The sequence below is a fragment of the Nonomuraea sp. NPDC003214 genome, assembly GCF_053590035.1.
On sequence record NZ_JBSFSX010000005.1, the window covers coordinates 1 to 223,865 of the forward strand.

204 protein-coding genes (1 of these 204 running past the window's edge) are annotated in these 223,865 nt (G+C 72.8%); 104 read left to right on the plus strand and 100 right to left on the minus strand.

Annotation, left to right across the window (positions count from 1 at the left end; genetic code table 11):
• The 6 genes from ACWDXC_RS15820 to ACWDXC_RS15845 form a co-directional block, all read left to right on the plus strand.
• A partial coding sequence (locus tag ACWDXC_RS15820) for a DNA translocase FtsK (RefSeq protein WP_449982058.1) occupies positions 1–771 on the plus strand: 771 nt, incomplete at its 5' end.
• Between the two features lie 77 nt (positions 772–848).
• The gene (locus tag ACWDXC_RS15825; RefSeq protein WP_449982060.1) at positions 849–1,613 is read left to right on the plus strand and encodes a helix-turn-helix domain-containing protein; all 765 of its coding nucleotides are present in this window, start codon (positions 849–851) and stop codon (positions 1,611–1,613) included.
• Between the two features lie 46 nt (positions 1,614–1,659).
• On the plus strand, positions 1,660–3,066 hold the full coding sequence (gene rimO / locus ACWDXC_RS15830; protein WP_219503328.1) for a 30S ribosomal protein S12 methylthiotransferase RimO: 1,407 nt from the start codon (positions 1,660–1,662) through the stop codon (positions 3,064–3,066).
• On the plus strand, positions 3,063–3,635 hold the full coding sequence (pgsA, locus tag ACWDXC_RS15835) for a CDP-diacylglycerol--glycerol-3-phosphate 3-phosphatidyltransferase (protein ID WP_449982063.1): 573 nt from the start codon (positions 3,063–3,065) through the stop codon (positions 3,633–3,635). Before rimO ends, pgsA begins: the two co-directional genes overlap by 4 nt.
• Before the next feature lie 4 nt (positions 3,636–3,639).
• Positions 3,640–4,131 (plus strand): CinA family protein, encoded by a 492-nt coding sequence (locus tag ACWDXC_RS15840; protein ID WP_449982066.1) that lies wholly within the window; start codon positions 3,640–3,642, stop codon positions 4,129–4,131.
• A 226-nt stretch (positions 4,132–4,357) separates the two neighbouring features.
• The gene (locus tag ACWDXC_RS15845) at positions 4,358–4,714 is read left to right on the plus strand and encodes a helix-turn-helix domain-containing protein (RefSeq protein ID WP_219503598.1); all 357 of its coding nucleotides are present in this window, start codon (positions 4,358–4,360) and stop codon (positions 4,712–4,714) included.
• Here ACWDXC_RS15845 and ACWDXC_RS15850 read toward each other — a convergent pair.
• Both ACWDXC_RS15850 and ACWDXC_RS15855 read right to left on the minus strand, forming a co-directional pair.
• The gene (locus ACWDXC_RS15850) at positions 4,711–5,490 is read right to left on the minus strand and encodes a DNA-formamidopyrimidine glycosylase family protein (protein ID WP_449982069.1); all 780 of its coding nucleotides are present in this window, start codon (positions 5,488–5,490) and stop codon (positions 4,711–4,713) included. The two genes, ACWDXC_RS15845 and ACWDXC_RS15850, sit on opposite strands and share 4 nt — an antisense overlap.
• A 9-nt stretch (positions 5,491–5,499) precedes the next feature.
• A complete protein-coding gene (locus tag ACWDXC_RS15855) occupies positions 5,500–6,099 on the minus strand; it encodes a TetR/AcrR family transcriptional regulator (RefSeq protein WP_449982072.1) in 600 nt (199 codons plus the stop codon).
• Positions 6,100–6,185: 86 nt separating this feature from the next.
• Here ACWDXC_RS15855 and ACWDXC_RS15860 point away from each other — a divergent pair, with 86 nt between their 5' ends.
• Positions 6,186–7,610 (plus strand): MFS transporter, encoded by a 1,425-nt coding sequence (locus ACWDXC_RS15860; RefSeq protein ID WP_449982074.1) that lies wholly within the window; start codon positions 6,186–6,188, stop codon positions 7,608–7,610.
• A 19-nt stretch (positions 7,611–7,629) separates the two neighbouring features.
• On the opposite strand, the gene ACWDXC_RS15865 is transcribed toward ACWDXC_RS15860, so the two are convergent.
• Complete coding sequence (locus tag ACWDXC_RS15865) at positions 7,630–8,079, minus strand: RrF2 family transcriptional regulator (protein WP_219503311.1); 450 nt, start codon at positions 8,077–8,079, stop codon at positions 7,630–7,632.
• Between the two features lie 212 nt (positions 8,080–8,291).
• Here ACWDXC_RS15865 and ACWDXC_RS15870 point away from each other — a divergent pair, with 212 nt between their 5' ends.
• A complete protein-coding gene (locus tag ACWDXC_RS15870) occupies positions 8,292–9,470 on the plus strand; it encodes an ROK family transcriptional regulator (RefSeq protein ID WP_449982077.1) in 1,179 nt (392 codons plus the stop codon).
• Here the strand turns inward: ACWDXC_RS15870 and ACWDXC_RS15875 are convergent.
• Positions 9,460–11,193: a glycoside hydrolase family 3 N-terminal domain-containing protein gene (locus ACWDXC_RS15875; protein WP_449982080.1), complete on the minus strand. Its 1,734-nt coding sequence runs from the start codon at positions 11,191–11,193 to the stop codon at positions 9,460–9,462. The genes ACWDXC_RS15870 and ACWDXC_RS15875 overlap by 11 nt on opposite strands.
• Before the next feature lie 162 nt (positions 11,194–11,355).
• On the opposite strand from ACWDXC_RS15875, the gene ACWDXC_RS15880 reads away from it, so the two are divergent.
• The 5 genes from ACWDXC_RS15880 to ACWDXC_RS15900 are packed head-to-tail and all read left to right on the plus strand — an operon-like array spanning position 11,356 to position 19,788.
• A complete protein-coding gene (locus tag ACWDXC_RS15880) occupies positions 11,356–15,522 on the plus strand; it encodes a non-ribosomal peptide synthetase (RefSeq protein ID WP_449982083.1) in 4,167 nt (1,388 codons plus the stop codon).
• Entirely contained in the window at positions 15,515–16,825 is a 1,311-nt protein-coding gene (locus tag ACWDXC_RS15885; protein ID WP_357585242.1) for an MFS transporter, read from the plus strand. Before ACWDXC_RS15880 ends, ACWDXC_RS15885 begins: the two co-directional genes overlap by 8 nt.
• Positions 16,803–17,867 (plus strand): methyltransferase, encoded by a 1,065-nt coding sequence (locus ACWDXC_RS15890; protein WP_449982087.1) that lies wholly within the window; start codon positions 16,803–16,805, stop codon positions 17,865–17,867. The genes ACWDXC_RS15885 and ACWDXC_RS15890 overlap by 23 nt, the downstream gene beginning before the upstream one ends.
• On the plus strand, positions 17,864–19,135 hold the full coding sequence (locus ACWDXC_RS15895) for an FAD-dependent oxidoreductase (RefSeq protein ID WP_219503295.1): 1,272 nt from the start codon (positions 17,864–17,866) through the stop codon (positions 19,133–19,135). The genes ACWDXC_RS15890 and ACWDXC_RS15895 overlap by 4 nt, the downstream gene beginning before the upstream one ends.
• The gene (locus ACWDXC_RS15900) at positions 19,135–19,788 is read left to right on the plus strand and encodes a DUF6875 domain-containing protein (protein ID WP_449982090.1); all 654 of its coding nucleotides are present in this window, start codon (positions 19,135–19,137) and stop codon (positions 19,786–19,788) included. Before ACWDXC_RS15895 ends, ACWDXC_RS15900 begins: the two co-directional genes overlap by 1 nt.
• Here ACWDXC_RS15900 and ACWDXC_RS15905 read toward each other — a convergent pair whose 3' ends face one another.
• The 4 genes from ACWDXC_RS15905 to ACWDXC_RS15920 form a co-directional block, all read right to left on the minus strand.
• Positions 19,789–21,231, minus strand: a complete 1,443-nt coding sequence (locus ACWDXC_RS15905; RefSeq protein ID WP_449982093.1) for a glycoside hydrolase family 3 protein — start codon at positions 21,229–21,231, stop codon at positions 19,789–19,791.
• A 91-nt stretch (positions 21,232–21,322) separates the two neighbouring features.
• A complete protein-coding gene (locus ACWDXC_RS15910; protein ID WP_449982096.1) occupies positions 21,323–22,174 on the minus strand; it encodes a carbohydrate ABC transporter permease in 852 nt (283 codons plus the stop codon).
• Positions 22,171–23,187: a carbohydrate ABC transporter permease gene (locus tag ACWDXC_RS15915; protein WP_364175460.1), complete on the minus strand. Its 1,017-nt coding sequence runs from the start codon at positions 23,185–23,187 to the stop codon at positions 22,171–22,173. The genes ACWDXC_RS15910 and ACWDXC_RS15915 overlap by 4 nt, the downstream gene beginning before the upstream one ends.
• Positions 23,188–23,189: 2 nt before the next feature.
• Complete coding sequence (locus ACWDXC_RS15920) at positions 23,190–24,515, minus strand: extracellular solute-binding protein (protein ID WP_449982098.1); 1,326 nt, start codon at positions 24,513–24,515, stop codon at positions 23,190–23,192.
• 167 nt (positions 24,516–24,682) lie between these two features.
• Here ACWDXC_RS15920 and ACWDXC_RS15925 point away from each other — a divergent pair, with 167 nt between their 5' ends.
• Entirely contained in the window at positions 24,683–25,852 is a 1,170-nt protein-coding gene (locus ACWDXC_RS15925) for an ROK family transcriptional regulator (protein ID WP_219503272.1), read from the plus strand.
• 12 nt (positions 25,853–25,864) lie between these two features.
• Positions 25,865–26,515 (plus strand): M15 family metallopeptidase, encoded by a 651-nt coding sequence (locus tag ACWDXC_RS15930; protein WP_219503269.1) that lies wholly within the window; start codon positions 25,865–25,867, stop codon positions 26,513–26,515.
• Here the strand turns inward: ACWDXC_RS15930 and ACWDXC_RS15935 are convergent.
• The 3 genes from ACWDXC_RS15935 to ACWDXC_RS15945 are packed head-to-tail and all read right to left on the minus strand — an operon-like array spanning position 26,478 to position 30,078.
• Positions 26,478–28,586, minus strand: a complete 2,109-nt coding sequence (locus ACWDXC_RS15935) for a N,N-dimethylformamidase beta subunit family domain-containing protein (RefSeq protein ID WP_449982102.1) — start codon at positions 28,584–28,586, stop codon at positions 26,478–26,480. The two genes, ACWDXC_RS15930 and ACWDXC_RS15935, sit on opposite strands and share 38 nt — an antisense overlap.
• The gene (locus ACWDXC_RS15940) at positions 28,583–29,845 is read right to left on the minus strand and encodes a condensation domain-containing protein (protein WP_449982105.1); all 1,263 of its coding nucleotides are present in this window, start codon (positions 29,843–29,845) and stop codon (positions 28,583–28,585) included. Before ACWDXC_RS15940 ends, ACWDXC_RS15935 begins: the two co-directional genes overlap by 4 nt.
• On the minus strand, positions 29,842–30,078 hold the full coding sequence (locus ACWDXC_RS15945; RefSeq protein ID WP_246644443.1) for an acyl carrier protein: 237 nt from the start codon (positions 30,076–30,078) through the stop codon (positions 29,842–29,844). The genes ACWDXC_RS15940 and ACWDXC_RS15945 overlap by 4 nt, the downstream gene beginning before the upstream one ends.
• Positions 30,079–30,263: 185 nt before the next feature.
• Here ACWDXC_RS15945 and ACWDXC_RS15950 point away from each other — a divergent pair, with 185 nt between their 5' ends.
• The 6 genes from ACWDXC_RS15950 to ACWDXC_RS15975 all read left to right on the plus strand — a co-directional run bounded on the left by ACWDXC_RS15950 (position 30,264) and on the right by ACWDXC_RS15975 (position 37,131).
• A complete protein-coding gene (locus ACWDXC_RS15950; protein WP_449982107.1) occupies positions 30,264–31,658 on the plus strand; it encodes a class I adenylate-forming enzyme family protein in 1,395 nt (464 codons plus the stop codon).
• A gap of 68 nt (positions 31,659–31,726) precedes the next feature.
• A complete protein-coding gene (locus tag ACWDXC_RS15955; protein ID WP_449982110.1) occupies positions 31,727–33,070 on the plus strand; it encodes a phosphopantetheine-binding protein in 1,344 nt (447 codons plus the stop codon).
• A complete protein-coding gene (locus ACWDXC_RS15960) occupies positions 33,067–33,984 on the plus strand; it encodes a thiamine pyrophosphate-dependent dehydrogenase E1 component subunit alpha (protein WP_449982113.1) in 918 nt (305 codons plus the stop codon). The genes ACWDXC_RS15955 and ACWDXC_RS15960 overlap by 4 nt, the downstream gene beginning before the upstream one ends.
• On the plus strand, positions 33,981–34,946 hold the full coding sequence (locus tag ACWDXC_RS15965) for an alpha-ketoacid dehydrogenase subunit beta (protein WP_357585228.1): 966 nt from the start codon (positions 33,981–33,983) through the stop codon (positions 34,944–34,946). Before ACWDXC_RS15960 ends, ACWDXC_RS15965 begins: the two co-directional genes overlap by 4 nt.
• Positions 34,939–35,964, plus strand: coding sequence for a 2-oxo acid dehydrogenase subunit E2 (locus ACWDXC_RS15970; protein ID WP_449982116.1), 1,026 nt, complete (start codon positions 34,939–34,941; stop codon positions 35,962–35,964). The genes ACWDXC_RS15965 and ACWDXC_RS15970 overlap by 8 nt, the downstream gene beginning before the upstream one ends.
• 81 nt (positions 35,965–36,045) lie before the next feature.
• Positions 36,046–37,131, plus strand: coding sequence for a carboxylate-amine ligase (locus ACWDXC_RS15975; protein WP_449982119.1), 1,086 nt, complete (start codon positions 36,046–36,048; stop codon positions 37,129–37,131).
• A 16-nt stretch (positions 37,132–37,147) separates the two neighbouring features.
• Here ACWDXC_RS15975 and ACWDXC_RS15980 read toward each other — a convergent pair whose 3' ends face one another.
• The 12 genes from ACWDXC_RS15980 to ACWDXC_RS16035 form a co-directional block, all read right to left on the minus strand.
• Entirely contained in the window at positions 37,148–37,897 is a 750-nt protein-coding gene (locus ACWDXC_RS15980; RefSeq protein WP_449982121.1) for a sulfite exporter TauE/SafE family protein, read from the minus strand.
• Positions 37,898–37,963: 66 nt separating this feature from the next.
• On the minus strand, positions 37,964–39,811 hold the full coding sequence (locus ACWDXC_RS15985) for a gamma-glutamyltransferase family protein (protein ID WP_449982123.1): 1,848 nt from the start codon (positions 39,809–39,811) through the stop codon (positions 37,964–37,966).
• Positions 39,808–40,785 (minus strand): ABC transporter ATP-binding protein, encoded by a 978-nt coding sequence (locus ACWDXC_RS15990; protein WP_364175430.1) that lies wholly within the window; start codon positions 40,783–40,785, stop codon positions 39,808–39,810. The genes ACWDXC_RS15985 and ACWDXC_RS15990 overlap by 4 nt, the downstream gene beginning before the upstream one ends.
• Complete coding sequence (locus ACWDXC_RS15995) at positions 40,782–41,747, minus strand: ABC transporter ATP-binding protein (protein ID WP_449982126.1); 966 nt, start codon at positions 41,745–41,747, stop codon at positions 40,782–40,784. Before ACWDXC_RS15995 ends, ACWDXC_RS15990 begins: the two co-directional genes overlap by 4 nt.
• A complete protein-coding gene (locus ACWDXC_RS16000) occupies positions 41,744–42,619 on the minus strand; it encodes an ABC transporter permease (RefSeq protein ID WP_219503245.1) in 876 nt (291 codons plus the stop codon). Before ACWDXC_RS16000 ends, ACWDXC_RS15995 begins: the two co-directional genes overlap by 4 nt.
• Positions 42,612–43,571, minus strand: a complete 960-nt coding sequence (locus ACWDXC_RS16005) for an ABC transporter permease (protein WP_449982129.1) — start codon at positions 43,569–43,571, stop codon at positions 42,612–42,614. The genes ACWDXC_RS16000 and ACWDXC_RS16005 overlap by 8 nt, the downstream gene beginning before the upstream one ends.
• Complete coding sequence (locus ACWDXC_RS16010; protein WP_449982132.1) at positions 43,571–45,082, minus strand: ABC transporter substrate-binding protein; 1,512 nt, start codon at positions 45,080–45,082, stop codon at positions 43,571–43,573. Before ACWDXC_RS16010 ends, ACWDXC_RS16005 begins: the two co-directional genes overlap by 1 nt.
• Positions 45,083–45,279: 197 nt before the next feature.
• Complete coding sequence (locus ACWDXC_RS16015) at positions 45,280–45,963, minus strand: GntR family transcriptional regulator (protein ID WP_449982135.1); 684 nt, start codon at positions 45,961–45,963, stop codon at positions 45,280–45,282.
• Positions 45,956–47,728, minus strand: coding sequence for a hypothetical protein (locus ACWDXC_RS16020; RefSeq protein ID WP_449982138.1), 1,773 nt, complete (start codon positions 47,726–47,728; stop codon positions 45,956–45,958). The genes ACWDXC_RS16015 and ACWDXC_RS16020 overlap by 8 nt, the downstream gene beginning before the upstream one ends.
• Positions 47,719–48,468 carry an ABC transporter ATP-binding protein gene (locus ACWDXC_RS16025; protein ID WP_449982141.1) on the minus strand — a complete coding sequence of 250 codons (750 nt, stop codon included), beginning with the start codon at positions 48,466–48,468 and terminating at the stop codon, positions 47,719–47,721. The genes ACWDXC_RS16020 and ACWDXC_RS16025 overlap by 10 nt, the downstream gene beginning before the upstream one ends.
• Complete coding sequence (locus tag ACWDXC_RS16030; RefSeq protein ID WP_449982143.1) at positions 48,465–49,073, minus strand: TetR/AcrR family transcriptional regulator; 609 nt, start codon at positions 49,071–49,073, stop codon at positions 48,465–48,467. The genes ACWDXC_RS16025 and ACWDXC_RS16030 overlap by 4 nt, the downstream gene beginning before the upstream one ends.
• A 54-nt stretch (positions 49,074–49,127) precedes the next feature.
• On the minus strand, positions 49,128–49,583 hold the full coding sequence (locus tag ACWDXC_RS16035) for an NUDIX hydrolase (protein ID WP_449982146.1): 456 nt from the start codon (positions 49,581–49,583) through the stop codon (positions 49,128–49,130).
• 265 nt (positions 49,584–49,848) lie between these two features.
• Here ACWDXC_RS16035 and ACWDXC_RS16040 point away from each other — a divergent pair, with 265 nt between their 5' ends.
• Positions 49,849–51,357, plus strand: a complete 1,509-nt coding sequence (locus ACWDXC_RS16040; protein ID WP_449982149.1) for a PQQ-dependent sugar dehydrogenase — start codon at positions 49,849–49,851, stop codon at positions 51,355–51,357.
• A 583-nt stretch (positions 51,358–51,940) separates the two neighbouring features.
• Here ACWDXC_RS16040 and ACWDXC_RS16045 read toward each other — a convergent pair.
• Complete coding sequence (locus ACWDXC_RS16045) at positions 51,941–56,662, minus strand: ATP-dependent helicase (RefSeq protein WP_449982151.1); 4,722 nt, start codon at positions 56,660–56,662, stop codon at positions 51,941–51,943.
• An 87-nt stretch (positions 56,663–56,749) separates the two neighbouring features.
• Here ACWDXC_RS16045 and ACWDXC_RS16050 point away from each other — a divergent pair, with 87 nt between their 5' ends.
• Entirely contained in the window at positions 56,750–57,238 is a 489-nt protein-coding gene (locus ACWDXC_RS16050) for a VOC family protein (RefSeq protein ID WP_449982153.1), read from the plus strand.
• Positions 57,239–57,248: 10 nt separating this feature from the next.
• Here the strand turns inward: ACWDXC_RS16050 and ACWDXC_RS16055 are convergent, their stop codons facing one another.
• On the minus strand, positions 57,249–57,443 hold the full coding sequence (locus ACWDXC_RS16055; protein ID WP_449982156.1) for a hypothetical protein: 195 nt from the start codon (positions 57,441–57,443) through the stop codon (positions 57,249–57,251).
• 43 nt (positions 57,444–57,486) lie between these two features.
• Between ACWDXC_RS16055 and ACWDXC_RS16060 the strand changes: the two genes are divergently transcribed.
• Positions 57,487–57,681, plus strand: a complete 195-nt coding sequence (locus ACWDXC_RS16060; protein ID WP_219513439.1) for a DUF3046 domain-containing protein — start codon at positions 57,487–57,489, stop codon at positions 57,679–57,681.
• On the opposite strand, the gene ACWDXC_RS16065 is transcribed toward ACWDXC_RS16060, so the two are convergent.
• A complete protein-coding gene (locus ACWDXC_RS16065; protein WP_449982159.1) occupies positions 57,682–57,957 on the minus strand; it encodes a hypothetical protein in 276 nt (91 codons plus the stop codon). It lies immediately after the preceding gene.
• Between the two features lie 127 nt (positions 57,958–58,084).
• On the opposite strand from ACWDXC_RS16065, the gene ACWDXC_RS16070 reads away from it, so the two are divergent.
• The 4 genes from ACWDXC_RS16070 to rny all read left to right on the plus strand — a co-directional run bounded on the left by ACWDXC_RS16070 (position 58,085) and on the right by rny (position 64,300).
• Positions 58,085–58,435, plus strand: coding sequence for a YciI family protein (locus tag ACWDXC_RS16070; protein WP_449982162.1), 351 nt, complete (start codon positions 58,085–58,087; stop codon positions 58,433–58,435).
• A gap of 263 nt (positions 58,436–58,698) precedes the next feature.
• Complete coding sequence (gene recA / locus ACWDXC_RS16075) at positions 58,699–59,790, plus strand: recombinase RecA (RefSeq protein ID WP_364175399.1); 1,092 nt, start codon at positions 58,699–58,701, stop codon at positions 59,788–59,790.
• An 11-nt stretch (positions 59,791–59,801) separates the two neighbouring features.
• A complete protein-coding gene (gene recX, locus ACWDXC_RS16080; RefSeq protein ID WP_449982165.1) occupies positions 59,802–62,099 on the plus strand; it encodes a recombination regulator RecX in 2,298 nt (765 codons plus the stop codon).
• Positions 62,100–62,683: 584 nt separating this feature from the next.
• Positions 62,684–64,300, plus strand: a complete 1,617-nt coding sequence (gene rny, locus ACWDXC_RS16085; protein ID WP_219513480.1) for a ribonuclease Y — start codon at positions 62,684–62,686, stop codon at positions 64,298–64,300.
• On the opposite strand, the gene ACWDXC_RS16090 is transcribed toward rny, so the two are convergent.
• Positions 64,301–66,124 carry a S9 family peptidase gene (locus ACWDXC_RS16090; protein WP_449982167.1) on the minus strand — a complete coding sequence of 608 codons (1,824 nt, stop codon included), beginning with the start codon at positions 66,122–66,124 and terminating at the stop codon, positions 64,301–64,303.
• A gap of 233 nt (positions 66,125–66,357) precedes the next feature.
• On the opposite strand from ACWDXC_RS16090, the gene ACWDXC_RS16095 reads away from it, so the two are divergent.
• The 4 genes from ACWDXC_RS16095 to ACWDXC_RS16110 all read left to right on the plus strand — a co-directional run bounded on the left by ACWDXC_RS16095 (position 66,358) and on the right by ACWDXC_RS16110 (position 69,446).
• Positions 66,358–66,561 (plus strand): hypothetical protein, encoded by a 204-nt coding sequence (locus tag ACWDXC_RS16095; protein WP_364175390.1) that lies wholly within the window; start codon positions 66,358–66,360, stop codon positions 66,559–66,561.
• A gap of 124 nt (positions 66,562–66,685) precedes the next feature.
• Positions 66,686–67,150, plus strand: coding sequence for a TlpA family protein disulfide reductase (locus ACWDXC_RS16100; RefSeq protein WP_449982170.1), 465 nt, complete (start codon positions 66,686–66,688; stop codon positions 67,148–67,150).
• Positions 67,147–68,964, plus strand: coding sequence for an ABC transporter ATP-binding protein (locus ACWDXC_RS16105; RefSeq protein ID WP_449982173.1), 1,818 nt, complete (start codon positions 67,147–67,149; stop codon positions 68,962–68,964). Before ACWDXC_RS16100 ends, ACWDXC_RS16105 begins: the two co-directional genes overlap by 4 nt.
• Positions 68,961–69,446 carry a S26 family signal peptidase gene (locus ACWDXC_RS16110; RefSeq protein WP_449982176.1) on the plus strand — a complete coding sequence of 162 codons (486 nt, stop codon included), beginning with the start codon at positions 68,961–68,963 and terminating at the stop codon, positions 69,444–69,446. Before ACWDXC_RS16105 ends, ACWDXC_RS16110 begins: the two co-directional genes overlap by 4 nt.
• On the opposite strand, the gene ACWDXC_RS16115 is transcribed toward ACWDXC_RS16110, so the two are convergent.
• From ACWDXC_RS16115 to ACWDXC_RS16130, 4 genes are read right to left on the minus strand one after another with little or no spacing between them, the layout of a single operon-like run.
• The gene (locus tag ACWDXC_RS16115) at positions 69,443–70,336 is read right to left on the minus strand and encodes an amino acid ABC transporter permease (RefSeq protein WP_449982179.1); all 894 of its coding nucleotides are present in this window, start codon (positions 70,334–70,336) and stop codon (positions 69,443–69,445) included. The two genes, ACWDXC_RS16110 and ACWDXC_RS16115, sit on opposite strands and share 4 nt — an antisense overlap.
• A complete protein-coding gene (locus ACWDXC_RS16120; protein ID WP_449982182.1) occupies positions 70,333–71,001 on the minus strand; it encodes an amino acid ABC transporter permease in 669 nt (222 codons plus the stop codon). Before ACWDXC_RS16120 ends, ACWDXC_RS16115 begins: the two co-directional genes overlap by 4 nt.
• Positions 71,002–71,059: 58 nt before the next feature.
• Positions 71,060–71,917: a glutamate ABC transporter substrate-binding protein gene (locus tag ACWDXC_RS16125; RefSeq protein ID WP_449982185.1), complete on the minus strand. Its 858-nt coding sequence runs from the start codon at positions 71,915–71,917 to the stop codon at positions 71,060–71,062.
• A 20-nt stretch (positions 71,918–71,937) separates the two neighbouring features.
• Positions 71,938–72,657 carry an amino acid ABC transporter ATP-binding protein gene (locus ACWDXC_RS16130; protein ID WP_364175373.1) on the minus strand — a complete coding sequence of 240 codons (720 nt, stop codon included), beginning with the start codon at positions 72,655–72,657 and terminating at the stop codon, positions 71,938–71,940.
• Between the two features lie 173 nt (positions 72,658–72,830).
• Here ACWDXC_RS16130 and miaB point away from each other — a divergent pair, with 173 nt between their 5' ends.
• Positions 72,831–74,324: a tRNA (N6-isopentenyl adenosine(37)-C2)-methylthiotransferase MiaB gene (gene miaB, locus ACWDXC_RS16135; RefSeq protein WP_449982188.1), complete on the plus strand. Its 1,494-nt coding sequence runs from the start codon at positions 72,831–72,833 to the stop codon at positions 74,322–74,324.
• 183 nt (positions 74,325–74,507) lie between these two features.
• Here miaB and ACWDXC_RS16140 read toward each other — a convergent pair whose 3' ends face one another.
• Positions 74,508–74,771 (minus strand): hypothetical protein, encoded by a 264-nt coding sequence (locus ACWDXC_RS16140; protein ID WP_449982191.1) that lies wholly within the window; start codon positions 74,769–74,771, stop codon positions 74,508–74,510.
• Between the two features lie 483 nt (positions 74,772–75,254).
• Between ACWDXC_RS16140 and ACWDXC_RS16145 the strand changes: the two genes are divergently transcribed.
• From ACWDXC_RS16145 to ACWDXC_RS16155, 3 genes are all read left to right on the plus strand, one after another.
• Positions 75,255–75,821 carry a hypothetical protein gene (locus tag ACWDXC_RS16145; protein WP_449982193.1) on the plus strand — a complete coding sequence of 189 codons (567 nt, stop codon included), beginning with the start codon at positions 75,255–75,257 and terminating at the stop codon, positions 75,819–75,821.
• 258 nt (positions 75,822–76,079) lie between these two features.
• Entirely contained in the window at positions 76,080–76,832 is a 753-nt protein-coding gene (locus tag ACWDXC_RS16150) for an isocitrate lyase/PEP mutase family protein (protein ID WP_449982196.1), read from the plus strand.
• 24 nt (positions 76,833–76,856) lie between these two features.
• The gene (locus ACWDXC_RS16155; RefSeq protein WP_449982198.1) at positions 76,857–77,567 is read left to right on the plus strand and encodes a hypothetical protein; all 711 of its coding nucleotides are present in this window, start codon (positions 76,857–76,859) and stop codon (positions 77,565–77,567) included.
• Here ACWDXC_RS16155 and ACWDXC_RS16160 read toward each other — a convergent pair.
• Positions 77,521–78,432: a ribonuclease Z gene (locus ACWDXC_RS16160; RefSeq protein WP_219513516.1), complete on the minus strand. Its 912-nt coding sequence runs from the start codon at positions 78,430–78,432 to the stop codon at positions 77,521–77,523. The two genes, ACWDXC_RS16155 and ACWDXC_RS16160, sit on opposite strands and share 47 nt — an antisense overlap.
• Between ACWDXC_RS16160 and ACWDXC_RS16165 the strand changes: the two genes are divergently transcribed.
• The 12 genes from ACWDXC_RS16165 (at position 78,431) to ACWDXC_RS16220 (ending at position 92,855) form a co-directional block, all read left to right on the plus strand.
• The gene (locus tag ACWDXC_RS16165) at positions 78,431–78,955 is read left to right on the plus strand and encodes a methylated-DNA--[protein]-cysteine S-methyltransferase (RefSeq protein WP_219513518.1); all 525 of its coding nucleotides are present in this window, start codon (positions 78,431–78,433) and stop codon (positions 78,953–78,955) included. The genes ACWDXC_RS16160 and ACWDXC_RS16165 overlap by 2 nt on opposite strands.
• Positions 78,956–78,966: 11 nt before the next feature.
• On the plus strand, positions 78,967–79,872 hold the full coding sequence (gene miaA, locus ACWDXC_RS16170) for a tRNA (adenosine(37)-N6)-dimethylallyltransferase MiaA (RefSeq protein WP_219513520.1): 906 nt from the start codon (positions 78,967–78,969) through the stop codon (positions 79,870–79,872).
• Between the two features lie 9 nt (positions 79,873–79,881).
• On the plus strand, positions 79,882–80,694 hold the full coding sequence (gene dapF / locus ACWDXC_RS16175) for a diaminopimelate epimerase (protein WP_219513528.1): 813 nt from the start codon (positions 79,882–79,884) through the stop codon (positions 80,692–80,694).
• 50 nt (positions 80,695–80,744) lie between these two features.
• Positions 80,745–81,500 carry an SCO6745 family protein gene (locus tag ACWDXC_RS16180; protein ID WP_449982203.1) on the plus strand — a complete coding sequence of 252 codons (756 nt, stop codon included), beginning with the start codon at positions 80,745–80,747 and terminating at the stop codon, positions 81,498–81,500.
• Positions 81,501–81,519: 19 nt separating this feature from the next.
• A complete protein-coding gene (locus ACWDXC_RS16185; RefSeq protein ID WP_449982206.1) occupies positions 81,520–83,796 on the plus strand; it encodes a tetratricopeptide repeat protein in 2,277 nt (758 codons plus the stop codon).
• 1 nt (position 83,797) lies between these two features.
• On the plus strand, positions 83,798–84,556 hold the full coding sequence (locus ACWDXC_RS16190) for an SDR family NAD(P)-dependent oxidoreductase (protein ID WP_219513553.1): 759 nt from the start codon (positions 83,798–83,800) through the stop codon (positions 84,554–84,556).
• A 103-nt stretch (positions 84,557–84,659) separates the two neighbouring features.
• The gene (locus ACWDXC_RS16195; RefSeq protein ID WP_449982209.1) at positions 84,660–87,050 is read left to right on the plus strand and encodes a GcvT family protein; all 2,391 of its coding nucleotides are present in this window, start codon (positions 84,660–84,662) and stop codon (positions 87,048–87,050) included.
• The gene (locus tag ACWDXC_RS16200) at positions 87,047–88,249 is read left to right on the plus strand and encodes a sarcosine oxidase subunit beta family protein (protein WP_449982212.1); all 1,203 of its coding nucleotides are present in this window, start codon (positions 87,047–87,049) and stop codon (positions 88,247–88,249) included. Before ACWDXC_RS16195 ends, ACWDXC_RS16200 begins: the two co-directional genes overlap by 4 nt.
• A complete protein-coding gene (locus ACWDXC_RS16205) occupies positions 88,249–88,500 on the plus strand; it encodes a sarcosine oxidase subunit delta (protein ID WP_449982214.1) in 252 nt (83 codons plus the stop codon). Before ACWDXC_RS16200 ends, ACWDXC_RS16205 begins: the two co-directional genes overlap by 1 nt.
• Positions 88,497–91,652, plus strand: coding sequence for a 2Fe-2S iron-sulfur cluster-binding protein (locus ACWDXC_RS16210; protein WP_449982217.1), 3,156 nt, complete (start codon positions 88,497–88,499; stop codon positions 91,650–91,652). Before ACWDXC_RS16205 ends, ACWDXC_RS16210 begins: the two co-directional genes overlap by 4 nt.
• Before the next feature lie 78 nt (positions 91,653–91,730).
• A complete protein-coding gene (locus tag ACWDXC_RS16215; protein ID WP_449982220.1) occupies positions 91,731–92,393 on the plus strand; it encodes an HNH endonuclease family protein in 663 nt (220 codons plus the stop codon).
• A gap of 75 nt (positions 92,394–92,468) precedes the next feature.
• A complete protein-coding gene (locus ACWDXC_RS16220; RefSeq protein WP_449982222.1) occupies positions 92,469–92,855 on the plus strand; it encodes a RidA family protein in 387 nt (128 codons plus the stop codon).
• A gap of 11 nt (positions 92,856–92,866) precedes the next feature.
• On the opposite strand, the gene ACWDXC_RS16225 is transcribed toward ACWDXC_RS16220, so the two are convergent.
• Genes ACWDXC_RS16225 through ACWDXC_RS16235 form a run of 3 tightly spaced genes read right to left on the minus strand, consistent with a single transcriptional unit; the run spans position 92,867 to position 95,142 of the window.
• Complete coding sequence (locus ACWDXC_RS16225) at positions 92,867–93,193, minus strand: PepSY domain-containing protein (RefSeq protein WP_449982225.1); 327 nt, start codon at positions 93,191–93,193, stop codon at positions 92,867–92,869.
• A 36-nt stretch (positions 93,194–93,229) separates the two neighbouring features.
• Positions 93,230–94,465: a sensor histidine kinase gene (locus ACWDXC_RS16230; RefSeq protein WP_219517747.1), complete on the minus strand. Its 1,236-nt coding sequence runs from the start codon at positions 94,463–94,465 to the stop codon at positions 93,230–93,232.
• Entirely contained in the window at positions 94,462–95,142 is a 681-nt protein-coding gene (locus tag ACWDXC_RS16235) for a response regulator transcription factor (protein ID WP_449982228.1), read from the minus strand. The genes ACWDXC_RS16230 and ACWDXC_RS16235 overlap by 4 nt, the downstream gene beginning before the upstream one ends.
• A 93-nt stretch (positions 95,143–95,235) precedes the next feature.
• On the opposite strand from ACWDXC_RS16235, the gene ACWDXC_RS16240 reads away from it, so the two are divergent.
• The gene (locus tag ACWDXC_RS16240; protein WP_449982231.1) at positions 95,236–95,682 is read left to right on the plus strand and encodes a hypothetical protein; all 447 of its coding nucleotides are present in this window, start codon (positions 95,236–95,238) and stop codon (positions 95,680–95,682) included.
• A gap of 3 nt (positions 95,683–95,685) precedes the next feature.
• Here ACWDXC_RS16240 and ACWDXC_RS16245 read toward each other — a convergent pair whose 3' ends face one another.
• Genes ACWDXC_RS16245 through aceB form a run of 8 tightly spaced genes read right to left on the minus strand, consistent with a single transcriptional unit; the run spans position 95,686 to position 104,827 of the window.
• Entirely contained in the window at positions 95,686–97,587 is a 1,902-nt protein-coding gene (locus ACWDXC_RS16245; protein ID WP_375073708.1) for a hypothetical protein, read from the minus strand.
• A gap of 60 nt (positions 97,588–97,647) precedes the next feature.
• The gene (locus ACWDXC_RS16250) at positions 97,648–97,860 is read right to left on the minus strand and encodes a DUF2277 domain-containing protein (RefSeq protein ID WP_219517752.1); all 213 of its coding nucleotides are present in this window, start codon (positions 97,858–97,860) and stop codon (positions 97,648–97,650) included.
• A 4-nt stretch (positions 97,861–97,864) separates the two neighbouring features.
• Positions 97,865–98,602: an IclR family transcriptional regulator gene (locus ACWDXC_RS16255; RefSeq protein WP_449982236.1), complete on the minus strand. Its 738-nt coding sequence runs from the start codon at positions 98,600–98,602 to the stop codon at positions 97,865–97,867.
• A 23-nt stretch (positions 98,603–98,625) separates the two neighbouring features.
• Positions 98,626–99,366, minus strand: coding sequence for an IclR family transcriptional regulator (locus tag ACWDXC_RS16260; RefSeq protein ID WP_449983429.1), 741 nt, complete (start codon positions 99,364–99,366; stop codon positions 98,626–98,628).
• 2 nt (positions 99,367–99,368) lie between these two features.
• Positions 99,369–100,571 (minus strand): (Fe-S)-binding protein, encoded by a 1,203-nt coding sequence (locus tag ACWDXC_RS16265; protein ID WP_449982239.1) that lies wholly within the window; start codon positions 100,569–100,571, stop codon positions 99,369–99,371.
• A 1-nt stretch (position 100,572) separates the two neighbouring features.
• On the minus strand, positions 100,573–101,781 hold the full coding sequence (locus ACWDXC_RS16270) for an FAD-binding oxidoreductase (RefSeq protein WP_449982242.1): 1,209 nt from the start codon (positions 101,779–101,781) through the stop codon (positions 100,573–100,575).
• Positions 101,781–103,220 (minus strand): FAD-linked oxidase C-terminal domain-containing protein, encoded by a 1,440-nt coding sequence (locus tag ACWDXC_RS16275; protein ID WP_449982245.1) that lies wholly within the window; start codon positions 103,218–103,220, stop codon positions 101,781–101,783. The genes ACWDXC_RS16270 and ACWDXC_RS16275 overlap by 1 nt, the downstream gene beginning before the upstream one ends.
• A gap of 29 nt (positions 103,221–103,249) precedes the next feature.
• On the minus strand, positions 103,250–104,827 hold the full coding sequence (gene aceB / locus ACWDXC_RS16280; protein WP_449982248.1) for a malate synthase A: 1,578 nt from the start codon (positions 104,825–104,827) through the stop codon (positions 103,250–103,252).
• A gap of 144 nt (positions 104,828–104,971) precedes the next feature.
• Between aceB and ACWDXC_RS16285 the strand changes: the two genes are divergently transcribed.
• The 6 genes from ACWDXC_RS16285 (at position 104,972) to ACWDXC_RS16310 (ending at position 113,674) form a co-directional block, all read left to right on the plus strand.
• Complete coding sequence (locus ACWDXC_RS16285) at positions 104,972–105,661, plus strand: DUF4097 family beta strand repeat-containing protein (protein WP_357585175.1); 690 nt, start codon at positions 104,972–104,974, stop codon at positions 105,659–105,661.
• Positions 105,662–105,744: 83 nt separating this feature from the next.
• Positions 105,745–107,157 carry a GTPase HflX gene (gene hflX / locus ACWDXC_RS16290; RefSeq protein WP_219517763.1) on the plus strand — a complete coding sequence of 471 codons (1,413 nt, stop codon included), beginning with the start codon at positions 105,745–105,747 and terminating at the stop codon, positions 107,155–107,157.
• 416 nt (positions 107,158–107,573) lie between these two features.
• Positions 107,574–108,782 carry an imidazolonepropionase gene (gene hutI / locus ACWDXC_RS16295; protein ID WP_219517764.1) on the plus strand — a complete coding sequence of 403 codons (1,209 nt, stop codon included), beginning with the start codon at positions 107,574–107,576 and terminating at the stop codon, positions 108,780–108,782.
• A 13-nt stretch (positions 108,783–108,795) separates the two neighbouring features.
• Complete coding sequence (locus ACWDXC_RS16300; protein ID WP_449982253.1) at positions 108,796–109,866, plus strand: DegV family protein; 1,071 nt, start codon at positions 108,796–108,798, stop codon at positions 109,864–109,866.
• A 69-nt stretch (positions 109,867–109,935) separates the two neighbouring features.
• Positions 109,936–110,763, plus strand: coding sequence for a helix-hairpin-helix domain-containing protein (locus tag ACWDXC_RS16305; protein WP_449982256.1), 828 nt, complete (start codon positions 109,936–109,938; stop codon positions 110,761–110,763).
• A gap of 412 nt (positions 110,764–111,175) precedes the next feature.
• Positions 111,176–113,674: a ComEC/Rec2 family competence protein gene (locus ACWDXC_RS16310; protein WP_449982259.1), complete on the plus strand. Its 2,499-nt coding sequence runs from the start codon at positions 111,176–111,178 to the stop codon at positions 113,672–113,674.
• Positions 113,675–113,738: 64 nt separating this feature from the next.
• Here ACWDXC_RS16310 and ACWDXC_RS16315 read toward each other — a convergent pair whose 3' ends face one another.
• Complete coding sequence (locus ACWDXC_RS16315) at positions 113,739–114,203, minus strand: hypothetical protein (RefSeq protein WP_449982262.1); 465 nt, start codon at positions 114,201–114,203, stop codon at positions 113,739–113,741.
• A gap of 171 nt (positions 114,204–114,374) precedes the next feature.
• Here ACWDXC_RS16315 and holA point away from each other — a divergent pair, with 171 nt between their 5' ends.
• Positions 114,375–115,355 carry a DNA polymerase III subunit delta gene (gene holA / locus ACWDXC_RS16320; protein WP_449982265.1) on the plus strand — a complete coding sequence of 327 codons (981 nt, stop codon included), beginning with the start codon at positions 114,375–114,377 and terminating at the stop codon, positions 115,353–115,355.
• 250 nt (positions 115,356–115,605) lie between these two features.
• Here holA and ACWDXC_RS16325 read toward each other — a convergent pair whose 3' ends face one another.
• Positions 115,606–116,094: a MarR family winged helix-turn-helix transcriptional regulator gene (locus ACWDXC_RS16325; protein WP_357585165.1), complete on the minus strand. Its 489-nt coding sequence runs from the start codon at positions 116,092–116,094 to the stop codon at positions 115,606–115,608.
• A gap of 68 nt (positions 116,095–116,162) precedes the next feature.
• On the opposite strand from ACWDXC_RS16325, the gene ACWDXC_RS16330 reads away from it, so the two are divergent.
• On the plus strand, positions 116,163–117,527 hold the full coding sequence (locus ACWDXC_RS16330; RefSeq protein WP_449982268.1) for an MFS transporter: 1,365 nt from the start codon (positions 116,163–116,165) through the stop codon (positions 117,525–117,527).
• Here the strand turns inward: ACWDXC_RS16330 and ACWDXC_RS16335 are convergent.
• The 6 genes from ACWDXC_RS16335 to ACWDXC_RS16360 form a co-directional block, all read right to left on the minus strand.
• Positions 117,484–118,182 (minus strand): ABC transporter ATP-binding protein, encoded by a 699-nt coding sequence (locus tag ACWDXC_RS16335; protein WP_219507485.1) that lies wholly within the window; start codon positions 118,180–118,182, stop codon positions 117,484–117,486. The genes ACWDXC_RS16330 and ACWDXC_RS16335 overlap by 44 nt on opposite strands.
• A complete protein-coding gene (locus ACWDXC_RS16340; protein ID WP_219507487.1) occupies positions 118,172–119,095 on the minus strand; it encodes an ABC transporter ATP-binding protein in 924 nt (307 codons plus the stop codon). Before ACWDXC_RS16340 ends, ACWDXC_RS16335 begins: the two co-directional genes overlap by 11 nt.
• Positions 119,092–121,707 (minus strand): FtsX-like permease family protein, encoded by a 2,616-nt coding sequence (locus tag ACWDXC_RS16345; RefSeq protein WP_449982272.1) that lies wholly within the window; start codon positions 121,705–121,707, stop codon positions 119,092–119,094. Before ACWDXC_RS16345 ends, ACWDXC_RS16340 begins: the two co-directional genes overlap by 4 nt.
• On the minus strand, positions 121,704–124,793 hold the full coding sequence (locus ACWDXC_RS16350; protein WP_449982275.1) for an ABC transporter permease: 3,090 nt from the start codon (positions 124,791–124,793) through the stop codon (positions 121,704–121,706). Before ACWDXC_RS16350 ends, ACWDXC_RS16345 begins: the two co-directional genes overlap by 4 nt.
• Positions 124,794–125,022: 229 nt before the next feature.
• The gene (rpsT, locus tag ACWDXC_RS16355; protein WP_049574879.1) at positions 125,023–125,289 is read right to left on the minus strand and encodes a 30S ribosomal protein S20; all 267 of its coding nucleotides are present in this window, start codon (positions 125,287–125,289) and stop codon (positions 125,023–125,025) included.
• Between the two features lie 120 nt (positions 125,290–125,409).
• Positions 125,410–126,399 (minus strand): hypothetical protein, encoded by a 990-nt coding sequence (locus tag ACWDXC_RS16360; protein WP_449982279.1) that lies wholly within the window; start codon positions 126,397–126,399, stop codon positions 125,410–125,412.
• Positions 126,400–126,413: 14 nt separating this feature from the next.
• Here ACWDXC_RS16360 and lepA point away from each other — a divergent pair, with 14 nt between their 5' ends.
• Positions 126,414–128,285, plus strand: a complete 1,872-nt coding sequence (gene lepA, locus ACWDXC_RS16365) for a translation elongation factor 4 (RefSeq protein WP_449982282.1) — start codon at positions 126,414–126,416, stop codon at positions 128,283–128,285.
• Positions 128,286–128,315: 30 nt separating this feature from the next.
• Here lepA and ACWDXC_RS16370 read toward each other — a convergent pair whose 3' ends face one another.
• On the minus strand, positions 128,316–129,872 hold the full coding sequence (locus ACWDXC_RS16370; protein WP_449982284.1) for a DUF6297 family protein: 1,557 nt from the start codon (positions 129,870–129,872) through the stop codon (positions 128,316–128,318).
• A complete protein-coding gene (gene ccmA, locus ACWDXC_RS16375) occupies positions 129,869–130,567 on the minus strand; it encodes a heme ABC exporter ATP-binding protein CcmA (protein ID WP_449982287.1) in 699 nt (232 codons plus the stop codon). Before ccmA ends, ACWDXC_RS16370 begins: the two co-directional genes overlap by 4 nt.
• Before the next feature lie 115 nt (positions 130,568–130,682).
• Here ccmA and ACWDXC_RS16380 point away from each other — a divergent pair, with 115 nt between their 5' ends.
• Both ACWDXC_RS16380 and ACWDXC_RS16385 read left to right on the plus strand, forming a co-directional pair.
• A complete protein-coding gene (locus ACWDXC_RS16380) occupies positions 130,683–130,976 on the plus strand; it encodes a hypothetical protein (RefSeq protein WP_449982290.1) in 294 nt (97 codons plus the stop codon).
• Positions 130,977–131,015: 39 nt separating this feature from the next.
• The gene (locus ACWDXC_RS16385) at positions 131,016–131,648 is read left to right on the plus strand and encodes an MOSC domain-containing protein (RefSeq protein WP_449982293.1); all 633 of its coding nucleotides are present in this window, start codon (positions 131,016–131,018) and stop codon (positions 131,646–131,648) included.
• Between the two features lie 160 nt (positions 131,649–131,808).
• Here ACWDXC_RS16385 and ACWDXC_RS16390 read toward each other — a convergent pair whose 3' ends face one another.
• Entirely contained in the window at positions 131,809–133,059 is a 1,251-nt protein-coding gene (locus ACWDXC_RS16390; protein ID WP_449982296.1) for a glycoside hydrolase family 18 protein, read from the minus strand.
• A 108-nt stretch (positions 133,060–133,167) separates the two neighbouring features.
• On the opposite strand from ACWDXC_RS16390, the gene hemW reads away from it, so the two are divergent.
• Complete coding sequence (gene hemW / locus ACWDXC_RS16395; RefSeq protein ID WP_449982299.1) at positions 133,168–134,388, plus strand: radical SAM family heme chaperone HemW; 1,221 nt, start codon at positions 133,168–133,170, stop codon at positions 134,386–134,388.
• 14 nt (positions 134,389–134,402) lie between these two features.
• Here hemW and ACWDXC_RS16400 read toward each other — a convergent pair whose 3' ends face one another.
• Positions 134,403–135,212, minus strand: a complete 810-nt coding sequence (locus ACWDXC_RS16400; protein WP_449982302.1) for a DUF3097 domain-containing protein — start codon at positions 135,210–135,212, stop codon at positions 134,403–134,405.
• 18 nt (positions 135,213–135,230) lie between these two features.
• Positions 135,231–135,938, minus strand: coding sequence for a hypothetical protein (locus ACWDXC_RS16405; protein ID WP_449982305.1), 708 nt, complete (start codon positions 135,936–135,938; stop codon positions 135,231–135,233).
• A gap of 148 nt (positions 135,939–136,086) precedes the next feature.
• Here ACWDXC_RS16405 and hrcA point away from each other — a divergent pair, with 148 nt between their 5' ends.
• Together hrcA and dnaJ are read left to right on the plus strand one after the other, a co-directional pair.
• Positions 136,087–137,106: a heat-inducible transcriptional repressor HrcA gene (gene hrcA / locus ACWDXC_RS16410; protein WP_219507505.1), complete on the plus strand. Its 1,020-nt coding sequence runs from the start codon at positions 136,087–136,089 to the stop codon at positions 137,104–137,106.
• Positions 137,107–137,117: 11 nt separating this feature from the next.
• Positions 137,118–138,257 carry a molecular chaperone DnaJ gene (gene dnaJ, locus ACWDXC_RS16415; RefSeq protein ID WP_219507506.1) on the plus strand — a complete coding sequence of 380 codons (1,140 nt, stop codon included), beginning with the start codon at positions 137,118–137,120 and terminating at the stop codon, positions 138,255–138,257.
• Here dnaJ and ACWDXC_RS16420 read toward each other — a convergent pair.
• Complete coding sequence (locus tag ACWDXC_RS16420) at positions 138,225–140,312, minus strand: nitrate- and nitrite sensing domain-containing protein (protein WP_449982309.1); 2,088 nt, start codon at positions 140,310–140,312, stop codon at positions 138,225–138,227. The genes dnaJ and ACWDXC_RS16420 overlap by 33 nt on opposite strands.
• Before the next feature lie 110 nt (positions 140,313–140,422).
• On the opposite strand from ACWDXC_RS16420, the gene ACWDXC_RS16425 reads away from it, so the two are divergent.
• Entirely contained in the window at positions 140,423–141,148 is a 726-nt protein-coding gene (locus ACWDXC_RS16425; protein WP_449983432.1) for a 16S rRNA (uracil(1498)-N(3))-methyltransferase, read from the plus strand.
• A 38-nt stretch (positions 141,149–141,186) separates the two neighbouring features.
• Here ACWDXC_RS16425 and ACWDXC_RS16430 read toward each other — a convergent pair whose 3' ends face one another.
• On the minus strand, positions 141,187–141,843 hold the full coding sequence (locus ACWDXC_RS16430) for a hypothetical protein (RefSeq protein ID WP_449982312.1): 657 nt from the start codon (positions 141,841–141,843) through the stop codon (positions 141,187–141,189).
• Positions 141,840–142,352, minus strand: coding sequence for a SigE family RNA polymerase sigma factor (locus tag ACWDXC_RS16435; RefSeq protein WP_049573205.1), 513 nt, complete (start codon positions 142,350–142,352; stop codon positions 141,840–141,842). Before ACWDXC_RS16435 ends, ACWDXC_RS16430 begins: the two co-directional genes overlap by 4 nt.
• Positions 142,353–142,613: 261 nt before the next feature.
• Here ACWDXC_RS16435 and ACWDXC_RS16440 point away from each other — a divergent pair, with 261 nt between their 5' ends.
• The 8 genes from ACWDXC_RS16440 (at position 142,614) to era (ending at position 148,546) form a co-directional block, all read left to right on the plus strand.
• Positions 142,614–142,958 (plus strand): histidine triad nucleotide-binding protein, encoded by a 345-nt coding sequence (locus ACWDXC_RS16440; protein WP_364175244.1) that lies wholly within the window; start codon positions 142,614–142,616, stop codon positions 142,956–142,958.
• A gap of 91 nt (positions 142,959–143,049) precedes the next feature.
• Complete coding sequence (locus ACWDXC_RS16445; RefSeq protein WP_219507511.1) at positions 143,050–144,081, plus strand: PhoH family protein; 1,032 nt, start codon at positions 143,050–143,052, stop codon at positions 144,079–144,081.
• Positions 144,078–144,554 (plus strand): rRNA maturation RNase YbeY, encoded by a 477-nt coding sequence (ybeY, locus tag ACWDXC_RS16450; RefSeq protein ID WP_219507512.1) that lies wholly within the window; start codon positions 144,078–144,080, stop codon positions 144,552–144,554. Before ACWDXC_RS16445 ends, ybeY begins: the two co-directional genes overlap by 4 nt.
• Complete coding sequence (locus ACWDXC_RS16455; protein WP_449982317.1) at positions 144,551–145,846, plus strand: hemolysin family protein; 1,296 nt, start codon at positions 144,551–144,553, stop codon at positions 145,844–145,846. The genes ybeY and ACWDXC_RS16455 overlap by 4 nt, the downstream gene beginning before the upstream one ends.
• A gap of 313 nt (positions 145,847–146,159) precedes the next feature.
• A complete protein-coding gene (locus tag ACWDXC_RS16460) occupies positions 146,160–146,792 on the plus strand; it encodes a hypothetical protein (protein WP_219507514.1) in 633 nt (210 codons plus the stop codon).
• A 10-nt stretch (positions 146,793–146,802) separates the two neighbouring features.
• Positions 146,803–147,141 (plus strand): cytidine deaminase, encoded by a 339-nt coding sequence (locus tag ACWDXC_RS16465; RefSeq protein ID WP_219507516.1) that lies wholly within the window; start codon positions 146,803–146,805, stop codon positions 147,139–147,141.
• A gap of 1 nt (position 147,142) precedes the next feature.
• On the plus strand, positions 147,143–147,622 hold the full coding sequence (locus ACWDXC_RS16470; protein ID WP_449982321.1) for an NUDIX domain-containing protein: 480 nt from the start codon (positions 147,143–147,145) through the stop codon (positions 147,620–147,622).
• A gap of 15 nt (positions 147,623–147,637) precedes the next feature.
• Positions 147,638–148,546: a GTPase Era gene (gene era / locus ACWDXC_RS16475; protein WP_308125855.1), complete on the plus strand. Its 909-nt coding sequence runs from the start codon at positions 147,638–147,640 to the stop codon at positions 148,544–148,546.
• Here the strand turns inward: era and ACWDXC_RS16480 are convergent.
• The 6 genes from ACWDXC_RS16480 to ACWDXC_RS16505 form a co-directional block, all read right to left on the minus strand.
• Positions 148,537–149,013: a hypothetical protein gene (locus tag ACWDXC_RS16480; RefSeq protein WP_219507520.1), complete on the minus strand. Its 477-nt coding sequence runs from the start codon at positions 149,011–149,013 to the stop codon at positions 148,537–148,539. The two genes, era and ACWDXC_RS16480, sit on opposite strands and share 10 nt — an antisense overlap.
• 91 nt (positions 149,014–149,104) lie before the next feature.
• Positions 149,105–149,761, minus strand: coding sequence for an urease accessory protein UreG (gene ureG / locus ACWDXC_RS16485; protein ID WP_449982325.1), 657 nt, complete (start codon positions 149,759–149,761; stop codon positions 149,105–149,107).
• Positions 149,762–150,030: 269 nt separating this feature from the next.
• On the minus strand, positions 150,031–150,741 hold the full coding sequence (locus ACWDXC_RS16490; protein ID WP_449982328.1) for a Mut7-C RNAse domain-containing protein: 711 nt from the start codon (positions 150,739–150,741) through the stop codon (positions 150,031–150,033).
• An 18-nt stretch (positions 150,742–150,759) separates the two neighbouring features.
• On the minus strand, positions 150,760–152,751 hold the full coding sequence (locus ACWDXC_RS16495) for a glycoside hydrolase family 6 protein (RefSeq protein ID WP_449982331.1): 1,992 nt from the start codon (positions 152,749–152,751) through the stop codon (positions 150,760–150,762).
• Between the two features lie 10 nt (positions 152,752–152,761).
• The gene (locus ACWDXC_RS16500; RefSeq protein ID WP_449982334.1) at positions 152,762–153,736 is read right to left on the minus strand and encodes a GNAT family N-acetyltransferase; all 975 of its coding nucleotides are present in this window, start codon (positions 153,734–153,736) and stop codon (positions 152,762–152,764) included.
• A gap of 45 nt (positions 153,737–153,781) precedes the next feature.
• Positions 153,782–154,027 (minus strand): DUF2630 family protein, encoded by a 246-nt coding sequence (locus tag ACWDXC_RS16505; RefSeq protein ID WP_449982337.1) that lies wholly within the window; start codon positions 154,025–154,027, stop codon positions 153,782–153,784.
• Between the two features lie 38 nt (positions 154,028–154,065).
• Between ACWDXC_RS16505 and ACWDXC_RS16510 the strand changes: the two genes are divergently transcribed.
• Together ACWDXC_RS16510 and leuA are read left to right on the plus strand one after the other, a co-directional pair.
• On the plus strand, positions 154,066–154,758 hold the full coding sequence (locus ACWDXC_RS16510; RefSeq protein WP_449982339.1) for a dimethylarginine dimethylaminohydrolase family protein: 693 nt from the start codon (positions 154,066–154,068) through the stop codon (positions 154,756–154,758).
• Positions 154,759–155,000: 242 nt separating this feature from the next.
• The gene (gene leuA, locus ACWDXC_RS16515) at positions 155,001–156,707 is read left to right on the plus strand and encodes a 2-isopropylmalate synthase (protein ID WP_449982342.1); all 1,707 of its coding nucleotides are present in this window, start codon (positions 155,001–155,003) and stop codon (positions 156,705–156,707) included.
• Here the strand turns inward: leuA and ACWDXC_RS16520 are convergent.
• From ACWDXC_RS16520 to ACWDXC_RS16530, 3 genes are all read right to left on the minus strand, one after another.
• On the minus strand, positions 156,676–157,203 hold the full coding sequence (locus ACWDXC_RS16520; RefSeq protein ID WP_449982344.1) for a hypothetical protein: 528 nt from the start codon (positions 157,201–157,203) through the stop codon (positions 156,676–156,678). The genes leuA and ACWDXC_RS16520 overlap by 32 nt on opposite strands.
• A 149-nt stretch (positions 157,204–157,352) precedes the next feature.
• On the minus strand, positions 157,353–159,548 hold the full coding sequence (locus ACWDXC_RS16525) for a hypothetical protein (RefSeq protein ID WP_449982346.1): 2,196 nt from the start codon (positions 159,546–159,548) through the stop codon (positions 157,353–157,355).
• Positions 159,545–159,787 carry a hypothetical protein gene (locus ACWDXC_RS16530; protein ID WP_449982349.1) on the minus strand — a complete coding sequence of 81 codons (243 nt, stop codon included), beginning with the start codon at positions 159,785–159,787 and terminating at the stop codon, positions 159,545–159,547. Before ACWDXC_RS16530 ends, ACWDXC_RS16525 begins: the two co-directional genes overlap by 4 nt.
• A gap of 218 nt (positions 159,788–160,005) precedes the next feature.
• Between ACWDXC_RS16530 and ACWDXC_RS16535 the strand changes: the two genes are divergently transcribed.
• On the plus strand, positions 160,006–160,851 hold the full coding sequence (locus ACWDXC_RS16535; protein WP_449982352.1) for an SDR family oxidoreductase: 846 nt from the start codon (positions 160,006–160,008) through the stop codon (positions 160,849–160,851).
• A gap of 127 nt (positions 160,852–160,978) precedes the next feature.
• Positions 160,979–161,722 (plus strand): AfsR/SARP family transcriptional regulator, encoded by a 744-nt coding sequence (locus ACWDXC_RS16540; protein WP_364175207.1) that lies wholly within the window; start codon positions 160,979–160,981, stop codon positions 161,720–161,722.
• Between the two features lie 50 nt (positions 161,723–161,772).
• Here ACWDXC_RS16540 and ACWDXC_RS16545 read toward each other — a convergent pair whose 3' ends face one another.
• From ACWDXC_RS16545 to ACWDXC_RS16565, 5 genes are read right to left on the minus strand one after another with little or no spacing between them, the layout of a single operon-like run.
• Positions 161,773–161,946, minus strand: coding sequence for a hypothetical protein (locus ACWDXC_RS16545; protein WP_449982356.1), 174 nt, complete (start codon positions 161,944–161,946; stop codon positions 161,773–161,775).
• A gap of 19 nt (positions 161,947–161,965) precedes the next feature.
• Positions 161,966–162,382, minus strand: a complete 417-nt coding sequence (gene lepB / locus ACWDXC_RS16550) for a signal peptidase I (RefSeq protein ID WP_449982359.1) — start codon at positions 162,380–162,382, stop codon at positions 161,966–161,968.
• Positions 162,379–164,193 carry an ABC transporter ATP-binding protein gene (locus ACWDXC_RS16555; protein WP_449982362.1) on the minus strand — a complete coding sequence of 605 codons (1,815 nt, stop codon included), beginning with the start codon at positions 164,191–164,193 and terminating at the stop codon, positions 162,379–162,381. The genes lepB and ACWDXC_RS16555 overlap by 4 nt, the downstream gene beginning before the upstream one ends.
• Positions 164,190–164,681 carry a TlpA disulfide reductase family protein gene (locus tag ACWDXC_RS16560; protein WP_449982365.1) on the minus strand — a complete coding sequence of 164 codons (492 nt, stop codon included), beginning with the start codon at positions 164,679–164,681 and terminating at the stop codon, positions 164,190–164,192. The genes ACWDXC_RS16555 and ACWDXC_RS16560 overlap by 4 nt, the downstream gene beginning before the upstream one ends.
• On the minus strand, positions 164,681–165,196 hold the full coding sequence (locus ACWDXC_RS16565; protein WP_449982367.1) for a MauE/DoxX family redox-associated membrane protein: 516 nt from the start codon (positions 165,194–165,196) through the stop codon (positions 164,681–164,683). The genes ACWDXC_RS16560 and ACWDXC_RS16565 overlap by 1 nt, the downstream gene beginning before the upstream one ends.
• Before the next feature lie 133 nt (positions 165,197–165,329).
• Between ACWDXC_RS16565 and ACWDXC_RS16570 the strand changes: the two genes are divergently transcribed.
• From ACWDXC_RS16570 to ACWDXC_RS16580, 3 genes are read left to right on the plus strand one after another with little or no spacing between them, the layout of a single operon-like run.
• Entirely contained in the window at positions 165,330–166,703 is a 1,374-nt protein-coding gene (locus ACWDXC_RS16570) for an MFS transporter (RefSeq protein ID WP_449982370.1), read from the plus strand.
• A complete protein-coding gene (locus ACWDXC_RS16575) occupies positions 166,700–169,024 on the plus strand; it encodes a PEP/pyruvate-binding domain-containing protein (RefSeq protein WP_449982373.1) in 2,325 nt (774 codons plus the stop codon). The genes ACWDXC_RS16570 and ACWDXC_RS16575 overlap by 4 nt, the downstream gene beginning before the upstream one ends.
• Before the next feature lie 13 nt (positions 169,025–169,037).
• Positions 169,038–169,643 (plus strand): TetR/AcrR family transcriptional regulator, encoded by a 606-nt coding sequence (locus tag ACWDXC_RS16580; protein ID WP_449982375.1) that lies wholly within the window; start codon positions 169,038–169,040, stop codon positions 169,641–169,643.
• Here ACWDXC_RS16580 and ACWDXC_RS16585 read toward each other — a convergent pair.
• Complete coding sequence (locus ACWDXC_RS16585; protein WP_219507547.1) at positions 169,615–170,310, minus strand: TetR/AcrR family transcriptional regulator; 696 nt, start codon at positions 170,308–170,310, stop codon at positions 169,615–169,617. The genes ACWDXC_RS16580 and ACWDXC_RS16585 overlap by 29 nt on opposite strands.
• Before the next feature lie 113 nt (positions 170,311–170,423).
• Here ACWDXC_RS16585 and ACWDXC_RS16590 point away from each other — a divergent pair, with 113 nt between their 5' ends.
• Genes ACWDXC_RS16590 through ACWDXC_RS16600 form a run of 3 tightly spaced genes read left to right on the plus strand, consistent with a single transcriptional unit; the run spans position 170,424 to position 172,566 of the window.
• On the plus strand, positions 170,424–170,771 hold the full coding sequence (locus ACWDXC_RS16590; RefSeq protein WP_449982378.1) for a YrdB family protein: 348 nt from the start codon (positions 170,424–170,426) through the stop codon (positions 170,769–170,771).
• Between the two features lie 2 nt (positions 170,772–170,773).
• On the plus strand, positions 170,774–171,685 hold the full coding sequence (locus tag ACWDXC_RS16595) for an NAD-dependent epimerase/dehydratase family protein (RefSeq protein ID WP_449982381.1): 912 nt from the start codon (positions 170,774–170,776) through the stop codon (positions 171,683–171,685).
• The gene (locus ACWDXC_RS16600) at positions 171,682–172,566 is read left to right on the plus strand and encodes a Gfo/Idh/MocA family protein (protein WP_357585115.1); all 885 of its coding nucleotides are present in this window, start codon (positions 171,682–171,684) and stop codon (positions 172,564–172,566) included. Before ACWDXC_RS16595 ends, ACWDXC_RS16600 begins: the two co-directional genes overlap by 4 nt.
• Here the strand turns inward: ACWDXC_RS16600 and ACWDXC_RS16605 are convergent.
• Genes ACWDXC_RS16605 through ACWDXC_RS16620 form a run of 4 tightly spaced genes read right to left on the minus strand, consistent with a single transcriptional unit; the run spans position 172,553 to position 176,947 of the window.
• On the minus strand, positions 172,553–173,389 hold the full coding sequence (locus ACWDXC_RS16605) for a trypsin-like serine peptidase (RefSeq protein WP_357585113.1): 837 nt from the start codon (positions 173,387–173,389) through the stop codon (positions 172,553–172,555). The genes ACWDXC_RS16600 and ACWDXC_RS16605 overlap by 14 nt on opposite strands.
• A 55-nt stretch (positions 173,390–173,444) precedes the next feature.
• Complete coding sequence (locus ACWDXC_RS16610) at positions 173,445–174,449, minus strand: acetamidase/formamidase family protein (RefSeq protein ID WP_449982386.1); 1,005 nt, start codon at positions 174,447–174,449, stop codon at positions 173,445–173,447.
• A complete protein-coding gene (locus ACWDXC_RS16615) occupies positions 174,446–175,813 on the minus strand; it encodes an APC family permease (RefSeq protein WP_449982389.1) in 1,368 nt (455 codons plus the stop codon). The genes ACWDXC_RS16610 and ACWDXC_RS16615 overlap by 4 nt, the downstream gene beginning before the upstream one ends.
• 54 nt (positions 175,814–175,867) lie before the next feature.
• The gene (locus ACWDXC_RS16620) at positions 175,868–176,947 is read right to left on the minus strand and encodes a substrate-binding domain-containing protein (protein WP_449982392.1); all 1,080 of its coding nucleotides are present in this window, start codon (positions 176,945–176,947) and stop codon (positions 175,868–175,870) included.
• Positions 176,948–176,995: 48 nt separating this feature from the next.
• Here ACWDXC_RS16620 and ACWDXC_RS16625 point away from each other — a divergent pair, with 48 nt between their 5' ends.
• Entirely contained in the window at positions 176,996–177,427 is a 432-nt protein-coding gene (locus tag ACWDXC_RS16625; protein ID WP_357585111.1) for a MarR family winged helix-turn-helix transcriptional regulator, read from the plus strand.
• A 4-nt stretch (positions 177,428–177,431) separates the two neighbouring features.
• Here the strand turns inward: ACWDXC_RS16625 and ACWDXC_RS16630 are convergent, their stop codons facing one another.
• Positions 177,432–178,709: a Glu/Leu/Phe/Val family dehydrogenase gene (locus ACWDXC_RS16630; protein WP_219507561.1), complete on the minus strand. Its 1,278-nt coding sequence runs from the start codon at positions 178,707–178,709 to the stop codon at positions 177,432–177,434.
• Positions 178,710–178,888: 179 nt separating this feature from the next.
• Here ACWDXC_RS16630 and ACWDXC_RS16635 point away from each other — a divergent pair, with 179 nt between their 5' ends.
• From ACWDXC_RS16635 to ACWDXC_RS16650, 4 genes are all read left to right on the plus strand, one after another.
• Complete coding sequence (locus ACWDXC_RS16635) at positions 178,889–180,445, plus strand: alkaline phosphatase D family protein (RefSeq protein WP_219507562.1); 1,557 nt, start codon at positions 178,889–178,891, stop codon at positions 180,443–180,445.
• Between the two features lie 22 nt (positions 180,446–180,467).
• Positions 180,468–181,178 (plus strand): SAM-dependent methyltransferase, encoded by a 711-nt coding sequence (locus tag ACWDXC_RS16640; protein WP_449982395.1) that lies wholly within the window; start codon positions 180,468–180,470, stop codon positions 181,176–181,178.
• A 90-nt stretch (positions 181,179–181,268) separates the two neighbouring features.
• Positions 181,269–181,856, plus strand: a complete 588-nt coding sequence (locus ACWDXC_RS16645) for an RNA polymerase sigma factor (RefSeq protein WP_219507565.1) — start codon at positions 181,269–181,271, stop codon at positions 181,854–181,856.
• Positions 181,849–183,012, plus strand: coding sequence for a CU044_5270 family protein (locus tag ACWDXC_RS16650; protein ID WP_449982398.1), 1,164 nt, complete (start codon positions 181,849–181,851; stop codon positions 183,010–183,012). The genes ACWDXC_RS16645 and ACWDXC_RS16650 overlap by 8 nt, the downstream gene beginning before the upstream one ends.
• A gap of 277 nt (positions 183,013–183,289) precedes the next feature.
• On the opposite strand, the gene rocD is transcribed toward ACWDXC_RS16650, so the two are convergent.
• The 3 genes from rocD to ACWDXC_RS16665 all read right to left on the minus strand — a co-directional run bounded on the left by rocD (position 183,290) and on the right by ACWDXC_RS16665 (position 185,908).
• The gene (rocD, locus tag ACWDXC_RS16655) at positions 183,290–184,498 is read right to left on the minus strand and encodes an ornithine--oxo-acid transaminase (protein ID WP_357585103.1); all 1,209 of its coding nucleotides are present in this window, start codon (positions 184,496–184,498) and stop codon (positions 183,290–183,292) included.
• The gene (gene ddaH, locus ACWDXC_RS16660) at positions 184,499–185,296 is read right to left on the minus strand and encodes a dimethylargininase (RefSeq protein ID WP_219507571.1); all 798 of its coding nucleotides are present in this window, start codon (positions 185,294–185,296) and stop codon (positions 184,499–184,501) included.
• A 156-nt stretch (positions 185,297–185,452) separates the two neighbouring features.
• Positions 185,453–185,908 carry an Lrp/AsnC family transcriptional regulator gene (locus ACWDXC_RS16665; protein WP_219507572.1) on the minus strand — a complete coding sequence of 152 codons (456 nt, stop codon included), beginning with the start codon at positions 185,906–185,908 and terminating at the stop codon, positions 185,453–185,455.
• An 88-nt stretch (positions 185,909–185,996) separates the two neighbouring features.
• On the opposite strand from ACWDXC_RS16665, the gene ACWDXC_RS16670 reads away from it, so the two are divergent.
• Positions 185,997–188,333 (plus strand): GH1 family beta-glucosidase, encoded by a 2,337-nt coding sequence (locus tag ACWDXC_RS16670; RefSeq protein WP_449982401.1) that lies wholly within the window; start codon positions 185,997–185,999, stop codon positions 188,331–188,333.
• A 56-nt stretch (positions 188,334–188,389) separates the two neighbouring features.
• On the opposite strand, the gene ACWDXC_RS16675 is transcribed toward ACWDXC_RS16670, so the two are convergent.
• From ACWDXC_RS16675 to ACWDXC_RS16685, 3 genes are all read right to left on the minus strand, one after another.
• Positions 188,390–189,802 (minus strand): glycoside hydrolase family 16 protein, encoded by a 1,413-nt coding sequence (locus tag ACWDXC_RS16675; RefSeq protein ID WP_357585099.1) that lies wholly within the window; start codon positions 189,800–189,802, stop codon positions 188,390–188,392.
• A 207-nt stretch (positions 189,803–190,009) separates the two neighbouring features.
• On the minus strand, positions 190,010–190,729 hold the full coding sequence (locus ACWDXC_RS16680) for a DUF5941 domain-containing protein (RefSeq protein WP_449982403.1): 720 nt from the start codon (positions 190,727–190,729) through the stop codon (positions 190,010–190,012).
• Complete coding sequence (locus tag ACWDXC_RS16685; RefSeq protein ID WP_449982406.1) at positions 190,726–192,270, minus strand: CDP-alcohol phosphatidyltransferase family protein; 1,545 nt, start codon at positions 192,268–192,270, stop codon at positions 190,726–190,728. The genes ACWDXC_RS16680 and ACWDXC_RS16685 overlap by 4 nt, the downstream gene beginning before the upstream one ends.
• A gap of 147 nt (positions 192,271–192,417) precedes the next feature.
• Between ACWDXC_RS16685 and recO the strand changes: the two genes are divergently transcribed.
• The 3 genes from recO to ACWDXC_RS16700 are packed head-to-tail and all read left to right on the plus strand — an operon-like array spanning position 192,418 to position 194,425.
• Complete coding sequence (gene recO / locus ACWDXC_RS16690) at positions 192,418–193,152, plus strand: DNA repair protein RecO (protein WP_219507581.1); 735 nt, start codon at positions 192,418–192,420, stop codon at positions 193,150–193,152.
• Entirely contained in the window at positions 193,149–193,922 is a 774-nt protein-coding gene (locus ACWDXC_RS16695) for an isoprenyl transferase (protein ID WP_219507583.1), read from the plus strand. Before recO ends, ACWDXC_RS16695 begins: the two co-directional genes overlap by 4 nt.
• A 29-nt stretch (positions 193,923–193,951) precedes the next feature.
• Positions 193,952–194,425, plus strand: a complete 474-nt coding sequence (locus ACWDXC_RS16700; RefSeq protein WP_449982410.1) for an ion channel — start codon at positions 193,952–193,954, stop codon at positions 194,423–194,425.
• A 48-nt stretch (positions 194,426–194,473) separates the two neighbouring features.
• Here the strand turns inward: ACWDXC_RS16700 and ACWDXC_RS16705 are convergent, their stop codons facing one another.
• Positions 194,474–195,838 (minus strand): aminotransferase-like domain-containing protein, encoded by a 1,365-nt coding sequence (locus ACWDXC_RS16705; protein ID WP_449982413.1) that lies wholly within the window; start codon positions 195,836–195,838, stop codon positions 194,474–194,476.
• Between the two features lie 49 nt (positions 195,839–195,887).
• Here ACWDXC_RS16705 and ACWDXC_RS16710 point away from each other — a divergent pair, with 49 nt between their 5' ends.
• Both ACWDXC_RS16710 and ACWDXC_RS16715 read left to right on the plus strand, forming a co-directional pair.
• Entirely contained in the window at positions 195,888–197,078 is a 1,191-nt protein-coding gene (locus ACWDXC_RS16710; RefSeq protein ID WP_449982416.1) for an aminotransferase class V-fold PLP-dependent enzyme, read from the plus strand.
• A gap of 86 nt (positions 197,079–197,164) precedes the next feature.
• Positions 197,165–198,052 carry an aminoglycoside phosphotransferase family protein gene (locus ACWDXC_RS16715; protein WP_449983435.1) on the plus strand — a complete coding sequence of 296 codons (888 nt, stop codon included), beginning with the start codon at positions 197,165–197,167 and terminating at the stop codon, positions 198,050–198,052.
• 68 nt (positions 198,053–198,120) lie between these two features.
• Here the strand turns inward: ACWDXC_RS16715 and ACWDXC_RS16720 are convergent, their stop codons facing one another.
• Positions 198,121–198,669 carry a CGNR zinc finger domain-containing protein gene (locus ACWDXC_RS16720; protein ID WP_219509500.1) on the minus strand — a complete coding sequence of 183 codons (549 nt, stop codon included), beginning with the start codon at positions 198,667–198,669 and terminating at the stop codon, positions 198,121–198,123.
• Positions 198,670–198,760: 91 nt separating this feature from the next.
• Between ACWDXC_RS16720 and ACWDXC_RS16725 the strand changes: the two genes are divergently transcribed.
• Positions 198,761–199,657 (plus strand): DMT family transporter, encoded by an 897-nt coding sequence (locus tag ACWDXC_RS16725; protein ID WP_449982419.1) that lies wholly within the window; start codon positions 198,761–198,763, stop codon positions 199,655–199,657.
• Here ACWDXC_RS16725 and ACWDXC_RS16730 read toward each other — a convergent pair.
• The 9 genes from ACWDXC_RS16730 to ACWDXC_RS16770 all read right to left on the minus strand — a co-directional run bounded on the left by ACWDXC_RS16730 (position 199,597) and on the right by ACWDXC_RS16770 (position 209,126).
• A complete protein-coding gene (locus ACWDXC_RS16730; protein WP_219509502.1) occupies positions 199,597–199,986 on the minus strand; it encodes a Fur family transcriptional regulator in 390 nt (129 codons plus the stop codon). The genes ACWDXC_RS16725 and ACWDXC_RS16730 overlap by 61 nt on opposite strands.
• Positions 199,983–200,852, minus strand: a complete 870-nt coding sequence (locus ACWDXC_RS16735) for a metal ABC transporter permease (protein WP_449982422.1) — start codon at positions 200,850–200,852, stop codon at positions 199,983–199,985. The genes ACWDXC_RS16730 and ACWDXC_RS16735 overlap by 4 nt, the downstream gene beginning before the upstream one ends.
• The gene (locus ACWDXC_RS16740; RefSeq protein WP_449982425.1) at positions 200,849–201,634 is read right to left on the minus strand and encodes a metal ABC transporter ATP-binding protein; all 786 of its coding nucleotides are present in this window, start codon (positions 201,632–201,634) and stop codon (positions 200,849–200,851) included. Before ACWDXC_RS16740 ends, ACWDXC_RS16735 begins: the two co-directional genes overlap by 4 nt.
• Positions 201,622–202,605: a metal ABC transporter substrate-binding protein gene (locus tag ACWDXC_RS16745; protein ID WP_449982428.1), complete on the minus strand. Its 984-nt coding sequence runs from the start codon at positions 202,603–202,605 to the stop codon at positions 201,622–201,624. Before ACWDXC_RS16745 ends, ACWDXC_RS16740 begins: the two co-directional genes overlap by 13 nt.
• Positions 202,606–202,709: 104 nt before the next feature.
• Positions 202,710–203,570 (minus strand): formate dehydrogenase accessory sulfurtransferase FdhD, encoded by an 861-nt coding sequence (fdhD, locus tag ACWDXC_RS16750; protein ID WP_364175122.1) that lies wholly within the window; start codon positions 203,568–203,570, stop codon positions 202,710–202,712.
• Entirely contained in the window at positions 203,563–204,402 is an 840-nt protein-coding gene (locus ACWDXC_RS16755) for a 2Fe-2S iron-sulfur cluster-binding protein (protein WP_449983439.1), read from the minus strand. The genes fdhD and ACWDXC_RS16755 overlap by 8 nt, the downstream gene beginning before the upstream one ends.
• The gene (locus ACWDXC_RS16760; RefSeq protein WP_449982432.1) at positions 204,402–206,204 is read right to left on the minus strand and encodes an NAD(P)H-dependent oxidoreductase subunit E; all 1,803 of its coding nucleotides are present in this window, start codon (positions 206,202–206,204) and stop codon (positions 204,402–204,404) included. The genes ACWDXC_RS16755 and ACWDXC_RS16760 overlap by 1 nt, the downstream gene beginning before the upstream one ends.
• 4 nt (positions 206,205–206,208) lie before the next feature.
• The gene (locus ACWDXC_RS16765; RefSeq protein WP_449982435.1) at positions 206,209–208,110 is read right to left on the minus strand and encodes a molybdopterin oxidoreductase family protein; all 1,902 of its coding nucleotides are present in this window, start codon (positions 208,108–208,110) and stop codon (positions 206,209–206,211) included.
• Positions 208,111–208,148: 38 nt separating this feature from the next.
• Entirely contained in the window at positions 208,149–209,126 is a 978-nt protein-coding gene (locus ACWDXC_RS16770) for a 2-dehydropantoate 2-reductase (protein ID WP_449982438.1), read from the minus strand.
• A 123-nt stretch (positions 209,127–209,249) separates the two neighbouring features.
• Between ACWDXC_RS16770 and ACWDXC_RS16775 the strand changes: the two genes are divergently transcribed.
• The 7 genes from ACWDXC_RS16775 to ACWDXC_RS16805 all read left to right on the plus strand — a co-directional run bounded on the left by ACWDXC_RS16775 (position 209,250) and on the right by ACWDXC_RS16805 (position 218,630).
• Positions 209,250–210,500 (plus strand): molybdopterin molybdotransferase MoeA, encoded by a 1,251-nt coding sequence (locus ACWDXC_RS16775; protein ID WP_449982440.1) that lies wholly within the window; start codon positions 209,250–209,252, stop codon positions 210,498–210,500.
• A gap of 83 nt (positions 210,501–210,583) precedes the next feature.
• Positions 210,584–212,248 carry a thiamine pyrophosphate-binding protein gene (locus ACWDXC_RS16780; protein ID WP_219509512.1) on the plus strand — a complete coding sequence of 555 codons (1,665 nt, stop codon included), beginning with the start codon at positions 210,584–210,586 and terminating at the stop codon, positions 212,246–212,248.
• A 13-nt stretch (positions 212,249–212,261) separates the two neighbouring features.
• Complete coding sequence (gene frc / locus ACWDXC_RS16785; protein ID WP_449982442.1) at positions 212,262–213,485, plus strand: formyl-CoA transferase; 1,224 nt, start codon at positions 212,262–212,264, stop codon at positions 213,483–213,485.
• Positions 213,485–215,602, plus strand: a complete 2,118-nt coding sequence (locus ACWDXC_RS16790) for an acetate--CoA ligase family protein (protein WP_449982445.1) — start codon at positions 213,485–213,487, stop codon at positions 215,600–215,602. Before frc ends, ACWDXC_RS16790 begins: the two co-directional genes overlap by 1 nt.
• Before the next feature lie 165 nt (positions 215,603–215,767).
• On the plus strand, positions 215,768–217,174 hold the full coding sequence (locus ACWDXC_RS16795) for an Nramp family divalent metal transporter (RefSeq protein WP_449982448.1): 1,407 nt from the start codon (positions 215,768–215,770) through the stop codon (positions 217,172–217,174).
• Positions 217,174–217,665: a hypothetical protein gene (locus ACWDXC_RS16800; protein ID WP_449982451.1), complete on the plus strand. Its 492-nt coding sequence runs from the start codon at positions 217,174–217,176 to the stop codon at positions 217,663–217,665. The genes ACWDXC_RS16795 and ACWDXC_RS16800 overlap by 1 nt, the downstream gene beginning before the upstream one ends.
• Complete coding sequence (locus ACWDXC_RS16805; RefSeq protein ID WP_364175097.1) at positions 217,662–218,630, plus strand: TerC family protein; 969 nt, start codon at positions 217,662–217,664, stop codon at positions 218,628–218,630. Before ACWDXC_RS16800 ends, ACWDXC_RS16805 begins: the two co-directional genes overlap by 4 nt.
• 41 nt (positions 218,631–218,671) lie before the next feature.
• Here the strand turns inward: ACWDXC_RS16805 and ACWDXC_RS16810 are convergent, their stop codons facing one another.
• The 3 genes from ACWDXC_RS16810 to ACWDXC_RS16820 form a co-directional block, all read right to left on the minus strand.
• Positions 218,672–218,851: a hypothetical protein gene (locus ACWDXC_RS16810; protein ID WP_449982454.1), complete on the minus strand. Its 180-nt coding sequence runs from the start codon at positions 218,849–218,851 to the stop codon at positions 218,672–218,674.
• 114 nt (positions 218,852–218,965) lie between these two features.
• On the minus strand, positions 218,966–219,712 hold the full coding sequence (locus tag ACWDXC_RS16815; RefSeq protein ID WP_449982457.1) for a GntR family transcriptional regulator: 747 nt from the start codon (positions 219,710–219,712) through the stop codon (positions 218,966–218,968).
• A gap of 147 nt (positions 219,713–219,859) precedes the next feature.
• The gene (locus ACWDXC_RS16820; protein WP_449982459.1) at positions 219,860–221,161 is read right to left on the minus strand and encodes an MFS transporter; all 1,302 of its coding nucleotides are present in this window, start codon (positions 221,159–221,161) and stop codon (positions 219,860–219,862) included.
• 88 nt (positions 221,162–221,249) lie between these two features.
• Here ACWDXC_RS16820 and sucC point away from each other — a divergent pair, with 88 nt between their 5' ends.
• The 3 genes in view from sucC to ACWDXC_RS16835 are tightly spaced (each overlapping or abutting the next) and all read left to right on the plus strand, a layout consistent with a single transcriptional unit that may run on beyond the window.
• Positions 221,250–222,380, plus strand: coding sequence for an ADP-forming succinate--CoA ligase subunit beta (gene sucC, locus ACWDXC_RS16825; protein ID WP_449982462.1), 1,131 nt, complete (start codon positions 221,250–221,252; stop codon positions 222,378–222,380).
• Complete coding sequence (sucD, locus tag ACWDXC_RS16830) at positions 222,380–223,264, plus strand: succinate--CoA ligase subunit alpha (RefSeq protein ID WP_449982464.1); 885 nt, start codon at positions 222,380–222,382, stop codon at positions 223,262–223,264. Before sucC ends, sucD begins: the two co-directional genes overlap by 1 nt.
• Positions 223,261–223,865: the 5' portion of a hydroxypyruvate isomerase family protein gene (locus ACWDXC_RS16835; RefSeq protein WP_449982467.1), read on the plus strand. 160 nt of this gene lie beyond the right edge of the window; only the first 605 of its 765 coding nucleotides appear in the window; it begins with the start codon at positions 223,261–223,263; the stop codon falls past the right edge of the window. Before sucD ends, ACWDXC_RS16835 begins: the two co-directional genes overlap by 4 nt.

Here is a 223,865-nt window from a genome sequence, read left to right on the forward strand (position 1 = left end):
GCCGCCAGCGGGTTCCGGCACGTCAACGAGTTCAACGAGGCCGTGCGGGCCGGCAAGCTGCAGCCGCCGCCCGGCAGCGAGCGCGTCTACCAGCCGTACCCGTACCTGCTGGTGATCGTGGACGAGCTGGCCGACCTCATGATGGTGGCGCCGCGCGACGTCGAGGACTCGATCGTGCGCATCACCCAGCTCGCCCGCGCCGCCGGCATCCACCTGGTGATCGCCACCCAGCGGCCCTCGGTCGACGTGGTCACCGGGCTCATCAAGGCCAACGTGCCGTCGCGGCTGGCGTTCGCGGTGTCGTCGCTGACCGACTCCCGCGTCATCCTCGACCAGCCGGGCGCCGACAAGCTGGTCGGCCAGGGTGACGCGCTGTTCCTGCCGATGGGGGCCAGCAAGCCGATCCGCATCCAGAACGCGTTCGTCTCGGAGAAGGAGATCGCCGAGATCGTCGCGCACTGCAAGACGCAGATGCAGGTCGAGTACCGCGACGACGTGGCCGCCGCGCCGGTCAAGCGGGAGATCGACGAGGAGATCGGCGACGACCTCGACCTGCTGATCCAGGCGGCCGAGCTGATCGTGACCACGCAGTTCGGCTCCACGTCGATGCTCCAGCGCAAGCTGCGCGTCGGCTTCGCCAAGGCCGGGCGGCTGATGGACCTGCTCGAAAGCCGCAACGTGGTCGGCCCTAGCGAGGGGTCGAAGGCCCGCGAGGTGCTGGTGAAACCGGATGATCTGCCCGGATTGCTAGCCGACCTGCGTGGCGAATGACCCCAATGCACGTTTCCCGGAGCGTAGCTGGTTGAATATATCTGACTACGCTCCGTTGTGGTCGGGAGGCGTTTGCGATGCAGGAACAGAGCACGGGTGCCATGTTGGCGGCCGCCAGGGAGGCGGCGGGCCTGACGGTCGCGCAGCTGAGCGCGGACACGCGCATCCGCGAAGTGATCATTCAGGCGATCGAACGGGACGACCCCGCGGAGAACGACTTCTACACCCGGGGGCACGTCAAGGCGATCGCCAAGGCGGTGGGCCTGGACCCGGAGGCGGTCGTCCATCTCTACGACCAGCAGCACGGCGGTGCGCCGCCGCCGGTGCGGGCCTCTGACGTCTTCCGGGCCGACCGCGGCGTCCGGCTGGGCGAGCGGCGCGGCCCGAGCTGGACGACCGCGCTGGGCGTGGCGCTGGCCGTGGTCGTGGTGTTCGGCGTGGTGCGGGTGATGGGCGGCGAGTCCGACCGGGTCCGCTCGGCCGGGGTCCAGCACGCCACGTCGGCGCCGAGCGTGCCGCCCAACCGGCCCTTCACCGAGGCGCCGGCCAGGCCGCCGCGCCAGGCGATGGCCATCGCCAAGGGCGACCTGGTCGTGGTCAAGGTCAAGGCCAAGCGCTCGTCCTACCTCAACGTGCACGACGCGCAGGGCCGCAAGCTCTTCTCCGGCACGCTCAAGGCGGGCGCGAGCTCGACCTGGCGGGCCGCCTCGAAGGTCAATCTGCTGCTGGCCGACGCGGGCGCGGTGTCACTGCAGGTCAACGGCAAGGAGCTGGGCCGGATCGGCGACCGGGGGGAGGTCGTGCGCCGCTCGTTCGGGCCTGGGAAGCCGCGAGCCAGGTAGCCCCTGCATCGGGTGGTGGCCAACTCCCGATACCGTAGTGTTCACCATGTCATCCCGCCGAACCGCATCGCTGATCACCCTGGGCTGCGCGCGCAACGAGGTCGACTCCGAGGAGCTCGCCGCGCGACTTGAGGCTGCCGGTTGGCAGCTCGGCGACGACGACCCCGATGTCGTCGTCGTCAACACGTGCGGCTTCATCGACTCGGCGAAGAAGGACTCCATCGACACACTGCTGGCCGCCGCGGACTCGGGGGCCAAAGTGGTCGCCGCGGGCTGCATGGCCGAGCGCTACGGCAACGAGCTCGCCGAGGCGCTGCCCGAGGCCAGTGCGGTCATCTCCTTCGACGACTACGCCGACATCGGTGGCCGCCTCGACGACGTCATCGCAGGCAGGCGGCTCGTCCCGCACTCGCCGCGCGACCGCCGCACCCTGTTGCCCATCTCACCCGTCGAGCGCGCCGGGTCCCGATCCTCCATCCCCGGCCACGGCGACCTGCCCTCCGGGGTGGCTCCCGCCAGCGGCCCCCGCGTGCTGCGCAAGCGGCTCGACGAGAGCCCGGTGGCCTCGCTCAAGCTCGCCTCCGGCTGCGACCGGCGCTGCACGTTCTGCGCCATCCCGGCCTTCCGGGGGGCGTACGTGTCCCGCGACCCCGACGAGCTGGTGGCCGAGGCCGACTGGCTCGCCCATCGCGGCGTCCGCGAGCTCGTCCTCGTGAGCGAGAACTCCACCTCCTACGGCAAGGACCTCGGCGACCTGCGGGCGCTGGAGAAGCTGCTGCCGCGCCTGGCCGCGGTCGAGGGCGTCGACCGGGTGCGGGCGAGCTACCTGCAGCCGGCCGAGCTCCGGCCGGGCCTCATCGACGTGCTCGCCGGCACCGAGGGCGTCGCCGCCTACTTCGACCTGTCCTTCCAGCACGCCAGCGGGCCGGTGCTGCGCCGGATGCGCCGCTTCGGCGACCCCGAGCGCTTCCTCGGGCTGCTGGAGACGATCCGCGAGCGGGCCCCCGAGGCCGGTGTGCGCTCCAACTTCATCGTCGGCTTCCCCGGCGAGACGGAGGAGGAGTTCGGCGAGCTGGTCTCCTTCCTGGAGCAGGCCAGGCTCGACGTGATCGGCGTGTTCGGCTACTCCGACGAGGACGGCACCGAGGCGGCCGGCTTCGACGGCAAGCTCGACCAGGAGGTCATCGACGAGCGCGTGCGCGTGCTCACCGAGCTGGCCGAGGAGCTCACCTCCCAGCGGGCCGAGGAGCGCATCGGCACCGAGGTCGACGTGCTCATCGACGAGGACCTGGGCGACGGCGGCTATGAGGGACGGGCCGCCCACCAGGGGCCCGAGGTCGACGGTTCCGTCACGGTTCAGGGCATCGGTCTGGTCAAGGGGCAGATCGTCCGTGCGGTCGTGGTCGACGCCGAGGGCGTCGATCTCATCGCGCGGATCAAGGCCGGTCCATGACCAGGGACGAGCGCCGCGTGGTGAGCCCGTGGAACATCGCCAACGTCCTCACGGTCCTCCGGTTGGCGCTCGTCCCCTTCTTTGTGGTGTGTCTCTTCCTGCCGGGCACGGGCTGGCGGCTGGCCGCGCTGGCCGTGTTCGCGGTGGCCTCGCTCACCGACCATCTCGACGGTGAGCTGGCCCGGCGTTACGGGCTCATCACCGACTTCGGCAAGATCGCCGATCCGATCGCGGACAAGGCGCTGACCGGCGCCGCGCTGGTCTGCCTGTCGATCCTGGGCGAGCTGCCGTGGTGGGTGACGATCCTGATCCTGGGCCGCGAGCTCGGCATCACGCTGCTCAGGCTGCTGCTGATCCGGCACGCGGTGATCCCGGCCAGCTATGGCGGCAAGGTCAAGACGGTCCTGCAGATCGCCGCGATCGTCCTGTACATTCTGCCGGGCGTGCCCGACCCGCTGCGGTGGGCGGTGATGGGGGCCGCCCTGGTCGTCACCGTGGGCACCGGCGCCGATTACGTGATCAGGGCGGTCAAGCTGCGCAAGGTGGCCAGGCAGGCACGCGGGGAGTGAGAGCATGGCGGACGTCGCCGAGGTCGTGGCGGAGCTGGTGCGGCAGGGGGCCACGCTGGCGGTGGCCGAGTCGCTGACCGGCGGGCTCATCGGGGCGGCGGTCACGTCCGTCCCGGGGGCGTCACGGGTGTTCAGGGGCGGGGTGATCTCGTACGCGACCGAGCTGAAGCAGGAGCTGCTGGGGGTGCCGGCGGAGCTGCTGCGGCGGGAGGGCGCGGTGCATCCGGACGTGGCGGCGGCGATGGCGGCCGGGGCGGCCCGCGTGTGCGGGGCCCGCTACGGGCTGGCGGTGACCGGGGTGGCCGGGCCCGAGCCGCAGGACGGGCAGCCGGTCGGCACGGTCCACGTCGCGGTCAGCGGTCCCGACGGGCAAGTGTGGCGGCGCCGGTTGAGCCTTTCGGGGGAGCGGGCGCGTATCAGAGAGGGGACGGTGGACGAGGCCATCGATCTTCTGGCAAGTGTGCTGAGGGCCAATAAAGGGGAACATTCCGGATGATTACCGTGTTACGTCCCGAGCGAACATGCGAGGCACGGTCTGACGCGGTGTCGGTTGATACGGGTACGGTGGAGCTGTGAGTGATGAGCCACGAGCGGCGGCCCAGGGGCGGAGACGCCCGATGATGACGGCGAGGAGTATGTACGAAGCGAAGAAGAACAATGGGCGGCACGATCCGATCGCGCGGGGCGTGGTGAAGACATCCACGCCGGGGAGGGAGCGACAGATGATTCTGCTGCGTCAGCTGCTCGGTGATGTGCTGAGGCGGCTGCGCGTGCGGCAGGGACGCACACTTCGCGAGGTTTCCACGCTGGCGCGTGTCTCGCTCGGCTATCTGTCCGAGGTCGAGCGTGGCCAGAAAGAGGCATCCTCCGAGCTGCTCGCGTCCATCTGCGGGGCACTGGGAGTGCCGTTGTCGCAGGTGCTGCGTGAGGTTTCCGACCAGTTCGCGCTGGCGGAGCTCCAGGCTGCCCCTGTGCTCGCCGAAGCCCCCGAGCACGAGCGCATCCCCCTTGCCGATTCGGTCCCCGGGTCGATCTCCGATTCCGTCTTCCCCGAAGTCAAGGACATGGTGGCGGCCTAGCCCGGCTGGCAGCCGCCGCACCACAGGATCAGCCGCTCCTGTGACTGCGCCCCCATCTCCCCGCGGCTGATGCGGGTGCCGCATCGACGACAGGGCCTGCCCGCCCTGCCGTAGACCCAGGTCTGGTTCGCCGGACGGCGGTCACCTGTGGTCACCGTGCCCGCATGAGGTTTGTTCGCGTCGAGCAGCCGCCGCGCGAGCGTGACGACCCCCTCCAGATCCTCGATGTCCCCGACCCGGCGCCACGGCCAGATCCCGCGCAGGAAGAGCGTCTCGGCCCGGTAGATGGTGCCGATGCCCGCGAGGTTGCGCTGATCCAGCAGCGCCTCGCCGATGGTCGCGTCCGGGGTGCGGCGCAGCCGCCGCACGGCCTCGGCCGGATCCCAGTCGTCGCCCAGCAGGTCGGGCCCCAGATGGCCGACCACCCGGCTCTCCTCCGCCGTCCTCAGCAGGTCCACCATCCCCAGCCGCACGCCCACGGCCTGCCACCGGCTGTTGGCCAGCACCAGCCGCACCTGGTCGCCGCCCGCGACCCGCCGGCCCGCGGGCGCGATCTGCCAGCTTCCGTCCATCCGCAGGTGGGTGTGGACCGTCAGGCCGCCCTCCACCCTGGTCAGCAGGTGCTTGCCGCGCGAGACGGTCTCCAGCACCGTCCGGCCCGTCAGGTCGGCGGTGGCGTGGCGGGGCACCCGGAAGTCGGAGCGGGTCAGCACCTGCCCGTCGAGCGCTCCCCGCAGCCGCGCGGCCGTGCGGTAGACGGCATCCCCTTCCGGCATGCCCCCAGTCTAGTCCTCGGGATGATCTTGGGTGGCTTCGGCGACCCACGCGTCCACCAGGGCGACGAGCTGGTCGAGCGCCTGCTCCACGCGCTCCCGCTCGCCCGTCGTGAGCAGGTCGGCCTGCAGTCCCGCGTAGGCGGCGTTGGCCAGCGTCGAGATGCGCACGGCGTCGGCCTCCGGCACGCCGCGCTCGCGCAGCAGGCCCGCCACGAACTCCGCCCGGTCCGCCAGCAGCCTCGGCACCTGCCCCGCCAGCCGGCCGCCCGCCGCCAGGCCCTCGATCTCGTGGACCAGGCGCGCGATCGGCAGGTTCTCCTCGCGCAGCTGCCAGTCCCAGGTGGCGCGGATGATCGTGCCCACGCTGTCGGCGCCGGTCCGGCCGGGCTGGGCGCGCAGCCAGGCGCGGTGGCGCTCGTCCAGGCGTTCCATCGTGGCCGACAGCAGGGCCTCCTTGTCGGCGAAGTGGTGAGTGAGCACCCGCGTGGTCTTGCCCAGGTGCTCGGCCAGCGGGCGCATGGACAGCGTGGACAGGCCGTGGCCCGCCAGGTAGTCCACGATCTGGTCGAGCAGCTCGGCGCGGCGGGCCGGGTCGGCGGTCCTGGCCATCGGCGAATCCCCTTTGCCGGCGATGGGGTGACAACTGTTACCTTATCTTGGGTAACGACTGTTACCTTTATTGAGGGGGTCTCCTCGTGTTCCGTGCGCCCGGGTGGCTGCTCGCGCTGACGTTCACCGCGTTCGCGTTCGCCACCGACGACTACGTGATCGCCGGCGTGCTGCCCGCCATCTCCGGCGGGCTCGGCGTCAGCGAGGCTGCGGGCGGGCAGCTCGTCACCGCGTTCTCGCTCGCCTTCGCGCTCACCGCGCCGGTCGCCTCCGTGGTCACCGCCTCCTGGCCGCGGCGGCGGCTCATCACCGGGGCGCTGCTGCTGTTCGTCGCCGCCAACTGGGCGTCCGCGCTGGTCAGCAGCTATCCCGTGCTCATGGGGCTGCGCGTGCTCGCCGCCGTGGCCGCCGCCGCCGTCATGCCCGCCGCGTACGCCATCGCCGCCTCCCTCGCACCCGAAGGCCGCCAGGGGCGCTACCTGGCGCTGGTCATGGGCGGGCTCACCGGATCCCTCGTGCTCGGCGTGCCCATCGGCACCTGGGTGGGCGGGGCGTTCGGGTGGCAGGCCACGTTCGTCCTCGGCGGGCTGCTCGGGCTGGCCGCCCTCGTCGCTGTCCACCGCACCCTCCCGGACGTACGCGACCTCGTACTGGCAGCAACCCGCCCGACCAAGCCCGAGCCCGAGCCCAAAACCCTGACCGGTACGGCCACCGGGTCCGCCCCGGGCGACGCGACTGTCCCGGACCCCGCAGCCTCCCGGTCCGCGTCCGCCTCCGCGTCGGCTCCCGCCTCGGGGGGCGCGTCCGCCCCCGACTCTCCGTCCGGGTCGGCCGCCGCCCTCGCGTCTACGGGTGTGCGGGATTCTGAGTCTGGGGGTGGGGAGGCGCCTGCGGGCGTGCGCGATTCCGGGGGTGGGGGAGGGGTGTGGGGGCGGGTGCGGCCGTTGGGGCGGCCGCGGGTGTCGCTCGGGTTGCTGGGGATCGTGGCGATCGTGACCGGCAGCATGATGCTGCTGACCTACCTTGCGCCGTTCCTGCGGGATCTGGCCGGGGCGGGGTCCAGGGAGCTGGGGTGGGTGTTCGCGCTGGCGGGGGTGGCGGGGCTGGCCGGGGGGATGCTCGGCGGGCGGGCCGCCGACCGGTGGGGGCCGGACCGGGCGCTGCTGGCGGGGATCGGCGGGTTCGCGGCGGTGATGGCGGTGTTCGTGGGGAGCTGGTTCCTGCGGCCGGTGGCGCTGCTGTGGCTGCTGCCGGTGCTGCTGGTGTGGGCGGGCGTGTCCTGGTGGATCCCGCCGCCCGCGCAGACGCGCCTGCTCGCCCTGGCGGGCGCGGCGGGCCCGCAGGCGCTGGCGCTGAACAGCAGCGCGGTCTACGTCGGCGTGTCGGCCGGTGGCGCGCTCGGCGGCCTGGTCCTGGAGACGTACGGCAGCGGCGTGCTGCCGGTCGTGGCCGCCGTCGTCGAGCTGGCCGCGCTGGGGCTGTTCTGGGCGGCGGCCAGGCTGGGCCGCTGACGGGGCGCCGCCGGGCGGGTCAGTCCCAGGCGGCGGGGTCGGAGGCGAGCTGGCGGACGCGGTCGGGCAGCGCGCCGGTGGCGACCTGCTCCAGCGTGACCTCCTCCAGGATGGCCCGCTCGGTGGCGCGCAGGGCGATCCACACCTGCTGGAGGGATTCGGCGGGCCCCCGGTAGCCGACGTGCTCCGGGCGTTCGCCGCGGACGTTGGCGAGCGGGCCGTCGACGGCCCTGATGACGTCGGCCAGGGAGATCTCGGCGGCGGGCCGGGCCAGGACGTAGCCGCCCTCGGGGCCGCGCTGACCACGGACGAGTCCGGCGCGGCGCATCTGCAGCAGGATGTTCTCCAGGTACTTGGGCGGCATGTCCTGCTCCTTGGCGAGCTCGCCCACTGTGGTCGGGCCGGCACCGGCGGCGGCGAGTTCGGCGGCGGCGCGGAGGGCGTAGTCGACACGAGCGGAAAGGCGCATGTTCTCGATTATCCCTCCTGGTCAACACTGGTTCGCCGCAAGGTCGCCGAAAACCGGCAGTCGGACGTATCCGGGCGAGCCGGACATGCCTAGTGGCATAGGGGAGCGCGGGAGCGGGGAATGAGATCCAAGACCGCTCCTGACCACTGGAGAGGAGTGGTGAGAGCGCTAAACTTCCAGCAACCCTTTTCTATGTGACGGTGGGATTAAGCGTGGAGCGACGGCCTGGTGTGCCCAGACTTCTTCGGGAGATCAACGATCGGGCCGCGCTTGAGCTCTTGCTGGCCACCGGTCCGATGACCCGTGGCCAGATCGGCGAGCTGACCGGGCTGTCCAAGGTGACCGCCTCGCAGACGCTCGCCCGGCTGGAGGAGCGCGGGCTGGTCGAGGTGGTCGGCACCCAGGGCGGCGGGCGCGGCCCCAACGCGGCCCTCTACTCCGTGATCCCCTCCAGCGCGTACGTGGCCGGGCTGGAGATCGGCCCCGAGCTGATCTCCGCGGCCATCGCCGACATCAACGGGCGCACGGTCGCGCAGGCCGCCGTCGACCCCAACGGGCACGACGACCCGGTCGCCGCCGTGCACGAGGCCGTGATGAAGGCGTGCCGCAGCGCCAAGGTGAGCGTCGCCAAGCTGCGCGGCGTGGTCATCGGCACCCCGGGCGTGGTCGACCCGCGCAGCGGCGACGTGCGGTTCTCCTTCGACCTGCCCGGCTGGCACGAGGGCATCCACGAGGCGCTCGCGGGCGACCTCAAGCGCGAGGTGACGATCGAGAACGACGTCAACCTCGCCGCCATCGCCGAGCGTTCCGACGGCGCGGCCAAGGGGCTCGACGACTTCGTGCTGCTGTGGTCCAGCCGCGGGCTCGGCATGGCGGTCATGCTCGGCGGCAAGCTTCACCGGGGCCGCTCGGGCAGCGCGGGCGAGATCGGCTACCTGCCCGTGCCCGGAGTGCCGCTGCCCGAGGACATCCGCACCTCGCCGGGCAGGCTCCCGTCGCTCGCCGGTGGCCTGCAGTCGCTCGTCAGCGCCGAGGCGGTGACCGAGCTCGCGCGCAGCCACGGCTTCGAGGCCGCCAACGCCGGCGAGTGCGTCGAGGTCGCCATCGCGGCGGGCACCGAGGGCGAGCCGCTGCTCGACGAGATCGCCCACCGGCTCGCGCTGGGAGTGGCGGCCGTGTGCGTGATCCTCGACCCGGGGCTCGTCGTCCTCGGCGGCGAGGTCGGCCACGCGGGCGGGCGCACGCTCACCTCCCGGGTGGAGGAGGCGGTCGCCAGGATCTGCCCGGTGCGGCCCCAGGTGGCCACCAGCACGGTCGAGGGCAACCAGGTGTTGCGCGGTGCCGTCCTGGCGGCCCTCGATCAGGCCCGCGAGGAGCTGTTCACGTCCTGATCAGGTGCGCGATGGCGGTGGCCGCCGCATCGCTGCACGGGTTCGTCGCGCCGTGGGTGGCGATGTGGACGGCGCCGGGGCGTTCGTGGCCAGGGGTGCCCAGCTCGACGACGACGCTGCCCGGGCGGCGGGCGAGGATGGCGTCCACCGTCGCGGTCACCCAGGTGTGGCGGTAGGCGGTGCGGATGACGACCACCAGGAGGCGGTCCTCGGCCGCGTCCACGGCCTTGGCCAGGTCCTCCGGCTCAGGGTCGGCCAGGCGGGCGCTCGTCGTGCCGGGGAAGAGCCGGGTCAGCGGGGTGACCAGGCCCCACGGGGTGGCGCGGTCCACGGCGAGATTGACGGGGGAGTCGAGCTCGACCACGTGGGGCGGGCCGTCGCCGGTGGGGCGCTCGTGCACGGTCACCCGCAGCGCGCGGCGGGCGGCGAGCAGGGCCGCGTTGCGCGGGGCGGACTCGGGGTAGCCCACGACTGGCGGGAGCGCGGCGGGGAGGTGCGGCGTGACCGGCGACTGCGTAGGGGAGGCGCCGGTGGAGGGCCGCGCGGCGGCCGCAGGGGCGTCGGCGGGCTCGACCGGCGCTCCCGGGCCGGCGGGCGCTGCGGAGGGCTGGACGGTGGACTCCGGGGCGCTGGGCGCTGTGGGGGGCGTCTGGGGGCTCGTGAGCGGGGGCGGGGTGAGGTGGACCGCTTGGGCGTGCGGGCGCATCGGCAGATGCGTGGCGGTCCAGTGGGTGAGGGCGCGGACGCGGGCGGCGGCCTCGGCCAGGCGCTCCTCGGGCAGGGTGCCGTCGGCGACGGCGGCCATGATGGCGTTGCGCAGCAGCCCGACGACGCCGGGCGTGGCGTTCTCGCCGCCGACGCAGATGGCGTCGGCCCCGGCCGCGAGGGCGCGGACGGTGGCGCCGCCGAGGCCGTACGGGGCGGAGACGGCCGGCATCTCGATGCCGTCGGTCACGATGAGCCCGTCGAAGCCGAGTTCCTCGCGCAGCAGCTGGACCATGAGGCGGCGGCTGGTGGTGGCGGGCTCGGACTCGTCGTACGCGGGGACGAGCAGGTGGCCCGTCATGACGGCGCGCACCCCGGCGGCGATGGCGGCGCGGTAGGGGAGCAGGGCGGTGGCGGCGAGCTCCTCGCGGGAGAGGCGGACGACGGGCAGGGCGTCGTGGGAGTCGACGGAGGTGGCGCCGTGGCCGGGGAAGTGCTTGGCGCAGGCGGCGACGCCCGCTGACTGGAGGCCGGTCACCCAGGCGGTGGTGTGGCGGGCGACGAGCTCGGGGTCGGAGCCGAAGGCGCGGGTGCCGACGACGGGGTTGTCCTCGGCGTCGATGTCGACGACGGGCGCGTAGTTGAGGCTGATGCCGGCGGCGGCGAGGTCGTGGCCGATGCCCTGGGCGACGGCGCGGGTGAGCGCGGGGTCGCCGGCGGCGCCGAGGGCGAGGTTGCCGGGGCGGGAGCTGCCGGTGAAGGCCTCCAGCCGGGTGACGTCGCCGCCTTCCTCGTCGAGAGCGATGACCACTTCCGGATTCTCTGCCCGAATTGCGGCGGTTAGGTCACGTATTTGACTGCTTGTCACGAGGTTGCGCGAGTACAGGGCGATGCCGCCGAGCCCCGTCGAAAGTCGTTTGCGCACCCAGTCCGGCAGGGTCGTGCCCTTGAACCCCGGCTGCAGCACGGTGTCGGCGAGCCCGGCCAGTACGGGACTCCTGACGATCGACGCGCCCATCGTGCCTCCCCTTGCGCCCGGCTCGGATCTTCGCCGGGTGGTCCTTGTCTGTGGTCGCCCCATGTGTATAGCATCAACCCCAGTCAATAAATAGGAAACTTTCCTAAGAGTTATTGAGTCAAACCTCCCAGTCAGACATCCGCGGTTAGGGGACTCGTCACCATGCAGCTGGCAGGCCGTGCCGCGGTCATGTCGAGGGGCCAGGAACGCCTGTGGTTCCTCGACCGGCTCTCCGGCGGCGACGCCTCGTACAACATCGCCGTCGCCGAGAGGCTCACGGGCGAGCTGGACGTGGCGGCGCTGGAGCGGGCGCTCACCGAGCTGACCGCCAGGCACGAGGCGCTGCGCACCGTCTTCCCCGAGGTGGACGGCGTGCCGACGGCCGTCGTACGCCCCTGCGAGCCGGTCGTCGCCGAGCGCGTCGAGGCCGCCGGGGAGAGCCTGCCCGGGCTGCTGGCCGAGCGCTCCAACCGGCCCTTCGACCTGGCCGCCGGGCCGCTGTTCCGGGTGAGCCTGCTGCGCGCCGGGCCGCGCGAGCACGTGCTGCTGATGGTGCTGCACCACATCGTGAGCGACGCCTGGTCGCTGGAGCGCATCCTGTACCCGGAGCTGTCCGCGCTCTACGCCGCGTTCGCCGCGGGCCTGCCCGCGCCGCCGCTGGAGCCGGCCGTGCCCTATTCGGAGTACGCCCGCCGCCAGCGCGAACAGGACCACGGCGCCCACCTGGAGTTCTGGCGCACCGAGCTGGCCGGGGTCCCGGCCCTGGAGCTGCCCGCCGACCGGCCCAGGCCCGCCACCCCGAGCGGCCACGGCGACCTGGTCATCCAGCGGATGCCGGTCGAGCTGTGGACCCGGGTGCGGGAGCTGGCCAGGGCGCAGCGGTGCACGCCGTTCATCGTGCTGATGGCCGCCTACCAGGCGATGCTGTCGCGGCACTCGGGCCAGGACGACTTCTGCGTGGCCACGGCGGTCGCCGGGCGCGACGAGGAGGAGTTCGAGCGGGTCTTCGGGCTGTTCATCAACACGCTGGCCGTCCGCGCCGACCTCGGCGGCGACCCGACCGTGCAGGAGCTGATCAAGCGGACGCGACGCCGCCTGCTGAAGTCGTTCACGCACGCCGCGGTGCCGTTCGACGAGGTGGTGTCCGAGCTGCGGCCGTCCCGGGGGCAGGCGCCGCTCGTCCAGACGCTGCTCAACCTGGACAACCCCGGCGAAGGGCTGAAGGAGGGTCCCGATCCGCTGCACCTGGCCGGGCTGGAGCGCACGCCGGTCGTGTCGGGCCTGGCCCCGGCCAAGTTCGACCTGGCCGTGGACGTGGTGGTGTTCGAGGAGCACCTGCAGTTCATGCTCACCTACAGCACCGACCTGTTCGAGCGCCCCACCGTGGAGCGGATGGGCGGGCACCTGCGGCGGCTGCTGGAGGAGATGACGGCGCGGCCCGAGGCCCGGCTGTCCGAGCTGCGCATGCTGCCGCCGGAGGAGCTGGCGCTGGTGCTGCCCGACCGGCTGGACGGGCTGATCGCCCGGCAGGTCGCCAGGACGCCCGCCGCCCCCGCCGTCGTCACGCCCGGCGGCGTCCTCACCTACGGCGAGCTGGCCGCCCGCGCCCGCGTGCTGGCCGGTGAGCTCCGCGAGGCCGGGGTGCGGGCGGGCAACCTGGTCGCGGTCCGGCTCAAGGCGGGGCCCGACGCCATGGTGGCCGTGCTCGCCGTGCTGATGTGCGAGGCCGCGTACGTGCCCGTCGACCCCGCGCAGCCGGAGCACCGCACGCGCGCCATGCTGGCGGGCTGCGCGGCGGTGATCGGCGAGGACGGCGTGGCGCCGGTCCCGGGCGAGGTGCACGAGCCCGTCCCCGGGGACGTCCTGGACGTCACCGGCGGGGGCGCGGGCGAGTTGGTGTCCGGGCGGGTCACCGCCGACGGCGCCGCGTACGTGATCTACACCTCGGGCTCGACCGGGACGCCGAAAGGGGTGGTCGTCAGCCACCGCAGCGCCGCCCGGCTGGCGGTCTCGTTCCGCGACGCGCACGGGTTCGGGCCGGGGCAGCGGGTGCTGATGGTGCCGCCGCTGAGCTTCGACGCCTCGGTGGGCGACATCTTCCCGGCGCTGATCAGCGGGGCCGCGCTGGTGCTGCACCCCGACCCGGTCTCGCTCAGCGGGCCCGAGCTGATGCGCCTGTGCTCCGAGCTGGGCATCACCATGGTCGACACGGCCTCGGCGCTGTGGCAGCAGTGGGTGGAGGACCTGGCGGAGGCCGGGCCGGTCGACCCCGGGCCGCTGACGACGATGATGGTCGGCGGCGAGAGCGTCCCCCTCGAACGGCTGCGCACCTGGGCCCGGCTCACCGGCGGCAAGGTCGCCTTCTACAACCACTACGGCCCCACCGAGGCCACCGTCTGCGCGACCGTCTGCCGCACCGTCGACGGCGGCGAGCTGGGGGAGCGCACGCACCTGCCGATCGGCGTCCCGCTGCCGCACGTGCGCGCGTACGTGCTGGACCGGCACGGCAGGCCCGCGCCCGCGGGCGTGCCCGGCGAGCTGCACCTGGGCGGCGAGTGCGTCGCCGAGGGCTACCTGGGACGGCCCGACCTGACCGCCGAGCGCTTCCGCGACGACCCGTTCCTGCCGGGCGGCCGCATGTACGCGACCGGCGACCTGGTGCGGATGCGCGCCGACGGGACGCTGGACTTCCTCGGCCGCACCGACAGGCAGCTCAAGGTCAACGGGGTGCGGATCGAGCCCGGCGAGGTGGAGGCCGCCTGCCTGGCCCATCCGGCCGTCAGGGAGGCCGTGGTCACCGCCGTGGGCGGGCGGCTGGTCGCCTACCTGACCGGCGAACCGGTCGGGCTGGCCGAGCTGCGCGGCTTCCTGGCGGGCCGGCTGCCGTCGTCGATGATCCCGGCGGCCGTGGTCACGCTGGACGCGCTGCCGCTGACGCCGCACGGCAAGGTCGACTTCCGGGCGCTGCCCGAGCCCGCCGCCGCGGCGACGCCGTACGAGAGCCCGCGCACCGGGACCGAGCGCGTGGTCGCGGCGGTGTGGGAGGAGATCCTCGGGGTGCGGGCCGGACGCCGCGACGGCTTCTTCGAGCTGGGCGGCCACTCGCTGCTCACGCCCCGGGCGGTGGCCCGGCTGGCGGAGGAGACCGGGGTCCGGGTGCCGCTGCCGGTCTTCTTCGCCTGCGCCGACCTGGCCGAGCTCGCCGCCGCCCTCGACGGTCGTGCCCCGGAGGGGCCGCCCGACCTGCACGCCGAGGCGACGCTGCCGGCGGACTTCACCGTGGCGCCGGGCGGCGGCCGGGGCGAGCCGCGCCGGGTGCTGCTCACCGGGGCGACCGGGTTCCTCGGCGCGCACCTGCTCGCCGACCTGCTCACGCACTCCGACGCCACCGTGCTCTGCCTCGTGAGGGGCGACCATCCGCAGGAGCGGGTGCGGCGCAACCTCGCCGCGCACGGGCTGTGGCGCGACGACTTCGCCGGCCGCATCGCCTGCGAGCCCGGGGACCTCGCGGGGCCGCTGCCCGACGTCGACTGCGACCTGATCGTGCACAGCGGCGGGCAGGTCGACTTCACCCGCCCGTACCGCGCGCTCAAGGCCGCCAACGTGGACGGCACGCTCGCCCTGCTCAGGCTCGCCGCCCGCCGCGGCACGCCCGTGCACCTGATCTCGACGCTCGGCGTCCACCTGACCCCGGGCGAGCGGGTGGTGCGCGAGGGCGACCCGCTGCCCGACCCCGCCGGCCTGCACCTCGGCTACGACCAGAGCAAGTGGGTGGGCGACCGGCTCGCCACGGCGGCCCGCGAGGCCGGGCTGCCCGTGACCGTGCACCGCCCGGCGCGCATCTCCGGCGACAGCCGCACCGGCGCCGGGCCCGCCGACGACTTCCTGCGCCGCCTGGTCGCCACCTGCGCGCTGCTCGGCACGGTCCCCGACGGCGAGGAGCTCGACCTGGCCCCCGTCGACCACGTCGCCGCCGCCATCGGGCACCTGGCCAGGACCGGCGCCACCGGCGACTTCCACTACCGCAACCCGCGCACGCTCGGCGCCGCCGACCTGGCGGCCGGCCTGGCCGCGCACGGCGTCCCGGTGCGGCTCGCGCCCGCCGCCGAGTGGCGCGCCGAGGTGCGGCGCAGGCTCGACGGCGGCGAGAGCCTGCCGCTCGCGCCCTTCCCCGCGTTCTTCGCCGAGTACGGCGACGACAGCACCGGCCCCACGTTCGACTGCACGGCGACCGAGCGGCTGCTGGCCGAGGCGGGGCTCGTCTGTCCGCCCGCCGCCGACCTGCTCGGCGTGTACCTGCCCCACCTGATCGGAGACCGCGATGCCTAGGACGTTCCTGGCCATCTGGTCGTCCCAGCTCCTGTCGATCATCACCTCCAGCGTCACCGGGTTCGTCCTGGGCGTGTGGGTGTTCCAGAAGACCGGCTCGGCGACCCAGTTCGTCACCATCACGCTCTGCGCGGTGCTGCCCGAGGTGCTGTTCGCGCCGCTCGCCGGGTCGCTGGCCGACCGGTGGGACCGGCGGCGGATGATGCTGGCCGCTGATTTGGGGGCCGCGCTGGCCACCGGCGCACTGGCCCTGCTGCTGACCACGGGCGAGCTCCAGGTGTGGCACATCTACGTGGTCACCGCAGTGAGCGCCGTCTTCGGCACCGCCCAGATGGCCGCCTACCACTCGATGCTGCCCAGCCTGGTGCCCAAGGAGCAGCTCGGCCGGGCCAACGGCCTCATGCAGGTGGCCGACGCCGTCCGCGTCGCCGCGCCGCTGCTCGCCGGGGCGCTGCTCGTCGGCGTCGGCCTCACCGGGGTCGTGGTGATCGACCTGGTGACGTTCCTGGCCTCGCGGATCGTGCTCCACCTGGTGCCGCTGCCGCGCGAGGCGACCCGGCCGGGCGAGGGGCGGCCCGCCGAGCCGTGGCTGCGCGACCTGGCCTTCGGGCTGCGCCACCTGCGGACCCGGCGCGGGCTCGGCTGGCTGGTCGGGCTGCTGGCCGCCTACAACCTGTTCTTCGGCATGGCCGGGGTGCTGGTGCAGCCGCTCATCCTGTCGTTCGGGTCGGCGGCGCTGCTCGGCGCGCTCATGGCCGCGGGCGGCGCGGGCCTGTTCGTCGGCGGGCTGGTGCTGAGCGCGTGGGGCGGGCCCAAGCGGCGGGTGCGCGGGCTGCTCGCCTTCGTCGCCGCCGGCGGCGTGCTGCTCATGCTGCACAGCCTGAGCCCGTCGGCGCTGCTCATCGGCCTGGTCGCGCCCGCGTTCCTGTTCACGATCCCGTTCGTGCAGGGCACCGGCATCACGCTGATCCAGCTCAAGACCGCACCGGCCGAGCTGGGCCGGGTGCTCGGCGCCGTCCGCATGCTCACCCAGGCCGCGACCGTGCTCACCTACCTGGCGGCCGGGCCGCTCGCCGACCAGGTGTTCGAGCCGATGCTCGCGCCGGGCGGCGCGCTGGCCGGCAGCCTCGGCCAGCTCATCGGAACCGGGCCCGGCCGCGGCATCGCCACGATCTTCCTGCTCACCGGGGCCGCGCTGGTCGTGCTGGCGCCCCTGGCCTACCTCCAGCCGCGCCTTCGCCGGGTGGAGACGGAACTGCCCGACGCTGAGGAGTCATCCGATGCCGCTCTATCTCGATCCTGAAGAGTTACGCATATTTCGTGACCTGAACCAAGCGCCCGGAGGGTTCATCGACCTCGTGGGCGCGATGGCGTTCCGCGCGGCGGGAACCGCGCAGCGGCTCGGCGTCTTCGACGCGCTCGCCGCCGGAGCGCGCACCCCGGCGGAGCTCGCCACGAAGCTGGACGTCGCCGAGGGGCCGCTCACCGTGCTCCTCGACGCGCTCGCCGGCTTCGGGTACGCGCTCCGCGACGACGACGGTTACGCCCTGGGCCCGGCCGCCGACCCCTGGCTGGCGAACGGGCCACGCGACTGGTTCGCGCCGACGCTGGCACTGTGGCACGAGCTGATCGGCGAGTTGTGGACCGGCCTGGAGGAGGCGGTGCGCACCGGCCGGCCGCCCGAGCCGTACTACGCCTGGCTGGAACGTCGGCCCGGCACGTTGCGCACCTTCCAGGGGATGCTGGCCGGGATGGCGCGGGGCCTGGCCCCGGCCGTCGTCGCGGCGGTGCCCGGCCCGTACGGGAAGCTGCTGGACGTCGGCGGCGGCCACGCGATCTACAGCGCCGCCTTCTGCGAGGCCGCGCCCGGGACGACCGCGACCGTCGTGGACCTGCCCGGAGCCCTGGACGAGGGCCGGGCGCGGGTCGAGGAGGCCGGGCTGGCCGGGCGGATCACGCTCGTGCCCGGCGACCTGACCGTGCCCGCCGACTCCGCCGCGCTCGACAGCGCGTACGACACGGTCCTGCTGTTCAACGTCGTGCACGGGCTCGACCCGGACGGCGCCGCCGGCCTGGTCGCCAGGGCGGCGCGGGCGCTGCGGCCCGGCGGGCGGCTGCTCGTGCTGGAGCCGTACAGCGACCCGCCCGCCGGCACGCAGGGCCACACGGCCGCCTTCCTCGGCGGCTTCAGCCTCAACCTGGCCGCCACCCAGGGCGGACGCCTCTACACGTTCGCCGAGGTGGCCGGCTGGGCCGAGGCGGCCGGGCTGGGCGGCATCGAGCGGCTCCCGCTCGACGCCCCCGGCTCCGACGAACTGCTCGTGGCAAGACAGGAGACGGTGTGAAGATCCTCATCGCGGGCGCCGGTCCCGCCGGCAGCCTGCTGGCCTGCTACCTGGCCAGGCGCGGCCACCGCGTCGCCGTCTACGAGCGCCGCGACGACCCCAGGCTGCGCGACGACGAGGAAGGCCGCTCGATCAACCTGGGCCTGTCCGCCCGGGGCGTGCGCGCGCTCACCGACGTCGGGCTCATGCACGAGATCTGGCCGAGCACCGTGCCCATGCGCGGACGCGCGGTGCACGCCCCCGACGGCGCCGTCACCTTCCACCCGTACGGCAGGCGCGAGGAGGAGATCCTGCACTCCGTGCGCCGCCGCGACCTCGTCGTCAGCCTCATCGGCCACGCCGAGGCGCAGGGCGTCGCCTTCCACTTCGGCCACCGCGTCGTCGACCTCGACAAGGAGGCGCCCACGCTGACCGTCGAGCACGAGGACGGCCGGAGCACCGTCGAGGCCGACGCCGTGGTGGGCGCCGACGGCGCGTTCTCCGCGGTGCGCACGCTGATGCACCGGGGCACGCGCGCCGACCTGCACCAGGAGTTCCTGCCCTGGGGCTACAAGGAGCTGACGATCCCCAAGGTGCCCGAGCACCACGAGGCGCTGCACGTGTGGCCCGGCGGCGACGACGGGCTCATCGTCACCCACCCCAACCTCGACGGCTCGATGACGGCCACGCTGTTCCTGCCGTTCGAGCGGTTCGAGGAGATCGACGACCCGGAGGCGTTCTTCGCCGAACGCTTCCCCGACGCGCTCGCGCTCATGCCGGACCTGGCCAAGGAGTACGCCGACCGGCCCGTGGGCCACCTGGTCTCGATCCGCACCACGCCCTGGCACGACGGCGGCAAGGTCGTCCTCATCGGCGACGCCGCACACGCCGTCTACCCGTTCTACGGGCAGGGCATGAACTCCTCCCTCGAGGACTGCACGGTCCTCGACCGATGCCTCGGACTCGGCGATACGCGTGCGGCCTTCGCCGAGTTCGAGCGGACCCGCCGGCCGCACACCGACGTCCTGGACGAGCTGTCCAGGCAGAACTTCGTCGAGCTGCGCGACCGGGTCCGCTCGCCGCTGCACCTGGCCCGCAAGCGCGCCGACCTGGTGCTCTCGGGCCTCTTCCCGGACCGCTGGGTCCCGCTCTACACGATGATCTCCCACACCACCACCCCGTACGCCGACGCGCTGGCCCGTGCCAGGCGCCAGGACGCCCTGCTGCGCTGGTCCGCCCTGGGAGCCGCCGGGCTCGCCGCGTTGTTGCTCGCCAGGAAGGTTCGCTGATGCTCACGGATCCCACCGATCCCTCCCGCGTGCTCATCGAGGTGAGCGATCTCGACGGCGGCCACGAACTGGTGCGGCGGTACGCGGAGCCGCTCGGCCACATCGTGACGTGGGCGCGCGAGTATCTGTGCCGCCCGCACCCGGAGCTCGGCAGGAAGGGACCGGTCTGCCCGTACGCGCAGACCTCGCTCGACCGCGGCACCTTCTACCTGGCCGTCTGCCCCGGGGAGCCGGACGCGGCGCAGGTCGCCGAGGTGCTCGACGGCTACCGCTCGTGGTTCCAGCGGCTGGTCGCCCCTGAGGGGGTCTCGCCGCAGTTCCGCACCATCCTGGTGCTGCTGCCGGACCTGCCCGCCGATCGCGCCCCTGCGGTGATCGACGCGGCCCAGCTCGCGCTCAAGACCCGGTACGTGGAGGCCGGGCTGATGGTCGGCGAGTTCTACCCCGGCCCGCCGCCCAAGCACGGCCTGTGGAACCCGGACTTCCTGCCGCTGGGCTCCCCGGTCCCGTTGCTGGCCGTCCGGCACATGGTGGCCTCCGACTTCCCGTTCCTCAAGGACGACCCCGCGCACGCGGCGGCCTACCTGGAACGGTTCGGCGAGCGGCCGCCCGCCCCGCTGAGGGAGGCGGTGGCGGCCGCCCGCCAGGGCTGATCAGGCGGTCAGCAGCTCCATCGCGGCCTGGGCGTTCGCCCGGGCCGCGCCGTATGTGGCGATGTAGGCGGCGCTGCCGGGACGCCACACGGGCAGCCCCATCTCGATCACGATGGTGTCGGGCCGGCCCGTGACCAGCGCGGACACCAGGGTCCGGCTCTCGGCGTAGCGGTGCGCGTCCTTGACGACGACGAGCAGCGAACGCCCCCCGGCGCGCTTGAGCAGCTCGTCGGGGCAGGCGTCGGCGGGCTTGATCCGGACGACCTCGGCGTGCGGCAGCCACGGCGACACCCCCCACGGCACGTCGCCCACGGCGATCGTCGGCGGCGTGTCCACCTCGACGACCAGCGGCACGTCCGACAGCGGCGCCGGCGCCCCGTCGAGCCGGACCGCGCGGCGGGCGGCGTCCAGGCCGACCCGGGTCAGCTCGGGCAGCGAGCCGGAGCTGTGGCCGGCCCAGGCGCGCAGCGCGGCCACGCGGGCGGCGGACCGCTCCAGCCCCTCCACCGACAGCACCCCGTCGGCGACGGCGTCCATGATCGCCGCGATGATCTTCTGGATCTCGTCGTAGCCCGGCTTGGGGCCCAGGCAGAGCAGGTCCGTCCCGGCCGCCAGCGAGGCGACGGCGCCACCGGCCAGGCCCACGCTGTCGGTGATCGCCTGCATGTCGAGCGCGTCGGTGACGACGACGCCGTCGTAGCCGAGCTCGCCCCGCAGCAGCCCGGTCAGCGCGGCCGACGACATGGTGGCGGGCGTCTCACCGGTCAGGGCCGGAACCGCCACGTGCGCCGTCATGATCGACTTGGTGCCGGCCTGGACGGCCGCCAGGAACGGCGCCAGCTCCCTGGCCCGCAGCACCTCAAGCGGCACGTCCACCACCGGGATCGCCAGGTGCGAGTCGACCGTGGTGGCCCCGTGGCCGGGGAAGTGCTTGACGCAGGCGGCCACGCCCGTCGCCTGCAGCCCCTCGACCGCGGCCACCGTGTGCCGGGCCACCAGGTCCGGGTCCGAGCCGAACGCCCGGGTGCCGATCACCGGGTTGTCCTCGGCCGTGTTCACGTCGGCGTCCGGCGCCATGTCGAGGTTGATGCCCGCCGCGGCCAGCTCCGAGCCGATCGCCCGGTAGACCTGGCGGGTCAGGTCCACGTCGTCCACCGCGCCGAGGGCCGCGTTGCCCGGATACGGGCTGCCGACGTGGTAGGCGAGCCTCGTGACGTCGCCGCCCTCCTCGTCGAGGGAGATGACCGGCTCACCGGCGGCACGCAGCGCGGCGGTCAGCTCGCCGAGCTGGGCCGGGTCGCCGACGTTGAACCCGAAGAGTGTCACGCCGCCGAGCCCGCCCTCGAGCTCCCTCAGCACCCAGGCGGGCGCGCTCAGCCCGTCGAACGCGACGAGCAGCGTGCCCGCCGCGAGGCGGCGTAGCCCCCGATCACTCTGGCTCATGAATCCTCATCGTTGTCAGGGCAGGACATGGGTACGGCCAGCGCACGGTGGAGCGCGCTGGCCGTACCGGAACCCGCGGGAAGGGAAGGGGTCAGCCCTTGACGGCCCCGGCCACCAGGCCGGAGACCATGCGGCGCTGGACCAGCAGGAAGAAGGCGATGACCGGCAAGGTCATCAACGTGGAGGTCGCCATGATGGCTCCCCAGTCGGTGCCGCGCTGCCCGAAGAAGAACTGCAGCGCCACCGGCATCGTGTAGCCGGTGCTGTCGTTCATCAGGATCAGCGCGAAGATGAGATCGTTCCACGCGGTGATGAACGAGAAGATGCTCGTCGCGACCAGGCCCGGAGCCACCAGCGGGAACAGGACCTTCCAGAACGTGGTGAACCGGCTCGCGCCGTCGATCCACGCGGCCTCCTCCAGCGACTTGGGCACCGCGGCGACGAACGTGCGCAGCATCCAGATGCCGAACGGCAGCGTGAGACCGACCTGGATGACGATCAGCCCGAGCAGCTGGTCGTACAGGCCGAGCCTGCGGACGTTCAGGAACAGCGGGATGAGCAGCGCCTCCGACGGGATCATCTGCACGACCAGCAGCGTGATCAGGAAGCTGGTGCGGCCCTTGAACCGGAAGCGGGCCACCGCGGTGGCCGCCAGCAGCGCGAACACCGAGCCGATGAGCACGGTGCCGAGCGCCACGATCGCGCTGTTGCGCATGTAGAGCCAGATGGAGTTGCCCGCCACGCCCTCCGTCAGCACCTTCTCGACGTGCTCGAAGGTGAAGTGCGTCGGGAACGGGATGAAGTCCGTGGTGAAGATCTGGTCGTTGGCCTTGAACGACGTCGAGACCATCCAGTAGACCGGGAACATCGCGAACAGGAAGACCAGGACCCCGGCGGTGTTCAGCCCGATCTTGGCGAAGCGCTTGCGCGCCAGCGGCGTCATTGGACCTCCTCCGACTTGACCATCTGCCGGGTGTAGAACGCGGTGACGATGAGCAGGATGACCGTCAGCACCACCGCGATCGCGGCGCCCTGACCCATCTTGGGCGGCGCCTTGAACGCCTCGGCGAAGGAGAAGAGCGACAGGTTGAACGCCTCACGGTTCGTCGGTCCGTTCATCAGCACGTAGAGCTGACTGAACACCTTGAAGTCCCAGATGATCGACAGGATCGTCAGGACGGCGAAGACCGGCTTGAGCAGCGGGAAGGTGATCTTCCTGAACGTGCGCCACGGCGTCGAACCGTCGACCCGGGCCGCCTCGTACAGCTCCGCCGGGATGCCGCGCAGGCCGGCCAGCACCGACACCGCCACGAACGGGAACGACGACCAGACGACGGTGAGGATCAGCACCAGGTAGACCGACCAGGCGTCGTTGAGCCACGGCTGCCCCGTCCAGTCGGCGCGGCCGAAGAGCAGGTTGGACAGCCAGTCGGGCAGCAGGTTGAGCGCCCAGTTGATGATCCCGGCCTCGGCGTCGAACAGCCAGCGCCAGATGGTGCCCTGGGCGACCGGCGGGACGGCCCACGCCGACATGATGCCGATGATCACGAAGCTGGACATGCCCTTGCTGAGCCGGTTGAGCAGGACGCCGACCGCGGTGCCGAGCACCAGCGTGAGCGTGACGGCCACGACGGCGAAGACGACCGTGTTGCGGAGCGAGGACCAGAAGATCGAGTTGCCGAAGATCTCTTCGAAGTTGCCGAACCCGACGTACTCCGGCTCGGCGGCCCCGCGGATCACCCGGAGGGTGACCTTCTGGAAGGACATGATGAACATCTGGACCATCGGGTACAGCAGCAGACCCGTGATGACCAGAATGCCCGGGATGAGCAGGGCGTACGGGACGAGCTTGGGGTTCATCCCGCTGGCCTTGCCCGGCTTGCGGGAGCTACGGCGGCGCCGCCCAGGGGCGGAGGAATTTCCTCCGCCCCTGGCGAGCGTTGACGTGTTCGTCATCGTTACTGCGCGTTCAGGATCTCTTCGAGTTCCGTGTTGGCCTTGGCGAGCGCCTCGTCGGCCGTGGCCTTGCCCTCGATGACCGAGCGGGCCGCGTTCTGCAGGACGGCCTTGGTCTCGTTGGCCTCGGTCCAGTTCGGGTCGGCCGGGAACGCCTTGGCCTTGGCGAAGGCGGCCGCGAACGGAGCCTGGGCCGGGTCACTGGCCAGCGAGGCCAGGGTGTCCGGGTAGACGGGCAGCAGGCCGCCGTCCATCGCGTAGCGGTCCGCCCACTTCTTGCTGGTGGCCAGCTTCACGAAGTCGGTGGCGAGCTCCTTGTTCTTGGCGTCGTTCCAGACGGCGATGTCGTTGCCGCCGAAGAACGCCGGGGTCTCACCGCCGGCCTTGGAGGGCAGCGGGAAGAAGGCCATCTGGTCCTCCTTCACCTTGCCCTTGCTCTCCTCCTTGATCGTGGCGATGTCCCACGACGCGGTGAGGTACATGCCGACCTTGCCGTTGGAGAACCGGGTACGGATGTCGGTCGTGTTCTGCGTGAGGCGGGACTTGCTGGACACGCCGGAGCTCACGATGCCCGTGTAGGTCTCGAAGCCGGTCTTGAAGGCGGGGTCGGTGAGCTTGCCGACCCACTTGTCGCCCTCCTTCACCGCGTACTCGCCGCCCTCGGACCAGGCCAGCGCGCCGAGGAGGTGGTTGGCGTCGGAGCCGCCGTTGAAGGCGAAGCCGTCGACGTCCTTGCCCTTCTCCTCCTGGATCTTCTTGGCGGCCGCGATGAGCTCGTCCCAGTTCTTCGGCACCTCGATCTTGAGGTCCTCGAACCAGTCCTTGCGGTACATCACCGCGCGGGTGCCCGCGCCCCACGGCATGGCGTAGACCTCGCCGTCGATGGTCTCCAGGCCGAACAGGTTCTTGGGAATGTTCGCCTGCTCACCGGAGGTGGTGATCGAGGTGACCGGCGCGAGGGCGTCCTGGCTCTGCCAGAGCGGCACCTGGTCGTTGCCGATCTCGGTCACGTCCGGGCCCTCACCACCGGCGGCGGCGGCGGTGAACTTGTCGTTCACCTGCGGCCACGGGATCCACTCGACCTTCACCTCGGCGCCCGTGGTGGCCTTGAACTCGGCGACCAGGTCGTCGGTGTACTTCTGGGACGGCTCGTTCGGGACGCCAAGCCGCCACATGGTGAGGGTCTGCCCCGCCCACTTGGGGCCGGAGGCGCTGGCGGAGGCCGCCGGCTCGTTGGCGGCCGGCTCGGCGCCGCCGCCGCAAGCGGCCAGGCCCAGGGCCAGGGCGGCCGTGGTGACCGTGGTGGCCGTGATCTTAGAGATCCTCACTGGGATGCTCCCTTCCCGGCTAAATCGCATCGGGTCTCTGCGTCATCGGGTGCTGGGCCTGTGGTCCGCACCTTGCTGATCGTCAGTCTTGAATGGTGATAAACTAACAAGAAACTTTCTTAAAAGAAACTGGCGTTAGCGGATCGTGACGAGAGGGGAGAATGCCCGTGACACGGAACCCGGGGGTCCCGCGGCTGCTACGCCGGCTGAACGACCGGACCGCCCTGGAGCTGCTGCTCTCCGAAGGCCCCCTCACCCGCTCCGAGCTGGGTGAACGCACCGGACTCTCCAAGGTCACCGCAGGTCAGCTCCTCGCCAGACTGGAGGACCGCGGCCTCGTCGAAGTCACCGGACGCAGGGCCAGCGGACGCGGCCCCAACGCCGCCCTCTACGGCGTCGTGCCCACCAGCGCGCACGTCGCCGGGCTCGAAGTCCTGCCCGACGCCATCACCGTCGGTGTGGCGGACATCACCGGCAAGGTCGTCGTCGAGGTCGTCGTCGACCCCGCCGACGGGCGCGACCCCGTCGCCACCGTCCACGCCGCCGTCCAGCGCGCCTGCGCCTCCGCCCGGATCACCCTGCCCCAGCTCAAAGCCTTCGTCATCGGCACCCGCGGCGTCGTCGACCCCGCCAACGGCGACGTGCGCTTCTCCCACGACCTCCCCTCCTGGCACGTCGGCGTCCTCGCCAGCCTCCGCCGCACCCTCGGCGCCTCCGTCACGATAGAGAACGACGTCAACCTCGTCGCACTCGCCGAACACCGCTACGGCGCCGCCGCCGGACAGGACGACTTCGTCGTCGTCTGGACCGGCATCGGCCAGGGCCTCGGCGTCATGCTCGGCGGCCGGCTGCACCGCGGCATCACCGGCGGCGCCGGCGAGATCGGCTGGCTGCCCGTCCCCGGCGAACCCCTGCCCGCCGACGTCACCCGCCCCCAATCAGGCTCCTACCAGCGGCTCGTCGGCCTCGACGCCCTCACCGGACTCGCCCAGGAACACGGGCTCACCGCCCGGCCCGGCGCCACCGGACCCGAGATCGTCAGAGCCGCCGTCGCCGGCGCCCGCACCGGCTTCCTCGCCGCCGTCGCCGCCCGCCTCGCCGTCGGCGTCGCCGCCGTCACCGTCGTCCTCGACCCCGGCCTCATCGTCCTCGCCGGCGACGTCGGCCGCGCCGGCGGCACCGAACTTGCCGCCATGGTCGAGGACGCCGTCGCCAAGGTCTGCCCCAGCCGCCCCCAGGTCGTCACCACCGGCATCACCGGCAACCCCGTGCTGCGCGGCGCCCTCGTCGCCGCCCTTGAGCAGGCCCGCGAGCAGGTCTTCTCCGACACTGTGTGAGAATTCTTGCCCATGTGGCTTCCTCCCGGTGACATCGTGCTCATCTCCGATCCGCGGGTGGCCGCCATCCCCGTCACCGACACCGGCGAACCCCTCGCCGAGGTACGCGGACGGCTGCGGCTCGACGACCGGATGGCCGACCCCGACGGCGCCTACGCCCGCCTGCGCGCCGGCCTCCTCGACCGGCTCGAGACCGCCGAACGGCGCCTGCCCGACGGCTTCCACCTGCTGATCGTCGAGGGCTACCGGCCCATCGCCGTCCAGCGGAAGATCTTCGACGACTACCGCGCCGAACTCGCCGCCCGCTTCCCCGGCCTCACCCCCGGCGAGCTCCACGCCGCCGCCAGCCGCTACGTCTCACCCGTCGACGTCGCCCCCCACACCGCCGGCGCCGCCGTTGACCTCACCCTCTGCGACCCCGACGGAGCCGAGTACGACATGGGCACCGCCGTCAACGACACCCCCGAGACCAGCGGCGGCGCCTGCTACACCGCCTCGCCCGACATCTCCGAGGACGCCCGGCGGCACCGCAAGATCCTCGCCGCCGCGCTGGAGCCCGCCGGGCTCGTCAACTACCCCACCGAGTGGTGGCACTGGTCGTACGGCGACCGCTACTGGGCGTTCGTCACCGGAGCCGGCCGGGCGTCGTACGGTCCCATCTGAACAGGCGCAACGGCAGATCCCTGCCGCCCGCCACCAGCATCCCCGCATGCGCGGCGAACGCCGTCCCGGGCACCGTCACCTCCAGCGGCTCCCACCCCTGGCCCGGCACCCCGCTCCACAACCGCCTCCGGCCGTCCAGCACGAACAGCCGCCCGTTCATCGCCCCCAACCCCCGAACCCCATCCGCAGCCCGCTCCCCGCGCGGGGCGGCGGCCCCTTCGGCGTCCCCCGGAGCCGGCCCGACGCCGCCCCCCACCGCCCCGCCGTAGGCGGTGGCGGTTTCTTCGGGAGAGGCGGTCCGGGTGGCGGCGGGTTTCTCGGGGGAGGGTCCCCCGTCCGCAGCGCGCTCCCCGTACGCGGCGGTCCCCTGGACGGGGAGGGTGGCCCCTGGAGCCGGCCCCGCGCCGCCCCCTACCGCCGCGCCGTTGCTGGTGGCGGTTTCTTCGGGGGTGGGGGTGGGGGTGGGGTGCCAGGTGGTGGTGCCGAAGGGGAGGCGCCAGAGGAGGTCGGAGGCGGTGGTGACGTAGAAGGTGCAGTCGGCGATGGCGAGGCCCGTGGCGTCGGCCGGGGCGGCGACGAGGTCGTGCCAGTGGGCGCCGTCGAAGTGGAGCAGGCGCCCGGTGCCGGTGACGCCGTAGAGGGCGACGGGCACGCCGGCGGCGGCCTCGCGGGGTGCGGCGAGGGCGCGGACGCCGGGGGTGGGCCCGACGGGCTCCCAGGGCAGGTTCTGGCCGCAGAGCTCGCGGCGCAGCAGGTCGCCGGAGGCGTCGACGGCGTAGAGGGTGCGGCCGAGCGCGGCGAGGGCGCGGATGTCGGCCTCGGGCCCGATGACCTCCCACGGGTCGCCGGTCCCGGTGGAGAGCCGGTCGATGACGTTGCGGGTGATGCGGTCGACGACGGGGTCGTGCAGGGTGTTGCCCCAGTTGACGGTGGCGGCGGTGAAGACGGTGCCGAGGCCGCTGGTGTAGACGCCCATGGTCGCCATCCCGCCCTGCCCGTAGCCGGCCCAGTGGCGCAGGTCGGCGGTGGCGAGGACGACGAACGTGGGCGGGGTGCCGTCGCGGCACGTGGCGCGCGGGACTCCGCCGATCTCCTCGAACTCGGCGGCGTCGGTCTCGTAGCCGAGGCAGCCCTGGCCGAACTTGTCGCCGTCGGTCAGCCCGGTGCCGTCGAAGACCCAATGGGAGGCGAAGCGCGCGGTGTAGGACTCTTCGAGCATGCGCGGCATGTGCGGGCCCCAGGTGCCGGCTCCGGCGCGGAAGCTGACGCCGGTGAGGGAGTTCTCGGGGCGGCCGGCGGCCGACCATTCGACGGTGGCCAGGCGGGAGTCCTCGACGGGATCGGAGACGGGGTCGCGGTGGCAGACCATGGTCCGTCCGCCGTCCTCCAGCCGGATCTGCCACCAGCAGGTGTTGCCGGAGAAGAACGCGACGTTGCCGCCGCGGCGGACGTACTCCTCGACGGAGTCGCGCATCCCGGCGGACCAGTATTCGTCGTGGCCGTTGACGATGAGCATCCGGTGCCGGGTCAGCAGGTCGAGCCCGTCGTGGAGGTCGAGGTTGGAGCAGTAGGCGACGTCGTACCCGGCGGGGCGCAGCCATTCGATGAGGCCCTGTTCCCAGCGTTCGGGGGGTGGGCCGCAGCCGGGCCGGTCGAAGGTGACGCGGGCGGCGCGGTCGGGCGCCTCGGTCCAGTAGACGCTCTCGCCGGGCACGCCTGCCCGGTTGTACGCCTGCCAGGTGGTGAAGGGGACGCTGAGGAGGATCGGCGCGGTCGGCACGGCTTCCCGTACGACGAAGAAGACCTCGTTGTCGGGGCACGGCGTGTCGCCGGGCAGGCCGGGCGGCCACGGCTGTTCGGGGCCGAACCGGGCGCGGTAGAGGGAGCTGGGCCAGTCGGCGCCGATCGGCAGCTCCCAGCCGGGGGCGGCGTCGCCGGTGTGGACGACGCGGCCGTCGGCCATGTCGGTGACCTCGACGGGCGCCGGTCCGGACAGGACGAATGGCAGCCGTGCGCCCTGGGGACAGGAGGTGGCGGTGGCGTAGGCGCGGATGCCGGTGGGCGGGGTCATCGGCGGGCGGCCTCGACGAGCAGGTCCTCCAGGGCGAGCAGGTAGCGTTCGATGGCGGCGCTCGACAGGTGGCGGGTGTCGGCGGTGAGGGAGACGCCTTCGGTGGTGACGTGCACGCAGAAGCGGCAGTTGAGCTTGTCCTGGCTCATCTGCCATTCGAGCGCGGTGGCGGGCAGCGCGGCGTCGAGGTCGGCGGGGGTGCAGGCGGCGGGGCCCGGGTCGGCGAAGCGCATGTCGTTGAAGCAGCAGTTGGGGTGGACGGCGGTGCCGCGGCGGGCGCTCTCGTCGCGGACGATCCTGGCGCGGTCGGCGGGGTCGTGGTAGGCGCTGCGGTAGGCGCGCATGGCGGCCGGGGCGGCGGCGCGGAGCACGTCGGGGAAGTCGCCGTCGACGTCGAGCGTGAACAGGCCCTCCTGGGAGAGGGTGCTGACGATGCCGAGGGTGTCGCGGCGGAACCGGTTGCCGACGATGGGCAGCATGGCGCACCGGCCGGAGCCGGAGAAGCGTCCGGCGAGCGTGGCGGTGGCGGCGAGCAGCACGGTGGAGGTGCTGGTGCGGTTGGCGAGCGCGACGGCGCGGGTGGCCAGTTGCAGGGCGGGGGAGCGGAGGAGGGCGCGCCGGATGGGCGGGTCGGCGGGGTCGCCGCTCGGGCCGGCGAACATGGTGTCGGGCATGCGGGCGTGCTCGCCGGCCCAGTGGGCGGCGGCGGCGTCGGCGACCTGCCGTCCTTGGGGGCCGGCCTGCCAGTGGGCGAGATCGAGCGGGCGGGGCGCGGGCGGGCCGGAGACGCGGCCGCGCAGCAGCAGGGTCCGCAGGTCGCGCAGGGCCACTTCGCTGCCGAGCCCGTCGGTGGCCAGGTGGCAGAAGACGAGCACGACGTGGGTGACGGTGTCGCCGTCCAGGACGAGCGCCACGCGCAGCGGCCATTCGGCGTGGTAGTCGAACCGGGTGGCGGCCAGTTCGGCCATCACCTTGTCGGGGTCGCCGGTGGTGACCTCGACGGGTATCCGCCCGGTGGCCTCCAGCCGCTGGCCGACGGGGTCGGCGAGCAGGGTGCGCAGGGAGCCGTGCCGTTCGACGAGGGCGGTGAGCGCGACGGTGACCTCGGCGACGGTCCGCGTGCCGGGGACTTTCAGCACCCGGCCGAAGTTGAAGTAGTGGTCGTCGGGCGCGGTGCGTTCGACGGCCTCCCAGATCGCCCGCTGGCCCCAGGTCAGCGGGGCGGTGCCGGAGTCGGGCGCGGAGAACCGGATCGTCATCGTCCGGCCAGGTGCCCGGCCAGCCGGTCGAGGTCGTCGAGCAGGTCGAGGCCATCGCCGGTCAGGTCGACAGTGACCCCGAACTCGGTCTCGATGGCGTCGACGAGCCGGAGCTGGCCGATCGAGGTCAGTCCGAGCGCGGTGAGCGGCACCGTCGCCGTCAGGGCCTCGTGCTCGCTGATCGCGCCGTCGGACGACTCCGCGACGAGCGCGGCGAGCCGCTCTCTGATCATCACAGGCTCCCCCGCCGAAACTGGAAAGAATCCTAACTGTTCGAGTGTTCCACGGATCTTCCGAGTCTCGCAAGGCCGTGGAATACGGCCTTGTGTGCGTCGCCGGTGCATGCCACACTGAACGCCCACCCATAAAAAGTAAAGTTTCCTATTAGAAACGCCGATGGCTGTTCCGGGGGCCGATCGTGAGCGTTACCCTTCCCGGCCTGCTCAGGCAGCGGGCCGCAGCAGACCCCGGCCGCGTGGCGATGACCGTCCACGGCTCGGGCTCGATCACGTTCGATGAGTGGGAGACCAGATCCGACCGCGTGGCCGCCGGGCTCACCGCTCGCGGCGTGCGCCCTGGAGACCGGGTGGGGCTGGTCTTCGGAAACAGCAACTGGCTGGAGTATGCCATCGCCTTCTTAGGCGTGGCCAAGGCGGGCGCGGCGGCGGTGCCGCTGTCGGACCGCCTGGCCGCCCCCGACGTCGACGCGATGCTCGCGCACTGCGGCGCCGCCGCCGTGCTGAGACCCGGCGAGCTGCCCGACGCGCCCGGCGAGGTGACACTGCCCGAGCCCGGCGCCCTGGCCCAGATCCTCTACACCTCCGGCACCACCGGCCGCCCCAAGGGCGTCAGCGCCACCCACGCCAACCTGGCCCACGGCTGCGGGGGCAGGCGGCGGCCCTTCGCGCACAGCCGCCACCTGGCGCACGCCTTCCCCATCGGCACCAACGCCGGGCAGTGGATGCTCGTCAACGCCGTGGACGCCCACCCCGAGGTGGTGACGCTGCCGGTGTTCACCCCCGCCAGATTCGCCGCGCTGATCGAGCACTACCAGGTCGGCACCGTCTTCCTCGTGCCCGCGATGGCCATCGAGATGCTCGCCGCCCGCGTCCACGAACGGCACGACCTGTCCAGCGTGCTCCTGCTCGGCTCGGCCGCCGCGCCGCTGCCCGGCCGGGTGGCCGCCGGGCTGTCCGACGCCTTCCCGAACTCCACGATCACCAACTACTACACCTCCACCGAGGCGGCGCCCGCCCAGACCGTGATGATCTACGACCCGGAACGGCCGACGAGCGTGGGCCGGGCCGCCGCCGGGGGCGCGGTGCGGATCGCCACCGCCGAGGGCGAGCCGCTGCCGCCCGGCGTCACCGGCGAGGTGTGGATGCGCTCCCCGGCGGCCGTGCGCGCCTACTACGGCGACGCGACGGCGACCGGCGAGGTGTTCCGGGACGGCTGGGTGCGCATGGGCGACCTCGGCTACCTGGACGGCGACGGCTACCTCTACCTGGTCGACCGGGAGAGCGACGTGATCAAGTCGGGCGCGTACAAGGTGTCCACGATCCACGTCGAGGACGCCGTCTACCAGCACCCGGGCGTGACCGAGGCGGCGGCGTTCGGCGTCCCGCACCCGACGCTCGGCAAGGCGGTCGCCGTCGCCGTCGTCGGCGGCGTGGCGCACGAGGACCTGCGGATCTTCCTGAAGGGCCGGCTGGCCCCGCACGAGCTGCCCGTACGGCTCGTGACCGTCGACGTCTTGCCCCGCAATCACGGAGGCAAGGTGGACAAGCGCGCACTGCGAGAGGTTGTTCGATGACCGAGGTTTCGTACGCCCAGCACGGCATGTGGATCACGGAAAGGATGGGTGCGGGGTCCGCTTACCACATGCCGATCGTGATCCGGTTCGCCGTGCCACCGGACCGTGGCGCGCTCGCCAAGGCCGTCACCGCCGTGGTCGAGCGCCACCCGCTGCTGGGCAGCGCGTTCGAGGACCGGGGCGGCGAGCCGCACCTGGTGCCGGCCGACGTCCAGCCCGCGCTGACCGGCCAGCCCGTGGCCCTGGACCTGGAGCGCGGCCCGCTGGCCGGCTTCCAGCTCGACGGCGACACGCTGACGATCGTCGCCCACCACCTGGTGTTCGACGGCCAGTCCAAGGACGTGCTGGTGGCCGACCTGGCCGCCGCGCTCGACGGCACGATCGCCGAGCCGCTGGAACGTGCCGACCACGCCGCGCTCCAGCGCGAGCGCGTCGAGGCGCGGCTGGCCGAGGCCGGGGCGTTCTGGGCCGGGCGCTGGCGCGAGCCGGGCGAGGTCGTGGTAGCCGGTGACGTGCTGCGCTCGCGCCGCGCCGGGACCGGCGCGCTCGCCGAGTTCGACCTCGACGTGCCCGAGCTGCCCGGCCTGACCAGGTTCGAGGTGGTGGTCGCCGCGCTGCACGCGCTCCTGCGCTCCTACGGCAACGCCGACGTGGTGACCGCCGTGGACCTGTCCACCCGGACCGCCGCCGAGACCGGTCACGTCGGCCCGTACGTCAACGAGCTGCCCGTCTACTCCACGCCCTCGCCGGACGCGCCGTTCGGCGAGTTCGCCGCCGGGCTGCGGGCCGAGCTCAGGCGGGTGTACGAGGTCCGCGAGGTGCCCATCGCCCGCGCCGTGCCCGGCATCAGGCCGCACGCCGCGCTCGCCCCGATCTCCGTCAGCTACCGGCGCGGCGGGACCGCTCCCGCCGGGTGGGACGTCGACTGGCTGGCGTTCAACGGGGCGGTGCGCGGCGCGCTCCAGCTCCAGCTCCTGGACGGGCCCGGCGGCCTGTCGGCGAGCCTGCGCTACGACCCGGCCGAGCTGCGCGACCCCGGCCGGTTCGCCGCCGACCTGATCGCGGTGCTGGGCCGGGTCACGCCCGAGCGCCCGCTGCGCGAGCTGGCCGCCTTCCAGGAGACCGTCACGGCCGAGCCGCAGGCGCCCGCCGCGGAACCCGCCCAGGTGGACGACGGGGGTGCCGACCTGGGCGGGGACCCGCTGATCGGGGAGATCACCGCGATCTGGGAGGAGGTGCTCAAGCTCTCGCCGATCCAGCCCGAGGACGACATCTTCGACCTGGGCGGCCACTCGCTGAGCATCACGCAGATCATCGCCCGCATGCGCAAGCGCCTCGGCGTGGAGATCGACCTGGACGACTTCTTCGACAACCCGACCGTCGCCGGCGTCGTCGAGGTGATCAGGAGGTGACCTCGCTCCTCGAACGGGCCGCCGGGCCCATCCTGGACGACGCCGACCTGTCGCTCATGCTCACGATCCGGGCCTTCGAGCTCAAGCTGCTCGACCTGTTCGGCGAGGGGCGGCTCAACGGCACCACGCACACCTGCCTCGGCCAGGAGTACGTGCCCGTGGCCCTGGAGCCGCTGCTGGGCCCGGCCGACCACGTCTTCAGCAACCACCGGGGCCACGGCCACTACCTGGCCCGCTTCCGCGACCCGCACGGCCTGCTGGCCGAGATCATGGGCCGGGAGGGCGCGGTCTGCCACGGCGTGGGCGGCAGCCAGCACATCCGGCGCGAGCGCTACCTGTCCACCGGCGTGCAGGGCGAGAGCCTGCCGGTGGCCGCCGGGGTGGCGCTGCGCCTGCGGCGTGCCGAGCCGGGCGCGCTGGCCTGCGTGTACATCGGCGACGGCACGTTCGGCGAGGGCGCCGTGTACGAGGCGCTCAACCTGATCGCGCTGTGGCGGCTGCCGGTGCTGGTCGTCGTCGAGCACAACGGCATCGCCCAGTCCACGCCCACGACGGCCCACATGGCGGGCACGATCGCGGGCCGGGCGGCGGCGTTCGGCATCGCGCACGAGCGCGTCGAGGGGTTCGACCTGCCCGCGATCCGGCGGCGGCTCGACCCGCTCGTCGCGCGGGTGCGCGAGGGCGTACCGCTCGTGGTGGAGTTCGCCACGCACCGCCTGGGCCCGCACAGCAAGGGTGACGACACCAGGAGCGCGCAGGCCGTACAGGAGGCGAGGGACGCCGACTGGCTGGAGCGCTGCCGCGCGGCGCGGCCGGAGCACGTCGGCCGGCTGGAGCGGGAGGCGCGCGAGCACGTCGACGCCGTCGCCGAGGAGGTCGCGGCCCGGCCGCCGTCCAGGTGGGTGCGCGCATGAGGGTCGCGGAGAACCTGAACGCGGCGCTGCACGCGGTGATGGACCGGCAGCAGGACCTCTACCTGCTGGGCGAGGACGTCCTCGACCCGTACGGCGGCGCCTTCAAGATCACCAAGGGGTTGTCGACGGCGTTCCCCGAGCGGGTGCTGTCCACGCCGATCAGCGAGGGCGCGATCACCGGCGTGGCCGCCGGGCTGGCGCTGGCGGGCGACCGGGCGATCGTCGAGATCATGTTCGGCGACTTCGCCGCGCTGGCCTTCGACCAGCTCCTCAACTTCGCCGCCAAGTCCGTGTCCATGTACGGCGAGACGGTGCCGATGCGGATGGTGGTGCGCTGCCCGATGGGCGGCGGGCGCGGCTACGGGCCCACGCACAGCCAGAGCCTGCAGAAGCACTTCATCGGCATCCCGGGACTGGCGCTGTACGAGATGTCGCCCTTCCACGACAACCTCGCCGTGTTCGAGGAGATGCTGGCACGCGCCGAGCCGTGCGTGCTGTTCGAGGACAAGGTGCTCTACACGCGGCAGATGCACCAGGTGGACGCGCCCTTCTCGGTCGAGGTGGCCGGCGGGGTGGCCCGGGTGTTCCTGGACGACACGCCCGACTGCGTGATCGTCGCGCCGGGCGGCGTGGCGCACCGGGTGGTGGCGGCGATGCGCTCGCTGCTCCTGGAGGACGAGATCGGCTGCACGCTGCTGGTGCCGTCGCGGCTCTACCCCTTCGACGTGGAGGTGCCCGCGGCCCGGCACGTGTTCGTGGTGGAGGAGAGCACGGCCGGCGGCACCTGGGGCGCGGAGGTCGCGCACCACGTCCACCAGCGGCACTGGGACCGGCTGGCCGGCCCGGTAACGCTCGTCCACTCCGCCGGCTCCGTCATCCCCACGGCCTCCCACCTGGAGCGCGAGGTGCTGGTGGACGAGGCCGACATCCACCGCGTGATCAGGAAGGTCGTCCGTGGCTGAGCTGCGCCTGCCCAAGCTGAACAACAACGACACCGAGTACCTGCTGGTCGAGTGGCTCGTCCCCGACGGCACGCCGGTGCACGAGGACGACGCCGTCGCCGTGGTGGAGACGTCCAAGGCGGCCGAGGAGCTGCCCGCCGACGCCACCGGCACGCTGCGCCACGCGGTCAAGCCGGGCACCTGGTGCCGCCCCGGCGAGCTGCTGGCGACGATCGGCGACGCGCCCGCCGCCGAGCCCGCGCCCGCGACGGCCCCTGCGGCGTCGCAGGCCGGGCCGCTCGTCACCGCCCCCGCGCAGGCGTTCGCCGACGAGCACGGCATCACCGCCGAGCAGCTCGCCGGGCTCGGCGTCGACGTGGTCCGGCGGGCCGACGTCGAACGCCTCCTCGACGGCCCCGCCCGCCGCGAGCTGCCCCGCGTCCAGCGGGCCGTGGCCAGGGCCGTGGAGCTGTCCCACCAGAGCATCCCGGCCGCCTACCTGGTCGTCAGGATGGACCTCGGCCCCGCGCTCAAGCGGGCCGAGGCGGCCACCCGCGAGGTGCGCAGGCCCGTCGGGCTCGCCGAGCTGTTCGTCCAGGCGGTGGCCGGGCTGCACGAGAAGCACCCGCTGTTCTTCGCCACCTACGAGGGCACCCACGCGCTGCTCTCCGACGAGCCGAACATCGGCGTCACCCTCGACGTGGGGGAGGGCCTGTACGTGCCGGTCGTGCACGACGCGGCCCGCCGCCCGCTCAAGGAGATCGCCACCGCGCTGATGAAGCACCGCCTGGCCGCCGCGTCCGGCGACTTCAAGGAGGCCGACCTGGCCGGCGCCAACTTCGTCGTCACCCTGCACACCGAGGGCGACGTCGTGCTGGCCGTGCCGTTCGTCTTCCCGGGCACCGCGTGCGCGCTGGCCGTCACCGGGCCGTCCGACGGCACCGTCGCGCACATCGGGCTCGCCTACGACCACCGGCTGGTCAACGGGCGTGACGCGGCGCTGTTCATGGCCGCGCTGAAAAGCGCTATCGAAGGCTAGTTTGCCCACATACTTTTCCCGCCGACACTGCACGGGCACAAACAGTAAGGAGGCTCCTGACTTCCCCTGCGAGGTGTGGGCATGGTTCCGTTGATCGGGATCGAGGAGGAGTACCTCGTCGTCGATCCCCGCACCCGCCACGTCACTCCCCGGGCGGCCGACGTGCTGGCCGCCGCCACGGACATGCTCGACGTGGCGCACGAGATCACCCGATTCCAGGTGGAGGCCCGGACAGCGCCGTCCGCGGACCTGACCGAACTGGGCACACAGCTGCGCGCCGCGCGCAAGGAGGTGGCCGGGGCGGCCCGCTCGTGCGGGCTGGCCGTCGTGGCCAGCGGCATCCCCGTGCTCGGCAACGTCATGCCGCCGCCGCTGACCGAGGACGCGCGCTACGAACAGGGCCGCGTCCTCTACCGCGCGTTACAGGACGAGATCAGCATCTGCGCCCTGCACGTGCACGTGGACGTGCCCGACGAGGAGCACGCCGTCTACGTGGGCAACCATCTGCGCCCCTGGCTGCCCACCCTCATCGCGCTGGCCGCCAACTCGCCGTTCTTCGTCGGCCGCGACACCGGCTACGCCTCCTGGCGGGTCATCTCGTGGGGGCGCTGGCCGGTGTCGGGCGCGCCGCCGTACTTCCCGACGTTCGCCGACTACGAGCTGGCGCTGCGGGCGCTGGCGGAGTCGGGGGCGCTGATGGACCCGAAGACGGTCTTCTGGGACGCCAGGCCCTCGCCCAAGCTGCCGACGGTCGAGGTGCGCGTCGCCGACGTGCCGCTCGACGTGAGCGACAGCCTCACCATCATCGGCCTGGTCCGCGGCCTCGTCGTCACGTCGCTGGCCGCCGTGGCGCGCGGCGACCGCGGGCTGCCCGTTCCCGGCGAGGTGCTGCGCGCCGCCTACTGGCGCGCCGCCCGCGACGGGCTCGCGGGCGACAGCCTGGACGTGCGGCACGGCACGCTCGTGCCCGCCCCGGTGCTGGTCGGCCGCCTGCTCGACCACGTACGGCACGCCCTGGCGGAGGCCGGTGACCTGCCGTTCGTCGAGGAGGGGCTGGACCGGCTGCTCCGCAAGGGGTCCGGGGCGGCGCGGCAGCGCCGGGTGCACGCCCGGGGCCACGACCTGGCGGAGGTGGTGGACGACCTCATCGAGGCCACCGTCGCCTGACCGGGGTCAGCACGGGTCAGCGCAGGGCGAGCGCCATCGCGACGCCCAGCCCGAAGACGACCACGACGCCGCGCAGCACCGCCGGTGACATGAGGCGGGCCAGGCGGGTGCCCAGCAGGCCGCCCGCCAGGCTCGCCGGCGCGATGACCGCCACCGCCGCCCACTCGACCGGCCCGAACAGCGCGAACGCCACCACCGAAACCGTGCAGATCGCCAGTGACAGCACCGCCCGCACGGCGTTGACCCGCTGGAGGTGGTCGTGCAGGAACATGCCGAGCACCGCCAGCAGCAGCACGCCCATGCCGCCGTTGAAGTACGCGCCGTAGCAGCCGCCGAGGAACACCCCGGCGTACACGAGCCTGCTGGGCCGCTCCCCGTCGCCGCCGCCGAACCGCTTGCGCAGCCACGGCTGGGCCAGCAGCGCCAGGCTGGCGAAGGCCACCAGCCACGGCACCAGCGCCTCGAACGTGTCGCCCGGCGTGTTCAGCAGCAGCGCGCTGCCCGCTACCGCGCCCAGCACCGCCACCGCCGCCAGCCCGGCCGCCCGGCGCCGCCGCCCGCGCAGCTCGGCGCGGTAGCCGAAGGCCCCGCCGAGGTAGCCGGGCCACAGCGCCACCGCGTTCGTCACCGTGGCGGTCACCCCCGGGTAGCCGAGCGCCATCAGCGCCGGGAACGAGACCAGCGTGCCGCCTCCGGCGAGCGCGTTCACCACGCCGGCCAGCAGACCGGCCCCGGCCAGGAACAGGACGTCACCCAGCGGGATCATGCGAACTCCTTACGTGCGGATCCCGCTGCTGGGGGAAACGGGGAGAACCAGTGGAGAAGGGAACGGTCAACGGCCGACCGCGTAGCCCTGGGCGCCGCGCGGGTTCGCGCCGGCCTTCAGGAAGTCGCCGTCACGGGCCACCGCGCTGAGGCGGCCGAGCGACCACGGCCCCTGCACCTCGACCTCGTGCCCGCGCCGCCGCAGCTCCGCCACGACCGCCGGGTCCAGCCGCTCCTCCACGTGCACGACCCCCGGCCGGGAGCCGCGCGGGAAGAACGAGCTGGGGAAGTGCTCGGTGTGGAACGTCGGGGCGTCGATGGCCTCCTGGAGGTTCAGGCCGCCGTGGACCAGCGCCAGGAACAGGTTGACGCTCCACTGGTCCTGCTGGTCGCCGCCCGGCGTGCCGAACGCCAGCCACGGCCTGCCGTCACGCAGCGCGAACGACGGCGAAAGCGTCGTGCGCGGGCGCGCCCCCGGCCGCAGCGAGGCGGGCAGCCCCTCCTGCAGCCAGAACATCTGCGCCCGGGTGCCCAGGCCGAAGCCCAGCGACGGGATGACCGGCGAGCTCTGCAGCCAGCCGCCGCTCGGCGTGGCCGACACCATGTTGCCGTGCCGGTCGACGACGTCGACGTGGCAGGTGTCGCCGCGCACGGCGCCGTCGGAGCTGACGACCTCGTCGCCGGTGTCCTCGGCCGGGACGACGAGCCTGCTCACGGTGGGCTCGCCCACCCCGGCCCGCCGCCCGGACGCGCCGGGCGCCGGACCGGCGGCGCCGGCCCGGGGCAGCACCGGCAGCCGGGGCTCGCGCCCGCCGGGGGAGCCGGGCCGCAGCTCCAGGCTGGCGGTGTCGCCGATGAGCGCGCGCCGCCCGGCGTTGTACGGCTCGGACAGCAGGTCGGCCAGGGGCACGTCGGTGTCGCCGTACCAGGCCTCGCGGTCGGCGAAGGCCAGCTTGGCCGCCTCGGTCACGGTGTGCACGTAGTCGGCGCTCAGCACGCCCATGCCGGTCAGGTCGTACCCGGACAGCAGCGCGAGCTGCTGCAGGAACACCGGCCCCTGGCCCCACGGCCCGGTCTTGCACACGGTGTGCCCGTGGTAGTCGAAGGTGACCGGCTCCTCCACCGACGCCGACCAGGAGGCCAGGTCGTCGCCGGTGAGCAGGCCGCCGTGCCGCTCGCCGGAGGTGTCCAGCCAGGAGGTGGTGGCGCTGAACTCGGCGATCGCCTCCGCCACGAACCCCTCGTACCAGGCGCGGCGGGCGGCCTGGAGCTGACCCTCGCGGGAGGCCGACGCGGCCTCGGCCTCGGCCACGATCCGCCGGTAGGTGGCGGCCAGCACCGGGTTGGCCAGCTTCGAGCCCGGCGCGGGCACGTCGCCGCCGGGCAGCCAGGTGGCCGCCGACGTCGTCCACTCGTCGGTGAACAGCTCCTTGACGGTGGCGATCGTGGTGGCGATCCGCTCCAGCACCGGCACCCCGCGCTCGGCGTAGTGGATCGCCGGGGCCAGCACGTCGGCCAGCTTCCAGGTGCCCCACCGCTCCAGCATGAGCAGCCAGCCGCCGAACGCGCCCGGCACCGTGGCCGCGAGCAGCCCGGTGCCCGGCACCACGTCCAGGCCCAGCTCGGCGAAGCGCTCCAGGGTCGCGGCGGCCGGGGCCACGCCCTGCCCGCACACGGTGGACACGCGCTGGTCGGCCTCGCTCCACAGCAGGATCGGCACCTCGCCGGCCGGCCCGTTCAGGTGCGGCTCGGCCACCTGCAGCACGAACCCGGCCGCCACCGCCGCGTCGAACGCGTTGCCGCCGCGCTCCAGCACGCCCATGCCCGTCGCGGAGGCGAGCCAGTGCGTGCTGGCCACCATGCCGAAGTCGCCCGTCAGCTCGGGCCTCGTGGTGAACAAGTGCGGTCCTTTCATGAGGCGGCGGCCGCGTCGGGGAGGCGGTCCGCCGTGACGAGGTGGCAGGCGGCCGGGTGGCCGCCCGTGCGCGGGTCGGCCAGCTCGGGCTCGCGGGTGCGGCACTCGTCGAACGCCAGCGGGCACCGGGTGTGGAAGCGGCAGCCGGACGGCGGGTCCACCGGGCTCGGCACGTCGCCGCCCAGCACGATCCGCCGCCGCTCGCGCTGCCTGACCGGGTCGGCGACCGGCGCCGCCGACAGCAGCGCCTGCGTGTACGGATGGCGCGGCTCGGCGAACAGCCGCGCCGTCGGCCCCGACTCGACGATCCTGCCCAGGTACATCACCGCGATCCGGTCGGCCAGGAACTCCACCACCGACAGGTCGTGCGTGATGAACAGGCAGGAGAAGCCCAGCTCCCGCTGCAGATCGGTGATCAGGTTGAGCACCGACGCCTGCACCGACACGTCCAGCGCCGACACCGGCTCGTCGGCCACGACCAGCTTCGGGTTGAGGATCAGCGCGCGGGCCAGCCCGACCCGCTGCCGCTGCCCGCCCGACAGCTCGTGCGGGAACCGGGTGGCCATCTCCGGCCGCAGCCCCACCTGCTCCAGCATCTGCGCGACCCGGCGGCCCACCTCCCGCCTGGCCACCGCCTTGTGGTGGATCAGCGGCTCGCCGACGATCTGCTCGATCGTGAAGCGCGGGTTCAGCGACGAGAACGGGTCCTGGAACACCATGTGCACGTCCCGGCGCAGCGGGCGCATCGAGCGCCGCGACAGGTGCGTGATGTCGGTGCCGCTCAGGCTGATCCGGCCCGACGTGGGCTCGATCAGCCGCAGCACGCACTTGCCGACGGTGGACTTGCCGCTGCCCGACTCGCCGACCAGGCCGAGCACCTCGCCCTTGCCGATCTCCAGCGACAGGCCGTCCACCGCGCGCACCTGGCCATAGTGCATGACCAGGTCGTCGATCTTCAGTACGGGTTCGGTCATGGCTGCTCTCCAGGGTGGAAGCAGGCCGCCAGGTGGCCGGCCGCCTGCCGTACCAGAGGGGGCCTGGAGGTGGCGCAGTCGTCCTGGGCGCGCGGGCAGCGCGCCCGGAACGCGCACTCGTCCGGGTCGGACATCGGCGAGGGGACCATGCCGGGGATCTCCGCCAGCCGCCCGTTCACCGCCGCCGACGGCAGCGCCCGCATCAGGCCCAGCGTGTACGGGTGCCGGGGCCGGGCGAACAGCTCGGTCACCGGCGCCTGCTCGACGGCGCGGCCCGCGTACATGACCACGGCCCGGTCGGCGATGTCGGCGACGACGCCGAGGTCGTGCGTGATCAGGATGATCGCGGTGCCGAGCCGGTCGCGCAGGTCGCGGAAGACGTCCAGGACGCCCGCCTGGATCGTCACGTCCAGCGCGGTCGTCGGCTCGTCGGCGATGAGCACGCGCGGTGAGCACGCCACCGCGATCGCGATCATCACGCGCTGCCGCATGCCGCCGGAGAGCTGGTGCGGATACTCCTTGACGCGGCGGCGCGGCGCCGGGATGCCGACGAGCTCCAGCAGCTCGACCGCGCGGTCCATGGCGGCCCGGCGCGACAGCTTCTCGTGCCTGCGCAGGACCTCGGCGATCTGGTAGCCGACCGTGAACGACGGGTTGAGCGAGGTCATCGGCTCCTGGAAGACGACGGACACGTCCTTGCCGCGCACCTTGCGCAGCTCCGGCTCGGGCAGCGTGGTCAGCTCGCGGCCGTCCAGCCTGATCGAGCCGCTGAGCTTCGTCGTGCCGGGCGGCAGCAGCCTGGGCACCGACATCGCGGTGACCGACTTGCCGCAGCCCGACTCGCCGCACAGCGCCAGGATCTCGCCCTCCTCCAGCGTGAGTGAGATGTCCCTGACCGCCTGGACCAGGCCGTCCTCGGTGTCGAAGTGCACGGCCAGGTCGGTGATCTCCAGCAGGCTCATCTGCCGCTCCTCGGGTCGAGCACGTCACGCAGCCCGTCGCCCAGCAGGTTGAAGCCGAGCGTGGCCAGCGCGATCATCACGCCGGGCCAGATGGCCAGCCAGGGCGCGACGTCCAGGTACTGCTGGGCGGTGGTGAGCATGACGCCCCACGACGGGGTCGGCGGCTGCACGCCCAGGCCCAGGAACGACAGCGTCGACTCGCCGATGATCGCCGCCGGGATCGCCACCGTGGCCTGCACGATCAGCGGGTTGGCGCAGTTCGGCAGCACGTACCGGAACAGGATGTGCCGGTCGCCCGCGCCGTCGGCGATGGCCGCGGCGACGTAGTCCATCTCGCGGATCGCCAGCACCTCGCCCCGGGTGATCCGGATGATCGCCGGAAGCTGGGAGAAGCCCAGCGCGAGCACCACGCCCTTGAGCGACGGCCCGATGATCGCCGCCAGGCCGACCGCGAACACCAGGAACGGGAACGCCAGCGTCACGTCCACCAGCCGCATCACGACCGGGTCCAGCCAGCGCCGGTAGAACCCGGCCACCAGCCCGATCGGGATGCCGATCACCATCGCCAGCAGCGTCGACAGCACGCCCGCCTGGAGCGACACCTGCGCGCCGTGCGCGATCCTGGCCAGCGCGTCGCGGCCCAGGTCGTCGGTGCCCAGCGGGTGCGCGCCCGACGGCGGAGCCAGCGTCGCCGCGTAGTCCTGCGCCGACGGATCGCCCGTCACCAGCGGCCCGGCCAGCGCCAGCAGCAGGAACGCCGCCACCAGCACCAGGCCCGCCATCGGCATCGGCCGCCGCCGGAAGCGCCGCCACAGCCTGCGCCGCCGGTCGGCCCGGCCCGACCTCACGGGTACGGCCAGCGTCTCAGCCATGACCGCCTCCCGAGAGCCGGATGCGCGGGTTCAGGTAGGCGTAGGCGATGTCGACCAGCAGGTTGACCACCACGTAGCCGATCACCGTGACCAGCACCACCGCCTGGATGACCGGGTAGTTGCGGGTGAGCACCGCGTCCACGGTCAGCTTGCCGAAGCCCGGGATGACGAAGATCTGCTCGGTCACCACCGCGCCGCTGATGAGCGCGCCGAGCTGCAGGCCGAGCACGGTCACCACGGTCGTCAGGCTGTTGCGCAGCGCGTGCGCGCCCACCACCTTGGCCTCCGCCAGGCCCTTGGACCGGGCGGTGCGCACGTAGTCGGCCGACAGCGCGCCCAGCATCGCCGAGCGGGTCTGCCGCATGAGGATCGCCGCGAACCCGGTGCCCAGCACCAGCGCGGGGAGCAGCATGCGTTGCAGGTTCTGCCCCGGGTCCTCGGTGAACGGCACGTACCCCGAGGCGGGCAGCCAGCGCAGCGTCACCGCGAACAGCAGGATGCCGAGCAGCCCCAGCCAGAAGTGCGGCACCGACAGCCCGGCCAGGCCGAACCCGGTCGCCACGTAGTCGGCGAGCTTGCCGCGCCGCACCGAGGCCACGATGCCCGAGCCGACGCCCACGACGATCGCCACCAGCATGGCCAGCGCGGACAACTCCAGCGTCACCGGCAGCCGCTCGGCGAGGATGTCGGCCACCGGGATCTGGTCCTGGGTGGACCGGCCGAGGTTGCCCGACAGCGTCTGGGCCACGTAGTCGACGTACTGGGCGGGCAGCGGCTTGTCCAGGCCGAACTCGTGCCGGATGGCCTCGACCACGGCGGGCGAGGCCTCCTCGCCGGCCATGACCACGGCCGGGTCGCCGGGCAGCGCCCTGACCCCCAGGAAGATCAGGACGCTGGCCACGAACAGCACGATCACCGCCGAGCCGCAGCGCCGAAGGATGAACCAGAGCATCAGGCGACGAACCCGGCGGTGGCGAAGCGGGGCAGGCCGTCCTTGAAGTACTGGACGCCGGCGACGTTCTTGCTCATGCCCAGGTAGTACTTGTTGTGGTACAGGTACACGACGCCGCGCAGCTCGGCGGCCCGCTTCATGGCCTTGCTGTAGAGCTCGGCGCGCTCGGCGGTGTCCTGGGTGGCCGCCGCCTGCTTGATCGGCTCGTCGATGCCCGGGTCGGCCATGCCGGCGAAGTTGTTGCTGCCCTGGCTGGTGACCAGGTTCGTCAGGTTGCCGTCCGGGTCGACGCGGCCGGACCAGCCGCTCAGCATGGCCTGGAAGTCGCCGGACTTGCCCTGCTCCAGGGTGCTGACGAACTCGGCGGTCTCCACCGTGACGGCGAACCCGGCCTCCTTGGTCATCTGCTGGACGACCTGCGCGAGCCGCTGGTTGGTGGCGTCGTTGGGTGAGGTGAGCTTGACCGGGACGGGCGTCGGCACGCCGGACGCCTGGACGAGCTGCTTGGCCTTGGCCAGGTCGCGCTTGGGGCACTGCAGGTCGGGGGTGCGGTAGGCGCTGTCGACGGGCACCGGGAAGCAGTCGACCTCGTGCAGCCCGTTGTAGACGGTCTTGTTGATCTGCTCGCGGTCCAGGGCCAGCTCGAACGCCTCGCGCAGCTCGGGGCTCTTGGCCAGCGGGCTGTCGACGGGGCCGGCCTTCTCGGTGGAGCCGGTGGCGTTGCCGACGTTGATCTGCAGGCCGTAGTAGCCGAGGCCGCCGCCGGAGACGACCTTCAGGTTCGGGTCGGCCTGCACGCCCGCGACGGTGGTGGTGGCGAGCTGGTCGGCCACCTGGACGTCGCCGGACTTGAGGTTGGCGGCCCGCACGTTCGGGTCCACGATGATTTTGTATACGAGCTTGTCGAGCTTGACCTTGGCGGCGTCGTAGTAGTCCGGCGCCTTGTCCAGCACGATCTGGCTGCCCGAGGTCCGGGCGGAGAACTTGAACGGCCCGACGCACACGGGGGAGGCGCCGAAGTTGTCGCCCGCGCCGTCGAGCGCCTTCGGCGACATGATCATCCCGGCCCGGTCGGCGAGCTGCGCGGTCAGCGGCGTGAACGCGCGCTTCAGCGTGAGCTTCACGGTGGCCGCGTCGACGACCTCGACCTCGGCGATGGCCTCCAGGTCGGCCTGGCGGGAGGACTTCTCCCAGGTACGGTGCCGGTCCAGCGACTTCTTGACCGCCTCGGCGTCGAAGGGCGTGCCGTCGTTGAACTTCACGCCTTCACGCAGCTTGATCGTGACTTCCTTGCCGTCCTCGGAGACCTCCGGGAGGGCGGCGGCGAGCTGGGGGACCAGCTCGGACGCGGCGTCGATGTCGTACAGCTTCTCGCACATGTTGGCGAAGACCTCGCGGCCGACGAGCGTGGTGGAGGTGCTCGGGTCGAGGGCGTCGGGGTCGGCGTTGAGCGCCACGTTCAGCGTGCCGCCGCTCTTCACGGCCCGGTTGTCCGCCGAGGCGTCGGCCACGGAGGGAGCAGCCGACGGACCGCTGGAACCGCCTCCGCCGCACGCTGTCAGTGCGAGGGGCAGCACGGCGAGTGCCGCGACGATTCTGGGGGACGGTCTCATGGTGCCTCCGAGGGGAACGGGCAGTTCGGACACTGTATACAAGACCTAACATTGCAATTGCACGCTGTTAAGAGCGGTTGTTACCTGAGTGTTTTCTAATTGATTGCGTGCTTTGTCCTGTTAGTCCGCCCGACGGCCGTCAGGAACGACCGCCTGGCGGCCGCCACGTGCGCCACCGCCCTGGCCTGGGCCTCGTCCTCGTCACCCGCCGCGATCGCCTCGTACAGGCTCAGATGCTCCGACCACGAGTGCGGGCCGCGCGCCGCCGCCGTCTGGCTGAACACCCACTGCGCCCGCTGGAGCATCGGCGTCATCATCAGGTTGAGGTAGGAGTTGCCCGCCGCCTCGCCCACGGCCAGGTGAAAGGCGGTGTTGAGATCGGCCACCGCGTCCAGCCGGCCCTCGTCCACGGCCTGCCTGGCCTCCTCGAGCACCCGGCGCAACCGCTCGGCCGACGCCGGCGTGCGCTTGCGGGCCGCCAGCCGCGCCGCCAGCCCCTCGACGGCCATCCGCACGTCGAAGAGCTCGTCGCCCTCCTCGGCCGACAGCGTCGCCACGGTCGCCCCGCACCGCGGGACGACCTGGACGAATCCCTCGGCGGCCAGCACCCGGATGGACTCGCGCACCGGGTTGCGCGAGACCCCGAGCAGGGCGGCCAGCCGGTCCTCGACCAGCCGCTCGCCCTGCCCGAACTCGCCGGACACGATGCGCCGGCGAAGCTCTGCGGTGACCTCGTCGCGCAGGGTCCGGTGGGTTGCGCCGAGGGATACATCAGACATTAGGTGATTTATCGTATACAACCTTCTTCTTGTACTTGTACATGATCCCGAGCCCGGTCCCGTACATCGCCAGCCCCAGCGCGATCATCACGGCCGCCGTCGGGTAGCGCAGCCCCGGCGCCATGTGCGTGGCCAGGAACCAGCTGTGCCCGAGCTGCCCGTTGGCCACGAACATCGCCGCCAGGATGCCCTGCGGGATGAGCGGGATCGCCCCCAGCGACACACACGTGATCACCACCGCCCGCTGGACCTTCGGCATTTCGGGCAGCGCGAACGCCGACGACGCCTTTCCCCCGGCGGCGGCGGGCCGGCGGCCGGTGCGCATCATGTGCAGCAGCTCCGGCCCCTGCGCCGCGAGCCGCCGCTCGGCCAGCGCGCCGAACCACCACAGGCACGCCGCCCCGGTCGCCGCCCCCACCGCCACGCCCGGCCAGCCCCACAGCGCCGCCGCCACGCCCGCCGGCACCCCGGACGCCGCCACAAGCACCATCATCAGGTACGCCAGCCCGGTCAGCGCCCCGTCGTCCTCGCTCGTGCGCAGCGGGTTGCCGCCGCGCTTCTGCGGATCGGTGCCCGGCACCAGCGCGTACACCGACACCAGCGGCACCAGCCCCGCGCCGCCGCCGAGCAACGCCACCGACAGCGCCACGATCATCGGCCACGGGCCGCCGTTGACCGCCGTCAGCGCCACCACCAGCAGCACCGCGACCGGCGTCACCGTCACCAGCCACGCCAGCTGCCTGCCGCGCACGTCCGACGAGCCCGGCGTCATCACCGACAGCCAGAGCGCGGTGCCGTCGGCGCCGTAGAGGTTGGCCGTCATCGCCGCCGCCATCACGATGAAGATCGGCGCCGCCCACGGCAGCATCCCGGTCCACCCCAGCACCAGCGGCGCCGCCGCGAAGAACACGCCGTAGGCCAGCGCGAACGTGAGCTGATGGGTGCGCACCAGGTCCCGCGACCACGTCCGCAGCTCCTTGGCCAGCACCGCGTCCAGCGCCGTGGCCGCCCGCATCGGCCTGCGACCCCGCGTCGACGCCCGCTCCGCCCCGGCCCGCCTCGACAGCAGCGCCGCCCACGCGCCCAGCAGCAGCGCGATCAGCACCGCCATCGCCGCCAGCGCCAGATAGTCGCCCTGGACGGCCAGCACCCCCCACCCGGACGGCAGGTAACGCACGATCGGCGGGATGCCCTCGGCCTGCCCGAGCGCGACCGCGAACACCCAGCCCTGCCCCAGGAACGCCAGGATCGCCCCGTTGACCAGCCCCGCGCCGATCGCCCCCACCCGCGAGCGCAACGCGATGCCCAGCACCCCCACCGCGACCCGCGACAGCAGCACGAACACGGCCAGCTGCAGCACCATCGCCGGCACAGCCACCAGCGCCGGCCCGGCCCCCTCCCGGACGCCGAGCACCACCAGCCCCGTCAGAGCCAGCAGGCTGACCGCCGGCGCCACCCCGACGAACGCCGACACCAGCAGCCCCGCCGCCAGCCGGTGCGGCGGCAGCCCCAGCAGCGAGAAGAACTCCGGCCGCAGCGTCTCGTCACCGCCGCCGGAGAAGACCGGGCCGATGATCCAGCCCAGCATCCACACCGCGAACGCGGCCGCCAGCCAGTCACCGTCGAGGAACGCCAGATAGATCGTGCCGGCCGCGAGCAGCGCGCCCACCGAACCCGCCGAGACCGCCATCGTCCCCCGCTGGCCGGTCAGCGAATGGCGCAGGATCGCCACCTTCATCCGCACCAGCGTCACCGCTACAGCCACGACAGCCCCTTCGTGCCGGTGGAGGCCGAGCCGACCAGCTCCACGAACCTGTCCTCCAGCGTCGCGTCGCCGCGCACGTCCTTGAGCGGCCCGGCCGCCGCCACCCGGCCCCCGTCGATCACCGCCACGTGGTCGCACAGCTGCTCCACCAGCGCCATCACGTGACTGGACAGCACGATCGAGCCGCCGCTCGCCACGAACCCGCGCAGGATCGTCTTGATCGTCGCCGCCGACACCGGGTCCACCGCCTCGAACGGCTCGTCCAGCACCAGCAGCTTCGGCCCGTGCAGCAGCGCCGTCGCCAGGCCGATCTTCTTGCGCATGCCCGTCGAGTACTCGACCACGAGCGTCTTCTCCGCCCCGTCGAGCTCCAGCACCGACAGCAGCTCCTCGGCCCGCGCCGCCACCACGTCCTTCTCCAGCCCGCGCAGCAGCCCCAGATAGGTGAGCACCTCCCGCCCGGTCAGCCGCTCCGGCATGGCCAGGCCGTCGGGCAGCACCCCCACCAGCCGTTTCGCCCCCGACGGGTCCGCCCACACGTCCGCGCCGAAGATCCGCGCGCTCCCGCCGTCGGGCCGGAGTAACCCCACCGCCATCGAGAGCGTGGTGGTCTTTCCCGCGCCGTTCTGCCCGACGAGCCCGTAGAACGATCCCTGCGGAACCGTCAGCTCGACGTGATCCACCGCGACCTTCTCGCCGAACGACTTCGTCAGACCGGCGATGTCCAGCGCCGCTGTCATGGCTGCCTCCTCGTGGCAAGCGTGAAAAGAGTGACGAACTCGCTCGCGAGCCCGTCCAGATCGAGCTCCGGATCGTGAAGCAGGCGCGCCGGCACCGCGTCGACGGCGCCGCGGATCGCGATCGCCATGCTCCGCGAGTCGAAGTCGCGGAACTCCCCGGTCGACTTGCCCCGCTCGAGCAGCTTGACCACGTCGTCGATCGCCGTCTCGTGCTGCTTCGCGTACGGGCCCGGCCCGCGATCGTCCTCGCCCCGGTTGTACGTGACGATCTCCACCAGCGCCAGCAGCGGCTTGCGGTGCAGGCGCATGAAGTCGAGATTGCTCTCGAAGTAGACCCGCAACATGTCCGTGGCCGTGGGCTGCGCCAGGATGCGCGGCACCATCAGGTCCGTCGCCACCTTGGCGACCGCGCTCACGACCGCCTCCAGAAGCTGCCGCTTGCCGCCGAAGTGGTAGGAGATCACGCCGGTGCTGATGCCCGCCCGCTGCGCGATCCTGGCCATCGACGCCCGCGCGTACCCCTCCGAGGCGAGCACGTCGATCGCGCACTCGATGATCTGCGCCCGCCGTGCTTCCTCGATGAACGACCGGCCTTCTGACGGCACGGTCAAAACTTTAAACGGCCGTTCAGATTCTGGGAAGCCGCATGTTCTCCCGGTCTACGGGAGCGACGACTCGATCAGCAGCCGGTGCGACTCCAGCACACCCTCAGGAAGATCGTCCGGAGCGCACCAGCGGGCCTCCAGGATCTCCAGCGAGTTCAGCCGCATCGTCCCCCCGCCCACGTGACGGGCCGCGTAGGCGATCTCGACCCGGAGCCGGAACCCGCTGCCCACCCGCACCACCTCGCCGACCTTCACCTCCAGGCCGGTCTCCTCCATGACCTCGCGGACCACCGTCTGCTCGAACGTCTCGCCCCGCTTCGCCCCGCCCGTCGGCAGACCCCACTGCCGCCCCTCCGGCCAGAACCGGTGCCGCAGCAGCAGCACGTTCCCGTCGAGGTCACGCACCACGCCGGTCACCCCGACGACGAACTTGGCCTGCGACAGATAGAGCAACCGCCACTGCACCGGCCCGCTGATGCGACGCCAGAGCCGGGCCATCAGCTTCTTCACCGGCGTCCTCCTGACCACGTCCCGTTACGAGCAGCGTAGCGATCACGGACGCCACGCGACGGCCATGTACGTTTCATCCGTCCAGGTCCCAAGCGCCCCAGGTCAGCGACATGGAAGCCGTCCACCACGGCCCCACCCGGCCCCCGAGCGCTGGCCGGACGGCCGCCCCGCCGGTACCGTCCGGCCGGGCGCGCCGCATGCCCGCCGCGCCCCGGTCCCGGAGAACCCCCCGGACCCCGGACGAAGCCCCGCCTCTGGAGCCCGCATGCCAGCACGACGCTGGGCAGCCCCCGCCCTGCTCGCCCTGTCCCTGCTCGCCCCCTTCACCCCGGTCACCCCGGCCGCCGCGGCCGAGGCCACCCCTCCACCCCTGGAAGAGATCCGCGCGACCACCACCCAGGTCGCCTTCGGGCTGCGCCGCCCCACCGCCATCGCCGCCCCCGACGACGGGACCGACCGGCTCCTCATCACCGAGAAACGCGGCACCGTACGCGTCTACCACCCGGACACCGGCCTCGCCCAGACCCCGATCATCGACATCACCGCCTCCGTCGACGAATCCGGCAACGAACGCGGCCTGCTCGGCATCGCCCCCGCCCCCGACTTCCCCCAGAGCCAGGACCTGTACCTCGCCTACACCGCGCTCCCCGACGGCGCCGTCACCCTCGCCCGCTACCGGCTCGACGAGGCCCGCCTCGAACCCCTCCTCGCCCAGGAACACGCCGAACACAGCAACCACAACGGCGGCCAGCTCACCTTCGGCACCGACGGCCACCTCTACTGGAGCATCGGCGACGGCGGCGGCGCCGGCGACCCCTTCGACTCCGGGCAGCGCCTCGACACCCTCCTCGGCAAGATCCTCCGCATCGACGTCAGCCGGACCTGCGGCGACCTGCCCTACTGCGTCCCCGACGACAACCCCTTCACCGGCGTCCCGGGCGCCCGGCCCGAGATCTGGATGTACGGGGGCCGCAACCCCTGGCGCTTCTCCGTCGACCACGCAGACGGCTCCCTGTGGATCGCCGACGTCGGCCAGGGCCGCTGGGAGGAGATCAACCACGTCAAACCCGGGCACCAGGCCGGCGCCAACCTCGGCTGGTCCTGCTACGAGGGCCTCGAAGTCTTCGACGAGACCCAGTGCCGCCCCGACGCCCAGTACACCCAGCCGATCTTCACCTACTCGCCCTACACCGGCGGCTGCGCCGTCATCGGCGGCCAGGTCTACCGCGGCCGCCAGTACGCCGACCTCGTCGGCGGCACCTACATCGCCACCGACTACTGCTCCTCCACCGTGTGGGCCCTGCGCGAGGACGGCGCCGGCGGCTACGACCAGGCCGAGATCGGCGAGATGCCCACCCAGGTCACCGCCTTCGGCAGCACCCCCCAAGGCGAGCTCTACGTCGTCAACGACCTCCCCGGCGGCCTGCACCGCGTCGCCTTCGAACGCGCCGAGCCCACCTGCGCCATCAAGCCCGTCACCCAGGTCTGGGGCACCGGCATGACCGTCGACCTCACCATCACCAACCTCGCCGACACCCCGGTCGACGGCTGGACCCTCACCTTCCCCCTCACCCCCGGCCAGAAGATCATCTCCGACTGGAACACCACCCTCACCCAGGGCGGCGACATCGTCCAAGCCGTCAACGCCCCGCACAACCGCACCATCGCCCCCGGCGCCACCGTCACCCTGGGCTATCTGGCCGGCCACACCGGCGACCCCTCCCTGCCCACCCGCTTCACCCTCAACAACACCCCCTGCACAATCACCCCCTAACCCCCACGAAGTCCCGCCCCCGACCCAACGGAGCGCCCCCGGCCCAACGGAGTCCCGCACCTTCAGCCCAACGAAGCCCCTCACCTCACCGGCGCCCAGCCCCGAGACCGGGGCGCCGGTGAGGCCCCCACGTCCGGGCACGCCTCCCACCTCCGGACATGCCGCCATGTCCGGACGTGCCACCACCGCCCCGGGCGTGCGCCGTCTCCAGCCGTGCCACCCGTGCGGGCGTGCCGCGACCTCGGCGTGCCATCGCCACCAGGCGCGCCCCACCTTCGGGCACGCCCCGACCTCCGGACATACCGCCCTCCGGGGGCGTGCCCACCACCCCGCCGCCTGCCCCCACTACCTTGCGTGCCGCAACCCCGCTGGTCCCGTCACCTATGCGCCGCCCCCAGTGAGCGGCCGTCACCCCGTGCGGCCCGTCACCCCGTGCGGCCCGCCACCCCGTGCGGCCCGCCACCCCGTGCGGCCCGCCACCCCGTGCGGCCCGCCACCCCGTGCGGCCCGCCACCCCGTGCGGCCCATCACCCTGTACGGCCCGTCGCCCTGCGAGGGTCGGCAGCCGTGGGCGGCGCCTCGGTCAGGCTCGTAGGCGGAGGCCGCGGGGGGTCGGGTGGAAGCCCGCCTCCTCCAGGGCCGCTGCGAGGGGCGAATCGACGATCGGCTCCCCGTCGGCCCGCTCCACCGTCAGCTTGCCCAGCGCCCCGTCACGCACAGCCAGCGCCAGCGCGTCGACGGCCGGCTGCAACCGCTCCCCGTCGGCGAACGACAGCAGCGTCTTGCCGCCCCGCTCGACGTAGAGCACCAGGTAGCCGTCGACCAGCACCACCAGCGCCCCCGCCTTCCGGCCCGGCTTGTGCCCGACTTCCCCCGGATGCGCCGGCCACCCCAGCGCCGCCCCGTACGGGTTGGCCGGGTCCGCCGCCGCCAGCACCACCGCCTGCCGCCCCCGCCCCGCTTCCCCCGTCCGGGACAAGGCCGCCCCCGACGAGCCCGGCCCTGAGGAGCCCGCCCCCGAGGAGGCCGCCCAAGCAGCACCCGCCGGGGCGCGCCCGGACCAAGCCTCATCGGACGGCGCCCCTTCCCGGGGCCCGCCTCCGTACGAAGCCGAATCCGTGGGCGTTCCCACCCCACCCCCGTACGGCTCACCCCCCGACGGCGAGGCTGCCGGGGAGGTGAGGCTCGGGGACATGGCGCGCATCCGGTCGACTGCCCCCGGGAGGGCGAACTGCGCCCCGCCGAGCCCTTCGACGAAGTAGCCCCGCCGGCACCGCCCGCTCTCCTCGTACGCCCGCAGCACCTGGTAGATCGGCGTGAACCCGCCCGGCAGCCGTTCCGCCGTGACCGCGCCGCGCGTCACCACCCCGTGCCGTTCGAGCAGCGCCTCGGCCTGGGCCTGGGCCCGCTGGGTGGCGTCGGCGGCGGGCTCGGGGAGCAGCCACCAGCGCCCGCCCACGGTCGGCGGCCCGCTCCGGCTGGGCAGCACCGCCCGCCGCCGCCTGGTCGCGGGCCGGTGCGCGGGCCGTCCGGACCCGAGCGCGGCCCGCAGCGGCGCGAGAGTGTCGCCCGACACCCGCCCCGACCACACCAGGTCCCACAGCGCGGCGGCCAGCGTGGCGTCGTCGAGCGACCCGAGCCGGTCGGACAGCCCGCGGAAGAACAGCGCCCCGCCGCCGCCGAGCGCCTCCAGCACCTGTTCGTGCACCGGCGTCATCGTGATCTCGGCGGGCTCGGCCAGCAGCAGCGGCGCGGTGTCGGCGAAGTAGAGCGACACCCACCCGTCGCCGCCCGGCAGGGCCCCCTGCCCCACCCACATCACCTCGCCGGACGAGGTGAGCTCGTCGAGCAGCGCCGGATGGTAGCCGGGCACCCGCGACGGCAGCACCAGCGTCTCCAGCGCCGAAGCGGGAACCGCTGCTCCTTGCAGCAGCTCGACGGCCCGTACGAGCGAATCCATCGCCCGCGCCGTGCCGCCGGACCCGCCGGCGCGGGCGCCGCCCCGTGATCCGGTGATGCCGTGCCACGCGGGCAGGAACGTGGCCAGCGTCTCCGCCGAGACCGGCTCGACCTCCTTGCGCAGCCTGGCCAGCGACCTGCGCCGCAGCGTGCGCAGCACTCCGGCGTCGCACCACTCCTCGCCCCGCCCGCCGGGCCGGAACTCGCCGCTGACCACCCGTCCGGGCACGGCCAGCCGGCGCAGCGCGTCGGTCACCACGGCCACGCCCAGCCCGAACCGTTCGGCGGCCGTGGAGGCGTGGAACGGCCCCCGGGTGCGCGCGTGCCGCGCCACCAGGTCGGCCAGCGGGTCGGCGACCGGCTCCAGGAACACGTGGGGGATGCCCACGGGCAGCGGCGCCCCGAGCGCGTCGCGCATGCGGGAGGCGTCCTCGATCGCGGCCCACTGCGTCTCGCCCGCGATCCGTACGCGAATCGCCCGCCGCGCCCGTTCCAGCTCCTCCAGCCAGGCCGGGTCGCCGCCGCGTACGCTCACGTCGGGCGCGAGCAGCGGCCCGTGCGAGCGGAGCAGGTCGGCGAGGTCCTCCGGGTCGCGCAGCGGCCGGTCGAGCCGCGCCAGCTCCCGCTCGGTGTCGGCGATCACGTCGGGGTCGAGCAGCTCGCGCAGGTCGGCCTGGCCGAGCAGCTCGGCCAGCAGCGTCGTGTCGAGGGCCAGCGCCTGCGCCCGCCGCTCGGCCAGCGGCGCGTCGCCCTCGTACATGAACGCGCCCACGTAGTGGAACAGCAGCGACGCGGCGAACGGCGACGCCTGCGACGTCTCCACCTCAACCAGCCGCACCCGCCGCGCCGCCAGGTCGCGCATCAGCGCCACCAGCCCCGGCACGTCGAACACGTCCTGAAGGCACTCGCGCATCGTCTCCAGCACGATCGGGAACGAGGCGTACTGGGAGGCGACGCCGAGCAGGTGGGCGGCCCGCTGGCGCTGCTGCCACAGCGGGCTGCGGCGGCCGGGGACGCGGCGCGGCAGCAGCAGCGCCCGCCCCGCGCACTCCCGGAACCGGGAGGCGAACAGCGCCGACCCGCCCAGCTCCTCGGTGACGATCTGCTCGATCTCGTCGGCGTCGAAGGCGGCCACGTCGGTCGGCGGCTCGGCCAGCGTGTCGGGGATGCGCAGCACGATGCCGTCGTCGGAGTGCACGGCCTGCACGTCGACGCCGTAGCGCTCGCGCAGCCGCCGGTTGATCGCTAGCGCCCACGGGGCGTGCACCCGCGCGCCGTAGGGGGAGTGGATGACGACCCGCCAGTCGCCCAGCTCGTCGTGGAAGCGCTCGACCAGCAGGGTCCGGTCGTCGGGCACGTAGCCGGTGGCCTCGCGCTGCTCGCGCAGGTAGGCCAGCAGATTGGCGGCGGCGTAGGGGTCGAGCCCGGCCTCGCGCAGCCGGTCGGGCGACTCCTGGGCGGCCTGCTCGCGCAGGAACCCGCCGATGGCCTTGCCCAGCTCGGCGGGACGGCCGGGCGTGTCGCCGTGCCAGAACGGCAGCTTGCCCGGCTGCCCCGGCGCGGGCGAGACGAGCACCCGGTCGGCGGTGATGTCCTCGATCCGCCATGACGTCGCGCCCAGCACGAACACGTCGCCGACGCGCGACTCGTACACCATCTCCTCGTCGAGCTCGCCCACCCGGGACGCCTTCTCACCCACGAGGAAGACGCCGAACAGGCCGCGGTCGGGGATGGTGCCGCCGTTGGTGACGGCCAGCCGCTGCGCGCCGGGACGGCCCTGGAGGGTGCCCGTCACCCGGTCCCACACGATGCGCGGACGCAGCTCGGCGAACTCCTCGCTCGGATAGCGGCCGGCCAGCATGTCGAGCGTCGCCTCCAGCGCGCTCCTGGGCAGCGTCGAGTAGGGGGCCGCCCGCTTGACCACGGCCTCCAGCTCGTCGACGGTCCACTCGTCGAGCGCGGTCATCGCGACGATCTGCTGGGCCAGCACGTCGAGCGGATTACGCGGATAGCGCAGCTCCTCGATGAGGCCGCTCTTCATCCGCTCGGCGACCACGGCCGTCTGCACGAGGTCGCCGCGGTATTTGGGGAAGATCACGCCCTTGGACACCGCGCCCACCTGGTGACCGGCCCGGCCGATGCGCTGCAGCCCGCTGGCCACGCTCGGCGGCGCCTCCACGCACGCGACCAGGTCGACCGCGCCCATGTCGATGCCCAGCTCCAGGCTTGAGGTGGCGACCACGGCCGGCAGCCGCCCCGACTTGAGCGCCTCCTCGATCTGCGCCCGCTCCTGCTTGGACACCGAGCCGTGGTGGGCGCGCACGATCTCGGTGACCACGCCCTTGCTCGCCCCCGCCTGCGCCATCACCTCGGCGGGCACGCGCGGCGGCCCCGTCTCCCAGATCGACAGGTCGACGGCCTCGGTGCCCTGCTGCCGGCCGTAGGCCAGCTCGTTGAGCCGGGTGCAGAGGCGTTCGGCCAGCCGCCGCGAGTTGGCGAACACGATCGTGGACGAATGCGCCTCGATCAGGTCGAACAGCCGGTCTTCCACATGCGGCCAGATCGACCGGTTCGCCGGGTCGGGCGCGAGGTTCTCCGCGTCGGGCGGGCGGGACTCCACCTCCGTCATGTCCTCCACCGGGACGACGACCTCGACCTCGATCACCTTGTCGGACGGCGGCTGCACCACCGTCGCCGGGCGGGAGCCGCCGAGGAACGCCGCCACCTCGCTCACCGGCCGCACCGTCGCCGACAGCCCCACCCGCTGGGCGGGCCGCTCCAGCAGCGCGTCGAGCCGCTCCAGCGTGAGCGCCAGATGGGCGCCGCGCTTGGTCGCCGCCACCGCGTGCACCTCGTCGACGATCACCGTGCGCACGCCGCGCAGCGCCTCCCGCGCCTGGCTGGTGAGCAGCAGGAACAGCGACTCGGGCGTGGTGATCAGGATGTCGGACGGCCGGGCCGCGAACCGCCGCCGGTCCTCGGCGGGCGTGTCGCCCGAGCGGATCGCCACCGAGATCTCCGGCACCGGCAGCCCCAGCCGCCGCGCCGTCTGCTTGAGCCCGGCCAGCGGCGCGCGCAGGTTGCGCTCCACGTCGACGGCCAGCGCCTTGAGCGGCGACACGTACACGACCTTGGTGCCGCCGCCCTCGGACGGCTCGGCGGCCAGCCGGTCGAGCGACCACAGGAAGGCCGCCAGCGTCTTGCCGGAACCCGTGGGCGCGACCACGAGCGTGTTGTCACCGCGCGCGATCGACTCCCACGCGCCGTCCTGGGCGGCGGTGGGCGCGGCGAACGCCCCGGCGAACCATTGCCTGGTCACCTGGCTGAAGTGGTCGAGCGAGCTCACGCGCTCATACTGCCTCGCCGCACCGACAGAAAACGCTTCGCCCCGCGCCGCGTGATTGAGCGGCCGCTCAGCGGACATACACCGACCGTGACCATCGACAACGCAGCCCTGGAGGCTCGCCGCGAGGAGATTCGCGAACGGTACGTCTTACCGCACCGTCCGTCGAGCAGCGCCCGCGGCCTGCATCACATCGCCCTGGTCTCGTCGGACGTGGAACGCACCGTCAAGTTCTACCAGGAACTGCTGGAGTTCCCGCTCACCGAGATCTTCGAGAACCGCGACTACGAGGGCTCCAGCCACTTCTTCTTCGACATCGGCAACGGAAACCTGCTGGCGTTCTTCGACTTCCCCGGCCTGGACCTCGGCCCGTACCAGGAGGTGTTCGGCGGCCTGCACCACGTGGCGATCTCCGTCGACCCCGCCACCTGGGAGCGGCTGCGCGGGAAGCTGGAGGCGGCCGGCGTGCCGCACCAGATCGAGAGCGGCGCCTCCATCTACTTCAAGGACCCCGACGGCGCCCGGCTGGAGCTGCTCGCCGACCACCTCGGGGAGATGTACGGCGCACGCGTGCTCTGACCCTGTACGGCTAGCGGCGCGACGCCCTGCGCGTGCGCGGCGCGCCCGCACGCGGCTCCTGCCTGATGCCCGCGTGCCTCTCGGCACGTTCTTCCTTCTCCTTCCGTACGGCGAGCCGCCGGTCGAGCTGTAACCGGCGCCGCCTGGCCTTGTTGGCCTTGACCTTGGCGGATCTGGGGGGTGAGGACTTGGGGGTCTTCGGCATGGGGATGTCCTACCCACTCCCGGGGGCGTCCCATACTTGGGTGATGCGCCTGACCGAGTTCTGGAGACGGATGCGCGAGCACTTCGGCGACGCCTACGCCGAGTCGTGGGCGCGTGACTACGTGCTGGCCCCGCTCGACGGCCGCACCGTCGTGCAGGCGCTGGCCGACGGCGAGAGCGCCAAGTCGGTCTGGCGGGCGGTCTGCCAGGTGGAGGACGTCTCTCCCCGGCTCCGCTGATCACTCGGCTTCCGGAGCCTCCAGCGCGTCCCTCAGCTTGCCGGCGGCCCCTTCCGGATCTTCGGCGTCGTGCAGCCCGCCGGGCGACCACAGGAACTGCCAGCCCTGCCGCGACGGGGTGGCGAAGACCAGCGTGCGCCGTCCCGAACGCGGATGCCACGTCCACAGCACCGGTTCGTCGCCGCCGACCAGCCGGCTCACCAGTCCCTGGCCCTTCAGCAGCGCGGCGAGGGCCTCCAGATGGGTGCGCCGTTCCCCGGTGTACGCGCTCGCCACGTCGCGGCCTCCTGACGTCTCTCTGTGAGTCTCCCCAGCTCACAGCCGCTGACAACACGTCCCTGTCGAATCGCGGACCGGCCCGTTCGTCATGCTTCTCGAAGAGACTCTTCGAGGAGGTACGACGATGAGGTTCGCTTTGCTGCTGTTCGACCCGGAGGGCTACGCGGAGTCCGTCACGGAGGCCGGGATGACGGCCGCGCTCGCCGAGCACGAGGCGTTCGCGCGCCATCTGAGGGAGCGCGGCGTCCCGTTCACCGGCGAGGCGCTGCACCCGGCGGCCCGCACGCTGCGCCCCGGCCCGCCCGGGGAGCCGCCGGTCGCCGCCGACGGGCCGTTCGTCCCGCTGCGGCACGAGCTGGCGGGCTTCTACCTGGTCGAATGCGCCGACCTCGACGAGGCGGAAGAGCTCGCCCGCCACTGCCCGATCGGCGCCGGCATCGAGATCCGCCCGATCTGGGACGCGCCGGGCCCATGAGCTGGAACGCGCCTGGTGGGTGAGCTGGAACGCGTCCGGCGGGTGAGCTGGAACGCATCCGGCGGGTGAGCTGGAACGCGCCCGGCCGGTGAGCCCGAACGCGCCGGGCCCGTGACGGCGCGTTCGGCGTGTGATCGAACAGTCGTTCGGCTACCATGGACCTCGCCGGGCCACTTCTTCCCCGGCGGCGGCCAAAAATGTCGGTGGCAGGCCATAGCTTTCACTCGACTGTTCGGACCCAAGACTCTCCAGGGGGAGTTCCCATGGCAATCAACGACCGCGAGAAGGCCCTCGAGACCGCGCTCGCTCAAATCGAGCGGCAGTTCGGCAAGGGGTCCGTGATGCGCCTGGGCGATGACGCCCGAGCCCCCATCGAGGTGATCCCCACCGGGTCGATCTCCCTGGACGTGGCCCTCGGCATCGGCGGCCTGCCGCGCGGCAGGATCGTCGAGATCTACGGCCCGGAATCCTCCGGTAAGACGACGATCGCCCTGCACGCGGTGGCCAACGCCCAGCGCGCTGGCGGCATCGCCGCCTTCATCGACGCCGAGCACGCCCTCGACCCCGAATACGCCAAGAAGCTCGGCGTCGACACCGACGCGCTGCTGGTCTCCCAGCCCGACACGGGCGAGCAGGCGCTGGAGATCGCCGACATGCTGATCAGGTCCGGCGCCGTCGACATCATCGTCATCGACTCGGTGGCCGCCCTGGTGCCCAAGGCCGAGATCGAGGGCGAGATGGGCGACAGCCACGTCGGCCTCCAGGCCCGCCTGATGTCCCAGGCCCTGCGCAAGGTCGCCGGCGCCCTCAGCAGCACCGGCACCACCGCCATCTTCATCAACCAGCTCCGCGAGAAGATCGGCGTCATGTTCGGCTCGCCCGAGACCACGACGGGCGGCAAGGCGCTGAAGTTCTACGCCTCCGTCCGCATGGACATCCGCCGCATCGAGACCCTCAAGGACGGCACCGAGGCGGTCGGCAACCGCACCCGCGTCAAGGTCGTGAAGAACAAGATGGCGCCGCCCTTCCGCGTCGCCGACTTCGACATCCTCTACGGCGTCGGCATCTCCCGCGAGGGCGGCCTCATCGACATGGGCGTCGAGCACGGCTTCGTCCGCAAGTCCGGAGCCTGGTACACCTACGAGGGCGACCAGCTCGGCCAGGGCAAGGAGAACGCCCGCAACTTCCTGAAGAACCACCCCGACATGGCCAACGAGATCGAGAAGAAGATCAAGGACAAGCTCGGCGTCGGCCCCCGCCTCGACACCCCGGCGGAGCCCGCCCCCGCGGCCGCCGCCGCACCGGCTCCCACCGGCCGTGGCTCCAAGTCCACGCCGAAGCCCGGTGACGTCTGATCGGTCGCCGCATGAGTGACAAGGATCCGGACCAGGCGCCCCACTCTAGAGACTGGGGCGCCTGGCCCGACCTCCCCACCACCCCACCCCGCCGCCGCCGCAAACCCACCCGCCTCGCCCCGGGCGGCCTACCCCGCCCCACCGATGCCCAGGGCACTGACGGCCAGGGCGCCGGCGCTTCGGGCATCGGGGGTTCGGGCTTCGGGGGTTCGGGCTTCGGCGCCCGAGGTGCCGACGGTCAGGGTGCCGACGCTCGGGGTCCCGGCGGTCAGGGTCCCGACGCTCGGGGTGCCGGTGTCCCAGGGGCCGGTGCCTCAGGTGCCGATGCCTCCGCCCTGGATGCCCCGTCGTCGCGGGCCTCCGGGCGTGGCCGTTCTGGGCGTTCGACGACCTCGGGCCGTCGAGGTGGCCGACTTACGGGCCGTGGCCGTGGTGCCTCCGACGACCCGACCGGCACCCCCGGCCGCTCGTCGCGCGGTTCCCGCAACGGCGACGGTCCCTGGGCGGACCCCGCCCCCGCCAACAGCCGGTCATCAGACGGTGACCGCGACACCGGCTGGGCACCGGGTGGTAGCGGCGGCTGGTCGCGGGGTGACGATGACCGCGGTGGTGGCCGCCGACGGTTCGATGATGGGCGCGACGAGCGTGCCGGTGGCGGTTGGCCGTCGCCGGACGAGTGGCAGGAGCTGCGCCGCTCCCGATCGGCTGCCCCATCGTCCCCGGAACCGGATCCGGCCGCTCCTCAGTCGGAGGCGGCGGCGTTCCCCGGGACGGCCGGGACGGCGCACCCGTTCTTCGGGTCCGGCGATGCGGCGTCTGCGGGGGATCGTACGGAGCCTGCCCCCTGGGAAGCGCCCACGGCGTCGGTGTCCTTCACCGAGCCACCACAATTCGAGTTCGCCGACTCCAAGCCACTCGAATCCGACCCTGCCGGTTTCGAGCTCACCGGCTCCGGGCCCGCCGAGCTCACCGGCTCCGGGCCCGCCGAGCTCACCGGCTCCGGGCCCGCCGAGCCTGCCGGTTCTGAGCCCATCGGTCCCGAGCCTGTCGGTTCTGCGTCTGTGGCGCCCGACGCTAGGGGACTCGAGCCTGTCGGGTCCGACGCTACGAGGTTCGACCCTACGAGACCCGACCCTACGAGACCCGACCCTGCGGGGGCCGACGCTGCGGGCGAGCCCGTAGGGTCCGATTCTGCGGAACCTGACCTTGCGAGCCCCGACCTTGTGGGATCCGATTCCGTGGGACCCGAGCCTGTCGGATCCGACCGTGCGGGAACCGAGCCGGCCGGGGCTCAGCCTGGGGAAGTCGGGCCTGAGCCTGGGCTTTCGTTCACGTCCGACAGTTCGGAGCCGCCGCCCCCGTTCGTGCCCCGTGAGGCCGAGCCGGAGCCTCCGCCGGCTCCCAGTGCCTCCGACCCCAGTGCCTCCGACCCCAGTGCCTCCGACCCCAGTGCCTCCGACCCCAGTGCCTCCGACCCCAGTGCCTCCGACCCCAGTGCCTCCGAGCCCGCACCTCCGTTCGAGCGTGCGGACCCCGAGCCCTCGCCCCCCGTTGCCCAGAACCCCGGCGCGGGGTCCGGTGGGCGGGTAGAGGCGGCGTTCGGTGGGCTGTTTGAGGACGGAGGGTCGGACGAGGGCCGGTCCGAGGAGCCCGGGGAGTGGGGCTCCGGGAAGGGGCGCCGTTCGGGAGGAAAGGGTCGGTACGGGAAGGGGCGGCGCTCCGGGCGGGGTGCTGCAGGCGGCGGTGGGCGTGGGGCCGGGCGCGGTTGGTTGCCTGACGGCCCGGATCAGGACTCGCCGGCAGGTACGACCCCGCATGCCGATCCCGAGTCGGTGGCCCGGGCCATCTGCCTGCGGCTGCTCACGATGGCTCCCAAGACCCGTGCCCAGCTGGCCGAAGCCCTCCGCAAGCGGGACGTACCGGACGAGGCCGCCGAGACGGTGCTCGACCGGTTCTCCGAGCTGGGGCTCATCAACGACGAGGCGTTCGCCGAAGCGTGGGTGGATTCCCGGCACCACGGCCGGGGCCTGGCCAAGCGTGCCCTGGCCGCCGAGCTGCGCCATCGGGGCGTCGACTCCGAGACCGTCAACGAGGCCGTCGAGCGCCTGGACCCCGACCAGGAGCTGGAAACGGCCCGCCGCCTGGTGGAGCGCAAGCTCGCCAGTACGCGGTCCCTGGACCCCAAGGCCCGCACGCGCCGCCTGGCCGGCATGCTCGCCAGGAAGGGCTATCCGTCCGGCCTGGCGTTCCGCGTGGTCCGCGAGGCCCTCGAACAGGAGGGCATCGAGATGGAAGACGACTACCCGTAGGAGGTCACGCGGGTGGACGGCTGTAGGTATGGGCGGCTGGCTGCAGGGAGCTGCCCGTACGAATGGTGGCCCGTTCGAATGGCTGCCCGTATGGGCGGTGACCCCGTACGGGCGGTGACCCGGACAGACGGCGACCCGTGCGGGCGGTGATCCGGATGGGCGTGGCGTCGGGGCTCCGGGCGCGTCGGGCGCCAGAGAGCCGGCCGTGCGGGCGGTGCCGAATCGGGGGTCCACCAGCGGTAGGGAGGGCGGTGTGTCCCGAGGTGTTCACGCACGGCGGATGCGAGCGTAAGACACGCTTGATAACGCGTTTGCTTGCTCGTGACCTGTTCGACGCATAACCTCGACGGCAGTGAGGAGTTACTCCGCGCAGTGCGGATTGCCATACCGGTGAACGACGGACTTACGAGCTTGAGTGATCGAGGCAGGCGAGGTGCCGGCTGCGGGTGTCGGCGCCCGATGTGCCTTGGCTTGATATCGGTCCTGGTGACGACGCCGATCGGGCTTTCCGTGCCGCGCCCGTGACCCTCCTGGGCGAGGGCCGCGTTTGTGGGTGTTGACGACGCGAGGAGGGCGGGGCGCACATGGGGCCGCTGGTCGTGGTGCTGTCGGTGGCGGTCGTGGCGCTGACGTGCGGGATGATGAGCGCCCTCTACATCGTCGTACGCCGGACGTCCGGCGGTGCGCCCGCGAAGAAGAAGCTGACCCCGGAGCAGGAGCAGGCTGTCACGGACGAGCTGGAGCAGGCCCGCGAGGAGGCCGGCAAGATCCGTGACCGGGCCGAGGCCGACGCGGAGGAGATCCTGCGCAGGTCGGAGGCGGCGGCGGAGAGCGCCGCGCAGATGCGCCGCGAGGTGGAGCAGGAGAGCCAGGTCCTGAAGTCGGAGCTGAAGGAGCTGCGCGCCGATCTGGAGCGGCGGGAGAGCCGCCTGGGTGAGCGTGAGCAGCGGCTGGACGAGGAGGCCAGGCGGCAGGCGGAGCGTGACCGCAAGCTGGCCGAGACGGAGATCGAGCTGGCCGACCGGCGCGAGGAGCTGCTGCGGGTCGAGGAGGAGCGCCGGGTCATCCTGGAGCGGGTGGCGGGGCTCACGGCCGAGCAGGCGAAGGCCGAGCTGGTCAAGGAGATCGAGAACCAGGCCAAGCGTGAGGCCGCGCTGATCATCCGGGAGATCGAGGGTGAGGCCCGCAAGGAGGGCGAGAAGCGTGCCACGAAGATCGTGACGCTGGCGGTGCAGCGGGTGGCGGCGGAGCAGACGGCCGAGTCGGTGGTCAGCGTGCTGCATCTGCCGGGTGACGAGATGAAGGGCCGGATCATCGGCCGTGAGGGCCGCAACATCCGGGCGTTCGAGTCGACGACGGGCGTCAACCTGATCATCGATGACACGCCGGAGGCGGTGTTGTTGTCGTGTTTCGACCCGGTGCGCCGGGAGACGGCCCGGCTGACGCTGGAGAAGCTGGTGCTCGACGGCCGCATCCATCCGCAGCGGATCGAGGAGGCGCACGACCGCAGCCGGCAGGAGGTGCAGGACCTGTGTGCCCGCGCGGGCGAGGACGCGCTGGTCGAGCTGGGCATCACCGACATGCATCCGGAGCTGACGCTGCTGCTGGGCCAGCTCCGCTATCGCACCAGCTACGGGCAGAACGTGCTCAAGCATCTCATCGAGTCGGCGCACATCGCGGGCATCATGGCGGCCGAGCTGAAGATGGACCAGGCGCTGATGAAGCGCTGCGCCCTGCTGCACGACATCGGCAAGGCGCTCACGCACGAGGTCGAGGGCAGTCACGCGCTGATCGGCGCGGAGATCGCGCGGCGCTACGGTGAGCAGGAGGACGTGGTGCACGCCATCGAGGCGCACCACAACGAGGTCGAGGTGCGCACGGTCGAGGCGGTGCTGACGCAGGCGGCCGACGCGATCAGCGGCAGCCGTCCGGGCGCGCGGCGCGAGTCGCTGGAGGCGTACGTGAAGCGGCTGGAGCGGCTGGAGGAGATCGCGCAGTCGTACGAGGGCGTGGACAAGGTCTTCGCCATGCAGGCGGGGCGGGAGATCCGGGTGATGGTCAAGCCCGACGGGGTCGACGACATCCAGGCGCAGGTGATCGCCCGCGACGTGGCCAAGCAGGTGGAGGAGGAGCTCACCTATCCGGGGCAGATCCGGATCACGGTGGTGCGGGAGTCGCGGGCGACGGAGTTCGCGCGCTGATCAGGTGAACAGCTGCTGGTAGAAGGCCAGTTCGGCGGCCAGCGCTGCGGAGCGGGTCTCGGTGCGGCGGAAGCCGTGCGACTCGCCTTCGAAGGCGAGGTAGGTGCAGCGGACGCCGCGTTCGGACAGGGCGTCGGCGAAGGCGGACGACTGCTCGGGCGGCACGACGGGGTCGTCGAGCCCTTGCAGGAGCAGCATGGGGCAGGTCACGCCGTCGGCGAGGGCGAGCGGTTCGCGTTCGGCGTAGACGGCGGGGTCGGAGCCGACGAGCCATTCCACGTAGCGTGACTCGAAGTCGTGCGTGTGGGCGATCAGCGGGGCGAGCGCGCTGACCCCGAAGTAGGACACCCCGCCCGCGAACTCGCCGGACCGGCAGCAGGAGGCCATCACGGTCCAGCCGCCGGCGCTGGCGCCGCGCACCGCGATGCGGCCGGGCTGGGCGAGCCCTTCGGCGGCCAGCCAGCGGGCCGCCGCGACCGTGTCGTCCACGTCGACCAGCCCCCACTTGCCCTTCAGCCGCTCGCGGTAGGCCCGGCCGTAGCCGGTGGAGCCGCCGTAGTTGAGGTCGAGCACGCCGATGCCGCGCGAGGTGAAGTACGCCTTCTCCAGGTCGAGCGCGACCCCGGCGTGCGCGGTCGGCCCGCCGTGCACGAAAATTACGTACGGGGGCGGCTCCTGGAGGATCTCGACCGGGTTGGCGGGCTCGTACAGGAAGCCGTGCACGCCGCTGCCCGGCAGCTCGATCGGGCGCGGCGTGGGCAGGTAGGCGGGGTCGGGCAACCGCTCGACGTCGCGCCTGAGCGCCTCGGCCTCGCCGCTGCCGAGGTCGACGCGGACGACCGTGCGCGGCGTCGCGGACCCGTACGCGATCCCGGTGAGGGACGTGCCGTCGGTGCTCAGCGCGGGCGCCCAGCCGTCGAAGGGGAGCGGCAGGTCGGTGAGGACGCCGGTGCGCGGGTCGAGCACGCCGGCCCGCAGGTCGGCGCGGCCGTGCAGCACCGCGAGCCGGCCGTCGGCGAGGATCGTGTACGGGGCTCCGCCCAGGTTCCACAGGGGCCCGGTGAACTCCTCGTCGCGGGGGCAGAGCGGCCGGGGCGAAGGGTCGTCGAGGCCGGTCTCGTACAGGTTCCACCAGCCGGAGCGGTCGGAGATCAGGTAGAGGGTGTCGTCGTCGCGCCAGCTCGGGGCCAGCACGGACTCCGACGGGCCGCCCAGCAGGGTGCGGGTGTGGCCGTCGGGCAGCCGGGTGACGCGCAGCTCGGTGCCGTCCCACGGCATGCGGGGATGGTCCCAGCAGATGTAGGCGAGGTGGCGGCCGTCGGGGGACAGCGCGGGGTAGGCGTAGAAGTCGCTGCCGGTGACGTGCTCGCGCACCGGCCCGCCGGTCAGCGGGACGGACACGACGGCCCGGCTGACCTTGCCGTCGCGGTGGCGTTCGCGCACGCACCACACGTGGCCGTCGCGGACGAGCAGGTCGGCGTAGCGGTCGCCCTCGGGGGTGAGCGGGGTGCAGGCGCCGGTGTGGTCACGCAGGTAGAGGCGCTGGTCGGCCAGGTTGGCGAAGATCAGCTCACCGTCGGGCGTCACGGTGTAGGGGCGGCCGCCGTACTCGTGCACGCGGGTGCGGGCGCTCCACGGCGCGGGCAGCAGCTCACGGTGGCGGCCGTCGGCGGCGCGGTGCATGACCGTGGTGCGGCCGCCCTGCTCGGGCCGCTCCTCCGTCCACCACGTCTGCCCGTCGAGGGCGTACGGCCAGCCGGCACGAGCACCGGCACGGGCGACATCGGCGGTGGAGATGGGCGAGGGCCACGATGCGACGGGCATAACCGAATCTTGCCGGAAATCCGCGCCGCCCGTGGTCAAGGTCACGGTAATGGCCGGCCGGATCCGGGGCCGGCGCCGGGCGCGGGAACGCTCCATCGGCTGAATTACCGGCCATTACTATGCCCAGCAGAACAGGACAATATGATCTAGATCACATGGTTTTGATCTTGAGGGGGTAAAGCTGGAAATGTTTACTGATCTCACTTGCACAATTGAGCGCGGAAAGGAGTCAAATGCTCAGTAAAATGGGCAGCCTCGCCGATCGCCTTCTGGGTGCGATCGTCCCCCGGACCAGCGCGGCCGCCGCGGACGACGAATGCGTCGTCACCTGGGGATGCTACTACTGGCACAGCCAGCTCTGGTACGGCAAGAAGACGTGCTGCCCCGGCGGCACCGGCTCCATGAACTGCTACTTCGAGCGCCACTACGAATGCTGATCGCCTGATTCCTGGGGATTAACGGTTGGGCTTGGCCGCATTTCCGGTCAAGCCCGATCCTCGTATGAGAGAGAAAGAGTCAACAGTGGACGTCCTTTCTGCCGCGGTCATTGTCCTGGGAATTGTGTGCCTGCTCAATCTGCTCCTGACTTTCGGGGTGATCCGCCGGCTGCGCGAACACACCGAGGCGCTGGCGAAGCCGGCTCGCCCGGCCGTCTCCCGGCCCGGCCGGCCGGTGGGGGAGTTCAGCTCGGCCGGTCTGTCGGCGGCCTCGCTGGGTGAGCGGGCGCTGGTCGGCTTCTTCGCCGTCGGGTGCCGGCCGTGCGAGGAGAGCCTGCCGAAGTTCGCCGCCCTGGCGGCGGGCGCCCCGACGCCGGTGGTGGCGGTCGTGGCCACGATGGCCGAGCTGGAGGACAGCTCGGCGTACGTGTCGGCCCTGGAGTCCGTGGCCACCGTGGTGATCGAGCGGCCGGACGGCCCGATCGCCACGGCCTTCGGAGTGTCGGGCTTCCCGACGTTCGCCCTGGTGTCGCGAGGCGTGGTGGAGGCCGTGGGGTCCGATCCGGCCGCGGTCGCCGCGCTCGTATGAGCGTGCCGACGCGGGCGTCGCTGCCGCGGACGGCGGCGCTGGCGGCGACGATCGCCTGGCGGGCCGGCCGGTGGACGCTGACCGCGTACGCGCTGGTGACCGTCGTGCAGGCCTGCCTGCCGGTGACCACGGTGTGGCTGACGAAGCTGCTGTTCGACGCGCTCGGCGACCGGGCGGGAGCCGCCGCGCTGCTCTGGCCGGCCGCCGGGGTGGCCGCCGTGGGCGCGGGAGCGGCGGTGCTCGGCCAGGCCGCGCAGTTCCTCCGCTCGGAGATCGACCGCCTGAGCGGCCTGCGCGCCAAGGACGAGCTGTTCCGGGCGGTGGAGCGGTTCGCGGGGCTGGCCCGGTTCGAGGATCCGCAGTTCCTGGACCGGCTCAGGCTGGCCCAGCAGGCCGCGCGCTCGCCGGGATCGCTCGTCGACGGCGGCCTGGGCCTGGTGCGCAACGCCGTGACGGTGCTGGGGCTGCTCGGCTCCCTGTACGTGGTCAGCCCGTGGCTGGCGGTCGTGACGCTGGCCGCCGGGGTGCCGATGTTCCTGGCCGAGCTGGCCCTGTCGCGGCGGCGCGCCGGGATGCTGTGGGAGATCAGCCCGGCCGAGCGGCGCGAGTTCTTCTACGGCCGCCTGCTGGGGACCGTGGAGGCGGCCAAGGAGATCCGGCTCTTCGAGATCGGGTCGTTCCTGCGCGGGCGGATGCTGACCGAGCACCGCGCCTCGCTGGTCCGGCGCCGGGCCGTGGACCTGCGCGAGACGCGGGCGCAGGCCGCCTACGGGCTGCTCGGCGCCCTGGTCGCCGGGGGCGGGCTGGTGTGGGCCGCGCTCGCGGCGAGCCGGGGACAGCTCACCGTCGGCGACGTGTCGATGGTCATCGGCTCGGTGGCCGCCCTCCAGGCGGCGGTGACGTCGCTGGTCACCGGCCTCGGCCGGGGGCACCAGGAGCTTCTGGTGTTCGCGCACCTCTCGGCCGTGACGGAGCTCGGCCCCGACCTGCCCGAACCCGCCACCCCGCGCCCGCTGCCCGGACTGCGCGAAGGCATCGAGCTCAGGGACGTGTGGTTCCGCTACGCCGACGACCAGCCGTGGATCCTCCGGGGCGTGAGCCTGTTCATCCCGCACGGCGCGGCGGTGGCGCTCGTCGGCCTCAACGGCGCAGGCAAGAGCACGCTGGTGAAACTGCTGTGCCGCTTCTACGACCCCGGCCGGGGCGCCATCCTGTGGGACGGGACCGACCTGCGCGAGCTGTCCGTGACCGAGCTGCGCCGCCGCATCGGCGCGGTGTTCCAGGACTACATGCACTACGACCTGACCGCCGCCGAGAACATCGCGCTCGGCGACCTGGCGGCCCTCGGCGACCGGCCCCGTCTGGAGCACGCGGCCCGGCGGGCCGGCATCCACGACAAGCTCGCCACGCTGCCGCACGGCTACGACACCCTGCTGTCGCGGATGTTCGCCAGCGAGGCCGACAAGGACGACGCGGCCACCGGCGTGGTGCTCTCGGGCGGCCAGTGGCAACGCCTGGCGCTGGCCAGGGCGTTCCTGCGCGACCGGCGTGACCTGATGATCCTGGACGAGCCGAGCTCCGGCCTGGACGCCGAGGCCGAGCACGAGATCCACGCCCAGATCCGGCGGCAGCGCGAGGGGAGGACCAGCCTGCTCATCTCCCACCGGCTCGGCGCCGTACGGGACGCCGACCTGATCGTCACCCTGGAAGGCGGGAAGATCGTGGAACAGGGCCGCCACGACGAGCTGATCGAGCGTGACGGCGCCTACGCGCGCCTGTTCAGGCTGCAGGCCACGGGATACCAGCCGACATGAGCTGGTGGCTGATCGCCCTGGGGGCGCCGGCGGCCGTCGCCCTGTGGCTGCGGCGCACGTACGTCGTGGTCACCGTGTGGGGGGAGAGCATGGCGCCGACGCTGCTGCCCCGCGAGCGGGTGCTGGTGCGCAGGACCCGGCTCGGCCGCGTCCGCCGGGGCGACATCGTCGTCCTGAACCCCGGCGGTGAGGACCCCGACGCCGTACGCCGATCGGCGCTGAACCGGCCGTGGATCATCAAGCGGGTGCTGGCCGCGCCGGGCGACGCGCTGCCCAAGGACGTGCTGCCGAGCCTGGCCGGCGTCCCCGAGGAGAGCGTGCCGCCGGGCAAGCTGGTGGTGATCGGCGACAACCCGCCGCGCAGCAGCGACTCCAGGACGCGCGGCTACTTCCCGGGCGAGAGCCTGCTGGGCGTGATGGTCAGGAAGCTGAACGGCGGCGGGGCCCCGGGACGTGCCCCGGGACCCCGTCCGCGCGGCTAGTCCGTGCTGTCGAGCCCGCCGCCGGAGCGCAGGCCGACGGCCTCGGCCCCGGGAGGCGCGACCGGCGCGGCCGACGTCTTGCGGCTGCGCCGGCTGCGGCGCTCCAGCCAGGTGGCCAGATAGCTGAGCAGCAGGTTGAGCCCGACGTAGATGACGCCGATGACGATCGCCGCCGGGATCAGCGAGCCGAAGAACACGGCAGGCAGGATCTTGAAGCCGGTGTTGAGCAGGTCGACATAGGCGATGATGTAGCCGAGCGCGGTGTCCTTGAGCAGCACCACGAGCTGGCTCACGATCGCCGGCATCATCGCCGTGACCGCCTGCGGCAGCAGCACCAGCCGCATCACCTGGTTCTTGCGCATGCCGACCGCGTAGGCGGCCTCCGACTGGCCCCTGGGCACCGCCTGCACGCCCGCCCGGACGACCTCGGCCAGCACCGACCCGTTGTAGAGGGTCAGGCCGAGCACCACCGCGATGAAGGCGTAGTCGCCGGAGCCGAACATCGTCGGCGCCAGGTAGAAGATGAAGAAGATCAGCAGCAGCAGCGGGATGGCCCGGAAGACCTCCACCACCGTGGCCGCCGGGACCCGGATCCACCGGTGGTCGGAGAGCCTGGCCAGGCCGAAGACGGCGCCGAACGCGAGCGCGAGCACCGCGGCCAGCGCTGCCGCACGGAGCGTGCCGATCAGACCCGGGATGATGTAGTAGCGCCAGGTGTCGGCCTGGAGGAACGGCTCCCAGATCTTCCCTTCCCACTGGCCCTTGGCGTCGAAGCCGCTGTAGACCCAGTAGAGGAGCGCCGCCACCGCCACGACGCTGACCACCGTGAGCAGGTGGTTGCGGATCCTGCCGCGCGGGCCGGGGGTGTCGAAGAGGACCGAGGTGCTCATCGGGCCACCGCCAGACGTCGGGCCAGCCAGCCGGTGAAGAAGCCGATCGGCATCGTCAGGGCCATGAAGGCGAGGATGATTCCGATGAAGATCGGGATCGACGCGCCGGTGTCGTCGAAGACGATCTTCATGACGGCGGCGGCGTCGGCGAGGTAACCGCCGGCCGTCGCGACCGTGGTGTTCTTGATCATGGCGATCATGACGCTGCCGAGCGGCGCGATGACCGCGCGGAACGCCTGCGGAAGAATGATCATGCGCAGCGACTGCGAGAACGTCAGCCCGATCGCCCGCGCCGCCTCCGCCTGGCCGAGCGCCACCGTGTTGATGCCGGAACGCAGAGCCTCGCACACGAACGCCGCGGTGTAGGCCGACAGGCCCATGGCGACGATCCAGAACGAGTTGGTCCTCGGCACCTGTGAGAAGACGAGACCGAGCTGGTCGCTCAGACCCAGCGCGGAGAACGCCAGCACCAGCGTCAGCGGCGTGTTACGCACCACATTGACGTAAAAGGTGCCCACGACTCGGAGTACGGGAGTAGGCGAAACCCGCATCGCCACGAGGATCGTGCCCAGGATCAGGGAGACGACCGCGCCCACGGCCGAGAGCTTGACGTTCTCCCAGAAACCCAAGGCGAGCTCGGGTGCGTACTTGATTAGGTCGTCCATCGTGCTCCACCACATAGGAGGGCGGCGGCCGGGAGACCGGCCGCCGCCTCAGAGAGGATCAGCTGCAACCCTCGGCGGGCGGGGCTTCCGTCGAGACCTTCAGGCCCTCGATGCCCCCGAACCACTTCTCCAGGAGCTGCTTCATCGTCCCCTTCTGCCAGAGCGACTGGACCGCCTTGTTGACGGCCTCACACGTCTTGGTGTCGCCCTTCTTCAGGCCGATGCCGTACTTCTCGTCGGTGAAGCCCTGGCCCAGCACCTTGAAGTTGCCGCCGGCCTGCTTGGCGAAGCCCGCCAGGATCAGGTCGTCGGTCGTTACCGCGTCAAGGTTGTTGCCGCCCAGCTTCTGGATGCACTCGGAGTAGCTGGCCGCGTCGACCGTCGTGGCGTCGAGGTCGAGCTCGCCGTCCGGCGGCGGGTCGGTGATCCGCTTGTAGGAGTTGGAGCCGGCGGCCTTGCAGATCTTCTTGCCGACCAGGTCCTGCGGGGTGTTGATGGAGGTGTCGTCCTTGCGGACCATCACGTCCTGGTGGGCGATCACGTACGGGCCGCCGAACGTCACCTTGGACTTGCGCGACTCGGTGATGGAGTAGGTGGCGAAGATGATGTCGACAGTGCCGTTGGCCAGGAAGGGCTCCCGGTTGTCGGACTTCGACTCCTTCCATTCGATCGCCACGTCCTTGCCGCCGTTCATCTCCTTCAGGACGGCCTTGGCGACGTCGACGTCGAAGCCCTCGGGCTCGGCGCCCTTCTTCAGGCCCAAGCTCGGCTGGTCCCACTTGGTGCCGACCACCACGGTGCCGCCGTCGGCGACCTTGTCGGCCACGGACGCATAAGTCTCGCCACCGCCGCAGGCGGCCAGCCCCGCGGCCATCGCCGCAAAGGACAGCACCGCTCCCATTCGACGCATGTGCATGTGTACCTGCCTCTTGCTCGTCAGTGCGTAAGGATCTTCGAAAGGAAGTCGCGCGCCCGATCCGTCTGCGCGTTGGTGAAGAACTCGTCCGGGGTGTTCTCCTCGACGATCTGGCCGTCGGCCATGAACACCACCCGGTTGGCCGCCCGCCGGGCGAACCCCATCTCGTGCGTGACGACCATCATGGTCATCCCGTCGCGGGCCAGCCCGATCATGACGTCGAGCACCTCCTGCACCATCTCCGGGTCCAGTGCCGAGGTGGGCTCGTCGAACAGGATCATCTTCGGATCCATCGCCAGGGCCCTGGCGATCGCCACACGCTGCTGCTGGCCGCCGGACAGCTGCGCCGGGTACTTGTCGGCCTGCGCCGCGATCCCGACACGCTCCAGCAGTTCCATCGCCCGCTTGTCCGCGGCGTCCTTCGCCTGGCCGCGCACCTTGACGGGGCCCAGGGTGACGTTCTCGCGGATGGTCTTGTGAGCGAACAGGTTGAACGACTGGAACACCATGCCGACTTCGGACCGCAACCGCGCCAGTGACTTGCCCTCTGCCGGCAACACCTGGCCGTCGAAGACGATCCTCCCGCCGTCGATGGTCTCCAGCCGGTTGATCGTCCGGCACAACGTGGACTTACCACCGCCGGAAGGACCGATGACGACCAGAACCTCGCCACGAGAGACGGTCAAGTTGATGTCCTTCAGGACGTGCAGCGCCCCGAAGTGCTTGTTGACGTTCTCCATCTGCACCAGTGGAGTGACGTCCCCGTTCTCCGTCATGGAGTCAAACGGTAGAGGCACGAAGGGCGCTGGTCACTAACCGGCCGGTACCGATCCGGTCACATCGTGCCGTCAAGCTGGACTTTTAGCTCCGGAGGGCTGTCGCGATCCGCGCAACGACTACCCTTGAACATGCGATGACTGTGACCCAGGAGAGCGCCCGCACCTATCAAGTGCGCACATACGGGTGCCAGATGAACGTGCACGACTCCGAGAGGCTGTCCGGCCTGCTGGAAGACGCCGGTTACGTGCCCGCGGCCGACGGCGAGACCGCCGACGTGGTCGTCTTCAACACGTGCGCCGTGCGCGAGAACGCCGACAACCGCCTCTACGGCAACCTCGGCCACCTGCGGCCCGCCAAGGTGTCCAACCCGCGCATGCAGATCGCCGTCGGCGGCTGCCTCGCGCAGAAGGACCAGGGCGAGATCGTCCGCAAGGCGCCGTGGGTCGACGTGGTCTTCGGCACCCACAACATCGGCTCGCTGCCCGTGCTGCTGGAGCGCGCCCGCATCGAGGGCGAGGCGCAGGTCGAGCTCAAGGAATCGCTGGAGGTCTTCCCCTCCACGCTCCCCACCAGGCGCGAGTCCGCCTACGCCGCCTGGGTGGCCATCTCCGTCGGCTGCAACAACACGTGCACGTTCTGCATCGTGCCGTCGCTGCGCGGCAAGGAGAAGGACCGCCGCCCCGGCGACGTGCTCGCCGAGGTCCGCACGCTCGTCGAGCAGGGCGTCCTCGAGGTCACGCTGCTCGGCCAGAACGTCAACACCTACGGCGTCGAGTTCGGCGACCGGCTCGCCTTCGGCAAGCTGCTGCGCGCCTGCGGCGACGTCGAGGGCCTGGAGCGGGTCCGCTTCACCTCGCCCCACCCGGCCGCCTTCACCGACGACGTCATCGCCGCCATGGCCGAGACGCCCAACGTGATGCACCAGCTCCACATGCCGCTCCAGTCGGGCTCCTCGCGCCTGCTCAAGGCGATGCGCCGCTCCTACCGCGCCGAGCGCTACCTCGGCATCATCGAGCGGGTGCGCGCCGCCATGCCCGACGCCGCGATCTCCACCGACATCATCGTCGGCTTCCCCGGCGAGACCGAGGACGACTTCCAGCAGACCCTCGACGTCGTACGGCAGAGCCGCTTCGCCAACGCCTTCACCTTCCAGTACTCCATCCGGCCCGGCACCCCGGCCGCGACCATGGACGACCAGATCCCCAAGGAGGTCGTCCAGGAGCGCTACGAGCGGCTGGTCGCCCTCCAGGAGGAGATCTCCTGGGAGGAGAACAAGAAGCAGGTCGGCCGCACCCTGGAAGTGCTCGTCGCCGAGGGCGAGGGCCGCAAGGACGACGCCACCCGCCGCCTGTCCGGGCGCGCCCCCGACAACCGGCTCGTCCACTTCGCCGTCGGCGACCGGACGCCCCGGCCCGGCGACATGGTGACCGTCGAGGTCACCTACGCCGCCCCGCACCACCTCGTCGCCGACGGCGCCCCCAAGGCCGTGCGCCGCACCCGCGCGGGCGACGCCTGGGAGTCCCGCCAGGCCGGCCCGCCGCAGGGGCCCGGCGTCCTGCTCGGCATGCCCGCCGTCGGCCGCCCCGCCCCTCTCCCGCCGCCGGTCAACGGCTGCTCCGCCCACTGAGCCGTACGCGACGCCCCCGCACCGAAGCCAGGCGCGGGGGCGTCGGCATGCGTGCCGGGGGTGGTCAGCCCACTGGCCCAGGTCCGGCGTGCGTGCCGGGGGGTGGTCAGCCCACTGGCCCAGGTCCGGCGTGCGTGCTGGTGTGGCCAGGCCACCGACGTCGGTCCGGCGTGCGTGCCGGGGTCAGCGGGTGAGCTGGTCCAGGAAGCGGTAGCAGGGGTCGCGGCGGAAGTCGTGGAAGGTCGCGCACGGGTCGGGGCCCAGGCGCGCCGTGGACGCCGGGGTCGGCACAGGCGGCGGCGGGGTGGTCGCCGGGGCCGGGAGCGTGCCGGTGTCCTTGGGCGCCGGAGGGCGGGTGGACGAGGGGGCCCGGGTTCTGGCGGGGGGCGGGACGGCGTGCGCCCATCCGGTCGTGGCGGCCGGCGAGGGCGCTCCGGACGAGGGCACGCCTGCTTCCGGGACCCCCGCTTTCGGGACCCCTGCCGTAGGCGCGGTCCCGGACGGAACGCCCGGTGACGGCACCCACGTGAGCCCCCCTGAAGGCGCCCCCGACGGCTCCCCGGACGGCCCTCCGGAAGGCGTCCCCGAGGGGGCCGGGCGGACGGGGGATGACCAGGGAGTTCGTACAGATCCGCTTGATCCATGGAAAAGCGGCTTTTCCTGATCATATTCCGGCGCGCTATTCCGGCCTTGATTCCCCGGGGCGGTGAACGCCAGCAGAATGCCGAGACCGGCGACGGCCAGGACCGCGATCACGCCGGCGGCGGGTGCGAGCCGCCCCCGGCTACCTGGGCGAATGGATCTAAGGGGGGACAAGTCGTGATTCCTTTGTGATTGTTGCGCGAGCATTCAGCTGTTGCGGCTAGTGTGGTCCATCGCCCGCGGAAGCCGGAGTGCTTTCCCGATACGACCGCAGGGAGCTGTAAAACCATGCAAGATCCGACCGAGCCGGATCGCCAGGAGATCCTCGACGGGCCGGGTGACCGCCGTCGCAGGCCAGGCAGGAACAACAAGAAGACCGCGATCATCGCCGCCTCCGTCGTCGCCCTCGCGCTGGCGGCCGGGGGAGCGGGCTACCTGCTGACCGGTGGCCCGTCAGGCACGACCCCCGCCTCGACCCAGCAGCAGCAACAGGCCGAGCCCGCCCCCGACCCCGCGGAGCAGGAGCTGCTCGGCGAGGAGGAGGCCGAGATGGGCGACGCCAAGACCGACGCCCCGGCCGAGGACGCCCCCGCCGAGGACGGCGGAGTCGGCGACGTTGCCGACCCGGCCCCCAACACCGGCGACACGGGCAACACCGATGCCGGCGACTTTGGCAACACGGCCACGACCGGCAACACGGGGAACTCCTCCGACAAGGGCTCCGCCGGCAAGAAGGACGACAACACGGGCAAGAAGCCCACGACCGCCCCCAAGCCCTCGGAGGACGCCGGCAGCAGCCCGGCGGACGGTCCGGCGGGCAGCGTGACCGGTCAGTGCGCCAAGGACGGCTGCTGACCAGGGTTCTCCTTCGCGGGCTGTGAAGGCAGCGCGGGGCCGCGCGTCCGTCCACCCTCCGGACCGCGCCCCGCGCTTCCCTTTCCGGCCGCCCCAGGAGCCCGGCCAAGTGCGGTCCCAGGAGCCCGCCCAAGGGGCCCGGCCGAGTGCCGCCCAAGGGGCCCGGCCGAGTGCCGCCCAGGGCCCGGCCAAGTGGTCCGGCGGTAACCGCCGCGACTGGACCTACAGGCGCGCCCGGCCGCTTCGTAGGGTTCCGGCATGACGACTGACAGAGCAGCCGAGCTGCGGGCCCTGCACGTGCCCGGCAAGCCGCTGATCCTGCCCAACGCCTGGGACGCCGCGTCGGCGCGGGCCGTCCGGGAGGCGGGTTTCCCGGCCGTCGCGACCGGGAGCGCGGCGGTGGCGCGGGTGCTGGGCTACGACGACGGCGAGCGCACGCCGGTCGAGGAGATGCTGGCCGCGGTGGCGCGGATCACGCGGGTGGTGGACGTGCCGGTGACCGCCGACCTGGAGCGCGGGTTCGGGCTGGAGCCCGCCGAGCTGGCCGCCCGGCTGGTCGCCACGGGCGCGGCCGGGTGCAACCTGGAGGACTCCGACCCTCGTACGGGCGAGCTCGTGGACGTGGAGACGCAGGCGCGGTTCCTGGCGGAGGTGCGCGCGGCGGCGGGGCCCGGGCTGGTGCTGAACGCCCGGATCGACACCTACATCGCGGGCGGCTCCAGCCGCGCGGCGGCGGTGGTGCGGGCACGCGCCTACCTGGACGCGGGCGCCGACTGCGTCTACCCGATCGGGCTGGCCGACGAGCGGGAGATCGACGCGCTGGTGTCGGAGGTCCCGGGGCCGGTGAACATCCTGTTCAGGCCGGGGGTGCCCGGCCTGGCGAGGCTGGCCGAGCTGGGCGTGGCCCGGGTGAGCTACGGCCACGGCCTGCACCAGGCCGCGCACGCGTACGCGGTGGGCCTGATCGAGGCGGTCGCGCAGGGCCGCGACCCCTACCAGCGGGGGGAGTGACCGGGTCCCACTACGCTGACGCCTGTGCTTGTCGCCGCGGCCGTCTGCCCGCACACCCCGCTGCTCGTCCCCGCCCTGGCCGGCGCCGGCCAGGGCGAGCTGGCCGGTCTCCGGTCCGCCTGTCATGAGGCCGTCGCCGCCCTGCTCGCCGCCGGGCCCGACCGGGTCGTGGTCGTGGGCGGGGCCGATCACGACAGGGCGTTCGACGGGTGGGCGGCGGGCTCGCTGCGCTCCTACGGCGTGGACGTGACGACCGGGGCGGGCGAGCCGGTGCTGCCGCTGTCGCTGACCGTCGGCCGCTGGCTGCTGGAGCGGGCCGCGTACGACTTCGGCGCGGTCGCGCTGCGGGCCGTGGCGGCGGACGCGCCGGCGGACGCCTGCCTGAAGCTCGGCGCGGAGCTGGCGGGGGAGGGCCGGGTGGCGCTGCTCGTCGCGGCCGACGGGTCGGCCTGCCTGACCGCGAACTCCCCTGGCCACCTCGACCCGGCGGCGGCCCCGTACGACGACCTGGTCGCCGGCGCGCTCGCCAAGGGCGACCACGAGACGCTGGCCGCGCTCGACCCCGGCACGGCCGACCGGCTCTGGGCGAGCGGCCGGGCCGCGCTCCAGGTGCTGGCCGGGGCGGCGGCGGGCGGCGCGTTCGACGGCAGCCTGCTCGCGCGGGCCGCCCCCTACGGCGTCGGCTACTTCACGGCCGTGTGGCGACGGCGCGGCGCGGCACCGGGATCTTCATGAGGTCCCTGGCCAGGATCACCTCGCCGTCGTAGGAGCGCCGCACCTCCTCCAGGAACGCCGCCTCCTGGGTGATGCCGTAGCGCTCGGAGAAGTGCGTCAGCACCAGCCGCCGCACGCCCGCGTCGGCCGCCACCACGCCCGCCTCGTACGCCGTCAGGTGCCCGTACTCCTTGGCCAGCACGCCCTCGGACGACAGGAACGTGGCCTCGATCACCAGCAGGTCCACCCCGTTGGCGAGCTCGAAGACCGTGTCGCACAGCCGCGTGTCCATGACGAACGCGGCGCTCTGCCCCGGCCGGGGCTCGCTGCACTCGGCGAGCGTCACGCCGCGCACCGACCCGGTGCGCTGCAGCTCGCTGACCTCCGGGCCGCGGATGCCGTGCGCGGCGAGCCGGTCGGGCAGCATGCGGACGCCCGGCGGCTCCTGGACGCGGTAGCCGTAGGACTCGACCGGATGCGACAGGCGGCGCGCGGTGAGCGGTCCGACGGCGGCGCGCGAGCCGGAGACGGGGTGCTCCTCGATGACCTGCGTGTCGGCGAAGGCGGCGGCGTGCCGCAGCCGCCGCCAGTAGGACGTGCCGGACGCGGGGAAGACCGCGCGGACCGGATGCCGGACCCGGTCGCGGGCGATGCGCTGCACGACCCCGGGCACGCCCAGGCAGTGGTCGCCGTGGAAGTGCGTCAGGCAGATCCAGTGCACGTCGTGCGCGCTCACCCCGGCGTGCAGCATCTGCCGCTGTGTGCCCTCCCCGGGGTCGAAAAGGTAGCCTTGGCCGTCCCAGCGCAGAAGGTAACCGTTGTGGTTGCGGTGCCGGGTCGGCACCGCGCTGGAGGTGCCGAGGACCACGAGCTCACGTGAGGACATGATGGCCGCATCTGCCGTTACGGTCGCGTTCGCCGAGGTGCCGACGCCGGTCGGCGCGTTCGTGCTGGCCGTCACCGAGGACGGGCTGGCCGCGTCGGGCTGGGGCGCCCGCGAGCGGCTGGGCGAACTTCTCGGCCTGCCTGAAGTTCATGACCCGGATCGTACGGGTTTCGTGGTGGAGGAGTTGCATGCTTATTTCGGCGGCGGGTTGCGGCGCTTCGAGACGCCGATCGACTGGCGGCTGACGTCCGGCTCGCGCCGCCGCGTGCTCCAGGCCCTGTTCGAGGTCCCGTACGGCACCGCCGTCACCTACGGCGAGCTGGCCGAGCGCAGCGGCTCGAACGTGCCCGCGCGCGGCATCGGCTCCATCATGGGCTCCAACCCGCTGCCGATCGTGGTGCCCTGCCACCGGGTGGTCGCGGGCAACGGGCTGGGCGGGTTCAGCGGCGGCGTGGGCGTGGAGACCAAGCGCTGGCTGCTCACCCACGAGGGCTACCTGCAGCCGACGCTGCTCGATCTGTGAAAGTGGCGAGGGTGCGCGAAAAGCCGGTCATCGCCGTGGTGGGGCCCACCGCGGCAGGCAAGTCCGATCTCGCCGTGGACATCGCGCTGCGGCTGGGCGGCGAGTGCGTCAACGCCGACTCCATGCAGCTCTACCGGGGCATGGACATCGGCACCGCCAAGCTGACCCTGGAGGAGCGGCGCGGGGTGCCGCACCACCTGCTCGACATCTGGGACGTCACGGTGACGGCCAGCGTCGCCGAGTATCAGCGGCTGGCCAGGGCGGTGATCGAGGCCGTCGACGTGCCGGTGCTGGTCGGCGGCAGCGGCCTGTACGTGCGGGCGGCGATCGACGACCTGGAGTTCCCCGGCACCGACCCGGAGATCCGCGCCAGGCTGGAGGCGGAGCTGGCCGAGACCGGCCCGGCGCCGCTGTACGAGCGGCTGCGCGGGCTCGACCCCGTCGCAGCGGCGGCGATCCTGCCGAGCAACGGCCGCCGCATCGTGCGCGCGCTGGAGGTGATCGAGCACTCCGGCAGGCCGTTCTCGGCGACGATGCCGTCCTACGACGCGGTCCACCCCAGTGTCCAGATCGGGCTGGAGGTGCCCAGGCCGCAGCTCGACGAGCGGATCGAGGTCCGGGTCGGGCGCATGTGGGCGGCCGGTCTGGTGGAGGAGGTGCGCGGGCTGCTCGGCCAGGGGCTGGCCGAGGGCCGCACGGCCGGGCTGGCGCTCGGCTACGCGCAGGTGATCCGGTTCCTGCGGGGGGAGTGGAGCGAGGAGCAGGCGTACGAGGAGACGGTCCGGGCCACCCGGCGCTTCGCCCGGCGGCAGGAGTCGTGGTTCCGCCGCGATCCGCGGGTGTGCTGGCTGCCCTATGACGCCCCCGACCTGCTCGAACGGTCCCTGGCGCGGATAGCGGGGGAAGGCTGCGCTTAAAATTCGACCATGCGCTTTCTCAAGGGGCACGGCACCGAGAACGATTTCGTCATCCTCCCCGACCCCGATGGCGAGCTCGACGTATCCGCCTCGCTGGTCGAGAAGATCTGTGACCGCAGGGCCGGGATCGGCGCCGACGGCGTGCTCCGGGTGGTGCGCACCAAGCAGGCTCCCGAGGTGGCCGACCAGGCCGGGCAGGCCGAGTGGTTCATGGACTACCGCAACGCCGACGGCAGCGTGGCCGAGATGTGCGGCAACGGCGTGCGCGTCTTCGCCCGCTACCTGGCCGAGGCCGGGCTGGCGGAGTCCGACGAGTTCGGCGTGGCGACGCGGGGCGGGGTGCGCAGGGTGCGGCTGGAGCCCGGCGGTGACGTCACCGTCGACATGGGCAAGCCGCGCGTGGGCGGCACCAGCGTCACGACGGTCGCGGGGCAGGAGTACGAGGGCATCTGCGTCGACATGGGCAACCCGCACCTGGCCTGCTCGATCGGCGACCCGGTGGTCCAGCTCGACCTGTCGCACCAGCCGAACTTCGACCCGGGGGTGTTCCCGGCCGGGGTCAACATCGAGCTGTTCAACGCGGTGGGCACCAGCCGGGCGGTGATGCGCGTGTTCGAGCGCGGCTCCGGCGAGACCCGCGCCTGCGGCACCGGCGCGGTCGCCACGGCGGTCGCGGCGGCGGCGCTGTCGGGCGACACCACCGGCACCTGGACCGTCGAGGTGCTGGGCGGCACGCTCACGGTCACGCTCGACGAGGAGACCAGCTACCTGAGCGGCCCGGCCGTGATCATCGCGTCCGGCAACCTGATGCTTGCAGAATGATGTTCTCCTGAGCGATGCTGGGTCTGCTAACCGAACCGAGAGGGGTGGAGATGGCGGACCCGCGAGCCACCGCGGTGGCGGTCAAGGGGCCCATCGGGCACTACGGCGGCGGCTTCATGGTCTCCCGCGAGGCCAAGGCCGTCTGCGAGGAGCACGGCCTGGGCCCCAGGGAGCTCTACTTCCGGGGCCGCTGTGGGGTCCTCGGCGAGTGCGACGCCGACGTGGTCGTCTCCGTGGCGGTCTTCTTCCCGGCCGGGCACGTCGCCGACAACTGGAACGGCGGCCGCAAGATGCCCGTCGAGCAGGCCGTCGAACTCTACGCCGAAGCCTGCCGGCAGTGGGGCAGGCGCAAGCTCGGCGGCTACGCCGGGTGCGCCAGGATCGCCGAGCTGCTGGAGCCGGTCGTCGAGCACGCCTCGCCCGTCGGGGCGCCGCTGTTCGCCGGGTGGCGGGCCGTCCCGCTGGCCGACGACGCGCCCGCGCGGGCCACCCAGCTCATGCACGTGGTCCGCGAGCTGCGCGGCGCCCTCCACGCCAACGCGGTCGTCGCCGCCGGGCTGCACCCGCTCGACGCCACGCTCGCCGCCGCCCACGACGGCACCCCGTTCGGCCCGGCCGCCGGAGAGGTGATCGCCCGCTTCTTCACCTGGCCCGAGCCCTACGACACGCCGGGACCCGACCTGATCGCCCGGCGGGCCGCTGTGGAAGATGTCACCGACGATCTGATGGCACCGGTCTTTTCGGTCCTTAACAGTGACGAATCAGACGAGCTCATCGAGCTTCTGCGTTTTGGGCACGGTGATTGACCTGGCAGACTGACTGCCCATGGACGTGGACATCTGGGCCTGGGTCGGCGAAACCCAGCAGCAGCTTTCCGAGGCGGGCAACGTGGGCCTCGCCATGGCGCTGGGAGACCTCCCCGCACAGGCCTATGAGGGGCGTTATCCCCAGCTCGACGTGATGGCCCCGGCCATCGCCCAGCAGGCGGAGACCCTGGAGCAGCCCTGGCTCGAGTTCTACGCCCGCTACTGGCACCTGATCGGCCGCATCGGCGACCGCGCCCAGGGCGCGGTCGCGATCGAGGACGCCGAGCACCTGCTCGCGTTCGCCCAGCGCGAAGAGGTGCGCTCCTGCCCGGCCACGCCGGCCGCCGTCGAGGCCCTCGCCATCGCCTGGGCCAACGCCGACGGCCCCGGCTACGCGAACGAGCGCCTGGAGACGCTCGGCGCCGCGATCGAGCAGGCCGAGCCCGCCGGTCCCGCCTATAGCGGCCTCGTGACGCAGTACGTCGCCGCCCTCGTCGACGCCGGCCGCGCCGGCGAGGCGGTCAGCTACGCCGAGTCCGCCGTCGAGCGGCTGCGCGCCGCCGGCCGCGAGTCGAGCTGGGAGCTCGGCGCCGAGAGCGCCCGCGCGCTGCTCGCCGCCGGTCGCGCCGAGGACGCGCTGACCGCGCTCCAGGCCGCCGCCGGCTTCCAGGCCGACGACCCCGTGGCCAAGGACCACCGCGACGGCGTCCGCCGCGCCCTCATCCTGGCGACCCTCGGCCGCGTCGCCGAGGCCGTCGACGCGCTGCCCGACCTCGACGTGGTCGGCGAGCACCCGAGGGTCTTCGTCGAGTGGACCCGCGCCGTCAGCCTGCTGGCGAGCTCGTCCCAGATCACCAACACCTGGCAGCTCGGCCGCGTGCTGCGCCAGTGGATCGACTACTTCGGCATGATGGGCGGCTACCGCGCCCGCGTCGAGCTCGCGCTGGTCGCGGGCGACCTGGCCGTCGCCCGGCAGGGCGTGTGGCAGGCCCGGCTGCTGGCCGACCTGGCCGAGTCCGGCGCGGGCGAGCTGCGCGACGCCTCCGGCGTGGCCGAGCGGGTGGCCGCCCTGCGCGCCGCCGCCGACGCCACCACCGAGCCCGAGGCGCCCGGCCCGCTGGAGGAGCGCGTCGGCTACTTCGACGCCGCCGACGGCTACAACGCCGACCCTGAGCGCTGGGTCGGCTGGCTGGCCCCGCTGTCCGGCAAGGACATCGAGGCGACCCGCCGCCACACCACCACGCTCGGCTTCCTGGGCTACCCGTCCTCCGGCGCCGACATCTACTGGAAGATGCTCGTCGACAGCGGCGACATCGCCTCCGCCGACGGCGACGACGTCGCCTACCTCACCACGCTGCTCATCGAGGCCCGCCAGGACGAGCGGCTGGAGCAGATGGCCGGCAAGCTGCCGCACGACGCCAAGTGGCTGACCCTGGCCCGCCTGCACAGCGCCCGCGAGCGCTGGGCCGAGGCGCTCGACGCCGCCGAGCACGCGGTGGCCGCCGGCGCCGGGGTGGAGGCCCGCCGGGTGCTCGCCGGAGCCGCCCAGCAGGTCGACGAGAACGCCAGGGGCGCGGGCGCGCTGCTGGAGGTGCTCGACGAGCTCACCGACGAGGACGTCTGGCGCATGATCGTCATGGCGACCGCCGCCGAGGACTGGGACACCGTGCGCAAGGGCGCCGCCAAGATCGGCATGCCGATCAAGTCCACCGAGGGGCCGATCGAGGAGGAGCTGGGCCTCATCCGGGTCATCCTCCCGGCGCCCGACGGCGGCCAGCGGCAGGTCCTGTCCATCCGCACCGGCCCCGCCACCGCCCGGCTCGCCCTGCCGCAGCCGCGCGGGATGGAGTACAACGCGGGCGACCTGGTCGTCTTCGACCCGCAGCTGCTGGAGCCGCTGCCCGAGGACCCCCAGGAGCAGCAGAACTTCGTGCCCCCGTTCGCCGCGGTCAGCATCCTGCGCCCCGGCGGCTACACGAGCTACTTCTTCGACGGCGCCGCGCCGAGCGAGGCCGACTGGACCGAGTTCACCGAGGTCATGGCCGAGCGCGGCTGGCCGATGTGGGTCTACAGCGACGAGAACTACAAGGTCACCCACCCGACCACCGGCGAGCAGATCCCCGGCGTGTTCGGCTGGGTCGCGGTGCCGCCCAACGTCTCGGCGGTCGAGGTCGACGCCCTGCTCGACGACGCCACCGAGCGCTGGTCCCACCCGCTGGCCTGGCTCGACCTGGCCCGCGAGGTCGACGTCGAGGTCGAGCGGCACGAGCGGATCGTCAAGGAATACGGGCTCTGACATGCTGGGCCGCTTCAGCCTCGACGGCAAGGTCGCCATCGTCACCGGCGCGTCCGCGGGGCTGGGCGTCGCCTTCGCCCGCGGCCTGGCCGAGGCGGGGGCCGACCTCGTGATCGGCGCCCGCCGCGCCGACCGGCTGGAGGAGACCAGGCGGCTGGTCGAGGAGACCGGCCGCCGCTGCCTGGCCGTCGCCACCGACGTGACCCGGGTCGAGGACTGCGACGCGCTCGTCGCGGCGGCCGTCGACGGGCTGGGCGGCGTCGACGTGCTGATCAACAACGCGGGCGTCGGCACCGCCGTGCCGGCGCTGCGCGAGACGCCCGAGGAGTTCCGGCAGGTCGTCGACATCAACCTGCACGGCACCTACTGGATGGCGCAGGCGTGCGCCAGGGTGATGCGGCCCGGCTCGTCCATCGTCAACATCGGCAGCGTCCTCGGCGAGACCACCGCCGGGCTGCCGCAGGCCGCCTACAGCGCGTCCAAGGCGGCGGTGATCGGGCTGACCCGCGACCTGGCCCAGCAGTGGACCGGGCGGCGCGGCATCCGGGTCAACTGCCTGGAGCCGGGCTTCTTCGCCTCCGAGATGACCGAGCAGTACAAGCCGGGCTATCTGGAGGCGATGCTGGAGCTGCGCGTGCCCATGCGGCGGGCGGGCGATCCGGCCGAGCTGGTCGCCGCCGCGATCTTCCTGGCGAGCGACGCGTCCTCGTACATCACCGGGGTGACGCTGCCCGTCGACGGCGGGATTCTGATCACCTAGCCGCGCCCTCCGGGAGCGGGGGCCTTGTCGGGGGTCCCGCTCGGCCTTATGTTCGTTGCGTAATCCGGTCCATGTTGCGCATCAGGGAACAACCGGAGGGCCCATGGTGAGCCGGCCGCGTACCGTGATCATCGGAGCCGGCATCGTGGGCTGCGCCCTGGCCGACGAGCTCACTGGCCGGGGGTGGACCGACGTCACCGTCGTGGACCGCGGGCCGCTCCCCGCCACCGGCGGATCCTCCTCCCACGCGCCCGGCCTGGTCTTCCAGACGAACCCGTCCAAGACCATGACGGAGTTCGCCGCCTACACCGTGCGCAAGTACGCCGCGCTCGGCTGCTTCGAGCGGGTCGGCGGCCTGGAGGTGGCCACCACCCCGCAACGCTGGCTCGACCTGCACCGCAAGCACGGCTGGGCCGAGTCGTGGGGCGTCGAGGGCCACCTGGTCGACGCCGCCCGGTGCGCCGAGCTGTGGCCGCTGCTCGACCCCGCCCGGGTGCTCGGCGGTTTCCACGTGCCCGCGGACGGGCTGGCCGACGCCGTGCGCTGCTGCGAGGCCCAGGCCGGGCGGGCCGTCGGCCGCGGCGCCCGCTTCCTGCCCGGCCACACCGTGGTCGGCGTGCACCACAAGGGCGGCCGGGTCACCGGCGTGGCCGTCGAGCACGCCGGCGGCTACCGGGTCGTCGAGGCGGACGTGGTCGTGTGCGCGGCCGGGTTCTGGGGGCCGTCGATCGGCGCGATGGCCGGGCTCACCGTGCCGCTGCAGCCGCTGGCCCACCAGTACGCCAGGTCGGGGCCGGTGCCCGGCGCGGCGGCCGGGCCGATCCTGCGCCACCAGGACCGCGACCTCTACTTCCGCCACCACGGCGACCGGATCGGCGTCGGCTCCTACTCGCACCGCCCGATGCCGGTCGCCCAGCACGAGATCGAGCCCGGGGGCACCACGATGCCCTCGGTGCGGGCGTTCACCGAGGAGGACTTCGAGCCCGCCTGGCGTGACGCCGCCGAGCTGCTGCCCGCGCTCAAGGAGACGGGCTACCGCGACGGGATCAACGGCGTCTTCTCGTTCACGCCCGACGGGTTCCCGCTGATCGGGGAGGCGCCGGGGCTGGACGGGTTCTGGGTGGCCGAGGCCGTCTGGGTGACGCACTCGGCGGGCGTCGCCAGGGCCGTCGCCGAGCTGCTGGTCGACGGCCGCTCCGGCTACGACCTGCACGAGTGCGAGCTGAGCCGGTTCGAGCCCGTCCAGCTCGCCCCCGCCTACGTGGCCGAGCGCGGCGCGCGGAACTTCGCCGAGGTCTACGACGTCATCCATCCGCTCCAGCCGATGAGCTCGCCGCGCCCGATGCGCACCAGCCCGTTCCACGTCCGCCAGCGCGAGCTGGGCGGCTGCTTCCTGGAGGCGGCCGGGTGGGAGCGGCCGCACTGGTTCGAGGCGAACCGGCCGCTCGCGGACCGGCTCGCCGAGCCCGCGCTGGGCGCCGCCCGGCGTGACGAGTGGGCGGCGCGGCACTGGTCGCCCGTCGCCGCCGCCGAGTCGCACGCCACCCGCGAGGGCGTCGCGCTCTACGACATGACGCCGCTCAAACGGATCGAGGTCGGCGGGGCCAAGGCGGCGGCGTTCCTGCAACGGCTGATGACCAACGACGTCGACAGGAAGCCGGGCTCGGTCACGTACACGCTGCTCCTGGACGCGGGCGGCGGCATCCGGTCGGACCTGACGGTGGCGCGGCTGGCGGAGGACCGGTTCCAGATCGGCGCGAACGGCAACCTGGACCTCGACTGGATCACCCGGCACGCGCCCGGCGACGTGTACGTGCGCGACATCACGCCGGGCACCTGCTGCGTCGGGGTGTGGGGGCCGCGCGCCAGGGAGCTGGTGCAGCCGCTGACCGACATGGACCTGTCGAACGAGGGCTTCCGCTACTTCACCTGCCGGACGGGGCACGTGGGGATCGTGCCGGTGACCGCGATGCGGGTCTCGTACGTGGGGGAGCTGGGCTGGGAGCTCTACACCACCGCCGACCTGGGGCTCAAGCTGTGGGACACGCTCTGGGCCACCGGGCTGCCGGTCGCCGGCGGGCGGGCGGCGTTCAACAGCCTGCGGCTGGAGAAGGGCTACCGGCTCTGGGGGGTCGACATGACCACCGAGCACAGCCCGTACGAGGCCGGGCTGGGGTTCGCGGTCAAGGAGGGCAAGGACTTCGTCGGCAGGGACGCGCTCAGTCCCGACATCGGCCGCACCCTGGCGCCGCTGCTGACGGACGAGGTGGTCATGGGCAAGGAGCCGGTCCGGCACGCGGGCCGTACGGTCGGGTACGTGACCAGCGCCGCCTACGGGCACACGATCGGGCGGCCGATCGCGTACGCGTGGCTGCCGGTCGAGCTGGCCACCCCCGGGACAGAGGTGGAAATTTCCTACTTCGGGCGGCGGGTTGCCGCCGAGGTCGCCGCCGAACCGCTGTACGACCCGCGGATGGAGAAGATCCGACGTTGACCCACCCCGACTTCCTGTGGCGCGACCCCGACCCCCGGCCCGCCTACGACGTGGTGATCGTCGGCGGCGGCGGCCACGGCCTGGCCACCGCCTACTACCTGGCCCGCGACCACGGCATCACCAACGTGGCCGTGCTGGAGAAGGGCTGGCTGGCCGGCGGCAACATGGCGCGCAACACCACGATCATCCGCTCCAACTACCTGTGGGACGAGAGCGCCGCACTCTACGAGCACTCGCTCAGGCTGTGGGAGGGGCTGAGCGACGAGCTCGGCTACGACCTGCAGTTCAGCCAGCGCGGCGTGCTCAACCTCGCCCACAGCGTCGCCGACGTGCGCGAGGGCAGGCGGCGGGTCAACGCCAACCGGCTCAACGGCATCGACGCCGAATGGCTCGACGCCGCCGAGGTCAAGAAGTTCTGCCCGGTCCTCGACGTCTCCGGCAGCGCCCGCCACCCGGTGCTCGGCGCGACGTTGCAGCGCCGGGGCGGGATCGCCAAGCACGACCACGTCGCCTGGGCGCTGGCCCGCCGGGCCGACGCGTACGGGATCGACCTGATCCAGGACTGCGAGGTCACCGGGTTCGAGATCACCGGCGGCCGGGTCAGGGCCGTGCGGACCTCGCGCGGCCGGATCGCGGCCGGCAAGGTCGCGCTCGCCGCCGCCGGGCACACCTCCGTGCTCGCCGGACACGCCGGCCTCCGGCTGCCCCTCCAGTCCCATCCCCTCCAGGCGCTCGTGTCGGAGCTGCTCGAACCCGTGCTCGACTGCGTCGTCATGTCCAACGCCGTGCACGTGTACGTCAGCCAGGCGCACAAGGGCGAGCTCGTCATTGGGGCGGGCATCGACGCCTGCAACTCCTACGGGCAGCGCGGCGCCTTCCACGTCATCGAGGCGCAGATGGCGGCGGCGCTGGAGCTGTTCCCGATCTTCAGCCGGGTGCGGGTGCTGCGCACCTGGGCGGGCGTCGTCGACGTGTCGCCCGACGCCTCGCCGATCATCGGCCCCACCCCGGTCGACGGCCTGTACGTGAACGCCGGCTGGGGCACCGGCGGCTTCAAGGCCACCCCAGGCGCCGGTTCCGTCTACGCCCACACGATCGCGCACGGCGTCCCGCACCCGCTCGCCGAGCCGTTCGCCCTGGAACGGTTCGCCACCGGGGCGCTCATCGACGAGCACGGCGCGGCGGCGGTGGCGCACTGATGATGCTCATCCCCTGCCCGCACTGCGGCCCCCGCGACGAGAACGAGTTCCGCTACGGCGGCCAGGCCGGCGTCGCCTACCCCGAGACGCCCGCCGAGCTCACCGACGACGAGTGGGCCGGGTACGTGTTCCGGCGCGACAACCCCAAGGGCTGGTTCCACGAGCGGTGGTTCCACGTGCACGGGTGCCGCGTCTGGTTCACCGTCGAGCGCCACACGGTCACCCACGAGATCCGGGATGCCCCCTCATGACCCGTCTGCCGTCCGGCGGTCTCATCGACCGATCCGTCACGCTCCCGTTCCGCTTCGACGACCGCCCGCTGCACGGGCATCCCGGCGACACGCTCGCCTCCGCGCTGCTGGCCGCCGGGGTGCGGGTGGTCGGGCGCAGCGTCGAGCTGCGCCGCCCGCGCGGCGTCTTCACCGCCGGGGCCGAGGAGCCGAACGCGCTCGTCCGCGTCGGGGACGACCCGATGCTGCCCGCCACCACCGTCGAGCTGCGCGCCGGTCTTGAGGCGTGGAGCCTGCGCGGCAAAGGCCGCCTCGACCCTGCCCGCCTTGACCCTGCCCGCCTCGATCCGGCCCGCCCCGCCGCCGGGGCCGTCCGCTGCGACAAGGCGTACCTGCACTGCGAGGTGCTGGTCGTCGGCGGCGGCCCCGCCGGGCTCGCCGCCGCCCTGGCCGCCGCCGGGACCGGGGTCCGGGTGATCCTCGCCGACGACCAGCCCCGCCTCGGCGGCGACCTGCTCAACGGCCGCGACCCGCTGGACCGGGCCGGCGGCGCCGCCCGCCGGCTGGCCGGGATGCCCGAGGTCCGCGTCCTCACCAGGACGTCCGTGATCGGCTACTACGACCACAACCACCTGGTCGCCATCGAACGCCGCCACGACGGCGAACGCCTGTGGCACTTCCGGGCCGCGCAGGTCGTGCTGGCGACCGGCGCGCACGAGCGCTCGCTGCCCTTCCCGGGCAACGACCGGCCCGGCGTCATGCTCGCCTCCGCCGCCCGCGCCTACGTCAACCGGTACGGGGTCCGGCCCGGGCGGCGGGCGGTCGTGTACGCGTGCGCCGACTCCGGGTACGAGGCGGCCCGCGACCTGGAGGCGGCCGGGGTGGAGATCGCCGCCGTCGTCGACCCGCGCCCCGGCGGGGCGGGCCAGGTGATCACCGGGACCACCGCCGACGGCGACGGCCTGCTCACCGGCGTCCGCGTCGGCGGCCGGCACGTGGCCGCCGACCTGCTCGCCGTCGCGGGCGGCTGGAACCCGGCCGTGCACCTGTTCAGCCAGTCGCGGGGCACGATCGTGTTCGACGAGGCGCTCCAGGCGTTCGTGCCGGGCCGCTCCGCGCAGGCCGAGCGCTCCGCCGGGGCCTGCCGCGGCCTGTACGGGACCGAGGAGGCGGCCGAGGACGGCCACGCCGCCGGGCTCGACGCCGCCCGCGCCGCCCAGGGGCGCCCCGCCCGCCGCGCCGCCCGGCCCGTTCCCGCCGGTGACGCGCCCGCCGCGTACTGGGGGGAGCTCGCCCCCGACCCGACCGCGTTCGTCGACCTCCACCGCGACGTCACCGTGGCCGACCTCGCCCGGGCGACCGGCGCCGGGCTGCGCTCCGCCGAGCACGTCAAGCGCTACACCACCGCCGGCACCGGCGCCGACCAGGGCAAGACCTCCGGCGCGCTCGTCGCGGGCGTCCTGGCCGCGCTCCTCGGCGCCGCGCCCGGTCAGGTCGGCCCGACCACATACCGCGCCCCGTACGTGCCGGTGGCCTTCGCCACGCTCGCCGGCCGCGCCCGGGGCGAGCTGTCGGATCCCGTCAGGACCACGGCCATGCACGACGCGCACGTCGCCCGCGGCGCCGTGTTCGAGGACGTCGGCCAGTGGAAGCGGCCCCGCTACTTCCCGATCGGCGGCGAGAGCATGCGCGAGGCCGTGCTGCGCGAGTGCCGCGCCGCCCGCGCCTCCGTCGCCGCGATGGACGCCTCCACCCTCGGCAAGATCGACATCCGGGGCCGCGACGCCGCAGTCCTCCTCGACCGGATCTACACGAACCTGTACTCCACGCTCCCCGTCGGCGCCTGCCGCTACGGCCTCATGTGCACCGCCGACGGGATGGTCCTGGACGACGGCACCACCACCCGCCTCGCCGGCGACCACTACCTGATGACGACCACGACCGGCAACGCCGCCACCGTCCTCGACTGGCTGGACGAATGGCACCAGACCGAATGGCCGCACCTCGACGTCCGCCTCACCTCCGTCACCGACCACTGGGCCACCGTCGTCGTCGCCGGGCCGCACGCCCGCCGCGTCCTGGCCGCCGTCGCCCCCGGCGCCGTGGACCTGCCCTTCATGCGGTACGCCGCCACCCCCGTGCTGGGCGTCGCCGGGCGCGTCTTCCGCATCAGCTTCTCCGGCGAGCTCGCCTACGAGGTCAACGTGCCCTGGGCCTACGGGCGGGCGCTCTGGGAGACGGTCCTGGACCTCGGCGCCGTGCCGTACGGGACCGAGACCATGCACGTGCTGCGCGCCGAGAAGGGCTTCCCCATCGTCGGCCAGGAGACCGACGGCACCGTCACGCCGCACGACCTCGGCATGTCGTGGATCGTCTCCCGGAGCAAGCCCGACTTCGTCGGCAAGCGCTCCCACAGCCGGCCCGACACCGCCAGGACCGGCCGCAAGCGCCTCGTCGGCCTCCTCCCGGACGACCCGGCGGCCCTCCTGGAGGAAGGCGCCCAGCTCGTCCTCCCGGACGCGGCCCCGGTGCCGATGGCAGGGCATGTGACCAGCAGTTACGAGAGCGCCGTGCTGGGGCGGACGTTCGCGCTGGCCCTGGCGCGCGGGGTGGGCCCCGGGGACCGGCTGGTGGCCGTGGCGGGGGAGACGGCCGTCGGGGTGCGGGTGGTGGATCCGGTCTTCTACGACCCGGAGAACGCCAGGCGGGAGGGCGACCCGGCGCCCGCGCGGCCGTGGGCGACGGCGGGGCCGGCGTGGGCGGAGAGCCCGGCGGCGGCGTTCGCGGAGCGGTTCGCGGCGGCGGGCGGCGAACGGGTTCGGTTGCGGGAGCTGCCGCCCGTCCCCAGGTGGGAGGTTCGCGGCGCCGACCCCGGGAGGGGGCTGCGGCTGGGCCCGGCGTGGTGGCTGGTCGAGGGGGAGGGCGAGGACGGCTGGGTGGACGTGTCGGGCCAGCGCACGGTGCTGGAGCTCGGCGGCCCCGGCGCGCTCGACGTGCTCATCACCGGATGCGCCCTCGACCTGCACCCGAGCGTGTTCACCGGCCCTGCCCAGACGCTGCTCGCCGGGGTGCCGGTGATCCTGGAAAAGGGGATGGACGCGTACAAGATCCACGTACGTTCCTCGTACACGCGATACCTCGCCGAATGGCTTCTTGACGCCATCAGGAGATAAGTGCGGCGTTACGGGTAATTGATATACCTAGGCTTTTACATCAGGAGTCTGGGGGCAAACGTGCGGGGACGGGCGAGAATGGCCGCGGCGGCGCTGGCTGTCGCGATGACGGTGACGGGCTGCGGGGAGCTGGGGTCGAGCCTCACCCCCGATTCCGGCAAGGCCGCCAAGGGGGACGCGGCCGACGTCGGCGAGGCGCGCAAGAAGCTGGACGACCTGGTGGTCAAGGGCCGGGCGCCGAAGACGGGGTTCGACCGTGACGAGTTCGGCCCGGCGTGGGCCGACGTCGACCACAACGGCTGCGACACGCGCAACGACATCCTCAAGCGCGACCTGCGCGAGGAGACGTTCAAGAAGGGCACCCACGACTGCGTCGTGCTCACGGGCATCCTCGACGACCCCTACAGCGGCAAGCGGATCGAGTTCAGGCGCGGCCAGGACACCAGCTCCGAGGTGCAGATCGACCACCTGATCCCGCTGTCGGACGCCTGGCAGAAGGGCGCCCAGAAGTGGTCGGAGACCAAGCGCAAGGAGTTCGCCAACGACCCGCTGAACCTGCTCGCGGTCGACGGCCCGCTCAACGGTCAGAAGAGCGACTCCGACGCGGCGACCTGGCTGCCGCCGCGCAAGTCGTACCGGTGCGCGTACATCGCCCGGCAGATCGAGGTGAAGGCCAAGTACGAGCTGTGGGTCACGGCGGCGGAGAAGGACGCGATGAAGGGTGTCCTGTCCTCCTGCTGACCCCGGGCCGGGAGGGGACCAATCGGGGCGGATTGGCTCTGGGGCCGGGCCGTCCGAGGGGACACGATGGCCGGCATGGAGCTGATCGTGCACGACCCGGCCGAGGGCGTCTACGCCGCCACCGACGACTACGCGCACGCGATCGAGGTGCGTGATCCGTCCCGGTTCCTGTTCGTCGCGGGGACGATGGGCCTGGACCGCGACGGCGTCGCCGGGGCCACGCTGGACGAGCAGCTGGAGCTCGTCTGGGCGAATCTGCGGGCGATCCTCGCGGCGGCGGGGATGGGGGTGGACGACATCGTGCGGTTGACGAGCTACCTGCGTGACCCCGGCTACGCCGAGGCGAACGCCAGGGCCAGGATGGCCGCCCTGGGCGGACGCCGGGTGCCCACCACGGCGATCGTGGCGCAGACGCTGGCCGGCGACTGGCTGGTGGAGATCGAGGTGGTGGCGGCGGGCTGAGCGACGGAGGCTCAGTCGTCGTCGTCCCGGTCGCCGTCGTCGTCGACGCGGTCGGTCTCCTCGTGGAGGAGCTTGCCGGTGGCCGCGTCGATGTCGAGCTCGTGCGCGACGTCGCCCTTCACGACCTTGACCTCCCACACGTCGGGGCGGGTGCCGCGCCGGTCGAAGTCGACCTCGCACACCCAGGAGCCGGGCACCTGCTTCTGGGCGAGCCGGATCGCCTGCTCGGCGCTCACCTTGGGGGCGGGCCGGTTGACGGCGGCGAAGGCGGCGGACCCGCCGGCGACGAGGGCCATGGTGACCCCGCTGGCAACGATGATCTTCTTGGTGATGTGCATACCCAAGACGAAACCGCGAACGACGGTAAACGCGCGCTAAGGACGAGTTAACACCATCTCCACGATGGCGCCGCCGTGGGAGGAGACGGTCAGGCGCCCGCCGCAGGACTCGGCGGTGCGGCGGGCGATGTCCAGGCCGAGCCCGGTCGAGCCGGCGCCGCTGGTGCCCCGCGCGAGCAGGGCGGGGTCGAAGCCGGGGCCGTCGTCGCTGACGGTCAGCACGGCCCCGGAGGGGTGGGGCGCGAGCCGTACGGTGAACGACACGCCCTCGGGGGTGTGCGCGAAGACGTTGCCGAGCAGGGCGTCCACGGCGGCGGCCAGGGCCTCGCCGCCGACGGCGACCGGCAGCTCGCCCTCGGGCAGCGCGACCGTGACCGCGCGGCCCTGGTCCTCGGCCAGCACGGACCAGAACCGCACCCGCTCGTCCACCACGGCCGTGGCGTCGCAGCTCTCGCGCCCGGCGGAGCGGCGGCGGGCGTCGGTGATGACGGCGCTGACGGCCCGCTCCAGCGCGTCGACGCGGGCGCCGATGCGGGCGGCCTCCTCCGGGTCGCGCAGCGACTCGGCGTCCAGCCGCAGCCCCGTCAGCGGCGTGCGCAGCCGGTGCGACAGGTCGGCGACCGACTCGCGTTCGGCGGCGAGCAGGTCACCGATCCGCCCGGCCAGGTGGTTGAGCGCGAGCGCGACCGAGCGCACCTCGGGCGGCCCGCCGGGCTCGGCCCGCGCCTCCAGGTCGCCGCCCGCGAGCCGGTGCGACACGCGCGCCAGCCCGTCGACCGGCCGGGTGACGGCCAGCGCCAGCCGGTCGGCCAGCGCGATGCCCAGCACGACCAGCGCGAGCCCGAGCCCGAGCAGCGCCAGCCACGCCTCGCGCACGCCGCGCCACAGCTCGTCCTCGCTCACGTACACCCGGATCACCACCGTGCCGTCCGGTGACTGCACGGCGACCAGCACCTCCCGGCCGCCGTCGTCGCACTCGGCGGTGACGCTGCGGCCCGTCGCCGCCAGCCGGACCGCGGCGGAGCGCTCGGCCTTCTCCCCGAGCCGCCCGCCGTCCGGCAGGAACACCGTGACCGGCCGCGCCACCTGCTCCAGCGCCAGCGACAGCTCCGGCGTGCCGACCGCGACGGCGACCGACTCGGCGGCCGTGGTGGCGCGGCTCGTCGCGCCGTTCTCGGCGACGGCGCGGATCAGCAGCGCCATCGGCACCAGCAGCGCGACCAGCACCAGCGACGTGGTGGCCGCCACCAGCAGCGCCAGCCAGCGCCTCACGACGGGCCGACCAGCTTCACGCCGACGCCGCGCACCGTGTGCAGGTAGCGTGGCTCGGAGGCGGTCTCGCCGAGCTTCCTACGCAGCCACGACAGGTGGACGTCCACGGTCTTGTCGGCGCCGCCGTACGGGAGCTGCCACACCTCGGTCAGCAGCTCACGCTTGGTGACCACCTCGCCGGCCCGCGCCGCCAGGTAGTGCAGCACGTCGAACTCGCGCGGCGTCAGGTCCAGCGTGGCCCCGTCCAGCCGGGCCTCACGCGCCCTGGGGTCCACCAGCAGCCCGCCCACCCGCAGCGGCTCCTCCGGCGTCGCGTCGCCGGCCCGCCGCAGCACGGCCCTGATCCGCGCGTCGAGCTGCGCGGCGCTGTACGGCTTGACCACGTAGTCGTCGGCGCCCGCGTCCAGCACCGGCACCATCTCGGCGTCGCCGTCGCGGGCGGTCGCCACGATCACCGGCACCCTGCTCACCGCGCGCAGCATGCGCAGCAGCTCGGCCCCGTCCAGGTCGGGCAGCCCCAGGTCGAGCACGATCAGGTCGGGGCGGTCCTGGACGGCCAGCCGCAGCCCGTCGAGCGCCGTGGGGGAGGAGGACACGGCGTGGCCGAGATCCCGCAGGCCCCGGCTCAGCGCGGTGCGGATCGTCACGTCGTCCTCGATGAGCAGGATGTCAGCCATATACGGAAACGGTAGACGGTCGGCGGTGTTGTGACGTCGCCTGTTATCGCGGTCTTAACCTGGGCTTAGCCGTACAGGGGGGAAGGTGGCGGGGTGAAGAGACTCGTCCTGGCCTGGGCGGCCACCGCGGTGGCCGCGACGGGCGCGGCCGTGGCGGTGCTCGGCCTGGTCGGCGGCGCGCTGACGGGCTCGTCCGGCGAGGTCATGACGCAGGACGAGGCCCGCGCCGCGCTCGCCACCGCGTCGGCCCGGCAGCCGGCTACGCCGGCGCCGCCCGCGACCCCCTCGTCCGGCCCGTCCGCCCAGCCCTCCTCGCAGGGCGGTGAGTTCGTCCGCAGCCCCGGCGGCACCGTGATCGCCTCCTGCGACGGCGACCGGGCGACCCTGCGGTCCTGGAGCCCGGCGCAGGGCTACTCGGTCGACGGCGTGGAGCCGGGCCCCGCCCTCGAGGTCCAGGTGGAGTTCGAGGCCGACGAGGGCGAGGACGTCGAGCTGACCATCGGCTGCCGCGGCGGCCGGCCGGTCACGCTGACCGGCTAGCTCTCACGCCTCGGCGCTGAGCGCCGACTTCGTCAGCTCCGCCTGCCGCCTGATCTGCCCCATGACGATGGGATTGAGACCCTTGGCGGCGAACGTCGCGACCATCGCGTCCATCACCGCGTGCGCCTTGCGCAGCTCGCCCTGCCGCGCCTCGGCCCGGGCCAGCCGCCGCATCACCAGGTTGAGTGTGATGTTGTCGATGCCGCCCATCCTGGCCACCTCGGCGAGCTGCTCGACGCCCTGCTTGGCGTCCGGCGGCCGGACCCGCAGCCGGTTGCCGGGCGTCAGCGCCTTGAAGCCGCGCTCGGCGTTCAGCCCCTTGACCAGCCGGGCGTACACCGACAGCGGATGCCCGCCGTAGCGGTCGATGACCTCCTCCAGCGCCAGGTTGCCGGAGCGCAGCGCCGGGGAGTCGGAGCCGAGCAGCGAGAACAGCTGGCCCTGCTCCTCGCCCAGCATCAGCTCGGCCACCCGGTGGTCGTCGTCGCCGACCGGCCGGCGCACCCGGACCAGGCACGGGGGCGAGACGACGCGGGAGCCGTCCGCGGCCACGTACTGGGCCCTGACGTGATACTCGCCGGGCTGCTGGAAGTAGTGCCCGTCGCGGCCGTGCCCGATGTACGCGCTGCGGTACATGGCCGGGTTGCCCGCGTCGAGCCGGATCCGCGGCGAGCTGTCGACGCAGTGGCGCATCATCGGCCGGTACAGCACGGTCCTGCCGCCCGGCTGGGTGATCGTCACCTGGGTGAACTCGGTGTCGGGATGCAGGTGGCCGTGCGTGGTGCGCGGCTCGCCGGTGCACGACAGCCGCAGCTCGACCACGACCGGCTCGCCGAACCCGAACGACTCCTTGGCCCGCAGCTCCAGCGCCAGCCCCGACAGGTCCTCGACCGGCTGCTCGAACGGGGCCGGCTCGGCCGCGCCGCTGCCGAACGCGCCGCCGCCCATGACCACGTCCCGGTAGAAGCCGTGGCGCAGGTGCACCAGCTCGGAGTCGGTGAACTGGAACGGGAACGCCGCCCAGTAGCCGGCCTCGCCGCCCGGCTGGTAGTTCTGCACGTAGTTCATCCACGACAGGTCGCCGAAGCCGCCTGAGGGGCCGAGCGGCTGGGGCGGCGTGGCCAGGTTCTTCTGCCAGGAGTGCAGCAGGTTGAAGGCGTGCCCGAGCTCGTGCACGTACGTCCTGAGCATGGCGCGCTGCGCCTGCGGCGAGTCGCCCTTGATCGCGTCGTGGAAGACGGCGGCGCCCTGCCGCTGGTGGGCGTCGCCGTAGTCGAACATGATGCCCCGGTAGCCGCCGACGTGCTTGCTGGCCACCAGCAGCCACACCCGCCAGGCCGCCGCGTCGCCGAACCTGCTGAACTGCTGCGTCATCGCGTGGTGCAGCTCGGCGTCGTCCCACGCCAGGTCGGCGCCCGCGCCGTCGACCGGGATGACGCCCGGCTCGGCCACGGTCAGCTCGATGCCCGCCTCCGCCCACGCGGCGGCGACGCTCAGCTCGCGCGCGGGCGACCCGGCGGGCCCCGGCAGCGAGCCGGTGTCGTAGCTGACGAACGGCACGGCCCCGGCGACGGAGTCCTGCTCCAGCAGGACCTTGCGGAAGTGGCGCGAGACGAACGTGATCGGGTAGGTGCGCCCCGCCACCCGCGCGGTGCCCGATTCGCCGGAGATCGTGACGCGCACGTCCTGATCGCCGGTCTCGTACGTGAACGCCCCGCGCCCCTCGACGGCCCCCGCCGTCACGGCCGGCGCGTGCACAACGAACGAGCCCGTGTAGCCCGTCGTGGCGCCGGAGACGGTGAACAGGTCACCGCTGACGCGCCCGGTCGGCCTGGTCCCGTCGACGTCCACGCGCAGCTCCAGCCGCGAGTCGCCGTCCTGCCCCTGGTAAAGCCCGCTGATCATCGCGGCCCCCTGCAGTCGGTGTGGTTACACCGGGGACACTTCTCCGGCGGGCCGGGCCTGTCAACGGCTTCCGCGAACCTGCAATGCCGCCAGCAGCTCCTCCGAGGCGCGGGTGATCGTCTCGACGGCCCGGTCGAACGCCTCGGCGTTGTGGGCGGCGGGGGCGCGGAAGCCCGAGATCTTCCTGACGTACTGCAGGGCGGCGGCCCGCACGTCCTCCTCGGTCACGTCCTCGGTGTAGGGCGGGCGCAGGGTCTTGATGCTTCGGCACATGCTTTCAACGGTAATGGCCGATCCGCTGGCTTATCTCCCTCGCGCCGCCGGCCATGACCTCGCCCACCTCGGGCAGCCGCTGCGGCGTCAGCCGGTAGGAGGGCCCGGAGACGCTCACCGCCGCCACCACAGCGCCGTCGCCGCCCCGCACGGGCGCGGCCACCGCGTTCAGCCCCAGCTCCAGCTCCTCGACGGTGAAGGCCCAGCCGCGCCGCCTGATCTCGGCCAGCCCGAGCAGCCGCGCGTCGGTGATGGTCAGCGGCGTGAACCGGTCGAGCACCTCGGGCAGCGCGAGCGCGCCGAACGCCAGCAGCACCTTGCCGCTGGAGGTCGCGTGGGCGGGGGTGCGCTGGCCGACCCAGTTGTGCCCGCTGATCGCCGAAGGGCCGCGCACCTGGCTGATGTTGACCGCGAACCCGTCACGCGGCACCGCGACGTTGACGGTCTCGCCGAGCTCCCCGGCCAGCCGCAGGCACACCTCGCGGCTCTCCTTGGCCAGGTCGAGCTGGGCGGTCGCGGCGCCGGCCAGCCGCACCACGCCGAACCCGAGCCGGTAGCGGCCCCGGTCGCCGCTCTGCTCGACGAGCCCGCCCTGCTCCAGGGCGGCCAGCAGCCGGAACGCGGTGGACTTGTGCACGTCGAGCTCGGCCGCCAGGTCGGTCACCCGGCTCGCGCCGTCGCGGGCCAGGATCTCCAGGATCGCGATGGCCCGATCGACCGACTGCACCGAGCCGTTGCTCATGGCGCAACACCTTACCCCGCCGGCTACCGGGCGGCCGGGCTCAGCTCCGCCGCGAAGTCACGGGCGATGCCGCGCATGCCCTCGGCCAGCTCGCCCCGGTCCAGTGCGCCGATCCGCTCGGCCGGGCCCGACACCGACATCGCGGCCACCACCCGGTCCCCGTCGAGCACCGGCACGGCCAGGCAGTGCACGCCCAGCTCCTCCTCGCCGAGGTCCATCGCGTAGCCCCGGGACCTCACCTGGCCCAGCTCGGCCAGCATCGACTGGATGTCGGTGATCGTGTTGGGGGTGCGCCTGGGCATGCCGGTCCGCTCGAACACGGTCACCGCGTCGCCGCCGGGCCGCCAGGCCAGCAGCACCTTGCCCACGGCCGTGCTGTGCGGCAGCACCCGCCGCCCGACCTCGGCGAACATCCGCAGCCTGCGCGGCGAGGGCACCTGAGCCACGTAGACGATGAAGTCGCCCTCCAGCACCGCCAGGTTCGCCGTCTCGCCCGACAGCTCGACCAGCCGCGCCAGGTACGGCTGCGCCCACACGGCCACCATGCTCTCGGCCACGCCGCCGAGCCGCACCAGCCCGCCGCCGAGCGCGTAGCGCCGGTCGGACTCCTGACGCACGTAGCCGCGCGCCAGCAGCGTCTGCAGCAGCCGGTGGATCGTTCCGTAGGGCAGCCCGGTCCTGGCCGCGATCTCCGACAGCCCGGCCTCGCCGCCGTGCTCGGCCAGCGCCTCCAGCACGTCGAGCGCCCGCTCGACCGACTGCACGCTCACAGGCCCACCCCGCGCAGCGACGCGTCGAGCACCTCGGCGGTGTGCGCCACCCTGATCGCGGCGCCTTCGCGCCGCATCGCCGCCGCGATCTGCATCGTGCACCCCGGGTTCGCCGACACCAGCAGCTCCGCGCCCGTCGACCCGACCGCCTTGGCCTTGCGGTCGCCGAGGTCGCGCGCCGCCTCCGGCTGGAAGATGTTGTACGTGCCCGCCGACCCGCAGCAGACGGCCGAGTCGGGCACCTCGCGCAGCTCCAGCCCCGGGATGCCGCGCAGCAGCTCGCGCGGCTGCGCCCGCACGCCCTGGGCGTGGGCCAGATGGCAGGCGTCGTGGTAGGCCACGGTGACCGGCAGCGGATGGCGCTCGGCCGCCGGCCCCAGCTCGGCCAGCCACTCCGACAGGTCCACGACCCGGAAGCCCAGCTCCTCGCCGAGCAGGTCGCCGTACTCCTTCATCGTCGACCCGCACCCGGCGGCGTTGACCACGACCGTCTCGACCCCCGCCCTCCGGAACGCGCGGACGGTCCGGCGGGCCAGCCGCCTGGCCTGGTCGCGCCGCCCGGAGTGCACGCTGAGCGCCCCGCAGCAGCCCTGCCCGGCCGGGACGATCACGTCGCAGCCCTCCAGCGCCAGCACCCGCGCCGTGGCGGCGTTCACCTGCGGGAAGAACTCGCCCTGCACGCACCCGGTGAGCATGCCGACCACCGCCCGGCGCGGACCCCGGGCGCGCACCAGCCGGGGCAGCCGCTGCCGCCGCGCCACCTCGGGCGCGAGCCCGGCCATCGCCCCCAGGCCCGGGTGCGCCCGCGCCAGGAACGGCGCCAGCCGCCGCGCGATCCCCAGCCCCGGGCGCAGCAGCCGCAGCCTGCGCGGGTAGGGGAACAGCCCGAACACCAGCCCGCGCACCGCCCGGTCGCGCGGGTCGCGCACGTGCGTGCGCTCCACCTCGGCCCTGGTCCGCTCGATCAGCCGGTCGTAGCGGACCCCCGACGGGCACGCGGTCACGCACGCCATGCAGCCCAGGCAGGCGTCGAAGTGCCCGGCCATCTCCGGCGTGACCGGAGTCCCCTCGACGTGCTGCTTCATCAGGTGGATGCGGCCGCGCGGCGAGTCCATCTCCTCGCCCCACAGCACGTACGTCGGGCAGGTCGGCAGGCAGAACCCGCAGTGCACACAGTCGTTGATCAGCTTCGGGTCCACGTCAGAGCCCTCCTGCGAACCGCCCGGGAGACATCCTGCGCCCCGGGTCGAACCGTTCCTTCACCCGCCGCATCAGCGGCAGCGAGCTCACCTCGCCCCACCGGTCCACGCCCTCGTACGGCGTCGCCAGCACGGTCATCCGCGCGCCCAGCGCCGTCAGCCGCTCGCGCAGCCCGCGCAGCGCGGTGACCGTCTTGTCCTCGCCGGGGTCGTCCCACAGCTCCAGCCACATCCGGCCCGACACCGCCGACCCGCGCAGCGAGAACCCGCTGTAGTGCACCGCGTCCAGCACGCCGGTCAGCCTGGACGGCCGGAAACGCACCTCGGCCAGCACCTCGTCCCGCACGATCGCGCCCCACTGCGGCGGCGGCTCCTCGCGCACCGAGCGCAGCGCGTCGCCCATGAGCGCGGCCAGCGCCTCGGCCCGCTGCGCCGCGGCGGCCCCCTCGACCAGCACGCTCATCCAGATCGGCCCCTGCCCGTGCGGCCAGTCGAGCTCGACCGCGCTCGGCTCGGCCTGCGAGGCCGCCAGCGTCGCGGCCAGCTCCCGGACCCGGCACGGCCCGCGCTCGGCCATGCCGGGCGGGTCGGCGACGGCCACGATCCAGCGCCGGTCGGCGGGCAGCGGATGCAGCCGGAACGCCGCCTCCGCGATCACGCCGAGCGTGCCGTGCGAGCCGGTGAACAGCTTGCCCAGGTCGTAGCCGGCGACGTTCTTGACGACCTTGCCGCCGGACCTCGCCACCGTGCCGTCGGCCAGCACGACCGTGACGCCGATGAGCAGGTCGCGGGCCGTGCCGTAGCGGAACGCGCGCGGCCCGGCCACGGCCGTGGCCAGCGTGCCGCCCACGGTGGCGTCGGGGAACGGCGCGTCCAGGGCCAGCTCCTGCCCCTCGGCGGCCAGCGCCCCGGCCAGCGCCCCCATCGTCACCCCGGCCTGCGCGCGCACCACCAGGTCGCCGGCCGCGTGCTCGACCACCCGGTTCAGGCAGCACAGGTCGAGCAGCACGTCGAAGCGCTCCGGCCGCGGGCCCCAGTGCAGCTTGGTGCCGCCGCCCACGGGCACCACCGCCAGGTCGTCGCGGGCGCACGCGCGCAGGACCTCCGCCACCTCCTCGACGCTCTCAGGCAGCGCCACGCGGCGCGGCAGCATCCCCAGGACCGCGTCGTCCGGCCCGGGGTCCCTGACCGTCACGCCCGTCTCCAGCATCAGAACTGCTCCGCCTTCCCGGACTCCACCAGCGGATGCGCGCCCTTGCGCACGCCGGGCACCTCGCCGCAGAGCCGCGGCGTGGGGAACACCTTGCCCGGGTTGGACAGCCCGGCCGGGTCGAACGCGCAGCGGACGAGCTGCATCGTGTCGAGGTCGTCGGGCGAGAACATCCGCGGCATGTGCTTGGCCTTGTCGACGCCCACGCCGTGCTCGCCGGTGATCGAGCCGCCGTGCGCGATGCACAGGTCGAGGATCGCGCCCGACACCGTCTCGGCCCGCTCGCCCGCCCCCGGCTCGGCGTCGTCGAACAGCACCAGCGGATGCAGGTTGCCGTCGCCCGCGTGGAAGACGTTGGCCACCCTGATCCCGTGCTCGGCCGACAGCCTGTCGATCTCCGCCAGCACCCGGGGGAGCGCGGTGCGCGGCACCACCCCGTCCTGCACGATGTAGGCCGGGCTGATCCGGCCGACGGCCGCGAACGCCGACTTGCGGCCCTTCCAGATCGCCGCCCGCTCCTCGGCCCCGGCCGCCACCCGCAGCTCGAACGCGCCCGAGCAGATCTCCCGGAGCTGCGCGAACTGCCGCTCGACCTCCTGCGCGGGCCCGTCCAGCTCCACGATCAGCACCGCGCCGGCGCCGCGCGGGTAGTCGCAGGCCACCGCCGCCTCGGCCGCCTCGATGGCCAGCGCGTCCATCATCTCGATCGCCGCGGGCACGATCCCGGCGCCGATGATGGCCGACACGGCCTCGCCGCCCCGCTCGATGCTCTCGAACGCCGCCAGCACCGTGGTGACCGCCTCGGGGGCGCGGCTCAGCCGTACCGTGATCTTGGTGGCGATGCCGAGCGTGCCCTCCGAGCCGACGAACGCGCCCAGCAGGTCGTAGCCCGGGTCCATCCGGTCCAGCGTCACCAGGTCGCCGTCCGGGGTGACGATCTCGCACGCCTCCACGTGGTTGACGGTGAAGCCGTACTTCAGGCCGTGGGCGCCGCCCGAGTTCTCCGCCACGTTGCCGCCGATCGAGCAGATCTGCTGGCTGGACGGGTCGGGCGCGTAGTAGTAGCCCTGGTCGCGCACCGCCTCGGTGATCGCCAGGTTGGTCACCCCCGGCTCGACCACGGCCCGGCGGTCGGGCAGGTCGATCTCCAGGATGCGCCGCATCTTCGAGGTCACGATGAGCACCCCGTCCTCGCGGGGCAGCGCGCCGCCGGACAGGCCGGTGCCGGAGCCGCGCGCCACGAACGGCACGCCGGCCTCCCGGCACAGCCTGACCACCGCCGCCACCTGCTCGGCGGTCTCGGGCAGCACGACCACGCCGGGGGTCGCACGATGGTAGGTGAGGCCGTCACACTCGTAGGTACGCAGCCGGACCGGGTCGGTTATCACCGAATCGGCGGGCAATATGTCGGCCAGCGCCGCCGTCAGCTTATCCAGCATGGCCTCACCTGCTCTCTATATCAGGATATTTACGGCATGCGGGCGTATGCCGGAAGCGTCAGGAACTCGGCGAAGTCGTCGTCCAGCGCCACCTCCTTGAACAACGCCGTCGCCTGGCCGAACAGCTCCTCGTCGTAGCCCGGCTCGGCGGCGGCCTTCGCCAGCTCCTCGCCGATGATGCGCTCCACCAGCTCCTTCGTCACGGTCTCGCCCGTGTCGGCCAGCGTGATGCCGTTGTGGATCCACTGCCAGATCTGCGAACGGGAGATCTCCGCCGTGGCCGCGTCCTCCATCAGGTTGTGGATCGCCACCGCGCCCAGCCCGCCCATCCACGCGGCCAGGTAGCGCAGCGCCACGTCCACGTTGTTGCGCAGCCCCGCCTCGGTGATGTCGCCCGGCGTCTCGGAGACCGCCAGCAGGTCGGCCGCCGACACCGACACGTCCTCGCGCAGCCGGTCGATCTGGTTGGGCCGCGAGCCCAGCACGCCGTCGAACACCTCACGGCAGATCGGCACCAGGTCAGGGTGTGCCACCCACGAGCCGTCGAACCCGTCGCCCGACTCCCGCGTCTTGTCCGCGCGCACCTTCTCCAGCGCCGTCGCGTTGACCTCCGGGTCACGCCGCGACGGGATGAACGCCGCCATCCCTCCGATCGCGTGCGCGCCGCGCTTGTGGCAGGTGCGCACCAGCAGCTCGGTGTAGGCGCGCATGAACGGCGCCGTCATCGTCACCGCGTTGCGCTCGGGCAGCAGGAACTCCCGGCCCCGGGTGCGGAACTTCTTGATCACGCTGAACAGGTAGTCCCAGCGCCCCGCGTTGAGCCCGGCCGAGTGGTCGCGGAGCTCGTACAGGATCTCCTCCATCTCGAACGCGGCCGGGTACGTCTCGATGAGCACCGTCGCCCGGATCGTGCCCTGCGGGATGCCGAGCAGCTCCTGGGCGCGGACGAACACCTCGTTCCACAGCCGCGCCTCCAGGTGCGACTCCAGCTTGGCCAGGTAGAAGTACGGGCCGCGGCCCTTGTCGAGCTGCCGCTGGGCGCAGTGGAAGAAGTAGAGGCCGAAGTCGAACAGCGAGGCCGCCACCGGCCGCCCGTCGACCAGCGCGTGCTTCTCGTCCAGGTGCCAGCCGCGCGGCCGCACCACGACGGTGGCCAGCTCCTCGTCGGGCTTGAGCGCGTACGTCTTGCCGCCGGTCTCGAAGTCGATCGTGCGGTCGAGCGCGTCGCGCAGGTTGAGGTGGCCGCTGACGCAGTTGTCCCACAGGGGGGAGTTGGCGTCCTCGAAGTCGGCCAGCCACACCTTGGCGCCGGAGTTGAGCGCGTTGATGGTCATCTTGCGGTCGACCGGCCCGGTGATCTCGACCCGCCGGTCCTCCAGGCCGGGCGCCGGCGGCGCGACCCGCCACTCCGACTCCCTGACCTCCTTGGTCTCCGGGAGGAAGTCGAGGGTGCCGCCCGCCGACAGCTCCTCCTGCCTGGCCTGGCGCGCGGCGAGCAGCTCCAGGCGCCGGGGGTCGAACTCCCGCTGGAGCGCCGTCACGAAGCCGAGCGCCTCCGGCGTGAGGATCTGGTCGAACCGGTCGTGCATCGGGCCGGTGATCTCCATGGCTCCTCTTTTCCGTATGGTGGAAACCAAGTTCTGAATAATGAAAGTGACGCTAGAGCATGAGGGTTCGGCAGGTCAAAGGCAGGGGTCGTCCCGGGGGGAACCCCGATGCCCGCGCCGCCCGTCCGCGACATGATCGGAGGCATGAAGACGATCGCGATCGCGGGCGGCGTGCTGGCCTCCGCGCTGCTGTTGACGGGATGCGGCCTCGGCGGGCTCGGCGGCCCCACCCACCAGGACACCGTGTCCTACGAGGTGACCGACAAGGTGGCCAAGCTGTACGTCAAGAGCGAGTCCGGCGACACGGTCATCACCGAGACCGGGGGCAGCGCCATCCGGGTCGTCGAGACGCTGCGCTGGCGCGACAACAAGCCGCAGGCCGAGCACGCCGTCGAGGGCGACACCCTGCGCGTGAGCTTCGACTGCAAGCCGAGCTGGGGGAGCTGTGGCGTCGACTACCGCATCGAGGTCCCCAAGGGGCTCAAGGTCGAGGCGGAGTCGGGCTCGGGCGACATCACGCTGCGCTCGCTGAGCGGCCCGCTCGTCCTGACCGCCGGCTCCGGCGACATCGACGCCTCCGGCCTGACCGGCAAGACCGTCACCGGCGAGGCCGGCTCGGGCGCGATCGAGCTCAAGTACGCCAGCGCCCCCGACAGCGCCGACCTGGAGTCCGGCTCCGGCAACGTGACCCTGCGGGTGCCCGCCGGCGCCTACGACGTGACCGCCGACGTGGGCTCCGGCGAGGCCACCGTCTCCGTCGACGACGACGACGCCTCCCCCCGCAAGCTCAACCTCACCTCCGGGTCCGGCGACGTGAGCGTGCTGCCGGGATAACCAGGTGATGACTTGAGTGAGGTCGTGTCACCATCGGGGAAGACACCGAGGTGCCCAGACGTTCCCTAATAGAGATGACACGAATGCACGATTACTCCGAGCTCGACGACTTCGCGACCGGCGACATGGACCTCGAGGAGCGGCAGGCCCTGCGCCGCGTGGCGGGCCTCTCCACCGAGCTCCAGGACGTCTCCGAAGTCGAATACCGCCAGCTGCGGCTCGAGCGGGTCGTCCTCGTCGGCGTCTGGACCTCCGGCACCGCCGCCGACGCCGAGAACTCACTCCAGGAGCTCAAGCTCCTGGCCGAGACCGCCGGTTCCCAGGTCCTCGAAGGCCTCATCCAGCGGCGCAAGTTCCCCGACCCCGCGACCTACATCGGCTCCGGCAAGGCGCTGGAGCTGCGCGACGTGGTCGAGTCGACCGGCGCCGACACCGTGATCTGCGACGGCGAGCTGAGCCCCGGCCAGCTCCGCCAGCTCGAGGAGACGGTCAAGGTGAAGGTCATCGACCGCACCGCGCTGATCCTCGACATCTTCGCCCAGCACGCCAGCAGCCGTGAGGGCAAGGCTCAGGTCGAGCTTGCCCAGCTTCAGTACCTGCTGCCGCGCCTGCGCGGCTGGGGCGGCAACCTGTCCCGGCAGGTCGGCGGCCGTGCCGCCGGCGGCGTCGGCATCGGCGGCCGCGGCCCCGGTGAGACGAAGATCGAGCTGGACCGCCGCCGCATCCGCGAGCGGATGGCCAAGCTGCGCCGGCAGATCAAGGGCATGTCGACCGCCCGCGACACCATGCGCCAGCACCGCCAGAGCCGCGAGGTGCCCGCCGTGGCCATCGCCGGCTACACCAACGCGGGCAAGTCCTCGCTGCTCAACCGGGTCACCGGGGCGGGCGTGCTGGTGGAGGACGCGCTGTTCGCCACCCTCGACCCGACCGTGCGCCGCTCGCGCACGCCCGAGGGCCGGGTGTTCACGATCGCCGACACCGTCGGGTTCGTGCGCCACCTGCCGACGCAGCTCGTCGAGGCGTTCCGGTCCACGCTGGAGGAGGTCGCCGACGCCGACCTGATCCTGCACGTGGTCGACGGTTCGCACCCCGACCCCGAGGGCCAGCTCGCCGCCGTGCGCGAGGTCTTCGCCACGATCGAGGGCGCGAGCGACGTGCCCGAGATCGTGGTGATCAACAAGGCCGACGCCGCCGACCAGGAGGTGCTCGACCGCATCAGCAGGCGCGAACGCGACAGCATCGTGGTCTCCGCCCGCACGGGCGCCGGCATCCCGGAGCTGATGAGCCTCATCGAGCGCCGGCTGCCGCACCTGGACCACGAGGTCACGCTGCTGATCCCGTACGAGCGCGGCGACCTGATCTCGCGCGTCCACAAGGAGGGCGAGGTGCTGTCGCTCGACCACGTCGAGGACGGCTCGATCCTGCACGCCCGCGTGCTGCCCAGCCTCTTCCAGGAGCTGGAGCGGGTCGGCAAGCCGGTCGAACGTGTCGCATAAAGGCACGGCAGGGCAGCTCTCGCTTTAAAAGGCGCAGAGCTGCCCAAAAGCGGCAGTGGTCCCGAGCGGCTGGTGTTGCTACGATGAGCCAAGCCTTACGAAATTGAGACAGAGCACGGGTTTCGACGATGGCTGCTGTGGTTCTGGACACGCGCGGGGGCCTGTGTGTGAGGTCGGGGCTGAGTGGCGGCTGGGATGAGTGGGCTTTCTTCCGAATAACCCTGTACAGCGAGCCCACCTGTGAAATAACGTAACTGAACTGAAATCGCCGGATCATGCGTCCGGCGATACGGTCACCGCACAGCATTTGCGGATGAGAGCAGGAGACCCCCCATGTCGTCCGGACCCGGAGCGGACTCAGTGGGCGCGGCACAGGCCGTGCGCTGCGTGCTGCTCATGCACGGGGCGGTGATGCGGTGACCGTTCGCCTTCTGACCAACATCGGCCGCCTCTGGACCGGCAACGAGGTCCTCAGCAACGCGGCCATCCTCGTGCACAACGACCGCATCGCGTGGGTCGGGCGGGCGCCCGACCTGCCGCAGAGCGTGCCCGGCGTCGTCGACGACATCGTTGACGTCGACCACGTCGAGAACCTGGGCGGCGCCCTCGTCACGCCCGGCCTCATCGACGCCCACACGCACCCTGTTTACGCCGGCAACCGCTACGCCGAGCTGGCCATCCGCACCGGCGGCTCCAGCGCGGCCTCCATCACCGCGGCGGGCGGCGGCGTCGGCTCCACGGTCACCGTGACCCGCGGCACCGACCCGTGGACCCTGTGCAACGGCGTCCGCGAGCGGCTGCGCGGCTGGCTGCTCAACGGCACCACCACCGTCGAGGCCAAGACCGGCTACCACCTCACCCGCGACGGCGAGCTCGCCGACGTGCGGCTCCTGCGCGAGCTGGAGAAGGAGCCGATGATGCCGCGGGTGCACGTCACCTTCCTCGCGGCCCACGTCGTGCCCCCCGAATACTTCGGCCGCCAGCGCGAGTACGTCGAGGCCGTGGGCGCCTGGTGCGCCGACGCGGCGGCGGCCGGCGCCGACAGCGTCGACGTCTACTGCGACGAGGGCCACTTCACCACCGAGGAGTCCCGCTGGGTGCTCGCCTCGGGGCGCAACGTCGGCCTGCTGCCGCGCATCCACGCCGGGCTGTTCAGCCGCCGCGGCGCCGTCCAGCTCGCCGCCGAGCTCGGCTGCGCCTCCGCCGACGGCCTGCACCACATGTCCGACGAGGACATCGCCATCATGTCGCGCTACGGCGTGCCCGCCGTCGTCTGCCCGGCCACCGCGCTCCAGCGCGGCAACCTGCCGCCGGTCCGCCAGATGATCAAGCACGGCGTGCAGATCGCGCTCGGCAGCGACCACAACCCCGGCCACTGCGGCATCACCTCGATGTCGCTGGTCATCGCGATGGCCGTGTCGGCGTTCGGGATGAGCGTCAACGACGCGCTGCGCGCCGCCACGCTCGGCGGCGCCACCGTGCTCGGCGCGCCCGACCGCGGCGTGCTGGCGCCCGGGCGGCTGGCCGACATCGTCCAGTGGGACGCCGACCACGAGGGCGCCTTCGCCTGGTCCTTCGGGCTCAAGCCGCGCCGGGTGTGGCGGGGTGGCACGCCGGTTCAGTAGTTACTCTCGGGCTATGCCGTCTGAAGTCGCCGTGGTGACCGATTCCACCGCATACCTGCCCGAGGTGCCCGGCGTCACGGTGGTTCCCGTACAGGTGGTCTTGGGGGAGATGGCCTGCGACGAGGGCGATTTTTCGGGAAATATCGCCACAGCAACCACTTCGCGGCCCGCGCCGTCCCGCTTCGCCGCCTGCTACGAGGCGCTCGCCGCAGGCGGCGCCTCCGCCGTCGTCTCGATCCACCTGTCGGCGGCCCTCTCCGGCACGGCCGAGTCCGCCCGCACGGCGGCCCGCGACGCCCCCGTCCCGGTCGAGGTCGTCGACAGCCGCTCCATCGGCATGGGCCTCGGCTACCCCGTCCTGGCGGCGGCCCGAGCAGCCGCCGCGGGCGGCGACGCGGAAGCGGTCGCCACGGCCGCCCGCGACTGCGCCGCCCGCACCCGCACGTTCTTCTACGTCGACACCCTCGACCACATCCGCCGAGGCGGCCGCATCGGCGCCGCCGCGTCCCTGCTGGGCTCGGCCCTCCTGATCAAACCGCTGCTGCACCTGGTCGACGGCCGCATCTCCCTCCTGGAGAAGGTCCGCACCCCTTCTCGCGCCCTGGCCCGCCTGGAAGACATAGCCGTCCACGCGGCCCAGGCATTGGCAGCCGCCGAGAGCGCCGGGACCCCCGGAGCCATCGACCCTCCCGGCACGGGCAGTATTTCCGGCACCGGCACCCCCGGCATCTCCAGCTCCGGCACCTCGGGGCCCGACCCCTCCCGCACAGGCGGCACCTTCGGCACCCCGGGCATTTACGGGACTTCGGGGCCCAGCACCTCCGGCACCTCCGCCATCCCCGGAACCCCCAGCACCGCCGGGGCCTTCGGGGGTGCCGGAGTGCTTGGGGCAGCGGCCGGGGGTGAACTGGTCGAGATCGCCGTCCAGCACCTCGCGGCCCCCGACCGCGCCGAGGCCTTGGCGGACCGCCTGGCCAAACGGCTCCCCGGACTGCCGCGCCCCCGCGTCGTGGAGGTGGGCGCGGTCATCGGCGTCCATGTGGGCCCAGGCATGCTAGGCGTCACCATCACCCCCGCCCACTGAACCCCGGGTTATCCACAGAACCCCATTCGGCCCCACCGCCCCACGCACCGCGTCCGTACATTCCTCGCCGTGCGCACCCACGACCTCGCCGCCGAGCGGGCCATCGCGGAGACCCGGCTCCGGTCCATCACCACCCCGGCCCGGGCCCCACTGCTCACCGGCATCCCCACCTCCTTCCAAGCCTTCCGCGCCTCCACCCGCCCGGGCACCGCCCCCCATATCCCACCAGCCCCGCCCACAGCTTCCGAGTCGTCCCCCGTGTCCGGCCTGGCCACCGCTTCCGGGGAGTCCAAGCTGGCCGCCGCTTCCGGCCTGCCCCGCCCCTCCCTGGACCCGGGCCGCCCAGGAGTACGCGCCCTGCTAGCGTTGGCCGCCGTGGCCGTGCTGGTCGCAGGCTTCTTCCTCTGGCGCTCCCGCCCCGCCCCGGAGCCCCTGCCCGCCCCCGCCCCGATCGCCTCCCCACCGGCGACCACCACCCCCACCACCGGCAAGGTCACCGTCCACGTCGCCGGCAAGGTCCGCGACCCCGGCGTCTACACCCTGCCCATCGGAGCCCGGGTGACCGACGCCATCACAGCCGCCGGGGGAGTCCGCCGTGGAGCCCCGCTGGGTCCGGTCAACCTCGCCAGACGCCTCCTGGATGGCGAACAGATCATGGTCGGCGCCCCCACCGCAGCCACCGCCGCTGCGCCTGCCCCCGAAGCCTCCGTCCTGGACCTCAACTCCGCCACCCAGGACCAACTGGAGCAACTCCCAGGCGTAGGCGAGGTCCTCGCCGCCCGCATAGCCGAATACCGCACCGCCCACGGCGGCTTCACCAGCATCGACCAACTCCGCAACGTGAATGGCATAGGCCCTCGAACGTTCGAGGAAATCAAGCCCAAGGTCCGCGTCTGACATGCCCCACCGCAGCCCCCAACCCGCCGACCGTCCCCAGTCCGGCCACAGCCCCCTGCCTAGTCACAACACCCAGCCAGGTCACAGCCCCCAGCCGCAGCGTCATCCACAGCCCGAGCCCAAGCCCCAGCCCCCATCCCGCCTCCATCACGAGGCTTGCCCTCAGCCCCAGCCCGAGGCTCAGCCCCACGCTCCAAGCCAGCCCCACCCCGGGACCCCGTCCCAGCCTGATCCCGAGTTCGAAGGCGTCGTCCAGCGAGCCTGGCCACTCCTGCTCCCCGCCCTGGCCTCCTGGGCGACCGCCCTAATCCTCCTGACCACCTCGACTCCCGCCGCCACAGCCACCGCCGCCCTCGCAACGGCGTCGGCCCTAGCGGCATGCGCCCTCATCCCCACCTCCGCACGCCGCAACGTGGTGATCGCCATCCTCGTCTGCGTCGCCGCCACCGCAGCCTCGATCGCTCTGCGCCTCCACGCCGTCACCACAGGACCCGTGGCAGCCCTTGCCGCCCAGGACACCACGGTGACCGCCGAGATCACCCTCACGAACGACCCCAAGATCAGACGCCCCAAGTCCGGCCACTTCGGCCGCGACAGCGTGGTCGCCGAAGCCACCCTCGAATCCCTCCGCACCCCACGCCACCACCTCACCGTCCACACCCCCATCACGGTCTTCGCCGATGGCCCCCAATGGCGTCATCTGCTCCCCAGCCAGCGCGTCGAGGTCACCGGCCGCCTCGTCAAGCCCACCTCCGCGCCCCTGACCGCCGCGACCCTCCTGGTCCGCACCCCGCCCCGCATCCTCACGCCCCCGTCCAACCTCCAGTTGGCAGCCGGAATCTTCCGCAAGGGCCTCCGCGATGCCGCCGACGCCCTCCCGCCGGACCAGCGCGGCCTCCTCCCGGCCCTGGTCGTAGGCGACGTCTCCCGCATCGATCCCCAACTCAACTCCGACCTCCAGGAAGCCGGCCTCAGCCACCTCAACGCCGTCAGCGGGGCAAACCTGGCCATAGTCGCAGGCGCCGCACTGGCCCTCTCCCGCCTCGTCGGCCTCCCCTTGGCCCCCAGAGCCGCCTTCGCCGCACTGGCTATGCTCGCCTTCGCGGTGGTGGCCAGGCCGTCCCCGAGCGTCCTGAGGGCCCTCCTGATGGGCCTCGTCGCAGTGCTCGCCCTGGGCACCGGCCGCGCCAAGGACGGCCTGGCGGCGCTCTCGGTGACGGTCCTCCTGCTGATCCTCTTCGCCCCCGACCTGGCCCACTCCTACGGCTTCGCCCTGTCGGTAACGGCAACGGCAGGCATCCTGCTCCTGGCCCCCCGCTGGCGCGCCCACCTCACGAACACCCCCACAACAGCCCAAAGCCCAACGTCGCCGGGCCCGGCGTCCACGGGCCCGGCGTCCACGGGCTCGACGCCCAAAGGTCCGACATCCACGAGCCCGACGTTCCTGGGCCAAACGCCCCCGCGCCCGCCGCACCCGAGCCCGACGCGCCAGGGTCCGAGCTCTCCGTGCCCAACGCCCTCGCGCCCGCCGCACCCGAATCCGGCGCCCCAGGGTCCAAGCTCCCGGTGCCCAACGCCTTCGGACCCGCAACCCCTGCCTCCCACCTGGGAGCAGGCATCACCCCTCGCCCCGTACCGATCGGACGAACACCCCGAAGCCGGTGCGACGAAGGGGCGGCGGTGGCGGATGCCTCGGTGGGTGGCGGAGGCGATCGCCGTGCCGGCCGCAGCTCAGGCTGCCGTAACCCCGGTGCTGGTGCTCATGTCCGGCCAGATCAGCCTCATCGCGGTCCCCGCCAACCTGCTGGCCGGTCCGGCTGTCGCGCCCGCGACCCTGCTGGGATTCGCCGCCGCGCTGATCGCCCCGGTGTGGCCCGAAGCCGCGCAGTGGCTCGTGGCCCCGGCAGGCTACGCCGTCGGCTGGATCATCCTGGTCTCCCAATGGGCGGTGAACGTCCCGATGGCCAACATCCCCTGGCCGGGAGGCGCGGCAGGACTGGCCCTGCTGGCCCTGGTGGCAGTCGTGGCGGTGCTGCTGCTGAGACGCCGCGCCTGGCGGACGATCACGCTGGCCGTCGTAGCGGGCACCCTGTTCACGATGATCGCGCTACGGCCCATCATCGCCCCCTGGCCGCCCAAGGGATGGCTCATGGTGATGTGCGACGTGGGCCAGGGCGACGGCCTGGTGCTCGCGGCCGGTCCGGGCCGCGCGGTGGTCGTCGACACCGGCCCCGACCCCTCCGTGATGGACGCGTGCCTGCGCCGCCTGTCCGTCCGCGACGTCCCGCTCGTGATCCTCACCCACCCGCACGCCGACCACGTGAACGGCCTCCCCGGCGTCTACCGCAACCGTCGCGTCGGCGCCGTCGTCACCACCCCGCATCGCCACCCGACTCCCCAGACCGCCCGCCTCACCGAGGAGCTCGCCCAGCACCGCACACCCGAATGGACCCCGCCCCCAGGCACCCGCTGGGACCTGGGCCCGGCCTCACTGACCGTCCTGGCACCCAGCGCGGACGAGGCCACGGCGGAAGGCCCCGGCGAAGGCAGCGTCCTCAACAACGCCAGCATCGTGATCCACGTACGCTGGCGCTCCGGCACGGCACTCCTCAGCGGCGACATGGAGTCGGAAGCCCAGGAGAGTCTGCTGCGCGCCACCGTCCCGCAGGCGGACATCCTCAAGGTGCCCCACCACGGCTCGCCCCGGCAGGTTCCCGCGTTCTTCGCCGCCGTACGCCCGCGCGCCGCCCTGATCAGCGTCGGCGAGGACAACACGTACGGGCACCCGGCCCCGCCGACCCTCGCCCACCTACGCCACCTCGGCGCCCGCATCTACCGTACGGACAAATCCGGTGACCTCGCAGTCATCACCTACAACGGCACCCTGGCGGTGGTAGCTCGTGGCCGATAACCGTACCCGTCGCCGAGACCACGCTGACGACGGCATCGCAGGCGGAGAAGGCGGCTCGGTGTGGTCAGGCGGGTTCGCCGAGCTGGGCGGCCAGCCGCTCCAGGCCGCCCTTGATGAGCCGTCCGTAGTCGTCGTCGCCCAGTGCGCCGATCTCGGCCCGTGCTCGCCGGAGGTGGTCACGGGCGCGGTCGAGGTCGCCGAGCTTGCGGTAACACTCGCTCACGTTGAGGTGCAACGACGGATACAGGCCGGCCACCGAGAGCGGCACGCCGGCCTCGGCCACCCGCTCGTCGGTGACGAGGTCGGCGGCGGCGAGCGCCCGCAGGTCCCACATCAGCTCCTGGCCCACGTCGTCCTGGACGTCGGCCATCGAGTGGGCGAGGACGCAGACGTGCAGCGGGTCGCCCTGTTCGCCGCCGATGTCGTCCCAGATCTGCGCGAACAGGTCACGGGCGGCGTCACGACGGCCCTGCTGGTGATTGAGCTCCACCCCTTGGCCGATCCGGGTCATCGTCGGGTCGGTGGTCATGAGCCGCTCCTTCACCGCCGGGGGCGATCGCGTTCGGACTGCTGGCCTGACGTGCTTCGACGACATGCCTACCAGCGATCACTCGAACGCGCCAAGCGGGCAGGTGAGGGCAGCGCCGGTGGACGGCGCGATCGGCGGGGATCCGGTTTCGGGTTGTCGGTGGGGCATGGCATGCTGCTCGACATGGCGGGAACCGATCCAGCACCTGTGACCTTGGTGGTCGGCGACGAGGAGTTGCTGGCCGAACGGGCCGTCAGCGCCGTGGTGGCCGCGGCGCGCGCCGCGGAGGCGGCCGAGGTGCACGATCTGGTGGGGTCGAAGGTGACCGCCGGTGAGTTGAGGCACCTGACGTCGCCGTCGCTGTTCGGTGATCGGACCGTGGTGGTGATCCGGTCGGCGCAGGACCTGGTCAAGGACGTCATCGCCGAGGTCGTGGCCTATGCGAAGCAGCCGTCGGACGAGGTCGTGCTCGTGCTGTCGCATCCCGGCGGGGTCAAGGGCAAGGCGCTCGTCGACGGGGTGAAGAAGGCCGGGGCGTCGGTGGTCACGGTCAACAAGGTGACCAAGGCGGGGGAGCGGCTCGACTTCATCAAGCAGGAGGTCAAGCGGGCGGGCCGCGGCATCTCCGCCGACGCCGCCCAGGCGCTGCTCGACGCCGTGGGCAACGACCTGCGGGAGCTCGCGGCGGCGTGCAGCCAGCTGGCGTTCGACACGCAGGACAAGACCATCAACCTCAACGCCGTGGCCCGCTATCACAAGGGCCGGGCCGAGGTCACGGGCTTCAACGTGGCCGATTCGGCGGTCGAGGGCCGGCTGGCCGAGGCGCTGGAGCAGTTGCGCTGGGCGCTCGGCACGGGGGTCGCGCCGGTGCTGCTGGTGAGTGCGCTGGCCGGTGGCTTGCGGTCCATCGCCAAGGTGGGCGGCGCACCGCGTAACCTGCGCGGCGGGCAGCTGGCCAGCCACCTGGGCATGCCGCCGTGGAAGATCGACCGGGTCAAGCGGCAGTTGAACGGGTGGGGGCCGGAGGGGCTGTCGCGGGCCATGCAAGCGGTGGCCGACGCCGACGAGCAGGTCAAGGGCGGCGGCGCCGACCCGGCCTACGCCTTGGAGCACACGGTCCAGGTCATCGTGGCGAGCCGCACCGGCCGCTGACCCGGCGCAGGCGTTCGACTCTCCGCGTGGGGGTCCTCGGCGCGTCACATGTGAGGGCTGGCTACCGACCGGCCGGTGTTCGAGGATGTCCAATCCTTGAGGCTGAGGCTGGGGCTGGGGCTGGGGCTGGGGCTGGGGCTGGGGCTGGGGCTGGGGTCGAGTCGGGTTGGGCGGTGGGACAGGGGCTGGGGCAGGGGTCAGGGTCGGGCCAGGGTCAGGGGCGGGTGCAGTTAGGAGGGGCGGGATTCGACTAGGAGGGGCGGGATTCGACGCTGGTCAGGAGGGTCTTGAGGAGGCCGTCCAGGGTCTGGCGTTCGGCGGGGGTGAGGGCGGCGATGAGGGCGGTCTCGACCTCGGCGCGCAGGAGCATCGCCTCCATCCACAGGTCGTGCCCCCGGGTGGTGAGCTCGACGTCGACGCGCCGCCGGTCGGAGGTGCCGCGTACGCGACGGACGAGGCCGGACTTCTCCAACGTGTCGAGGCGGCCGGTCATGCCCGCGGGTGACAGGAGGAGCTCGGCGGCCAGTTGGGAGGGCGTGGCGGTGCCTCCGGCGGCTACGAGGCGGTGCAGGGTCTCGTACTCGAAGTCCTGCATTCCGACCTGGGCCAGCGCCGTCTCCTTGCTGTGGGCCAGGTGTTTCACCAGGACCTGCATGCGGGTGACGATGCCCTCCACGCGCTCGTCGTAGGGGGCCTTGCCGCGCCAGCGGGCGAGATGACGGTCGACGGAGTCCTCCACGCGACGCACTATACGGCAGCAAGTATTTTGTTGACGAAACATTAGCTGACGAATTAACGTCGTGGCCCATGACGAGACGGCTGCTGATCGGGCGTGCGCTGTCCGCGCTGGCCACGGCGTTGATCCCGACCACGCTCACGCTGGCGGTGCTGCGGGCCACGGGGAGTGCCGAGGACCTGGGTCTGGTGCTGGCGTGCGAGCTGCTGCCGCTGCTGTTGTGCCTGCCGGTGGCGGGGGTGGTCGCCGACCGGCTGCCGCCCGCGCGGGTCGTGCTGGTCGCCGACCTGGTGCGTTGTCTGGCTCAGGCGGGCATCGGGATCGAGCTGCTGGCGGGGGTGGGGCGGATCGCCGATCTGGCGGTGCTGTCCGCCGTGACCGGGGTGGCGATCGCGTTCGGGATGCCGGCGGTGCCCCGGCTGGTGGTCGCCGTCGTGCCGCCGGACGCGCGGCTGCGGGTGAACGCGCGCATCGGCGTGGCCACCAGCCTGTCGAGCGTGCTCGCGCCCGCGCTGGCGGGCGGCGTCGTGCTGGCCGCCGGTCCGGGCTGGTCGGCGCTGCTCACCGCCGCCGTGTTCGCCTGCTCGGCCCTGACCCTCGGCGGCATCCGTACGAGCTCCGACTTGAAGGCGGGTGGCGTCGGGGCGGTCCCTGCGCGGGGTGGCGTCGGGGCGGTCCCTGCGCGGGGTGGCGGAGGGCCGGTCCCTGCGCCGGGTGGCATGGCGTCGACCCCCGCGCAGGATGACGCCCGTACAGGGTCCACCTCGGCGGCGGATGGTGTCCGTGCGGGGGCCGGTCCCAGGGCGGGAGGGCGGGGAGGCAGGGGGGCGTTCGGGCGGGAGCTGGCCGAGGGGTGGCGGGAGGTGCGGGCGCGGCGCTGGTTCGTGGCGGCGGTGCTGGGGCATGGGGTGTGGCACTTCGTGGCCGGGCTGTTCCTGACGCTGGGCCCGCTAACGGCGGTGAACGCGCTGGGCGGCGAGGCGAGCTGGGTGCTGATCGTGCAGTGCGGCACGGTGGGGCTGGTGCTGGGCGTGCTGGTGGCGCCGAGGCTGCCGGTGCGCAGGCCGCTGGTGGCGGCGCAGGCCGGGGCGGCGCTGTACGTGCTGCCGCTGGTCGCGCTGGCCGTGCCGCTGCCCGCGTGGGGGATCGCGGGGGCGTACCTGGTGGCGATGTTCGGGCTGGGCGTGCTGAGCCCGCTGTGGGAGACGCTGCTGGCGGAGGAGATCCCGGAGGCGGCGCTGGGCCGGGTGCGGTCGTTCGACGGGCTGATCTCGTTCGCGTCGCGGCCGCTCGGGCTGGCGGTGGCGGCGCCGCTCGCGGGGGTGACGGGGATGCCGGGGCTGCTGGTGGCCGGGGCGGTGCTGGTGGCCGTGGCGAACCTGGCGGCGGTGGTCAGGTTTCCTGCAGCGCGGCCTCTCGCAGCACGCCGTCGCTGATCTCCAGGACCCGGTCGGCGAGCGTGATCAGGCCCGGGTCGTGGGTGGCGACCAGGGCGGTGACGCCTTCGCTGCGGACGAGGGCGCGCAGCAGTTGCATGATCTGCCGGCCGGTCTGGGAGTCGAGCTGACCGGTCGGCTCGTCGGCGACGAGCAGGCGGGGCCGGTTGGCGAGCGATCGGGCGATGGCGACGCGCTGCCGCTGGCCGCCGGACAGCTCGTAGGGGCGCTGGTTGGCGTGCTGTTCGAGGCCGACGAGGGCGAGCAGCATGCGGATGCGCTTCTCGCGCTCCTCGACGGGGGTGCGGGCCAGGCGCATGGGCACGCCGACGTTCTCGGCCGCCGACAGCACGGGGATCAGCCCGAACGACTGGAACACGAACCCGACGACGTCGCGGCGCAGCGCGAGCAGGTTGTCCTCGGACAGCGAGGTGACCTCGTGCCCGGCGACGACCACGCGGCCGGCGTCGGGCCTGTCGAGGCCGCCGATCTGGTTGAGCAGCGTCGTCTTGCCCGATCCGGACCGGCCTCGGATGGCGACGAGCTCGCCGGGGTACGCCTCGAACGACACCTCCCGGAGCGCGACGACCTCCTTGGGTCCGCTGCGGTAGACCTTGCGGACGCCTTCGACGACGACGAGCGGCTCACTGCTCACCGGACGGCTCCTCTCTCGCCGGCCATACCCCGATATGGTCGGATTCCAGCTCCAGGCGCACGCGGCGCTCCATCTCCAGCGCGTTCATGAAGTCGCGCGGCAGCTGCAGGCGGCCCACCCGGTCGAGCACCGCGTACTCCTCGGCGATGATCTGGCCCTCGGCGTCCTCGCGGCGCAGCGTCTCGCTGCTGGTGCGGCCGTCGCGGATGCCGACGGTGCGGTCCACCTGCTCCGACACCAGCGGGTCGTGCGTCACCACGACCACGGTCACGCCCAGCTCCCTGTTGGCCTTGCGCAGCGCGTCGAACACCTGCTCCGAGGTGTCGCTGTCGAGCTCGCCGGTGGGCTCGTCGGCGAGCACGAGCTGCGGGCCGTTGGCGAGCGCGACCGCGATGGCCACCCGCTGCTGCTCGCCGCCCGACATCTCGGGCGTGGTCCGGTCGGCGCAGTAGCCGACGCCCAGGAGCTCCAGCAGCTCCGTCGCCCGGCCGCGCCTGGCCTTGCCGGCCAGCTTCATCGGCAGCTCGACGTTCTCCCGGGCCGACAGGTACGGCAGCAGGTTGCGCGCCGTCTGCTGCCAGATGAACCCGACCACCTCGCGCCGGTAGCGCAGCCGGTCCTTGGCCGTCATCGACAGCAGGTCCATGCCGCCCACCTTGGCGACGCCCGCCGTGGGCACGTCCAGCCCGGACAGCACGTTGAGCAGCGTCGACTTGCCGGAGCCGGACGCGCCGACGATGGCCAGCAGCTCACCCTTCTGCACGAGCAGGTCGAGCCCCTGGAGGGCGACGACCTCGACGCCCTCGGTCTTGTAGATGCGCACCAGGTTGTCGCAGACGATGTGCGCGTCGCCGCCGAAGGCGGCCTTTCCCTTGCTGGCCTGCGCCTCCAGCTCGGACAGGGTCGGGTTCAAGACAGATCACCCACTCGGAGTACGGCGCCGAGGCTGCGGCGGCGGCTGATGGCGGTGTGCGCGTAGGCGCCGAGCACGGCCACGAGGGTGAGCCCGGCGGCCAGCGCCGTCGGCGTGACCAGGTCGAGCTCGTAGTCGCCGACGGGCAGCCCGCCGGCGTAGGCGGACAGGTCGACGCCGGGCCCGAGCGCGGCGGGCAGGACGAGCCCGAGGGCCAGGCCCACCAGGGCGGTGACGAGGATCATGGGCATGACCTCCAGCACGGTCAGGCGTTGTGCCTGCCGGTCGGACAGGCCCAGCGTACGCAGGAACGACAGCGCCCTGGCCCGGTCGGCGGCGCCGATCACCAGCGCGATGATCACCGCGACGAGCGCGTACGCGGACAGCGCGATCGTCACCACGAGCAGCGTGGTGCGGACGGTGCCGGTCAGCGGGTCGTCCTGGATGTCGGCGAGCGCGGCGGCCTGCGTCCGCACGATCGTGCCGGGTACGGCGGCGCGCAGCGCCTCGGCGGACGCGGTGCCGCCGACGATGAGCGTGTTGACCACCGGCCGCTGCCCGACGTCGAACGGCACCACGATGAACTTGCCCTCGGTGAAGAAGCCGGGCAGCGTCGGGGCGACGCCGGTCTCGGTGATCTTCAGCCGCGAGTTCCAGCCGATCTCGAACGTGCCGCGCCCCGCCAGCGCGGGCGAGACCACGGCCGGGATGCCGGACGGCGCGGTCCCCGCGGTGGGCAGCGTGATCGGGGAGCCGCCGAGCAGCCCCTGCCAGCTCCGCAGGTCGACCGCGAGCAGCTCGGCCCGTTCCGGTGTGTGGCCGACCTGCACCGAGGCGTACTGGGCGGGCACCACGGCGGTCACGCCGGGCACCTGACGCACGCGTTCGATCGTCTCGGCGGGCAGCTCCATCCGGGAGGTGACGGTGGCGGGCGCGCCCACGCTCTGCCAGGCGGCCAGCCGCTGCGTGTCGTCGACGCCGCCGGAGACCACCGAGGCGAACACCGACACGCCCAGCGCCGGCAGCAGGATCAGCACCGGCAGCATGCTGAACGAGCGCGCCCGGGCCGCCCGCGTCAGCCCGAGGAACGGCACGGCCGGCCGCATCCGGGCCGCGAGCCGTACCAGTAGGCGCAGCGGATAGGGGTAGCAGCGCATGGTGATCAGCCCCGCGGCGAGCGCGAGCGCGAGCGGGACCAGCAGCAGGAACGGGTCCTGCCCCTCGGTCCGCACGTCGGTCGTCAGCCCGCGCGTGCGCAGCAGGTAGGCTCCGGCCAGCGCCAGGCCGACGATCAGCACCTCCAGCGTGATCCGCTTGGCGGACGGCCGGGCGGTGGCCACGTCGTCGCGCCGTTCGTTCAGCGGGGTCCGGTGGGCGACGGCGATCCGCGCCGCCGCGAACGCCACCGCCACGACGACCACGAGCAGCGGGCCCGCGTGCACGAGCGGCAGCACCGGCCCGGGGAAGAGGTACGAGAGCGCGTACCCGGCCAGGGCGGCGGGCACGACGGCCAGCGCGACCAGCCCGGCGCCCGTTCCGGCGAGCTGCCGCAGCGCCCCGCCGCGCGCCCGCATCAGCCCGAGCGCGGTGTCCATCCGGTCGGCCAGGAGCTGCACGGCCAGCAGGATCACGCCGAGCGCGACCAGCAGCAGCCCGCCGAGCACCAGGTACATGACGGTCTGCGCGGTCGCCAGCCGGGCCTGGAACGAGCCGAGCATCTCCGGCAGCCCGGTCCGCAGGATCTGGCGCGGCAGCATCCCGTCGGCGACCTTCATCCGCCGCTCGAACTCTTTGATCGCCGGGAGCAGTTCGGGCACGTCGAGCGCGGTGGCCGCCTGCGTGCGCAGCGGCAGGATCCAGAAGTAGGTCAGGTTGCGGTCGCGCCCGCTGAGCTTGCTCAGGCCCTGGTCGGAGATCAGCGCGGTGGCGTGCACCTCCTCGTCGAGGCTGCCCGCCGGGCGGTTGAGCTGGAGGTTGATGACGTCCTGGTTGTGGCTCCAGTAGCGGTCGGCCGGGTCCTTGGCCTCGAAGGCGCCGACGACCTTGACGGCGGCGTAGTTGTTCTCGCCGATGATCCGTGTGTCGCCGATCTTGATGCCGAGCGCCGACATGGCCTCGCGGGCCATGCCCGCCTCGAAGAGCGTGAGCTCCTGGTTGTTCCAGGTGGTCGTGGCCGGCTCGCCGGGGGCTCGGCCCTCGACCCAGGTGACGCGGCGTTCCTGGTCGGACAGCCAGGCGAGGTTGAGGTACTGCTTGCCGCCCGTGCCGGAGACCGGCGTCCCGTACGTCTTCGCGCCGGAGTGGCCGGTGCCCGTGCCGGCGGGGGCGATCAGCCGGTCGAGCGGCGCGGGCAGCACCGCGCGCATGTCCTGCTCGAGCTCGTCGAAGGCCTGGGCCCGGGTCAGGTCCTGGCTGGGGGAGTCGGTCGTCATCATCGTCGTCAGGTCGACCCGCTCGGCGGGCGCCTTCAGCAGCGCCTCGCGCAGCGCGGCGTCGAACGCCGCCTGCGTCACGCGCGGCAGCCCCGCCACGAGCAGGCACGCGCTCAGCGTCAGCGCGAGCAGCACGGCCACCGCGCCCAGGTGTACCCGGGCCAGGTGCAGGAGCTTCACTGGTCCTCCCCGATCCGCAGGACCCGGCCGAGCCCTTGCCTGCGCAGGTTGCGCGCGAGTCCCGCGACGATGGCGAACAGCACCAGCGCCACCAGCGCGAGCATGCCCGCGGTCGCGAGCCACGGAATGTCGAGCAGCACCGACGGCGTGACCGCCGCCGCCTGCCCGGTCAGCACGATGTGCGGCACGACGAGGTTGCCCACGACCACGGCCAGCGCGGTGCCGGCCACCAGCGACAGCCCGACGACGAACGCCTGCTCGACGGCCAGCAGCCCGAACACCTGCCGGAAGCTCACGCCGAGCGCCCGCAGGATCGTGAACTCCGACATCCGCTCGCGCGCCGCGACGGTCGCGTTCACCAGGAAGCCGAGGGCGGCGAACACGAGCGCGGCCAGGAAGCCGAGGATGAGCGCGCCCTGGAGCCCGCTGGCCAGCGGGTCGTCCTGCAGCTCGGCGGCCAGCCGCCGCTGGTCGGTCACGGTGACGTCCCACTGCGGGTTGACGCGCAGCGCCGCCGTCGCCGCGCTCGTCTCGCCGTCCTCGGTGGCCAGCCACCACTCCGTCGCCGGTCGCGGCAGCAGCGCCGCGGACAGGCCGTGCTCCTGGAGCGTCGTCCAGTCGGTCAGCAGCGCCGGCTGGGCGGGGTCCGTCGTGGGCATCCGGTCGACGACGCCGGCGAGCGTGACGTCGATGACGCGGCGGTCCAGGTTGATCCGCCCGCTCTGCCCGGCGGTCAGCTTGCTGGCGGCGGCCAGGTCGGCGGTCATGACGACGGGCAGCGGGCCCGGCTTCGGCAGCGGGGCGAACGTCCGCAGGACGGGCAGGTCTCCGACCACCTCCATGCTGACCTGGGGCGCGCCGAGGTCACGGCCGTCGGCGGCCAGGCCGGACACGGTGACGGTCACGGCCGCCTCCTCGACGGGCGGCGGCGTGGCGATGAACCCGCGGACCGTCAGCGGGTAGGCGATCTTCCCGGTCTTGCCGCCCAGCCACTTGAGGTCCACCCGGCCCGTGCCCTGCTGGTCGACGACGACGGGCAGGTCGTGCCAGACGCCGAGCGCGTCGGAGATCCGCGCCCGCACCGGCCACACGCGGTTCGTGCGCACGTCCGCGGTGAGCGTGGTGGGCTGTCCTGGCAGTTCGAGGCCGGTGGCCTCGGCCCGGCCGGCGACCAGGCCGCGCGACATCGCCCCGACCGACTGCGCCGACAGGTCGGGCCGGAGCTGGAAGAGCCGCTCCAGCTTGCCGCCGTCCAGGGCGAGCAGGGTGACGGTCTGGCCGCTGAGGTCGACCTGGCCGCGGAAGGCGGGCGAGGCCGCGGTGACGCCGGGCAGGGCGGTGAACGCGGTGCCGCGCCCGGACACGCCCAGCTCGGGCGATTCGGGCGGCCCGGACAGCCGCAGGTCGGCGCCCGCCTGGTGGCGGGCCTGGTCGAGCTGGGAGGCCCGCCAGGTGGAGGCCGTGGCCATCGACACGATGCCGATCGCGATCGCCATGGTCAGCAGCAGCGCGGGCCCGGAGTAGCGCAGCGGCCGCCTGCTGACCTGCCACGCGCCGAGCGCGGGGGCCAGGCTGGGCCGCTTGGCCGTGAGCCGTTCGGCCAGCCGGGAGATGCGCGGCACCAGCCGCAGGCCGAGCATGCCGCCGGTGAGCAGCGCCAGCGCCGGGCCGGAGATGATCAGCGGGTCGATGCCCAGGCCGCCGCCGGCGGTCGTGGTGACGGGCGCGCCGTAGTGCTGGAGCTGCCAGATCGCCAGCGCCGCCACCACCAGCAGCGCCAGGTCGGCGCCCGCGCGCTGGATCAGCCCGCGCCCGCCGCCGCGGCCCCGCGACGCCTGCTCCTCGACGTACGTGCGCCGCGCCCCGGCCAGGGCGGGCAGCATGAGCAGCACGGCCGAGGCCAGCGCCACGCCCGCGGAGACGAGGAACGTGCCCAGGTCGGCGACGGGCGCCAGCCGGACGCCGGAGGCGGCGATCCACGGCAGCATGTTGATGAGCGCGAGCAGCGGCGGCGCCAGGAACGGCGCGGCGACCGCGCACGGCACCGCCACCAGCAGCGCCTCGCCGCCTGCCAGCCCGGCCAGGCGCAGCGTTCCGGCGCCGCGCGAGCGCAGCAGCGCCACCTCCATCCGCCGGTGGTCGGCCAGCAGGCGGGCGGTCAGCATGAGCGCGTACGCGGCGAGCAGCAGCAGTTGCAGCACCGGGATGAGCATCGTGGAGCGGGCGACCAGCGAGGCGGTGTCGAGCTGGGTCAGCACCTCGGCCAGCCGCGTGGTCGTCTGGCAGGACGGGCAGCCGCCGGACTTGAGCGCCTCGGGCAGCTCGTCCACGGCGGCGGCGAGCGGGCGGAGCTGCTCGGGCGTCAGGTCGCGCACGGCGGGGACGAGCGTCCACGTGGTCGTGACGTGGGTGGCGAACTTGGACAGGAACGTCTCGCGCGGCACCATCAGCGGCCCGTACGTGGTGAACTGCCCGCTCTCGACGCCCCGGCTGAGCAGCTGCTCGCCGGTCCAGCGGTCGCCGAACGGGTCGTCGAGCTGGAAGACGCCGGTAATGCGCACCTTGACGGTCTTGCCGTCGAGCCGGCCCTCGGTGCTGATCTCCTGACCGGCCGTCAGCCCCGACGCCGAGGACGCCGACAGCGGGATCGCCGCCTGCACCACGTCGCCGCCGGGCTCGGGCCAGGTGCCGGAGACCAGCTTGGCGTGCTTGTCCAGCCCGTCGTAGGCGCCGAACCTGAGCAGCTCGGGGACCTTGCGGTCCTGCTGTCCGGGCATCGCGTACGAGTCGGAGCGGAAGCTGGTGGAGATCTCGGCCGGCACGCCCCCGAAGGCCTCGGCGGCGGCGTCCCGTACGGTCTTGTCCTGCCTGCCGAAGTCCTCGGCCGTCACCGGGGCGTTCACGGTGACGGCGATCTGCCGCAGCGGCGCGGTCTCCATCGTCCGGAGCACGCCCGCCTCGGCGATCGAGGAGGCGTACATGGTGAGCGCGACCAGCGTGGTGGTGGCGAGCAGGATCGAGCCGAACGCCGCCAGCAGGAGCAACGGCTCGCTGAACGCACGCTTGACGACTAACGGCCCCCGCATGCGACCCCCATTCACCCGGTTAGGTGAACCTTTGAGCAGTGCCCGCTCCGGCCGCAAGGTCGTCTTTTCAACGGTGACAGAGCCGATACGCTGCGGCGATGCGTATGTGATATTGAAACTGTGACACATTCCGCATGGACATACTTCACTCAGCGGAGTATGGGAGGAGCGGGGGCGCAACACAAAACGCCGCACCCCCCGTCAGAGGGTGCGGCGTCGCGCTGAAGCCTTACTTGGCCAGGGCCGCGGCCTGCTTGGCGATCGCGGACTTGCGGTTGGCGGCCTGGTTCTTGTGGATGACGCCCTTGCTGACCGCCTTGTCGAGCTGGCGGGCGGCGACCCGCTGGAGCGCCGCGGCCTGCTCGACGTCACCCTGCTCGGCAGCCTCGCGGAACTTGCGGACCGCCGTCTTCAGGGAGGACTTGACCGCCTTGTTGCGCAGGCGGGCCTTCTCGTTCTGCCTGTTGCGCTTGATCTGGGACTTGATGTTCGCCACGAAGAAGCCTCGGTGAAAGTCTTAGGTGATGGATGAAGCGCGCGGGCTCGAGAGAGGGCGCGCCACACGCAGTTGCCCAGGCTACCAATAACCCAGCTGGCAGCTCAAATCAACGGCGTTCTACGACAGCCAGCGTGTCCGGTATTCCGCCCAGTCCTCCGCCGTCGCCGCGAAGTCCACGTACAGGGCGAGACCGAACCGCTCGCGCGGGCCGTGGCCGGACAGCGCCAGCTTGGCGCCCTCGGCCGCGAGCGCGACGCTCTCGGCCGCGTCGCTCCACGGGACGTCGTGGTCATGATAGGCGGGCGCGCCGACGAACACGTGCTTGGTCTCGGGCACCAGCTCCAGCGCCAGCTCCGCCTGCCTGGCCACGTGACCGCCGTAGAGCGACCGCAGGGGCAGCCCCGAGTCGTACGTCATGACGGCGACCTGGTCGACCCGGTCGGCGACCTCCTGGAAGAAGCCCCGCGACCAGTACTTGTCGTGGGTGAGGAGGGCCCTGGTGGCCAGGCGCATGCCCGGGTACGGCTCGATCTGGGGCGTGGAGGTCGACAGCAGGCGCGTGTGCTTGCGCGTCTCCTCCAGCAGGGCCAGGAAGTCGGTGTCGCCGTCGCCGATCGGCTCGAAGTTGTAGTGGATGCCGTCGTAGCCGGTCCGCATGACGGCGGCGACGCCGGCCAGGACGTTCCGGCGGGAGGCGGGGTCGTCGAGGTCGAGCGCGTCCTCGACGGACTGGCCGAGCCAGGCGGAGACCCGGACACCGGGGAGGTACTTCTTCATCCATTGGACGAAATTTTGGGCGTTGGGGTATTTGGCGGGATCTAGTCGGCCGTCCATCTCGAACGGCCCGGAATGCACGTACACATCCTTGATGCCGGTGGCGCGCAGCCGCGCGGCCAGCTCCCGCACGTCCGCCTCCGTGCGGCGGCCGTCCACCCACATGTGGCCCAGCCACAGGGCGTCGTTACCGGTGCTCTTCGCCCAGCCCGCGGGCTCGCCGGTAAACTGGAGGCGGAACGCTGCGGCCACGACGCCGGTCAGCACCACCACGACGGCCACGACCAGCGCGACCAGGCGCAGGCCGCGGCGGATGACGGCTCGGGAAGTCACCCGGGCATGTCACCATGAAAGACTGCTTGTCCTCAACCCTGTCGAAACGGACTTCGGTGCGCACTCAGCCTGGCCAGACCGACCCCGCGTTGATCCGCAACTTCTGCATCATCGCGCACATCGACCATGGCAAGTCGACCCTTGCCGACCGGATGCTGCAGATCACCGGTGTGGTCGACGACCGTTCCATGCGCGCCCAATACCTCGACCGGATGGACATCGAGCGCGAGCGCGGCATCACCATCAAGTCCCAGGCGGTCCGCCTGCCCTGGGACGGCCACGTGCTCAACATGATCGACACGCCCGGCCACGTCGACTTCACCTACGAGGTGTCGCGCTCGCTCCAGGCGTGCGAGGGCGCGATCCTCCTGGTCGACGCCGCCCAGGGCATCGAGGCGCAGACGCTGGCCAACCTCTACCTGGCCATGAACGCCGACCTGCACATCATCCCGGTGCTCAACAAGATCGACCTGCCGGCGGCCCAGCCGGAGAAGTTCGCCGAGGAGCTGGCCGGCCTCATCGGCTGCGACCCCTCCGACGTGCTGCGCGTCTCCGGCAAGACCGGCGTGGGCGTGCGCGAGCTGCTCGACCACGTCGTCGCCACCGTGCCCGCCCCCGTCGGCGACGCCGACGCGGCCGCCCGGGCGCTGATCTTCGACTCGGTCTACGACACCTACCGGGGCGTCGTCACGTACGTCCGCGTCATCGACGGGCACCTGGGCAAGCGCGAGCGCATCCTCATGATGTCCACCAGCGCCACCCACGAGACGCTGGAGATCGGCGTCATCTCGCCCGAGCCCAAGCCGTCCGAGCCCGGCCTCGGCGTCGGCGAGGTGGGCTACCTGATCACCGGCGTGAAGGACGTACGCCAGTCCCGCGTCGGCGACACCGTCACCACGGCCGTCAAGCCCGCCCGCGAGATGCTCGAAGGCTACGAGCACCCCAAGCCGATGGTGTTCTCCGGCCTCTACCCGATCGACGGCGACGAGTACCCGGAGCTGCGCGAGGCGCTCGACAAGCTCCAGCTCAACGACGCCGCGCTCGTCTACGAGCCCGAGACGTCGGCCGCGCTCGGCTTCGGCTTCCGCGTCGGCTTCCTCGGCCTGCTCCACATGGAGATCGTCCGCGAGCGGCTGGAGCGGGAGTTCGGCCTGTCGCTGATCTCCACCGCGCCCAACGTCGTCTACCGCGTCGTCATGGAGGACGGCACGGAGCTGACCGTCACCAACCCCTCGGAGTTCCCCACCGGCGGCAAGATCGCCCAGGTCTTCGAGCCGGTCACCAAGTCCACCATCCTGGCTCCCGCCGAGTTCATCGGCGCGATCATGGAGATCTGCCAGGGGCGGCGCGGGCAGCTCCAGGGCATGGACTACCTGTCGGAGGACCGCGTCGAGATCCGCTACACGCTGCCGCTCGGCGAGATCATCTTCGACTTCTTCGACCAGCTCAAGTCGCGCACCCGCGGCTACGCCTCGCTCGACTACGAGCCCGCCGGCGAGCAGGAGGCCGAGCTCGTCAAGGTCGACATCCTGCTCCAGGGCGAGGCGGTCGACGCCTTCAGCGCCATCGTGCACAAGGACAAGGCCTACGCCTACGGGGTCGACATGGCCAAGAAGCTGCGCGAGCTCATCCCCAGGCAGCAGTTCGAGGTGCCGATCCAGGCCGCCATCGGCGCCCGCGTCATCGCGCGTGAAAACATCCGCGCCATCCGCAAGGACGTCCTGGCCAAGTGCTACGGCGGCGACATCTCCCGTAAGCGCAAGCTGCTGGAGAAGCAGAAGGAAGGCAAGAAGCGGATGAAGATGGTGGGCCGCGTCGAGGTGCCCCAGGAGGCGTTCGTCGCCGCGCTGTCCACCGACTCCGGCGGCGACAAGACCAAGAAGTGACGCCCGGCTCCCGCTGAGGAGCCGGGCGGTTCAGCGCGCCCGCAGCACGTACGCGGCCAGCACCGCCGCGCCCGTCACCGCCTGCGCCACCAGCGTGGCCGTGAGCGTGGCGGGCGCGAACACCAGCGCGTTCACCAGCGGCAGCGTGCCGATCAGCGCCAGGTCCGGCCCGGTCGCCGCCCAGAACACCGGGCCCAGCGGGATCGCCCCCGACCCCGTGTCGAGGATGGGCAGCGAGTGGTCGACCGGCCGCCTCCTGGCCATGCGCAGCGCCGCCGCCGCCAGCGCGGGCGCCATCAGCGGGCCCATCAGCCACCACGCGCCCACCGGCGGCAGCGCGCCCGCAAGCGAAAGGCCCGCCAGGGCCAGCGCCGCCCACACGCCGCTCGTCAGCGCGGGCAGCAGCGCCCTCGCCAGCAGCGCCGGGCGGCGGCCCACGCCGAGCAGCCGGGCCAGGGCCGGGTTGTCGCCGTCCCTGCGCGCCCCCGACACGCCCGCCGCCGCCACCGCGAGCGCCCCGCCGAGCACCGCCGCGCCCGCCACCGCACCGGCCCCCGCCAGCGCCAGCAGCGCCGGGAGCGCCGCCGCCGCGAACGTCGCGGCCAGCCGCCACGGCCGCCTGGCCGTCCGCAGCCAGTCCTGCCACGCCAGCGCGAGCGGCGCCGGCAGCGACGGCCAGCGGACCGAGCGCAGCCGCCTGGCGCGCCAGTGGTTGTCCTCCGCCATCCAGGTCAGCGCCCCGGTGTCGAGGCTCACGGCCGCCGTCGCCAGGTGCCCGGCGCGGGCCGAGGAGGTCAGCAGCGCCGCCGCCGGGATCCGGTCCGCCCGCGCCCACGCGCGCCCCACCAGGAGCGCCGAGGCCAGCGCCGCCACGGCCGCCACCGCGGCGACCGCCCCGAGCGGCGCCACCGCCACCGCCTCGACCACCCCGCGGAACGGCGCCTCCGCACCGGCCCCCACGGCCGCGGTTGTGCCTGCGGCCGTGCCGGTTACGGCGGCGGTCGTGAGGGAGGCGCGGGCCGTGTCCACGGCGGCGACCGCCGCAGTCACGAGAAGCGCCACCACGACGGCCGTCAGCCAGAGGTGCCACGTGTGAGAGGTCTGAGCCAGTACGGCGAGCGCCATCCCGCCCGCCGTCGCCGAGACCCCGACGACCATCGCCGCCACGAGCCGCCACACCAAATGGTCCGGCGCCCCCACGAGCGCCAGCAGCGCCAGCCCCAGCACCCCGCCCGTCACCAGCGCCACCACGGCCAGCACCCGCAGGGGACGCCCGAGCACCGCGCGCCGGTCCAGCGGCGACATCACCAGCCAGCCCGCGTCGGACCCGCTCAACGCCACCGGCCCCACCGCCCGGGCCAGCGCCAGCCCGCCGGCCAGCGCCACCAGGGTGACCGCCACGCCCGGCGCCACCCCGGCGAGGTCCGCCGGACCCCGCAGCCCCGCCACGGCGTCGGCGACCGGCCTGCCGAGCACGGCCACGGCGATCGCCGTCATGATCAGGCTCGCGTACCGGTCCAGCGCGCCGACCGGCGTGCGGCGGCGGCGCGCGCGCACGAACGCCCGCACTTCACGCACGGCCGTCACCGGGCCACCTCACCGGTGGGAGAAGCGGCGGGAGAGGCGCCGGGAGAGGCGGTGGACGAGGCGGCGGGAGAGGCGGTGGACGAGGCGGCGGGTGAGACGGCGCGGCCACGGGCGGCGAGGGCCGCGTCGTGGGTCGCCATCACCACCGTGCCGCCCTCGCCCGTGTACGCCTCCAGGAGCCCGGCCAGCCGCTCGCGGAAAGCCGCGTCCAGGCCGCGCTCGGGCTCGTCCAGCAGGAGCAGGTCGCTGGGCCTGAGCAGCGCGGCGGCCAGGGAGAGGCGCTGGCGCTGCCCGGTGGACAGGTTCAGCGGCGGCGCGTCGGCGCGCACCTCCAGCCCGAACACCGAAAGCGCCTCCGCGACCGTCATGCGCGGCCCTGCGTGCACGGTCAGCATCAGCTCCAGGTGCTCGCGGGCCGTCAGCCCCGGGTACCAGGCGGGCTCGTCGGCCGCCAGCGCCACCCGGCGCCAGAAGGCGGGCTCGTCGGCCGGTGGCGTGCCGAAGACCTCCACGGTCCCTTCGGTGGCGGGTTGCAGCCCCGCCAGGCAGCGCAGCAGCGTGGACTTCCCCGCCCCGTTGGGGCCGACGACGGAGACGGTCTCTCCCCGGCTGACGGTGAGGTCCATGCCCTGGATGACCGGGTTGCCGCCCAGGTCCACGGTCAGATCGCGGACATGAATGATCTTGTTGGACACCGTTCGAGTCTATGGCGCGGCACCCGCCGCCGCTGTGCCGCCGTCGTCCCCGGCGGAATTGTCGGTGGCGGTGGCTAGCTTGTTCACCCGAACACTTGTGCGACTGGAGGGTGACATGATCGCTGCTGAGCGCTTTGAGCGTGCCGCGGTTCTGGGGGTGGCCGTGGCGGAGGAGACGCGGCGGCTCCTCCGGCTCCACCTGACGCCCGCCGCCGTGGGGGAGGACGGCAAGGTGGTCGTCGACGTCCCCTACCCGGACGCGGCGGTGGTGACGGCGCTGCTCGACGTGGCGGCCGACTGCTTCGGCGAGCGGGGCGACTCGGTCGAGGAGGTGCGCCAGGCCGCGCTGCGCACCCTCTTACAGCTCGCCGACCTCGACGACACCTCCCGCCTCAACGCCCCCCGTTAGCCGATCGCCGGAGGGGGCCGGTCCGGGTTACCGTCGGGCATGCGCGTTTTGTCAGTAAATGTCGGCACTGCCGTCGACGCGGAGTGGGCGGGCAAGCTCAAGCGCACCGCCATCGACAAGAGGCCGGTCACCCACCGGGTGGAGGTGCGCGCCGGCGGCCTGGCCGGTGACGAGCGCGCCGACCGGGAGCACCACGGCGCCCCGGGCCACGCCGTCTACGCCTATGCCCGTGAGGACTACGACTGGTGGGAGGCCGAGCTGGGCCGCGAGCTGCGCGACGGCCGCTTCGGCGAGAACCTCACCGTGTCCGGCGTCGACGTCAACGGCGCCCTCATCGGCGAGCAGTGGCGGGTCGGCACCGCGCTGCTGGAGGTGACGGGGCCGCGGGTGCCGTGCGTGGTGTTCCGCAACTGGCTCGACGAGCCCGCCTGGGTCAGGCGCTTCACCGAGGCGCGGCGCACGGGCGCGTACCTGAGGGTGGTGGAGCCGGGGGAGCTGGGCGCGGGCGACGCCGTGGACGTGGTGTCCAGGCCCGGCGGGAGCGTCACGGTGGCCGAGTCGTTCCTGGCCTACCACGGTGACGAGGAGCTGCTGCGCCGCATCCTGGCCCTGCCCGGTTACGACCCGCGCTGGGACCGGGTGGCCGTACGGGTGCTGGGGGTCGTGTCCTGAGGAGCCTCGCGCGGACGTGGGCGCGTTTCACGTCCGCGCGAGGAGCACATCTCCTCCTACGGCCCCGCCGACTGAGCCTTGGTGCGGTTCAGGGCGGGTTCGCGGGTGGGGTGGGGGAGCGCCGGGTCGGGTGGTGGGGCGCTCCCCCGAGGGTGCTGTCTCACTTGAGGACCCTGTAGAGGGCCGTGGTGAGGGAGGCGCGGGAGTCGTCCTGGTCGATGGACCACATCATGGCGCCGCCGAGGCGCTTGAGGCGGATGTAGGCCGCCTTCTGCGTCAGCACCACCGGGTCGTCGTACGACCAGAACTCGTTGCCGTCGTAGAGCCAGACGGCACCGGTGCGCAGGTCGCGATGACGCTTGCCGGGCTTGTTGACCAGGTCCTTGTAGTCCTCGGCGCCGGCGGCCCACTTGCCGGGGGCGGGGCCGGTGGCAGGCTTGTAGAGGCCGTTGCCGCCGTCGGTGACGCCGGTCCAGCCGAGGCCGTAGGCGGGGACGCCGATGACGAGCTTGCGGGCGGGGGCGCCGCGCGAGAGGTAGTCGCGGACGGTCTGGTCGACGCTGTAGCGGGGGTCGTTGGGGTCGCGGCGGTCGGTGAGGAGGTTGCTCTGGTGGCCGGTGCGGTTCTCCCAGCTGCCGCGCAGGTCGTACCCCTGGACGGTGGCGAAGTCGAGCTGGCGGAACACGCGCCGCACCTCGAAGCCGGCGTCGATCTTGGCGGCGGCGGCGGGGAGGAAGGCGGTGAGCTGGGCGTCCCGCGAGAACGCGCGGAGCTGCGAGCGGAGCTCCTCGACGAAGAGGGTGAAGTTCTGCTTGTCCTCGGGCCGGATGATGTTGCCGTCGGCGCCGGAGGAGCCGGGCCACTCCCAGTCGAGGTCGATGCCGTCGAAGACGCCCGCTCCGGCGCCGGGCTCCAGGCCGGGCAGGTTGCCGCGCAGCCACAGGTCGATGCACGACTGGGCGAGCTTGGTGCGCGATTCGGCGGTGAGGACGGCGTCGGAGAAGTACTTGGAGCCGGTCCAGCCGCCGAGCGAGATGAGCGCCTTGAGCCCTGGGTGCTTGGCCTTGAGCTTGCGGAGCTGGTTGAGGTTGCCGTTGAGGGCCTGGCCGGGCTCGTCGGCGACGCCGTCGACGCTCTGCTCGGCCGGCACCGGGCGCTGCCAGTCGGCCCACGGGTCCGCGGAGTAACAGGCGCCTTCGGCGTTGACGAAGCCGAACGCGTAGTTGACGTGCGTGAGCTTGGCGGCGGCGCCGCTGACGTCCATGTCCTTGACGTGATAGTTGCGCCCGTAGACGCCCCATTGGATGAAGTACGCGACCCGCTTGTAGCGGTCGTGTTCCGCCTGGGCGGGCACGGCGATCGCGGTGAGGGCGACTAAGAGCGACGAGAGAGCGATGAGGATTCTCTTCACGGGGGGCGCCTCCCGGGGCACGCAACTTATAGGAAACTTTCCTATAAGTTGTCCCGGATCGTAGGGCCAGGGGATCAGGCAGTCAATGGCAGCGGGCACACTGGAGACGTGCCATCGACGCTGCCAGACGGAGACCCCGCGCCCGCCTCGGGCGAGCTGCCCGAGAGCGCCCTGCGGGGGCTCGGCGAGCGCCCGTTCGGCTTCTACGTGCACGTGCCGTTCTGTGTGACCCGCTGCGGCTACTGCGACTTCAACACCTACACCGCCGCCGAGCTGGGCCCCGGCGCCTCGCGCGCCGACTACGCGGCCACGGTGGTGGAGGAGATCCGGCTCGCCCGCCGCGTGCTCGGTGACGCCGAACTGCCCGTCGAGACGGTGTTCTTCGGCGGCGGCACGCCCACGCTGCTACCCGCCGAGGACCTGTCGAGGATCCTGGCGGCCATCGGCGCGGAGTTCGGCCTGGCGCCCGGGGCCGAGGTGACGACCGAGGCGAACCCCGAGTCCGTCGACCCGAAATACCTGGACAGACTCCGGGAAGGCGGCTTCAACCGGGTCAGCTTCGGCATGCAGAGCGCCCGCGACCACGTCCTGCGCGTGCTCGACCGCCAGCACACCCCCGGCCGGGCCGGGCAGGCGGTGCTGGAGGCCAGGAAGGCCGGGTTCGACCACGTCAACCTGGACCTGATCTACAGCACGCCGGGGGAGAGCGACGACGACTGGCGCGCCTCGCTGGCCGCCGCCGTCGAGGCCGAGCCCGACCACGTGTCGGCCTACTCGCTGATCGTCGAGGACGGCACCCGCCTGGCCGCCCGCATCCGGCGCGGCGAGCTGCCGATGCCCGACGACGACGTGGCCGCCGACCGCTACGTGATCGCCGACGAGATGCTGGCCGCGGCCGGGTTCCGCTGGTACGAGGTGTCCAACTGGGCGACCTCCGACGACGCCCGGTGCCGCCACAACCTGCTCTACTGGACCGGCGGCGACTGGTGGGCCGCAGGGCCCGGCGCCCACAGCCACGTCGGCGGCACCCGCTGGTGGAACGTCAAGCACCCCGCCCCCTACGCGCAGCGCCTGGCGGAGGGCCTGTCGCCCGCGCACGCCCGCGAGGAGCTCACCGGCGAGGACCGGGCGACCGAACGCCTCATGCTGGAGCTCCGGCTCGCGTCCGGCTACCCGCTGGCCGACGTGCCGCCCACCGGCCGCACCCACGTCGCCGCCGCGCTGGCCGACGGGCTCCTGGAGCCGGAGGCGTTCAAAGCCGGCCGCATGGTGCTCACCCTCCGGGGCCGCCTGCTCGCCGACGCCCTGGTCCGCGACATCCTGAGCTGATCAGGCCGCCGCGCTCACGGGGCCTCGGTGACGAAGTCGATCAGCTCCTCGACCCGGCCGAGCAGCTCGGGCTCCAGATCGGCGTAGGTCGAGACGGAGCCGAGGATGCGCCGCCAGGCGTCGGCCGGCTCGGCGCGCCAGCCCAGGGCAGCGATCACGCCCTCCTTCCACGGCACCCCGCGCGGCACGTCCGGCCAGGCCGCGATGCCCACGGCCGACGGCTTGACCGCCTGCCAGATGTCCACGTACGGGTGCCCGACCACGAGCACGTGCGGCGAGGTGACCTGGGCGGCGATGCGGCTCTCCTTGGAGCCCGGCACCAGATGGTCGACCAGCACGCCCAGCCGCCGCCCCGGCTCGGGCGCGAACTCCTCGACGATCGCCGGCAGGTCGTCGACGCCCTCCAGGTACTCGACGACCACGCCCTCGACCCGCAGGTCGTGACCCCAGATCTTCTCCACCAGGGCGGCGTCGTGCACGCCCTCGACGTAGATGCGGCTCTCGCGGGCCACCCTGGCCCGCAGCCCCTCCACGGCGATCGAGCCCGAGGCGCTGCGCCGGGGCGCCCGGGGAGCGGCGGCCTGGGGCCGCACGAGCGTCACGACCTTGCCCTCCAGCAGGAACGCGGCGGGCGCGAGCGGGAACAGCCGGCGCCTGCCGAAGCGGTCCTCCAGCGTGACGGCCTCCTTGTCGCAGGCCACCACCGCGCCGCAGAAGCCGCTGTCGGCGTCCTCCACCACCAGGTCCGGCTCGGCCGGCACCTGCGGGATCTTGCCCTTGCCCGGGCGCCGCCAGTTTCCCGCGAGAACATCACCGTCGTACACACCGGGGACCGTAGCAAATCACCCGCCCGCCGCGAGGCGCTTGCGGTGCCCGCCGCGGCGTACCACGACCACGATCGTCACGAAGGCCGCCGCGAGCACGCCGATCGCGGCCACGATCGCGGCCACCGCCGCGCCGCCCACGACCCCGGCCGCCGCGCCGAGCACGCCCGTGCCGATGCCGAACCTGGCGTCCGACTGCTGCTGGGTGGCGCAGGTGACCTGGTACTGGCCCGCCGACGGCGCGTTGACCAGCGCGATCTGCTCCCAGCGGGTGCCGTCGACGGTGAGCGTGGTCGTACTGGAAGGCGCGATGAGCGTGGCGCCGCCGGAGATCTGGCAGTCGTAGCTGACCGGGCCGTCGGAGGCGAGGTAGAGGGCGGGGCCGTCGGCGGGGTCGAGCGTGGCCGCTACCGTCTCGCCGGCGGCGAACGTGCGGCTCGGCGCCACGTTCGCCACCGTGCTGAACAGGCTGCTGACGAACAGCGCCCCGGCGGCCAGCACGCACACGGCGGCCACGCCCCACGCGACGCCGATCCACCGCAGCCGGGGCCGGATCGCCTTCGGGTCCACCCGCTGCCCGTACGGAGGCGGGAACTGCTGCCCGTACGGGGGCGGCGGCGGGGCGAAGTAGGGCTGCTGACCAGGGGGAGGGGGCGGATACTGGTGGTGGGTCCCCGGCTGCGGCCCCGGCGGAGGCGGCGGGCCGTACGGCGAATTGTCCGTCATGGCGGCAAGTGTGAGGCTTGGCATTCGGCTTGTCATCGGGCCCCCGGCGTTATCGCACCTTGTGGGTGAGAGCCGTACACTTGGCACTCGGGAACACAGAGTGCTAGACCTGGCGTTTCCCCTAAAGGCAGCGGTAGGAGGTGCGCACGTGCTCGACGATCGTAAACTCGCGGTGCTCCGCGCCATTGTCGAAGACTACGTGTCGACCAACGAACCCGTCGGCTCGAAGGCGCTCGCCGAGCGCCACAACCTCAAGGTCTCCCCGGCGACGGTCCGCAACGACATGGCCGCGCTGGAGGAGGAGGGCTACATCACCCAGCCGCACACCAGCGCGGGCCGAGTGCCGACGGACAAGGGTTATCGCCTGTTCGTCGACAGGCTCTCGCAGGTCAAGCCGCTCTCCGGAGCGGAGCGCCGGGCGATCGAGACCTTCCTGGCGGGCGCGGTCGACCTCGACGACGTGGTGACCCGCACGGTGCGGCTGCTCGCGCAGCTCACCAGGCAGGTCGCCGTCGTGCAGTATCCGACCCTGACCCGTTCCACGGTCCGGCACGTCGAGCTGGTCCCGCTCGCCGAGCGGCGGGTCATGCTCGTCCTGATCACCAACACCGGCCGCGTCGAGCAGCGCGTGATCGAGCTGCCCGAGGTGGTGGAGGACACCCGCATCGCGCACCTGCGCGCGGTGCTCAACGCCTGTCTCGACGGCTGCGGCCTGGCCAGCGTGCCGGAGCTGGTGTCCGACCTGCCCGAGCGGCTGCCGGTCGAGGACCGGCCGGTGGTGGCGACGATCCTGTCGGTCCTGCTCGAAACGCTCGTCGAGCGGCACGACGAGAAGATCGTGTTCGCCGGCGCGGCCAACCTGGCCGGCGCCGACTTCAGCGTCGGCCTGCGCGACGTGCTGGAGGCGCTGGAGGAACAGGTCGTGCTCATGCGGCTGCTCGGCGAGACAACCACAGACACCCCGTCCGCTCTCACCGTGCGCATCGGTTCCGAGAACGCCTATACCGGACTGCGGGGCACGTCCATCGTCGCCACGGGATACGGTCAAGGCGACAACCAACTGGCCCGGCTCGGCGTGCTGGGCCCCACGAGGATGGACTACCCCGTGACGATGGGCGCCGTACGCGCGGTGGCACGCTACGTCAGCCAGATCCTGGCTGCATCTTAAGAGGTCGATAAGTGGCAAACAGCGACTACTACGCCACCCTCGGGGTGCGCCGTGACGCCAGTCAGGACGAGATCAAGAAGGCCTACCGCCGGCTGGCCCGCGAGCTGCACCCTGACGTGAATCCCGATCCCGCCACCCAGGAGCGGTTCAAGGAGATCACGCAGGCCTACGAGGTGCTGTCCGACCCGAGCAAGCGCCAGATGTACGACCTCGGCGGCGACCCGTTCGGCGGCGGCGGCGCGGGTGCGGGCGCCGGCGGGTTCGGCGCCGGGTTCCCGTTCAGCGACATCATGGACGCCTTCTTCGGCACCGCCGGCGGCACGCGCGGGCCCCGCTCGCGCGCCAGGCGCGGCCGCAACGCGACCATCCGGGTCGAGCTCGACCTGCGCGAGACCGCGTTCGGCACCACCCGCGAGCTCGTCGTCGACACGGCCGTCACCTGTGAGGTGTGCCAGGGCGCCGGCACCGCCCAGGGCACCCACCCCGACACCTGCGACATGTGCAACGGGCGCGGCGAGATCTCCCAGGTCACCCGCTCGTTCCTGGGCCAGGTCATGACCTCGCGGCCGTGCCCGCAGTGCGGCGGCTTCGGCAGCATCATCCGCCACCCGTGCCAGGAGTGCTCCGGCGACGGCCGGGTGCGCACCCGGCGCACGATCAAGGTCCGGATCCCGGCCGGCGTCGAGGACGGCACCCACATCCAGCTCGCCGGCGAGGGCGAGGTCGGCCCCGGCGGTGGCCCGCCCGGCGACCTGTTCCTGGAGATCGCCGAGAAGCCGCACGAGATCTTCGAGCGGCGCGGCGACGACCTGCACTGCACGGTCCAGATCCCGATGACGGCGGCCGCGCTCGGCACCATCCTGTCCGTCGAGACGCTCGACGGCCCGGAGGAGGTCGACGTGCGGCCCGGCACCCAGTCCGGTCAGGTCATCACCATGTACGGGCGCGGCGTCCAGCGGCTCAACGAGTCGGGCCGCGGCGACCTGCTCATCCACGTCAACGTCGAGACGCCCGGCCGCCTCGACCCGGCCCAGGAGGAGCTGCTGCGCGAGCTGGCCAAGCTGCGCGGCGAGGAGCGCCCGCCCGGCAAGTTCGCGCCGGGGCAGCAGGGGTTCTTCTCACGGCTGCGCGACGCGTTCAACGGCCGCTGAGGCCGCCGTCAGGAGCTCCTCCGGCAGCGCCACCCGGGCGGTCACCCCGGAGCGGGGCGTCTCGTGCAGCCACACCCGCACGCCGAGCCGCTCCGCCAGCCGGCCCACCACGTGGTGGCCGAGGCAGCGGTCGGGCGCGGCCAGGAAGCTCTCCTCGCCCCTGAGCCGGGCGTTGGCCGCGGCCAGCTCGGCGGGCGTCATGCCGACGCCGTGATCGGTGATCGTGATGCGGCACTCGCCCTCGTCGGCGCGCGCCCAGATCTCCACCTCGGCGTCGGGCGGCGAGAACGCCAGCGCGTTCTCCACCAGCTCGGCCAGCAGGTGCGCCACCTCGGCCACGACGGCCCCGCGCACCAGCGGGCCGTCCAGCACCCGCAGCGTCACCCGGTGATGGCCCTCCATCTCCGCCAGCGTCATCCGCACCACGTCGGCCACCGGGACCGGCTCCGACGAGCGGCGCGCCGCCCGCTTGCCCGCCAGCACCAGCAGGCTCTCGGCGTTCCTGCGCAGCCGCCCGGTCAACCGGTCGAGCTCGCACAGCCGCGCCAGCGCCGCCGGGTCGGACTCGTGCCGCTGCAGCACGCCGACCGCGCCGAGCTGACGGTGCACCAGGTCGCGGTTGCGCCGCCCCAGCTCGGCCAGCGCCTCCGCGGTGCCCTCGCGCAGCGCCGTCCGCTGGGCGGCCAGCCGCGCCGCCGTCGCGTGCATGCCGCCGACGGCCCACGCCACCTCGGTGAACGCGTCGGCCCGCGCCCTGCCGGGGCCCGCCTCCCGTACGCCGGACTCCAGCTCGGCCGCGTGGTCGCGCAGGATGGCCGCCTCCGTGGCCAGGTTGCGCAGCGGGCGCAGGACCGAGCGCACGACCAGCGCCCCCAGCGCGAGCAGCACCAGCGTCAGCGCGGCGCCGGAGGACGCCAGCGTCACCAGGCGGCGCGTCTCGCGCTCCACGGCGGCCACGGCGGCCGCGCGGGCCTGACCGCCCGCCACCCGCTGGGCGGCCCTCAGCGCGTCCGTACGGGCCTCCGTGGCGCTCTCCCATGCCCGGGGCCCCGCCGTCACCGCCGTGCCCGAGGCGCTCGCCACGGCCTCCTGCTCCAGCGCGGCCACCCGGGCCACCGGTCCGGCCCGCAGCGCCCGGTCCAGCGCCGCCGCGCCCGTCCGCCCGGCCATCCGCCCGTAGCGGGCCAGGGCGTCGTCCGCCACGGCCCCGGCCCGCAGGAACGCCGCGTAGTCGGCCGCCGCGAACCCGCCCGCCGCCAGCGCCCCCGTCACCAGCGCGCGCTGCTGCGCGGCGGCCTCCTTGCCCCGCGCCAGCGCCTCCAGCGGCCCCGCCCGGTGCGAGGCCGCCAGCACGGCCGCGATCGTCGTCGTATAGGCGGTGAACACCGTCAGATGCCGGGGCCGCGCCCCCACCTCCCCCGGCACGGCCGCCGCCCCCGGCACGGCGCTCCCGGTTGAGCCCGGCACGACGGTCCCGGCCGCGCCCGGCACCGCGCCTTCGGCAGCTCCTGGGACGGCGGTTCCGGTTTCCCCGGGGACGGCGGTTGCGGTCGCTCCGGGGACGGCGGCCGTGCCGGGGGCGGTGGTTCCGGCGGCGCCCGGCACGGCGGCTCCGGTCGCCCCGGGGACGGCGCCCTCGGCTGTCCCGGCGGCGTTCCCGGCGTTCCCGGCGTTCTCCCCGGCCGCGCGGATCTCGGCCAGGGTGCCGGGCCCGGGAAGCGACTCGCGTACGCGCCCGGCTCCGGCGCGGCCGCTGAGCAGCGGGGCGAGGGCGCCGTCGGTGGCGCGGCGGGCGGCGGCGAGGTCGGCGGTGAAGCGCTCCTCACCGGCCGCGCGGCCCGCGGCGAGGGTGCGTTCGCGCTGGAGGGCGTGGACCAGGTCCTCGGCGGCGAGCGCCACGTCCACCTGGCGGACGCCGGACGCGGCCTCGGCACGGGCCGCGGCGAGGTCCGCGACGCCGGCTCCCGTCGCCGCGATGAGCAGCAGCGCCGGCACGGCCGGCAGCAGGAACAGGCGCGCCCTCAGGGGCAGCCCGCGGGCGGGGGACATGGTCATCGCGCTGGGCCCTCGTAAAGTGACGTCAGGAAAGTGCGAGTGCACGTGACACGATATTGCGTCGCGTGTTCGCTTGACTGCGTGACGTGAAGAATCTGGAGTGCGACACGGTGACGGTTCCGGTGTTCCTCGCGGCGGATCTGAGCGGGTCCGAGCTGGTGCTCGACGGCCCCGAAGGGCGGCACGCGGCGTCGGTGCGGCGGCTGCGCGAGGGTGAGCGGGTCGACCTGACCGACGGCGCGGGCGCGGTGGCCGAGTGCGTGGTGCGCGAGGTGCTGAAGGACGCGCTGCGGCTGGACGTGCTGGCCCGCCACGAGGTGCCCGCGCCGCGGCCCCGGCTGGTCGTGGTGCAGGGCCTGCCCAAGGGCGACCGGGGCGAGCTGGCCGTGGAGATGATGACCGAGGCGGGAGTCGACGTGATCGTGCCGTGGGCCGCCTCGCGCAGCATCACGCAGTGGAAGGGCGATCGGGCCGCCAAGGCGCTGGGCCGGTGGCGGTCCACGGCGCGGGAGGCGGGCAAGCAGGCACGCCGGTTCCACCTGCCGGAGGTGGCCGAGCCCGCCACGACGGCCCGCGTCGAGGCGCTGCTGGCAGGCGCGGCGCTGGGGCTGGTGCTGCACGAGGAGGCGGCCGAGCCGCTGTCACGGGTGGCGCTGCCGGCGGGCGGCGACATCGTCGTCGTGGTGGGCCCGGAGGGCGGCGTGTCGGAGGACGAGCTGGCGCGCTTCGAGGCGGCCAAGGCGGTGCCGGTGCTGCTGGGGCCGACGGTGCTGCGCACCTCGACGGCGGGCGTGGCGGCGGCGGCCGTGCTGCTGGCACGCTCCGGCCGCTGGTAGCGTCCCGGCGGGCCATCCGCCTGGGGCGCCTGGGGGCGTCAGGGGAGCGGGGGCGGGGTGGCGAGCAGCGGGCTGGGCGCGTCCGACGCGGTCGGCGCCGGGTCGCCCGGCGGGCACTCCTCGGCGGGGCAGGGCGCCTCGGGCGCGGCGGTCTCCGAGATCGACGGGTCCGGCGAGGGGGAGGGCGTGATCTCCGGGCAGTCGGCGGGCGGCTCCGCCTGCTCCTCCGCGGCCGTCGGGCACGGCGTCGTGCTGGGCTCGGAGCTGGGGGAGGGGGAGGGCTTGCTGGTCGACCTGGCCGTCTCCGGCGGCTGCGGCGAGGGCGGCGGCGTGGACGGGTCGGGGACGACGACCGCCGGCGGGTCCTGCCGTACGGTGGCCTTCGGCTCGGCGGGCCGGCTGGTCGACGACTTGGCCGGCGGGGTGGCGCTGGAGGTGGCCTCGACCTCCTGGACGGGCACCCGCTCGATCACCTGGTTGCGCAGCTCGGGGACCACCATCACGATCGTGGCGGCGACCAGGACGGCGCTGGCCGCGGCGGCGCCCACCCGCCACCAGATGAGGTTGCGCGCCCCGCGCCGCTCGATCCGGGCGCGGATGATCTCCAGCCCGTCCGGCGAGGGCACGACCGCGTCCGCCTCCGCGTGGAGCGCACGGCGCAGGGCGTCGCCGTGCTCGTCGGGGGGCTGGGTCATGACATCTTCTCCAGGACGGATCGCAAGGCGGCCATGCCACGCGCCGTGTGGCTCTTGACCGCGCCCTTGCTGATGCCCATGGCGTGGGCGATCTCAGCCTCGGACAGATCACCGTAGTAACGAAGGACCAGTGCCTCTCTCTGACGGGTGGGCAGGGCTCGCAGCGCCTCGATCACGGCGGAGCGTTCGAGCTCGCCGATCGCGCCGTTCTCGGCGCTCGGCGCGTCGGGCAGGCCCTTCGGCGCGTATTTCTCGACGACCGCGCGGTGACGCAGCACGGAACGGGACCGGTTGACGACGGACTGACGCAGGTAGGCGAGTGCTTTGTCGGGGTCACGCAGTCTGCGCCAGGCGCCGTGGATGGCGACGAACGCGTCCTGCACGACTTCCTCCGCGGTTGCCATGTCGCGCACCAGCAACACAGCGAGACGTACCAATGACCGAAAGTGCGCGCTGTACAGCGCGGTCACGGCCATGTCGGCGTCCCACCCGACCGGCACCGCCCCCATGGACCTGTCGGCCAGGAGGGTTTCGGTGGTCACTTCAGTGGGACGCGCGGCCTTGCCTGAGGGTTTACGCTCTTCCGGTTCCTTAGGGGGCATGACCCAGTCGTGTCCTCGCCAGGTGGCCTCGCCCGACCCTGAATCGTCTTTTTTCCTTGAAGTGTCGCACACACACCCTAACCGCGTTGATCTTCGGACGCCACGCGGGAAGCGGTCACCGATTCGCAACGCCGATCAGGCGATGTCCCGTGTCGGTAAGGTGATCGGGTGACCGACTGCCTCTTCTGCAAGATCGTGGCCAGGGAGATCAAGGCCGAGATCGTCCTGGAGACCGAGCGGGCGCTGGCCTTCCGCGACATCAACCCGCAGGCGCCCACCCACGTGCTCGTCGTCCCGAAGGCGCACCACGCCGACGCGGCGGCCCTGGCCGAGGCCGACGACGGGCTGGCCGACGACGTGCTCAAGGCCGCGCACGCGGTGGCCGTGCAGGAGGGCGTCGCGCCCGGCGGTTACCGGATCGTGTTCAACACCGGGGCCGGCGCCGGGCAGACCGTCTTCCACGTGCACGCGCACGTGCTGGGCGGGCGTGACCTGACCTGGCCGCCGGGGTGATATTGGCATGAGCGATCGGCCTGGTCCCGGCTACCATGGGGGCACAAGCAATGCCAAGGAGACCGGGAGGCATCAGGCCGCTGGCCTGCCCATGTCCGAACTACACGAATCCCGACGAACGGCACCTCCCTCGCGCACTCAAGCCAAGGTGCTGATTCCGGACGAATACCCGATGGTCAGCCTCCTGGGCTCACGTGACGAGCTGCTGCGCGTCATCGAGGGCGCCTTCAAGGCCGACATCCACGTGCGCGGGAACGAGATCACCGTCACCGGCAGCCCCGACGAGAGCGGCACCGTGGTGCGGCTGTTCGAGGAGCTGGTCGAGGTGCTGCGCAGCGGCGGCGAGCTCACCCCCGACGCGGTCGAGCGGAGCATCGCCATGCTCCGCATGACCTCCGACCGCCCGGCCGAGGTGCTGTCGCTCGACATCCTCTCCTCGCGCGGGCGGACCATCAGGCCCAAGACGGTCAACCAGAAGCGCTACGTCGACGCGATCGACAAGCACACGATCGTCTTCGGCATCGGCCCCGCCGGCACCGGCAAGACCTACCTCGCGATGGCCAAGGCCGTGCGCGCGCTCCAGGAGAAGCGGGTCAACCGCATCATCCTGACCCGCCCCGCGGTCGAGGCCGGCGAGCGGCTCGGCTTCCTGCCCGGCACCCTCTACGAGAAGATCGATCCCTACCTGCGGCCGCTCTACGACGCGCTGCACGACATGGTCGACCCCGACTCGATCCCCAAGCTGATGGCCGCGGGCACGATCGAGGTCGCGCCGCTGGCCTACATGCGCGGCCGCACGCTCAACGACGCCTTCATCATCCTCGACGAGGCCCAGAACTCCTCGGCCGAGCAGATGAAGATGTTCCTGACCCGGCTCGGCTTCAACTCCAAGATCGTGGTGACGGGTGACGTCACCCAGGTCGACCTGCCCTCGGGCACGGTCAGCGGCCTGCGGGTGGTGCAGGAGATCCTCGAGGGCATCCCCGACATCCACTTCGCCCGGCTGACCAGCTCCGACGTGGTCCGCCACAAGCTGGTGAGCGAGATCGTCGACGCCTACGGGCGCTACGACGCACTCCAGGAGCCGAAGCAGATCCAGCAGCAGCGGGGAAAGCGCCGATGAGCATCGAGATCAACAACGAGTCCGGCGTCGGCGTCGACGAGGAGACCCTCGTCGCGCTGGCCGGCCACGTGCTCGCCGAGATGGGCATCAACCCGCTGGCCGAGCTCTCGATCGTGGTCGTCGACGAGGACGCCATGGCCGAGCTGCACGAGAAGTGGATGGGCGAGCCCGGCCCGACCGACGTGCTCGCCTTCCCGATGGACGAGCTGCGTCCCGGCGGCGGCGCGCGCGGCGACGGCGAGAGCCCCGCCGACCCGGCGCTGCTGGGCGACGTGGTGCTCTGCCCGCAGGTGGCGGCCCGGCAGGCCGAGGAGGCCGGCCACAGCGCCCAGGCCGAGCTCGAGCTGCTGTGCACCCACGGAATCCTCCACCTGATGGGCTACGACCACGCCGAGCCCGAGGAGCACAAGGAGATGTTCGGGCTGCAGGCCCGGCTGCTCGAAGCCTGGCGGGAGGTGCGCGACTCCCGGTGAACGCCTGGTTGCCGTTGGCCATCGTCCTCGTCGTGGTCGGTGGCCTCATCGCCAGCGCGGAAACGGCGTTGACGCGCATCTCCCGGGTGCGCGCCGAGGAGGCCGTGCGAGACCGCAGGCGCGGCGCCGACCGGCTGCACGCGATCGTCTCCGACGCGCCGCGCTACCTCAACCTGCTGCTCCTGCTCCGGCTGAGCTGCGAGCTGGTCGCGACGGTGATCGCGACGCTGCTGTTCATCGACCTCATGCACGACCAGGGCTGGGCGTACGTCTCCGCCGCGGCCGTGATGATCGTGGTGAGCTACGTGATCGTCGGCGTCATGCCGCGCACCCTGGGCCGCCAGCACGCCGAGCCGATCGCGCTGGCCAGCGCCCCGATCGTCTACGGGCTGACGAAGATCTTCGGGCCGCTGCCCAAGCTGCTCATCCTGCTGGGCAACGCGCTGACGCCCGGCAAGGGGTTCCGTGACGGGCCGTTCACGTCCGAGGCGGAGCTGCGTGACCTGGTCGACCTGGCCGAGGAGCGCCGGGTCATCGAGCCCGACGAGCGCGAGATGATCCACTCGGTGTTCGAGCTGGGCGACACGCTGGTGCGTGAGGTCATGGTGCCGCGCACCGACATGGTCTACATCGAGCGGGGCAAGACGCTCAGCCAGGCGCTGTCGCTGGCGCTGCGCAGCGGCTTCTCCCGCATCCCGGTGGCCGGCGAGAACGAGGACGACGTCATCGGCATCGCCTACCTCAAGGACATCACCCGCCGGGTGCACGAGTCGGGCGCCGACCGCGGGCACGAGCGCATCGAGTCGATCATGCGCCCGGCCACGTACGTGCCCGAGAGCAAGCCGATCGACCAGCTCCTGCGCGAGATGCAGGCCAAGCAGACCCATCTGGCCATCGTCATCGACGAGTACGGCGGCACGGCCGGCCTGGTCACGATCGAGGACGTGCTGGAGGAGATCGTCGGCGAGATCACCGACGAGTACGACCAGGAGGCGCCCCGGGTCGAGCCGATGCCCGGCGGGGCGCTGCGGGTGACGGCCCGGATGCCGGTCGACGAGCTGGCCGAGCTGTTCGACACCGAGATCGAGGTCGACGACGTCGAGACGGTGGGCGGGCTGCTGGCCCACGCGCTGGGCCGGGTGCCGATCGCCGGCTCCCAGGCCGAGGTGGCGGGGCTCAGGCTGACGGCCGAGAGCCTGGCCGGGCGGCGCAACCGGATCAGCACCGTGGTCGTGCGGCGGGTGCTGCCGCTGGGCGACGACGTGGTCCCTGCCCGCGCCGAGCACGACTGACCGGCGGGTCCAGGTTGTCGCAAGCGTTCTACAAGTCTTCTGCAAGCGCCGTCCGCCAGTCTTTCTCTCGACACCCTGTGCGGTGGGTGTCACGAGGGGGGCTTCCGAGCGCCGGGTGGGGTTCGCGGCGGGAGGAAGGCTTCCGGGGGGACGGCAACGTCTCGATCAGCTAGCCGATCGTGACGTTGTTCGGCGTAAAGGGTGTTCTCGTCCGAACAGGACGGGAGCACCCTTTTTGCGTTTGATCCTTTGTTGGTAGTAGCGGTGGATTGCCGTAATTGCCGACCGGGGAGGCTGCCGGTCGGAGGGAATCATGAAACGCGGACAGCGGATCATCGCCTGCGGGCTCCTTGCCGGTGCCCTGACAGGCTGCGGAGACGGCGGCCTCGTCCAAGGGGTCGACGTACAGGCCCTGGCCCAGATGCGGGAGGTTCTCAAGAAGGAGCCGCGGCTGCCCGAGGGCTTCTCGCCCCGGCCCGAGCAGGCGTGGCGGGCGCCGTTCACCCCGGCCGACCGCAACTGCCGGGCCGTGCTCGACGCGGCCGGTGGGCGGGCGCCCGCGCAGGAGCTGACCGCGCAGGCCGCGGCCAGCTATCAGGGCGACGAGCTCGGCGAGCAGGTCGGCGTCGGCCTGGCCCGCTACACCGGCGCCGCCGCCGAACAGCACCTGGCCGAACTGACCCGAGCCCTGGAGGCGTGCCGAGCGGTGCGCCAGGGCACCGGCACCCACCTGCGCACCACGCTGGTGCCGGTCGGGAAGGTGGCCGACGAGGCGGTGGGCGGCGAGCTGCGCGGACGGCTGAACGGCTATCCCTACACGCTCGACGTCGTGCTCGCCCGCTCGGGCGACACGCTGGTCTCGCTGGTGCACACGAGCATGGCCGAGGTGGACCCGCAGCGCACGCGGCAGCTCCTCGACGCGGTGATGCGGATGGCCAGCGCCTAATCTGGTCCTCGTGACTCTCGATCCCGAAGACAGCAAGATCATCACCCTGGCCCGGTCGTCCCGGGCGCGCAACGGCTCCGCCCAGGGCGCCGCCGTACGCGACGAGACCGGCCGCACCTACGCGGCCACCGACGTCGCGCTCACCTCGCTCACCCTGTCGGCGGTGCAGGTGGCCGTGGCGACGGCCGTCTCCAGCGGCGCGCGGTCGCTGGAGGCCGTGGCGCTGGTCACCGACGGCGACGGGCCGAGCGCCGCCGACGAGGCCGCCGCCCGCGAGCTCGGCGTCAAGACCATCCTCGTGGCCGGCCCGGACGGCACGCTGCGCGACGGCACGCCCGGCGGAGCCTGACATGCCGATGTCGCCGTTCCTGGCCGACCTGCGCGCCAAGGTCGGCTCCCAGCTCCTCATGCTGCCGTCGGTCAACGGCTGCGTGTTCGACGAGAGCGGCAGGCTGCTGGTGGCACGACACGGCGACGTCGGCCTCTGGGCCACCCCGGGCGGCGGCGTCGACCCCGACGAGCGGCCCGAGGACGCCGTCGTGCGCGAGCTGCGCGAGGAGCTCGGCATCGAGGTCCGCGTACGCGCCCTCATCGGCGCCCACGGCGGCCCCGACTTCCGCGTCCTCTACCCCAACGGGCACCAGGTCGCGTACGTGATCATCACGTACGCCTGCGCCATCGTCTCCGGCACGCCCACCCCCGACGGGGACGAGATCACCGACGCCCGCTGGGTCACCGAGCCGGAGCTGGCCGGGCTCAGGATGACCGCGTGGAGCCCCCACGTGCTGCCCCAGGTCTTCGCCTGGTGGCGTGACCAGGCCGGTCGATGAGCCAGAATGCACTATGTGACTTCGCCAGACAACCATCGCGCCGGATTCGCCTGCTTCGTGGGGAGGCCGAACGTCGGCAAGTCCACGCTGATGAACGCCCTGGTCGGCACGAAGGTGGCGATCACCTCGTCCAAGCCGCAGACCACCCGCCGCGCCATCCGCGGCATCGTGCACCGGCCCGAGGCCCAGATCGTCATCGTCGACACGCCCGGCCTGCACCGCCCGCGCACGCTGCTCGGTGAGCGGCTCGACAGCCTCGTGCTGTCCACGCTCACCGAGGTCGACGTGATCGGGTTCTGCGTGCCGGCCAACGAGCCGATCGGCAAGGGCGACCGGTTCATCGCCGACAAGCTCGCCGCCGTCAAGAACACGCCCGTCGTGGCCGTGGTCACCAAGTGCGACCTGGCGAGCCGCGACCAGATCGCCGCGCAGCTCCTCGCGGTGTCGGAGATCGCGGAGTTCGCGGCGGTCGTCCCGGTGTCGGCGCAGTCGGGCGAGCAGCTCGACGTGCTCGGCGACGTGCTCATCGAGCACCTGCCCGAGTCGCCGCCGCTGTACGAGGACGGGCAGCTCACCGACGAGCCCGAGCAGGTGCTCGTGGGCGAGCTCATCCGGGAGGCGTCCCTCGAAGGCGTCCGCGACGAGCTGCCCCACTCCATCGCCGTCGTCGTCGACGAGATGCTGCCGCGCGAGGGGCGCGACGACCTGCTCGACATCTACGCCCACCTGTTCGTCGAGCGGCCGTCGCAGAAGGCCATCGTCATCGGCCACAAGGGCGAGCGGCTGCGCGAGGTCGGCACCGCGGCCCGCAAGCAGATCGAGGCCCTGCTCGGCACCCGCGTCTATCTCGACCTGCGCATCAGCGTGCTCAAGGACTGGCAGCGCGACCCCAAGCAGCTGCGCCGCCTGGGCTTCTACGACTGACGGGTGGCGGCCGGGGACCGGCGGAACAGCGCCAGGACGGCCAGCACCACCACCGCCAGCGACGCGCCCAGCGCGGCGAACCAGCCGTAGCGGATGACCGGCTCGATCGACAGGAAGCCCAGGTCGATCGAGACCCGGTCGGGCAGGCCGGCCGAGCCGGTCACGAACAGCACCAGCACGACCGCCGCCAGCGCGCCCGGCAGCGCGGCCAGCGCCGCGACGCGCGGGCGGCCGATCAGCCCGGCCAGCCCGCAGCCCGCCGCCGCCAGCCCGGCCAGCAGCGTCCACACGCCGGAGGCGTCGTCGATGCCGCGCACGTCGCGTGACAGCCCGGCGCCGACCAGGTCGCTCGTCGCCTGCGTCCCGGCCCAGGGCAGGACGACGCAGAAGATCAGCAGGCCGCCCGCGAGCATGACGGCGAAGGCGTGGAGTCTCCCGGCGGGTGACGGTGTGAGATGGTCGGCCACCCGATCACCATAAGCCGATCGTGCCGCCGCCACCACCGTCCGCGACGCGCCAACCGTGTGTCCGCGGCGTGCGGCCGGGCGCGCGGCGAGGTCAGGAGTGGCGCCAGGTCTTGGCCTGGTCCTTCACCCAGGCGGAGACCTCCGCCGCGGTGGGATCCTGCCTGATCGAGGTGAACACCACCGGGCCGCCGCCCCGGACCGCCGCCGCGTCGCGGGCCATCGCCTCCAGGTCGGCGCCCACCAGCGGGGCCAGGTCCGTCTTGTTGACGACGAGCAGGTCGGCCTGGGTGACGCCGGGGCCGCCCTTGCGCGGCACCCGGTCGCCGCCCGCCGCGTCCAGGACGAAGATCTGCCGGTCGGCCAGCTTCCGGCCGAACGTCGCCGCCAGGCTGTCGCCGCCGCTCTCCACCAGCACCAGGTCCAGCGGCCCGAACCGCTCCTCCAGCGTCTCCACCGCGTCGAGGTTGGCGGCGAGGTCGTCGCGGATCGCGGTGTGCGGCAGGCCGCCGGTCTCCACGGCCAGGATACGCTCGGGGTCGAGGACGTCCGCGCCGCGCAGGAAGTCGGCGTCGTCGGTGGTGCGGACGTCGTTCGTGACGACGGCGAGCTGCAGGGCCGGGCCGAGCGTCCGGCACAGGGCCGCCACCAGGGCCGTCTTGCCGCTCCCCACCGGTCCGCCGATCCCCAGGCGCAGTGCGCGCCCGTGGCCGTCGGGGGTGTGGTGACGATCGCGGAGGTTGGCGCCCATGGGTGGGTTCCTTCCTGTCGGGAGGTGAAGAGCCTGACGTGGGGCCTGTGCGTACCGTGCTGCGAGGAGAGCCGAGGCGTGGGCGCGGCGTCGGAGAGGCGGTGCGCGTCCACGTCGGCATCCGGCTCCTCCCACGAGGGCGGGTGACCGGGGAGGGACAGCCATCCTCCGGGGACGGCCCCGCGGGCGGGACGTCCCTCACATCTGGAGTTTCCCTCCGAAACGCGGCACCGTCCAGGGGCGGCGCCCCCAAGATCAGCCCGTCAAGATCAGCCCGCCACCCACGCCCGCGCCGAGCGGACGATCTTCTCCAGGTCGCCGCTGTGCGCGCCGTGCCAGTAGACCTGGCCGCACACCCGGCACCGGCCGTAGGCGTCGTAGCTGCGGCGGGTGCCGTCACGCAGCACCGGCTCCACCTCCCGCTTGGCCACCGCCTCCAGCTCCCCGTTGCAGGCCGTGCAGCGCGTCCACGGCCGCAGCGGCGGCGCGAACCGCTCCAGCAGGTCGCGGAGCTGGTCGGGCGCCCGCGTGCCGCGCACGTACGCGCCCAGCCACAGCGCGCGGCGGCGCAGCAGGCCGCGGTCCTGGGTGAGCAGCACCCGCCGCTCCGCGTTCGCCTGTGCCACCAGCGACGGGTCGTCCATGTCGTTGTGGTAGGCCGTGTCGATGCCCAGCAGGCGCAGCCGCCTGGCCAGCGTGCCCAGGTGCACGTCCAGCAGGAAGCGCGGCTCGCCCGGCAGCGGCTGCGGGCGGGGCACCCCGAGCACGTCCACGACGTCGCCGGGGCGCGGCTGGTAGGACGGCGGCACGCCCACGCCGCCGACCGTCATCGGGCCCACCTCCGTCAGCGGGATGCCGGCCGACTCCACGTGGTGACCCAGCGTCGAGGAGCCGTCGGGGGTGATCGGCTGTGCCTCCCGCCGGCGGCTCGCGGGCAGGAACATCAGCAACTCCGGCGCGATGCGAAGAAGCGCGTCCATGACGTCCATTCTGTACGGTCACCTCAGGGGCGGGACGGCGAGCGCGGCGCGTTCCAGGGCCAGTTCGGGCCACCATGAGCCGCCGACGGGGCTCTCCTCGCCGCGCAGCGGGTCCTCCTCGCCGCCGGCGCCCCGGCGGCAGCGCCCGCTGGAGGTGCCCGCCCGGTTGATCCACAGGTACGCGTCCACCAGCTCGTCGCCCGTCCGCGTCGTCGGGCGCGCGCCCGCGCCCCGGCCCGGCGGGTTGCACCAGGGCTGCGGGTCGGGCAGCTCGGCCGCCTTCCCCTCCGGCACCCACGGGCCGCGGCCGTTGCGGCTGGTGTCGATGACGAAGTGCGGCAGGTCGGCGGCGTCCACCGGGACGTCCGCCGGGCAGCCCGTGCGGCCCGTCGCCGCCAGGACGGCGACGCACGTGGACAGCTTCCTGCCGTACGCGACCAGGCCGGCCGTCGGCTGGTAGCCCTGAGCGTTGAGGAAGAAGCCGTCGGCGGCCGTCACGCCCGCGCCCACCAGGCTCTGGGCGATCTCCGCCGTGGCGGGCCAGTCCTCGTGGCCGCCGTCCAGGTAGACGGCGGTGCGGCCGCCGCGCTTGAGCTCGCGGACCGCCGTGGCCAGGTCGTGGTAGCGCCGGCTCGGGCTGCCCGGCAGGTCGCAGGCGGCGGTGCCGGGGATCTTGACCAGGCTCGCGGGCTCCAGGATCACCACCGCGTCCGCGCTGCCGAGCTGACCGGCGATCCCCTTGATCCAGCTCTGGTAGGCGGCCATGTTCTCGGCGCCGCCCGGGGCGCAGTCGCCGCCCGGCAGGTGGTCGATCACGAACACCGGCACCCCGCCGGCCCGCTCCGCCTCCTCGACGGCCGTGGCCACCGTGGCCACGGCGTCCTCGCCGGCCAGCCGGATCGCGTGCGGGACGGCGGCCAGGGCACGCATCAGCGCGGCGTCCTCCGGGCGGTCCGCGGCGGCCAGGAACAGCGCCTCGCGTGCGGCGTCCGGCTCCGGCGGGGCGAACAGCCTCACGTCCTCGGCGGCCCGCAGCGGGTTGACGCCCACCGGGGCGGCCTCGTCACCGGGCCGCAGGGCGACCACCGCCGTGGTGACCGCGACGGCCGCCGCCAGCGCCGCCACCCCGGTCGTCAGCCGTCTTCCCGTCGCCGTCCGCCCCCCGCCCGCCGCCGGGCCGTCGCGTACCGGCTCCTGGGGGTCTTCGCCGGACGCGCCGGAGGAGAGGCGGTCGAGGAGGGCCTGGGCCGTGGGGCGGTCGGCGGGATCCCGGGACAGGGCCGCCGCCACCAGCTCGCGCAGCGGCTCGGGCAGTGGCGGCAGGACCGGAGGTTCGTGGACGATCCGGTACAGGATCGCCGGGACCGACTCGCCCGCGAACGGCGAGGCGCCCGTGGCGGCGAAGGCCACCACGCAGCCCCAGGCGAACACGTCCGACGCCGGCCCGACGGGCCCGCCCCGCACCTGCTCCGGCGACATGTACGCGGGCGTGCCCACGACGGCGCTGCTCAGGTCGGCGCCGCCGAGCTGGGCGATGCCGAAGTCGATGACCTTGGGCCCCACCTGCGAGAGCAGCACGTTCGACGGCTTGAGGTCGCGGTGCACGACGCCCGCGCCGTGGATCGCCCGCAGCGCGGTCGCCGTCGCGGCGGCCAGCCCGTCGAGCGCCGACCCCGTCAACGGCCCGGAGCGGCGCACCGCCTCGTCCAGGCTGGGGCCTTCCACGTACTCCGTCACGATGTAGGCGGGATCGCCGGTGACGTCCGCGTCGAGGACGGGAGCCGTGCAGAAGCGGGCAACCCGGCGCGCGGCGGCCACCTCCCGGGCGAACCGCCGCCGGAAGCCCGGGTCGGCGTCCAGACCGGGGTGGATCAGCTTGACCGCCACCCGGCCGCCCGCGGTGTCCGCGCCCAGGTAGACGGCGCCCATGCCGCCCTCACCGAGCCGGCCCAGCAGCGTGTAGGGGCCGGCGTGCCGGGGATCCCCGTCTCGCAGCGCAGCCACGCTCATGATCGCCAGGTTAGACGTCGAGCCGCCAGTCGTTCCACTCGTCCAGCAGCTCGAACCCCATGGCCTCGTTGATCGCCAGCATGTGCGTGTTGGACCGGGCGTTCCAGGTGATGACGCGCTGCACGCCGGGCTCGCTCTCGCGCAGCCAGAACAGGTTCGTCAACTTCATCAGCAGGCCCAGCCGCTGGCCGCGGTGCCCGGCCAGCACGGCGGTGTCGGCCTGGGCGGCCCAGCCGCCGGGGACGTCGGGGGAGATGAAGATGCGTGAGAAGCCCGCCGGGGCGCCGTCGGAGATCCGCCGGGCCAGCACGGAGTAGACGGTCTCGCCCGCCAGCCCGATGCGCTCCTCGGCGAAGCGCACGCTGTCGAGCGGGAAGCGGGACTCCTCGACGCCCTCGCCGCGCGGAGCGTCGTTCATGCCGCCCAGCAGGGTGGCGAGATCGGGCAGCAGGCCGGGCTCGGCCGGGCCGAGCCAACGCTCCACCCGGTAGCCGGCGGGCTCCGGCAGCATGCGGCGCAGCCCGTCCCAGTCGGCCGCGCGCAGGTCGAGCACCCGGCGCGCCTCGCCCAGCGAGAGCGTGAACCCTCGCGCCGAGGCGAACCGCGCCCCGTCGCTCCCCGCCTGCGTCTCGCTCAGCACGAGACGCCTGCCGCGAGCGCGTACCCGCTCCACGGCGTGCGCGAGCAGGGCGGACCCGACGCCGGCCCGTTGCCGTTCCGGCCGCACCACCAGCACCGCCAGCCGGCCCAGGTGGAGGTTCTCGTGCACGGGGAAGGCCAGCATGGTGCCGCCGATCACCTCGTCGCCGTCGACGGCGACGTGCGCCTCGACCTCCGCCCCCGGAAAGCCCCTGGTCACGTCCACCTCGAACCGCCTGCGGGACCACAGCGGCCCCGGCTGGCCGGCGTACGCGGCGACGAACGCGTCATGGAGCGCGGGCAGCAGCCTGCCCGGCCGCTCGGGATCGATGCGCTGGATCTGCATGCGTCCCAGCCAAACGCACCGGCGACGGCGACGCGACCGGTTTTCCTACTGGCGGTAGTTCTCCACCTCGGCGGCCGGCCGCACGGCGGCGTCGTCGGGGTCCTCGCCCGCGCTGCGGCGGGCGCGGCGCTGGCGCAGCAGGTCCCAGCACTGGTCGAGCGCCGTCTCCAGCTCCCTGACCCGGGCGTTCTCCTCGTCGGAGGGCAGCTCGCCCGCGCGCAGCCTCTCACGCAGGCCGCGCTCCTCGTCGACCAGCTCGCTGATCCTGCTGAGAATCTCGTTGTCCCGCATGCTCAAGATCCTACGTATCGCGTGATAGAACACGCCCTATGGCTGGTATCGCGCTGGTAAGAAAGCCTGGTTCGCGCATCGCCGAGGGCATCGTCACCCACCTCCAGCGCCAGTCCGTCGACCCCGAGCGCGCCGCGGCCCAGCACGCCGCGTACGTGGCCGCGCTCGACGCCGCCGGCTGGCGGCCCGTGCACGCCGAACCCGCCGACGACCTGCCCGACGCGCCGTTCGTGGAGGATGCGGTCGTGGTCGCCGGGACGCTGGCCGTACTGACCAGGCCGGGCGCGCCCGGGCGGCGGCCCGAGGTCGAGTCCGTCGAACCCGCCGTACGCGGCCTCGGCCTGACCACGGTCAGGATCACGCCGCCCGCCACGCTCGACGGCGGCGACGTGCTCCAGACCGGGCCCACCGTGTACGCGGGCCGCTCCGGACGGACGAACGACGCGGGCATCGCCCAGCTCACCGCGCTGCTGCCCGAGCGCGACGTGGTGCCCGTCGACCTGACAGGCGTGCTGCACCTCAAGTCCGCCGTCACCGCGCTGCCCGACGGCACGCTCATCGGCGACCCCGCCCATGCCGACCTGCCCGGCCTGCTCGAACCGCCGGAGGAGTCCGGCGCCCACGTGGTGCCGCTCGGGCCCGGCAGCGTGCTGATGGCCGCCTCCGCGCCGCGCACCGCCGCGATGCTCGGCAGGCGCGGGCTCGACGTGGTGACCGTGGACATCTCCTAGTTCGAGAAGCTCGAAGGCTGCGTCACCTGCCTCAGCGTCCTCATCCCGGCACCGCGCTGAACTGCCTGCTCTCACCATGTGAGAACCGGGGCGGTCCACGGCGAGACGTCTGGTAGCGTGAACGGCATGCTGCGCGGGCTCCTTCTTAGCTGCCGCGGCGGGGGCCACTGAGGCCGGCTCCCTCGCCGCGGAGCCAGTCATGCGCGTCGGCCGCTTCGACCCGACCGACAGGAGCACCCGACATGACCGCCCAGCGACCCAGCCCGATGCCGTTCCAGCGCTACCAACCCTTCGAGCCTGTCCGGCTGACCGACCGCACCTGGCCCGACCAGGTCATCACCAAGGCCCCGCGCTGGTGCGCGGTCGACCTGCGTGACGGCAACCAGGCGCTGATCGACCCCATGGACTCCCACCGCAAGCTCCAGATGTTCGAGCTGCTGGTGAAGATGGGCTACAAGGAGATCGAGGTGGGCTTCCCGGCCGCCTCCCAGACCGACTACGACTTCGTCCGCCAGATCATCGACGAGGACCGCATCCCGGACGACGTCGTCATCCAGGTGCTGACGCAGGCCAGGCCCGAGCTCATCGAGCGCACCTTCGAGGCCATCCAGGGCGCCCGGCAGGCCATCGTCCACCTGTACAACTCCACCTCGACGCTGCAGCGCCGCGTCGTGTTCGGCCAGGACAAGGACGGCATCACCGCCATCGCGGTCGAAGGCGCCAAACTGGTCAAGAAGCTGGCCGACGCCACCGACGTCGACGTCTACTTCCAGTACTCGCCCGAGTCGTTCACCGGCACCGAGCTGGAATACGCCGTCGAGGTGTGCGACGCCGTCAACGAGGTGTGGCAGCCCACCCCCGACCGCAAGGTCATCGTCAACCTGCCCGCCACCGTCGAGATGGCCACCCCCAACGTCTACGCCGACCAGATCGAGTGGATGCACCGCCACCTCAAGCACCGCGACTCCATCATCCTGTCGCTGCACCCGCACAACGACCGAGGCAGCGCCGTGGCCGCCGCCGAGCTCGGCTACATGGCCGGCGCCGACCGCATCGAAGGCTGCCTGTTCGGCAACGGCGAGCGCACCGGCAACGTCTGCCTGGTCACCCTCGGCATGAACCTGTTCTCCCAGGGCATCGACCCGGAGATCGACTTCAGTGACATCGACGAGATCCGCCGCGTCACCGAATACTGCAACCAGCTCCCCGTCCACCCGCGCCACCCGTGGGGCGGCGAGCTCGTCTACACCGCCTTCTCCGGCTCCCACCAGGACGCCATCAAGAAGGGCTTCGAACACCTCGAAGCCGACGCCGCCGCGGCCGGCGTCCCGGTCGACTCCTACACCTGGGCCGTCCCGTACCTGCCGATCGACCCCAAGGACATCGGCCGCACCTACGAAGCCGTCATCCGCGTCAACAGCCAGTCCGGCAAGGGCGGCGTCGCCTACATCATGAAGGCCGACCACCAGCTCGACCTGCCGCGCCGGCTGCAGATCGAGTTCTCCAAGGTCGTCCAGTCCCGCACCGACGCCGAAGGCGGCGAAATCAGCCCCGCTGCCATGTACGGCATCTTCCAGGACGAATACCTGCCCACGCCGCACAACCGCTGGGGCCGCCTCGGCCTCATGGCCCACCGCCACGAATCCACCGTCGACGACCAGGACCGCATCAGCGCCGACGTCCGCATCGACGGCGAGATCCGCGAAGTCGCCGGCACCGGCAACGGGCCCATCTCCGCGTTCATCGACGCCATCGCCAAGGTCGGCATCCAGGCCCGCGTCCTCGACTACGTCGAACACGCCATGAGCGCCGGCACCGACGCCAAGGCCGCCTCCTACCTGGAGTGCGAGGTCAACGGGCAGGTGCTGTGGGGCGTCGGCATCGACGCCAACACCACCACCGCCTCCCTGAAGGCCATCATCTCAGCCGTGAACCGGGCTTACCGGTGAGCTGCTGAGTGGCGGTGGTCGTGGCTTGAGGACTGTGCGACTGCGCTCCCTGGGTTCCTTGGGTCCCTTGGGTTCCTTGGGGGGTGCAGTCGTACAGCTCGCCGTAGCGGGACTGGGCTATGCGCATGAGGGCGATAAGATCCTGGATCGCATCCCTGCCCTTGGCCACTTTGGCCAGGCTTATGTCGATCAGCCGATCATCGCGGCCGCACCGAAACTTCGCGCTGACCCGGTAGGGCTGATCGGCGAATATTGAGTCGGGCATATACCCAGCCATTCCGTCGCCAAGTTCGCTGGGAAGGGCGATGCCGCTGTGCCTGCTGTAGAGCCGACGTCTGTCTTTCATGACGAAGTCAAGATGTTCCTGGCTTGTTCCGCCGCCGACCTGTAGCCAGCCCACCTCAAGCGGACGAGATGTGTCGCCGACCGTCCAACATTCACCGCTCATCTCGTCACCACTTGTTTTCTGTGTGAGAGCTCCGATTGTGCCGCTCACTGCACGAAACGCCTGCTCCGGGACTAGTCCGCAGGTGTATGGAGAAGAAGCCGTGACTGGGCGGGAGGCTGGCGTGGGCGAAACCGGATTGACTGGTCCGCAAGCTGCGACGAGCAACGCGAGAGCAGGCAAGGCAGGGTTAGCGCGTGTCATCTGCCGCCTCCCGAGGACGGGGCATCGAGGTCGAGATAGTCGTCTACCTCACTAGTCCGGCGAAATGTGGTATTGAAACGATCGAGTATATCCCCGCCCCCGCCTTTTCTCCGGACCCAGTCAAGGAAATCGCTGTATTCCAGAGAAGTCATTTCAGTGAAGGGCTTGATTGTGGGAGGTGTTCCGACCGTGAACTTCCGGTCTTGTAGCCTAGCGTCCACAAGCAATCCCTTGCTCAACATGGCGGAGGCGAGCATCTGTTCAGCCAGCCTCGCCACTCCAAGACGGTTGTCGGCTAATGTCTGATACGTCTCGTCCAAGTTGTGACTGCGTCCGGACATCTGTTTCGCTACGTGCTTGGAAATCTCCTCATACCCGGCTCCGGCGAGTTTGTCGTACCCCTTGCTGATCAGCTCGCCGAACACTCCAGCGGCCAGCTCGCCTGCATGTCGGGCTCCTGGTGCCGGAAGCAGCCCGATCGCGTTGCCGACCATGGTCTTTAGCGCTTCATCTGCCTTCTTGTCATCCAACCCCTGGGCGATCAGTATCTGGCGTCGTGTCTCCACTATCTGGTTGAAGGGAGATGCTTCCTCGACTGTGCGGTCTGTCAGGAACTGCATGATGTCGGCCTTGTCGACTCGCCCGTCCTCGTCGAAGTCGAAGTGTTTGACATCGGCTTGCGTAAAGCCGAGCCGTTCGGCGTTGGAGGCGTCGAGACCGACCGGAGGCACGCTGTCCAACGCTGCCCGCATGTGTTCCACCTGGGCACCCACCAGCGCTGCGAACCCGGCGTCGTTGGAGGTGGCCAGCAGTAGGGCGTAGGACATGTCCGCGGGTGCGACCTTCTCGAATGAAGCCTGGTTCAGGTACAGCTGAGAAAGTTCGTCCACGTTCGCGGCGATGGCCCGGGCCAAGGGGTACGACAGGGGCGCATAGCGGTCGAACAGTTCTCTGTTGACGAGTTTGAGGTTGCCGTCGTCCGCTTTGCCGAAGGCGCTCCGCACCTCGTCGGACAGGATCTTGGTCAGCTCGGCGGCCAGGTGTCGTGAGGTGGGGTCCTGGCCGGTGGTGGCGGTGATCAGCAGGTCGTTGAAGGGTGCGTGGTCCTTCAGGTAGAGGGAGGCTCGCCAGCGCGTCGTCAGCAGGTAGTCCAGCATGGACTCCTTCCAGCCGGGCGGGGTGTGGGCCAGGAGGGCGTGGGCGGCTTCGCGGCTGGACTTGGCGGCGTGGAAGAGGTCGTCCACGACCGCGGAGGATCCTCTGGCGCCGGGGACGCCGGCGTGGGTGCCGGGGCGGAGGAGGGTGCCGAGGCCGAGGGCGCCGGCGAGGTCGGGGACGGGGATCTGGGTGCTGCCGAAGAGGCGGCCGAGCGCGTCGCCGGTGGCTGCCCATTGGGCTTTGCGCTGGTCGTGTTCGTAGGCGATGGCGTCGCGGCCGACGACGGTCATGAACTCCCGGGAGAACGGGGTCCGGCCGTCGTGGGCTCGCCAGATGAGGGCCTGGGCCTGGTAGCCGGTGTAGGCGGTGTCGCCGGTCCGGTGGGTGGCGCGGCCCTGCTGGGTGAGGTCCTTGAGGAAGGTGGCGCCCAGGTACGCGGGGTCGCGCGGGTCGGTGGCCTTGGCCAGGGCGGTGGCGAGCAGGCTGAGGACGTGGGGGGCGGTGGTGGTGAGCGGGGTGGCGGTCTGGCGGTCGCGGGCGTCGCGGAGCTGGGCGGCGAGGGAGCCGGGGAGGCGGGTGACGCCTTCGGCGCCCAGGACGCCGAGGAAGGTCTTGACGAACGCGGCGTCGGAGGTGCGGGAGGCGTACGCGCGCAGTTCGGCGAGGGCGCGGGTGTCGCCGTCGGCGGCACGCCGGGCGGCGCGGGCGGCGAGGGTGCCGTCGAGCAGGGCCTGGGCTGCGTCGAGGGTGTCGGGGAGCTCGACGAAGCTGCCGGCGGGGGTGCTGGTGCCGAAGGTGACCTTCTGGCGTTGGAGTTCGTGGACGAGGCGCTGCCGTCGGCGCAGGTCGACGGCCTGGGTGGTGACGCGGGTGGCGAGGTCGCGCAGGCGGGTGGCGGGGGTGGTGTCGAGGCCGGCGGCGTGCAGTTCGCGGTGGAGTGCCTGGGCGAGCTGCTCCAGCCGGCGGGCGGCCTGGGCGTGGGCGCTGGTCATGGCGTCGAACTGGGCCGGTTTGACCCCGGTGAAGCCGCTCATGGGGTGTCCCGCAGCGCGGCGAGCTTGCGGTCGGCGCTGTGGACGGCCTCGGTGAGCATCGCCCACAGCTCGCGCTGGTCGGCGTGGAGCTGGGCGCCGAACCGGTCGCCGGTGGGGCCCACCCAGGCGTCGTCGGCCATCAGGCGGCAGGCGTGGGCGAGCGCCCACCAGTGTTCGTCCGACAGCCGCCGGATCCGCTCCGCCGTCGCGCGCATCGCCTCGCGGTCGAGGTCAGCCACGATGATCCCCTCGTATGGCTCGTGCACAGAACCAGATCAGGAGGCGGCGTTCCTCCACGTCACCCCGACGGTAATCACGATCACGACGGCAAGACAAGTTGAACGTCAGCGAAAGTATGAATGCGTTCGATATTCGCCGGGAATTGTATGGATTTGCGGTACGAAATTCGGGCGGGGGAAATCCGGTCGCCGTGATCGCGTGTGCCACGCTTGACCGCATGGGACATGACGCGAGGATCGCGGTCACCGGGGTGACCGGTTATGTGGGCGGCAGGGTGGCGCGCAGGCTGGCCGAGGAGGGGGTGGCGCTCCGGCTGGTGGCGCGCGACCCGGCCCGGGTGCCGAGGTTGCCGGGGGCGGTGGTGGAGCAGGCGTCCTACGGCGACGCGGAGGCCGTGCACCATGCGGTGGCCGGGGCCGAGGTGGTGCTCATGGTGTCGGCGACGGAGGCGGCCGACCGGCTGGCCGAGCATCGGGCGTTCGTGGACGCGGCGGCGGAGGCGGGGGTGCGGCATCTGGTCTACACGTCCTTCTGCGGGGCCGGGCCGGAGGCGGCGTTCACGCTGGCGCGCGACCACTGGGCGACGGAGGAGCACATCCGGGCGTCCGGGATGGCGTTCACGTTCCTGCGGGACAACCTGTACGCGGACTTCCTGCCCGCGATGGCCGGTGACGACGGGGTGATCCGGGGGCCGGCGGGCGACGGGCGGGTGGCGGCCGTGGCGCGTGACGACGTGGCCGACGCCGCCGCGGCGGTGCTGTGCGGGCCGGGGCGGCACGAGGGGGCGACGTACGACCTGACGGGGCCACAGGCGCTGACCTTGGCCGAGGTCGCGGCCGTGCTGACGGAGGCGGGCGACCGCGAGGTCACCTACCACGCCGAGACGGTCGAGGAGGCCTACCGCTCGCGTGCCTCGTACGGGGCGCCGCCGTGGCAGGTGGACGCCTGGGTGTCCACGTACACGGCGATCGCGCGCGGCGAGCTCGACCGGGTCAGCGGCGACGTCGCCCGGCTGACCGGCCACCCGGCCACCGCCCTGGCCGACCTGCTCCACCGCCTGTAGCCCCGCGCAAGCCGGTATAGCCCCGTGCAGCTCCGCGCGAGCCTGGACGCGGAGGTCCATAGCGGAATCACAGAGGATGCAAAGCGCCCGTCCGTACGCTGCGGCCCACGGGGAGCGGAGGGCAGGCATGTTCAAGGTGCTCGGTACGTTGGAGCTGGACTTTCCTGGGGAGAGCGTCGAGATCGGCGCGGCGAAGCAGCGGGCCGTCCTGGCCGTGCTGCTGTTGCGGGCGGGGCGCCCGGTCGGCGCGGACCGGCTGATCGCGGAGGTGTGGGGCGACGCGCCGCCGCCCACCGCGCGCACGAGTCTGCGCACGTACGTCTACCGGCTGCGGCGGACGCTGGCGCCGCTGTCGGGGCCGGGGCTGCGGCTGGCCACCCGGGGCCGGAGCTATGTGCTGAGCCTGCCGGAGGACGCGCTCGACGTGAGCGTGTTCCAGCGGTCGGTGGCGGCGGCCGGGGCGGCGATGGAACGCGGGGACGCTCCCGGCGCGGCCGGGACGCTGCGTTCGGCGCTGGAGATGTGGCGCGGGCCGGTGCTGCCCGAGCTGGACCTGGAGCTCGTCCGGCAGGAGCGGCACCGGCTGGAGGAGGCCCGCGGGTACGCCCGCGAGCTGTGGCTGGAGGCCGAGCTCGGCTGCGGCAGGCACCGGCAGGCCGTGCCGGCGCTGGAGGCGTTCGTCGCGGCTCATCCGTTCCGGGAGAACGTGTGGGCGATGCTGGTGCGGGCCCTGTGGATGTCCGGCCGCCGGGCCGACGCGCTGGCCGCGTACCGGAGGGTGCGCGCGCTGCTGGCGGAGGAACTGGGCGTCGATCCGTCGGGCGAGCTGGAACGCCTTCACCAGGACATCCTCAGCGGGCGCGAGCCCTAGCGGCGGCGGCCCCGGAGCCGCACGGGCTCCGGGGCGCCGGCCTGAGGCCGCTACTGCGGGATGCAGGTCTTGCGGTGGTAGATGCTGCCGTCGGGGCGGCGGCACTGGTAGACGTAGCAGCACATGCCGTCACGGCAGTAGGAGCTGACGAGCTTGCAGGTGTCGGCGGCCTTCGCCGAGATGGTCGGGACGAGCAGGCCGGCGATGGCGCTGATGAGCTTCATTTCTCTTCCTTCTGTTCGATCAGGTTCGGGGGCCTTGCGGGAGTGACCTCCTCTCCGGCCGGAGCGGGCAGATCATGACGCCGAGGAGGCTCGATCCCGGGAGCGGCCCCAGGTCCCGGGAGTCGAGGCTGACCTCGGAGTTGTCGCCCAGCACCACCACGTGTCCCGCGGGCACCGTCCTGCCGCACGGCACTCCCGGCGGGGCCGGGTCTCCGGGCAGGGCGGCGACGCGCTTGACGAGGTGGCCGGGTTCGGCAGGGTGGCGCAGGACGGCGATCTGGCCGCGGCGCAGGCGGGCCAGGCGGGTCCGGCGCAGGAGCAGGCGGTCGCCCGGCAGCAGCGCGGGCGCCATGCTGATCCCGTCGACGACCACGATCCGGTACGCGTGCCGTACCCAGGCGAGGGCGACGGCGGCGGCCACGAGCACGATGATCATCGCGGCACCGCCTGGTAGCCCTCGGCCTGGAGGCGGAACAGGCAGGCGTAGGCGCCGTCGGCGGCCATGAGCGCGTCGTGGCCGCCCCGCTCGGTGACTGCGCCGTCCTCCAGGACGACGATCAGGTCGGCGTCGCGGACCGTGTTGAGGCGGTGGGAGATGAGCAGGCTGGTGCGGCCCTCGCGGTGCAGGCGCATGCGGGCGTGCACGTCGGCCTCGGCCTCCGGGTCGAGGCCGGAGCTCGGCTCGTCGAGGATCATCAGGTCCCGTCCGTCGCGGAAGAAGGCCCTGGCCAGCGCGGTCCGCTGCCACTGGCCGCCGGACAGGACGACGCCGGTCGCGGAGTCCTCGCGGTCCTCCTCGCTGAGGAACATCCGGGTCAGCAGCGTGTCGTAGCCGCGCGGCAGGCCGGACAGCAGCTCGTCCACCCCGGCCCGGCGGGCGGCGGCGCGGACGCGGTCCAGGTCGCCGAGGGCGGCGGGGTCGCCGATGCCGATGTTGTCGCGGGCGGAGAAGTCGTAGGCCAGGTGGTCCTGGAAGACGCCGCTGATGCGCTGCCGCAGCTCCTTCGGCCGTACGTCGCGCAGGTCGGCGCCGTCCCAGAGGATCGCGCCCCGGCTCGGGTCGTAGAACCGGCACAGCAGCTTGACCAGCGTGCTCTTGCCGGCGCCGTTGCGGCCCACGAGTGCCACGGACGCGCCGTACGGGATGAACAGGGAGACGCCGCGCAGGATCCACGGGTGCTCGTCGCTGTAGCGGAACCACACGTCGCGCAGCTCGATGCCGCGCCGCAGGGGCGGCAGGGGGAGCGGCGCGGCCGGAACGGCGAGGTCGGGGCCGGCGTGGACCACGCTCACGTAGTGGCCGAGCAGGCGCAGGCCGTGGTGGGTGCCGGCGATGCCGGACACGAGCGTGCCGAGCGCGTTCTGGACGCCGGCGACGGCGGCGACGAACATGGTCACGTCGCCCGCGGTGAGCCGGCCGGCGAGCGCGGCGTGCCCGGCCCAGAGCAGGCCGCCGCCGGCCGCCAGCGCCGACAGCAGGGCGAGCGCGCCCTCGGCCGAGAGCTCGCGCCGGTCCATCCGCCGCTTGGCCGTGTCGGCGGCGCGCAGCTCGGTCATCATCCGGTCGCGCAGGAGCGGCCCGCTGCCGAACAGCCGGATCTCCTTGGCGGCCTCGATCGTGCTGAGCAGGCTGCCGTAGAAGAACTGCCGCCGTTCGGCGGGGCCGATCTCCCACAGCATGGCCGCGCGCCGCCGCGACAGGCGGAGCTGGGCGACCAGGGCGGGGACGGCGACGGCGGTCACGATCGCGGTCATGGCGGGGCTGATGACGAGCAGCGAGCCGACGAACCCGGCCAGCACGAGCGCGGAGCGGACCAGGCCGAACGCCCCGGTGACGAGGCCGCCCGCCTGGGAGGCGCCGTCCTGGGCCAGGCGGAGCCCGTCAAGGACGCGCGGGTCCTCGAAGCGGCGCAGCCCGGCGAAGCCCGCCGTCGCGGTGAACAGGCGCTCGGTCGTGCCGGCCGCCACCTCGCGGCCGATCTGGTTGCCCAGGTAGCGGGACAGGTGGGGCAGCACGGCGAGGGCGGTCCCGGCGGCGGCCAGGCCGGCGAGGGCGGCCGTCAGCGGGCCGGAGGCCCCGGTGAGGATGTCGATCACCAGCTTGGTGAGCCAGGCCACGGCGACCGGCGTCGCGGCCTCGGCGAGCATGACCAGGACGTACGCGGCGGCCGGGCGGCGGGCGCAGCTCCAGGCGATGCGGGCCGCCTCGCGCGCCGACGCGGTCAGCCGGATCTCGTCGCCCGTCATGCGACCGGGATCGCGTCGAGGTCGCCGGCGAGCACGGTGCCGTCGCCGCCGACGAGGAAGACCGCGGGGAACGCGGCGACCTGGAAGGCGCGCTGGACGGGGCCGCCGGGGCCTTCGACGACGACGCGGGCGGCGCCGGCGAGCCGGGCGGCGTAGCCTTCCGCGTCCTCGGCGCGTACCGCGTGGACGACGGCGAGGCAGTCGTGGGGCAGCGCGCCCGCCCGCGCCACGAACCGGGGCAGCAGGTCCTCGCACGGTTCGCAGCCGGGGGTGAAGAAGCCGACGAGCGTCGGCCCGGTCAGCAGCTCGCGGGCGACGGGCCGGCCCTCGGTGTCCTGGGCGGCGAAATCGCCGACGGGGTGCCCTACGGGGACGCCGCCGGCGGGGGCGTCGAACTGGCGCAGGCGGCGGATGAGCCAGGCGGTCAGCGCCAGGTTGAGCAGTGACAGCACGCCCAGCAGGACGACGGCGGCGACCAGGTACTGCATCAGACGCTCCTCGCGTTTCCGGGAAGGACGATCAGCAACGCGGCGCCCGCCACGCCGGCGAAGGCGGCCACGGCGAGCCCGCCGGCCGTCGCGTCCGGATGCACGGCGGGCACGGCGGACACATCGGACACAGCGGGCACGGCGGCCCAGCCGAGCGCGGCGACGGCGAGCAGCAGGCCGTTGCGCACCAGGTGCGCGGGGCCCAGCGGCCCGGAGGCGGCGCCGAAGCAGCGGCACTCCACGCGCGAGCGGCGGCTCTTGACGATCACCGCGCAGAACCCGAGCAGCAGGGCCGCCGCCAGGGCGAACCCGGCGCGCGGCAGGAACATGAGCGCGGCCACCGACGCCTCGGCCACGGTCACCGTCCCCGCCACCAGGGGCGCGACGCCCGTCGGCACCAGCCGGAGCGCCGCCACGGACGCGGCGAAGGCCGCCGGATCGCGCAGCTTCGTCAGGGCCGCCACGGCGAACACGGCGCCGATCAGCACCTGGCAGGACAGGAGTGCGTAAGCCACGCCACCAAGGTGCGCGCGGCCGGTAGCGCCGCTGTAGCGGGGCTGTAGCACGGCACATTAGTGAACGTTGCGTTTCTTATGAGTGACGCCTATGCTCGATAGAGAACGGTTCGTTCTCTAAGGGGGGATCGGCGTGGCACTCGTGCTGGCGGGCCTGATGCTCGCGATGCTGCTCGGCGCGCTCGACCAGACGATCATGGCCCCCGCCCTGCCCGCCGTCGCCGGGAGCCTCGGCGGGCTGGACGAGATGCCCGCCGTCGTGACCGCCTACCTGGCCGCCGCCACCGTGGTCATGCCCGTGTACGGCAAGCTGGGCGACCGGTTCGGCCGCAAACCGGCGATGCAGGTGGCGATCGTGGTGTTCGTGACCGGGGCGGTGCTGTGCTCGCTGGCCGCGACGATGCCGCAGTTCATCGTCTTCCGGGCGATCCAGGGCGCCGGGGGCGGTGGGCTGATGATCGGCGCCCAGGCGATCATCGGCGAGATCGTCAGCCCCCGCGAACGAGGCCGCTACCTGGGCCTGATCGGCGCCATGTACGTCGTGGCCGCGGTCGGCGGGCCGCTGGTCGGCGGGCTCTTCATCGACACGGTCGGCTGGCGGTGGATCTTCGCGCTCTACCCGCCGCTGGGCGTGCTGGCCTTCGCCCTGCTGACGGCCGCGCTGCGGCTGCCCAGGCCGGTCTCCCGCGCGCCGATCGACTACGCCGGGGCCCTCACGCTGGCCGTGGCCGTCGTCGGGATCGTGCTGCTGGGGCAGAGCGGCAACCCGTGGTTCCTGGCCGTGTCGGCGGCCGGGGCGGCGGCCTGGCTGGTCAGCGCGCGCCGGGCCGCCGATCCGATCCTGCCGCTGCGGCTGTTCCGGGACCGGGCGTTCGCCGTGCCGGTCGCGATCAGCCTGCTCGTCGGCTTCGCCCTGTTCGGCACGCTCACGTACCTGCCCGCCTACCTGCAGATCGCGCTCGGCACCAGCGCGACGCAGGCGGGGCTGCTGGTGACGGCGCTGATGGGCGGCGTGCTGGTCACCACGGTCGGGTCCGGCCGGCTGATCACCAGGACCGGCCGCTACAAGGGCTACCCGGTCGCCGGGACGGCGGTGGCCGCCGCCGGGCTGGCCGCGCTGCCGCTCACCGGCCACCGGGCCGCGGCGCTGGCGGGCGTGATGCTCGTCATCGGGCTCGGCGTCGGCCTGGTCATGCAGGTCATGGTCCTGGCCGCGCAGAACTCCGTGGACTACGCCGACCTCGGGACGGCCACGTCGGCGGTGACGTTCCTGCGCCAGGTCGGCGCGTCCGCCGGGGTCGCGCTCGTCGGCGCGCTGATCACCGCCCAGGTGCCCGGGGCGTCCGACCCCTCGCACCTGCCCGCCGCGGCCAGGGCGGCCTTCGCCGACGCCGTCCCGCCCGTGTTCGCCGCCATGGCGCCGCTGCTCGGGCTCGCCTTCCTGCTCGCGCTGGCGCTGCCCGCGCGACCCCTACGCACCACCGCGCACGCCGAGGAGAGATCATGAGACTCGTCGCACCCCTGCGGTCCTTCGGCCGCGCCGACCTGGCGTCGGCGGGCGGCAAGGGGGCCAACCTGGGCGAGCTGACGGCGGGCGGGTTCCCCGTCCCCGACGGCTTCGTCATCACCACCGACGCCTACGCGCTGGTCGCCTCGGGCCTGACCGCCCGGGACGACGTCGAGCGGGCCGAGGTCCCGGCCGGGCTGCGCCGGGAGATCGCGGCGGCGTACGAGGAACTGGGCGGCGGGCCGGTGGCCGTGCGGTCCAGCGCCACCGCCGAGGACCTGCCGGGCGCCGCGTTCGCCGGCCAGCAGGACACCTACCTCAACGTGGTCGGCGAGCAGGCGCTCCTCGACGCCGTACGCCGCTGCTGGGGCTCGCTGTGGACGGACCGGGCGCTCGCCTACCGCGACAGGCTGGGCATCGACCACGGCGAGGTGCGCATCGCGGTCGTCGTGCAGCGGATGGTCGAGGCGGAGGCCGCGGGCGTGATGTTCACCGCCGACCCGGTCACCGGCGAGCGCGGCCACCTCGTGGTCGACGCGAGCGCCGGGCTGGGCGAGGCCGTCGTGTCCGGGCTCGTCACCCCCGACCACTACGTGCTCACCCCGGACGGGCGGGTGGTGGACTTCCGGCCGGGCCGCCGCGAGGTGGTCGTCCGGGGCACGGCGGGCGGCGGCGTCGTCCACGAGCGCGGCGACGGCACGCCCGGCGAGCGGCTGCCCGCCTCCGCCCTGCGCGAGCTGGCCGCGCTCGGCACCCGGGTCGCCGCCCACTTCGGCCGCCCGCAGGACATGGAGTGGACCTACGCGGGCGGCCGGATCAGCCTGGTCCAGGCCCGCCCGATGACCGCGCTGCCGCCGCCGCCCGTGGGCCGGCTCAACCCGCTGCAGCGCAAGCTCCTGGCGGTCCTGCTGGAGTACGTGCCCGTGCGCCCCTACCCGATCGACATGACGACCTGGGCCCCGTACGGCCCGGCCGGGCTGATGGCGCGGGTGACCGCGTACTTCGGGCTGCGCGGCGCCTTCGAGGGGTTCCTGGAGGAGCGCGACGGCGTCGTCTACCGGCTCAGGCCGCCCCGGCCGCGTCCCACCGCGCGCCTGCTCGGCACCCCGTTCCGGTTCCTGGCCAAGGCCAGGCGGTACGATCCCGCGCGCTGGACCGAGGACCCGCGCCTGCCCGCGTTCCTGCGCGCGACCCGGGAGCTGAACGAGCTCGACCTGGCCGCGCTGCCCTGGTCCGAGCTCGTCCGGGTGCCGCGCCGGGCGCTCGACGCCGTCCAGCCCATCGCCGACGTGCGCATCGACTACCTGCCGGGGACCGGCCGGGCGCTGGTGCGGCTGCTGCTGGCGCTCAAGCTGCGCCGCAGGGGCAGGCTGTTCGGCGACCTGATCACCGGGGCGCGCACCCGCACCTCCGACGCCAACGACGCGCTGGCCGCGCTGGCGGCGGTGGGGCCGGACGGGCCGCGGTTCGAGGAGATGTTCCGGGCCTTCCTCGCCGAGTACGGCCACCGCGAGACCGCGACCCCGCTCCTCGTCACGCCGCCGACCTGGGCCGACGCCCCGCAGACCGTGCTCGACCTGGTCAAGGTGCTGGCCGCCGGGCCGCCCGCGCCGCAGCCGCCCGGCGGCGACGCGCTCGGGCGGCTGCTGGCCTCGCTGCGGTCGCCCCGAGCGAAGGCGAAGCTGGCCCGGCTGGTGCGCGACGCCCGCGCGGGGGTCGCCTTCCGCGAGGACAGCCACTTCTACTTCACGATGCCGCTGCCGATCCTGCGCAGGTCGCTGCTGGAGCTGGGCCGCAGGCTGTTCGACGACCCGCAGGACGTCTTCCACCTGCGGCTGGAGGAGCTGGAGGCGATCGGCGACCCGGCCACGGCGGACCTGCGGGCGCTGCGGTCGGCGGTGACGGCCCGCGCCGCCAGGCGGGAGGAGCTGGCCGGGGTGCGGCTCATCGACCCCAGGGCGATCTACCCGGTGCGCGCGACCGGCGACGCGCTGGCCGTCGGCGCGCCCGCCGGCGCGGGCGTCGCCACCGGCCCGGTCAAGGTCATCCGCGACCCGTCGGAGTTCGGCAAGCTCGACGGCGGCGACGTGCTCGTCTGCCCCTACACGAACCCGTCGTGGACGCCGCTGTTCCAGCGGGCCGCCGCCGTCGTGGTCGACGCGGGCGGCAGCGCCTCGCACGCCGCGATCGTGGCCAGGGAGTACGGCATCCCCGCGGTCATGGGCACCGGCGACGGCACCACGGTCCTGGCCGACGGCCGTCTGGTGACGGTCGACGGCGACGCCGGGCTCGTCACGGCGGCAGCCCCGCAGGACGCCTGACAGGATGGCTCACATGGTCACCGACCACCGCAAGCTGCCCCGGCGCCGCGGCGAGGAGCTGAGCGCCGCCATCTACCGGGCGACGCTCGACGAGCTCGCCGAGTCCGGCTACGCCCGGCTGACCATGGAACGGGTCGCCGAGCGGGCCAGGGCCAGCAAGGCGTCGCTCTACCGCCGCTGGCCGACCAGGGTCGCCCTGGTCATGGAGGCCGTCTACCACTCGCTGCCCGACGCGGCCGACGTGCCCGACACCGGCAGCCTGCGCGAGGACCTGCTGGCGACGCTGCGCCGGATGGCGGCGGCGCTGTCGGGTCCGGCCGGTGAGGCCATGCGCGGGCTGCTGAGCGAGGCGCTGCGGGACGAGTCGAGCGCCGCGGCGTTCCGGGCGGCCTCGCAGGGCACCGGCCGCAAGATCCTCGCCGAGATCGTCCGGCGGGCGGTCGAGCGCGGCGAGGTCGATCCGGCCGACGTCACGCCGCGCCGCCTGGACGCCGGTCAGGCGCTGCTGCGGCACCACTTCCTCTTCCAGGGGCCGCCCATCCCCGACCAGCTCCTGATCGACATCGTGGACGAGGTCGTCGTCCCGCTGCTCACCGCAGGCCGATCGCCCCGCCCATGACCCGCATCGCGTGGTCGAAGGCCGTGTGCCGGTCCTCGATCGTGTTCGTGAACTGGCCGAACAGCTCGAAGCTGACCCATCCGTAGAGGCCCGTCCACGCCGCCAGGCAGCGGAACACCACGTCGTCGGGCACGCCCGGCATGAGCTCGCGCACCCGTTCGGCGTCCTCGCGCAGCGGCGCCGGGGGAGCGGGTGCCAGGGCGGGCGGGTCGACGGCGCCGGCCGCCTGGGCCTGCGAGACGATCCGGCCGAGCACCGCCACGTCGCGCACGCGGGCGGCGACCGTGTCCTGCGGAGCCTGGTAGCCGGGCACCGGCGAGCCGTAGAGCAGCGCGTACTCGTGGGGGTGCGCCAGCGCCCAGGTGCGCACCGCGTGGCAGGCGGCCAGCCAGCGGCCCGCGTAGTCGTCGTCCGGGCAGGCGGCGTCGGCCTGCTCGACCGCCTCGCCGAGGGCGTTGTAGCCGTCGATGATCAAGGTGGTCAGCAGGTCGTCGCGGCTGGGGAAGTAGCGGTAGACGGCCGACGACACCATGCCCATCTCGCGCGCCACCGCGCGCAGCGACAACCCGCCCGCGCCCTCGGTGGCGAGCTGACGGCGGGCGATGTCGGCGATCTCCCTGGTGAGCTCGGCTCTGACACGTTCTCTGGCAGTACGGCTCGCTGTCATGCCCGCCACGTTAGCAGAGCACCGAGAAAAATCGAGAGCACTGCTCTTGACGACTGGCGCTCTCTTGAGAGAGCATTGCTCTCGTAAGCGAACGCCAGTCACCGGAGGTAGTGATGATCGCCAAGGGCGCCAACATGGTCCTGATGTTCCTGCTGGAGCTCGGCGTGATCGCCTCCGCCGGCTACTGGGGCTTCACGCTCGACACGCACTGGGCCGTCAAGGTGGTCGCCGGGCTCGGCGCGCCGGCGCTGTTCATCACCGCCTGGGCGCTGTTCGGCGCGGGCGGCGGCGCCAACGCCACATTCCCGCTCACCGGCGCCGGCCGGGTCGTCCTGGAGATCCTCTGGTTCGGCGGCGGTGCCCTGGCCCTGTACGCGGCGGGCCAGGCCCGCGCGGCCGCCGTCTTCGCCGCTCTCTTCGTCGTCAACGCGGTTCTCCGCATCGTCTGGAAGCAGGTCTGATCATGGGAAAGCACGTCGTGGTGGGCTCCGGCCAGGTCGGCACGCACCTGGCCGAGAAGCTCCTCGCCCAGGGACACGAGGTCACCGTGGTGACCCGCTCGGGCCGCGGCCCGGCCGGAGCCGTCAAGGTCGCGGCCGACGTCGCCGACAGCGCCCGCCTCATCGAGGCCACCCGGGGCGCGGACGTCCTCTACAACTGCGTGAACCCGCAGTATCACCGCTGGCTCACCGACTGGCCGCCGATGGCCGCCTCGTTCCTGGCCGCCGCCGAGGCGACCGGCGCCGCGTACGTCATGCTCGGCAACCTCTACCCGTACGGTCCCGTCACCGGCCCGATGACCGAGGACCTGCCGCTCGCCTCCACCAGCCCCAAGGCGCGGGTGCGGGCCACGATGTGGGCCGACGCGCTGGCCGCGCACCGGGCGGGCCGGATCCGGGCGACCGAGGTGCGCGCCTCCGACTACTTCGGCCCCGGCGCGACCGACCAGTCCTACCTGGGCGAGCGCTTCCTGCCGGCGCTGCGGGCGGGCCGGACCGTCCAGCTCGTCTTCCCGGCCGACATCCCGCACAGCTGGACGTACCTGCCCGACGTGGCCGACGCGCTGATCGTCGCGGGCGGCGACGAGCGCGCCTGGGGCCGGCCGTGGCACGTGCCGACCGCCGAGCCGCAGAGCTTCCGCCAGATCGGCCGGCGCATGGCCGCGCTGCTCGGCCTGCCCGAGCCCAGGATGACCACGCTGCCGTGGCCGCTGGTGCGCCTGACCGGGCTGTTCTCGCCCATGATCGGCGAGCTCCGGCACACCCGCTACCAGTTCACCGCCCCGTACGAGCTCGACTCCTCGGCCTTCCAGCGGACGTTCGGCGTCGCGCCCACGCCCCTGGACGAGGCGCTGAAGGCTACGCTCGAGGCGTGAAGATTGCCATGATCGGCCTGGGCGACATCGCGGCGAAGGCCTACCTCCCGGTGCTGGCCGCGCAGCCCGGCCTCGACCTCCACCTGTGCACCCGCGACAGCGCGAAGCTGGACCGGCTCGGCGACGCCTACCGGATCGCCGACCGGTCCACCTCCGTCGACGAGGTGATCAAGGCGGGGGTCGACGCGGCGTTCGTGCACGCCGCCACCGCCGCCCACCCGGAGCTGGTCGAGCCGCTGCTCACCGCCGGGGTGCACGTCTACGTGGACAAGCCGATCGCCGACAACCTGGCCGACTGCGAGCGGCTGGCCGCGCTGGCGCGGGCCGAGGGGCGGTCGCTGATGACCGGCTTCAACCGGCGTCACGCCCCCGGCTACACGGGGCTGGCCGAGCTGCCCCGGCACCTGGTGCTGATGCAGAAGAACCGGGAGAACCACCCCGACGTCGTCCGGCGGGCGATCTTCGACGACTTCATCCACGTCGTCGACACGCTCAGGTTCCTGGCCCCCGGCCCGGTCACCGGCACCACCGCCCGCACCCGCGTGCGCGACGGCCTGCTGGAGCACGTCGTGCTGGAGCTGACCGGCGACGGCTTCACCGCCATCGGCGTGATGAACCGGGTGAGCGGCGCCGGCGAGGAGAGCTGCGAGGTCATGGGGGCGGGCGTCAAGCGCCGGGTGGACAACCTCGGCGACGTGACCGACTACGCCGGCGGCGAGATCCGCACCCGGCGGCCCGACTGGGTGCCCGTCGCCCGGCAGCGCGGCATCGAGCAGGTCACGCTGGAGTTCCTGGCCGCCGTCCGCGACGGCCGCGTCCTCTCCGCCGACGACGCGCTCGTCACCCACGCCCTGTGCGAGGAGATCGTCACCGCTTCCTGAGCAGCATCGCCTCGTCGGCCTCGGCCAGCATCCGGGTGAACGACCTGTCGCCGAGGCGGGTGAGCACGGTGAACCCCTTGCGGTCGCGCAGCGGGCTGGAGGACGACACCACGCCCGCGATCGCGCCGCCGTGCAGCGCCGGGCCGCCGCTGCCGCCCGCCGCCGCGTGGCAGTTGCGCGTCACGAGCACGCCCGGCCCCCGAGCCGGACCGTCGGACGTGCCCTCCACCGCGTCGCCCAGGCAGTGGTACATCCGGGTCCCCGGATACCGCTTGCCCGCCGGATAGCCGAGCAGCTCCAGCCCCCGCAACGAGCTGCCCCTGCTGGTCGGCAACGGGCGCAGGCCCGGCCCGGTGACCTCCTCCAGCGCCTGCTGCTCCACCGTCGCCACCCCGACGATCCCCACGTCGTACGGGAGCAGCTTGGCGGAGTAGGGCCGGTCCCGGTAGCGGGCCGGCACCCAGGTGCGCACCGCGGGCCACACGCCCAGCGGCGGGCTGCCCCGGTCGTAGCCCGGCAGGAACGCGAGCTGCTTGAGCGGCCTGCCCTGGTTGTACAGGCAGTGCGCCGCCGTCAGCACCAGGCTCCGGCTCCGGCTGCCGATCACCGATCCGCCGCACATCAGGTGGGTGCCCGTGACGGGATCCCGCCCCACCAGCACCCCCGTCAGCCGCCGCGCTCCGGTGTACGGGCGCGGCACGGGGGCGAAGCCGAGACGGTCACCCCCCGGGGTGAGCACCTTGCGCACCGGGATGCTGCGCTGGGAGACGTCAGCGGCGACGGTGGGGTCGAGCAGGGCCAGAGTAAGCACCAACCTGAGCACCCACCTACTTCTAGCAGCAAACGATCAGCCCGCTGACCTGCGACATCAAGGTTTACTAAGCCATGTACTGGGCGCCCAGCGCACGCAGCCTGGCGTGCGCCGACTCGTACACCGAAGGGGTGCCGAGGTAGGCCTTGGGCAGTTTGGCGACCATCGTGTAGTTGGCGTCGCACACGTTGCCGACCGGCGCCTGCCCGGCCTGGCTGACGAGCTGGTAGGCGTCCAGCTCGTCGAGCCCGGTCAGCGACGACGCCCAGGTGACCAGGTCGTGCTGGCTGATGCGGTAGGCGTCCTCCAGCGGCCGGGCCGAACCGGTCGTCATCAGGTGCAGGTCGTCCTCCAGCCTCGGCCACGGCGTCGCCACGCCCTTGATCAGCTCGACCGCGACCACGGTGTTCATGGCCGCCTCGACGGCGGTGCCGCACACCTCGCCGTGCCCCTGGAGCCCGTGGCCGTCACCGATGGAGAACAGCCCGCCCTCCACGTTGACGCCCAGGTAGACGGTGACGCCCGCGCGCAGCTCCGGCGTGTCCATGTTGCCGCCGTGCGCGTCGGGGACGATCGTCATGCGGGACTCGTTCGCGCCGGGCGCCACGCCCACCGTGCCGTGCATCGGGTCGAGCGGCAGCTCCACCCGGAAGTCGCTGTTGCGCGCCTGGTAGACGGCCACGCCCTTGGCCACGTCCAGGTCGTACCACCAGACCCGCTCCTCCAGCGGCGGCTGGAGCATGGCCGTGGTGTGGGTGCCGGTCAGCGCGCCGAAGTGCGGGAACGTGCTCGACACGGCCCAGTCCCTGGCCGGGGTGATGGACACGAAGTGCAGCGCCAGCGTGTCGCCGGGCTCGGCCCCCTCGACGTGGAAGGGGCCGGTGACCGGGTTGAGGTAGGGGAACTCGCACACCTGTGACGGCAGGTCGTCCACCGACCGGACGCGGCCGGCGAAGCAGTCCTCGGTGAACAGCTCCAGGATCGTGCCGGGCCGCACCTTCCCGACGGGGGCCCGGCCGCCGAAGGTGTAGCTGTACTCCTCGGGGGAGGGGCGGTAAGAGATGACGTTCAAGAGACCTCCGAGGGCAGGACGGGACGGCGGCCCGTCGAGTAGAGAACCAGCGCCACGATCAGCCCGATCCCGAGCCAGACGAACCCGAGCACCTGGGCGGCCACCGAGGCGTTGATGACGACCAGCACCAGCACGGCGAACCCGATCACGGGGACCAGCAGGTGCGCGGCCCAGTTGCGGCTGCGCTGCCGCACGACATAGTGCACCACGACCGCGACGTGCAGAAGCAGGAACGCCGTCATGGCGCCGAAGTTGATGAGCGAGCTGAGCAGCGAGATCGCGTCGGCGTAGAAGCTCAGCCCGACGCCCAGCACCAGCGTGATCAGCGCGACGGAGAAGGTGGCGTTGACGGGCACCTTGTGCTTGGGGTCGACGCGGGCCAGGAACGAGGGGAGCTGCCGGTCGCGGGCCATCGCGAACAGCAGCCGCGAGGTGGCCGCCTGGGCGACGAGCGAGTTGGCGAAGCCCCACGCGATCGCGGTGGCCACCGCGCACAGCACGCCGAGCCAGGCGCCGCCGGCGTACGTGGCGGTGTCGTAGAAGGCGTTGTCGACGTTGGCGCCGGGCGCGAGCAGGGCGGCGCGGTCGGGCACGAGCAGGGCCGCCACCCAGGTCTGCACCACGAACAGCACGGCGGCCAGCGCCAGCGCGGCGACCATGGAGCGGCCCAGGCGCCGGGCGTCCTCGCGGTTCTCCTCGGCGAGCGTGGAGATGCCGTCGAAGCCGAGGAACGACAGCACGGCCACCGAGGCGGCGCCGAAGACCAGCGTCCAGGAGAACGCCGAGGAGTCGAAGACCGGCGTGAGCGCCCCGGCCGTGCCCTTGCCCTGCGCCAGCGCGATGCCGCCGACCACCAGGAAGATCGCCAGGACGACGAGCTCGGCGGCCAGCATGATGCGGGTGATCCGGGCGGTCATCTGGATGCCGAGCCGGTTGATCACGGTGTTGAGCACGATGAAGACGATCAGCCAGGCCCACACCGGCACGGCGGGCACGAAGGAGTGCATCGCGGCGCCGGCGACCATGTAGAGCAGGGTCGGCACGAGCAGGTAGTCCAGCAGGATCACCCAGCCGGCCATGAACCCGACGGGGGCGGCGATGCCGCGGCCCGCGTAGGTGTAGACCGAGCCGGCCATCGGGAACGCCTTGGCCATCTGGGCGTAGGACAGCGCGGTGAACGCCATCGCGACCAGGCCGATGATGTAGGCGAGCGCGACCATGCCGCCGGACGAGGCGAAGACGGTGCCGAAGATGCCGAACGGCGCGATCGGCACCATGAAGATCAGACCGTAGATCATCAGGTCGGCGAACCCGAGGGAGCGCTGGAGCTCCTGCCGGTAGCCGAACTGTTCGATGGTGCTCATGAACGGCTCCTTCAATGTGCTGGGGGTGATGAGCACATTAGAGGGTGAAGCTTTCTATTGAAAAGGTTTCTCTAGAAAGAAATCAAGGCCGTCCGCCCTGCCCAGATGCACCTGACGGCGCACCTGCCGGTTCAGCAGCGTCAGCGGCCCCCGCGCGCTGGTGATCGTGGTGCCGTCGGCCACGGCGTCGACCTCCGGCACCGCCAGCGACCCCGCCCGGGACGCCAGCGCCGCCAGCATCGCCACCGCCTCGTAACAGCCCTGCCCGTGCGCGTTGAGCATCGGCGCCTGCGGCCCGAACCTGGCCGCGTAACGCTCGGCGAAGTCCAGGCTCGCGTCGGTGCCCAGGCCGTTGAAGTAGCCCATCGACGCGTACAGCTCGCCGGTGCCGTCGCCGCCGATGCCGAGCAGCCCGTGCTCCTCCAGCGCCCCGCACAGCCGGGCCGAGCCCAGCCCGCTGGCCGCGTAGGCCCGGTTGAAGTCCACCAGATCGGTGCCGATCAGCGTCAGCAGGATCGCGTCCGGCCGGGTGTCGGCCACCCGGTCGAGCCAGCGCGTCGCCTCCCCGTGACGGACGAACCGCTCGCCCACCACCCGCGCCCCCGCCGCCCGCAGCCGGGCCCGCGCGCTCGCGTGCACCAGCCGGGGCCACACGTAGTCGTTGCCCAGCAGGAACCAGCGCCGCGCCCCCCGCGCCCCCGCCAGCCACTCGATCCCGGGCGCGAGCTGCCTGCCGGGGGTCTCACCCAGGAAGAACACGCCCGGCGCGTGCCCGATCCCCTCGTACGGCGGCGCGTACACGAACGGGGCCCGCCCGCCGATCGCCCGCACCACCGCCACCCGCACGTCACTGGCGTGGGAGCCGGCCACCGCCTGCACGGCGCCCGACCGGACCAGCTCGCCCACCTCGGCGGCGACCACCGGGGCGGCCCGGCCGCCGTCGACCAGCACCAGCTCGACCGGCCTGCCCAGCATCCCGCCCGCGGCGTTGACCTCGCCGGCCGCCATCAGGGCGCAGTTGATCGCGCAGGGCCCCACCAGCCCCAGCACCCCCGACACGGGCACCACGAGCGCGACACGCAGCGCGCCGGAGGGGAGGAGCCGGGCCTCGAGAGGATCGACGATCGCCGCCACCCGACGAGTATCCTCCTGGAAAGCACCCGGGTGAAAGGACCTTGTTCAATGACCGCCACCGGGCTCGGGTCCTCTCTCGCGTACCTCCTCAGCAGCGCCGAGCGGAGCGTCAACCGAGGGCTGGCCGCCGCCCTCGCCGGCGAGGACGTCACCGTCGAGCAGTGGCGCATCCTGCGCGCGCTCGCCGACGGGCGCGGCCACTCGATGGGCGAGCTGGCGGCGGCCGTGCTCATGCCGCACCCGACGCTGACCAAGGCCGTCGACCGGCTGATCGAGCGGGCCCTGGTCTACCGCGGCCCCTCGGCGGGCGACCGGCGCAGAGTGGCCGTGTTCGTCGCCGGCCGGGGCGCCGACCTGCTGGCGCGGGTGGACGGGGCGGTGGCCGAGCACCACCGCCTCATCGCCGACGCCCTCGGCCACGACCGCATGGAGCGGCTGATGAGCGACCTGGAGTCGCTCGTGGCCGAGCTCGACCGCTAACGGGTCACGGGTAGAGGCCGCGCATCTGGTGCGCCTCGGCGACCCGGCCCACGCCGATGACGTGCGCCGCCTGCCGGAGCGTCAGCCCGCGCTCGGCGGCCATCGACTTGACCTCGCCGTAGGCGCTCTCCATCAGGTCCTTGAGCTTGCGGGCGACCTCGCCCTCGCTCCAGGAGAAGGCCTGCATGTTCTGCACCCACTCCAGGTAGGACACGATGACGCCGCCCGCGTTGGCCAGGATGTCCGGCACCACGACGGTGCCGTTGGCGGCCAGGATCTCGTCGGCCTCCGGCGTGGTGGGGCCGTTGGCGCCCTCCACGACCAGCCGGGCGCGCACCCGCGCCGCGTTGGCCTCGGTGATGACGCCCTCGAGCGCCGCCGGGACCAGGATGTCCACGTCGAGCTCGAACAGCTCGTCGTGGCCCAGCGCGTCGGCGTCGCGGTAGCCCAGCACCTGGCCGGTCTCGGCCACGTGCGCGCGCAGGGCGGCGACGTCGAGGCCGCCGGGCGCGTGGACGGCGCCGGTCACGTCGGAGACGGCCACGACCTTGCAGCCGGCGTCCGACAGATACTGCGCGGCGAGCGCGCCGACCTTGCCGAAGCCCTGCACGGCCACCGTCACGCCCTCGGGCGCGTGGCCCAGCGCCGACAGCGCCGCGATCTGGACGCCGCGCGAGGTCGCCCCCGCCCGGCCCAGCGAGCCGCCGAGCTGCATCGGCTTGCCGGTCACCACACCGGGCACCGCGTAGCCGGCGTTGACGCTGTAGGTGTCCATGATCCAGGCCATGGTCTGCTCGTCGGTGCCGACGTCGGGGGCCGGGATGTCCTTCTCCGGGCCGATCATCGGCAGGATCTCGTTGACGTAGCGGCGGGTCAGCCGCTCCAGCTCGCGCGTGGTCAGCGTGCCCGGATCGACGGCGACGCCGCCCTTGGCGCCTCCGTACGGGATGCCGACCAGCGCGCACTTCCACGTCATCCACATGGCCAGCGCGGTGACCTCGTGGATGTCGGTGCCCGGATGAAAGCGGATGCCGCCTTTGGCCGGGCCGCGCGAGACGTTGTGCTGCACCCGGAAGCCCTGGACGACGTCCATGCGGCCGTCCTCGCGCCGGACCGGGACCGAGACGGTCAGCGACCGGCGGGGCGTGGCGAGCATCGTACGGAGCCCGTCGTCGAGCCCGAGGTGCTCGGCCGCCTGGCCGAGCTGGTGGAGAGCGGAATCCAGGGCCTGGCGGCCAGGGGTGGTCTGTGCCGGCGTCTTTGACGGCACCATGACGCTCATGAAGAGGTCCTCCTGTTATGGACGCCCGATGTCTGGGTAAGCGCCGTTGCCTAACCTTTTTGGGCGTACTTGTCGTGATCAGCCTAGAGGGGGTGTCTGGAGTTGCCTAGTGCTCGATATGCGACACTCTGGCAGGCTTGTGGCCCAGAGTGTGCCGAACTGTCGAACCGGGGGGTGTGATGCCCGCACTGGTGGTCGGGCCGATGTTGCGCTACGTCGATTCTGCCAGCGCCTCGATCTTCGTGGAGGCCGAAGCGCCGTGTACGGTCACCGTGGAGGCGGGTGGTCGGCCGTACAAGTCGCCCACCTTCACCGTCCACGGTCACCATTACGCGATCGTCGACATCACTGATATTTCCCAGGATGTCATCACGTATTCCGTGCGACTTGACGGTGACCAGGTGTGGCCGCCGGAAGGGCGGCCGGAGAGCCGGATCCGACGGCTGCCCGAGAGCGGGCCGCGCTCGCTGGCGTTCGGGTCGTGCCGGACGAGCGTGCCGCACGACACCGCGCACGTCCTCACCCACGGTCACGACGTGCTGCGCGCCTACGGCTGCCACCTGGCGCGGGCGGACGAGGAGGAGTGGCCCGACCTGCTCCTGCTCCTCGGCGACCAGGTCTACGCCGACAGCCCGTCGCCCGAGATGCTGGAGTTCATCCGTGCCCGCCGCGACACCGAGCCGCGCGACGAGATCGCCGACTTCGAGGAGTACGCCGAGCTCTACCGCCAGGCGTGGACCGACCCGGAGATCCGCTGGCTGCTGTCCACCGTGCCCACCGCGATGATCTTCGACGACCACGACCTGCGCGACGACTGGAACACCTCCAAGACCTGGCGCGAGGAGATGGCCGCGACGAGCTGGTGGAAGCGCCGGGTGGTGGCCGGGCTGGGGGCGTACTGGGTGTACCAGCACCTGGGCAACCTGTCGCCCGCCGAACGGGCTGCTGACCCGCTTTATCGTGATTTGTCGGGCGCTGATGGCGACGGGGCCGCCGCGCTCGACGCCTTCGCCGCCCTGGCCGACGCCGAGCCGTCCAGCAACCGGTGGAGCTACGCCCGCGACCTCGGCCCGTCCCGGCTCATCATGATCGACACCCGGTGCGCCAGGCAGCTCACGCCCGGCGACCGGCGCATGCTCGACCCGGCCGAACAGGCGTGGCTGGAGGAGCAGGTGTCCGCGCCCGCCGAGCGGCTGATCATCGGCTCGTCCATCCCGTTCCTGCTGCCCGAGGGCGTCCACGGCGTGCAGAACTGGAACGAGGCCCTGTGCGACGGCGCCTGGGGACGCACGGTCGCCCGCCTGTCGGAGCGCTTCCGCCAGGCGGTCGACCTGGAGCACTGGGCGGCGTTCCGGCGCTCGTTCGACGACCTGGCCAGGCTGTTCGCCGGGCTGGGCAAGCCGGTGCTCATCCTCTCGGGCGACGTGCACTACTCCTATGTCGCCAAGGCCCGTAAGGCGCCGGTCTACCAGGTGGTCTGCTCGCCGATCCGCAACCCGCTCAGCCGGCTGCTGCGCTGGGCCAACGTCTTCACCCAGTTCGGCATCGCCACGCTGGTCGGCGGGCTGCTCGCGCGCTCGGCCCGCATCCCGCGCCCGCCGTTCAGGTGGCGGGTGGTGGCCGGGCCGTGGTTCCAGAACGCGCTGGCCACGCTCAAGCTGCCCGAGGCCCGCGCCACCTGGCTCCAGTCGACCGGCGAGGAGGTCAAGGAGCTCGGCACTGTACAACTGGAATGAAAACCATTATCGTCTCGGCGTCATGAATCAGTATGACGTCGCCGTGCCCTTCTACGACCTGTGGCACGAGGACGGCCACGTGCCCGCCGCCCGCGCCGCCCTCCCGCCCGTGCTGGCGCGGGTGCGCGGGCCCGTGCTGGAGATCGGCGCGGGCACCGGCCTGATCACCGAGGTCATCGCCGCCGCCACCGGCGGCGAGATCTTCGCCGTCGAGCCCGCCGCCGGCATGCGCGCCGTGCTCGTCTCCCGCCTCGCCCAGCGGCCCGGCCTGCTGGAGCGCGTCACCGTCCTGCCGTACGGGGCCCTCGACGCGGACGTCGACGAGCCGGTCGGCGCCGTCGTCATGATCGCGGTGCTGCAGGCGTTCGACGCCGCCACGCGCCCGCGGCTCTGGGAGACGCTGGCCCGCCAGCTCCGGCCAGGCGGGCTGCTCGTGTTCGACCGCCGCGAGCCCGCGCCCGCCGTCCCCGGCGAGCCGGAGCTCCTGGGCTCCTACCGCGTCGGCAGGCACCGCTACGAGGTGCACGGTCACCTCCTGGCCGCCGAGGGCGAGCTGACCCGCTGGCGCTTCCGCTACGTGGTCACCCAGCGCGGCGTCGTCATCGGCGAGGACGAGGTCATCAGCGAGAGCCACCGCCCCACCCGCGCCCGCCTCGACGCCGAGCTCACCGCCGCCGGGTTCACCCGCGCCGACGCCCCCGGCGGCCTGGAGGTCTGGCGTTTCGCGAAATAGTCGGTGTTTCGCGAAATAGTCGGAACCGAGGTCCCCCGTGCGGCCAAGAACCAGATGACCGCATGAGAGAGGACCGACGACGTGGTGGGTGTGCAGGAAGTGTCAGAGGCGCTGGACGACTCCGCGCTGATCGGGCGTTCACGCGACGACCCGGAAAGCTTCGCGGCTCTGTTCGACCGGCACGCCGACGAGATCCACCGCTACGCGGCCCGGCGCCTCGGCCCCGAACTGGCCGAGGACGTCACCGGCGAGGTGTTCCTGGTGGCCTTCCGCCGCCGGGCCCGCTACGACCCGGCCTGGCCCGACGCCAGACCCTGGCTGTACGGGATCGCCACCCGGGTCGTCGCCCAGCACCGCAGGGCCGAACGGCGGCGCAACCACGCCCTGGCCAAGGTGAGCCCGGAGCGGCCGGGCACCTTCGACGAGCGCAGCGCCGACCGCGTCACCGCCGAGCAGCTCCAGCCCCGGCTCGCCAAGGCGCTGACCGCGCTCAGCGCCGCCGAGCGCGACCTGCTGCTGCTCGTCGCCTGGGCCGACCTCACCTACGAGGAGGCGGCCCTCGCCCTCGGCGTCCCCGTCGGCACCGTGCGGTCCAGGCTGCACAGGCTCCGCGCCAAGGTGCGCAGGGCACTCGGCGGCAACGACCCCTTCGCAGCAGAGGAGCCCCGGCATGGATGAGGAGTTCAAGGAGTTCGCGGACGGCCGCCCGGCGGTGCCGCCCTACCCGCCCGAGGCCCGCTTCCGGGCCCGCGAGGCGCTGATGCGTGAGGCGCGCGGGGGGAGGAGGCTGCGGCTGCCCAGGTTCGGCTGGCAGGCCGTGGCCGCCTTCGGGGTGACGGTCACCCTGGTCGGGGGCGTGGCCGTGGCCCTGTCCGGGCAGAACGGGCAGTCGCCGGTCGCCGGCAGCTCCGTCACGCGGGCCGCCGCGCAGTTCTTCCCCGAGCTGCGGCCCCGGCCCGGCCAGTTCATCCTGATCGAGTCCGACACCATGTACGCCTCGTTCCAGGCCGGGGAGGACGGCGAGGAGAGCCGCCACCTCTACCGGACGCACCGGAAGATCTACCAGTCGGTGGACGGGAGCGCGGACGGGCTGCTGTACATCGAGGGACGGCCGCCCGAGCCGTGGCCAGGCCGGGAGCTGCCCGCCGTGGCCCACGACTGGAAGGGCTCCGGCTGGAACCGGCTCGCGTCCTGCCCCGGCCGGATGGGGGACCAGCGTGACGACTACGCCTACCTGAGCGGGCTCGACGCGGCTGGCCTGCGCGCACTGATCCGCCGCGACGCGCCGCCCGGCAAGGCCGACGCCGCCCAGCAGGCGTTCGACGCGGCGGGCGAGCTCGTCCGCGAGAGCTACCTGCCCAGGGCGCAGCGCGAGGCGCTGTTCCAGGAGATCAAGGCGATCCCCGGCGTGACGGAGGCCGACGGGGTGGCCGACTCCGCCGGGCGACGCGGCGTCGCCCTCGGGCTGCCCGCCTCGGACGGGACCCTGCGGCAGCTCATCTTCGACCGCGGCACGTACAGCCTCCTCGGCGAGCGGGCCACGGTCGTGGACGCCCGCGCGGCGGAAGCGCCGGAGGGCAGCCTGCTCGCGCACACCGCCCAGCTCAACGTCACCGTCGTCGACCGGCTGCCCGAGGTGGACTCCCCGGACGGGGACGACAGCTGCGAGGGCCCCGCCGAAACCCCGGCCCCGGCCCCGACGGAGGACGTCCCGGCGGCCGAGCCGACCCCCATCCCGTCGGAGTCCCGCCCGGAGGTCCCGGCGGAGGACTTCCCCGTGGACGAGTCGGCGTCCCCCACCCCGGCCGGCCCCATGCCCGCCCCCACCGGCTGACCCCACGGCCCTCTCCGTCTCCTGGGGAGAGGGCCACGGACGGGGGAGAGGCGTCTCCACGGGGCCCCGCCGTGGCAGGACAGGGGACTCCTCCCCGCCGTGACAGGGCGGGGATTCTCCCGCCGTGGCAGGCAGGGGCCCCTTTCCGCCTCCTGGGGGAGAGCCGCCTCGCCCCCGTCACGGCCCGTCTCCTTGGGAGAGGGCCGTGACGGGGGAGGGCGCCTTCACGGGCGGGAGGGCCCCTCATCTCCGCTGGTGGGCAGGGAGGGCGGGTGGGTCAGCGGAAGGAGGCGAGGGCGTCGGCGAGGAGGTCGACGGCCCGGTGGAGGTCCTCCTCGGAGATGACGATCGGCGGCGCGAGCCGGATGGTGGACCCGTGCGTGTCCTTGGCCAGCACGCCCCGCTCCAGCAGGGCCTTGGACACCTCGCGCCCGGTGGCCAGGGACGGGTCGACGTCGACGCCGGCCCAGAGGCCGCGCCCGCGTACGGTCACGACGCCGTCGCCGACGAGCTCGCGCAGCCGGGCGTGCATGATGTCGCCCAGCCGGGCGGCCCGCTCCTGGAACTCGCCGGTGTTGAGCAGGTCGATGACGGCGTTGCCGACGGCGCAGGCGAGCGGGTTGCCGCCGAAGGTGGACCCGTGCTGCCCCGGCTTGATGACGCCGAGCACGTCCTCGTTCGCGGCGATGGCCGAGACGGGGACGACGCCGCCGCCGAGCGCCTTGCCCAGGACGTAGATGTCGGGCACGACGCCTTCGTGGTCGCAGGCGAAGGTCTTGCCGGTGCGCCCGAGCCCGGACTGGATCTCGTCGGCGATCATCAGCACGTTGTTCTCGGTGCAGATCTCGCGCACCTGGGCCAGGTAGCCGTCCGGCGGGACGAGCACGCCGGCCTCGCCCTGGATGGGCTCGACGAGCACGGCGACGGTGTTGGGCCCGATGGCGGACCTGATCGCCTCGGCGGAGCCGTACTTCACCACGGTGAACCCGGGCGTGTACGGGCCGAAGTCGCCGCGCGCGTCGGGGTCGGTGGAGAAGCTGACGATCGTGGTGGTGCGGCCGTGGAAGTTGTCCTCCATCACGATGATGTCGGCCTGCTCGGGCTCGACGCCCTTGACCTGGTAGCCCCACTTGCGGGCGACCTTGATGGCGGTCTCGACGGCTTCGGCGCCGGTGTTCATCGGCAGGATCATGTCCTTGCCGGTGAGGTCGCCCAGCCCGGCGCAGAACCGGGCGAACTGGTCGTGGTAGAAGGCCCGGCTGGTCAGCGTCAGGTTCTTGAGCTGCTCCTGGGCCGCCTCGATGATCTTCTCGTTGCCGTGGCCGAAGTTGAGCGAGGAGTAGCCGGACAGGAAGTCCAGGTACCGCCTGCCTTCGACGTCGGTCACCCATGCCCCGTGCGCCTCGTGGATCACCACGGGCAGCGGGTGATAGTTGTGCGCGCTCCGGCGCTCACTGGCCTCGATGAGGTCCGCGCTGCTGGTCATTCAGTTCTCCCCCCTGATTTCCAGTGTGCAGCACTTGGGGCCGCCACCGGCTTTGCGCAGCTCCGACAGGTCGACCGGGATCACCTCGTAGCCGCGCCGCTTCAGCTCCAGCTGGAGGTCTCCGGCCTCGGCGTTGATGACGACGTTGGTGCCGTCGCTGACCGCGTTGAGGCCGAGGACCTCGGCGTCGGCGGCGGAGGCGAGCACCGCGTCCGGGAACATCCGGCGCAGCACCTGGCGGCTGCCTTCGGAGAAGGCGCCCGGGTAGTAGGCGACGTTGCGCCCGTCGAGCGGGAACAGCGCGGTGTCGAGGTGGTAGAAGCGCGGGTCGACCAGCCGCAGCGTCACCACGGGCCGGCCGAGGAACTCCTGGGCCTCCTGGTGGGCCGCCGGGTCGGTGCGGAAGCCCGTACCGGCCAGGATGACCTCGTCCAGCGTGAGGAAGTCGCCCTCGCCCTCGTTGACCTGCGTGGGCTCCAGCACGGGGTAGCCGCGCTCGGCGAACCAGCGCAGGTAGGCGGGACCCTCGGGGCCGCGCTCGGGGAAGGCGAAGCGCGCCCCGTAGACCCGGCCGCCGGCGACGAGCGCCCCGTTGGCGGCGAAGACCATGTCGGGCAGCCCCTCGATCGGGTCGATGAGGCTGACCTGGTGCCCGAGGCTCTCGTACACCGCTTTGAGGCCTTCCCACTGCCGGATTGCGATGTCGCGGTCGGCGCCCGCCTCGGGGTTCATCCACGGGTTGATCGCGTAGGCGACCGTGAAGTGCTCCGGGCGGCACATGAGGAAGTGTTTGGGCATGCAGGGCTCCGTGTGTTCATGCTGGAATACGCCCTCACCTGGGAGGACGGAGCCACAGCCTAAGAATCGGGAGGCCTGTGGGGAAAGAGGGCGACATTGCGCGTGGGCGGTGTTCTGTTGCGTCTTGTGCCAGGTGAGCGGTGATTCGTTGCGCTGTCACGGCATGGCGGTTCCGGGAGGGCTGTCGACGAGCCTGGAGAGCACGATGGCGCTCTTGGTCCGCACCACGAACGCCTGCGCGGCGATGCGCTCGATCACCCGCTCGACGTGCCTGACGTCGGTCGCCCGGATGTGCAGCAGCGCGTCGGCCTCGCCGGTGATCGTGGCCGCGCCGACCACCTCCGGGAACCGGGAGACGGCCAGCGCGATGTCGGACGGCTTCGTCTTGCCCTGGCAGAACAGCTCCACGTACGCCTCGGTCGTCCAGCCGAGCGCCTGCGGCGCCACCCGGGCGCTGAATCCGGTGATCGCGCCGCTCTCGCGCAGCCGGTCCACCCGCCGTTTGACGGCCGGCGCGCTCAGGCCCACCTGCTGGCCGATCTCGGCGTAGGTCTGGCGGGCGTCGTCCACGAGCGCCGCGATGATGTCACGATCCAGCCGATCCAGTTCCACGCGCTCTGTATATCGCCTGGCCGTGTGGCGCGCGACGATCACCTCCCGGCAGACTGGGCGCCTCTAACACGCTGGAAGGTCACCGGTCATGAGCAGCACGCGCTTTCCCGAGGGTTTCGTCTGGGGCGTCTCCACGTCCGCCTACCAGATCGAGGGCGCCAACGCCGTCGACGGGCGCGGCCCGTCGATCTGGGACTCCTTCTCCGACTCGCGGGACGCCTGCGACCACTATCACCGCTATCCCGAGGACGTGCGGCTGATGAAGGAGCTGGGGCTGGGCGCCTACCGCTTCTCGGTGAGCTGGCCCCGGGTGATGCCCGAGGGGGCGGGCCGGGTGAACGCCGCCGGGCTGGACTTCTACGACAGGCTGGTGGACGAGCTGCTGGCGGCCGGGATCACCCCGTACGTGACGCTCTACCACTGGGACCTGCCCCAGGCGCTGGAGGACCGGGGCGGCTGGCCGGAGCGCGACACGGCGCTGCGCTTCGCCGACTACGCGCGGGTGGTGCACGAGCGGCTGGGCGACCGGGTCGGCACCTGGTTCACGCTGAACGAGCCGTGGGTGGCGGCGTTCCTCGGCTACGGCGCGGGCATCCACGCGCCCGGCAGGAGGTCGGCCGCCGACGCCTTCAGGGCCGCCCACCACCTGCTGCTCGGCCACGGGCTGGCGGCGGACGCGCTGCGCTCGGCGGGCGCCCGGGAGATCGGCGCGGTGCTCAACTTCGGGCCGGTGATGACCCCCGGCCAGGTGATCGGGTCGGCCCGCGAGCTGAGCGGGGAGGACGCCGCCGCGGTCGCCAGGATCGACGAGCTCATGCACGGGCAGTTCCTGGAGCCGCTGACGCGCGGCCGCTACCCGGACCGGGTGGTGGAGCTCGCCGGCACGGACCACGTGCGCGACGGCGACCTGGAGCTCATCTCCGGCCCGCTCGACCTGCTCGGCGTCAACTACTACGCGCCGACCGTCGTGCAGGCCCAGCCCAGCGAGCCCGCCGACCCCGCCTACCCGGGCAGCGACGGCATCCTGTTCTGCACCGTGCCCACCGCCGTGACCGCGATGGGCTGGCCCATCGTGCCCGGCGCGCTCACGCTGCTGCTCGACCGGCTGACCCGCGAGCATCCGGGCCTGGAGCTGATGATCACCGAGAACGGGGCCGACTTCGCCGACACCGTCACCGGCGACGGCATCCGCGACATGGACCGCATCCACTTCATCGAGGAGCACCTGCGCGCACTGCGCACCTCCGTCGAGCGCGGCGCCCGGGTGCGCGGCTACCTCGTCTGGTCGCTGCTCGACAACCACGAGTGGGCCGACGGCTACCAGCGCAAGTTCGGGCTCGTGCACGTCGACTTCGCCACCCAGAAGCGGCGGATGAAGGACAGCGCGCTGTGGTACCGCGACGTGGTGCGCCGCAACGGCCTCGGCGGCGACCGGCCGCGCCGCCCCACGCTGGAGACCGTCGCCGCCCGCGCCGGCGTCTCCCGGGCGACGGTCTCGCGCGTCGTCAACGGCGAGGCGTCGGTCAGCCCGGAGGTCCGCGCCGGCGTGCTGCGCGCCGTCCGCGAGCTCGGCTACGTGCCCAACGCCGCCGCCCGCAGCCTCGTCACGCGCCGCACCGACGCGATCGCGCTGGTCCTGGCCGTGCCCCGGCAGGGCGGCGACGCCCTCACCGCCGCCGTCGTCCAGTACGTCACCAGCGTCCTCGAAGGCGCGGGCAAGCAGGTCACGCTCATGCTCGCCGACACCGCCGAGAGCCACCGGCGCATCCTGGAGCGGGTGGAGACCGGGCTGCTCGACGGCGTGGTGCTGCTGCCGCCCGACGGCCCCGACCCGCTGGCCGAGCGGCTGGCCCGCACCGGCACGCCCGTCGTGCTGCTCGGCAAGCCCGCCGTCGCCTCGCTCGTCCCGTACGTGGACGTCGACAACGCGGGCGGCGCCGCGGCGGCGACCGAGCACCTGCTGCGCCAGGGCCGCCGCCGCATCGGCGTCATCTGCGGCCCCACCGACCTGGTGGCCGTCCAGGACCGCCTGACCGGCCACCGCGAGGCCCTGGAACGCGCCGGGCTGCGCCCGCACCTCGCGCTCGCCGGTCACACCCGCGAGTCGGGCGCAGAGGCGCTCACCCGGCTGCTCGCCGAGGACGACCGCCTCGACGCCGTCTTCGCGACCGGTGACCAGCTCGCGATCGGCGCGCTGCGCGCCGCCGCCGAGGCCGGCCGCCGGGTGCCCGCCGACCTGGCGGTCGTCGGCTTCGACGACATCGACGCCGCCTCCGCCACCACCCCGCCCCTCAGCACCGTACGGACTCCCGTGACGGACCAGGCGATGGCCCTGGCCCGGCTGCTGCTGTCACGGCTGGAGGGCAGGCACGCCGGCTCGGTGGTGCTCCCGGCCCGCCTGGTGGTGCGCGGCTCCAGCGCCTGACCGGCCGGGCCGCCCCAGTGGAGGGGAGGCCCGATGGAGGGGAGGCCCGGGGGCGGTCAGCTGGTGGAGAAGGTGAACCAGTTGACGTTGACGAAGTCGGCCGGCTGGCCGCTGGCGAACGTCAGGTAGACGGTGTGGGTGCCGGTGACGGGTGAGATGTTGGCCGGGACCGTGCGCCAGCTCTGCCAGCCGCCGGTGTTGCCGATCGCGAAGTCGCCGATCGGCGGGGCCGTCGGGCTGCCGAGCCGCACCTGGACCAGGCCGCTCACGCCGGCTCCGGCCCCGGACGCGACGCGCGCCTTGAACTGGCGGGCCGCCGTGGCGCCGAAGTTCACCCCGTCGAAGCGGAGCCAGTCGCCGTTGGCGATGGCGCCCACGTTCTGGCCGCCGCCCGCGTCGGTGGTGGCCTCGACCATCGTCCCGGACTGCGCCTGGTAGCGCTCGGCCTGGATGGTGGAGCGGGCGTCGACGCCGCCGGGCGAGGTCGGGGTGATCGTCGGCGACGGCTCGGTGGTGCCGCCGCTCTGCCACACCGCCACGTAGTCGACGACCATCGGCCGTCCCGGCACGGTGGCCGCGGTCGGCGTGCCGAACCCGGCCACGCCGTTGGGGAAGCCGCCGCCCATCGCCACGTTGAGCAGCAGGAAGTAGCCGGCGTGCCCGGTCATGTTGTTCCACGTGGTGGCGTCGAACTGGGACTGGCTCACGCTGTGGAACTGCTGGCCGTCCACGTACCAGCGGAGCTGGTTGGGGGTGACGCTGCGGTCCCACTCGAAGCGGTAGGTGTGGAAGGCCGACTGGCACGACGAGCCGGGGCAGACGCGGCTGGCGCCGAGGCCGTTGTTCTCGTTGCACGGCCCGCCGGGGCTGACGCCGCAGTGGAGCACGGCCCACACGGAGTTGACGCCGTTGACGTTCTCCATGATGTCGAACTCGCCGATGCCGGGCCAGTTCCAGTAGTTGCCCCGGTAGGGGGAGCCGAGCGCCCAGAACGCCGGCCAGTAGCCGAGGGCGGCGTCGCCGGTGACGTTCGGCATCTGGATGCGGCCCTCGATGCGCAGGACGCGCCCGGCGGCGGGCTTGAAGTCGGCCTTCCTGGTCTCGATGCGGGCTGACGTCCACTCGCCGGAGGAGCTGCGCAGCGGGGTGATGCGCAGGTTGCCGGAGCCGTCGAGGGCCAGGTTGGAGGGGCTGGAGGTGTAGTTCTGGATCTCGCCGGTGCCCCAGTTGGCGGGGCCGCCGGGGTAGGCGTGTCCGGTGTCGATCTGCCAGTTGGCGGAGGAGGGCGGGGAGCCGGAGGGGCCGTTGAAGTCGTCGGACCAGACCAGCGACCAGCCGGACGGGGTGGGCGGCACGGCGGCGGAGGCGCTCACCGCCACGTGCACGAGCAGGCCGCTGACCAGCGTCAGCGCCGCGGCGACGGCCGCGAGCCGGCGGCGGCCGGGGGATCGGAGGGTACGTAACGTCATTCGCTGCTCCCGGGGGGTGCGGAGGCAAACCGGAGAGAGCGCTCTCTCGATTAGCTGAACACACCTGTTAACCCGCTGTCAACAGTCCGTCCCGGCCTCCGATCGCCGGGACCGTTCCGATGGGAGAGCGCTCTCACTCGCAGGCGCCCGGACATGCCGAAGGGCCGGTCGCGACGGCGACCGGCCCTTCGTGCGCGAGCGTGCGGCTCAGCCCTTCTCGGCCTCACCCGTGGCCTGCTCCATGGCCTCCTCGGGAGAGGCCTCCAGGTCCTGCTCCGCCTCGGCGCCGGCCTGGGCGGACGCCTTGTCCAGGCGCACCCAGCTCGTCACGCTCTCCACGGCGAACAGCACGAACAGGTAGGCGGTCAGCACCGCCAGCACCGGCGTCAGCCAGTCGAAGGCGGCGCCCACACCGATGATGAGCAGCCGCAGCTCCCAGCCGAGCCCGGCGTGGAACACCCAGGCGGGCGGCCAGATCGACTGCCTGGTCCGGTAGACGGTGTCGTAGGTGTGGTAGCCGACCACGTACACGAGCACGAACAGCAGCCACTTCGGCGCGTCGGCGGTCAGCCCGACGACGATCAGCGTGAGGAACTCGGCGCCGCGCAGCAGCGGCGGCGTCAGCCAGTCGAAGCGGCCCAGGTGGTGGCGCGGCGCGGTCGGCAGCACCAGCAGCACCATGATCAGCGGCGGGACCAGCAGCATCGGCCCCTTCTCCAGCAGCCCGCCGGCGGTGACGGCGATGACGGCCAGCAGGGCGGCGAGCGTGGCGGGGACCGGCGGCAGACCCTTGCCGAGCTTGCCCGCGAGCGCGTGGACGAGCGGCCCGTCGTCACGGTAGGCGAGCAGCCGGGCGGTCTGGACGCGGCGGCGTTCCTCGTCCGGGTCGGGTGCGGGGGTGGCGGCGGCCTGCGGGTGGGTGATCATGCGAGCGACCTCATGAGGCGTCCGGTCAGGGTGTAGGCGGCGGCGACGGTGCCCCAGATCACCAGCGTGAGGAAGGTAATGCGGGCGTCGAAGAGGGCGGCGGTGATCGCGATGGCCGCGAACCGCTCGCCGATGGGGAACACGATCATCTTACGGGCCCAGTGGACGGCGCGGTACTTGCCGGCCTTGGTCCACATCTTGAGCAGCCCGCGGATGCCCTGGCTGCGCTCGACCTTGCGGCGCTCCAGCGCCTGGCGCAGGGCCCGGTCGTCGGGCGCGTCGAGCGGCAGCGTCGGGAGCTGCGCGGGCGCCTTGGCGCGCCGGTTGGCGATGCCGAAGGAGAAGTCGAGCAGATGGCGCACGGACTGCAGGCCGATCGCCGCCAGCGCGAAGATCCAGATCGTGTCGTCGCCGTGACCGGCCACGACCCAGCCGATCGCCAGGCCGGCGAAGACCACGTACTCCTTGAACCGGTCGAACGTGGCGTCGAGCCACGCCCCGAGCACGCCGAACTTGCGGGCGTAGCGGGCGACCTGGCCGTCGACGCAGTCGAAGACGAACGCGAAGTAGATCAAAATGCCGCCCGCGACCATGCCGACCCGGTCGCCGGTGGCGAAGCAGGCGGCGGCGGCCACGCCGAGCGCGATCGAGATGAGCGTGACCTGGTTGGGCGTCAGCCCGCGCCGGGCCGCCCAGCGGGCGATGAAGCGGGAGTAGGTGGAGACGAAGTAGGTGGTGAAGAAGCCGTCGGCGCCCTTGACGGCGTTGTCGAGCCTGGCCCGGTCCTCGTCCATGCCGATGATCTCGGAGCCGGCCTCGTTGGCCTCCTCCTGGGTGGTGACGCGGCGGTAGAACAGGTCGCGGCGGCCGCGGATGCCGACCGAGACGCCGTTGCGCACCAGGCCGAACGCGATGATCTGCACCAGGTCGTCGTCGGGGCCGAAGGCGTCGGCCATGTCGGCGAGCCGGCGGCAGGTCTCCGCGAGCACCGGCGCGTTGCGCGCGCTGATGTGGACCGGGCCGAGCAGCACGGCGTTGGGCCGGGTCACCTTGTGGGTGGCGGTGCCGATCGACACCACCCGCGACTTGCCGATGCGGGAGCGAACCGGGAGCCCTTCGACCCGGTTCATGCCGATCTCTGGCTCTGCCTCCTCGATCGGAACGGCCTCGGCCGTCTCCTCCTGTCCCGCGCCGGGGTCCTCGTCGGAGTCCTCCCCGGCCGCCGGGCGCGGCTCCTTGGCGACGAGCACCAGCGCGCCGCGCTTGGACTTGGTGATCTGGTAGATCAGCTCGTCGTGGACGACCGAGTTTTCCGGGATGATGAACAGGCTTTCCGTCGCCGACTCGGCGACCTCGGCCAGTGCGCGCAGGGCGGCGGCCACGTCGCCTGACGCGATCGTGGCGGGCCGCGGGTCCATGGTGCGAAGCTGGCTGTGCAGCCGCTCGGAGACGGTGGGATTGCCGGGTAGCGCGGCGAGCCTCAGGCCGGTCGGAGCGGTGTCGGGGCCGGGCGAAGAGCCCAGCAGGACCACGCGGGTCATGACTCCCTTTCGAGGCGGTTTCGGGGGGTTGAACATCGGGCAATGCGGGACAGGCGTCAAAGTGTAGTAAGGGTTCCTGAGCAACGCGTCACCGCCGCACGGCCGGAGCACGAAGTGCCGACGCTTTCCCGGCCATAAGATGAGCGAGTGAGTCTCTACCGTGACGAGGGCGTGGTCCTGCGCACGCAAAAGCTCGGCGAAGCCGATCGCATCGTCACAATCCTGGCCAAGCGCACCGGCAAGATCCGGGCCGTGGCCAAGGGGGTGCGCCGCACCACCTCGCGCTTCGGCGCAAGGCTCGAGCCGTTCACCCACGTCGATCTGCAACTCCACACCGGACGCACCCTCGACGTGGTCACCCAGGCCGAGACCATCAGACCTTACGGCGAGACGCTGGCGGCCGACTACCCCCGCTACACCGCCGGCACCGCGATGCTGGAGACCGCCGACCGGCTCACCCACGGCGAGAAGGAGCCGGCGCTGCGCCAGTTCCTGCTGCTGGTGGGCGGGCTGCGCACACTGGCCGACGGCGACCACGAGGCCAGGCTGGTGCTCGACGCCTACTTCCTGCGCTCGCTGGCCGTCGCCGGCTACGCGCCCGCGCTGGAGGCGTGCGCCAAGTGCCGGGCCCCGGCCGTCAGGGCGTTCGCCATCGTGGCGGGCGGCGTGGTGTGCGGGGCGTGCCGCCCGGCCGGCTCGGCCGTGCCCGCCGGGGAGACGATCGGGCTCATGACGGCGCTGCTGCGGGGCGACTGGGTCTCCGCCGACGCCTCGGAGCCGCGCCACCGCACCGAGTGCAGCGGCCTGGTGGCGGCCTACCTGCAATGGCACCTGGAGCACGGCATCCGCTCGCTGCGCCACGTAGAAAGGGAACCCGCGTGAATCCCCGCCCGCCGTCGCCGCACCCGTCCGGTGCGACGCCGCCGCCGATCCCGCGCGACCTGGTGCCCCGGCACGTCGCCATCGTCATGGACGGCAACGGCCGCTGGGCCAAGGCCCGCGGCCTGCCGCGCACCGAGGGGCACAAGGCGGGGGAGGCGTCGCTGTTCGACGTCATCGAGGGCGCCCTGGAGCTCGGCGTCCCCTACCTGAGCGCGTACGCCTTCTCCACGGAGAACTGGAAGCGCTCGCCCGACGAGGTGCGCTTCCTCATGGGCTTCAACCGCGACGTGATCCGGCGCCGCCGCGACGAGCTCAACGCGATGGGCGTGCGGGTGCGCTGGGCGGGCCGGCCGGGCCGGCTGTGGAAGAGCGTGATCTCCGAGCTGCAGACCGCCGAGGCGATGACCGAGCACAACCGGGCGCTGACGTTGCAGTTCTGCGTCAACTACGGCGGCCAGGCCGAGATCGTCGAGGCGGCGGTCAAGCTGGCCGAGGACATCGCCGCCGGCCGCGTCAGGGCCTCGAAGGTCAACGAGAAGGTCTTCGCCCGCTACCTCGACGAGCCGGAGATCCCGCCGGTCGACCTGTTCGTCCGCTCGTCGGGGGAGCAGCGCTTCTCCAACTTCCTGCTGTGGCAGTCGGCCTACGCCGAGATGGTGTTCCTGGACCGGCTCTGGCCCGACTTCGACCGGCGCGACCTGTGGGAGGCGTGCGAAATCTACGCCAAGCGCGACCGCCGCTACGGCGGGGCGGTGCCCAACCAGGTCTGAGCGCGCCCTGACGTGGGCAACGTCAGGACATGTGGCGACTGATCTGGAACTCCGCCCTGGTCATCGCGCTCTACTACCTCGTCCCGCTGGAGGCCGGCGGGCCCATGTGGCTGAGGTGGGCGCGCGCGGCGGTGTTCGCGGCCGGGGTGGCGCTGGTCGTGGTGGGCGTCGCCCGCGCGGCCAGGCGGCAGGCGACGGCCGAGCCCGGCTCCCTGCCCGCGACCGGCCTGGCGGTGGCGACCGTGGCGGGCGTCGCCCTGTTCGCGCTGGCCGACTACGGGGTGGCCGTCTGGGGCGAGAACGAGTTCGCCGGGCTGCGCACGCGCACCGACGCCCTCTACTTCGCCGTCTCGACGCTGGCCACGGTCGGCTTCGGCGACGTGCACGCGCAGGGGCAGGTGGCCAGGGCGCTGGTGCTGGCGCAGATGGTGTTCAACCTGGTCGTCCTCGCCACGGCCGCGACCCTGCTGACCCGCCGCCTGCGCGAGCGCCGCCACCTGTGACGCCCCTCCCAGGAGGGTGGCGGCCCTCCCGCGAGGGTGGCGCCGCTCTCAGGGGGGTGAGGGCGGCAGCGCGGCCAGGCGGCGGGTGGCCTCGGCGAGGTCGGCCGGGCCCGGGGCGGCGGCGAAGGAGAGCCGCAGGAAGGGGCCCGAGGGCTCGGCGGGGAAGTAGCGGGCGCCCGCGTCCACCGCGACGCCGTGGGCGCGGGCGGCGTCGGCCAGCGTGGTGTCCTGGACGCCGTCCGGCAGGCGTACCCACAGGTGCAGCCCGCCGGCCGGGTGCCGGGTGAGCGTCCAGTGCGGGAGGTCGCGGGCGAGACAGGCGGCGAGCAGCGCGCAGCGCTCACGCAGGGCGGCCGAGAGCGTCCGCAGGTGCCGCTCCCACGCCGGGGTGCTGAGAAGCTCGACGGCGGCCTCCTGGAGCGGCCGGGCGGTGAAGAAGTCGTCGACGAAGCGCATCCCCCACAGCCGCCGCATCACCGGACCGCGCGCGATCACCGCGCCGATGCGCAGGCTGGGGGAGGCGGGCTTGGTCAGCGAGGTGAGGTGGATGACGGTGCCGTCGCGGTCGCCGGAGACCAGCGGGGGCGGCGGCGGGCCGCCGTGGCCGAGGTGGCGGGCGAAGTCGTCCTCGACGAGGAACGCGCCGGCCGCCCTGGCCACCTCCACCACCTGCTCGCGCCTGCCGGGGGCCAGGACCGTGCCGGTCGGGTTGTGGAAGGTGGGCTGGCAGTAGAGCAGTCGCGCGCCGGTCATGGCGAAGGCGTCGGCGAGCAGGTCGGGGCGGATGCCGTCGGCGTCCGTCGGCACCGGCAGCGGGCGCAGCCCGGCGGCGCGGGCGGCGGCCAGCGCGCCCGGGTAGGTGGGCGACTCCATGAGGACCGGGCCGCCGGGGGCGACGATGGCCCTGAACAGCATCGACAGCGCGCCCTGCCCGCCGCCGGTGACGAGCACGTCGTCGGCGGTCACCGAGCCGCCCGCCTGGCGGGCGAACAGCGCGCGCAGCGGCGCGAGCCCGGCCGTCGGGGCGCGGCGCCAGGCGCCGGGACGGCGGGCGGCGCGGGCGAGCGCGGCGGCCAGCGCCCGCGTGGGTTGCAGCGACTCGTGCGGGTAGCCGCCCGACAGGGCGACGGCGCCGTCCGGCAGCGGGACCGGCGGCTCGGCCGAGGCGTCGCGCCCGGCGAGCGCCACCGACTGCCAGGAGGTGTCGGCCCCGCCGCCCTGATCCGCGGGGCGGGCGGCCACGAACGTGCCGCTGCCCGGCCGGGTCACGACCGCGCCCTCGGCGGCGAGCCGGGCGATCGCGCGGGACACCGTGGCCGGGCCGACGTGGTGGCGGACGGTCAGCTCGCGGCTGCTGGGCAGGCGGTCACCGGGGGCGAGCCCGGCGATCAGCTTCCGGAGAGCTGCCACCATCTCAGAAGTGCTACTCTCGGACATGAGAGGAGATGGTAACGCTTCTGAGTTGAGCCCGGAAACGCTTCTGGCCCTGCGGGCCGACACGCCGGGCTGCGAGCAGGTCGTCCACTTCAACAACGCGGGCTGCGGGCTGCTGGCCACGCCGGTGCTGGACGCCATGCTCGACCACCTCCGCCTGGAGGCGGCCATCGGCGGCTACGAGGCGTCGGCCGCCCGCGCCGAGCAGGTGCGCGGCTTCTACACCGAGATCGCCGCGCTGATCAACGCCGGCCCCGGCAACATCGCCTTCGCCACCAGCGCCACCCACGCCTACGCCACCGCGCTGTCGGCGATCCCCTTCGAACCCGGCGACGTCATCCTGACCACCCGCAACGACTTCATCTCCAACCAGATCGCCTTCCTGTCACTGCGCAGGCGGCACGGCGTCCGCGTCGTGCACGCCCCCGACACGCCCGAGGGCGGCGTGGACGTGCCCGCGATGGCCGCGCTCATGCGCGAGCACCGCCCCCGGCTCGTCAGCGCCACCCACATCCCCACCAACTCCGGCCTCGTCCAGCCGGTCGCCGAGATCGGCGCGCACTGCCGCGAACTGGACCTGCTCTACCTGGTCGACGCCTGCCAGTCGGTCGGCCAGCAGCCCGTGGACGTGGCGGAGATCGGCTGCGACCTGCTCACCGCCACCTGCCGCAAGTTCCTGCGCGGCCCGCGCGGCTCCGGCTTCCTGTACGTGTCCGACCGCGTGCTGCGTGACGGCTACGAGCCGCTGTTCATCGACATGTACGGGGCCCGCTGGGTCGCCCCCGACCGCTACGAGCCGGTGGACAGCGCGGCCAGGTTCGAGGACTGGGAGTTCCCGTACGCCACGGTCCTCGGCTCGGCGGCGGCCGTCGCGTACGCCCGCCGGGTCGGCATGGACGCCATCGCCCGCCGCACCCCGGCCCTGGCGGCGCTGCTGCGCGAGGGCCTGGCCGCGATCCCCGGCGTGCGCGTCCTGGACCGGGGCCCGGCGCTGGGGGCGCTGGTCACGTTCGCGATCGAGGGGTGGCAGGCGCGGCCGTTCAAGGCGGCGCTGGACGCGCGCGGCGTCAACTCGGCGCTCAGCTTCCGCGAGCTGGCCCAGTACGACTTCGGCGACAAGGACGTGGAGTGGGCCCTGCGCCTGTCGCCGCACTACTACAACACCGAGGACGAGGTCGGCCACGTAACGGAGGCCGTGGCCGGCCTCGTCCGCCCCTGACGGGAGCCGTACGGCGTCCGTCGCGGCGCGGCCGGAAACCCGGTTGCGGTCCCGGGCGCGGGCACGGAACGCTGGTCTGCGTGGAGATGCACGCAGGTCAGCTGACAGTCACGCCCGAGACGGTCCGCGCGCTCGTGGCCGAACAGTTCCCGCAGTGGCGGGACCTGCCGGTCACGGGCGTCGCCGCCCACGGCACGGTCAACGCCATCTTCCGCATCGGCGACGGGCTGGCCGCCCGCTTCCCCCTGGAGCCCCGCGACGTCGACTCGACGCGGGCCTGGCTCCAGAAGGAGGCGCGGGCGGCGGGCGAGCTGGCCGGGCGTACGCGGTTCCGCACCCCCGAGCCGGTCGCGCTCGGCGAGCCGGGGGCGGGCTACCCGCTCCCATGGTCGGTGCAGACGTGGCTGCCCGGCGTCGTGGCCACGGACGCGGACCCGGGCGAATCGGTCGCCTTCGCCCACGACCTGGCGGCCCTCGTCCACGACCTGCGCGCCCTCGACACCCGTGGCCGCACCTTCAGCGGCTCCGGCCGGGGCGGCGACCTCAAGGACCACGACGCGTGGATGGAGACCTGCTTCACCCACAGCGAACACCTCCTCGACGTCCCCCGGCTGCGCCGCCTGTGGGCCGAGCTGCGGGTCCTGCCCCGCGAGGGCGCCGACGTGATGAACCACTGCGACCTGATCCCCGGCAACGTGCTCGTGTCCGGCGGCCGGCTCGCCGGCATCCTCGACGTCGGCGGCTTCGCCCCGGCCGACCCGGCGCTGGACCTGGTGAGCGCCTGGCACCTGCTGGAGGCCGGGCCGCGCCAGGCGCTCCGCGACGACCTCGGCTGCACCGACCTCGAATGGGAACGCGGCAGGGCGTGGGCCTTCCAGCAGGCGATGGGCCTGGTCTGGTACTACGTCGACAGCAACCCGCCGATGAGCCGCCTCGGCGCCCGCACCCTCCAGCGCATCCTGGCGGCCTCCTAACGGCCGTGCCCGGCTCCCCGCGCCGGTTGCCTCCCTGGGGGAGGGGAGACGGCAGGCCCGACAGGGGGTCAGCCTCGGCGGCGGGCTCGGTAGGCGGCGACGTGCATCCGGTTCCCGCAGGTGCGGCTGTCGCAGTAGACGCGCGACCGGTTGCGCGACTCGTCGACGAAGACGTGCTCGCAGTCGGGCGCGGAGCAGGTGCGCAGCCGTTCCCATTCGCCCTCGACGAGCAGGTGGGCGAGGGCGACGCCGCAGTCGGCGGCCAGGTGCTCGGCGAGGGTGGCGTCGGGCGCGAAGTAGTGGACGTGCAGCGGGTGCCCGTCGTGCTCGGTGAGCCGTGGGGTGATGCGGGTCTCGGACAGCAGCGAGTTGAGGGTGCGCACGGCGGTGGGCTGGTCGGGGGCGACGAAGACGCGGTGGAACGCCTCCCGTACGATGCGTACCTGTCCGAGGTCGCGCGGGGTGAGGGTGCTGATGCCGCTCACCTGGCGCGAGTCGACGAAGGATTGCAGCTCGGCCAGGGTCGCCAGACCGTCGTCCCCTCCTGTGGAGGGCGAGGTGTTGATCAGCTCGACGACGGTGGCCAGCGCATGCACCATGTCATGGCCAAACGGCATATTGACTCCTGTCCGGGCCGGTTCTAGCGTGGTCGCAGCGTATCTCTCCCACGGGGGGTCGGGGGTTTCGGTGAGTGCACATCGTCGTTTCGTGCTGATCGCGATCGCCGGAGCACTGATCATCTCGACCTCCGCCCCGCTCGTGCGGCTGTCGGGGGTCTCGCCCGCGACCTCGGCGCTGTTCCGGTGCGCGTACGCGGTGCCGCCCATGCTGGTGCTGGCCTGGCTGGAGCGGCGCAGGCTCGGCCCGCTGACCGGCAAGCCGCTCTACCTGGCGTGGGTGGCGGGGCTCATGTTCGCGTTCGACCTGCTGTTCTGGCATCACACGATCGACTACGTGGGCGCGGGGCTGGCGACCGTGCTGGGCAACCTTCAGGTGTTCATCGTAGCGTTCGCCGCGTGGGCGCTGTTCCGGGAGCGGCCGTCGACGCCGCTGATGATCGCCACGCCGGTGGTGTTCGGCGGCGTGGTGCTGATCTCGGGGGTGTTCGACAGCGGGGCGTACGGCGCCGACCCGGCGCTCGGGGTGGTGACCGGCGTGGCCACGTCGATCGCGTACGCGGCGTTCCTGCTGCTGATGAAGGCCGGTTCGGGCCGCGCGGCCGGGCCGCTGGCGCACGCGACCGTGGTGGCGACGGTGGCGATCGCGGCGCTGAGCCCGCTGTTCGGCGGGGCGAGCTTCGTGCCGGAGTGGCCGGCGCACGGCTGGCTGCTGCTGCTCGCGCTGGGGCCGCAGGTGCTCGGCTGGTCGCTGATCACCTATTCGCTGCCCCGGCAGCCGGCCGTGCTGACCGCGCTGCTCCTGCTGGTGCAGCCGGTGACGACGGTGGCGCTGTCGGCGATCGCGCTCGGCGAGCGGCCGTCGCCGCTCCAGCTCGCCGGCTGCGCGGTGGTGGTGCTGGGCGTTCTGTACGGGTCGCGGCGGGGTCAGGCCGGGCGCGGCGTGCGCGAGCAGGACGAGCAGGTGCCGAACACCTCGACCGTGTGAGTGATCTCGGTGAACCCGTGCTCGGTGCCGACGGTCTCGGCCCAGCGTTCGACGGCGGGCCCGGCCACCTCGACGGTCCGGCCGCAGCGGCGGCAGACCAGGTGGTGGTGGTGCTCGCCGGTCTCGCACGCCCGGTAGACCGACTCGCCGTCATCGGTGCGCAGCACGTCGACGTGGCCGCCGTCGGCCAGCGCCTGGAGAGCGCGGTAGACGGTGGTCAGGCCGATCTTGGCGCCGTGCTGGCGCATCTCGGCGTAGACGTCCTGCGCGCTGCGGAAGCCCTCGCTCTGGCGGAGGGTGTCGTGCACGGCGTCGCGTCTCGTGGTCATACGACCTCCTCGGCACGCGTGCTTGGCTCGGTCACTGTCGACTCCTGGGATCGGCCTCGGCGTACGAATTTACCCACACCCAGGGCCAGGACGAAGCCGGCCAGGGCAAGAAGCACGATCGAGGCCCCGGGCGGCACCCGGGTGGAGGCGGTGGAGGCGAGCAGCCCGCCCACGGCGGCGACGACGCCGAACAGCATGGCCAGCAGCATCGTGGTGCGGAAGCCGCGGGTGAGCTGCTGGCTGGTGGCCACCGGGATGACCATGAGCGCGCTGACGAGCAGCAGGCCGACCACGCGCATGGCGATGACGACGGTGAGCGCGGCGGTGACGGCGATGAGCAGGCTGAGGAAGCGCACCGGCAGGCCGCTGGCGCGGGCCATCTCCTCGTCCTGGCAGAGCACGAACAGCTCCCTGCCGAAGATCGCGACGACGGCGAGGACGGCGACGGCCAGCGCGCCGATGATCCAGATGTCCTGCTCGGTGACGCTGGCGATGGCGCCGAACAGGTAGGAGTTGAGCTTGGAGTTGCTGCCGCCGGGCGCGATGCCCATGAGCAGCACGCCGCCCGCGATGCCGCCGTAGAACATCAGGGCCAGGGCCACGTCGCCGCTGGTGCGCCCGCGCGCCCTGACCAGCTCGATGGCGACGGCGCCGGCCACCGCGACGAGGACGGCGGTGAGCACCGGCGCGGTGCCGGTCAGGAACCCGAGCGCGACGCCGGTCAGGGCCACGTGCCCGATGCCGTCGCCGAGCAGCGCGAGCCTGCGCTGCACGATGAACGTGCCCACGGCGGGCGCGCAGAGGCCGACCAGCAGCGCCGCGAGCAGCGCGAGCTGGAAGAACTGCCTGTCGAGCAACTCGATCATGCTTCTCCCTGCCAGCCCCGCAGCGGCCCCGCCGTGGCTTCGGCGGCGTGCGGGTGGACGTGCTCGTGTCCCGGCCTGGCGCAGTCGCCTTCGGGCCGGGGCGGCGGGCCGTCGTGCGCGACGAGGCCTTCGCGCACGACGACGCCGCGGGTGATGAGCGGCTCCAGCGGGCCGAGCTCGTGTGCGACGAGCACGATGGTCTTGCCGTCTGCCACCAGCCTGGCCAGCGTGTCGGCCAGGAGCTGCTGGGTGGCGGCGTCGACGCCCGCGGTGGGCTCGTCCATCACGTACGTGTCGGGCTCGCCGGCGAGGGCGCGGGCGATGAGCACCCGCTGCTGCTGCCCGCCGGAGAGCGCCTGGACGGGGTCGTGCGCCCGGTCGGACAGGCGGACGGCCTCCAGGGCGCTCGCCACGGCCGCCCGGTCGGCGGCGCTGGTGCGGCGCAGCCTGCTCTGCCGGGCGATGCGGCCCGAGGTGACGACCTCGCCGACGGTCGCGGGGACGCCGCCGCCGACGGAGAGCCGCTGCGGCACGTAGCCGATGCGCCACCAGTCGCGGAACCTGGCGGGCGGCGTGCCGTACATCAGGGTCTGTCCGCCGGACAGCGGCGTGAGGCCGAGCAGCGCGCGGACCAGGGTGGACTTGCCTGAGCCGTTGGCGCCCATGACGGCGACGACCTCGCCGGGGCTGACGGTGAGGTCGATGCCGCGCAGGATGGGCCGCCGGTCGAGCGTCACCCGCCCGTCGCGCATCTCGAAGGCGGTCTCGGTCAAGGTGTGCATCCCAACGCCGACTGCAGGGTCTTGAGGTTGCCCCGCATGGCCGACAGGTAGTCGCCCGAGGGCTTGCTCTCCAGCGGGTCGAGCACGGCCGTCTTCGCGCCCACCTCGGCGGCGAGCACCTCGGCGACCTTGGGGCTGACCAGGGCCTCGGTGAAGATGGTCGTCACCTTCTCCGCCTTGGCGAGCTTGGCCACCTCGTCGATGCGGGCGGGCGAGGGCTCGGTCTCGGGGTCGAGGGTGATGCCGACCTGCTTGAGCTTATACCGGTCGGCCAGGTAGCCGAACGCCTCGTGCGCGGTCACCATGGTGCGCGTCGCGCAGGTGGTCAGGCCGGTGGCGAGCTCCTTGTCGAGCGCGGTGAGCGAGGCGGCGGCGGTGGCGGCGCGGTCCTTGAAGCCCTGCGCGTGGGCCGGGTCGGCGGCGGCCAGGCGCTCGCCGAGCTTGCCGGCGACGGTGGCCAGGCGGGACGGGTCGAGCCACAGGTGCGGGTCGTAGGCGACCCCGTGGTCGTGGCCCTCCTCGGCGTGACCCTCCTCGGCGTGACTCTCTTCGGCATGGCCTTCCTCGGCGTGGCCCTCCTCCTCGGCGTGCCCGTGCTCGCCGGCCGGGAGCGTGGCCACGGCGGTGGCGGCGTCGAAGGAGCGCTCGGGGTCGACCGCCTCGTCCACGGCGGGCTGGACGCCCTTGATGTAGACGGTGAGCGTGGCGTCCTCGAGCTGGGCCATCTGCTGGGCGCCGAGCTCCAGGTCGTGCGGCTCGACGCCGGGCGCGGTCAGGACGGCCACCTGGGCGTCGGGGCCCGCGATCTGCTCGCTGAGCCACTGCAACGGATAGAACGCGGCGAGGACCTGGGGCTTGCCGTCGGCGGCCTCAGGTGTCGCGCCGGATCCGGCTCCGCAGGCGGTGGTCGTGAGCAGCATGGCGCCCGCGAGGAGCCCGGCGGCTCGCAGGCGGGAATGTCCTGACATCATGTGAGTCAGTATGCTGCAAAATGAAAATGGTTGTCAAAGTCGACCTTGGTAGGGATGCCGAACGGCGTGCTGGGGGCCAGGCGGCGCCGGACGGCATCCCCTCATCACCCCGGTGTTCGCGCGCCGGCAGAGCCGTTGCCGGCGCCCGGGGTGATGTCCAGCCGCCGCTCGCCCGCGTAGACGTTCATCGAGTCCCCGCGCAGGAACCCGATCAGCGTCAGCCCCTCCTCCTCGGCCAGCTCGACCGCGAGCGAGGAGGGCGCGGACACCGCGGCGAGCACCGGGATGCCCCCCATGACCGCCTTCTGCACCAGCTCGAAGGAGGCCCGGCCGGAGACCATGAGCACGGTCGAGCGCAGCGGCAGCAGGCCCTGCCGCAGCGCCCAGCCGAGCAGCTTGTCCACGGCGTTGTGCCGCCCCACGTCCTCGCGCACGCACAGAGCCTCACCCTCGGCCGTGAACAGGCCGGCCGCGTGCAGCCCGCCCGTCCGGTCGAAGACCCGCTGGGCCGCGCGCAGCCGGCCGGGCAGGGCCGCCACCGTCGCCTGGCCGAGCTCGACGGGGTCGTCGTGCGCGGACCAGCGGGCGACCGTGCGCACCGCCTCCAGCGACGCCTTGCCGCAGACGCCGCAGGAGGAGGTGGTGTAGAAGTTGCGCGGCGCGGGCGCCTCGACGCCCGGCGCGAGCCGCACGTCCAGGACGTTGTACGTGTTCCGCCCGTCGGCCAGGGCCCCCGCGCAGTAGCGGATGGTCGCGATGTCGCCGGCCGACGCGACCGCGCCCTCGCTGACCAGGAACCCGGCGGCCAGGTCGAAGTCGTCGCCCGGCGTCCGCATGGTGACGGTCAGCGGCGTGCCGTCGAGGCGGATCTCCAGCGGCTCCTCGGCGGCCAGCGAGTCGACCCTGCGCGTCGGGGCGGAGTCCCTGATGCGCAGGATGCGGCGCTTGACGGCGACCCTAGACATACCCGTACCCGAAGCGGCCCTTGACGCAGAGGTTGCCCTTGGTGACGGGGTTGTCGTGCGGCGAGCTGACCTTCACGATCTTGTTGTCCTGTACGTGCAGCGTCAGGTTGCAGCCGACGCCGCAGTAGCTGCAGATCGTCGTGGTCTGCGTCTGCCGCGACTCGTCCCAGGTCCCGGCGGCGCGCATGTCGAACTCCGACTTGAACGACAGCGCCCCGGTCGGGCACACCTCGACGCAGTTGCCGCAGTAGACACAGGCCGAGTCGGTGAGCGGGGCGTCGAACTCGGTGGAGATGTGCGAGTCGAAGCCCCGGCCGGCCACGGCGATGGCGAAGGAGTTCTGCCACTGGTCGCCGCAGGCGTCGACGCACTTGTAGCACATGATGCACTTGCTGTAGTCGCGCACGTAGAGGTCGTTGTCGACCTTGGCGGGCTGCTCGACCGTGGCCGCGTCCTCGCCGAACCTGCCGGGCTCGGCGCCGTACTCCTCGATCCAGCCGGCCGCCCGAGGGGTGGTCGACAGGTCCACCGACGAGCCGAGCAGCTCCAGCACCACCTTGCGGCTGTGGCGGGCGCGCTCGGTGTCGGTGCCGACGGTCATGCCGGCCTCGACCTTCCTGGAGCAGGCCGGGGCCAGGGTGCGCGACCCCTCGACCTCGACCACGCACACCCGGCAGGCGTTCTTGGGGGTGAGCGTGTCGCCGTAGCAGAGCGTCGGGACGTCCTTGCCCGCCGCCTGGCAGGCGTCCAGGATCGTCGAGCCCTCGGGCACCCGGACGGTCTCGCCGTCGATCTGCACGTCGACGAGCCGCCGGGGCGGCTGGAGCGGGATCACTTGTATACCCCCAAGCGGTCGATGGCCGATTCCACCGCGTTCCATGCGGTCTGTCCGAGGCCGCAGATCGAGGCGTCCCGCATGGTCTGCCCGACCTCGCGCAGCAGGAGCAGGTCGCTCTCGTCCACGCGCTCCGACAGCCGGTGCAGGGCCTCCTCCTGCCGTACGGTGCCCACGCGGCAGGGCACGCACTGGCCGCACGACTCGTCCCTGAAGAACTCGGCGATGCGCAGCAGGATGTGCTTGAGATCGACGGTGTCGTCCAGCACGAGGACGACGCCGGAGCCGAGCGTGGCGCCCGCCGCCCGGGTGCCCTCGAACGTGAGCGGCACGTCCAGGTCCGTCACGAACGCCCCGGCCGCGCCGCCGAGCAGCACCGCCTTGAGCGTCCCGGCGGGCCGGGCCAGGTCGAGCAGCTCGCGCAGCGTCGCGCCGAACGGCAGCTCGTAGATGCCGGGCCGGTCCACGCTGCCCGACACGCAGAACAGCTTGGTGCCGGTCGAGCCCTCGGTGCCGACCGCCGCGTACGCCTGGGCGCCGTGCTCCAGGATCGGCAGCACGTTGACCAGCGTCTCCACGTTGTTGACCACGGTCGGCTTGCCGAACAGGCCCTTCTCCACCGGGAACGGCGGCTTGCTGCGCGGCTCGCCGCGGAAGCCCTCGATCGAGTTGAAGATCGCGGTCTCCTCGCCGCAGATGTACGCGCCCGCGCCCCGGCGCAGCTCGATGTCGAAGGAGAAGCCCTGGCCCAGGATGTCCGCGCCGAGCAGGCCGCGGGAGCGGGCCGTGGCCATCGCGTGCTCCAGCCGCCGCACCGCCCGCGGGTACTCGCCCCGGATGTAGAGGTAGCCCTTGGCGCAGCCGGTGGCGTAGGCGGCGATCGTCATGGCCTCGACGAGCGCGTACGGGTCGCCCTCCATGATCACACGGTCCTTGAAGGTGCCCGGCTCGCTCTCGTCGGCGTTGCACACCAGGTAGTGCGGGTGGTCCGGCTGGCGGGCGGTGGCGTCCCACTTCCGGCCCGTCGGGAAGGCCGCGCCACCCCTGCCGACCAGGCCGGACTCCAGCACCTCCCGGATCACGCCCGCCGGGCCGAGCTGGAAGGCCCGCCGCAGCGCCGCGTAGCCCCCGGTGGCCCGGTAGGCGTCCAGGCTGGCCGGGTCGACCACGCCGATCCGTTTCAGCAGCACCAGGCCGTCGCGCCCGGCCTGGGGCACGGCCGCCTCGGCGGGCGGCTCCCAGCCGGCCGGCCCGGAGCCGTTCGAGCTCGCCGGCGCGGTGACCTCGTCCCCGTGGAAGGGCCCGTACACCTCGGTGGCCGGGGTCTCGCCGGCCTCGATCGCCAGGGCGGCCGGGGCCCGCTCGCACAGCCCCAGGCACGGGCTGGGCTGCCAGGACGAGCCCGCCGGCCCGAGCCGCGCCTCGACGCGCTTGCGCACGTCCTCGGCGCCGCGCGCCTGGCAGGCCAGGTCGGTGCAGACGTGCAGCACCCGCGCCGGACGCGGCTTGAGCGACAGCAGCGAGTAGAACGACGCCACCCCGTACGCCTCGGCGGGCGGGACGGTGAGGCGGCGGCAGATGTAGTCCAGCGCCCCCTCGCTGATCCACCCGACCCGGTCGTTGACCGCGTGCAGGGCGGGCAGCAGCAGGTCGCGGGCCGGTTCGGGGCGAGCCGCGTAACGCAGCTCCGCCTCCGTCCTGGCGCCGCCCTCCCAGCCGGTGGCCGGCGGGCCGAGCAGCGCGTCGACGGCGGCGCGCTCCTCGGCGGACGGCTGCGCGTCACGGAACCTCAGATCCATCTGTTCACCCGGCCTTGACGAGCTTCTCGACGCGTACGGCTGCCGCCTTGAACTCGGCCGTGCCCGCGATGGGGCAGGTGGCCTCGATGGTCAGGGCGTTGGTGTCCACCTCGTCCGGGAAGTGGAACGTCATGAACACCAGCCCGGGCCGCAGCCCGGGGTCGATGAACACCGGCGCGACCACCGAGCCGCGCCGCGAGCTGATCCGCACCTCTTCACCGGCGACCAGCTCCAGCCGCTCGGCGTCCTCCGGCGACATCTCGACCGTCTCGCCCCGCCGCAGCGGCGAGGCGAACCCCGACGACTGCACGCCGGTGTTGTACGAGTCCAGCCGCCGCCCGGTCGTCAGCCGGAGCGGGTACTCCTCGTCCAGCAGGTCGACCGGCGGCGAGTGGCGCAGCACCGCGAACGGCGCGGGCGTGCCCCGCTTGACCGGGTCGCTCTCCCACAGCCGTCCGTGCAGGTAGGGCGGCTCGATGGCGTCCTCCGCCGGGCACGGCCACTGGATGCCGTGCAGCTCCTCCAGCCGCCGGTAGGTCATGCCGCCGTGGTCGGGGGACAGGGCGCGCAGCTCGTTCCAGACCTCCTCGGCGCCGTCGTAGTGCCAGTCGTGGCCCAGGCGGCGGGCCAGCTCGCACATGATCCAGATGTCGTCGCGCGCCTCGCCGGGCGGGTCGAGGGCCTTGCGCACCCGCTGCACCCGCCGCTCGCTGTTGGTGAACGTGCCGTCGGCCTCGCACCACGCGGCGCTGGCGGGCAGCACCACGTCGGCCATCTGGGCGGTCTTGGTGAGGAAGATGTCCTGCACGACGAGGTGGTCGAGCATGGACAGGCGCTTGATGCAGGCCAGGGAGTCGGCCTCGGACTGCACCGGGTTCTCGCCGATGAGGTAGCAGGTGGTGACCTCGCCCTCGGCCATCGCCTCCAGCATCTGGGTCAGGTTGTGGCCGTAGCGCGGCTGGATGCCGACGCCCCAGGCCGTCTCGAACTTCCGCCTGATCGCCGGGTCGAGGAGGTCCTGGAAGCCGGGCAGCCGGTTGGGGATGGCGCCCATGTCGCCGCCGCCCTGCACGTTGTTCTGGCCGCGCAGCGGCGACAGGCCCGAGCCGTAGCGGCCGACGTGGCCGGTCAGCAGGGCCAGGTTGATCAGCGCCCGGACGTTGTCGGTGGCGTTGTGGTGCTCGGTGATGCCGAGGGTCCAGCACAGCTGGGCGCGGTCGGCGCAGGCGTAGGCGTGCGCCAGCTCGCGGACGGCGTGCGCGGGCACGCCGGTGACCTGCTCGGCGGCGCTGAGCGTCCACGGCTCGACGCACGCGCGGAACTCCTCGTAGCCGGTCGTGGCGCGGTCGATGAACTCCTGGTTCTGCAGCCCGGCGTGGATGATCTCGCGGGCGATGGCGTGGGCGAGCGGGATGTCGGTGCCCACGTTCAGCCCCAGCCACAGGTCGGCCCACTGGGCGGTGCCGGTGCGGCGCGGGTCCACGGCGAACATCCGGGCCCCGTTGTGGATGCCTTTCAGCACGTGCTGGAAGAAGATCGGATGGGCGTTCCGCGCGGCGGAGCCCCACATCACGATCACGTCGGTGTCCTCGACCTCCTGGTAGGAGGAGGTGCCGCCACCGCTGCCGAACACGGCCGAGAGCCCCGCCACGCTGGGCGCGTGGCAGGTGCGGTTGCAGGAGTCCACGTTGTTGGTGCCGATCACCACGCGGGTGAACTTCTGCCCGACGTAGTTCATCTCGTTGGTGGAACGGGCGCACGACAGCATGGCGAAGCTGTCGGGGCCGTGTTTGTCGACGTTGCGCCGGAACCCCTCGGCGGCGCGGGTCAGCGCCTCCTCCCAGGTGGCCTCGCGCAGCACGCCGTCCTCGCGCACCAGTGGACGGGTCAGGCGGTCATAGCTCATGATCCCTCCATTCTGTATACAATCTACGGTATGCCTCGCTAGACCGCTCGGACAAGGTTCTCCGCCAGGAGGTCGCTCACCGCGTGGATCGCGCGCAGCGTCGGCACCTGCGCGCCGGTCAGGTCGGCCAGCTCGACCACCGCCGCGAGCAGCACGTCCAGCTCCAGCGGCTTGCCCTTCTCCAGGTCCTGGAGCGTGGACGTCTTGTGCTCGCCCGCCTTCTCGGCCCCGCGCAGCCTGCGCTCGATGGAGATCCCGGGATCGCAGCCGACGTTCGCCGCCACCTCCACGGTCTCGCGCATCATGGCCCGCACCAGCTCCCTGGTGCCGTCGTGGCGGCAGATCCCGGCCATGGTCGCCCGGGCCAGCGCGCTGATCGGGTTGAAGGCGATGTTGCCCATCAGCTTGATCCACACGTCGCGCCGCAGGTCCCGCTCGACCGGGCACTTGAGCCCGCCGGCCACCGCCGCGTCGCTGAACGCGGCGCACCGGCGCGTCAGCGTGCCGTCGGGCTCGCCGATGGAGAACCGGGTGCCCTCCAGGTGCCGGATGACGCCCGGCTCCTCGATCTCGGTCGCGGCGTAGACGACGCAGCCGATGGCCCGTTCCAGGGGGAGCGCCGCGCTGACCGCCCCTCCCGGGTCGACGCTCTGGATGCGGTAGCCCTCGTACGGGCCCTTGAGCCCGTGGAAGTACCACCAGGGGATGCCGTTCTGCGCGGCGATGATGCTCGTGGCCTCGTGCAGCAGTGGCTTGATCATGGGGCCCGCGGCGGCGTAGCTGTTCGCCTTGAGGCCCAGGAAGACGTGGTCCACCGGGCCGACCTGGTGGGGGTCGTCGGTGGCGTGGGGACGGGCGACGAAGTCGCCCCTCGGGCTGAGCGCCCGCACACCGGATCTGCGTATGGCGTCCAGGTGCTCACCTCTGGCGATGAGGTGCACCTCGACTCCCGCCCTGTGGAGGGCGGCGCCCACGTACGCGCCGATGGCGCCGGCGCCAAGAACAGCGACCTTCATGCTGCGCTCCGTTCTCGCGTCGGATCGTATGTCCGGCCCCCCGGCCCACCGCGGGCCGGTGGATGCGACCCGCAGTGCATTCGGTATACAGTATGGAAAATTTGGGGTCAAGGGAGCCGCTTCATGACCGTTCTCCGTGACGAACCCGTGCTGGAGGCCCTGTCCTGGGCCGCCGCCAGAGACCTGGCCGCCGGATGCGCCCGTCCGCTCGATCCCGTCCCGGTGCCGCTCGCCGACGCCGCCGGCCGCCGCCTCGCCGATCCGCTGCGGGCCCTGGTGCCCGTCCCCGGCGTGGACGTGGCCGCCATGGACGGCTACGCGGTCTGCGGGCCGCCGCCCTGGCGCGTCGTGGCCCACGTCCTCGCGGGCGGCGCGCCGTACGCCGGGGCGCTGTCGCCGGGGGAGGCGGTCGAGATCGCCACCGGAGCCCCGGTCCCGGCCGGCACGTCGGCGGTCCTGCCGTACGAGCAGTCCGTCCGCCCATCGGGCGGGGCGCGCGCATCGGGAGGCGCGCTGTGGGTCGGCGGCGACGCCGAGGACGGCCGCCACGTGCGGCGGCGCGGCGAGGACGTCGCCGAGGGCGCCGTCGTGCTGGGGGCCGGCGCGCTGGTGAGCCCCGTGGTGCTCGGGCTCGCCGCGGCGCTCGGCCACGACACGCTCCGGGTCCGCCCCAGGCCCCGGGTGCGGGTCCTGGTGACCGGTGACGAGGTCGTCGGCCACGGCCTGCCTGCTCCGGGCCGGGTCCGCGACGCCATCGGCCCCTTCCTGCCGGGCCTGGTCGCGTGGGCGGGCGGCCGGCTCACGGAGAGCGTCCGCCTCCCCGACGGCCCCGGCCCGCTGCGCGACGCCCTCGCGCCACGGGGCCGCCGCGACGGCTTCCCGCGTGACGCTCTCGCGTCCGGTGCTCCCGCCGAGGTCGTGGTCGTGTGCGGGGCGTCCTCGAAGGGGCCCGCCGATCACCTGCGCGGGGTGCTCGCCGGCCTCGGCGCGGAGGTGCTGGTGGACGGGGTCGCGGTACGCCCCGGCCACCCGCAGCTGCTGGCGCGGACGCCGCACGGGACGTGGGTCGTGGGCCTGCCGGGCAACCCGTTCGCGGCCCTGGCGGCGGCGGTGACGCTGCTCGCGCCGATGCTGCGCGCGATGTCCGGCCTGGAGGCGCGTACGGAGGTGAGCGCGCTGGCGGGGACGGTGCGGACGCATCCGAGGGACACGCGGCTGGTGCCGGTGCGCCGGTCGGGCCGCGGCGCGGTGCCGGTCGGGCACGACCGGCCGGGATCTCTGTGGGGCGCGGCGATGGCGGATGCCCTGGCCGTGGTGCCCGCGGGGTGGTCCGGGGAGCCGGTCGAGCTGATCGAGTTGCCCGAGGGGGGCTAGACAGGCCGGTGACGGCAGGGTAACCATTGCGTTCATACGGTATGCAGTATGCGGGAGACAGTCGCTGGGAAAGGGACGCATCGATGTCGGAAACGATCTCTGGCGGTCATCTGGTGGCCAAGGCGCTCAAGGCCGAGGGCGTGGACGTGATCTACACGCTCTGCGGCGGGCACATCATCGACATCTACGACGGCTGCGTCGATGAGGGCATCGAGGTCATCGACGTGCGCCACGAGCAGGTGGCCGCGCACGCGGCCGACGGCTACGCGCGCATCACCGGCAAGCCCGGCTGCGCGGTGGTCACCGCCGGCCCCGGCACGACGGACGCGGTCACCGGCGTGGCCAACGCGTTCCGCGCCGAGAGCCCGATGTTGCTGATCGGCGGGCAGGGGGCGCTGAGCCAGCACAAGATGGGCTCGCTGCAGGACCTCCCGCACGTCGACATGATGACGCCGATCACCAAGTTCGCCGCGACGGTGCCGAGCACGGAACGGGTGGCCGACATCGTGTCGATGGCCTTCCGCGAGTGCTACCACGGCGCGCCGGGCCCGTCGTTCCTGGAGATCCCGCGCGACGTGCTGGACGCGAAGGTGCCGCTGGAGAAGGCGCGCATCCCGAAGAACTACCGGGCCTCCACCCGCCAGGCCGGCGACCCGGAGGCCGTCGAGAAGCTGGCCGACCTGCTGGCCCACGCGGACAAGCCGTGCATCCTGCTCGGCAGCCAGGTGTGGACCTGCCGGGCCACGGACGCGGCGATCGACTTCGTCCGCCAGCTCAACGTGCCCGCCTACATGAACGGCTCGGCCCGGGGCACGCTGCCGCCCGGCGACCCGCACCACTTCCAGCTCAGCCGCCGCTACGCCTTCACCGAGGCCGACCTGATCATCATCGTCGGGACGCCGTTCGACTTCCGGATGGGCTACGGCAAGCGGCTGTCGCCGACGGCGACGGTGGTGCAGATCGACCTCGACTACCGCACCGTCGGCAAGAACCGGGACATCGACCTGGGCATCGTCGGCGACGCCGGGCTCATCCTGGCCGCCACGGCGCAGGCGGCCAGCGGCCGGGTCTCCGACTCGGCGGCCAGGCGCAAGGAGTGGATCGAGGAGCTGCGCGCGGTCGAGGCAGCGGCCTACGACAAGCGGCTGCCGCGCCAGCTCTCCGCCGCCCAGCCGATCGACCCGTACCGGCTGGTCCACGAGATCAACGAGTTCCTCACCGAGGACACCATCTACATCGGCGACGGCGGCGACATCGTCACCTTCTCCGGCCAGGTCGTCCAGCCCAAGTCGCCCGGCCACTGGATGGACCCGGGCCCGCTCGGCACGCTGGGCGTCGGCATGGCCTTCGCGATGGCGGCCAAGCAAGCCAGGCGCGACAAGGAGGTGCTGTGCCTGTTCGGTGACGGCGCCTTCAGCCTCACCGGCTGGGACTTCGAGACGATGGTCCGCTTCGACCTGCCGTTCATCGGCGTCATCGGCAACAACTCCTCGATGAACCAGATCCGCTACGGCCAGGCCGCCAAGTACGGCGAGGACCGCGCCCGCGTCGGCAACACGCTGGGCGACATCCGCTATGGCGAGTTCGCCGAGCTGCTCGGCGGCTACGGCGAGGAGGTCCGCGACCCGGCAGAGATCCGCCCCGCGCTGGAGCGGGCCCGCGAGTCCGGCAAGCCGTCGCTGATCAACGTCTGGGTCGATCCCGACGTGTACGCGCCCGGCACCATGAACCAGACCATGTACAAGTAGGGCAGGTCCCGACATGAAGGCACTCGAAGGTGTCCGCGTCCTCGACATGACCCACGTCCAGTCCGGCCCGTCCGCCACCCAGCTGCTCGCCTGGCTGGGGGCCGACGTGGTCAAGCTGGAGTCGCCGACCGGCGACATCACCCGGCAGCAGCTCCGCGACCTGCCGGACGTCGACAGCCTCTACTTCACGATGCTCAACTGCAACAAGCGCAGCATCACGCTCAACATGAAGAGCGAGCGCGGCAAGGAGCTGTTCACCGAGCTGGTGAAGGGCGCCGACGTGCTGGTGGAGAACTTCGGCCCCGGCGCGGTCGACCGCATGGGCTTCACCTGGGACCGGCTCCAGGAGCTCAACCCGCGCCTCGTCTACGCCTCGATCAAGGGCTTCGGCGCCGGCCGCTACGCCAAGTTCAAGGCGTACGAGGTGATCGCCCAGGCGATGGGCGGCTCGATGTCGACGACCGGCTTCGAGGAGGGCCCGCCGCTGGCCACGGGCGCGCAGATCGGCGACTCGGGCACCGGCATCCACGCGGTGGCCGGCATCCTGGCGGCCCTCTACCAGCGCGAGCGCACCGGGCGCGGCCAGCGGGTGCAGGTCGCCATGCAGCACGCGGTGCTCAACCTGTGCCGGGTCAAGCTGCGCGACCAGCAGCGGCTGGCGCACGGCCCGCTGCGCGAGTACCCGAACAGGACGTTCGGCGACGAGGTGCCGCGCTCCGGCAACGCCAGCGGCGGCGGCCAGCCCGGCTGGGCGGTGCGCTGCGCGCCGGGCGGGCCGAACGACTACATCTACGTGATCGTGCAGCCGGTCGGCTGGAAGCCGCTGTCGGCCATCATCGGCCGCCCCGAGCTGGCCGACGACCCCGAGTGGGCGACGCCGGAGGCGCGGCTGCCGAAGCTGGACAAGATGTTCCAGCTCATCGAGGAGTGGACGATCCGGCACGACAAGTGGTCGGTGCTGGACCGGCTGAACGCCGAGAACATCCCGTGCGGCCCGATCCTGTCGACCAGGGAGCTGGTGGAGGACGAGAGCCTGCGCGAGGAGGGCATCGTCGTCGCGGTCGACCATCCCGAACGCGGCGAGTTCGTGACCGTCGGCAGCCCGCTGCAGCTGTCGGACTCGCCGGTCGACGTCAGGACGCCGCCCCTGCTGGGCGAGCACAACCAGGAGATCTACGGCCCCCTCGGCGTGAGCCCCGAGGAGCTGGCCGAGCTGAAGACGAACGGAGTCATCTAGTGAGTGCAGTCAGGGACATCCTGGACAAGGCGCTCGCCGAAGGCCGCACGGCCCTGACCGCCCCGGAGGGGCGCGGGATCTGCGAGGCGTACGGCATCGCCACCCCGGGCGAAGGGCTGGCCACCTCGGCGGCCGAGGCCGTGTCGATCGCGGAGGACATCGGCCTCCCGGTCGTGCTGAAGATCGTCTCGCCGGACATCCTGCACAAGACCGACGCGGGCGGCGTGCTGGTCGGCCTCAGGACCGCCGAGGAGGTGCGCGACGGCTTCGAGACCGTCATGGCCAACGCCCTGGCCCACAACCCGGGCGCCCGTGTCGACGGCGTCCAGGTGCAGCGGCTCGTCGGCGGCGGTCACGAGGTCATCGTCGGCGCGGTCACCGACCCGACGTTCGGCAAGGTGATCGCGTTCGGGCTGGGAGGTGTCCTGGTTGAGGTGCTCAAGGATGTTACTTTCCGGCTTGCCCCGGTTTCGGCGGAAGAAGCCCTGGGGATGCTCGACGACATCAAAGCGGCGGACGTGCTGAAAGGTGCCCGTGGTGCCGAGCCCGCGAACCGGGAGGCCCTGGCGGCACTGATCGAACGCGTCGGCAGGCTGGTGAGCGACTTCCCCGAGATCACCGAGATCGACCTCAACCCCGTCTTCGCCGACGCCCGCGGCGCCGTGGCCGCCGACGTGCGCATCCTCATCGGCGAGGCCCCCGCCGAGGTCGGCCGGCTGCCCCGCGAGCGCATCCTGGAGCAGATGACGCGGATCTTCAAACCGCGCTCCGTCGCCGTCATCGGCGCCTCCGCCGAGACCGGCAAGATCGGCAACTCCGTCATGCGCAACCTCATCAACGGCGGCTACCGGGGCCGGATCTTCCCGATCAATCCCAAGGCCGACGACATCATGGGGCTGCCCGCGTACAAGAGCATCGCCGACGTGCCGCACGACGTGGACGTGGCCGTGTTCGCCATCCCCGCCAAGTTCGTGCCCGCCGCGCTGGAGGAGGCCGGGCGCAAGGGCGTCGGCGGCGCCATCATGATCCCGTCGGGGTTCGCCGAGACGGGCAACGTCGAGGGCCAGGCCGAGATCGTCGAGATCGCCCGCAGGCACGGCGTGCGCATGCTCGGCCCCAACATCTACGGCTACTACTACACGCCCGAGAACCTCTGCGCGACCTTCTGCACCCCCTACGACGTGCGCGGCGGTGTCGCCCTCACCTCGCAGAGCGGCGGCATCGGCATGGCCATCCTCGGCTTCAGCCGCACCACCAAGATGGGCGTGTCGGCGATCGTCGGCGTCGGCAACAAGGCCGACGTGGACGAGGACGACCTGCTCACCTTCTTCGAGCAGGACGACAACACCCGCGCCGTCGCCATGCACCTGGAGGACCTCAAGGACGGGCGCGGCTTCGTCGAGGCCGCCCGCCGCGTCGTCAAGGAGAAGCCCGTCATCGTCCTCAAGGCCGGCCGCACCGCCATGGGCGCCCGCGCCGCCGGCTCCCACACGGGCGCGCTCGCCGGCGACGACAAGGTCTACGACGACATCCTGCGGCAGGCCGGCGTCGTGCGCGCCCCCGGGCTCAACGACATGCTCGAGTACGCCAGATCGCTGCCGATCATGCCGACGCCCCGGGGCGAGAACGTCGTCATCATCACCGGGGCGGGCGGCTCCGGCGTGCTGCTGTCGGACGCCTGCGTCGACGCGGGCCTGACGCTCATGGACATCCCGCCCGACCTGGACGAGGCCTTCCGCGCCTACATCCCCCCGTTCGGCGCGGCGGGCAACCCCATCGACATCACCGGTGGCGAGCCGCCCTCGACCTACGAGAACACGGTCCGCCTCGGCCTCGCCGACGACCGGATCCACGCGCTGGTCCTGGGCTACTGGCACACGATCGTCACGCCGCCGATGGTCTTCGCCGAACTCGTCGCCCGCGTGGTCGCCGAGGAGCGCGCGAAGGGCAACGTCAAGCCGGTCGTCGCGTCACTGGCCGGGGACACCGAGGTCGAGGAGGCCAGCGAGTACCTGTTCGAGCACGGAGTGGTCGCGTACCCGTACACGACCGAGAAGCCCGTGGCGGTGCTCGGCGCGAAGTACCGCTGGGCCAGGGCAGCCGGACTGCTGGGCTAAGAGCCGAGCCGCAGCAGAGCCAGGCGAGGGGGCGCATTCGGGGCAGCGCAGGAGAACCAACAAATCCCCCCAGGAGGTCCGTAGGTGGACACATCAAAACCCCCGGCGACGTCTGCGCCGCCGGTCGAGGACGAACGAGTATGGAAAGCGGGCCGGCTGGAGCCGATGCCCATCAGGAAACTCCCCGACGCGCCTCCCTCGGTGCACATCCTCGGGCCCACCGTCTTCCTCGTGGCCCTCGGCGTGGGGATGGGCGAGTCGTACATGTGGCCCCGGCTCGTGCTGCTGTTCGGGCCGGAGATCAGGTGGCTGTTCCTGATCGGCGTGACCCTCCAGGCCGTGGTCATGCTGGAGATGGCCCGCTACGCGATGGCGACGGGGGAGAGCATCTTCTCCGGCGCCGCCCGCGTCTTCAAGCCGCTCATGTGGTTCTTCTTCATCGTCGCCATGGCCGTCTACATCTGGCCGGGACACCTGTCCGCCGGGGCGGCGGCGCTGGAACAGATCTCCGGCATCCCCTGGATGGTCACCGCCGTCGCCGGGCTCATCCTGGTCGGGGTGATCTTCAGCTTCGCCAAGGTCATCTACAACCTGCTGGAGAACGTGCTGTCGCTGCTCATCGGCGCACTCGTGATCGGCACCGCGGTGGTCGCCGCGATGGTCGGCTCCTGGAACGACGTCGTCACCACGATCACCGGCATGTTCGCCTTCGGCTACCTGCCGCCCGAGGCCATGACGGCCGCCTGGTTCCCCGTCATCGTCGGCGCCTGCGCCTTCGCCGGGCCGTCCGGCATGCAGCAGATGTGGTACACGCTGCACCTGCGGGCCTCCGGCGCCGGCATGGGCGCGCACATCCCCAAGGTCCACGGCCTGCGGCACGCCGGCGAGGAAGAGGCCATGCCCTCGCGCGGCTTCATGTTCGACACCGAGGACCCGGCCGAGATGGCCAAGTGGAAGGGCTGGCGCCGCTGGGTCACCTTCGACGCCTTACTGCTCTTCTGGGGCATCACCATGCTCGTCACGGTCTCCTTCACGGTGATCGCCCAGGCGGCCGTCCGGCAGAACCCCGGCGTCCGCGACGTCATCCAGAACGAGGAGCGGGAGGTCGCGCTCACCGCGATGGCCGACGCCGTCTCCTCGGCGGGCAGCTCCGTGCTCGGCGTGATCTTCCTCGGGTTCATCGCGCTGATCGGCCTCAACGCCACCCTCGGGCTGTTCGACTCCTTCTCCCGCGGCCAGGCCGACATGACGTACAACTTCGTGAAGGGCGCGAAGAAGCTGCGCATGTCACACCTGTACGCGGGATTCCTCTGGGGTGTGATCATCTTCGGCATCCTGATCCTGCTGTTCGGCCCCGCTGACGGGCCGGCCGGGATCCTGGACACGCTGGCGTTCCTGTCGACGTTCGCGATGGGCGCCTACTGCGTAACGCTGCTGCTGGTCAACAACCGCATGCTGCCCAAGCCGATCAGGCCGAGGTGGTGGTCGAACGTGATCATCGGGTGTGGCGCGGTCTTCTACCTCGGCATGCTGTTCTACAGCCTGTTCGCCTTCGGCGTGGTCGTGGGCTGATGATCGATCGGCACAGCCTCGAACTCGCCCTGCCAGGGGCGTCGATCGGAGCCGTCGCCGGCGCCATGGCCGGTGGGCTGACCCTGTTCGCCGGGGTCCCCACCGGCCTGGCCGCCCTGTCGGCCCTCATGCTCGCGCTGCCCCTCGGCCTCTTCGGCGGCCTGTACGGGGTCCTGCTCGGCCGGGGCGTCTTCCGGCCCGGCACCTTCGGACCGTGCGGGCTGTACTGGATGGCGGCCTTCCCGCTGTCCAGGCTCGTCCAGGAGAGCGTCGCCGGGACCGGCGGCCTGGCCGGCGGGGCCGGAGGCTTCCTGCTCTACCAGGCGATGGTCTCGCTCGGCTTCGCCATCGGCTTCGTCTGGATCCACGAGCGGCTCATGCCGCACTGGCTCCTCCGCGTCGCCCCCGCCAACCCGCGGGCCGAAGCGCTGCTCGGCCTGTACGTCCATCACGCCGAGGCGCTGCGCGCGCGGAAGGGAGCCGGCCGATGAACCTGCCCGGCTGGGTGTGGCTCGCCACGATCGGCGGCTTCGCCCTCGTCCTGGCGCTGGACTTCTACCTCGTCGCACGAAACCCGCGCGAACCCACCTTCAAGGAGTGCGTGGGCTGGGTGTCGTTCTACGTGGGCCTGGCCGTCCTGTTCGGGATCGGGCTGCTGGTCGTGTCGGGCCCCGGCCACGGCGGCGAGTTCTTCGCCGGCTGGATCACCGAGTACTCGCTCAGCGTCGACAACCTGTTCGTCTTCCTGCTGATCATGAGCCGCTTCCAGGTGCCCCGCCAGTATCGCCAGAAGGTGCTGCTCATCGGCATCGTGCTGGCCCTGCTCATGCGGGGCGCCTTCATCGCCGCCGGCGCGGAGGCGGTGTCGAGGTTCGACTGGCTCTTCTACGTCTTCGGCGCCTTCCTCGTCTACACCGCGTGGAAGCTCGTCGGGCACGAGGAGGACGAGGCCGAGTTCTCCGAGAACCTCGCCCTGCGCACGGTCCGCCGGGTGCTGCCCACCACCGACACCTACCACGGCGCCCGCCTCACCGTGCACCTGGGCCGCAGGATGGTGACGCCGATGCTGATCGTCATGGTCGCCATCGGCACCACCGACCTGCTGTTCGCGCTCGACTCGATCCCGGCCATCTTCGGGCTCACCAAGGAGCCGTATCTCGTCTTCACCGCCAACGCCTTCGCCCTCATGGGGCTGCGGCAGCTGTTCTTCCTCATCGGCGGCCTGCTCGACCGGCTCGTCTACCTGAGCAAGGGCCTGTCGGTGGTGCTCGCCTTCATCGGCGTCAAGCTCATCCTGGAGGCGCTGCACCACGACGGCGTGTCGTGGGCTCCGGAGATCCCGATCCTCGTGTCGCTCGGGGTCATCCTCGGCACCCTGGCGGTCACCACGGTGCTGAGCCTGGTCAAGTCGTCGCGCGACGCCCGGAAGGAGGTCGCCGAACCGGTGGAGCGCTGACCACGCCGCGCGCCGGGGGCGTCCGTCCCCCGGTGCGCGGCTCAGCTCCTGGGGCTCTTGCGCACGTCGTGCTCCGCGGCCCACTTCCGCAGGTGGAGCTCCGCGTCGTCGGCGGAGTAGTGCTTCCTGAGCGCCGCGCTCAGCCCGATGCCCAGGGCCCGGCCGTCGGCGGCCTGACCCAGGGGATCACCAAGGAGGAAGCGGACAAGCGTCTTCTTCATCGTTCGAACACCTCCCAGTTTCTGCTTCATGTGCTGCCCGGGACGGCCCCGGGCAAGCGGAATCCGCCGCCCGGACCGTCTCCGGGCGGAAAGGCGGGGTGCCGGCCGCGGCGGCTAGTTCGTCGACGGGGTCGTGCGCGGGCGGCGGCGGCGCACCGGCTTGGGCGCGGGCTCCACCGGCTCGTTCTCGCGCTGCTCCATGTACGAGGCGCGGGTGTGACCGGTGTGCTCCCGCATGATCGACGCGGCCCGGTCGGCGTCACCGGCCTCGATCGCGTCGATCAGCGCCTGGTGCTCCTCCCACGAGGCCATGCCCCGCTGGCGGGCCACCGGCGTGTGATACCACCGCACCCGCCGGGCCACCTGGCTGGCCAGCTCCTCCAGCACCTTGTTGCCCGACAGCGCCGTCACCAGCGCGTGCAGCTCCGAGTTGGTGGCGACGGCGCCGTCGACGTCGTCGGAACGCACGGCCGCCATGCCGCGCTCGCACAGCGCCCGCAGCCGCCGCACCCCCTCCTCGCCGGCGTGCTGCGCCGCGAGCCGCGCCGACTCCGTCTCCAGGAGCGCGCGCACCGCCAGGAGCTGGTCGGCCTCCTCCACCGTCGGCACGTGCACGAACGCGCCCTGCCCCGGGTGCAGGTCGACCCAGCCCTCGCCGCTGAGCTGCTGCAGCGCCTCGCGCACCGGCTGCCGCGACACCCCGAGCAGGGCGGCCAGCTCGCTCTCGACCAGGTGCTGGCCGGGCTTGAGCTGGCCGGAGACGATGAGCTCCTGGATGGCCTCGATCACGCTCTCCCTGAGCGTGGCAGGGCGGGGAATCTTGGTGGCCGCCGCCTGACCGGCCTGATCCGACAGCAACATGACGACTCCAGAGACTGCGCAACAAAATGGTTTTGGTCGACTGCCTACAGCATACTGCGCAGGATGCACGGCCCGCCGTGAGTCTCATCACAGAGAGCTACATCACAGCGTTGCACACAGCGTTTCACACAGGGTTTCGCCCCGCATTCACAGCGGGATGGTCGCGGGGAGCCCCGGCGTGCGCAACCTGAGCGTGGCCAGCGCCGGGAGGGCGGCGAGGGCGGTGGCGGCCAGCAGCGCCGGGCCCGGCGTGGTCAGGGCCCCCAGCGCGAGGCAGGCGGCCAGGACGCCCGCCACGGCCTTGGCGCTGTAGACGACGGCCTGGATCTCGCCGACCTTCTCGACGCCGAAGAACTCCCGTACGAGGCTCGCCACCAGCGGATAGAACGCGCCGCCGCCCAGTCCGGCGGTGATCGCGCCGAGCCACAGCAGCGGGCCGCCCGCCGCTCCCGTGACCTCTCCGGGGCCGGGCGCGGGGGTGTGGAGGGCGGCCAGGAGGAGGAGCTGGCCCGCGGCCAGGATCGCGAGCACGGCGGCGAGGACACGCCGGCGGCCCAGGGCCTCCGAGGCGCGCATGGCCGCCGCCCGGCCCGCGCCGTTCAGCGCCACCAGCACGGCCAGCGCGCCCCAGGGGCCGGTGGCGGCGACCACGATCACGTCGAGGACGGACACCGCGCCCGCGCAGGCGAGGATGGCGGCCAGCGCGGGGAGCGCCCGGGTGCGCAGGGCCTGGGCCAGGCCGAACTGGCGGACCGCGCCGGGCGTGCGGCGCAGGATGGCCGCGTCCAGGGCGTGCGCGCGCGGGTCGACGGTCGCGGGCCACCAGTGGCGCGGCGGCAGCCGCAGGCGCCGGGCCGCGACGCCGATGGCCACGGCCGCCGCGAGCGCCGCCGCCCCGAAGGCCCACGGGGTCGTCGCCGGGGCGATCCCGGCCCACACCAGCAGCGGGACCGCCCCGTACCCGAACGCCCCCGTCACCAGGCTCACCCGGGAGGCGGCCCGGTCGGGGTACCAGGCCGAGACCACCTCGCTGCACACGCCGTAGACGGCCCCCGCCCCGAGCCCTCCGAGCACCGCGTACCCCAGCACCGCGTACCCGGGCAACGCCACCGCCGGCCCGGTGGTGGCGGGGAAGGTCAGGGCGAGGGTGAGAAGGCCGGTGGCGGTCAGGGCGGCGCCCGCGGCGAGCGCGGTGCGGACCGGGAGCCGGCGGCGGCGGACGAGGTGGAGGGCGGGGAGCGCCCCGGCGGCCTGGAAGACGAGGCAGGCGGCCAGGAGCAGCAGCCCGGCGCCGTCCCGGGCGAGCAGCGCGGCGAAGCCGTACTGCAGCGGGCTGATGGCGGCCATGGCCACGAGGGCGAGCCGGAACATGCGGGTGCGGTCGGCGGGGACCGGTCCGACGAGGTAGGAGCGCCCGCGCCAGTCCCTGACAACTTGTGCATTCTCCATACCGTATGGAATATCCAGTAACCGGCCACCTGTCGAGACCTAGACGTCGGATATTCCATACGGTATACCGTCTACAAAGGAGGCTCGAATGGACCTGTACGAGTACCAGGCGAAGGAGCTCTTCGGGAGTCACGGGATTCCGGTCCCGCCGGGCGGGGTCGCGGAAACGCCTGGGCAGGCCCGCGCGATCGCGGCGGAGCTGGGCGTCCCCGTCGTGGTCAAGGCCCAGGTGAAGACCGGTGGCAGGGGCAAGGCGGGCGGCATCAGGGCGGCGGCGGGCCCGGCCGCGGCCGAGGAGGAGGCGGCCCGCGTCCTCGGCATGGACATCAAGGGACATATCGCGAAACGGGTGCTGGTCGAGGCCGCGACCGTGCCCTTCGAGGAGTACTACGCGGCCTTCCTGGTCGACCGGGCCGAGGGCGGCTTCCTGGCCATGGTGTCCGCGCAGGGCGGCATGGAGATCGAGGAGCTGGCCGCGACGGACCCCGGCGCGATCGTGCGGCTGCCGATCGACCCGGTGACCGGCGTGGACGCCGGCACGGCGCGGCTGCTGGCCGCCAAGGCGGGCCTGCCGCAGGCCGCGGCCCCGGTCCTGGAGCGGCTGTGGACCGTGATGGCCGAGGAGGACGCCCTGCTCGTCGAGGTGAACCCGCTCATCTGCACCACCGGCCAGCAGATCGTCGCCCTCGACGGCAAGGTCACCCTCGACGACAACGCCGCCTTCCGCCACGAGCGGTCGGCCGGGGAGCGCACCGGCAGCCTGGAGGACCGGGCCAGGGCCAAGGGCCTCAACTACGTCAAGCTCGACGGCAGCGTCGGCGTCATCGGTAACGGCGCCGGGCTGGTGATGAGCACGCTCGACGTGGTCGCCGGCGCGGGCGCCGATCCGGCGAACTTCCTGGACATCGGCGGCGGCGCGTCCGCCCAGGTCATGGCCGACGGCCTGGAGATCATCCTGGCGGACCCGGACGTCCGGTCGGTGCTGGTCAACGTCTTCGGCGGCATCACCGCCTGCGACGCGGTGGCCAACGGCATCGTCACCGCGCTCGAACTGCTCGGCGAACGCGGCCACAGCAGGCCCATCGTCGTACGCCTGGACGGCAACAACGCCGAGGTGGGCCGGCGCATCCTGAGCGACGCCCGGCACCCGGTGGTCCGCCAGGTCTCCACCATGGACGGCGCCGCCGAGATGGCGGCCAGACTCGCGGCAGGTGCGTGATGGCGATCTTCCTGACCAAGGACAGCCGGGTGCTGGTCCAGGGCATGACCGGCGCGGAGGGCAGCAGGCACACCGCCCGCATGCTGGCCGCCGGTACCGAGGTGGTGGCCGGGGTGACCCCAGGCAAGGGCGGCCGCTCGGTCGACTTCGGCGAGCGGGCGGTGCCGGTGTTCGGCTCGGTGGCCGACGCCGTGGCGGAGACCGGCGCCGACGTGTCGGTGGTGTTCGTGCCGCCGCGCTTCGCGCTCGCGGCCGTGGAGGAGGCGGTCTCGGCGGCGGTGCCGCTGTGCGTGGTCATCACCGAGGGCGTGCCCGTACGTGACGCGATCCGGCTGCGCGCCGCGGCGGCGGGACGGACCAGGATCATCGGCCCGAACTGCCCCGGCCTGATCAGCCCCGGCCAGTCCTCCGCCGGGATCATCCCCGCCGACATCACCTCCTCGGGGCGGATCGGCCTGGTCTCCAAGTCGGGCACGCTCACGTACCAGCTCATGTACGAGCTGCGCGACCTGGGATTCTCGACCGCCGTGGGCATCGGCGGCGACCCGGTGATCGGCACCACGCACATCGACTGCCTCCAGGCGTTCCAGGACGACCCGGGCACCGACGCGATCGTGATGATCGGCGAGATCGGCGGCGACGCCGAGGAGCGGGCCGCCGCGTACATCGCCGCGCACGTCACCAAGCCCGTCGTCGCCTACGTGGCCGGGTTCACCGCCCCCGAGGGCAGGACGATGGGGCACGCGGGCGCGATCGTGTCGGGCTCGTCGGGCACCGCCCAGGCCAAGAAGGAGGCGCTGGAGGCGGTCGGCGTGCGGGTCGGGCGGACGCCGTCGGAGACGGCCAGGCTCATGCGGTCGGCGCTCGGCAGGGCGGCGGCATGAGGTTCGCGGTCAACCTGTCCATCCTGCTGACGGACCTGCCGCTGCTGGAGCGGCCCGCGGCGGCGGCCAAGGCCGGGTTCGACGCGGTCGAGCTGTGGTGGCCGTTCGCCACGCCCGAGCCGGACCCCGCGGACCTGGTCGCGCTGCGCGCCGCCGTCGAGGACGCCGGCGTGCGGTTGTCGGGGCTCAACTTCGACGCCGGCGACATGGCCGCCGGCGAGCGCGGCCTGCTGGCGCGGCCCGACGGCTCCGCACGCTTCCGGGCGAACATCCCGGTGGCGGTCGCGTTCGCCGGCGAGCTCGGGTGCGGGGTGCTCAACGCCCTGTACGGCAACGGTCCCGGCACGGACCGCGCGCTGGCGGTGGAGAACCTGAGGAGGGCCGCCGACGCGGCGGGGGAGATCGGCGCGACCGTCGTGGTCGAAGCCCTCAACTCCCACGAGAACCCGCACTACCCGATCACCTCGTCCCAGGAGGCGTTCGACCTGATCGACGAGGTGGGCCGCGAGAACGTGGCCTTCCTGGCCGACCTCTACCACCTGCACCGCATGGGTGAGGACGTGCTCGCGCTCGTCGGCGGGCACGCGGCGAGGTTCGGCCA

Excerpts from the sequence above, each read along its gene's own strand:
- ACWDXC_RS15825 (WP_449982060.1), top strand. The coding sequence starts at position 849 with ATGCAGGAACAGAGCACGGGTGCCATGTTGGCGGCCGCCAGGGAGGCG.
- rimO (WP_219503328.1), top strand. The coding sequence starts at position 1,660 with ATGTCATCCCGCCGAACCGCATCGCTGATCACCCTGGGCTGCGCGCGC.
- pgsA (WP_449982063.1), top strand. The coding sequence starts at position 3,063 with ATGACCAGGGACGAGCGCCGCGTGGTGAGCCCGTGGAACATCGCCAAC.
- ACWDXC_RS15840 (WP_449982066.1), top strand. The coding sequence starts at position 3,640 with ATGGCGGACGTCGCCGAGGTCGTGGCGGAGCTGGTGCGGCAGGGGGCC.
- ACWDXC_RS15845 (WP_219503598.1), top strand. The coding sequence starts at position 4,358 with ATGATTCTGCTGCGTCAGCTGCTCGGTGATGTGCTGAGGCGGCTGCGC.
- ACWDXC_RS15850 (WP_449982069.1), bottom strand. The coding sequence starts at position 5,490 with ATGCCGGAAGGGGATGCCGTCTACCGCACGGCCGCGCGGCTGCGGGGA.
- ACWDXC_RS15855 (WP_449982072.1), bottom strand. The coding sequence starts at position 6,099 with ATGGCCAGGACCGCCGACCCGGCCCGCCGCGCCGAGCTGCTCGACCAG.
- ACWDXC_RS15865 (WP_219503311.1), bottom strand. The coding sequence starts at position 8,079 with ATGCGCCTTTCCGCTCGTGTCGACTACGCCCTCCGCGCCGCCGCCGAA.
- ACWDXC_RS15875 (WP_449982080.1), bottom strand. The coding sequence starts at position 11,193 with ATGGGCGCGTCGATCGTCAGGAGTCCCGTACTGGCCGGGCTCGCCGAC.
- ACWDXC_RS15880 (WP_449982083.1), top strand. The coding sequence starts at position 11,356 with ATGCAGCTGGCAGGCCGTGCCGCGGTCATGTCGAGGGGCCAGGAACGC.
- ACWDXC_RS15885 (WP_357585242.1), top strand. The coding sequence starts at position 15,515 with ATGCCTAGGACGTTCCTGGCCATCTGGTCGTCCCAGCTCCTGTCGATC.
- ACWDXC_RS15890 (WP_449982087.1), top strand. The coding sequence starts at position 16,803 with ATGCCGCTCTATCTCGATCCTGAAGAGTTACGCATATTTCGTGACCTG.
- ACWDXC_RS15900 (WP_449982090.1), top strand. The coding sequence starts at position 19,135 with ATGCTCACGGATCCCACCGATCCCTCCCGCGTGCTCATCGAGGTGAGC.
- ACWDXC_RS15905 (WP_449982093.1), bottom strand. The coding sequence starts at position 21,231 with ATGAGCCAGAGTGATCGGGGGCTACGCCGCCTCGCGGCGGGCACGCTG.
- ACWDXC_RS15910 (WP_449982096.1), bottom strand. The coding sequence starts at position 22,174 with ATGACGCCGCTGGCGCGCAAGCGCTTCGCCAAGATCGGGCTGAACACC.
- ACWDXC_RS15915 (WP_364175460.1), bottom strand. The coding sequence starts at position 23,187 with ATGACGAACACGTCAACGCTCGCCAGGGGCGGAGGAAATTCCTCCGCC.
- ACWDXC_RS15930 (WP_219503269.1), top strand. The coding sequence starts at position 25,865 with ATGTGGCTTCCTCCCGGTGACATCGTGCTCATCTCCGATCCGCGGGTG.
- ACWDXC_RS15935 (WP_449982102.1), bottom strand. The coding sequence starts at position 28,586 with ATGACCCCGCCCACCGGCATCCGCGCCTACGCCACCGCCACCTCCTGT.
- ACWDXC_RS15940 (WP_449982105.1), bottom strand. The coding sequence starts at position 29,845 with ATGACGATCCGGTTCTCCGCGCCCGACTCCGGCACCGCCCCGCTGACC.
- ACWDXC_RS15945 (WP_246644443.1), bottom strand. The coding sequence starts at position 30,078 with ATGATCAGAGAGCGGCTCGCCGCGCTCGTCGCGGAGTCGTCCGACGGC.
- ACWDXC_RS15955 (WP_449982110.1), top strand. The coding sequence starts at position 31,727 with ATGCCGATCGTGATCCGGTTCGCCGTGCCACCGGACCGTGGCGCGCTC.
- ACWDXC_RS15965 (WP_357585228.1), top strand. The coding sequence starts at position 33,981 with ATGAGGGTCGCGGAGAACCTGAACGCGGCGCTGCACGCGGTGATGGAC.
- ACWDXC_RS15975 (WP_449982119.1), top strand. The coding sequence starts at position 36,046 with ATGGTTCCGTTGATCGGGATCGAGGAGGAGTACCTCGTCGTCGATCCC.
- ACWDXC_RS15980 (WP_449982121.1), bottom strand. The coding sequence starts at position 37,897 with ATGATCCCGCTGGGTGACGTCCTGTTCCTGGCCGGGGCCGGTCTGCTG.
- ACWDXC_RS15985 (WP_449982123.1), bottom strand. The coding sequence starts at position 39,811 with ATGAAAGGACCGCACTTGTTCACCACGAGGCCCGAGCTGACGGGCGAC.
- ACWDXC_RS15990 (WP_364175430.1), bottom strand. The coding sequence starts at position 40,785 with ATGACCGAACCCGTACTGAAGATCGACGACCTGGTCATGCACTATGGC.
- ACWDXC_RS15995 (WP_449982126.1), bottom strand. The coding sequence starts at position 41,747 with ATGAGCCTGCTGGAGATCACCGACCTGGCCGTGCACTTCGACACCGAG.
- ACWDXC_RS16000 (WP_219503245.1), bottom strand. The coding sequence starts at position 42,619 with ATGGCTGAGACGCTGGCCGTACCCGTGAGGTCGGGCCGGGCCGACCGG.
- ACWDXC_RS16005 (WP_449982129.1), bottom strand. The coding sequence starts at position 43,571 with ATGCTCTGGTTCATCCTTCGGCGCTGCGGCTCGGCGGTGATCGTGCTG.
- ACWDXC_RS16015 (WP_449982135.1), bottom strand. The coding sequence starts at position 45,963 with ATGTCTGATGTATCCCTCGGCGCAACCCACCGGACCCTGCGCGACGAG.
- ACWDXC_RS16025 (WP_449982141.1), bottom strand. The coding sequence starts at position 48,468 with ATGACAGCGGCGCTGGACATCGCCGGTCTGACGAAGTCGTTCGGCGAG.
- ACWDXC_RS16040 (WP_449982149.1), top strand. The coding sequence starts at position 49,849 with ATGCCAGCACGACGCTGGGCAGCCCCCGCCCTGCTCGCCCTGTCCCTG.
- ACWDXC_RS16055 (WP_449982156.1), bottom strand. The coding sequence starts at position 57,443 with ATGCCGAAGACCCCCAAGTCCTCACCCCCCAGATCCGCCAAGGTCAAG.
- ACWDXC_RS16060 (WP_219513439.1), top strand. The coding sequence starts at position 57,487 with ATGCGCCTGACCGAGTTCTGGAGACGGATGCGCGAGCACTTCGGCGAC.
- ACWDXC_RS16070 (WP_449982162.1), top strand. The coding sequence starts at position 58,085 with ATGAGGTTCGCTTTGCTGCTGTTCGACCCGGAGGGCTACGCGGAGTCC.
- recA (WP_364175399.1), top strand. The coding sequence starts at position 58,699 with ATGGCAATCAACGACCGCGAGAAGGCCCTCGAGACCGCGCTCGCTCAA.
- recX (WP_449982165.1), top strand. The coding sequence starts at position 59,802 with ATGAGTGACAAGGATCCGGACCAGGCGCCCCACTCTAGAGACTGGGGC.
- rny (WP_219513480.1), top strand. The coding sequence starts at position 62,684 with ATGGGGCCGCTGGTCGTGGTGCTGTCGGTGGCGGTCGTGGCGCTGACG.
- ACWDXC_RS16090 (WP_449982167.1), bottom strand. The coding sequence starts at position 66,124 with ATGCCCGTCGCATCGTGGCCCTCGCCCATCTCCACCGCCGATGTCGCC.
- ACWDXC_RS16095 (WP_364175390.1), top strand. The coding sequence starts at position 66,358 with ATGCTCAGTAAAATGGGCAGCCTCGCCGATCGCCTTCTGGGTGCGATC.
- ACWDXC_RS16105 (WP_449982173.1), top strand. The coding sequence starts at position 67,147 with ATGAGCGTGCCGACGCGGGCGTCGCTGCCGCGGACGGCGGCGCTGGCG.
- ACWDXC_RS16110 (WP_449982176.1), top strand. The coding sequence starts at position 68,961 with ATGAGCTGGTGGCTGATCGCCCTGGGGGCGCCGGCGGCCGTCGCCCTG.
- ACWDXC_RS16115 (WP_449982179.1), bottom strand. The coding sequence starts at position 70,336 with ATGAGCACCTCGGTCCTCTTCGACACCCCCGGCCCGCGCGGCAGGATC.
- ACWDXC_RS16120 (WP_449982182.1), bottom strand. The coding sequence starts at position 71,001 with ATGGACGACCTAATCAAGTACGCACCCGAGCTCGCCTTGGGTTTCTGG.
- ACWDXC_RS16125 (WP_449982185.1), bottom strand. The coding sequence starts at position 71,917 with ATGCACATGCGTCGAATGGGAGCGGTGCTGTCCTTTGCGGCGATGGCC.
- ACWDXC_RS16130 (WP_364175373.1), bottom strand. The coding sequence starts at position 72,657 with ATGGAGAACGTCAACAAGCACTTCGGGGCGCTGCACGTCCTGAAGGAC.
- miaB (WP_449982188.1), top strand. The coding sequence starts at position 72,831 with ATGACTGTGACCCAGGAGAGCGCCCGCACCTATCAAGTGCGCACATAC.
- ACWDXC_RS16145 (WP_449982193.1), top strand. The coding sequence starts at position 75,255 with ATGCAAGATCCGACCGAGCCGGATCGCCAGGAGATCCTCGACGGGCCG.
- ACWDXC_RS16150 (WP_449982196.1), top strand. The coding sequence starts at position 76,080 with ATGACGACTGACAGAGCAGCCGAGCTGCGGGCCCTGCACGTGCCCGGC.
- ACWDXC_RS16165 (WP_219513518.1), top strand. The coding sequence starts at position 78,431 with ATGATGGCCGCATCTGCCGTTACGGTCGCGTTCGCCGAGGTGCCGACG.
- ACWDXC_RS16160 (WP_219513516.1), bottom strand. The coding sequence starts at position 78,432 with ATGTCCTCACGTGAGCTCGTGGTCCTCGGCACCTCCAGCGCGGTGCCG.
- dapF (WP_219513528.1), top strand. The coding sequence starts at position 79,882 with ATGCGCTTTCTCAAGGGGCACGGCACCGAGAACGATTTCGTCATCCTC.
- ACWDXC_RS16180 (WP_449982203.1), top strand. The coding sequence starts at position 80,745 with ATGGCGGACCCGCGAGCCACCGCGGTGGCGGTCAAGGGGCCCATCGGG.
- ACWDXC_RS16185 (WP_449982206.1), top strand. The coding sequence starts at position 81,520 with ATGGACGTGGACATCTGGGCCTGGGTCGGCGAAACCCAGCAGCAGCTT.
- ACWDXC_RS16190 (WP_219513553.1), top strand. The coding sequence starts at position 83,798 with ATGCTGGGCCGCTTCAGCCTCGACGGCAAGGTCGCCATCGTCACCGGC.
- ACWDXC_RS16195 (WP_449982209.1), top strand. The coding sequence starts at position 84,660 with ATGGTGAGCCGGCCGCGTACCGTGATCATCGGAGCCGGCATCGTGGGC.
- ACWDXC_RS16205 (WP_449982214.1), top strand. The coding sequence starts at position 88,249 with ATGATGCTCATCCCCTGCCCGCACTGCGGCCCCCGCGACGAGAACGAG.
- ACWDXC_RS16210 (WP_449982217.1), top strand. The coding sequence starts at position 88,497 with ATGACCCGTCTGCCGTCCGGCGGTCTCATCGACCGATCCGTCACGCTC.
- ACWDXC_RS16215 (WP_449982220.1), top strand. The coding sequence starts at position 91,731 with ATGGCCGCGGCGGCGCTGGCTGTCGCGATGACGGTGACGGGCTGCGGG.
- ACWDXC_RS16220 (WP_449982222.1), top strand. The coding sequence starts at position 92,469 with ATGGAGCTGATCGTGCACGACCCGGCCGAGGGCGTCTACGCCGCCACC.
- ACWDXC_RS16225 (WP_449982225.1), bottom strand. The coding sequence starts at position 93,193 with ATGCACATCACCAAGAAGATCATCGTTGCCAGCGGGGTCACCATGGCC.
- ACWDXC_RS16235 (WP_449982228.1), bottom strand. The coding sequence starts at position 95,142 with ATGGCTGACATCCTGCTCATCGAGGACGACGTGACGATCCGCACCGCG.
- ACWDXC_RS16245 (WP_375073708.1), bottom strand. The coding sequence starts at position 97,587 with ATGATCAGCGGGCTTTACCAGGGGCAGGACGGCGACTCGCGGCTGGAG.
- ACWDXC_RS16250 (WP_219517752.1), bottom strand. The coding sequence starts at position 97,860 with ATGTGCCGAAGCATCAAGACCCTGCGCCCGCCCTACACCGAGGACGTG.
- ACWDXC_RS16255 (WP_449982236.1), bottom strand. The coding sequence starts at position 98,602 with ATGAGCAACGGCTCGGTGCAGTCGGTCGATCGGGCCATCGCGATCCTG.
- ACWDXC_RS16270 (WP_449982242.1), bottom strand. The coding sequence starts at position 101,781 with ATGCTGGAGACGGGCGTGACGGTCAGGGACCCCGGGCCGGACGACGCG.
- ACWDXC_RS16275 (WP_449982245.1), bottom strand. The coding sequence starts at position 103,220 with ATGCTGGATAAGCTGACGGCGGCGCTGGCCGACATATTGCCCGCCGAT.
- aceB (WP_449982248.1), bottom strand. The coding sequence starts at position 104,827 with ATGGAGATCACCGGCCCGATGCACGACCGGTTCGACCAGATCCTCACG.
- ACWDXC_RS16285 (WP_357585175.1), top strand. The coding sequence starts at position 104,972 with ATGAAGACGATCGCGATCGCGGGCGGCGTGCTGGCCTCCGCGCTGCTG.
- hflX (WP_219517763.1), top strand. The coding sequence starts at position 105,745 with ATGCACGATTACTCCGAGCTCGACGACTTCGCGACCGGCGACATGGAC.
- ACWDXC_RS16300 (WP_449982253.1), top strand. The coding sequence starts at position 108,796 with ATGCCGTCTGAAGTCGCCGTGGTGACCGATTCCACCGCATACCTGCCC.
- ACWDXC_RS16315 (WP_449982262.1), bottom strand. The coding sequence starts at position 114,203 with ATGACCACCGACCCGACGATGACCCGGATCGGCCAAGGGGTGGAGCTC.
- holA (WP_449982265.1), top strand. The coding sequence starts at position 114,375 with ATGCTGCTCGACATGGCGGGAACCGATCCAGCACCTGTGACCTTGGTG.
- ACWDXC_RS16330 (WP_449982268.1), top strand. The coding sequence starts at position 116,163 with ATGACGAGACGGCTGCTGATCGGGCGTGCGCTGTCCGCGCTGGCCACG.
- ACWDXC_RS16350 (WP_449982275.1), bottom strand. The coding sequence starts at position 124,793 with ATGCGGGGGCCGTTAGTCGTCAAGCGTGCGTTCAGCGAGCCGTTGCTC.
- lepA (WP_449982282.1), top strand. The coding sequence starts at position 126,414 with ATGAAAGACTGCTTGTCCTCAACCCTGTCGAAACGGACTTCGGTGCGC.
- ACWDXC_RS16380 (WP_449982290.1), top strand. The coding sequence starts at position 130,683 with ATGATCGCTGCTGAGCGCTTTGAGCGTGCCGCGGTTCTGGGGGTGGCC.
- ACWDXC_RS16385 (WP_449982293.1), top strand. The coding sequence starts at position 131,016 with ATGCGCGTTTTGTCAGTAAATGTCGGCACTGCCGTCGACGCGGAGTGG.
- ACWDXC_RS16405 (WP_449982305.1), bottom strand. The coding sequence starts at position 135,938 with ATGACGGACAATTCGCCGTACGGCCCGCCGCCTCCGCCGGGGCCGCAG.
- ACWDXC_RS16420 (WP_449982309.1), bottom strand. The coding sequence starts at position 140,312 with ATGACCATGTCCCCCGCCCGCGGGCTGCCCCTGAGGGCGCGCCTGTTC.
- ACWDXC_RS16430 (WP_449982312.1), bottom strand. The coding sequence starts at position 141,843 with ATGACCCAGCCCCCCGACGAGCACGGCGACGCCCTGCGCCGTGCGCTC.
- ACWDXC_RS16435 (WP_049573205.1), bottom strand. The coding sequence starts at position 142,352 with ATGGGGGCGGTGCCGGTCGGGTGGGACGCCGACATGGCCGTGACCGCG.
- ACWDXC_RS16445 (WP_219507511.1), top strand. The coding sequence starts at position 143,050 with ATGTCCGAACTACACGAATCCCGACGAACGGCACCTCCCTCGCGCACT.
- ybeY (WP_219507512.1), top strand. The coding sequence starts at position 144,078 with ATGAGCATCGAGATCAACAACGAGTCCGGCGTCGGCGTCGACGAGGAG.
- ACWDXC_RS16460 (WP_219507514.1), top strand. The coding sequence starts at position 146,160 with ATGAAACGCGGACAGCGGATCATCGCCTGCGGGCTCCTTGCCGGTGCC.
- ACWDXC_RS16470 (WP_449982321.1), top strand. The coding sequence starts at position 147,143 with ATGCCGATGTCGCCGTTCCTGGCCGACCTGCGCGCCAAGGTCGGCTCC.
- ureG (WP_449982325.1), bottom strand. The coding sequence starts at position 149,761 with ATGGGCGCCAACCTCCGCGATCGTCACCACACCCCCGACGGCCACGGG.
- ACWDXC_RS16490 (WP_449982328.1), bottom strand. The coding sequence starts at position 150,741 with ATGGACGCGCTTCTTCGCATCGCGCCGGAGTTGCTGATGTTCCTGCCC.
- ACWDXC_RS16495 (WP_449982331.1), bottom strand. The coding sequence starts at position 152,751 with ATGAGCGTGGCTGCGCTGCGAGACGGGGATCCCCGGCACGCCGGCCCC.
- ACWDXC_RS16500 (WP_449982334.1), bottom strand. The coding sequence starts at position 153,736 with ATGCAGATCCAGCGCATCGATCCCGAGCGGCCGGGCAGGCTGCTGCCC.
- ACWDXC_RS16505 (WP_449982337.1), bottom strand. The coding sequence starts at position 154,027 with ATGCGGGACAACGAGATTCTCAGCAGGATCAGCGAGCTGGTCGACGAG.
- ACWDXC_RS16510 (WP_449982339.1), top strand. The coding sequence starts at position 154,066 with ATGGCTGGTATCGCGCTGGTAAGAAAGCCTGGTTCGCGCATCGCCGAG.
- leuA (WP_449982342.1), top strand. The coding sequence starts at position 155,001 with ATGACCGCCCAGCGACCCAGCCCGATGCCGTTCCAGCGCTACCAACCC.
- ACWDXC_RS16525 (WP_449982346.1), bottom strand. The coding sequence starts at position 159,548 with ATGAGCGGCTTCACCGGGGTCAAACCGGCCCAGTTCGACGCCATGACC.
- ACWDXC_RS16535 (WP_449982352.1), top strand. The coding sequence starts at position 160,006 with ATGGGACATGACGCGAGGATCGCGGTCACCGGGGTGACCGGTTATGTG.
- ACWDXC_RS16540 (WP_364175207.1), top strand. The coding sequence starts at position 160,979 with ATGTTCAAGGTGCTCGGTACGTTGGAGCTGGACTTTCCTGGGGAGAGC.
- ACWDXC_RS16545 (WP_449982356.1), bottom strand. The coding sequence starts at position 161,946 with ATGAAGCTCATCAGCGCCATCGCCGGCCTGCTCGTCCCGACCATCTCG.
- lepB (WP_449982359.1), bottom strand. The coding sequence starts at position 162,382 with ATGATCATCGTGCTCGTGGCCGCCGCCGTCGCCCTCGCCTGGGTACGG.
- ACWDXC_RS16555 (WP_449982362.1), bottom strand. The coding sequence starts at position 164,193 with ATGACGGGCGACGAGATCCGGCTGACCGCGTCGGCGCGCGAGGCGGCC.
- ACWDXC_RS16560 (WP_449982365.1), bottom strand. The coding sequence starts at position 164,681 with ATGCAGTACCTGGTCGCCGCCGTCGTCCTGCTGGGCGTGCTGTCACTG.
- ACWDXC_RS16575 (WP_449982373.1), top strand. The coding sequence starts at position 166,700 with ATGAGACTCGTCGCACCCCTGCGGTCCTTCGGCCGCGCCGACCTGGCG.
- ACWDXC_RS16580 (WP_449982375.1), top strand. The coding sequence starts at position 169,038 with ATGGTCACCGACCACCGCAAGCTGCCCCGGCGCCGCGGCGAGGAGCTG.
- ACWDXC_RS16585 (WP_219507547.1), bottom strand. The coding sequence starts at position 170,310 with ATGACAGCGAGCCGTACTGCCAGAGAACGTGTCAGAGCCGAGCTCACC.
- ACWDXC_RS16590 (WP_449982378.1), top strand. The coding sequence starts at position 170,424 with ATGATCGCCAAGGGCGCCAACATGGTCCTGATGTTCCTGCTGGAGCTC.
- ACWDXC_RS16595 (WP_449982381.1), top strand. The coding sequence starts at position 170,774 with ATGGGAAAGCACGTCGTGGTGGGCTCCGGCCAGGTCGGCACGCACCTG.
- ACWDXC_RS16615 (WP_449982389.1), bottom strand. The coding sequence starts at position 175,813 with ATGAGCACCATCGAACAGTTCGGCTACCGGCAGGAGCTCCAGCGCTCC.
- ACWDXC_RS16625 (WP_357585111.1), top strand. The coding sequence starts at position 176,996 with ATGACCGCCACCGGGCTCGGGTCCTCTCTCGCGTACCTCCTCAGCAGC.
- ACWDXC_RS16630 (WP_219507561.1), bottom strand. The coding sequence starts at position 178,709 with ATGAGCGTCATGGTGCCGTCAAAGACGCCGGCACAGACCACCCCTGGC.
- ACWDXC_RS16635 (WP_219507562.1), top strand. The coding sequence starts at position 178,889 with ATGCCCGCACTGGTGGTCGGGCCGATGTTGCGCTACGTCGATTCTGCC.
- ACWDXC_RS16640 (WP_449982395.1), top strand. The coding sequence starts at position 180,468 with ATGAATCAGTATGACGTCGCCGTGCCCTTCTACGACCTGTGGCACGAG.
- ACWDXC_RS16650 (WP_449982398.1), top strand. The coding sequence starts at position 181,849 with ATGGATGAGGAGTTCAAGGAGTTCGCGGACGGCCGCCCGGCGGTGCCG.
- rocD (WP_357585103.1), bottom strand. The coding sequence starts at position 184,498 with ATGACCAGCAGCGCGGACCTCATCGAGGCCAGTGAGCGCCGGAGCGCG.
- ddaH (WP_219507571.1), bottom strand. The coding sequence starts at position 185,296 with ATGCCCAAACACTTCCTCATGTGCCGCCCGGAGCACTTCACGGTCGCC.
- ACWDXC_RS16670 (WP_449982401.1), top strand. The coding sequence starts at position 185,997 with ATGAGCAGCACGCGCTTTCCCGAGGGTTTCGTCTGGGGCGTCTCCACG.
- ACWDXC_RS16675 (WP_357585099.1), bottom strand. The coding sequence starts at position 189,802 with ATGACGTTACGTACCCTCCGATCCCCCGGCCGCCGCCGGCTCGCGGCC.
- ACWDXC_RS16680 (WP_449982403.1), bottom strand. The coding sequence starts at position 190,729 with ATGATCACCCACCCGCAGGCCGCCGCCACCCCCGCACCCGACCCGGAC.
- ACWDXC_RS16685 (WP_449982406.1), bottom strand. The coding sequence starts at position 192,270 with ATGACCCGCGTGGTCCTGCTGGGCTCTTCGCCCGGCCCCGACACCGCT.
- ACWDXC_RS16700 (WP_449982410.1), top strand. The coding sequence starts at position 193,952 with ATGTGGCGACTGATCTGGAACTCCGCCCTGGTCATCGCGCTCTACTAC.
- ACWDXC_RS16705 (WP_449982413.1), bottom strand. The coding sequence starts at position 195,838 with ATGGTGGCAGCTCTCCGGAAGCTGATCGCCGGGCTCGCCCCCGGTGAC.
- ACWDXC_RS16715 (WP_449983435.1), top strand. The coding sequence starts at position 197,165 with ATGCACGCAGGTCAGCTGACAGTCACGCCCGAGACGGTCCGCGCGCTC.
- ACWDXC_RS16720 (WP_219509500.1), bottom strand. The coding sequence starts at position 198,669 with ATGCCGTTTGGCCATGACATGGTGCATGCGCTGGCCACCGTCGTCGAG.
- ACWDXC_RS16730 (WP_219509502.1), bottom strand. The coding sequence starts at position 199,986 with ATGACCACGAGACGCGACGCCGTGCACGACACCCTCCGCCAGAGCGAG.
- ACWDXC_RS16735 (WP_449982422.1), bottom strand. The coding sequence starts at position 200,852 with ATGATCGAGTTGCTCGACAGGCAGTTCTTCCAGCTCGCGCTGCTCGCG.
- ACWDXC_RS16740 (WP_449982425.1), bottom strand. The coding sequence starts at position 201,634 with ATGCACACCTTGACCGAGACCGCCTTCGAGATGCGCGACGGGCGGGTG.
- ACWDXC_RS16745 (WP_449982428.1), bottom strand. The coding sequence starts at position 202,605 with ATGATGTCAGGACATTCCCGCCTGCGAGCCGCCGGGCTCCTCGCGGGC.
- fdhD (WP_364175122.1), bottom strand. The coding sequence starts at position 203,570 with ATGTCTAGGGTCGCCGTCAAGCGCCGCATCCTGCGCATCAGGGACTCC.
- ACWDXC_RS16760 (WP_449982432.1), bottom strand. The coding sequence starts at position 206,204 with ATGGATCTGAGGTTCCGTGACGCGCAGCCGTCCGCCGAGGAGCGCGCC.
- ACWDXC_RS16765 (WP_449982435.1), bottom strand. The coding sequence starts at position 208,110 with ATGAGCTATGACCGCCTGACCCGTCCACTGGTGCGCGAGGACGGCGTG.
- ACWDXC_RS16770 (WP_449982438.1), bottom strand. The coding sequence starts at position 209,126 with ATGAAGGTCGCTGTTCTTGGCGCCGGCGCCATCGGCGCGTACGTGGGC.
- ACWDXC_RS16775 (WP_449982440.1), top strand. The coding sequence starts at position 209,250 with ATGACCGTTCTCCGTGACGAACCCGTGCTGGAGGCCCTGTCCTGGGCC.
- ACWDXC_RS16780 (WP_219509512.1), top strand. The coding sequence starts at position 210,584 with ATGTCGGAAACGATCTCTGGCGGTCATCTGGTGGCCAAGGCGCTCAAG.
- frc (WP_449982442.1), top strand. The coding sequence starts at position 212,262 with ATGAAGGCACTCGAAGGTGTCCGCGTCCTCGACATGACCCACGTCCAG.
- ACWDXC_RS16795 (WP_449982448.1), top strand. The coding sequence starts at position 215,768 with ATGCCCATCAGGAAACTCCCCGACGCGCCTCCCTCGGTGCACATCCTC.
- ACWDXC_RS16800 (WP_449982451.1), top strand. The coding sequence starts at position 217,174 with ATGATCGATCGGCACAGCCTCGAACTCGCCCTGCCAGGGGCGTCGATC.
- ACWDXC_RS16805 (WP_364175097.1), top strand. The coding sequence starts at position 217,662 with ATGAACCTGCCCGGCTGGGTGTGGCTCGCCACGATCGGCGGCTTCGCC.
- ACWDXC_RS16810 (WP_449982454.1), bottom strand. The coding sequence starts at position 218,851 with ATGAAGAAGACGCTTGTCCGCTTCCTCCTTGGTGATCCCCTGGGTCAG.
- ACWDXC_RS16815 (WP_449982457.1), bottom strand. The coding sequence starts at position 219,712 with ATGTTGCTGTCGGATCAGGCCGGTCAGGCGGCGGCCACCAAGATTCCC.
- ACWDXC_RS16820 (WP_449982459.1), bottom strand. The coding sequence starts at position 221,161 with ATGGAGAATGCACAAGTTGTCAGGGACTGGCGCGGGCGCTCCTACCTC.
- sucC (WP_449982462.1), top strand. The coding sequence starts at position 221,250 with ATGGACCTGTACGAGTACCAGGCGAAGGAGCTCTTCGGGAGTCACGGG.
- sucD (WP_449982464.1), top strand. The coding sequence starts at position 222,380 with ATGGCGATCTTCCTGACCAAGGACAGCCGGGTGCTGGTCCAGGGCATG.